The 225,743-nt window shown below is 65.8% G+C and carries 214 protein-coding genes, 1 tRNA gene, 1 other RNA gene, 1 pseudogene and 1 riboswitch (1 of these 218 running past the window's edge); of the genes and pseudogenes, 98 read left to right on the top strand and 119 right to left on the bottom strand.

The features are described 5' to 3' along the window. Nucleotides 1-107 (bottom strand): ArsA-related P-loop ATPase (locus ACQR0U_RS08960; protein ID WP_434872155.1); only part of this gene is annotated, 107 nt, incomplete at its 3' end. 449 nt (nt 108-556) lie between these two features. Here ACQR0U_RS08960 and ACQR0U_RS08965 point away from each other — a divergent pair. Next, entirely contained in the window at nt 557-949 is a 393-nt protein-coding gene (locus tag ACQR0U_RS08965) for a response regulator (protein WP_315752834.1), read from the top strand. A gap of 45 nt (nt 950-994) precedes the next feature. Then, entirely contained in the window at nt 995-1,456 is a 462-nt protein-coding gene (locus ACQR0U_RS08970) for a SufE family protein (RefSeq protein WP_315752833.1), read from the top strand. 270 nt (nt 1,457-1,726) lie between these two features. Here the strand turns inward: ACQR0U_RS08970 and ACQR0U_RS08975 are convergent, their stop codons facing one another. From ACQR0U_RS08975 to ACQR0U_RS09005, 7 genes are all read right to left on the bottom strand, one after another. Beyond that, on the bottom strand, nt 1,727-2,968 hold the full coding sequence (locus ACQR0U_RS08975; RefSeq protein WP_434843091.1) for a cysteine desulfurase: 1,242 nt from the start codon (nt 2,966-2,968) through the stop codon (nt 1,727-1,729). 3 nt (nt 2,969-2,971) lie between these two features. Then, nucleotides 2,972-4,297 carry a Fe-S cluster assembly protein SufD gene (gene sufD / locus ACQR0U_RS08980; protein ID WP_434843092.1) on the bottom strand — a complete coding sequence of 442 codons (1,326 nt, stop codon included), beginning with the start codon at nt 4,295-4,297 and terminating at the stop codon, nt 2,972-2,974. A 14-nt stretch (nt 4,298-4,311) separates the two neighbouring features. Then, entirely contained in the window at nt 4,312-5,073 is a 762-nt protein-coding gene (gene sufC / locus ACQR0U_RS08985) for a Fe-S cluster assembly ATPase SufC (RefSeq protein ID WP_315752830.1), read from the bottom strand. Nucleotides 5,074-5,110: 37 nt separating this feature from the next. Further along, complete coding sequence (gene sufB, locus ACQR0U_RS08990) at nt 5,111-6,631, bottom strand: Fe-S cluster assembly protein SufB (protein ID WP_315768880.1); 1,521 nt, start codon at nt 6,629-6,631, stop codon at nt 5,111-5,113. A gap of 38 nt (nt 6,632-6,669) precedes the next feature. After that, nucleotides 6,670-6,864 carry a 4Fe-4S dicluster domain-containing protein gene (locus ACQR0U_RS08995; protein ID WP_008961670.1) on the bottom strand — a complete coding sequence of 65 codons (195 nt, stop codon included), beginning with the start codon at nt 6,862-6,864 and terminating at the stop codon, nt 6,670-6,672. A 460-nt stretch (nt 6,865-7,324) separates the two neighbouring features. After that, entirely contained in the window at nt 7,325-9,064 is a 1,740-nt protein-coding gene (gene nifA, locus ACQR0U_RS09000; RefSeq protein ID WP_434843093.1) for a nif-specific transcriptional activator NifA, read from the bottom strand. A gap of 422 nt (nt 9,065-9,486) precedes the next feature. Next, on the bottom strand, nt 9,487-10,335 hold the full coding sequence (locus tag ACQR0U_RS09005; RefSeq protein WP_315752827.1) for an SDR family NAD(P)-dependent oxidoreductase: 849 nt from the start codon (nt 10,333-10,335) through the stop codon (nt 9,487-9,489). 397 nt (nt 10,336-10,732) lie between these two features. Between ACQR0U_RS09005 and ACQR0U_RS09010 the strand changes: the two genes are divergently transcribed. From ACQR0U_RS09010 to ACQR0U_RS09020, 3 genes are all read left to right on the top strand, one after another. Then, complete coding sequence (locus tag ACQR0U_RS09010) at nt 10,733-11,587, top strand: xanthine dehydrogenase (protein WP_434843094.1); 855 nt, start codon at nt 10,733-10,735, stop codon at nt 11,585-11,587. 65 nt (nt 11,588-11,652) lie between these two features. After that, entirely contained in the window at nt 11,653-11,895 is a 243-nt protein-coding gene (locus ACQR0U_RS09015; RefSeq protein WP_315752825.1) for a (2Fe-2S)-binding protein, read from the top strand. A 219-nt stretch (nt 11,896-12,114) separates the two neighbouring features. After that, nucleotides 12,115-12,285 carry a hypothetical protein gene (locus ACQR0U_RS09020; protein ID WP_315713176.1) on the top strand — a complete coding sequence of 57 codons (171 nt, stop codon included), beginning with the start codon at nt 12,115-12,117 and terminating at the stop codon, nt 12,283-12,285. A 229-nt stretch (nt 12,286-12,514) separates the two neighbouring features. Here the strand turns inward: ACQR0U_RS09020 and ACQR0U_RS09025 are convergent, their stop codons facing one another. The 4 genes from ACQR0U_RS09025 to ACQR0U_RS09040 all read right to left on the bottom strand — a co-directional run bounded on the left by ACQR0U_RS09025 (nt 12,515) and on the right by ACQR0U_RS09040 (nt 14,829). Further along, nucleotides 12,515-12,670, bottom strand: a complete 156-nt coding sequence (locus ACQR0U_RS09025; protein ID WP_008961662.1) for a hypothetical protein — start codon at nt 12,668-12,670, stop codon at nt 12,515-12,517. A 26-nt stretch (nt 12,671-12,696) separates the two neighbouring features. Next, nucleotides 12,697-12,885 (bottom strand): DUF2934 domain-containing protein, encoded by a 189-nt coding sequence (locus ACQR0U_RS09030; RefSeq protein WP_315713177.1) that lies wholly within the window; start codon nt 12,883-12,885, stop codon nt 12,697-12,699. Nucleotides 12,886-13,022: 137 nt separating this feature from the next. Continuing rightward, the gene (locus ACQR0U_RS09035; RefSeq protein ID WP_315713178.1) at nt 13,023-13,379 is read right to left on the bottom strand and encodes a hypothetical protein; all 357 of its coding nucleotides are present in this window, start codon (nt 13,377-13,379) and stop codon (nt 13,023-13,025) included. A 103-nt stretch (nt 13,380-13,482) separates the two neighbouring features. Beyond that, nucleotides 13,483-14,829, bottom strand: a complete 1,347-nt coding sequence (locus ACQR0U_RS09040; protein WP_315768888.1) for an ATP-binding protein — start codon at nt 14,827-14,829, stop codon at nt 13,483-13,485. A gap of 154 nt (nt 14,830-14,983) precedes the next feature. Between ACQR0U_RS09040 and ACQR0U_RS09045 the strand changes: the two genes are divergently transcribed. Then, nucleotides 14,984-15,604 carry a response regulator transcription factor gene (locus tag ACQR0U_RS09045; protein ID WP_315713180.1) on the top strand — a complete coding sequence of 207 codons (621 nt, stop codon included), beginning with the start codon at nt 14,984-14,986 and terminating at the stop codon, nt 15,602-15,604. An 85-nt stretch (nt 15,605-15,689) separates the two neighbouring features. Beyond that, the gene (gene fghA / locus ACQR0U_RS09050) at nt 15,690-16,535 is read left to right on the top strand and encodes an S-formylglutathione hydrolase (RefSeq protein WP_316166062.1); all 846 of its coding nucleotides are present in this window, start codon (nt 15,690-15,692) and stop codon (nt 16,533-16,535) included. A gap of 649 nt (nt 16,536-17,184) precedes the next feature. Here the strand turns inward: fghA and ACQR0U_RS09055 are convergent. Beyond that, on the bottom strand, nt 17,185-17,664 hold the full coding sequence (locus ACQR0U_RS09055) for a DUF3280 domain-containing protein (RefSeq protein ID WP_315752900.1): 480 nt from the start codon (nt 17,662-17,664) through the stop codon (nt 17,185-17,187). 142 nt (nt 17,665-17,806) lie between these two features. On the opposite strand from ACQR0U_RS09055, the gene ACQR0U_RS09060 reads away from it, so the two are divergent. From ACQR0U_RS09060 to ACQR0U_RS09080, 5 genes are all read left to right on the top strand, one after another. Beyond that, nucleotides 17,807-19,015: an ABC transporter substrate-binding protein gene (locus ACQR0U_RS09060; protein WP_316166061.1), complete on the top strand. Its 1,209-nt coding sequence runs from the start codon at nt 17,807-17,809 to the stop codon at nt 19,013-19,015. A 275-nt stretch (nt 19,016-19,290) separates the two neighbouring features. Continuing rightward, entirely contained in the window at nt 19,291-20,256 is a 966-nt protein-coding gene (locus tag ACQR0U_RS09065) for a YVTN family beta-propeller repeat protein (protein ID WP_316169866.1), read from the top strand. Beyond that, nucleotides 20,253-21,068, top strand: a complete 816-nt coding sequence (locus tag ACQR0U_RS09070; protein ID WP_315752817.1) for an ABC transporter ATP-binding protein — start codon at nt 20,253-20,255, stop codon at nt 21,066-21,068. The genes ACQR0U_RS09065 and ACQR0U_RS09070 overlap by 4 nt, the downstream gene beginning before the upstream one ends. Then, the gene (locus ACQR0U_RS09075) at nt 21,065-21,919 is read left to right on the top strand and encodes an ABC transporter permease (RefSeq protein ID WP_315825186.1); all 855 of its coding nucleotides are present in this window, start codon (nt 21,065-21,067) and stop codon (nt 21,917-21,919) included. Before ACQR0U_RS09070 ends, ACQR0U_RS09075 begins: the two co-directional genes overlap by 4 nt. Then, entirely contained in the window at nt 21,916-22,527 is a 612-nt protein-coding gene (locus ACQR0U_RS09080; protein WP_316169754.1) for a hypothetical protein, read from the top strand. The genes ACQR0U_RS09075 and ACQR0U_RS09080 overlap by 4 nt, the downstream gene beginning before the upstream one ends. Before the next feature lie 32 nt (nt 22,528-22,559). Here ACQR0U_RS09080 and ACQR0U_RS09085 read toward each other — a convergent pair whose 3' ends face one another. Both ACQR0U_RS09085 and ACQR0U_RS09090 read right to left on the bottom strand, forming a co-directional pair. Continuing rightward, a complete protein-coding gene (locus ACQR0U_RS09085) occupies nt 22,560-23,120 on the bottom strand; it encodes a PQQ-dependent catabolism-associated CXXCW motif protein (protein WP_315713190.1) in 561 nt (186 codons plus the stop codon). Next, complete coding sequence (locus ACQR0U_RS09090) at nt 23,117-23,992, bottom strand: substrate-binding domain-containing protein (RefSeq protein WP_316169755.1); 876 nt, start codon at nt 23,990-23,992, stop codon at nt 23,117-23,119. Before ACQR0U_RS09090 ends, ACQR0U_RS09085 begins: the two co-directional genes overlap by 4 nt. 161 nt (nt 23,993-24,153) lie before the next feature. On the opposite strand from ACQR0U_RS09090, the gene ACQR0U_RS09095 reads away from it, so the two are divergent. Beyond that, a complete protein-coding gene (locus ACQR0U_RS09095; RefSeq protein ID WP_316169756.1) occupies nt 24,154-25,080 on the top strand; it encodes a quinoprotein relay system zinc metallohydrolase 2 in 927 nt (308 codons plus the stop codon). Between the two features lie 56 nt (nt 25,081-25,136). Continuing rightward, the gene (locus tag ACQR0U_RS09100; RefSeq protein ID WP_316169757.1) at nt 25,137-25,958 is read left to right on the top strand and encodes a quinoprotein dehydrogenase-associated SoxYZ-like carrier; all 822 of its coding nucleotides are present in this window, start codon (nt 25,137-25,139) and stop codon (nt 25,956-25,958) included. A gap of 20 nt (nt 25,959-25,978) precedes the next feature. Here the strand turns inward: ACQR0U_RS09100 and ACQR0U_RS09105 are convergent, their stop codons facing one another. Beyond that, a complete protein-coding gene (locus ACQR0U_RS09105) occupies nt 25,979-26,338 on the bottom strand; it encodes a hypothetical protein (RefSeq protein WP_315713197.1) in 360 nt (119 codons plus the stop codon). A gap of 86 nt (nt 26,339-26,424) precedes the next feature. On the opposite strand from ACQR0U_RS09105, the gene ACQR0U_RS09110 reads away from it, so the two are divergent. Genes ACQR0U_RS09110 through ACQR0U_RS09125 form a run of 4 tightly spaced genes read left to right on the top strand, consistent with a single transcriptional unit; the run spans nt 26,425 to nt 29,229 of the window. Further along, on the top strand, nt 26,425-27,405 hold the full coding sequence (locus ACQR0U_RS09110) for an ABC transporter substrate-binding protein (RefSeq protein WP_434872120.1): 981 nt from the start codon (nt 26,425-26,427) through the stop codon (nt 27,403-27,405). Further along, complete coding sequence (locus tag ACQR0U_RS09115) at nt 27,405-28,142, top strand: ABC transporter permease (protein WP_434843099.1); 738 nt, start codon at nt 27,405-27,407, stop codon at nt 28,140-28,142. The genes ACQR0U_RS09110 and ACQR0U_RS09115 overlap by 1 nt, the downstream gene beginning before the upstream one ends. Then, nucleotides 28,132-28,845: an ABC transporter ATP-binding protein gene (locus ACQR0U_RS09120; protein WP_315713203.1), complete on the top strand. Its 714-nt coding sequence runs from the start codon at nt 28,132-28,134 to the stop codon at nt 28,843-28,845. Before ACQR0U_RS09115 ends, ACQR0U_RS09120 begins: the two co-directional genes overlap by 11 nt. 36 nt (nt 28,846-28,881) lie before the next feature. After that, nucleotides 28,882-29,229 (top strand): hypothetical protein, encoded by a 348-nt coding sequence (locus ACQR0U_RS09125; RefSeq protein ID WP_434872121.1) that lies wholly within the window; start codon nt 28,882-28,884, stop codon nt 29,227-29,229. Nucleotides 29,230-29,259: 30 nt separating this feature from the next. On the opposite strand, the gene ACQR0U_RS09130 is transcribed toward ACQR0U_RS09125, so the two are convergent. Further along, nucleotides 29,260-29,472, bottom strand: coding sequence for a hypothetical protein (locus tag ACQR0U_RS09130; protein ID WP_315713207.1), 213 nt, complete (start codon nt 29,470-29,472; stop codon nt 29,260-29,262). 214 nt (nt 29,473-29,686) lie between these two features. Here ACQR0U_RS09130 and ACQR0U_RS09135 point away from each other — a divergent pair, with 214 nt between their 5' ends. Further along, nucleotides 29,687-29,995: an EthD family reductase gene (locus ACQR0U_RS09135; RefSeq protein ID WP_315713209.1), complete on the top strand. Its 309-nt coding sequence runs from the start codon at nt 29,687-29,689 to the stop codon at nt 29,993-29,995. 149 nt (nt 29,996-30,144) lie between these two features. On the opposite strand, the gene pqqA is transcribed toward ACQR0U_RS09135, so the two are convergent. Both pqqA and ACQR0U_RS09145 read right to left on the bottom strand, forming a co-directional pair. Continuing rightward, on the bottom strand, nt 30,145-30,225 hold the full coding sequence (gene pqqA / locus ACQR0U_RS09140; protein ID WP_009031067.1) for a pyrroloquinoline quinone precursor peptide PqqA: 81 nt from the start codon (nt 30,223-30,225) through the stop codon (nt 30,145-30,147). A 218-nt stretch (nt 30,226-30,443) separates the two neighbouring features. Beyond that, nucleotides 30,444-30,836 carry a hypothetical protein gene (locus ACQR0U_RS09145; protein WP_315713211.1) on the bottom strand — a complete coding sequence of 131 codons (393 nt, stop codon included), beginning with the start codon at nt 30,834-30,836 and terminating at the stop codon, nt 30,444-30,446. Nucleotides 30,837-31,098: 262 nt separating this feature from the next. On the opposite strand from ACQR0U_RS09145, the gene ACQR0U_RS09150 reads away from it, so the two are divergent. Genes ACQR0U_RS09150 through ACQR0U_RS09160 form a run of 3 tightly spaced genes read left to right on the top strand, consistent with a single transcriptional unit; the run spans nt 31,099 to nt 34,065 of the window. Beyond that, nucleotides 31,099-32,763, top strand: a complete 1,665-nt coding sequence (locus tag ACQR0U_RS09150) for a methanol/ethanol family PQQ-dependent dehydrogenase (protein WP_315825194.1) — start codon at nt 31,099-31,101, stop codon at nt 32,761-32,763. 25 nt (nt 32,764-32,788) lie between these two features. Further along, a complete protein-coding gene (locus ACQR0U_RS09155; RefSeq protein WP_315713215.1) occupies nt 32,789-33,130 on the top strand; it encodes a c-type cytochrome in 342 nt (113 codons plus the stop codon). Then, entirely contained in the window at nt 33,130-34,065 is a 936-nt protein-coding gene (locus ACQR0U_RS09160) for a substrate-binding periplasmic protein (protein ID WP_315752899.1), read from the top strand. Before ACQR0U_RS09155 ends, ACQR0U_RS09160 begins: the two co-directional genes overlap by 1 nt. A gap of 20 nt (nt 34,066-34,085) precedes the next feature. On the opposite strand, the gene ACQR0U_RS09165 is transcribed toward ACQR0U_RS09160, so the two are convergent. Beyond that, a complete protein-coding gene (locus ACQR0U_RS09165) occupies nt 34,086-35,033 on the bottom strand; it encodes a helix-turn-helix domain-containing protein (RefSeq protein WP_315713217.1) in 948 nt (315 codons plus the stop codon). 406 nt (nt 35,034-35,439) lie between these two features. On the opposite strand from ACQR0U_RS09165, the gene xoxF5 reads away from it, so the two are divergent. The 7 genes and pseudogenes from xoxF5 to ACQR0U_RS09200 all read left to right on the top strand — a co-directional run. Continuing rightward, nucleotides 35,440-37,245 (top strand): lanthanide-dependent methanol dehydrogenase XoxF5, encoded by a 1,806-nt coding sequence (xoxF5, locus tag ACQR0U_RS09170; protein WP_315713218.1) that lies wholly within the window; start codon nt 35,440-35,442, stop codon nt 37,243-37,245. Nucleotides 37,246-37,377: 132 nt separating this feature from the next. Continuing rightward, complete coding sequence (locus ACQR0U_RS09175) at nt 37,378-37,857, top strand: c-type cytochrome, methanol metabolism-related (protein WP_315713645.1); 480 nt, start codon at nt 37,378-37,380, stop codon at nt 37,855-37,857. Nucleotides 37,858-37,935: 78 nt separating this feature from the next. After that, nucleotides 37,936-39,045, top strand: coding sequence for an S-(hydroxymethyl)glutathione dehydrogenase/class III alcohol dehydrogenase (locus tag ACQR0U_RS09180; protein ID WP_315752806.1), 1,110 nt, complete (start codon nt 37,936-37,938; stop codon nt 39,043-39,045). Between the two features lie 33 nt (nt 39,046-39,078). Continuing rightward, nucleotides 39,079-39,642, top strand: coding sequence for an S-(hydroxymethyl)glutathione synthase (gfa, locus tag ACQR0U_RS09185; protein ID WP_315713222.1), 564 nt, complete (start codon nt 39,079-39,081; stop codon nt 39,640-39,642). Nucleotides 39,643-40,002: 360 nt separating this feature from the next. Then, nucleotides 40,003-40,455, top strand: a complete 453-nt coding sequence (locus ACQR0U_RS09190; protein ID WP_315825196.1) for a (2Fe-2S)-binding protein — start codon at nt 40,003-40,005, stop codon at nt 40,453-40,455. Nucleotides 40,456-40,457: 2 nt separating this feature from the next. Then, a complete protein-coding gene (locus ACQR0U_RS09195) occupies nt 40,458-42,791 on the top strand; it encodes a molybdopterin cofactor-binding domain-containing protein (RefSeq protein WP_434843101.1) in 2,334 nt (777 codons plus the stop codon). Between the two features lie 105 nt (nt 42,792-42,896). Beyond that, nucleotides 42,897-43,220: pseudogene (locus ACQR0U_RS09200) on the top strand (acetamidase/formamidase family protein); the annotation flags it as partial. A gap of 8 nt (nt 43,221-43,228) precedes the next feature. Here ACQR0U_RS09200 and ccoG read toward each other — a convergent pair. Both ccoG and ACQR0U_RS09210 read right to left on the bottom strand, forming a co-directional pair. Beyond that, nucleotides 43,229-44,710 (bottom strand): cytochrome c oxidase accessory protein CcoG, encoded by a 1,482-nt coding sequence (gene ccoG / locus ACQR0U_RS09205; protein ID WP_316174183.1) that lies wholly within the window; start codon nt 44,708-44,710, stop codon nt 43,229-43,231. A 354-nt stretch (nt 44,711-45,064) separates the two neighbouring features. Continuing rightward, nucleotides 45,065-45,859, bottom strand: coding sequence for a fumarylacetoacetate hydrolase family protein (locus ACQR0U_RS09210; protein ID WP_315752802.1), 795 nt, complete (start codon nt 45,857-45,859; stop codon nt 45,065-45,067). A 959-nt stretch (nt 45,860-46,818) separates the two neighbouring features. Here ACQR0U_RS09210 and ACQR0U_RS09215 point away from each other — a divergent pair. After that, nucleotides 46,819-47,433 carry an SOUL family heme-binding protein gene (locus ACQR0U_RS09215; RefSeq protein ID WP_315752801.1) on the top strand — a complete coding sequence of 205 codons (615 nt, stop codon included), beginning with the start codon at nt 46,819-46,821 and terminating at the stop codon, nt 47,431-47,433. Nucleotides 47,434-47,693: 260 nt separating this feature from the next. Here ACQR0U_RS09215 and ACQR0U_RS09220 read toward each other — a convergent pair whose 3' ends face one another. Further along, nucleotides 47,694-48,470 (bottom strand): cyclase family protein, encoded by a 777-nt coding sequence (locus ACQR0U_RS09220; RefSeq protein WP_315713232.1) that lies wholly within the window; start codon nt 48,468-48,470, stop codon nt 47,694-47,696. Between the two features lie 50 nt (nt 48,471-48,520). Beyond that, nucleotides 48,521-49,510: a fumarylacetoacetate hydrolase family protein gene (locus ACQR0U_RS09225; RefSeq protein WP_315752800.1), complete on the bottom strand. Its 990-nt coding sequence runs from the start codon at nt 49,508-49,510 to the stop codon at nt 48,521-48,523. 99 nt (nt 49,511-49,609) lie between these two features. Here ACQR0U_RS09225 and ACQR0U_RS09230 point away from each other — a divergent pair, with 99 nt between their 5' ends. Genes ACQR0U_RS09230 through ACQR0U_RS09250 form a run of 5 tightly spaced genes read left to right on the top strand, consistent with a single transcriptional unit; the run spans nt 49,610 to nt 53,576 of the window. After that, complete coding sequence (locus ACQR0U_RS09230; protein WP_315752799.1) at nt 49,610-50,545, top strand: ABC transporter substrate-binding protein; 936 nt, start codon at nt 49,610-49,612, stop codon at nt 50,543-50,545. Then, nucleotides 50,545-51,243, top strand: coding sequence for a GntR family transcriptional regulator (locus tag ACQR0U_RS09235; RefSeq protein ID WP_315752798.1), 699 nt, complete (start codon nt 50,545-50,547; stop codon nt 51,241-51,243). Before ACQR0U_RS09230 ends, ACQR0U_RS09235 begins: the two co-directional genes overlap by 1 nt. A 1-nt stretch (nt 51,244) precedes the next feature. Continuing rightward, a complete protein-coding gene (locus tag ACQR0U_RS09240) occupies nt 51,245-52,048 on the top strand; it encodes an ABC transporter ATP-binding protein (RefSeq protein WP_315752797.1) in 804 nt (267 codons plus the stop codon). Then, nucleotides 52,045-52,812: an ABC transporter permease gene (locus ACQR0U_RS09245; RefSeq protein WP_315752796.1), complete on the top strand. Its 768-nt coding sequence runs from the start codon at nt 52,045-52,047 to the stop codon at nt 52,810-52,812. The genes ACQR0U_RS09240 and ACQR0U_RS09245 overlap by 4 nt, the downstream gene beginning before the upstream one ends. Beyond that, the gene (locus ACQR0U_RS09250; RefSeq protein WP_315752795.1) at nt 52,809-53,576 is read left to right on the top strand and encodes an ABC transporter permease; all 768 of its coding nucleotides are present in this window, start codon (nt 52,809-52,811) and stop codon (nt 53,574-53,576) included. Before ACQR0U_RS09245 ends, ACQR0U_RS09250 begins: the two co-directional genes overlap by 4 nt. 495 nt (nt 53,577-54,071) lie before the next feature. Here ACQR0U_RS09250 and ACQR0U_RS09255 read toward each other — a convergent pair whose 3' ends face one another. From ACQR0U_RS09255 to ACQR0U_RS09305, 11 genes are all read right to left on the bottom strand, one after another. After that, nucleotides 54,072-54,251: a hypothetical protein gene (locus ACQR0U_RS09255; RefSeq protein WP_316174186.1), complete on the bottom strand. Its 180-nt coding sequence runs from the start codon at nt 54,249-54,251 to the stop codon at nt 54,072-54,074. A 347-nt stretch (nt 54,252-54,598) separates the two neighbouring features. Then, on the bottom strand, nt 54,599-55,990 hold the full coding sequence (locus tag ACQR0U_RS09260) for a M20/M25/M40 family metallo-hydrolase (RefSeq protein WP_434863284.1): 1,392 nt from the start codon (nt 55,988-55,990) through the stop codon (nt 54,599-54,601). 126 nt (nt 55,991-56,116) lie between these two features. Further along, nucleotides 56,117-56,464 (bottom strand): RidA family protein, encoded by a 348-nt coding sequence (locus ACQR0U_RS09265; protein ID WP_434863285.1) that lies wholly within the window; start codon nt 56,462-56,464, stop codon nt 56,117-56,119. A gap of 7 nt (nt 56,465-56,471) precedes the next feature. Then, nucleotides 56,472-57,605 (bottom strand): NAD(P)/FAD-dependent oxidoreductase, encoded by a 1,134-nt coding sequence (locus ACQR0U_RS09270; RefSeq protein WP_434863286.1) that lies wholly within the window; start codon nt 57,603-57,605, stop codon nt 56,472-56,474. After that, a complete protein-coding gene (locus ACQR0U_RS09275; protein WP_434863287.1) occupies nt 57,602-59,008 on the bottom strand; it encodes an FAD-dependent oxidoreductase in 1,407 nt (468 codons plus the stop codon). Before ACQR0U_RS09275 ends, ACQR0U_RS09270 begins: the two co-directional genes overlap by 4 nt. Further along, complete coding sequence (locus ACQR0U_RS09280) at nt 59,005-59,301, bottom strand: (2Fe-2S)-binding protein (RefSeq protein WP_315752789.1); 297 nt, start codon at nt 59,299-59,301, stop codon at nt 59,005-59,007. Before ACQR0U_RS09280 ends, ACQR0U_RS09275 begins: the two co-directional genes overlap by 4 nt. A gap of 33 nt (nt 59,302-59,334) precedes the next feature. Next, entirely contained in the window at nt 59,335-60,471 is a 1,137-nt protein-coding gene (locus tag ACQR0U_RS09285) for an NAD(P)/FAD-dependent oxidoreductase (RefSeq protein ID WP_434863288.1), read from the bottom strand. An 11-nt stretch (nt 60,472-60,482) separates the two neighbouring features. Further along, nucleotides 60,483-61,292 (bottom strand): ABC transporter permease, encoded by an 810-nt coding sequence (locus tag ACQR0U_RS09290; protein WP_434863289.1) that lies wholly within the window; start codon nt 61,290-61,292, stop codon nt 60,483-60,485. Next, nucleotides 61,289-62,170, bottom strand: a complete 882-nt coding sequence (locus ACQR0U_RS09295; protein WP_315752784.1) for an ABC transporter permease — start codon at nt 62,168-62,170, stop codon at nt 61,289-61,291. Before ACQR0U_RS09295 ends, ACQR0U_RS09290 begins: the two co-directional genes overlap by 4 nt. Further along, a complete protein-coding gene (locus ACQR0U_RS09300; protein ID WP_434863290.1) occupies nt 62,167-63,210 on the bottom strand; it encodes an ABC transporter ATP-binding protein in 1,044 nt (347 codons plus the stop codon). Before ACQR0U_RS09300 ends, ACQR0U_RS09295 begins: the two co-directional genes overlap by 4 nt. A 116-nt stretch (nt 63,211-63,326) precedes the next feature. Then, nucleotides 63,327-64,358 carry an ABC transporter substrate-binding protein gene (locus ACQR0U_RS09305; protein WP_434863291.1) on the bottom strand — a complete coding sequence of 344 codons (1,032 nt, stop codon included), beginning with the start codon at nt 64,356-64,358 and terminating at the stop codon, nt 63,327-63,329. 219 nt (nt 64,359-64,577) lie between these two features. Between ACQR0U_RS09305 and ACQR0U_RS09310 the strand changes: the two genes are divergently transcribed. Continuing rightward, complete coding sequence (locus ACQR0U_RS09310) at nt 64,578-65,507, top strand: LysR substrate-binding domain-containing protein (RefSeq protein ID WP_315752780.1); 930 nt, start codon at nt 64,578-64,580, stop codon at nt 65,505-65,507. A gap of 124 nt (nt 65,508-65,631) precedes the next feature. Here ACQR0U_RS09310 and ACQR0U_RS09315 read toward each other — a convergent pair whose 3' ends face one another. The 4 genes from ACQR0U_RS09315 to ACQR0U_RS09330 all read right to left on the bottom strand — a co-directional run bounded on the left by ACQR0U_RS09315 (nt 65,632) and on the right by ACQR0U_RS09330 (nt 69,966). Beyond that, nucleotides 65,632-66,618, bottom strand: coding sequence for an FAD:protein FMN transferase (locus ACQR0U_RS09315; protein ID WP_434872122.1), 987 nt, complete (start codon nt 66,616-66,618; stop codon nt 65,632-65,634). Beyond that, nucleotides 66,599-68,803 (bottom strand): PepSY domain-containing protein, encoded by a 2,205-nt coding sequence (locus ACQR0U_RS09320; protein ID WP_434872123.1) that lies wholly within the window; start codon nt 68,801-68,803, stop codon nt 66,599-66,601. Before ACQR0U_RS09320 ends, ACQR0U_RS09315 begins: the two co-directional genes overlap by 20 nt. Before the next feature lie 16 nt (nt 68,804-68,819). After that, a complete protein-coding gene (locus ACQR0U_RS09325) occupies nt 68,820-69,290 on the bottom strand; it encodes a DUF2271 domain-containing protein (protein WP_315752777.1) in 471 nt (156 codons plus the stop codon). A 238-nt stretch (nt 69,291-69,528) separates the two neighbouring features. Further along, entirely contained in the window at nt 69,529-69,966 is a 438-nt protein-coding gene (locus tag ACQR0U_RS09330; RefSeq protein WP_315752776.1) for a PepSY domain-containing protein, read from the bottom strand. Between the two features lie 140 nt (nt 69,967-70,106). Between ACQR0U_RS09330 and ACQR0U_RS09335 the strand changes: the two genes are divergently transcribed. Next, a complete protein-coding gene (locus tag ACQR0U_RS09335; protein ID WP_434843108.1) occupies nt 70,107-70,769 on the top strand; it encodes a response regulator in 663 nt (220 codons plus the stop codon). Next, on the top strand, nt 70,766-72,091 hold the full coding sequence (locus ACQR0U_RS09340) for an ATP-binding protein (RefSeq protein ID WP_434872124.1): 1,326 nt from the start codon (nt 70,766-70,768) through the stop codon (nt 72,089-72,091). Before ACQR0U_RS09335 ends, ACQR0U_RS09340 begins: the two co-directional genes overlap by 4 nt. A gap of 567 nt (nt 72,092-72,658) precedes the next feature. Here ACQR0U_RS09340 and ACQR0U_RS09345 read toward each other — a convergent pair. The 8 genes from ACQR0U_RS09345 to ACQR0U_RS09380 all read right to left on the bottom strand — a co-directional run bounded on the left by ACQR0U_RS09345 (nt 72,659) and on the right by ACQR0U_RS09380 (nt 79,348). Continuing rightward, nucleotides 72,659-72,734: transfer RNA gene (locus ACQR0U_RS09345), tRNA-Lys, on the bottom strand. Between the two features lie 166 nt (nt 72,735-72,900). Continuing rightward, nucleotides 72,901-73,506: a Spy/CpxP family protein refolding chaperone gene (locus tag ACQR0U_RS09350; RefSeq protein WP_316169774.1), complete on the bottom strand. Its 606-nt coding sequence runs from the start codon at nt 73,504-73,506 to the stop codon at nt 72,901-72,903. A gap of 149 nt (nt 73,507-73,655) precedes the next feature. Next, nucleotides 73,656-74,981, bottom strand: coding sequence for a TRAP transporter large permease (locus tag ACQR0U_RS09355; protein ID WP_315769041.1), 1,326 nt, complete (start codon nt 74,979-74,981; stop codon nt 73,656-73,658). After that, nucleotides 74,978-75,544: a TRAP transporter small permease gene (locus ACQR0U_RS09360; protein ID WP_315752772.1), complete on the bottom strand. Its 567-nt coding sequence runs from the start codon at nt 75,542-75,544 to the stop codon at nt 74,978-74,980. The genes ACQR0U_RS09355 and ACQR0U_RS09360 overlap by 4 nt, the downstream gene beginning before the upstream one ends. Nucleotides 75,545-75,666: 122 nt before the next feature. Then, the gene (locus ACQR0U_RS09365; RefSeq protein WP_315713282.1) at nt 75,667-76,683 is read right to left on the bottom strand and encodes a TRAP transporter substrate-binding protein; all 1,017 of its coding nucleotides are present in this window, start codon (nt 76,681-76,683) and stop codon (nt 75,667-75,669) included. Nucleotides 76,684-76,982: 299 nt separating this feature from the next. Continuing rightward, the gene (locus tag ACQR0U_RS09370; protein WP_316201772.1) at nt 76,983-78,554 is read right to left on the bottom strand and encodes a 2-isopropylmalate synthase; all 1,572 of its coding nucleotides are present in this window, start codon (nt 78,552-78,554) and stop codon (nt 76,983-76,985) included. Between the two features lie 112 nt (nt 78,555-78,666). Next, nucleotides 78,667-78,792 (bottom strand): hypothetical protein, encoded by a 126-nt coding sequence (locus tag ACQR0U_RS09375; protein ID WP_284423887.1) that lies wholly within the window; start codon nt 78,790-78,792, stop codon nt 78,667-78,669. 310 nt (nt 78,793-79,102) lie between these two features. Beyond that, nucleotides 79,103-79,348, bottom strand: a complete 246-nt coding sequence (locus tag ACQR0U_RS09380) for a hypothetical protein (protein ID WP_315752770.1) — start codon at nt 79,346-79,348, stop codon at nt 79,103-79,105. Between the two features lie 332 nt (nt 79,349-79,680). Between ACQR0U_RS09380 and ACQR0U_RS09385 the strand changes: the two genes are divergently transcribed. After that, nucleotides 79,681-80,415 carry an alpha/beta fold hydrolase gene (locus tag ACQR0U_RS09385; RefSeq protein ID WP_316174205.1) on the top strand — a complete coding sequence of 245 codons (735 nt, stop codon included), beginning with the start codon at nt 79,681-79,683 and terminating at the stop codon, nt 80,413-80,415. A 9-nt stretch (nt 80,416-80,424) separates the two neighbouring features. On the opposite strand, the gene ACQR0U_RS09390 is transcribed toward ACQR0U_RS09385, so the two are convergent. Next, nucleotides 80,425-80,925, bottom strand: a complete 501-nt coding sequence (locus tag ACQR0U_RS09390) for a hypothetical protein (protein ID WP_409999194.1) — start codon at nt 80,923-80,925, stop codon at nt 80,425-80,427. A 134-nt stretch (nt 80,926-81,059) separates the two neighbouring features. Here ACQR0U_RS09390 and ACQR0U_RS09395 point away from each other — a divergent pair, with 134 nt between their 5' ends. From ACQR0U_RS09395 to ACQR0U_RS09410, 4 genes are all read left to right on the top strand, one after another. Further along, on the top strand, nt 81,060-82,619 hold the full coding sequence (locus ACQR0U_RS09395; RefSeq protein ID WP_316174207.1) for a serine hydrolase domain-containing protein: 1,560 nt from the start codon (nt 81,060-81,062) through the stop codon (nt 82,617-82,619). Between the two features lie 256 nt (nt 82,620-82,875). Further along, nucleotides 82,876-84,327 carry a sensor histidine kinase gene (locus ACQR0U_RS09400; protein ID WP_316174208.1) on the top strand — a complete coding sequence of 484 codons (1,452 nt, stop codon included), beginning with the start codon at nt 82,876-82,878 and terminating at the stop codon, nt 84,325-84,327. A gap of 348 nt (nt 84,328-84,675) precedes the next feature. Beyond that, nucleotides 84,676-86,976, top strand: coding sequence for a TonB-dependent siderophore receptor (locus ACQR0U_RS09405; protein WP_316174210.1), 2,301 nt, complete (start codon nt 84,676-84,678; stop codon nt 86,974-86,976). Nucleotides 86,977-86,993: 17 nt separating this feature from the next. Beyond that, nucleotides 86,994-88,169 (top strand): PepSY-associated TM helix domain-containing protein, encoded by a 1,176-nt coding sequence (locus ACQR0U_RS09410; RefSeq protein WP_434872125.1) that lies wholly within the window; start codon nt 86,994-86,996, stop codon nt 88,167-88,169. 10 nt (nt 88,170-88,179) lie between these two features. Here the strand turns inward: ACQR0U_RS09410 and ACQR0U_RS09415 are convergent, their stop codons facing one another. Beyond that, entirely contained in the window at nt 88,180-88,743 is a 564-nt protein-coding gene (locus ACQR0U_RS09415; protein WP_316226125.1) for an HXXEE domain-containing protein, read from the bottom strand. A 121-nt stretch (nt 88,744-88,864) separates the two neighbouring features. After that, the gene (locus ACQR0U_RS09420; protein WP_315713297.1) at nt 88,865-89,155 is read right to left on the bottom strand and encodes a hypothetical protein; all 291 of its coding nucleotides are present in this window, start codon (nt 89,153-89,155) and stop codon (nt 88,865-88,867) included. A gap of 181 nt (nt 89,156-89,336) precedes the next feature. Here ACQR0U_RS09420 and ACQR0U_RS09425 point away from each other — a divergent pair, with 181 nt between their 5' ends. After that, nucleotides 89,337-89,942, top strand: coding sequence for a TetR/AcrR family transcriptional regulator (locus tag ACQR0U_RS09425; RefSeq protein WP_316201766.1), 606 nt, complete (start codon nt 89,337-89,339; stop codon nt 89,940-89,942). A 6-nt stretch (nt 89,943-89,948) separates the two neighbouring features. Here the strand turns inward: ACQR0U_RS09425 and ACQR0U_RS09430 are convergent, their stop codons facing one another. Beyond that, a complete protein-coding gene (locus ACQR0U_RS09430) occupies nt 89,949-90,185 on the bottom strand; it encodes a hypothetical protein (RefSeq protein ID WP_315825220.1) in 237 nt (78 codons plus the stop codon). A 123-nt stretch (nt 90,186-90,308) separates the two neighbouring features. On the opposite strand from ACQR0U_RS09430, the gene ACQR0U_RS09435 reads away from it, so the two are divergent. After that, the gene (locus ACQR0U_RS09435; RefSeq protein WP_316226126.1) at nt 90,309-91,034 is read left to right on the top strand and encodes a Crp/Fnr family transcriptional regulator; all 726 of its coding nucleotides are present in this window, start codon (nt 90,309-90,311) and stop codon (nt 91,032-91,034) included. A 69-nt stretch (nt 91,035-91,103) separates the two neighbouring features. On the opposite strand, the gene ACQR0U_RS09440 is transcribed toward ACQR0U_RS09435, so the two are convergent. The 5 genes from ACQR0U_RS09440 to ACQR0U_RS09460 all read right to left on the bottom strand — a co-directional run bounded on the left by ACQR0U_RS09440 (nt 91,104) and on the right by ACQR0U_RS09460 (nt 96,631). Further along, on the bottom strand, nt 91,104-91,457 hold the full coding sequence (locus ACQR0U_RS09440; RefSeq protein WP_315713304.1) for a hypothetical protein: 354 nt from the start codon (nt 91,455-91,457) through the stop codon (nt 91,104-91,106). Nucleotides 91,458-91,619: 162 nt separating this feature from the next. Beyond that, the gene (locus tag ACQR0U_RS09445) at nt 91,620-92,240 is read right to left on the bottom strand and encodes a CAP domain-containing protein (protein ID WP_315752762.1); all 621 of its coding nucleotides are present in this window, start codon (nt 92,238-92,240) and stop codon (nt 91,620-91,622) included. Nucleotides 92,241-92,390: 150 nt separating this feature from the next. Then, a complete protein-coding gene (locus ACQR0U_RS09450) occupies nt 92,391-93,392 on the bottom strand; it encodes a SphA family protein (protein ID WP_434843110.1) in 1,002 nt (333 codons plus the stop codon). Nucleotides 93,393-93,806: 414 nt separating this feature from the next. Beyond that, nucleotides 93,807-96,338, bottom strand: coding sequence for an arylsulfatase (locus tag ACQR0U_RS09455; RefSeq protein WP_434843111.1), 2,532 nt, complete (start codon nt 96,336-96,338; stop codon nt 93,807-93,809). 50 nt (nt 96,339-96,388) lie between these two features. Continuing rightward, nucleotides 96,389-96,631 carry a hypothetical protein gene (locus ACQR0U_RS09460; protein WP_315713314.1) on the bottom strand — a complete coding sequence of 81 codons (243 nt, stop codon included), beginning with the start codon at nt 96,629-96,631 and terminating at the stop codon, nt 96,389-96,391. Nucleotides 96,632-96,945: 314 nt separating this feature from the next. On the opposite strand from ACQR0U_RS09460, the gene ACQR0U_RS09465 reads away from it, so the two are divergent. Then, on the top strand, nt 96,946-99,255 hold the full coding sequence (locus tag ACQR0U_RS09465; RefSeq protein WP_434872126.1) for a tetratricopeptide repeat protein: 2,310 nt from the start codon (nt 96,946-96,948) through the stop codon (nt 99,253-99,255). A gap of 120 nt (nt 99,256-99,375) precedes the next feature. Here ACQR0U_RS09465 and ACQR0U_RS09470 read toward each other — a convergent pair whose 3' ends face one another. After that, a complete protein-coding gene (locus ACQR0U_RS09470) occupies nt 99,376-99,717 on the bottom strand; it encodes a hypothetical protein (RefSeq protein WP_434843113.1) in 342 nt (113 codons plus the stop codon). A 205-nt stretch (nt 99,718-99,922) separates the two neighbouring features. Here ACQR0U_RS09470 and ACQR0U_RS09475 point away from each other — a divergent pair, with 205 nt between their 5' ends. Continuing rightward, nucleotides 99,923-101,170: a multidrug effflux MFS transporter gene (locus tag ACQR0U_RS09475; protein ID WP_316174216.1), complete on the top strand. Its 1,248-nt coding sequence runs from the start codon at nt 99,923-99,925 to the stop codon at nt 101,168-101,170. 15 nt (nt 101,171-101,185) lie between these two features. Here the strand turns inward: ACQR0U_RS09475 and ACQR0U_RS09480 are convergent, their stop codons facing one another. Then, nucleotides 101,186-102,982 carry a ShlB/FhaC/HecB family hemolysin secretion/activation protein gene (locus ACQR0U_RS09480; RefSeq protein WP_434872127.1) on the bottom strand — a complete coding sequence of 599 codons (1,797 nt, stop codon included), beginning with the start codon at nt 102,980-102,982 and terminating at the stop codon, nt 101,186-101,188. A 127-nt stretch (nt 102,983-103,109) separates the two neighbouring features. Here ACQR0U_RS09480 and ACQR0U_RS09485 point away from each other — a divergent pair, with 127 nt between their 5' ends. Beyond that, nucleotides 103,110-104,369 (top strand): FecR family protein, encoded by a 1,260-nt coding sequence (locus ACQR0U_RS09485; protein ID WP_316165999.1) that lies wholly within the window; start codon nt 103,110-103,112, stop codon nt 104,367-104,369. A 149-nt stretch (nt 104,370-104,518) separates the two neighbouring features. Beyond that, complete coding sequence (locus ACQR0U_RS09490; protein ID WP_315713321.1) at nt 104,519-107,284, top strand: EAL domain-containing protein; 2,766 nt, start codon at nt 104,519-104,521, stop codon at nt 107,282-107,284. A 252-nt stretch (nt 107,285-107,536) separates the two neighbouring features. Here the strand turns inward: ACQR0U_RS09490 and ACQR0U_RS09495 are convergent, their stop codons facing one another. The 5 genes from ACQR0U_RS09495 to ACQR0U_RS09515 all read right to left on the bottom strand — a co-directional run bounded on the left by ACQR0U_RS09495 (nt 107,537) and on the right by ACQR0U_RS09515 (nt 112,145). Beyond that, nucleotides 107,537-108,457, bottom strand: a complete 921-nt coding sequence (locus ACQR0U_RS09495; RefSeq protein WP_316201761.1) for a polyphosphate kinase 2 family protein — start codon at nt 108,455-108,457, stop codon at nt 107,537-107,539. Beyond that, nucleotides 108,454-109,170 carry an NUDIX hydrolase gene (locus ACQR0U_RS09500; protein WP_315713325.1) on the bottom strand — a complete coding sequence of 239 codons (717 nt, stop codon included), beginning with the start codon at nt 109,168-109,170 and terminating at the stop codon, nt 108,454-108,456. Before ACQR0U_RS09500 ends, ACQR0U_RS09495 begins: the two co-directional genes overlap by 4 nt. A gap of 3 nt (nt 109,171-109,173) precedes the next feature. Further along, nucleotides 109,174-110,187: an ABC transporter substrate-binding protein gene (locus ACQR0U_RS09505; RefSeq protein ID WP_315769076.1), complete on the bottom strand. Its 1,014-nt coding sequence runs from the start codon at nt 110,185-110,187 to the stop codon at nt 109,174-109,176. A 223-nt stretch (nt 110,188-110,410) separates the two neighbouring features. Further along, entirely contained in the window at nt 110,411-111,196 is a 786-nt protein-coding gene (locus ACQR0U_RS09510) for an ABC transporter permease (protein WP_434843118.1), read from the bottom strand. A 142-nt stretch (nt 111,197-111,338) separates the two neighbouring features. Further along, complete coding sequence (locus ACQR0U_RS09515) at nt 111,339-112,145, bottom strand: ABC transporter ATP-binding protein (protein ID WP_409997663.1); 807 nt, start codon at nt 112,143-112,145, stop codon at nt 111,339-111,341. Between the two features lie 153 nt (nt 112,146-112,298). Here ACQR0U_RS09515 and ACQR0U_RS09520 point away from each other — a divergent pair, with 153 nt between their 5' ends. Both ACQR0U_RS09520 and ACQR0U_RS09525 read left to right on the top strand, forming a co-directional pair. Beyond that, nucleotides 112,299-113,093: an ATP-binding cassette domain-containing protein gene (locus tag ACQR0U_RS09520; RefSeq protein WP_434843236.1), complete on the top strand. Its 795-nt coding sequence runs from the start codon at nt 112,299-112,301 to the stop codon at nt 113,091-113,093. Next, entirely contained in the window at nt 113,090-114,646 is a 1,557-nt protein-coding gene (locus ACQR0U_RS09525; protein WP_434843119.1) for a glycine betaine ABC transporter substrate-binding protein, read from the top strand. Before ACQR0U_RS09520 ends, ACQR0U_RS09525 begins: the two co-directional genes overlap by 4 nt. Before the next feature lie 133 nt (nt 114,647-114,779). On the opposite strand, the gene ACQR0U_RS09530 is transcribed toward ACQR0U_RS09525, so the two are convergent. Then, entirely contained in the window at nt 114,780-114,977 is a 198-nt protein-coding gene (locus tag ACQR0U_RS09530) for a transposase (protein WP_409999195.1), read from the bottom strand. A 158-nt stretch (nt 114,978-115,135) separates the two neighbouring features. Then, nucleotides 115,136-115,846, bottom strand: a complete 711-nt coding sequence (locus ACQR0U_RS09535) for a CTP synthase C-terminal region-related (seleno)protein (protein ID WP_315825233.1) — start codon at nt 115,844-115,846, stop codon at nt 115,136-115,138. An 80-nt stretch (nt 115,847-115,926) separates the two neighbouring features. Here ACQR0U_RS09535 and ACQR0U_RS09540 point away from each other — a divergent pair, with 80 nt between their 5' ends. After that, entirely contained in the window at nt 115,927-116,805 is an 879-nt protein-coding gene (locus tag ACQR0U_RS09540; protein ID WP_315769082.1) for a LysR family transcriptional regulator, read from the top strand. 86 nt (nt 116,806-116,891) lie between these two features. On the opposite strand, the gene ACQR0U_RS09545 is transcribed toward ACQR0U_RS09540, so the two are convergent. From ACQR0U_RS09545 to ACQR0U_RS09555, 3 genes are all read right to left on the bottom strand, one after another. Continuing rightward, nucleotides 116,892-117,287 carry a rhodanese-like domain-containing protein gene (locus ACQR0U_RS09545; RefSeq protein WP_315713332.1) on the bottom strand — a complete coding sequence of 132 codons (396 nt, stop codon included), beginning with the start codon at nt 117,285-117,287 and terminating at the stop codon, nt 116,892-116,894. Between the two features lie 126 nt (nt 117,288-117,413). After that, nucleotides 117,414-119,123 carry a sulfatase-like hydrolase/transferase gene (locus tag ACQR0U_RS09550; protein ID WP_434872128.1) on the bottom strand — a complete coding sequence of 570 codons (1,710 nt, stop codon included), beginning with the start codon at nt 119,121-119,123 and terminating at the stop codon, nt 117,414-117,416. 191 nt (nt 119,124-119,314) lie between these two features. Further along, nucleotides 119,315-120,247, bottom strand: a complete 933-nt coding sequence (locus ACQR0U_RS09555) for a DUF2380 domain-containing protein (protein ID WP_434843120.1) — start codon at nt 120,245-120,247, stop codon at nt 119,315-119,317. A 189-nt stretch (nt 120,248-120,436) separates the two neighbouring features. On the opposite strand from ACQR0U_RS09555, the gene ACQR0U_RS09560 reads away from it, so the two are divergent. Together ACQR0U_RS09560 and ACQR0U_RS09565 are read left to right on the top strand one after the other, a co-directional pair. Next, nucleotides 120,437-121,843 (top strand): HAMP domain-containing sensor histidine kinase, encoded by a 1,407-nt coding sequence (locus tag ACQR0U_RS09560; protein WP_434872156.1) that lies wholly within the window; start codon nt 120,437-120,439, stop codon nt 121,841-121,843. Then, a complete protein-coding gene (locus tag ACQR0U_RS09565) occupies nt 121,840-122,481 on the top strand; it encodes a response regulator transcription factor (RefSeq protein WP_315769257.1) in 642 nt (213 codons plus the stop codon). Before ACQR0U_RS09560 ends, ACQR0U_RS09565 begins: the two co-directional genes overlap by 4 nt. A gap of 17 nt (nt 122,482-122,498) precedes the next feature. Here ACQR0U_RS09565 and ACQR0U_RS09570 read toward each other — a convergent pair whose 3' ends face one another. Continuing rightward, nucleotides 122,499-122,804 (bottom strand): hypothetical protein, encoded by a 306-nt coding sequence (locus tag ACQR0U_RS09570; protein ID WP_315769089.1) that lies wholly within the window; start codon nt 122,802-122,804, stop codon nt 122,499-122,501. Continuing rightward, on the bottom strand, nt 122,804-123,661 hold the full coding sequence (locus ACQR0U_RS09575) for an SDR family oxidoreductase (RefSeq protein ID WP_316187645.1): 858 nt from the start codon (nt 123,659-123,661) through the stop codon (nt 122,804-122,806). The genes ACQR0U_RS09570 and ACQR0U_RS09575 overlap by 1 nt, the downstream gene beginning before the upstream one ends. Before the next feature lie 543 nt (nt 123,662-124,204). On the opposite strand from ACQR0U_RS09575, the gene ACQR0U_RS09580 reads away from it, so the two are divergent. From ACQR0U_RS09580 to ACQR0U_RS09590, 3 genes are all read left to right on the top strand, one after another. After that, nucleotides 124,205-125,317, top strand: coding sequence for a DUF2336 domain-containing protein (locus ACQR0U_RS09580; RefSeq protein WP_315752746.1), 1,113 nt, complete (start codon nt 124,205-124,207; stop codon nt 125,315-125,317). A gap of 271 nt (nt 125,318-125,588) precedes the next feature. Beyond that, a riboswitch (cobalamin riboswitch) is annotated at nt 125,589-125,806 on the top strand. A gap of 96 nt (nt 125,807-125,902) precedes the next feature. Then, a complete protein-coding gene (locus ACQR0U_RS09585; RefSeq protein WP_434872129.1) occupies nt 125,903-127,978 on the top strand; it encodes a TonB-dependent receptor plug domain-containing protein in 2,076 nt (691 codons plus the stop codon). Between the two features lie 75 nt (nt 127,979-128,053). Beyond that, nucleotides 128,054-128,632: a hypothetical protein gene (locus tag ACQR0U_RS09590; RefSeq protein ID WP_434872130.1), complete on the top strand. Its 579-nt coding sequence runs from the start codon at nt 128,054-128,056 to the stop codon at nt 128,630-128,632. A gap of 85 nt (nt 128,633-128,717) precedes the next feature. Here the strand turns inward: ACQR0U_RS09590 and ilvC are convergent, their stop codons facing one another. From ilvC to miaA, 7 genes are all read right to left on the bottom strand, one after another. Then, nucleotides 128,718-129,737, bottom strand: coding sequence for a ketol-acid reductoisomerase (gene ilvC, locus ACQR0U_RS09595; RefSeq protein WP_315713342.1), 1,020 nt, complete (start codon nt 129,735-129,737; stop codon nt 128,718-128,720). A gap of 150 nt (nt 129,738-129,887) precedes the next feature. Beyond that, nucleotides 129,888-130,490 (bottom strand): LysE family translocator, encoded by a 603-nt coding sequence (locus tag ACQR0U_RS09600; protein WP_434872131.1) that lies wholly within the window; start codon nt 130,488-130,490, stop codon nt 129,888-129,890. 228 nt (nt 130,491-130,718) lie between these two features. Then, nucleotides 130,719-131,408 (bottom strand): class I SAM-dependent methyltransferase, encoded by a 690-nt coding sequence (locus ACQR0U_RS09605; RefSeq protein ID WP_434872132.1) that lies wholly within the window; start codon nt 131,406-131,408, stop codon nt 130,719-130,721. 3 nt (nt 131,409-131,411) lie between these two features. Next, on the bottom strand, nt 131,412-131,954 hold the full coding sequence (gene ilvN / locus ACQR0U_RS09610) for an acetolactate synthase small subunit (RefSeq protein WP_315713345.1): 543 nt from the start codon (nt 131,952-131,954) through the stop codon (nt 131,412-131,414). Nucleotides 131,955-132,168: 214 nt separating this feature from the next. Continuing rightward, nucleotides 132,169-133,152, bottom strand: coding sequence for a threonine dehydratase (locus tag ACQR0U_RS09615; RefSeq protein WP_434872133.1), 984 nt, complete (start codon nt 133,150-133,152; stop codon nt 132,169-132,171). Nucleotides 133,153-133,367: 215 nt separating this feature from the next. After that, nucleotides 133,368-135,137, bottom strand: coding sequence for an acetolactate synthase 3 large subunit (locus ACQR0U_RS09620; protein ID WP_315713347.1), 1,770 nt, complete (start codon nt 135,135-135,137; stop codon nt 133,368-133,370). A gap of 535 nt (nt 135,138-135,672) precedes the next feature. Further along, nucleotides 135,673-136,590 (bottom strand): tRNA (adenosine(37)-N6)-dimethylallyltransferase MiaA, encoded by a 918-nt coding sequence (gene miaA, locus ACQR0U_RS09625; protein ID WP_434843123.1) that lies wholly within the window; start codon nt 136,588-136,590, stop codon nt 135,673-135,675. A 3-nt stretch (nt 136,591-136,593) separates the two neighbouring features. Here miaA and serB point away from each other — a divergent pair, with 3 nt between their 5' ends. From serB to arsH, 8 genes are all read left to right on the top strand, one after another. Then, a complete protein-coding gene (serB, locus tag ACQR0U_RS09630; RefSeq protein WP_315752739.1) occupies nt 136,594-137,484 on the top strand; it encodes a phosphoserine phosphatase SerB in 891 nt (296 codons plus the stop codon). Nucleotides 137,485-137,573: 89 nt separating this feature from the next. Beyond that, a complete protein-coding gene (locus tag ACQR0U_RS09635) occupies nt 137,574-137,852 on the top strand; it encodes a hypothetical protein (RefSeq protein ID WP_316174236.1) in 279 nt (92 codons plus the stop codon). A gap of 112 nt (nt 137,853-137,964) precedes the next feature. Continuing rightward, nucleotides 137,965-138,234, top strand: a complete 270-nt coding sequence (locus ACQR0U_RS09640) for a hypothetical protein (protein WP_315769108.1) — start codon at nt 137,965-137,967, stop codon at nt 138,232-138,234. Nucleotides 138,235-138,688: 454 nt separating this feature from the next. After that, nucleotides 138,689-138,985: an ArsR/SmtB family transcription factor gene (locus ACQR0U_RS09645; protein ID WP_315713353.1), complete on the top strand. Its 297-nt coding sequence runs from the start codon at nt 138,689-138,691 to the stop codon at nt 138,983-138,985. Then, a complete protein-coding gene (locus ACQR0U_RS09650) occupies nt 138,982-140,034 on the top strand; it encodes a permease (protein ID WP_316174237.1) in 1,053 nt (350 codons plus the stop codon). The genes ACQR0U_RS09645 and ACQR0U_RS09650 overlap by 4 nt, the downstream gene beginning before the upstream one ends. A 16-nt stretch (nt 140,035-140,050) precedes the next feature. Then, nucleotides 140,051-140,287 (top strand): thioredoxin family protein, encoded by a 237-nt coding sequence (locus ACQR0U_RS09655; RefSeq protein ID WP_315713355.1) that lies wholly within the window; start codon nt 140,051-140,053, stop codon nt 140,285-140,287. Then, nucleotides 140,272-140,787: a GlcG/HbpS family heme-binding protein gene (locus ACQR0U_RS09660; protein ID WP_315752734.1), complete on the top strand. Its 516-nt coding sequence runs from the start codon at nt 140,272-140,274 to the stop codon at nt 140,785-140,787. Before ACQR0U_RS09655 ends, ACQR0U_RS09660 begins: the two co-directional genes overlap by 16 nt. A gap of 78 nt (nt 140,788-140,865) precedes the next feature. Beyond that, complete coding sequence (gene arsH / locus ACQR0U_RS09665) at nt 140,866-141,567, top strand: arsenical resistance protein ArsH (RefSeq protein ID WP_315769259.1); 702 nt, start codon at nt 140,866-140,868, stop codon at nt 141,565-141,567. An 884-nt stretch (nt 141,568-142,451) separates the two neighbouring features. On the opposite strand, the gene ACQR0U_RS09670 is transcribed toward arsH, so the two are convergent. The 11 genes from ACQR0U_RS09670 to ACQR0U_RS09720 all read right to left on the bottom strand — a co-directional run bounded on the left by ACQR0U_RS09670 (nt 142,452) and on the right by ACQR0U_RS09720 (nt 152,417). Further along, nucleotides 142,452-143,954 carry a Do family serine endopeptidase gene (locus ACQR0U_RS09670; RefSeq protein WP_315752480.1) on the bottom strand — a complete coding sequence of 501 codons (1,503 nt, stop codon included), beginning with the start codon at nt 143,952-143,954 and terminating at the stop codon, nt 142,452-142,454. Nucleotides 143,955-144,186: 232 nt separating this feature from the next. Then, nucleotides 144,187-144,393, bottom strand: coding sequence for a DUF2065 domain-containing protein (locus ACQR0U_RS09675; protein ID WP_315713359.1), 207 nt, complete (start codon nt 144,391-144,393; stop codon nt 144,187-144,189). A gap of 120 nt (nt 144,394-144,513) precedes the next feature. Then, nucleotides 144,514-145,452 (bottom strand): protease modulator HflC, encoded by a 939-nt coding sequence (gene hflC / locus ACQR0U_RS09680; protein ID WP_315825243.1) that lies wholly within the window; start codon nt 145,450-145,452, stop codon nt 144,514-144,516. Next, on the bottom strand, nt 145,449-146,576 hold the full coding sequence (gene hflK / locus ACQR0U_RS09685; protein WP_315713361.1) for an FtsH protease activity modulator HflK: 1,128 nt from the start codon (nt 146,574-146,576) through the stop codon (nt 145,449-145,451). The genes hflC and hflK overlap by 4 nt, the downstream gene beginning before the upstream one ends. Before the next feature lie 250 nt (nt 146,577-146,826). After that, nucleotides 146,827-147,339 carry a dihydrofolate reductase gene (locus ACQR0U_RS09690; RefSeq protein WP_434843124.1) on the bottom strand — a complete coding sequence of 171 codons (513 nt, stop codon included), beginning with the start codon at nt 147,337-147,339 and terminating at the stop codon, nt 146,827-146,829. Beyond that, nucleotides 147,336-147,821 (bottom strand): GNAT family N-acetyltransferase, encoded by a 486-nt coding sequence (locus ACQR0U_RS09695; RefSeq protein WP_434843125.1) that lies wholly within the window; start codon nt 147,819-147,821, stop codon nt 147,336-147,338. The genes ACQR0U_RS09690 and ACQR0U_RS09695 overlap by 4 nt, the downstream gene beginning before the upstream one ends. A gap of 3 nt (nt 147,822-147,824) precedes the next feature. Beyond that, nucleotides 147,825-148,619, bottom strand: a complete 795-nt coding sequence (locus tag ACQR0U_RS09700; RefSeq protein ID WP_315713364.1) for a thymidylate synthase — start codon at nt 148,617-148,619, stop codon at nt 147,825-147,827. A gap of 272 nt (nt 148,620-148,891) precedes the next feature. Further along, nucleotides 148,892-150,406 (bottom strand): tripartite tricarboxylate transporter permease, encoded by a 1,515-nt coding sequence (locus tag ACQR0U_RS09705; protein ID WP_315752476.1) that lies wholly within the window; start codon nt 150,404-150,406, stop codon nt 148,892-148,894. A 7-nt stretch (nt 150,407-150,413) separates the two neighbouring features. Beyond that, nucleotides 150,414-151,193, bottom strand: a complete 780-nt coding sequence (locus tag ACQR0U_RS09710; protein WP_315810564.1) for a tripartite tricarboxylate transporter TctB family protein — start codon at nt 151,191-151,193, stop codon at nt 150,414-150,416. Nucleotides 151,194-151,290: 97 nt separating this feature from the next. Beyond that, complete coding sequence (locus ACQR0U_RS09715) at nt 151,291-151,824, bottom strand: chromate transporter (protein ID WP_434843126.1); 534 nt, start codon at nt 151,822-151,824, stop codon at nt 151,291-151,293. Further along, nucleotides 151,821-152,417, bottom strand: coding sequence for a chromate transporter (locus tag ACQR0U_RS09720; protein WP_315713652.1), 597 nt, complete (start codon nt 152,415-152,417; stop codon nt 151,821-151,823). The genes ACQR0U_RS09715 and ACQR0U_RS09720 overlap by 4 nt, the downstream gene beginning before the upstream one ends. A 94-nt stretch (nt 152,418-152,511) precedes the next feature. Here ACQR0U_RS09720 and ssrA point away from each other — a divergent pair. The 7 genes from ssrA (at nt 152,512) to feoB (ending at nt 158,171) form a co-directional block, all read left to right on the top strand. Beyond that, nucleotides 152,512-152,866: a transfer-messenger RNA gene (gene ssrA / locus ACQR0U_RS09725) on the top strand. A gap of 261 nt (nt 152,867-153,127) precedes the next feature. Then, entirely contained in the window at nt 153,128-153,658 is a 531-nt protein-coding gene (locus ACQR0U_RS09730; RefSeq protein WP_315752475.1) for an SspB family protein, read from the top strand. Nucleotides 153,659-153,754: 96 nt separating this feature from the next. After that, nucleotides 153,755-155,179: a class II fumarate hydratase gene (fumC, locus tag ACQR0U_RS09735; protein ID WP_315769111.1), complete on the top strand. Its 1,425-nt coding sequence runs from the start codon at nt 153,755-153,757 to the stop codon at nt 155,177-155,179. Nucleotides 155,180-155,417: 238 nt separating this feature from the next. Continuing rightward, a complete protein-coding gene (locus ACQR0U_RS09740) occupies nt 155,418-155,603 on the top strand; it encodes a DUF4169 family protein (RefSeq protein ID WP_315713370.1) in 186 nt (61 codons plus the stop codon). Next, a complete protein-coding gene (locus ACQR0U_RS09745) occupies nt 155,603-155,890 on the top strand; it encodes a ribbon-helix-helix domain-containing protein (RefSeq protein ID WP_315713371.1) in 288 nt (95 codons plus the stop codon). The genes ACQR0U_RS09740 and ACQR0U_RS09745 overlap by 1 nt, the downstream gene beginning before the upstream one ends. Nucleotides 155,891-155,997: 107 nt before the next feature. Beyond that, nucleotides 155,998-156,273 (top strand): FeoA family protein, encoded by a 276-nt coding sequence (locus ACQR0U_RS09750; RefSeq protein WP_315713372.1) that lies wholly within the window; start codon nt 155,998-156,000, stop codon nt 156,271-156,273. Between the two features lie 20 nt (nt 156,274-156,293). Further along, nucleotides 156,294-158,171, top strand: a complete 1,878-nt coding sequence (gene feoB / locus ACQR0U_RS09755; protein ID WP_315713373.1) for a ferrous iron transporter B — start codon at nt 156,294-156,296, stop codon at nt 158,169-158,171. Nucleotides 158,172-158,187: 16 nt separating this feature from the next. Here the strand turns inward: feoB and ACQR0U_RS09760 are convergent, their stop codons facing one another. Beyond that, nucleotides 158,188-158,976: an NAD(P)H-dependent oxidoreductase gene (locus ACQR0U_RS09760; protein ID WP_316187339.1), complete on the bottom strand. Its 789-nt coding sequence runs from the start codon at nt 158,974-158,976 to the stop codon at nt 158,188-158,190. Between the two features lie 90 nt (nt 158,977-159,066). Between ACQR0U_RS09760 and ACQR0U_RS09765 the strand changes: the two genes are divergently transcribed. Further along, the gene (locus ACQR0U_RS09765) at nt 159,067-159,990 is read left to right on the top strand and encodes a LysR family transcriptional regulator (RefSeq protein WP_434843127.1); all 924 of its coding nucleotides are present in this window, start codon (nt 159,067-159,069) and stop codon (nt 159,988-159,990) included. Nucleotide 159,991: 1 nt separating this feature from the next. Here the strand turns inward: ACQR0U_RS09765 and ACQR0U_RS09770 are convergent, their stop codons facing one another. From ACQR0U_RS09770 to ACQR0U_RS09830, 13 genes are all read right to left on the bottom strand, one after another. Beyond that, on the bottom strand, nt 159,992-161,863 hold the full coding sequence (locus ACQR0U_RS09770; protein ID WP_434843128.1) for a bifunctional sugar phosphate isomerase/epimerase/4-hydroxyphenylpyruvate dioxygenase family protein: 1,872 nt from the start codon (nt 161,861-161,863) through the stop codon (nt 159,992-159,994). Continuing rightward, nucleotides 161,860-162,597 carry an ABC transporter ATP-binding protein gene (locus tag ACQR0U_RS09775; protein ID WP_315713377.1) on the bottom strand — a complete coding sequence of 246 codons (738 nt, stop codon included), beginning with the start codon at nt 162,595-162,597 and terminating at the stop codon, nt 161,860-161,862. Before ACQR0U_RS09775 ends, ACQR0U_RS09770 begins: the two co-directional genes overlap by 4 nt. Before the next feature lie 10 nt (nt 162,598-162,607). After that, nucleotides 162,608-163,351, bottom strand: coding sequence for an ABC transporter ATP-binding protein (locus tag ACQR0U_RS09780; RefSeq protein WP_315825248.1), 744 nt, complete (start codon nt 163,349-163,351; stop codon nt 162,608-162,610). Continuing rightward, complete coding sequence (locus tag ACQR0U_RS09785; protein ID WP_316169794.1) at nt 163,348-164,346, bottom strand: branched-chain amino acid ABC transporter permease; 999 nt, start codon at nt 164,344-164,346, stop codon at nt 163,348-163,350. Before ACQR0U_RS09785 ends, ACQR0U_RS09780 begins: the two co-directional genes overlap by 4 nt. Next, nucleotides 164,343-165,218 (bottom strand): branched-chain amino acid ABC transporter permease, encoded by an 876-nt coding sequence (locus ACQR0U_RS09790; RefSeq protein WP_315755128.1) that lies wholly within the window; start codon nt 165,216-165,218, stop codon nt 164,343-164,345. The genes ACQR0U_RS09785 and ACQR0U_RS09790 overlap by 4 nt, the downstream gene beginning before the upstream one ends. A gap of 71 nt (nt 165,219-165,289) precedes the next feature. Beyond that, nucleotides 165,290-166,429: an ABC transporter substrate-binding protein gene (locus ACQR0U_RS09795; RefSeq protein ID WP_315713381.1), complete on the bottom strand. Its 1,140-nt coding sequence runs from the start codon at nt 166,427-166,429 to the stop codon at nt 165,290-165,292. 79 nt (nt 166,430-166,508) lie between these two features. Next, complete coding sequence (locus ACQR0U_RS09800) at nt 166,509-167,390, bottom strand: shikimate dehydrogenase (protein WP_315713382.1); 882 nt, start codon at nt 167,388-167,390, stop codon at nt 166,509-166,511. Nucleotides 167,391-167,511: 121 nt separating this feature from the next. Further along, a complete protein-coding gene (locus tag ACQR0U_RS09805; RefSeq protein WP_315713383.1) occupies nt 167,512-168,453 on the bottom strand; it encodes a LysR family transcriptional regulator in 942 nt (313 codons plus the stop codon). 31 nt (nt 168,454-168,484) lie between these two features. Then, nucleotides 168,485-172,258: an AsmA family protein gene (locus ACQR0U_RS09810; protein WP_434872134.1), complete on the bottom strand. Its 3,774-nt coding sequence runs from the start codon at nt 172,256-172,258 to the stop codon at nt 168,485-168,487. A gap of 168 nt (nt 172,259-172,426) precedes the next feature. Further along, nucleotides 172,427-173,659, bottom strand: coding sequence for a cytochrome P450 (locus ACQR0U_RS09815; RefSeq protein WP_315713385.1), 1,233 nt, complete (start codon nt 173,657-173,659; stop codon nt 172,427-172,429). A 72-nt stretch (nt 173,660-173,731) separates the two neighbouring features. Then, entirely contained in the window at nt 173,732-175,033 is a 1,302-nt protein-coding gene (locus ACQR0U_RS09820; protein ID WP_315752462.1) for an MFS transporter, read from the bottom strand. Nucleotides 175,034-175,830: 797 nt separating this feature from the next. Then, nucleotides 175,831-176,643 carry a DODA-type extradiol aromatic ring-opening family dioxygenase gene (locus ACQR0U_RS09825; protein ID WP_315769123.1) on the bottom strand — a complete coding sequence of 271 codons (813 nt, stop codon included), beginning with the start codon at nt 176,641-176,643 and terminating at the stop codon, nt 175,831-175,833. 214 nt (nt 176,644-176,857) lie between these two features. Continuing rightward, complete coding sequence (locus tag ACQR0U_RS09830) at nt 176,858-177,292, bottom strand: DoxX family protein (RefSeq protein WP_315825251.1); 435 nt, start codon at nt 177,290-177,292, stop codon at nt 176,858-176,860. Nucleotides 177,293-177,394: 102 nt separating this feature from the next. Here ACQR0U_RS09830 and ACQR0U_RS09835 point away from each other — a divergent pair, with 102 nt between their 5' ends. The 4 genes from ACQR0U_RS09835 to ACQR0U_RS09850 all read left to right on the top strand — a co-directional run bounded on the left by ACQR0U_RS09835 (nt 177,395) and on the right by ACQR0U_RS09850 (nt 181,028). Beyond that, nucleotides 177,395-178,312, top strand: a complete 918-nt coding sequence (locus ACQR0U_RS09835) for a LysR family transcriptional regulator (RefSeq protein WP_434843129.1) — start codon at nt 177,395-177,397, stop codon at nt 178,310-178,312. Nucleotides 178,313-178,354: 42 nt separating this feature from the next. Continuing rightward, nucleotides 178,355-180,058 (top strand): SulP family inorganic anion transporter, encoded by a 1,704-nt coding sequence (locus ACQR0U_RS09840; protein ID WP_434843130.1) that lies wholly within the window; start codon nt 178,355-178,357, stop codon nt 180,056-180,058. 199 nt (nt 180,059-180,257) lie between these two features. Next, the gene (locus ACQR0U_RS09845; protein WP_434843131.1) at nt 180,258-180,488 is read left to right on the top strand and encodes a hypothetical protein; all 231 of its coding nucleotides are present in this window, start codon (nt 180,258-180,260) and stop codon (nt 180,486-180,488) included. A 267-nt stretch (nt 180,489-180,755) separates the two neighbouring features. Then, on the top strand, nt 180,756-181,028 hold the full coding sequence (locus tag ACQR0U_RS09850; protein ID WP_315713392.1) for a GCG_CRPN prefix-to-repeats domain-containing protein: 273 nt from the start codon (nt 180,756-180,758) through the stop codon (nt 181,026-181,028). A gap of 176 nt (nt 181,029-181,204) precedes the next feature. Here ACQR0U_RS09850 and ACQR0U_RS09855 read toward each other — a convergent pair whose 3' ends face one another. Further along, the gene (locus ACQR0U_RS09855; RefSeq protein WP_434843132.1) at nt 181,205-182,626 is read right to left on the bottom strand and encodes an FAD-binding oxidoreductase; all 1,422 of its coding nucleotides are present in this window, start codon (nt 182,624-182,626) and stop codon (nt 181,205-181,207) included. A gap of 72 nt (nt 182,627-182,698) precedes the next feature. Here ACQR0U_RS09855 and ACQR0U_RS09860 point away from each other — a divergent pair, with 72 nt between their 5' ends. Further along, entirely contained in the window at nt 182,699-183,205 is a 507-nt protein-coding gene (locus ACQR0U_RS09860; RefSeq protein ID WP_315752458.1) for a thioesterase family protein, read from the top strand. 16 nt (nt 183,206-183,221) lie between these two features. Here the strand turns inward: ACQR0U_RS09860 and ACQR0U_RS09865 are convergent, their stop codons facing one another. Further along, nucleotides 183,222-184,760 carry a helix-turn-helix domain-containing protein gene (locus tag ACQR0U_RS09865; RefSeq protein ID WP_315752457.1) on the bottom strand — a complete coding sequence of 513 codons (1,539 nt, stop codon included), beginning with the start codon at nt 184,758-184,760 and terminating at the stop codon, nt 183,222-183,224. 159 nt (nt 184,761-184,919) lie between these two features. Here ACQR0U_RS09865 and ACQR0U_RS09870 point away from each other — a divergent pair, with 159 nt between their 5' ends. Beyond that, nucleotides 184,920-185,759 (top strand): class I SAM-dependent methyltransferase, encoded by an 840-nt coding sequence (locus tag ACQR0U_RS09870; protein WP_434843133.1) that lies wholly within the window; start codon nt 184,920-184,922, stop codon nt 185,757-185,759. A 133-nt stretch (nt 185,760-185,892) separates the two neighbouring features. Here the strand turns inward: ACQR0U_RS09870 and ACQR0U_RS09875 are convergent, their stop codons facing one another. Both ACQR0U_RS09875 and ACQR0U_RS09880 read right to left on the bottom strand, forming a co-directional pair. Next, a complete protein-coding gene (locus tag ACQR0U_RS09875; protein WP_316165973.1) occupies nt 185,893-187,110 on the bottom strand; it encodes an alpha/beta hydrolase in 1,218 nt (405 codons plus the stop codon). 282 nt (nt 187,111-187,392) lie between these two features. Continuing rightward, nucleotides 187,393-188,892: an amidase gene (locus tag ACQR0U_RS09880; RefSeq protein ID WP_434843238.1), complete on the bottom strand. Its 1,500-nt coding sequence runs from the start codon at nt 188,890-188,892 to the stop codon at nt 187,393-187,395. Between the two features lie 260 nt (nt 188,893-189,152). Between ACQR0U_RS09880 and ACQR0U_RS09885 the strand changes: the two genes are divergently transcribed. Genes ACQR0U_RS09885 through ACQR0U_RS09900 form a run of 4 tightly spaced genes read left to right on the top strand, consistent with a single transcriptional unit; the run spans nt 189,153 to nt 192,221 of the window. After that, the gene (locus ACQR0U_RS09885) at nt 189,153-189,992 is read left to right on the top strand and encodes a roadblock/LC7 domain-containing protein (protein WP_315825259.1); all 840 of its coding nucleotides are present in this window, start codon (nt 189,153-189,155) and stop codon (nt 189,990-189,992) included. Nucleotides 189,993-190,052: 60 nt separating this feature from the next. Beyond that, complete coding sequence (locus tag ACQR0U_RS09890) at nt 190,053-190,814, top strand: MBL fold metallo-hydrolase (protein ID WP_315713400.1); 762 nt, start codon at nt 190,053-190,055, stop codon at nt 190,812-190,814. 1 nt (nt 190,815) lies between these two features. Further along, entirely contained in the window at nt 190,816-191,580 is a 765-nt protein-coding gene (locus ACQR0U_RS09895; protein WP_316169801.1) for an OmpA family protein, read from the top strand. Then, the gene (locus tag ACQR0U_RS09900; protein ID WP_315713402.1) at nt 191,577-192,221 is read left to right on the top strand and encodes a hypothetical protein; all 645 of its coding nucleotides are present in this window, start codon (nt 191,577-191,579) and stop codon (nt 192,219-192,221) included. The genes ACQR0U_RS09895 and ACQR0U_RS09900 overlap by 4 nt, the downstream gene beginning before the upstream one ends. Before the next feature lie 83 nt (nt 192,222-192,304). Here the strand turns inward: ACQR0U_RS09900 and ACQR0U_RS09905 are convergent, their stop codons facing one another. Continuing rightward, nucleotides 192,305-192,478 (bottom strand): DUF1328 domain-containing protein, encoded by a 174-nt coding sequence (locus ACQR0U_RS09905; protein WP_009030497.1) that lies wholly within the window; start codon nt 192,476-192,478, stop codon nt 192,305-192,307. A 291-nt stretch (nt 192,479-192,769) separates the two neighbouring features. On the opposite strand from ACQR0U_RS09905, the gene ACQR0U_RS09910 reads away from it, so the two are divergent. From ACQR0U_RS09910 to ACQR0U_RS09945, 8 genes are all read left to right on the top strand, one after another. Further along, entirely contained in the window at nt 192,770-195,370 is a 2,601-nt protein-coding gene (locus ACQR0U_RS09910; protein WP_316226145.1) for an ATP-dependent helicase, read from the top strand. A 73-nt stretch (nt 195,371-195,443) separates the two neighbouring features. Beyond that, nucleotides 195,444-196,574, top strand: a complete 1,131-nt coding sequence (locus ACQR0U_RS09915) for a hypothetical protein (protein WP_315825262.1) — start codon at nt 195,444-195,446, stop codon at nt 196,572-196,574. A gap of 281 nt (nt 196,575-196,855) precedes the next feature. Beyond that, nucleotides 196,856-197,782, top strand: coding sequence for a hypothetical protein (locus ACQR0U_RS09920; RefSeq protein WP_315825263.1), 927 nt, complete (start codon nt 196,856-196,858; stop codon nt 197,780-197,782). Nucleotides 197,783-197,933: 151 nt separating this feature from the next. Then, the gene (locus tag ACQR0U_RS09925) at nt 197,934-198,350 is read left to right on the top strand and encodes a hypothetical protein (protein WP_315713404.1); all 417 of its coding nucleotides are present in this window, start codon (nt 197,934-197,936) and stop codon (nt 198,348-198,350) included. Further along, nucleotides 198,350-199,021, top strand: a complete 672-nt coding sequence (locus tag ACQR0U_RS09930) for an OmpA family protein (RefSeq protein ID WP_315713405.1) — start codon at nt 198,350-198,352, stop codon at nt 199,019-199,021. The genes ACQR0U_RS09925 and ACQR0U_RS09930 overlap by 1 nt, the downstream gene beginning before the upstream one ends. Nucleotides 199,022-199,264: 243 nt before the next feature. Beyond that, entirely contained in the window at nt 199,265-199,816 is a 552-nt protein-coding gene (locus ACQR0U_RS09935; protein WP_315825264.1) for an Mpo1-like protein, read from the top strand. Further along, nucleotides 199,816-200,841, top strand: coding sequence for an NAD-dependent epimerase/dehydratase family protein (locus tag ACQR0U_RS09940; RefSeq protein ID WP_315752450.1), 1,026 nt, complete (start codon nt 199,816-199,818; stop codon nt 200,839-200,841). Before ACQR0U_RS09935 ends, ACQR0U_RS09940 begins: the two co-directional genes overlap by 1 nt. 41 nt (nt 200,842-200,882) lie before the next feature. Then, the gene (locus tag ACQR0U_RS09945) at nt 200,883-201,506 is read left to right on the top strand and encodes a methyltransferase family protein (protein WP_315752449.1); all 624 of its coding nucleotides are present in this window, start codon (nt 200,883-200,885) and stop codon (nt 201,504-201,506) included. 5 nt (nt 201,507-201,511) lie between these two features. Here ACQR0U_RS09945 and ACQR0U_RS09950 read toward each other — a convergent pair whose 3' ends face one another. Then, nucleotides 201,512-202,558, bottom strand: a complete 1,047-nt coding sequence (locus ACQR0U_RS09950) for an alpha/beta fold hydrolase (RefSeq protein ID WP_434843134.1) — start codon at nt 202,556-202,558, stop codon at nt 201,512-201,514. A gap of 119 nt (nt 202,559-202,677) precedes the next feature. After that, complete coding sequence (locus tag ACQR0U_RS09955) at nt 202,678-203,412, bottom strand: hypothetical protein (protein ID WP_409977968.1); 735 nt, start codon at nt 203,410-203,412, stop codon at nt 202,678-202,680. 289 nt (nt 203,413-203,701) lie between these two features. Between ACQR0U_RS09955 and ACQR0U_RS09960 the strand changes: the two genes are divergently transcribed. Then, nucleotides 203,702-204,622: an ABC transporter ATP-binding protein gene (locus ACQR0U_RS09960; RefSeq protein ID WP_315752447.1), complete on the top strand. Its 921-nt coding sequence runs from the start codon at nt 203,702-203,704 to the stop codon at nt 204,620-204,622. Next, entirely contained in the window at nt 204,619-205,380 is a 762-nt protein-coding gene (locus tag ACQR0U_RS09965; RefSeq protein WP_434843135.1) for an ABC transporter permease, read from the top strand. The genes ACQR0U_RS09960 and ACQR0U_RS09965 overlap by 4 nt, the downstream gene beginning before the upstream one ends. A 14-nt stretch (nt 205,381-205,394) precedes the next feature. On the opposite strand, the gene ACQR0U_RS09970 is transcribed toward ACQR0U_RS09965, so the two are convergent. Beyond that, nucleotides 205,395-205,745, bottom strand: a complete 351-nt coding sequence (locus ACQR0U_RS09970) for a hypothetical protein (RefSeq protein WP_316165961.1) — start codon at nt 205,743-205,745, stop codon at nt 205,395-205,397. Nucleotides 205,746-206,062: 317 nt separating this feature from the next. Between ACQR0U_RS09970 and ACQR0U_RS09975 the strand changes: the two genes are divergently transcribed. Beyond that, the gene (locus ACQR0U_RS09975; protein ID WP_315713413.1) at nt 206,063-206,851 is read left to right on the top strand and encodes a L,D-transpeptidase; all 789 of its coding nucleotides are present in this window, start codon (nt 206,063-206,065) and stop codon (nt 206,849-206,851) included. 53 nt (nt 206,852-206,904) lie between these two features. On the opposite strand, the gene ACQR0U_RS09980 is transcribed toward ACQR0U_RS09975, so the two are convergent. The 4 genes from ACQR0U_RS09980 to ACQR0U_RS09995 all read right to left on the bottom strand — a co-directional run bounded on the left by ACQR0U_RS09980 (nt 206,905) and on the right by ACQR0U_RS09995 (nt 213,198). Beyond that, on the bottom strand, nt 206,905-207,930 hold the full coding sequence (locus ACQR0U_RS09980) for an ABC transporter permease (RefSeq protein WP_434843136.1): 1,026 nt from the start codon (nt 207,928-207,930) through the stop codon (nt 206,905-206,907). Between the two features lie 12 nt (nt 207,931-207,942). Further along, nucleotides 207,943-209,445 carry a sugar ABC transporter ATP-binding protein gene (locus tag ACQR0U_RS09985; protein ID WP_316165959.1) on the bottom strand — a complete coding sequence of 501 codons (1,503 nt, stop codon included), beginning with the start codon at nt 209,443-209,445 and terminating at the stop codon, nt 207,943-207,945. Nucleotides 209,446-209,458: 13 nt separating this feature from the next. Then, nucleotides 209,459-210,412: a sugar-binding protein gene (locus ACQR0U_RS09990; RefSeq protein WP_315713416.1), complete on the bottom strand. Its 954-nt coding sequence runs from the start codon at nt 210,410-210,412 to the stop codon at nt 209,459-209,461. Nucleotides 210,413-210,918: 506 nt separating this feature from the next. Next, entirely contained in the window at nt 210,919-213,198 is a 2,280-nt protein-coding gene (locus ACQR0U_RS09995) for a fused MFS/spermidine synthase (RefSeq protein ID WP_316169805.1), read from the bottom strand. 200 nt (nt 213,199-213,398) lie between these two features. Here ACQR0U_RS09995 and ACQR0U_RS10000 point away from each other — a divergent pair, with 200 nt between their 5' ends. Beyond that, nucleotides 213,399-215,000: a phytoene desaturase family protein gene (locus tag ACQR0U_RS10000; protein ID WP_315713418.1), complete on the top strand. Its 1,602-nt coding sequence runs from the start codon at nt 213,399-213,401 to the stop codon at nt 214,998-215,000. 175 nt (nt 215,001-215,175) lie between these two features. On the opposite strand, the gene ACQR0U_RS10005 is transcribed toward ACQR0U_RS10000, so the two are convergent. Continuing rightward, nucleotides 215,176-215,340, bottom strand: a complete 165-nt coding sequence (locus ACQR0U_RS10005; RefSeq protein WP_315713419.1) for a Flp family type IVb pilin — start codon at nt 215,338-215,340, stop codon at nt 215,176-215,178. A 267-nt stretch (nt 215,341-215,607) separates the two neighbouring features. Here ACQR0U_RS10005 and ACQR0U_RS10010 point away from each other — a divergent pair, with 267 nt between their 5' ends. The 3 genes from ACQR0U_RS10010 to ACQR0U_RS10020 all read left to right on the top strand — a co-directional run bounded on the left by ACQR0U_RS10010 (nt 215,608) and on the right by ACQR0U_RS10020 (nt 220,208). Next, entirely contained in the window at nt 215,608-216,504 is an 897-nt protein-coding gene (locus ACQR0U_RS10010; protein WP_434843137.1) for a 50S ribosomal protein L11 methyltransferase, read from the top strand. Between the two features lie 482 nt (nt 216,505-216,986). Further along, entirely contained in the window at nt 216,987-218,810 is a 1,824-nt protein-coding gene (locus ACQR0U_RS10015; RefSeq protein WP_434843138.1) for an aminopeptidase P family protein, read from the top strand. Nucleotides 218,811-218,930: 120 nt separating this feature from the next. Beyond that, the gene (locus tag ACQR0U_RS10020; protein ID WP_315769148.1) at nt 218,931-220,208 is read left to right on the top strand and encodes a multidrug effflux MFS transporter; all 1,278 of its coding nucleotides are present in this window, start codon (nt 218,931-218,933) and stop codon (nt 220,206-220,208) included. A 191-nt stretch (nt 220,209-220,399) separates the two neighbouring features. On the opposite strand, the gene ligA is transcribed toward ACQR0U_RS10020, so the two are convergent. The 4 genes from ligA to lpxC all read right to left on the bottom strand — a co-directional run. Continuing rightward, nucleotides 220,400-222,547, bottom strand: a complete 2,148-nt coding sequence (gene ligA, locus ACQR0U_RS10025) for an NAD-dependent DNA ligase LigA (protein WP_316226150.1) — start codon at nt 222,545-222,547, stop codon at nt 220,400-220,402. A gap of 107 nt (nt 222,548-222,654) precedes the next feature. Further along, nucleotides 222,655-224,328, bottom strand: a complete 1,674-nt coding sequence (gene recN / locus ACQR0U_RS10030; protein ID WP_315713425.1) for a DNA repair protein RecN — start codon at nt 224,326-224,328, stop codon at nt 222,655-222,657. A gap of 125 nt (nt 224,329-224,453) precedes the next feature. After that, the gene (locus ACQR0U_RS10035) at nt 224,454-225,344 is read right to left on the bottom strand and encodes an outer membrane protein assembly factor BamD (RefSeq protein ID WP_315713426.1); all 891 of its coding nucleotides are present in this window, start codon (nt 225,342-225,344) and stop codon (nt 224,454-224,456) included. A 391-nt stretch (nt 225,345-225,735) separates the two neighbouring features. Then, nucleotides 225,736-225,743 carry the 3' end of a UDP-3-O-acyl-N-acetylglucosamine deacetylase gene (gene lpxC, locus ACQR0U_RS10040; RefSeq protein ID WP_315713427.1) on the bottom strand. It continues 952 nt past the right edge of the window, so 8 of the gene's 960 nt are visible here — the last part of the coding sequence; its start codon lies beyond the right edge, outside the window; the stop codon is at nt 225,736-225,738.

A 225,743-nucleotide genomic window follows, 5' to 3' on the forward strand; every position in this document is an offset into this window, starting at 1 on the left:
AGGATCCGATGACCCATCTCGGCGAGCGCCGCGAGCGTGTTCTGCGACGTCGTCGATTTGCCGATGCCGCCCTTGCCGTAGAATGCGATTTGTCGAAGTGATGACATTCTGCTCTCCATCAACCGATTGCCAATGTCCCGCATGCGCCTTGCATCGCGAGACCGCGTCCTCTCTCCAGAACCGGCAGACGGGTTATTGGGAAGGAGAGCATCGCTCGTCCGAAGCGTCGGCGTGCACTCAGCCCTCAACCATTGCCTGAGCCCAGTTTTGCAACGGCTGTGCCAGAGCTTTGGAATCGTTAAAAAGGCCATGTTTTGAAAGAGATGCGGCCAAGCTCGGCGCTAGGATGGACTTGTTGCAAATCCGACATCGGGGGTTTCCACCCGACGCTCCCGCGCCGTGCTGTCCGAAACGACACATGCCGCCGCGGCTCCGAGCGGCGCTTCCGTAGAGAACACCGCGGAGCGCTCGCGGGGGGCCGGTCAGGAGCGGCGGTACGGAGTTTGCTTGATGCAGATCAAACCCGCTTTCGAACGGGCCAGCAGGAGTACTTTTGATGGCGAGCAAGGCGCGCGTCTTTGTCATTGAAGCCGATCAGGTGATCCGCTCGGCGCTCGGCTACATTCTCAGTGAGCGTCACGAGACCTTCACCTTCGCGGAGACCGCCGACGCTTTGACCAAGGCGGCACGGACCTCGCCCGACGCCGTCCTCATCGGGATGAGCATCCTGGAGGACGACGGCGCCGAGACGGTCGGCATGCTCGCCCGGAAGATGCATCAGGCCGGCATCATCGTGGTCGCGGGATCGCCCCGGTCGCCGCTCGCGCTGGCCGGCCTGCGGCAGGGCGCGGAAGCCATCATCGCCAAGCCAATCACCTTCGACGGGGTCACGCACGCGGTCGATTCCGTGCTGGCGCGGCGCGGCAGCGAGCCTGACATGACGGCATAGCTGGCCCCGCATCTACGGAGATCGGCCGATGACGAGGAGAGGATGATGTTGAGGATGACCCAGACTGCGACGCCGGGGATACCGGACATCGAGGACATCGTCGAGAATTTCGCGCTGCTCGACGACTGGGACGACCGCTACCGCTACGTGATCGAGCTCGGCCGCGGCCTGCCGCCGCTGCCTGACGCCGACCGCAATGATGGCAACAAGGTGCAGGGCTGCACCAGCCAGGTCTGGCTCGCCACCGCCGTGCGGCACGACGCCGCCGCGCCCGTGCTGCACTTCGTCGGCGACAGCGACGCGCACATCGTGCGTGGCCTGGTCGCGATCCTCCTGGCGATGGTCTCCGGCCGCACCGCGCCGGACGTTCTCGCCGCCGATCCGATCGCCCTGTTCGAGAAGCTGGGCCTGCGCGAGCATCTCACGCCCCAGCGCTCCAACGGCTTCCGCTCGATGGTCAGCCGCATCAAGGCCGATGCGCAGGCGGCGATGGCTGCGGCGGCGTAGGTTTTGATTTGTTGCTTTGATGAAGCCGCTATAGCGCGGCACATTCAGTCTTCGCCTCTCCCCGCGTGCGGGGAGAGGCCGGATTGCATCGAAGATGCAATCCGGGTGAGGGGGACTCTCCGCGAGTCTGGTGCGTGTGGAGAGTCCCCCTCACCCCAACCCTCTCCCCGCAAGCGGGGCGAGGGAGCGCACCGCCAGCTTGGCGAATGCTCGATTCCAACTCGCCAGATGCGAGTCAGTAGGAACTCTGCCAGGACAGAGCGAGTGCTCTTAAGAGAAAAACTCCTGTGCCTTCTTCAGCGCACGGACCAGCACATCCACCTCGTCGCGCGTGTTGTACATCGCGAACGACGCGCGGCAGGTTGCGGTGACGCCAAAACGCTCCAGCAGCGGCATGGCGCAATGGGTGCCAGCGCGGACCGCGACGCCGGAGCGGTCGATGACGGTGGCGAAGTCGTGGGCGTGGGCGCCCTGCATCTCGAACGAGACGATCGCGCCCTTGTCGGCGGCGTTGCCGATGATGCGCAGCGAGTTGATTTCGCGCAGCTGCTCGGTGGCGTAGGTGACGAGATCATGCTCATGCGCCGCGATGCGCTGCTTGCCGATCGAGGCAACGTAGTCGATCGCGGCGCCCAGCCCGGCGGCCTCCACGATCGGCGGCGTGCCCGCCTCGAAGCGGTGCGGCGGATCGCCATAGGTGACCCAGTCCCGCGAGACCTCGCGGATCATCTCGCCGCCGCCGTTGAACGGCGGCATCGCCGCCAGCAGCTCGCGCTTGCCATAGAGCGCGCCGATGCCGGTGGGGCCATAGATCTTGTGGCCGGTGATGCAGTAGAAATCCGCGTCGAGATCGCGGACATCGACCTCCATGTGCACGGCCGCCTGCGAACCGTCGACCAGCACGGGAATGCCGCGCGCATGCGCGATGCGGATGACCTCCTTGACCGGGACGACGGTGCCGAGCACGTTCGACATCTGCGTCATCGCCACCATCCTGGTGCGCGGCGTCAGCAGCTTCTCGAACTCGTCGAGCAGGAAGTTGCCGTCGCCGTCGACGGGAGCCCATTTGATCACGGCGCCCTGCCGCTCCCGGAGGAAATGCCAGGGGATGATGTTGGCGTGGTGCTCCATGATCGACAGCACGATCTCGTCGCCCGGCCCGATCCGCTCGCGCCCGAAGGTCTGCGCCACCAGATTGACCGCCTCGGTGGCGCCGCGCGTGAAGATGATCTGCTCCGGACTTTCGGCATTGAGGAACGTCGCGACCTTGGCGCGGGCGCCCTCGTAGGCCTCGGTGGCGGCGTTCGCGAGATAATGCAGGCCGCGATGCACGTTGGCGTATTCGGACGTGTAGACTTGGTTCATCCGGTCGAGCACCGCCTGCGGCTTCTGCGCTGACGCGGCGTTGTCGAGATAGACCAGCGGCTTGCCGTGGACCTGCATGCCGAGGATCGGGAAATCCGCGCGGATGCGGCCAACGTCGTAGCCGCTTCCCTGCACCGCTGCATGCATCACCTACTCCCGTTGTCCGAGCCAGCCCAGCATCGCCTCCGTCAGCGCCGCCCGCACGCTCTCATTGGCAGCGCCCTCGATGATCTCGCCGACGAAGGCCTGGATCAGCAGCGCCTTGGCTTCCTTCGGCGGAATGCCGCGCGCCATCAGATAGAACAGCAGCTCGTCATCGATCGCGCCGGTCGTGGTGCCGTGGCCGCATTGCACATCGTCGGCGAAGATTTCGAGCTCCGGCTTGCTGTCGGCTTCGGCCTCGTCGGACAACAGCAGCGCCCGTGACATCATCTTGGCGTCGGTCTTCTGCGCGCCGGGGCTGACCGTGATCTTGCCCTGGAACACCGCGCGCGCGGTGTCGCCGACGACAGCCTTGAAGGTCTCGCGGCTCTGGCAGTTCTCGGCGGCATGCTCGATCGCCAAGGTCGTGTCGGCATGCTGGGCGCCGGACAGCAGCGATCCGCCGCGGATGTCGGCTACGGTGCCCTCGCCCGCGATGTGCACGAACAGCTGGCTGCGCACCAGGCTGCCACCGGTGACGAAGCCGAGCTGATTGAAGGTCGCGCGCGCGCCGATATTGGCGAGCAGCGAGGAGATGTGCAGCGCGCTGTTGCCCTCCCGGGTCACCTTGATATGGTCGATCCGCGCCTCGTCGCCGACGACGAGCTGCATCGCGGTGTTGACCTGATATTCGCTGCCGTCGGGCCCCTGATGCGACTCGACGATGGTGGCGCTGGCCCCAGTTCCGATATTGACCAGCGACCGCGTGTACATCGAGGTTGCGACCCAGTTCGTCGTGACGAACGCGACGTGGATTGGCCGGCTCAGCGCTGTGCCCGGCGCCACCAGGATCACGACGCCATTGGCAGCCAGCGCGGTGTTGAGCGCCAGCGCCGGATCGTCGTCCGGCACGACCGGACCGAGCCGCTGCGACAGCAGCGGCTTGTCGGCCGCGAGCGCGTCGGCCATCGGCTGGATGGTGAGGCCGGGCTCGAGATCGGCGAGGTCGGACAACTCGGGCACGAAGGCACCGTCAACGATCATCAGCTTGCGGAAGCCGGTGCCCGCGAACAGGTCGCTCGCCTCGCGCGCCTTGGTCTTGGCGGCGTCATCGGGCAGTGAGGCCAGCCGCTTGGCCTCCTTCATCTGCGTGCGCAGATCGGTGTAGCGCCAGGCCTCGACGCGCCGATGCGGCAGGCCGACCGCGTTGAAGCGGTCAAAAGCGGCGGCGCGCACCGCCGTGATCTCCTCGCCGCCCGGCAGATAACGGCGGGCGCCCTGGTACAGATCGGCCAGCCCGAGCTCGGCCTTGGTCTTGCGGATCGCGACGCCCATGCTCGTGCTCCGCCCTACGCCGCTTCGCTCTGATACTGGGCGTAACCGGTCGCCTCGAGCTCGCGCGCGAGGTCCGCGGTCCCGGTGCGGACGATGCGGCCCGCCGCGAAGACGTGAACGATGTCGGGCACGATGTAGTCGAGCAGCCGCTGATAGTGGGTGATGACGATCATGCCCCGCTCGGCCGAGCGCAGCGCATTGACGCCGCTGGCGACGACCTTCAGCGCGTCGATGTCGAGACCGGAGTCAGTCTCGTCGAGCACGCAGAGCGAGGGCTGCAGCAGCGCCATCTGCAGGGTCTCGTTGCGCTTCTTCTCGCCGCCGGAGAAGCCGACATTGAGCGGCCGCTTCAGCATGTCGGCGTCGATGTTGAGCGTCTTGGCGATCTCGCGCACGCGCTTGATAAGATCCGGCGACGACAGCTCCTCTTCGCCGCGCGCCTTGCGCTGGGCGTTGAAGGCGGCCCGCAGGAACGTCAAGGTCGCGACACCCGGGATCTCCAGCGGATATTGGAACGCCAGGAACACGCCCTTGGCGGCGCGCTCATCGGCCTCCATTGCCAAGAGGTCCTCGCCGTTGAGATAGACCTCACCGGCGGTGACCTCGTAGCCGGGCTTGCCGGCGAGCACGTAGGACAGCGTCGACTTGCCGGCACCGTTCGGCCCCATGATGGCGTGGATCTCGCCCTTGTTCACGGTCAGGTCCAGGCCCTGGATGATCTTCCGTCCGCCGGCGATCTCGGCATGGAGCCCCTTGATTTCGAGCAAGGCCGTCATCGAACACTCCTTGTGATGTTGTCGCCGCGCGACGCCGTCATCCAACCGAACCTTCCAGCGAGATCGAGATCAGCTTCTGCGCCTCGACCGCGAACTCCATCGGCAGCTGCTGCAGCACGTCCTTGACGAAGCCGTTGACGACGAGCCCAACCGCCTCTTCCTGCGACAGACCGCGCTGGATGCAGTAGAACAGCACGTCCTCAGAGATCTTGGACGTCGTCGCCTCGTGCTCGAACACCGCCGACGAGTTCTTGGCCTCGATGTAGGGTACGGTGTGCGCGCCGCATTTGTCGCCGATCAGCAGCGAATCGCAGGCGGTGAAGTTGCGGGCGCCAGAGGCCTTGCGATGGGCGCTGACGAGGCCGCGATAGGTGTTCTGCGACTTTCCGGCGGCGATGCCCTTGGAGATGATCCGGCTCGACGTGTTCTTGCCGAGATGGATCATCTTGGTCCCCGAGTCGACCTGCTGGAAGCCGTTGGAGATCGCGATCGAGTAGAACTCGCCGCTGGAATTGTCGCCGCGCAGGATGCAGCTCGGATATTTCCACGTGATCGCCGATCCGGTCTCGACCTGGGTCCAGGAGATCTTGGAATTGGTGCCGCGGCAGTCGCCGCGCTTGGTGACGAAATTATAGATGCCGCCGACGCCCTCCGAATTGCCAGGGTACCAGTTCTGCACCGTCGAGTACTTGATCTCGGCATCATCCAGCGCGACCAGCTCGACCACGGCGGCGTGCAGCTGGTTCTCGTCGCGCTGGGGTGCCGTGCAGCCCTCGAGATAGGAGACGTAGGCACCCTTGTCGGCGATGATCAGCGTGCGCTCGAACTGGCCGGTGTTGCGCTCGTTGATGCGGAAATACGTGGACAGCTCCATCGGGCAGCGCACGCCCGGCGGGATGTAGACGAACGAACCGTCGGAGAACACCGCCGAGTTGAGCGTCGCGAAATAATTGTCGGTCGTCGGCACGACCGTTCCGAGATATTTCTGCACCAGGTCCGGATGCTCGCGCAGCGCCTCGGAGATTGGCATGAAGATCACGCCGGCCTTCTTCAGCTCCTCCTTGAAGGTCGTCGCCACCGAGACCGAATCGAACACGGCATCGACCGCGATCTTGCTGCGCGGCGTGGCCGCCTCGCCATCGGCGTCGGCTTCCGCGCCTCCAGCCGGGCGCTCGACGCCTTCGAGGATCTCGACCTCGCGCAGGGGAATGCCGAGCTTCTCGTAGGTCTTGAGGATCTCCGGGTCGATCTCGTCGAGCGAGGCCACCTTCTTCTTCGGCTTCGGCGCCGCGTAGTAATAGAGATCCTGATAGTCGATCTTCGGGTATCCGACGCGCGCCCAGCTCGGCTCCGTCATGGTCAGCCAGCGGCGATACGCCTCCAGCCGCCATTCCAGCATCCAGGCCGGCTCGTTCTTCTTGGCCGAGATGAAGCGGATGGTGTCTTCCGACAGCCCCTTCGGAGCCTTCTCGGATTCGATGACGGTCTCGAACCCGTAGCGATATTGATCGACGTCGATGCCCTTGACCCGATCAATGGTCTCCTGAACCGCTGCCATCTCTCACTCCGCTTGCAATGTTTCCGCCGCGGCCCGCGTCAGGCGGGGACGCAGGTGTCCGGCACCGGACAGACGGCGGCGCATTGCGGCGCATCGAAGTGGCCCTCGCACTCCGTGCACTTCTTCGGATCGATGATATACATGTCGTTCTTGAGCCGAATGGCCGCATTCGGGCACTCGAACTCGCAGGCCCCGCAGACCGTGCATTGTGAGGCGATGATCTTGTAGGCCATGTGCAGCTCCCCGCGATCCTTGCGACATCGAGCGATGTCATTCGCGCGATATCTTTCAAGCGCCGTGCCAGAGCGCATTTGGTTGATTTCTAAGGAGGATTCTAAACGTCGCAGGTCGCGGCGAGCTGTCGCTCTCCCGACAGCATGTCGCAAGTGCGACAGGGCGGGAGCAGCGTGTCGTCGGAGTCGAGGTCTCACTGCGCAATTGTCCGATGTCACCTCGCGCGCGAACGCCGGTCGTGACCCAGGTCGCTCCTCCGTCATTCCGGGGCGTGCGCAGCACGAGCCCGGAATCCACCGTGCGGCAGATCGCGCGGCGAAATGGATTCCGGCTCGTCGCGCTTCGCGCGTGCGTCGCCCCGGAATGACGGAGGAGATTGGGGCAACGCCGGAGCGTCAAAGTCCAAACGAAGAAGGGCGCGCTACCGCGCGCCCTTCGATCCCATCAAGCCGCCACCGCTCAGAACCGCTTGACCTCGATGTTGTGCTTCTTCAGCGCGTAACCGATCTGACGCGGCGTGAGGCCGAGCAGGCGGGCGGCCTTGGCCTGGACCCAGCCGGACCGCTCCATCGCCTGCACGATTCGGTCGCGCTCCGGCACGGCGCCGCCCTCCGAACTATCGGAATACTCGCCGTCATCGGCATCGATCGCCGGCAACTCGACGGGAGCCTCGACCGGCGCCGAGGTCCGCGGCAGGATCGGCAGCGGCACGATCGGCTGGCCGCGCGGCGGCGGCGGGGTCACCGTGTTGCCCTTCCACAGGATCGCCGACATGCACTCGTTGCGGCTGCAGGCGAAGTCGTCCATACCGATCGCCGAGCCCGTCGCCATGGTCGCGGTCCGTTGCACGCAGTTCTCCAGCTCGCGCACGTTGCCGGGGAAGCCGCAATGCATCAGCACCTCGATCGCGCTGACGTCGAACGTCAGATCGCGCTCGTTCTCGCAATTGAAGCGGCGCAGGAACTCGCGCGCCAGCTGCGGAATGTCGCTGCGACGCTCGCGCAGCGGCGGCAGTTTGATGGGCACCACGCTGATCCGGTAGTAGAGGTCGGCGCGGAACTCGTTGCGCGACACCGCCTCCTCGAGGTTGCGGTTGGTGGCGGTGACGATGCGGACATCGACCTTGATGGTCTGGTTGCCGCCGACGCGCTCGAACTCCTGCTCCTGCAACACCCGCAAGAGCTTGGCCTGGAACGCCGGCGAGATCTCGCCGATCTCGTCGAGGAACAAGGTGCCCTTGTCGGCCAGCTCGAAGCGGCCTTTGCGCGCGTTGATCGCACCGGTGAAGGCGCCCTTCTCGTGGCCGAACAGCTCCGACTCCAGCACCGTCTCCGGCAATGCGGCGCAGTTGATCTTGATGAACGGCCGCTTCGCGCGATTGGACAGTTCATGGATCGCCTTCGCCACCAGCTCCTTGCCGGTGCCGGATTCGCCCCGCAACAGCACCGGCGCATTCGACTTGGCGACGACGTTGATCTTTTCCAACAGTGCGCGCAGCGCCGGGCTGTCGCCGACGATGCCGTCGACCAGCACCTTCTTGCGATCCTTCGGCGCCGGCTTCAGCTCCGACAGCTCCTTCTGCAGCCGGTGGCTTTCCGCCATCAGCCGCTCGCGGTCCCGCGCGACGACCCGATGAAGCTTGATGGTCTGGCCGATCAGGTTGGCGACCATGGTCAGAAAGCGGACGTCGGAATCGAGCCGGAACACGGCGCGGCCGTCCCAGACACGGTCGATCGTCAGCGTGCCGACGACGCGCTGGTCGATGCGGATGGGAACGCCGAGGAAGGAGACGCGGGTGTCGGCGCAGGCGCCGAGCGTGATCGCGTCGGCGGCGCTGAAGGCGGGATGATCGGCGACGTTCTCCGCGATCAGCGGCACGGCGGTGGCGACGATCTGGTCGATCGCCTTCTGCGGCAGACGTTCGCGATAACGCTGATCGCTGCCTTCGCTCCACCCGGCCCCGACTGCGAGATCGGGAATGCCGTCATCGGCGAGCAGCGACACCACGCCGTGGCGCATCTGCATGAAGGACTGCAGCAGGTTGACGACGTTGGCGAGGGTGATCTCCAGCCGCGTCGGCGCGGCGAGGATTTTCGAGATCTCGAAAATTCCGGTCAGCGCGATCTCGCTGAGCGGGATCGGCGCGGCGTTGGACCTGACGTCCTGAGCTTCGACCTGACGTGTTTCCGTTTGGACCATGGTCGCTTCTCTGATCGTCACGAACGCCTTGGTAAAGCCGCCCGTGATTGTAGGTGTTCTAACATCCTCCCTTAACTGCAGATGATTGTCGTGCCTAACTTTGCTGCATTGCCGCAGAAGTAGTGTGCAACGGACAGGCCAGAAAAGCTGCAGGCTTTCATGATGTTAACAAATTAGTTTACACCCGTCGCGATGCGTGCATTGCACGTCCGCACGGGCGGCAAAACGGTGCGCCTGACGATTTCGCGTTGTCTACTCGACACCTGATAGCTGCGCATCCGCCGGCCTGTTTGCGACCGGATCGCAACGGACGACACCTGAACACCAACTTTCCACTTGCGGCCCGCCGCTCGTCTCCTTGCGGCCAGCCACGGCATGACGCGTTCACATCCGCGTGTCGGCCGCGCGCGGCGGTGATCAACCTAGAGGTGCTGCCCCCCATTGATCTGAATCTCCTCGCCGGTCACGTAGCTCGCCGCATCCGAGCACAGGAAGAACAGCACCTTGGCGACCTCTTCCGGCGCGCCGATCCGGCGCATCGGAATCAGCGGCGAGAACCGCGCCTCGGTCTCCGGCGACACCATTTCGGTCTTGATCTCGCCTGGGGCGATGGCGTTGACGCGGATGCCATGCGGCGCGAAATCGTGCGCCATCTCGCGGGTCAGGCAGGCGAGCGCCGCCTTCGAGGTCGCATAGGCGGTGCCCGCAAACGGATGGACGCGGGTGCCGACGATCGACGTCACGTTGACGACCGCGCCCTGCCCGCGCTTCAGCTCCTCGAACAGCCCGCGCGCGAGCAGGATCGGTCCGAGAAAGTTGACGTGAAAGACGGTCATCCAGGTCTCGACCGAGGTCGCGAGCGAATCCAGCCGGCCACCGTCCTCGGCCTTCGGCGAGATCGCCGCATTGTTGATCAGGGCATGCAGCGGCGCGCCGTCGAGCCGCTGCTTGATGTCGGCAATCGCACGCGGGATCGCCTTGCGATCGCTGAGATCGACCTGGACGTGATTGTCGGGACCGGCGTCCCACGGACAGCGGCCGCCGTCGAACGGCTGGCGCGAGCAGGTGATGATGCGCCAGCCGGCGTCGGAGAACAGCTTTGCGGTCGCATGACCGATGCCGCGCGAGCCGCCGGTCAGCACGAGCGTTTTCTGCTCGGCGCGCGCGGGCCGCTCGGCGGCCGCCACGTCTCGATGGAACGGGCACGCCGTGATGGTCTGAGCCGCCTCCATGGCGGGATCGCGGACGTCCTGGTCGAGATCGAGGCTCACCTCATCCGTCCTGATCCTGCGCCGCAACGCCACCAGGACGCCGGCTGCCAAGCTTCGGCTGCTGCCTTTGCCGCAGACGTGATCTGGGCGCAGGCTCCGTAACGATCGGAAATACCAGGGGTATCGCCATGCGCCGGTTGTGCAGATTCCGGGCCAGCGAAAACGGCGGGCAAAGCAGCTTTTCCTGTCGGGTTCGCGACAGATTGGCGGGTTCTGGACACATCCAGCGTCGGCTTTTGTGCCGCGTCCTTTGCAGGACCTTCACAGAGCGATCGTTTTCAGAACGATGCCTGATGGTCCAACTCTTGCTCGACGGATCTGATCATTCGAACTGGAAGACCGCTTGTCAGTCGCACGACCGACAGCCACGAGACGCCAACACCGTATGGACCAGGACATGGGGACGAATGCAGTGCGCTTCGCCGTGGTCCTCGGGACCAACGATGTCGCGTCGGCGATCGGCGTGCATCTGCATCGTGCGGGCTTCTGCGTGGTGCTGTCGCATGATCCCAATCCGCCGGTCATGCGCCGTAAGATGGCGTTTCACGACGCCCTGTTCGGCGACACGGTCCGCATCGAGAACGTGACGGGCGAGCGCATCGAGAGCACGATGGAGGTGTTCAAGGCGCTCGGCAATCCCCGGCACGTCCTTGTCACTCCACTCGGGTTGCTCGATCTCCTGCCGGTCCGTACCATCGACGTCCTGATCGACGCGCGGATGCAGCGGCGCGCGGTGACCCCGAATTTGCGCGGCATGACGCGGCTCTCGATCGGCATCGGTCCGGGCTTCTCGCCATCAGCCAATTGCGATATCGTAATCGAGACTCGGCCGGGCCGGCTCGGCCAGATCGTGCGCGAGGGCTGGACGCTGGCAACGGATGACGTCGGCGCGCTCGTCGGTGTCGAGCGCCTGGTGCATTCGCCGCATGAGGGCCGATGGCATACCCCGATCGAGATCGGCACGCGCATCTACAAGGGCTTCGTGATCGGCCATCTCTCCGGCGCACCGGTCACGGCGCCCTATGACGGCATCCTGCGCGGCATCGTCCGCGACGGCAGCGACGTGCCGGCCGGCATCGCGCTCGCCGAGGTCGATCCACGCGGCCGTCATGCGCAGTGGACCGGGATCGATGCGCAGGGACAGGCGCTCGCCCAGGCGACGTTGGCCGCAATACGGCTGCACGCCGCGAACCGCATCGGGACGAGCACGAGCGTGCCCGCGCATCAGGTCGCTTCGAACGATTCTGACTAGCCCGCGCCGTGCGCGCCGACCTTGGCATCCCGGTTGCTTATCGTTTGCAGGAGCGAGCAACAGCCATGATCATCTGTTCCTGCAACGTCATCAGCGACACGGCCATTCGCGACATCGTCACGGCGGCCGACATCGTCTTCGGCTCGCCGGCGCAAGTGTATGATTGTCTCGGCTGCACGGTCCAATGCGGCCTCTGCTCGCGCTCGGTGAAGCGGATCCTCGACGAGCGGCAGGGTGATACGGCCGCTGCGGCGGTGTGGCCGGTGCAGGCCGAGCCCGCGCCGTGCGCGATGATGTCCGCCGCGTAGCACCGGCATGCGTATGACGTGCCGACGCACGGACTTGTCGGATATCGGACAAATGCGACAGCAGACGACGTGCACTGGTCCTCAGATGAACGGCTTGCCGCCGGTGACGGCGACCGTCGTCCGCCGGGGCGGCGTTCCTGCCGCCGCGGCGCGCGGATCGCGCGGAACGTGAGCACACCGCGCGCATTGCCCTGATGCGAACAGCGAGAGGATCAGGCGATGGCAAAAGACCTCCCCATCAACGGACGCGAGCCCGACCGCTCGGAGGACGACATCCAGCGCGATCAGCTCGGCCCGCGCGGCGTGCCGGGCGCGAAGGATCCGGCGAAGATGACGCCGCAGCGCGACAAGAAGACGCCGGATGATGTCGATCCGGGTCACACCGCGTGACGGCACGGGTCCCCGTCAACGGAGAGACGCCTTCATCTCGGCGTTGTTCATCTCATCCTTGCTGAGGCGATACGGACCATGGTCCCGGCTGCGGCCGGCCCCTCCCTCCTTCCCTTGAAGGGCAGAGAGAGGCAGCGCTGCGGCTCGCAACGACGGCCGGGTTGAACGAGGCCTTCCTCGACACTGCCGGAGTTCATCGATCGCGCGAGAGCGGCCACCTCCGCCCACCTCAATGCGTTTTGCTCTCGCCCCACTTCTCGAGGTCCTTCGCCGCTTCCGAGCGCTGCTCCTTCTCGGGCTTCTCGGCCCAGGGCTTGTCGGTCTGCTTCATCGAGCCCCAGTCGCTTTCCTGGCGCGGATCGTCCTTCGGCGTTTCCTTGCTCATCAGTTCGTCCTTTTTTCTGCTCGCACTCACCCCGGCAGGATCGTCGGCGGCGGCGCCGTCGCCTCGTCGTGAAGCTCGCTCATCTCGCCGATCTCACGCTCGGCCTGATACCAGAACTCATCCTCGCGGCCGTCAGGCCGGCCGGCCTGCTCCCAGAGCTGGTGAGCGCGCCTGCGAATCCTCTCCTGAAGTTCAGTGTCGCTGGTCCGGTCCATGGTTCTCCCTCGCATGAGGCTGCGTCGGCGGCGTGACCTTGCGTGGCAATCATCCGAACGAGACGAAGTTCCAAGGCACGGCGCGCACGGGCGATCCGCCGCAGCGGCGCGGCGAGAGAACGCGGCGCACCGCCTCTTCAGCTCAGATTGCCCGGCATGAAGCAGCGGATGGAAGTGCCGAGCGATCCCTTGATCGGCCACACCATGGTGCGCCCGGCACGGTTGGGCTCCGTGATGACGGCATCGTCCGGCACGACGATCCATTGACCGTCGAGCCGCACCCGGTAATGCGTGCCTTCGAGGTCCCAATCCGGATCGGACACCGCGAAGCCGTCGGCGTCCGAACAGCACGGGCCGCGACCGCTTCTGAGGCTGTCGAACCAGCCCTTGAGCGGCGAGTTGGCGTAGCGGCCGTCGTCACGCGCGACGGCATTGTGGAACGACAGCGCGGCCAGCAAGGCTGCGCCGCTCAGCACAGGCAAGGTTCTGGACATCCGATCACCGCGAGCTGCCGGCGCGTGCTCCGGATTGCGGCTCACGCCCATCGCAAGTAGCTCGTTGAATGCGCCGTCCGTTCGTTGGTTCCTAGCCCACGGCTCACGCTGCGTCCGCCGGCACCATGGCCTCGATCGTGACGCCCGTGCCGGTAGAAGCCACCGTCAGCGTGCCGCCGAGCGCCAGCAGCCGCTCGCGCATGCCGGTGAGGCCGAATCCGAGCTTGTGCTCCGGGCTGAACCCGCGGCCGTCGTCGCGGACGCGCACCCGCGTGTAGCTGCGGCGATGACCGGCCGTGGTCTGCTGCAGCGGCTCGATGGTGACGTCGACCGTGGTGGCCTCGGCGTGGCGGAACACGTTGGTCAGCGCTTCCTGCACCACCCGGTAGATCGTCAGCTCCGCCGTCTCATTGCTGCGCGCGACCGTTTCGGTGAACTTGGTCTCGATCGCGACCTCGGGCCGCGACTCCCGCCACAGCCGCACCAATGCGCCGAGCGCTTCGCGCAGGCCCAGCTCGGCGAGACCGACGGGCCGCAGCCGCTCGAGGATGCGGCGGTTGAACTGCTGCACGGCGTTGACCTGGTCGAGGATCGCCTGGCCGTGCCGGCGCATCGCCGCGACGTCGAGCGTCGCAGCGTCCGGCAAGCGCATCAGCGCGCTGGCATGGGCGCGCAGCGCGAACAGATGCGGCCCGAACTCGTCGTGCAGCTCGCGCGCGATCTCCTTGCGCTCGTGGTCCTGCAGCGACACCGTGCGCTCGGCCAGGCGACGCTTCTCCTCCACCGCCTCACCGAGCGCGCCGGCGAGATGGTTGAGCTTGGCGCAGAGCGCCGCGAGCTCGGGCGCGCCGCCCGGCTTGACGCGGGTATCGTAGGCGCCGGCCTCGATCTGGCTCATCGCGTCCGACAGATCCGAAAGCGGCGCCAGCGCGCGACCCACCACGAGCATGGTGATCGCAAACAACGCCAGCCCGACCAGCGAGCCGACGACGAGCTGGGTGACGATGCCGTCCCAGATCTCCGCGATCTCGTCGTCGGGGTGCGACGTGATCACCAGCGTTTCGCTCCGCCCCGCGACGATGACCGGCATGCTCACCGAGGTCTTGTCGGGATGCACCAGTGCGATGAACCATGCCGGCGCCGCGCGGCCGACGCCCGGAGAGGGCGGCGTCTGCGCCGGCATGCCCTGCCGCCTCACGCTGACGTGACGAAGCTGTCGGAGATCGCCGACGATCCGATCGAGGCGCGCGCTCGGATCCGGCGCGTCGTTGACCTCGTCCATGATGGTCTCGACGAAGGCCCGCGTCAGGCGGATGACGCTCTGGTCCTCCGCCAGCACGCGCGGCGCCGCCTCCAGCACGAGACGGCCGATGTTGATGGCGAGGCCCAGCGTCAGCAGCAGCGCCAGCAGCACGTTGATGCGGGTCCGCAACGACCAATTCTGCCACATTCTCTCCGCCTCACGGCCACCGTGTTTCATACGCACTCACATTGACAGACAAATCCGCCGGCGATCTAATTGCAACATCATGCAATATCGCGCAGCATGCATCCATGATGCATCGCAACAATGACGCGAGTTGGAAGTCCGGGACCCCAAGGCCATGCGCGTACTGATCGTCGATGACCATCCCATTGTGGCATCAGGCTGCCGGGCCCTGCTCTCGACCGATCCGGACCTCGAGCTGCTCGAAGCCGCCGATGCCGAGAGCGGCGAAGCCAGCTTCATCGCGCGCCGGCCGGACGTCTGCGTCGTCGACATCAACCTGCCGACCGTCTCCGGCTTCGAGCTCGCGCGGCGCATCCTCGCCCACGATGCCAATGCCCGGTTGATCATGTTCAGCATGAACGACGATCCGGTGTTCGCCGCGCGCGCCATCGACATCGGCGCCAAGGGCTACGTCTCGAAGAGCGGCGATCCGAACGATCTCGCCGAGGCGATCCGCGAGGTCGCCCGCGGCGGCAGCTATCTGCCGCCTGCGATCGCGCGCAGCATCGCCTTCGCGGGCGCCGCGGTCGCGCAGAGCCCGCTGGCGAAACTGACCTCGCGGGAGCTCGAGATCCTTCGCCTGCTCAGCGCCGGCAAGAGCCTGTCGGAGATTGCCTGGCTGATCCACTCGTCCTACAAGACCGTCGCCAACACCTCCTCGATCATCCGCCAGAAGCTCGGCGTGCGAACATCCGGCGAGTTGGTGCGTTTGGCGATCGAGAACGGCGTCGCTTGACTCGTCCCGATTGAACGACGCAGCCTGACACGCGTTGGCGGCACGCGCGCCAGCGGCCCGACATCATTGCCGAACAGGTGATCCCATGACCCTCACGACCGTCTCCCAGAACAAGTCCCATGGCGGCGTCCAGGGCGTCTACCGCCACGCCAGCCAGGAGACCAAGACCGAGATGACGTTCTCGGTGTTCGTGCCGCCGCATGCCGACGGCGCGAAGCTGCCGGTCGTCTGGTATCTCTCCGGCCTGACCTGCACCCACGCCAACGTCACCGAGAAGGGCGAGTTTCGTGCCGCCTGCGCCGAGCTCGGCCTGGTCTTCGTGGCGCCCGACACCTCGCCGCGCGGCGACGGCGTGCCGGGCGATCCCAACAATGCCTATGATTTCGGTCTCGGCGCCGGCTTCTATGTCGACGCGACCGAGGCGCCGTTCGCGAAGAACTACCGGATGTGGAGCTACATCACCGAGGAGCTGCCGAGCGTGGTCGCGGCGAACTTCCCGGTCGATCCGCGCCGCCAGTCGGTGATGGGCCACTCGATGGGCGGCCATGGCGCGCTCACGGTGGCGCTGCGCAACCCGGACCGCTACCGCGCGGCCAGCGCGTTCTCGCCGATCGTCGCGCCCTCGCAGGTGCCGTGGGGCGAGAAGGCCTTGGGCGGCTATCTCGGCGCCGACAAGGCGGCGTGGCGCAAGCACGACGCGGTGGCGCTGATCGAGGACGGCGCGCGCGTCTCCGACCTGCTGGTCGATGTCGGCACCGCCGATCAGTTCCTGACGCAGCAGTTGCGCCCGGAGCTGCTCAAGGCGGCCTGCGACAAGGCCCACATCCCGCTGCTGCTGCGCAAGCAGGAGGGCTACGACCACAGCTACTACTTCATCTCGACCTATATGGCCGATCATCTGCGCTGGCACGCGGCGCGGCTCGCACGCTGATATCAGCCGCGGACGTGATTTGCCCGACGGGTGCGATGACGCGCCCGTCGAGGCGATCTTGTCGTGCCCGGTGCCCGGATTCCACGTGCGCGACGACGGGGATTTCGCTCGGCGCCACAAGGCGATCCCAGTGTCCAGCCCGGCGGCGACAAAAATTTCACTTTCGTTTTTCCGGAAATCGTGATTGTCTAGCGCCATCCCGCCTCGTCGAGAGGGCGTATCGCGGTCGTCACGAACGTGGAGGTGGGATGCGGTGGACGCCGGCGGCGCGCAGCATGCTCAGGGCATCACATGCCCCGTGAGAGCGTGCGGACGAACGCGTCACGGCGTACGGCCAAGTCGCGTGGTCCTGGCATCCCGATGCCGATGCCTCCGCGGCGGCGCGCTCACAGCGCGTCGTCGCGCACGGTGACCAGAAAGCCCGGCGCACCGGGGAGAACGCGAAGCAACCGTTAAGACCATCCGCGCAGGGAGGGCCGGGATGTCCCAGCCGAACCTGTGGTACCTGCCGCCTGCATTTCTTGTCGCAGGCGGGCCATGGGGGCGGCAGGCTCCCGGCCTTCCCTGCGCCTCTTGTTTTCCAAGGGGCGACCGGCACGCAAAGCTCGGGCGTCATTCGCCGCGAGAATGCACCGTCATATCTCGTCAGCTACTGCGCCTGCGGCGCGCCGTAGTTCGGCGCCAGCAGGCGGTTGCGGACGAGCCAAGCCATGGTGCGCGTCCAGGATTCGTCGGTGTTGCCGCGCATATCCGCAGTCATCGCCGCGACCGGCTTGCCGGTGTGAACGTCGCGCAGATAGATGTTCATGTTGAGGATGAGATTGGAGACCTTCTGCACCGTCCCGGTGATGGCGAGATCGGCGCCGATGTCGCCCGCGAGCTTGACGTCGCAGCCGCCGCAAGCCTGCAGATTGCTGTGGTGCGCCGCATCGTTGACAGGAGCGATGTCGAGCACGCGAAAACGTCCGGAGTCCTGCAGCGCCGCGCGCAGTTGCTCGGCCGCATGCGCCAGCCTGTTCTGCTCGTCCTGGCGCGGGCCCTGCACCTCGCCCTGCAGGCTGGTGTCGATCAGCTCGAAGTCGAACACCGCCACCTTGGTCGGCTCGGCATGCACTGATGTCGCAGACATCAGGATCAGGAACGCGGGGAGAACGGCAGGTTTCAAGGTCGTGATCCGAAATGACGCGACAGCGGCCAAAAGTGGGGTTGAAAGCTAGGCCAATTCGTTCATCTTGCAAGACGAAACCTCGCCGGACAAGGACGAGGGAACAATGGGAGGACGTGTGGTCCTGGGAGTTCTGGCCCGATCTCTGATGGGCGCGATCGGCCTCATCGCCGCCGCAACCGCCGCCAGCGCGGCGGATCCGGTCGACATCGCGATCGGCTATCTCGGCCGCGCGAGCGTGCCGCAGACCTTGTCGCCGCTCGACCAGCCTGCGGCCGATGATGGCGTGGCCGGCGCGAGGCTCGCGATCGAGGACAACAACACCACCGGCAAGTTCCTCAACCAGCGCTTCACTTTGATCGACCGCCGCGTCAAGGATGACGAGGACGCCGCGCAGGCCGCCAATGAGCTCGCCGGCAAGACGGGATTCGTCCTCGTGGACCTGCCGGCGGATGCGGTGCTGAAGGTCGCAGATGCGTTGCGGGGCCGCGGCGTCACCCTGCTCAATGTCGGCGCCACCGACGACCGCCTGCGTGAGCAGGACTGCCGCGCCAACGTCATCCATGTCGCACCGACGCGCTCGATGCTCGCCGACGGCCTGGCGCAATATCTGGTCTGGAAGCAGTGGAAGCGCTGGCTGCTCGTCACCGGCTCGCACGACAACGACAGACTGTTCGCCGACGCGCTGCGCCGCGCCGCCACCCGCTTCGGCGTCAAGATCGTCGAGGAGCGGACCTTCGAGGACACCGGCGGCGCGCGCCGCACCGACAGCGGCGTGACCTTGATCCAGCGCCAGATGCCGGTGTTCACGCAGAAGGCGCCGGCCTATGACGTGCTGGTCACCGCCGACGAGAGCGAGGTGTTCGCCAACTATCTGCCCTACCGCACCTGGGATCCGCGCCCCGTCGCGGGCTCCGCCGGCCTGCGGCCGACGAGTTGGGATCCGGCGCAGGACCAGTGGGGGGCGACGCAGTTGCAGAACCGCTTCATGAAGCTCGCCTCGCGCCGCATGGACGCCTTGGACATGCAGGCCTGGATGGCCGTGCGCTTGGTCGGCGAGGCCGCCTCGCGCACCAACTCCGGCGACGCCAAGACGATGACCGACTACCTCAAGGGCCCGAACTTCACCATCGCCGCCTTCAAGGGCACCCGCCTCTCCCTGCGCGACTGGAACCTGCAATTGCGCCAGCCGATCCTTCTGGCCGACGGCCGCATGATCGTCTCGGTCTCGCCGCAGGAGGGCTTTCTGCACCAGGTCTCCGAACTCGACACGCTCGGCGTCGACCGCCCTGAAACCAAGTGCAAGCTGCAATGATGTCGGATTGGATGATGTTGATGAAAGTGTTTAGTCCGACACAGACGGCGCCAGTCTCTCCCCGCGTGCGGGGAGAGGCCGGATTGCATCGCAGATGCAATCTGGGTGAGGGGGACTCTCCAAGCACCGTGCTCGTGGAGAGAGCCCCTCACCCCAACCCTCTCCCCGCGAAGAACGGGGAGAGGGAGCGCACCGTCTGCGCCGCGACAAATCGAGTCCATTGGGCAAAGGGGCGAAGGAGGAAATGGCGCGATCAGCTTCCAAAGCGCCCGGCCCTGGCAGCCGGCCTGCTCGCCGCCGCGCTGTCGCTGGCCTCCGTCGCCCCCGCCTCCGCCTACGTCGCCTTCGTCTCCAACGAGAAGGGCAACACGGTCTCCGTGATCGACACCGACACCTGGACCGTGACCAAGACCATCAAGGTCGGCCAGCGGCCGCGCGGGATCGCGTTCACCCGCGACGGCAAGTTCGTGATGGTGGCGGTCGGCGATGACGACACCATCCAGGTGATCGACGCCAAGAAGATGGAGGTGGTGGATACCCTGCCCTCCGGCCCCGATCCCGAGCTGTTCGCGCAGGACGCCGCCGGCAAGACGCTCTATGTCGCCAACGAGAACGACAACACGGTCACGGTGCTCGACCTCGAGAAGCGCGTCCGCATCGGCGACGTCCAGGTCGGCGTCGAGCCCGAGGGCATGATGCTCAGCCCGGACGGCAAGATCCTGATCTGCACTTCCGAAACCACCAACATGGCGCATTTCATCGACACGGCGACCCGCAAGATCGTCGCCAACGTGCTGGTCGATGCGCGGCCGCGCTTTGCCGAGTTCAAGAGCGACGGCTCGGAGCTGTGGGTCTCGGCCGAGATTGGCGGCACCGTCTCGATCATCGACCCCGCCAAGCGCGAGGTCACCGGCAAGATCAAGTTCGCCGTGCCCGGCCTGCGCAGCGAGGCGATCCAGCCGGTCGGAATCGCCCTGACCAAGGACGGCAAGACCGGCTTCGTCGCGCTCGGCCCCGCCAATCGCGTCGCCATCGTCGACGGCACCACCCACGAGGTGAAGAAATATCTCCTGGTCGGCCAGCGCGTCTGGCACATGGAGTTCACGCCGGATGAGAAATATCTTCTGGTCACCAACGGCGTCTCCAACGATGTCTCGGTGATCGACGTCGCCGCGCAGAAGGTGATCAAGACCATCCAGGTCGGCGAGCTGCCCTGGGGCATCACGATTGCACAGCCATGACGACGCAGAACGCACCCGCTCTCGACGCCACAGGCGCCACCCCGCAGCCGGCCTCCGACCAGGTGCCGGCGCTGTCGGTCGCCGGCGTCAGCCATTCCTACGGCGCACGCAAGGCGCTCAACGACGTCAGCTTCGCCGTCCAGCCTGCGAGCTTCACCGCCCTGCTCGGTCTCAACGGCGCCGGCAAGAGCACGCTGTTCTCGCTCATCACCCGACTGTTCGCGGTGCAGACGGGCCAGATCGGCATTTTCGGCCATGACATCGGCCGCACGCCGGGCGAGGCGCTGCGGCTGCTCGGCGTTGTGTTCCAGCCGCGCACGCTCGACCTCGATCTGTCGCTGACGCAGAACCTGCTCTACCACGCCGCGCTGCACGGCATCTCGCGCCGCGAGGCCCGCGCGCGCAGCGAGGAGCTGCTGGCGCGCATCGGCCTCGCCGACCGCGCCGGCAGCAAGGTGCGCGACCTCTCCGGCGGCCAGATGCGCCGGCTGGAGATTGCTCGCGCCCTGCTGCACCGGCCGCGCCTCTTGCTGCTCGACGAGGCCACCGTCGGCCTCGACGTCAAGGCCCGCGCCGACATCGTCGGTCACGTCCGTCAGCTCGTCGCCGAGCAGGGCATCGGCGTGCTCTGGGCGACGCATCTGTTCGACGAGATCGCGGCGACCGACGATCTCGTCGTGCTGCATCAGGGCCGCGTGCTGGCGCGCGGGCCCGTCCCGCAGGTCATCGCCGAGGCCGGTGCGACCGACGTCAACGCCGCGTTCGCGCGGCTGACGACCCAGGCCAGTCCGGCGCGGAGCTCCGAGCCATGACCGTCACCACCGTGCACGCGCCCACACCCACACGCAGCGGCTTTTCGGCCGGCGAATACATCACCTGCCTCACCGGCATCGTCTGGCGCGAGGGCCTGCGCTTCCTGCATCAGCGCGAGCGCTTCGTCTCGGCGCTGGTACGGCCGCTGGTCTGGCTGTTCATCTTCGCCGCCGGCTTCCGCCAGGTGCTGGGCATCTCGATCATCCCGCCCTACGAGACCTATATCCCCTACGAGGTCTATATCGCGCCCGGCCTGATGGCGATGATCCAGTTGTTCAACGGTATGCAGTCGTCGCTGTCGATGGTCTACGACCGCGAGATGGGCAACATGCGCACCTTGCTGGTGAGCCCGCTGCCGCGCGGCTATCTGCTGTTCTGCAAGCTGCTCGCCGGCACCGCCGTCTCGGTGCTGCAGGTCTATGCGTTTCTCGCCATCGCCTGGTTCTGGGACATCACCCCGCCGCCGATGGGCTATCTGACGGTGCTGCCGGCGCTGATCCTGTCCGGCCTGATGCTCGGCGCGCTGGGCATGCTGATTTCCTCCGGCATCAAGCAGCTCGAGAATTTCGCCGGCGTCATGAACTTCGTGATCTTCCCGATGTTCTTCGCCTCATCGGCGCTCTACCCGCTCTGGCGGGTCGAGGAAGGCAGTCCCTGGCTGGCTTATCTCTGCGAAGCCAATCCCTTCACCCACGCGGTCGAGCTCATCCGCTTCGCGCTATATGGCAAGCTGAACTGGGTTTCGCTCGCGGTGGTCGGCGGCTGCACCGCCGTCTTCATGATCGGCGCGATCCTGGCCTACGATCCGTCGCGGGGGTTTGTCAGGCGCGGTCCCGGAGGCGAGGCATGAGGTTCAGAACGACACTGGCGGCCGTCGCCATCGCTGCGTCGGCAGGTGCTGCGCAGGCCGCCGATCCGCGCTATCCGGATTGGCCCTGCCCGCAGGCCAAGGTGCCGGAGATCTCGATCGCCGCCGTGTGGTCCGGCCCGCCGATCGACGATGTCGGCGCGAGCTGGAAGGACGATGCGAAGGTGGCCGAGCTCGTCGCCAAGCTTGCCGCGCGCCGTATCCCGCTGGAGCAGGCCCAGAAGGACGTCGCCGATTTCCTCACCGGTACGGCCGAGGAGAAGATACGCAAGGGCAAGCTGCTGTTCGCCGGGCTGTTCGACACGCTGAACACGCAGCGGACATCGGTGATGAACGGCCTGGAGCGCGTCATGCGCAAGCAGCGCGAGGCCGTCGACAAGGTGCGCGGCGACACCATCGCGCTGCAGGAGATGCACAGCGGCCCCAACCCGGATCAGGCCAAGGTCGAGGAGATGACCAACCGGTTGAACTGGGAGACGCGCATCTTCGAGGACCGGCGTCGCGTGATGAAGTTCGTCTGCGAGGTCCCGACCGCGATCGACCAGCGCCTGTTCGCCCTGGCGCGCGAGATTCAGCAGGACATGGAGTAGCTGATTTGATGCGCTACCGCCGCCCTCTCCGCTCACTCCTCAGGCCGCGGCTCGGGCTGCGTCTGCTGCAGCGGCAGGTCGGCGCGGCTCCAGGCGTCGGTCCCGTCCGGATACCACGCGACGTTGCGGTAGCCATAGGTCAGCGCGCGCTTGGCGGCATTCCACGACATCCAGCAGTCCTCAAGGCAGTAGAACACGAGCAGACGACTCAAATCGCCCTCGGAAGCGCGGGCAAGGCCGCGCTTCAGATAGTCCTCGGTCTGGGGCGCCAGCACCCCGTAGCCGGTGTCGGGCAGCCAGATGCTGCCGGGAATGTCCAGGCGCGGCTGCTCGCGCCACACCGTGCCGGCCGGCAGGTTCTTCGGCTTGGGCGGCCGCGGCAACACATCGACGAAGACGGCGGACTTCGCGCGCCAGATCGCCTCAGTCTCCCGCGTCGACAGCACGCGCGCTCCGCTCAGGGTCGTCGGCACCGGCGCGCGATAGTTCTCGGTGCGATAGCTGTCCGGCTCCGGCACGAGATCATCGGCCCGCACCGCCACGGCGATCAGCAGCACGCCTGCCAATGCCGCAGCGCTGAGCCGACCGATCATGGCTTCGCCGCAGCCTCGGCGGTGATCAGATGATTGCTCTCGTCCAGCAGCGGCACCCCGAAGTCCAGCAGGATCTTGTTGATCTCCCCTTGGTTCTCCTGGATCAGCTTGTTGAGCTGACGGCGCCAGTTCTGGTCCGCGCCACGGACACCCATGGCGATGCGATAGATCAGCTTCGGCCCGCTGGTCTCCTTCACCAGCGGCGTGACATGCAGTTGCGGGCTCGCCTGCTTGGCATAGTAGCCGGCCATCGGCCCCCACAGCACGCCGGCATCGATCTCGCCGGACTTCAGATCGTTGATCATCGCCTCTGCCGAGGAATCGACGCGGGTGTCGATCATCAGCGGATAGGGCTTTGCGGTCGGCATCAGCCCGGCCAGCGCCATATTGGTTGCCGGCGGCGTGCCCGCCACGATGCCGATGTGCTTGCCCTTGAGCTTGGCATCCTCCAGCGTCGTCACATCGGCAAGATCGGAGCCCGGCTTGGTCACGATCGCATAGGCCGTGCGGTAATAGGGACTGGTGCTCTGCACCAGGTCGTCCCCTTGGGGAAAGCCCATGATCACGTCGCAACGGTGCGAGCCGAGCGTCATGCGCACGAATCCGGTGGCCTGCGGGAAGAACGTGTAGTCCACCTTCTTCTGCAGCTTGGCGGCAAAGAGCTCGGCCAGCTTGTTCTCGAAGCCGTCGCCCTTCTCGTTCGAGAACGGCAGGTTGCGCGGATCGGCGCAGACCCTGAGCACCTTGGGATCGACCAGCTCGATCGACAGGTCCAGGCCATCATTGCTCTGCGCGAAAGCGGTGGCCGGTCCGAGCAGAGTGAGCCCCGCGGCAACGGCCAGCGAGCAGGCAAGGTTGTGACGCTTCGTCATCCGTATTTCCATCCCTATCGAACGCATCGCGGTATTTTTGAAAATGCTAGGCCGCCGGCCGCTCCGGTGCAACAGCCGCCGTCATCGCGAAGAGTTGACCCATTGCTGCACCGCAACGTCCATCGCCTGACGCACACCTCTCACGCGAGCAAGGCAAGCCGATGGTGAGACAACTGATCATCGCGATCACTGCCTGGGGGGCGCTGGCGCTCGGCAGCGGCGCTCTTGCCATGCCGCCGGAACTCGAGGTCAGCGAGATCGCGCCCGGCGTGTTCGTTCACATCGGCCAGACCGCGCTGATGAACGCGGCGAACGAGGGCGCCATCGCCAATGTCGGTTTCATCGTCGGCAACGACGCGGTCGCCGTGATCGACACCGGCGGCAGCGTCCGCGAAGGCCGCGCGCTGCTGGCAGCGGTCCGCGCCCGTACCGCCAAGCCCGTGCGCTACGTCATCAACACCCACGCCCATCCGGATCACGCATTCGGCAACGCGGCATTCGAGGGCGACGGCGCGCGCTTCGTCGGCGCCAAGAACCTGCCGCGCGCGCTTGCATTGCGCGGACCGCACTACATCGAGGCGTTCCGGCGCCTGATGGGCGCCGAGCTGATCGACGAGGTCCGTCTCGTCCCCCCGTCGATCCTCGTGGACGACGAGACGATGCTCGACCTCGGCGGCCGTACCCTCACGCTCAAGGCCTGGAGTACCGCGCATAGCGACTGCGACCTGTCCGTCTATGATGACCGCAGCCGGACCTTGTTCGCCGGCGATCTCGTATTCCTGCGTCACATCCCGGTGATGGATGGCAGCCTGCGCGGCTGGATCGCCGACATGGCCGCGCTCGCGACCATCCCGGCCGAGCGCGTCGTTCCCGGCCATGGCCCTGTCAGCCCGTGGCCACTGGCGCTCAGTGACGAGCGTCGCTACCTCGATACATTGGCCCACGACGTTCGCGGGCTGATCAAGGCAGGCAGGCCGATCGCGGACGCCGCTGGGGCCGCGGGATCGGAGCGCGGCAAATGGGAGCTGTTCGACGACTACAATGCCCGCAACGCAACGGCGGCATTCTCGGAAATGGAATGGGAATGAGGGCGGCAACGCGCTATGATCGTTAATTCACCCGACTGCCCGAGGAGGATTGCGCCATGATCCGGCTCCACCTGCCGTCCACCCTGCTTCTCGGGGCCTGCCTCGCGTTTGCGTTCGCACCTGCGAAGGCCGCTGATGGTTACGATCCCTGGCCGGGACTGGTCCAGGACATCTTCAACAACAAGGCGATGCAGGACGGCACCAATGTGCTGTCGATCGAGATGCCGACGCGCGCCGAGGATGCCTCGGTCGTTCCGGTCACCCTGCGCAGCAAGCTGTCGCCCGCCGACGAGCGCCGTATCAAGACCATCACGCTGGTGATCGACCAGAATCCCGCGCCGATGGCGGCCAAGTTCACGCTTGGCGCGGACGCCAATGTGACCGCGATCTCGACGCGGGTCCGCGTCAACAACTACACGGATGTGCATGCCGTGGCCGAGCTGACGGATGGTCAGCTCTATGTGGTCAAGACCTTCGTCAAGGCGTCCGGAGGCTGCTCGGCGCCGGCGGCGAAGAATCCGGACGAGGCCAAGGCGCGCATCGGCCAGATGCGCTACCGGCAGTTCACGCAAAGCAGCGACGGCGCCACGAGCGGCATCCGCGAAGCGCAGGTCATGGTCGGGCATCCCAACAATTCCGGGCTCCAGATGGATCAGGTGACGCAGCTCTACATTCCGGCCTTCTTCATCGACCGGCTGACACTGTCGCAGGACGGCAGTCTGGTGCTGTCGGTCGAAGGCGGCATCTCGATCTCGGAGGATCCCAACATCCGCTTCACCTACGTGTCGAACGGCGCCAAGAAATTCCACGCGGAGGCGAAGGATACGCAGGGCCACGTGTTCGAGCACGATTGGCCGGCCGACGGTTCAGGAACTTGATGCGGCAGAGCGGCAGCGCTTCAGAAGCATCTCACTTCGGCTTCGGCCTGCGCCCGGCGGAGATCGTTCAGCGCGTTGGCGGCCTGCTCGGACGTGCGGAACTGGGTGCCGAGATTGCTGTGCACCTGGGACATGCTGAGGACGGTCTCGGCCGTGACGTAGCGCTCATAGGGAATGATCGAAGCGATCACGTCGATCGAGCAGGAGCACTGCGCGATCGCCTCCCTGGTCTCGCCATTCGCCTTCATGCAGCCGAACACATATTCGGCCCGCGCCGAGGTCGGATAGTCGTTGAGCTCCTCGGCACGAGCCGGCCCGCACAGCGCAATCGTGGCAATGAGAGTGGCGACAATCGGTCCTACCGGAACAGCACTACGCATCACAGTCCTCCGCGGCATCGCAGCCGAAGCTATGCTAAGGGAATGAGGCTGAAAAGAACACCTCTCGAGGAAATGCAGACGGGCTCATGACGCAGATCGGTCGTTTGTTGATGGCGATTGTCGCCTGCGCCCTGCTGCCGGTCACGGCATGCTGCGCCGCCGAGACCGTCAAGGTTGCGGTGCAAAAGACCGGCACCTTCGCCTGGGAGCTGGCCGTGATCCGCGCCCGCCAGCTCGACAAGCAGGCGGATATCGCGATCGATGCGGTCGAGCTCGCGAGCCCGGAGGCCGGCAAGATCGCGCTGCGGGCCGGCAACGCCGACATCATGGTGTCGGACTGGCTATGGGTGTCGCGCGAGCGTGCGCTCGGCGCCAAGCTCACCTTCTATCCCTATTCGAGCGCGCTCGGCGCCGTGATGGTGCCGGCGACCTCGCCGATCAAGACCCTTGCCGATCTGAAGGGACGCAAGCTCGCGGTGGCCGGCGGCCCGCTCGACAAGAGCTGGCTGCTGCTGCAGGCCACGCTCAAGCGCGACGGCGTCGATCTGAAATCGCAGGCGACGATCACCTACGGCGCGCCGCCGCTGCTGGCCGCCAAGCTGGCCGACGGCGAGATGGATGCGGGCTTGAACTACTGGAATTTCTGCGCGGCGCTGGAAGCCAAGGGCTTCCGCCGGCTTGCCGGCGTCGAGGACCTGCTGCCGCCGTTCGGCGCCAAGGGCCGCACCGCGATGATCGGCTATGTCTTCGACGAGGACTGGGCCGCCAAGCATCGCGATCTCGTCGCACGCTTCCTAACCGTCACGGCCAAGGCCAAGGAGATCCTGGCGACTTCCGACGCCGACTGGCAAACGATCGCCCCGCTGACCGGCGCGCCTGATGAGGCGACGTTGCGCGCCTATCGCGACCGCTATCGCGAGGGCATTCCGCACCGGCCGATCGCCGAGGAAGAGGCCGACGCCCGCATCCTCTACGGCGTGCTGGCTTCGATCGGCGGCCGCGATCTGGTCGGCCCGTCTCCGGAGCTCAGTCCCGGCACCTACTACAGGGCGGATGCGAGGGACTAGTGCTGCGCTTGTTGTCCTTTGCGCTTCTGCTGGCCACCTGGTGGATTGCCGCGGCTGTCGCCGGCAGCGCCAAGCTGCCATTGCCATCGGCCGTGCTCGCGGTTGCGGCGACGGAAGCGCGGTCCGGCGCGCTGTTTCTGCATCTCGGCGCAACGCTCGCCCGCGTCGCCCTCGCTTTCACTCTGTCAATGGCACTCGGCTCGGCGATCGGCTTTCTGATGGGGCGCAGCCAGCTCGCCAACCGCCTCGGCGATCCCTGGCTGATCCTGCTGCTCAATCTGCCCGCGCTGGTGGTGATCGTGCTCGCCTATATCTGGGCTGGTCTCACCGAGGTCGCTGCGATCGCGGCGATCGCGATCAACAAGCTGCCGACCGCCGTCGTCACCTTGCGCGAAGGCGCCCGCGCGCTCGATCCATCGCTCGACGAGATGGCCAAGGTGTTTGCCTTTTCGCGCGGACGCATCCTCCGCCACGTCCTGCTGCCGCAGCTTGCGCCCTATATTGCGGCGGCCGCGCGCTCCGGCCTGTCATTGGTGTGGAAGATCGTGCTGGTCGCCGAGTTGCTCGGGAGGCCCAACGGCATCGGCTTCGAGATCGGCGTCGCCTTCCAGCTGTTCGACATTCCGCTGCTGCTCGCCTACTCGCTCAGCTTTGCTGCCGTGGTGCTGGTGATCGAGGCCGTTATCGTCCAGCCGTTCGAGCAGCGTGCATCGAGGTGGCGGCTCCGTGCGGCTTGAGGTCGATATCAGGTCCAAGAGCTACACCAGCGCCGCCAATGGCAAGCGCCAGGAGGTGATTGCTGGCATTGCCTTTTCGCTGGAGCGGGGCGAGGTCGGCGTCGTCGTCGGCCCCTCCGGCTGCGGCAAGAGCACGATGCTGCGGATCCTCGCCGGTCTGGACAACGACTATCAGGGCCATGTATCGCGGCCCGAGGGAGCCCGGCTGGCAATGGTGTTCCAGGAGCCGCGGCTGCTGCCGTGGCGATCCGTCGAGGCCAACGTCCGGCTGGCAGCGCCCGGTGTCGCGGAGGACAGGCTGGCCGCCATCTTCGGCGTGCTCGAGCTCGAGGGACATCGCAGCCATTTTCCAGGCGAGTTGTCGCTCGGCCTCGCCCGCCGTGTCGCGCTGGCGCGCGCCTTTGCGGTCGAGCCGGATTTCCTGATTCTCGACGAGCCGCTGGCTTCGCTCGACGACGCGCTCGCCGCGCGGCTGCGCGAGGAGATCGCGACGCTCGTGGCCTCGCGCCCCATGATCACGCTGCTGGTCACGCACAGCATGGACGACGCGGCACGGCTCGGCGACCGGATCTTCCTGCTGTCCTCACGCCCTGCCCGTCTGCTTCATTCAGTCCCGATCGACCTGCCGCGCGCGCAGCGCAACAACGACGTGGTCGCGGTAATCAAGGCCGATGTGGCGCGACTGGATTTTTCCGTGTCATAGTCATGGCAAAGGACATCGGACCCCAGGGAAAACGCCATGAGACGCGCATCCGCCGTGACGGCGATCATTCTGTTCGGCATCCCGCTCGCGGCCACCGCACAAAGCAAGGGCATCCGGCTCTGGAATCTGACGACCGCAACGATGACCGGCTTTCAGCTCTCGCCGGCCGGCCAGAACAATTGGGGACCGAATCAGACGCTGAACGACAAGGACAAGGAGCTCGATCACGACGAACGGCTGAAGCTCACCGGAGTCGAGCCTGGGCGCTACGACGCCAAGGTGAGCTATGCCGGCGAGCGGCAGTGCATTGTTCGCGGCCTCGAGATCAAGGCCGACGCCGTGGTTTCGGTCGCCGACAAGGACCTCAAGGAGTGCACGAAGTAAGCAGCCAGCGTGCCGACGGCCAAGCCGGCCTCAGGCCTTGTCGTTGCTGTGGGGATATTCGCAGCGCCATCGCACTGCAGTCCATTTCGGGTGCTCGCCGATCCACTGGGCGATGTAGGGCGGCGCCTTCATCGCGCATTGCTGCAGCGAGGCACCGCCATCCGCGAAAACGAGATGCTGCTCCTCGCAGGTGGCCGGAGACAGGACTGCGCAGACGGTGATGACGAGATCGATGGAGCTCATGGCTCGTTGTCCTTCGATAAGCCTGAAACAGCTTAACTGAAACTACGACATCCGGCTGCATCAGTTTCTCCTCGCGCAACAAATTATGCAGCGGAACCAAGGCTGGAACGACTATCCCTGGGCGAATCCGCCCCTGACGCTTGATCCGAACCGGCAGATCGGCTGCAATGGAAGCGGTCGATCGACCTCAAAAGAGCGAATGCGGAGGAAGCAGATGCCCAAGGTTCTCGTACTCTACAAGACCCCCAAGAGCGCCGAGGCGTTCGACAAACACTATATGAACGTCCATGTGCCGCTGGCGAAGAAGATTCCCGGTCTGAAGAGCTACGATATCAGCCGGGGCCCGGTGAATGGGCCGGCGGGAGCCACCAACATCCACCTCGTTGCCACCCTGATATTCGATTCGATGCAGGCGCTGCAGGCGGGAATGGGCTCTGCCGAAGGCAAGGCGGCGGCGGGCGATCTGCCCAACTTCGCCGATGGCGGCGTCGACCTGTATATCTTCGACACGCAGGACGTTTGATCGTCACCAACGTTCGGCGGTGTGCCCGTCATACCCGATCGGCCGAGAGGCCGGTCGCCGGGACGATCTCGCGGACCGTCCATCGAATGGATCCGCCAAGCCAGTCAGAAGCGAATTGCGCTCCTCGTGGCTTGGCAGATCGCTACGCGTTACTTGCGCGCAGCACAGGCGTACATGTTGATTTCCATGCCAACCGGCACTTCGACGATCTTCGGTGTCTTCCAGGCCATTTCAAGCTCCCAAGTTCGACTATCATTGACTGACGCATTGCTCGCGCCAACATCGAAGCTAGGACCGCATCAGGGGGAACGCAAGGCTCCACAACCGTGGAGCATTTCCCCAGCGGTTGTCGATCGATTGAACGAAACAAAAATCCAGCCGCCTGGCTGGACGCCGTTCCGCCTCAATCCTCGTAGGACGTTGCCCCTGAGCGGGACGGTATCTTCGCTCACGCACCGCCCGGCTGCACGTAGCAGAACACATACCGATTGCGGCTCAGGAAGATGATGCCGTGCCCCGTCGGATTTCCCCTGTCCCACTTCAGCTTGTGATCGGGGACCTCGATCTCGGTACCGACATCGATATGCGGGCGGCCACGCGGCTCATCGGGACGGTCATCGGTAATGATGACATAGGTCTTGCCGTCGCGGACATGGATCTCATCGGCAAAATAGGCGTCAGCCTCACCGCAGCACGATGCTGTCGGCACGTCGGGCTGCATCAGCGCCTCGTACCATTGACGCAATGCAGGATCGACCGCTCCCCACTGACCGAGATCACGCGCACTCGCACTCACCCAAAGGCAACAAAGCATGCCGAGCCAAAGGATGGTTCGTCTCATCCGCCTACTCCTCTGTTATCCCGGCATGATGCGGCGAAGCAATGTTTGTGCCGCAACGCAACATCGGAGCGGTGCGATCATGCCGACCCAGATCCTCGAGCAGAGACAACGGATCGGCTGCGCTGTCCCGATCGAACGAGGACGGCTTCCCGATGCGCAGAGGGCGGTTGCCACCTTTTCGTATTGACGGTTCCCGATTTCGAGCGGAGTGTTGTTCCCGCAGCGTCAGGATAGGCGCGCGTAAAAATCTCGGAGGAAATGAATGAAGCGGATCGCGCTGGCCGCAGGCCTCGCTATTTTTGCATCACATGGTGCAAGCGCGCAGAGCGCCGATCAGTTGGTCAAGGGTGCAACTGATACGGCGAACGTTCTCAACTACGGCATGGGCTACAATCTGCAGCGGTTCAGCCCGCTCACCCAGATCAACAAGGACACCGCCAAGAACCTGGTGCCGGTCTGGAACTACAGTTTCGCCGATGACCGCAGTGAGGAGTCGCAGCCGCTGGTGTACCAGGGCGTGCTCTACGTCACGACCCACAATGCGACGATGGCCGTCGACGCCAAGACCGGCAAGCAGATCTGGAAAAGCAAGATCGACTATCCCGCCGAGACGCCGCGCGTGGTCTGTTGCGGCATCATCAATCGCGGCGCCGCGCTGTACGACGGCAAGGTGTTCCGGACCACGCTCGATGCCAACGTGATTGCGCTTGATGCCAAGACCGGCAAGGAGCTGTGGCGTCAGAAGGCCGCTGACATCAAGGAAGGCTACTCGATGACCGTCGCGCCGCTGGTCGCCGACGGCGTCGTGCTGACTGGCATCTCCGGCGCCGAGTTCGGCACCCGGGGCTTCATCGATGGTTGGGATCCGGCGACGGGCAAGCATTTGTGGCGCACACACACGGTCCCAAGCCCGGATGAACCCGGCGGCGACACCTGGAAGGGCGACACCTGGAAGCTGGGCGGCGGCTCGACCTGGATCACCGGCTCCTACGATCCCGAGCAGAACACCGTGTTCTGGGGCGTCGGTAATCCCGGACCGTTCAACGCGGCGGTGCGCCCGGGCGACAACCTCTACACCTGCTCGGTGCTCGCGCTCGATCCGAAGACCGGCAAAATGAAGTGGCACTTCCAGTTCTCGCCGAACAATCCGTTCGACTACGACGCGGTCGCGGAGATGGTGCTCGCCGACATGAACGTCGAGGGTAAGCAGACCAAGGTGCTGATGAACGCCAACCGCAATGGCTTCTTCTATGTGCTCGATCGCACCAATGGGAAGCTGCTCGCGGCCAACCCCTATGTGAAGGTGAACTGGGCCTCCAGCATCGACCTGAAGACGGGCAAGCCGGTCGAGACCGATGTGACGCGCGATGCCCGCGAGGGCAAGAAGGTCACGGTCTATCCGTCGATTCTCGGCGGCAAGAACTGGGAGCCGATGTCGTTCAATCCGCAAACCGGGTTGGCCTACGCCAACACGCTCGTGTTCGGCGGCCACTACAAGACCGAGCCTGCGACCTACAAGGCCGGCGAGTGGTACCTGGGCATGGACCTGACGGATCTGTGGGATTGGCCGGAAGGGCCACGCGGTCAGCTCAAGGCCATCGATCCGATGACCGGCAAGACCAAGTGGGAGCAGCCGAGCGACATCCCGCGCTTCTCCGGCGTGCTGTCCACGGCAGGCGGCGTGGTATTCTCGGGCAAGCTGACCGGCGAGTTCGAGGCTTTCGACGCCGACAGCGGCAAGAAGCTGTGGCAGTTCCAGACCGGCTCCGGCATCGAAGGCCAGCCCGTCACCTGGCAGCAGGATGGCGTGCAGTATGTCGCCGTCACCTCAGGCTACGGCGGCGTCTACTCACTGTTCTCCGGTGACGAGCGCCTCGCCAACGTTCCGGCAGGCGGCTCGCTGTGGGTCTTCGCGGTCAAGAACTGAGTGCGGATTGCCCGTGAGACAGAACATGTTCATGAAAGCGGCGGCGGCCTTCGCCGCCGTCGTGGCGATGTCGGCCGTCCTGTCGACGGCTGCCCTCGCCCAACAACAAGATGGCAGCGCCGCACATAGCCAGGTGGACATCGGCAAGACGACGTTCGCTCAGAAGTGCTCGCACTGCCACGGCCCCAACATGGTGAACTCCGGCACGGTGACGCCCGACCTGCGTCGGTTTCCCGATGACCAGCCTCGTTTCGTCACCACGGTGAAGCAGGGCAAGAACGGTCGCATGCCGCCCTGGGGCGACATTCTCAGCGATGACGAGATCACCGCGCTGTGGGCCTATGTCTCGAGCCGGAGAGCGCAGTGATGCGCCATCTCTGCCGTTGGCTGACTGCCTTGATGATCTCGACAGTGTCGTCAGCCGCCTTAGCCGCTGACGACGTGCTGCGCATCTGCCTTGACGAAAATCTTCCGCCGCTCTCGGTCCATCATCGTGGCAAGCCCGGGAACGGTTTCGACGTCCTGCTCGGTCAGGCAATCGCCGACCGCCTTGGCAGAAAGCTCGAGATCCAGTGGTACGAAAGCAAATTGGACGAAGATTCCAGTCCAGCGCTGGAGGCGAACGCACTGCTCTCGGACGGACGCTGCTCGCTGCTCGGCAGCTATGCGTTCACCCAGGACGGATTGGTCGCGCCCGGCGTCAAGACAGCCAAGCTGCCGGACTTCGATGGCGCCACCCGCGACGACCGCCGCCGCCGCGTTCCGCTCGGCACGCTGATGCCGAGCAAGCCATACATGTTCTCAACACTGACCGTCGTTCTCGGACCTTCCGCGAAACAGCGCCCGATTACCGACATCGGCGACCTGGCAGGGCTGCGGCTGGCAATCGAGAGCGGCACGTTGGCGGATGCAATCCTGATGACGTTCGACAAGGGACGGCTGATCGACGACATCACGCATTTGATTCCCGCGCGGGATGATCTGCTCGGGGCGCTCGAACAGGGCAAGTTCGATGCGACCCTGCTCGATGGCAGACGTTTCGATGCGTATCGGGCGGCTCATCCCGACACCAGGCTCGGCGGGTCGGGCTACAGCTATCCGATCGGCGTGAACCGCGGTTATGTCGGGCTGACCAGTTCGGCCGAACTCATCGCATCGGTCGACAAGGCCTTGACGGAACTCGACGCTTCCGGGGCCCTGCCTAATCTTGGTCGGTCCGCCGGACTGACCTATCTTCCACCGCGCGAGCCGGTGATTCTCGGTGATGCATTCCAGAGGATCATCCGGAGCGGCGCACGCTAGCGCGGCTACCTCACGACCGCTCAGCGGGCCGCAGTCTTATGAACCGACGACGGCACGACGCCGAAATATTTGCGGAAGACACGGCTGAAGTGCGACGAACTCGAGAAACCCCACGAGAACGCGACATCAGTGATGGTCTTGCCGCTCTGCGTCTCCAGCTCCTGCCGGCAATGCTGAAGCCGGGCCCGCCAGATGTAGTCGCTGACCGTCATGCCACGATCGCTGAACACCATGTGAAGGTAGCGCTTGGTGCACCCCAGAGCCGCCGAAATCTGATCGATGCACAGATCGGGATCGCGCAGATGCTCGCGGATGAAGGCTTGAGCGCGGATATAGACCGCCTCGGGTCCCGCCCGATCCAGCATTCGATCGGCTTCACGCAGCGGCAACAGCAACAGATCGATGAGCGATTCGGCGACGCTGACAGCCGAGTTGGGCGAAAGCCGGGTCGCCTCATCGAACGCGGCATGGGTGACGTCATGCGCAATCCGACCGGTCCCGCTCCGCGCAGACAGCTTGTATGCAGGCATCTTTTCCGACCGGAAGCCGCGTTCCTGCAATAGCTCCTTCGGCACGATCACGACGTCATGGCGGGTCAGGGCGGGGCTGATGATGGTGTGCGGTAACGAGACGTCATAGGCGAGGCAATCGCCCGGGCCGATCTCGATCTGGCGGCCATCCTGCTCGAAATAGGACGTTCCATAGGTCTGGAACAAGATCTTGATGTAGGGATGTGCAGCCTTTTGCGCACGCGCATAGGTATGCGCAATACGGTGCTGGCTGGCCTCGATCTGGCAGAGCTTCAGGCGCGACACCGTCGTGAAATTGATGCGCCCTTCGAATGAGGCGCCCTCCAGCGGATCGACATCGAAACGTCCGCACAGGTCGGTCAGTGCATCTGACCAACGCTGGATCTGGCTCTTCGGTGAGAATCCCGAAGTATTAAGCGAGCGGATCGTGTCGGACATGTTTCATCCACCGATTCATGATCGAAACGCAACGGGTCCGCCGCCGGACGGCGAACGAGACTGTAGCAAGATTGCTCCCATTTTAAGGCCGCGACTTTCGCGGCGCACTTCGTTCCATAACTTCCCTCGCATGATCCTCCGCCTTCGTCTCTGTAAGGTCAAGGGAAACGTCAACCTTCGGTGGAACCGCGGTGCTGTAAATTGATGCTCCGCAGCAAGAATGGCGCTCATGTTGCGGACCAGCAAAGCAAAATCTCCTTCAAAAACTTCTATTCGCTTCACTCTTGAGCAAGCTCTTTTCTCTTTTGGGCAAGTTTCCCGGTCGGGAAGTGGATATTCAATGATGCCGAAAACGAATACTGGGCCGCGTGCTGCGGAACCTCAGTTGAACCCGGGAGGAAAGACGATGCGAAGAGTGCTACTCGCAACATGTCTGACGTCAGTCGCGGCGCTTGCCGCGGGTGGCGCGTGGGCCAGTGAAGAGCTGGTCAAGATGTCGGCCAACCCGAAGGACTGGGTGATGCCGGCGGGAGACTACGCCAATACGCGTTACTCCAAGCTCAATCAGATCAACGCTCAGAACGTCGGCAAGCTGCAGGTCGCGTGGACCTTCTCCACCGGCGTGCTGCGCGGCCACGAAGGCGGACCGCTCATCATCGGCAACTTGATGTATGTGCATACGCCGTTCCCGAACAAGGTGTATGCGCTCGATCTCGCGCAGGACAACAAGATCGTCTGGAAGTACGAGCCCAAGCAGGATCCGAACGTCATTCCGGTGATGTGCTGCGACACCGTCAACCGCGGCGTCGCCTATGGGGACGGCAAGATCTTCCTGCATCAGGCCGACGACAAGCTGGTGGCGATCGACGCCAAGACCGGCCAGCACGTCTGGACCGCCGTCAATGGCGATCCGAGCAAGGGACAGACCGGAACCTCGGCTCCGCTCGTGGTGAAGGACAAGGTGTTGGTCGGCACGTCCGGCGGCGAGTTCGGCGTCCAGTGCAGCATGACCGCTTACGATATCAAGAGCGGCAAGCAGGTCTGGAAGGCGTACTCCGAAGGTCCGGATGACCAGATCCTGTTCGACGCCAACACCACGGCGCTCGGCAAGCCGGTCGGCAAGGACTCGAGCTTGAAGACCTGGCAAGGCGATCAGTGGAAGACCGGCGGCGGCTGCACCTGGGGCTGGATCTCCTACGATCCGCAGCTCGACATGGTCTATTACGGGTCGGGCAATCCCTCGACCTGGAATCCGAAGCAGCGTCCCGGCGACAACAAGTGGTCGATGACGATCTTCGCCCGCCATGCCGACACCGGCGTCGCGAAGTGGGTCTATCAGATGACGCCCCACGACGAGTGGGACTATGACGGCGTCAACGAGATGATCCTGTCCGACCAGTCCATCAACGGCCAGCCGCGCAAGCTGCTCACGCACTTCGATCGTAACGGCCTCGGCTATACGCTCGACCGTGCCACGGGCGAGTTGCTCGTTGCCGAGAAGTTCGACCCGAAGGTGAACTGGACCACCGGCGTCGACATGGACAAGAACTCTGCAACCTACGGCCGTCCCAAGGTCGTCGATCAGTATTCGACCGACAAGCAGGGTGAGGACGTCAACACCAAGGGCATCTGCCCGGCGGCGCTGGGCACCAAGGACGAGCAGCCGGCGGCCTACTCGCCGGATACGCAACTGTTCTACGTGCCCACCAACCATGTCTGCATGGACTACGAGCCCTTCAAGGTGAGCTACACCGCAGGTCAGCCCTATGTCGGCGCAACCCTGTCGATGTATCCGCCGGCGGGTGAGACCCATATGGGCAACTTCATCGCCTGGGACGGCAAGACCGGCAAGATCGCCTGGTCGAACAAGGAGCCGTTCTCGGTGTGGTCGGGTGCGCTCGCGACGGCCGGCGGCGTGGTGTTCTACGGAACGCTCGAAGGCTACCTCAAGGCGGTCGATGCCAAGACGGGCAAGGAGCTCTACAAGTTCAAGACCCCGTCCGGCATCATCGGCAACGTCACGACCTACGAGGCAGGCGGCAAGCAGTATGTCGCCGTGCTCTCGGGTGTCGGTGGCTGGGCCGGCATCGGTCTCGCGGCGGGCCTGACGGATCCGACCGCCGGTCTCGGTGCGGTCGGCGGCTACGCAGCGCTGAGCAACTACACCGCCCTGGGCGGCGCGCTCACCGTGTTCTCGCTCCCGCAGCAGTGAGCTAGGCACCTGCTTCCGGCGCATGGATCTCGTCCATGCGCCGGTTCGCCTGCCCCAGAAAATTAAGGGAAGACGCCCTTGCGTAGAATCTGTTTTGCGGTCGCCACGGCTCTGTTCCTGGCAACCGGCGGGATGACTGTCGCCGAAAATGCCTGGGCGGAAAGTCCGGGAGATCCTGCGGCCGTCAAGTCCGAGGACGGGAAGTACTTCGATAAGGATGGCAATCCGACCTACAAGGTGGGCGCCGACGGATCGGTCGACTGGTACACCTACTCCGGATACCGCCGCTATCATTCCGAATGCCACGTCTGCCACGGGCCCGACGGCATGGGATCGACTTATGCGCCTGCGCTGAAGGACTCGGTCAAGACCATGAGCTACGGCGATTTCATCGGTGTCATCGCCAGCGGCCGCAAGAATGTCAGCACGTCCCAGGAGAACGTCATGCCGGCTTTCGGCGACAATCCGAACGTGGCCTGCTACATGGACGACCTCTACATCTACCTGCGTGCCCGCGGCAATGACGCGGTAGGACGCGTTCGCCCGGCCAAGCACGAGGACAAACCGCCAGCCTATACGGAAGCGGAGAACTCCTGCATGGGCAAGAAATGACTGACGACGGGGACCGCGGCTGAACAGTTTCCCTGGGCAGCGTCGCGGGCTCAAGAGAATGAAAGAGGAGTTTGAGACATGAAGACGCGCGCCGCGGTCGCTTTCGAAGCCAAGAAGCCGCTGGAGATCGTCGAGGTCGACCTCGAAGGGCCGAAGGCCGGCGAGGTACTGGTCGAGATCAAGGCCACCGGCATCTGCCACACCGATGCCTACACGCTCGACGGTTTCGACAGCGAGGGCATCTTCCCCTCGATCCTCGGCCATGAGGGCGCCGGCATCGTGCGCGAGGTCGGCCCGGGCGTGACCTCGGTCAAGCCCGGCGACCACGTCATTCCGCTCTACACACCGGAATGCCGCCAGTGCAAGAGCTGCCTCAGCCGCAAGACCAATCTCTGCACCGCGATCCGCGCCACGCAGGGCAAGGGCCTGATGCCCGACGGCACGTCGCGCTTCAGCTACAAGGGCCAGGCCATCTACCACTACATGGGCTGCTCGACCTTCTCCAACTTCACCGTGTTGCCGGAGATCGCGGTCGCCAAGATCCGCGAGGACGCGCCCTTCGACAAGAGCTGCTATATCGGCTGCGGTGTCACCACCGGCGTCGGCGCGGTCGTCAACACGGCCAAGGTCACGCCCGGCTCGAACGTCGTGGTGTTCGGCCTCGGCGGCATCGGGCTCAATGTCATTCAGGGCGCCAGGATGGCGGGGGCCGACAAGATCATCGGCGTTGACCTCAATGACAGCAAGGAGGAATGGGGCCGCCGCTTCGGCATGACCCATTTCGTCAACCCGAAGAAGGTGACCGGCGACATCGTCCAGCACCTGGTCGCGCTGACCGACGGCGGTGCCGACTACACCTTCGACTGCACCGGCAATACCACGGTGATGCGCCAGGCGCTGGAAGCCTGCCATCGCGGCTGGGGCGAATCGATCATCATCGGTGTCGCCGAGGCCGGCAAGGAGATCGCGACCCGCCCATTCCAGCTCGTCACCGGACGCGTCTGGAAGGGCACGGCGTTCGGCGGCGCGCGCGGGCGCACCGACGTTCCCAAGATCGTCGACTGGTACATGAACGGGAAGATCGAAATCGACCCGATGATCACCCACACGCTCAAGCTCGAAGACATCAACAAGGGCTTCGACCTGATGCATGAGGGCAAATCGATCCGTTCCGTCGTCGTGTTCTGACCCCAAGCACGCAAAACTGAGGAGGATTGCGCCATGACTGTCCACATCCATCCGTCCGTCGATAACGGCGTCAAACAGGGAAGCGGCCATTTCGCCGGCGGCACGCTGGTCTGCAAATGCCACGACCGGCCGGTCAAGGTCGGCATCAAGGGCGATGTCGCGCATAACCACGCGTGCGGCTGCACCAAATGCTGGAAGCCCTCCGGCGCGACCTTCTCGGTCGTTGCCGTGGTGCCGCGGCAGAACGTCACGGTGCTGGAGAACGGCGACAAGCTCAAGATCGTCGATCCCTCCGCCGTCATCCAGCGCTATGCCTGCACCGGCTGCGGCACGCATATGTATGGCCGCATCGAGAACACGGGCCACCCGTTCTACGGCCTCGACTTCATTCACCCCGAGCTGTTCCAGGAGCAGGGTTCGGCCGCGCCGGGCTTTGCGGCCTTCGTCTCCTCGGTGATCGAGTCGGGCGTGAAGCCGGAACAGATGGGCGAGATTCGGGCGCGATTGAAGGAGCTGGGGCTCGAGCCCTATGACTGCCTGTCGCCGGCCCTGATGGATGCGATTGCCACCCACGTGGCGAAAGCAAAGGCGGCCTGACGGCCGCCACGGACCAAGCGTACAACTGAAGCGTTCCTTCCTGAAGACTTGGTGCCTCGCCTGCCCCACGCCGGCGAGGCATTCTTTTTTTGTCGCCGCTTTGGTCAGGCGGCCGCCATTGTCGTCGGCGCATCGCCCATTGTTCCGTATTTGCATTACAGCGGGCTGCACGCGCAGCGCTCGTCTGCTCTGACACCACACGCGCCTGTGTAGACCGATGCCTGTCCCGGTCTGCTATCATCAGTAGTCTTCCGACAACTCTCAATTGATCCGGCGCGTGCACGTAAGGACATGTGGTCCCGCGCGCGTCCACCAACGATCAGAACCAGCGACCATTGGTCCGACAGAGCGAGGGCGAACATGATCAAGGTGAAAATCAACGGACAGGAGCAGAGCTGGGATGGCGATCCGAGCCTGCCGCTGCTGTGGTATCTGCGCGACGAGCTGGGTTTGACCGGAACGAAATACGGGTGCGGCGCAGCGCTGTGCGGCGCCTGCACCGTGATGGTCGACAAGGAAGCGGCGCGCGCCTGCATCACCGCAGTGTCGGATGTCGCGGGACGAGAGGTCACCACCATCGAAGGTCTGCATCCGACCGGAGATCATCCGGTGCAGAAGGCATGGCGGCAGGTCAACGTGCCGCAATGCGGCTTCTGCCAGGCCGGGCAGATCATGCAAGCGGCCGCACTCTTGAACGAGAATCCCAAACCGTCGCATGACCAGATCAGGGATGCGATGGCCGGCAACATCTGCCGCTGCGGCTGCTATCAGCGCATCGAGAATGCGGTCCATCTGGCCTCGACGGGGGTGTGATCATGAACATCATCGCAAATCCCGACATCGCAAAGTCCGCGTCTCGCCGCGGCTTCGAGCGCCATCTCAAGGTCGAGAACGTCTCGCGCCGTACCATCCTGCAGACGCTGGGCCTCGTGGGCGGGTTCGTGCTCGCGGCTCCCTTGCTGTCGCGCCCGGCGTTTGCCGCCTATGAAACCGGCGCCGGCAAGATGCCGCACGGCACCGTGGTCGATCCCAAGGTTTTCGTTTCGATCGCCCCCGACGGCATCGTGTCGATCCTCGCCCACCGCTCCGAGATGGGCACAGGCGTGCGTACCAGCCTGCCGCTGATCGTGGCGGAGGAGATGGAAGCCGACTGGTCGCGCGTGCGCGTCGTGCAGGCCCCCGGCGACGAGGTGAAGTTCGGCAACCAGGATACCGACGGTTCGCGCAGCACGCGGCATTATCTGCTGCCGATGCGACAGATCGGCGCCATGGCGCGGGCGATGCTCGAAGCCGCGGCGGCCCAGCGCCTCGGCGTGCCGCCGAGCGAAGTGAAAGCCGTCAATCATGAGGTCGTGCACAGCGCCAGCGGCCGCCGCCTCGGCTTCGGCGAGCTCGCGGCCGATGCCGCCAGTCTGCCGGTGCCTGCGGTTGACACTGTGCAGCTGAAATCGCCGAAGGACTTCCGCTATCTCGGCAAGGGTCAGGTCAGCATCGTCGATCTGCACGACATCACCGTCGGCAAGGCGCGCTACGGCGCCGATGTCCGCCTGCCCGGCATGAAATACGCGGTCATCGCCCGGCCGCCGGTGACCGGCGGCAAGGTCAAGTCGTTCGATCCGGCCGAGGCACTGAAGGTGCCCGGCGTCGAGCAGGTGATCGAGGTCAAGGGCTGGCCCTGGCCGTCGAAGTTCCAGCCGCTTGGCGGCGTCGCGGTGATCGCGCGCAACACCGGCGCCGCGATCAAGGGCCGCGACGTGCTCAAGGTCGAGTGGGACGACGGCGCCAATGCGAGCTACGACTCTGTCGCCTATCGGGCCGAGCTCGAGGCCGCCGCGCGCCAGCCGGGCCTCGTCGTACGCGAGGAAGGCGACGTCGAGGCCGCGCTGAAGTCGGCCGACAAGGTGATCACCGGCGAGTACTACCTGCCGCATTTCGCCCATGCCAGCATGGAGCCGCCGGTCGCGGTCGCCGACGTCAAGGGCGACAAGGCCGAGATCTGGGCGCCTGTGCAGAGCCCCGGCGGCACGCACGAGGATGTCGCCAAGACGCTGCAGATCCCGCCGGAGAACGTCACCGTCAACGTCACCCTGCTCGGCGGCGGGTTCGGGCGGAAGTCAAAATGCGACTTCGCGCTCGAGGCTGCCCTGCTGTCGAAGACGCTGGGCGCACCGGTCAAGGTGCAGTGGACACGCGATGACGACCTCCATCACGATTTCCTGCACACCGTGTCGGTGGAGCGCATCGAAGCCGGGCTCGACAAGAGCGGCAAGGTGGTGGCCTGGCGCCACCGCAGCGTCGCGCCGACCATCCTGTCGACCTTCGCGGCGGGCGCCGATCATGCCGCGCCGTTCGAGCTCGGCATGGGCCTCGTCGACATGCCGTTCGAGATCGCCAACATCCAATGTGAGAATCCCGCCGCCAAGGCGATGACCCGCATCGGCTGGTTCCGCTCGGTCTCCAACATCCCGCGCGCCTTCGCCGTGCAATCGATGGTCGGCGAGATTGCCCATTCCACCGGCCGCGACCAGAAGGACACGCTGCTCGATCTGATCGGCACTCCGCGCGTCCTGAAGCTCGCCTCGGTGAAGGATCTCTGGAACTACGGCGAGCCCTACGAGAGCTATCCGATCGACACCGGCCGGCTGCGCCGCGTCGTCGAGTTCGTGGCCGAGAAGGGCAATTGGGGCCGCTCGGTGCCCAAGGGCCACGGCCTCGGCATCGCCGCGCATCGCAGCTTCGTCAGCTACATCTCCACCATCGTGGAGGTGTCGGTCGACGACAAGGGCAAGCTCGTGGTGCATCAGGTCGACACCGCGATCGACTGCGGCACCTTCGTCAACCCCGAGCGCATCGCCTCGCAGCTCGAAGGCGCCGCGATCATGGGGCTGAGCCTCGCCAAATATGGCGAGATCAGCTTCAAGAATGGCCGGGTGCAGCAGCGCAACTTCGACGACCATCCGGTGGTCCGAATCGACGAGGCGCCGCTGGTCACCAACGTGCACATCGTGCCCGTTGATGCCGACACGCCGCCGAGCGGCGTCGGAGAGCCGGGCGTGCCGCCATTCGCGCCGGCGCTCGCCAACGCGATCTTTGCCGCCACCGGCAAGCGCCTGCGCGCATTGCCGATCGGCAATCAGCTCGCGACGTGAGCTTGCAGCAATCAGCAGATCATCGGCCGGAGCGATCCGGCCGATGACCACGCCAGAAGAAGCAGGATCAGTCAGCGCCCGTAACGCACCGAGGCATAGCGGCCGATCACGGCGGACGGCGAGGTTTGCATCACCGCGCTCGAGACCGGCGTCACCGGCACCTTCCGCCTCACCGTGCGCAAGGACATGGACATCACCTGGCCGTTCGCCGAGAACGCCACCCACCTGATGTCGATCGGCCTCGGCGAGGATCTCGATGACGCCGCCAAGCAGGCGGTGCGCGAGATGGTCAAGCACGTCTGCGCCCGCACCAACCTGTCGCGCAACCAGGCCTACATGCTGTGCTCGCTGGCCGGCAATCTGCGCGTCACCCAGCTGGTCGACGGCAACAAGGGCATCCACATGCTGCTGCCGAAATCCTATCTGTAGGCCCTCCTCTACCGGTTCACGAAGCGGTCGCGCGCGGTCAGCACGACCTGGCCGTTGGCATCGACCGCCTGGAAGGTGACATCGGCATCCACAGACTCGGGCATGGTCAGCGTCACCCGCAGCGCCTCCGAGCCGTCCGGCTCGACCTCGATCGCATCCGCCGCCGCATGGCCGACGATGGCGAGCGCCGCATCGATGCCGCTGATGCCGAGCCTGAAGCTCTGCACGGCGGACGACTTGTTGAGCAGCTTCACCGTGTAGCCGTTGCGCACCGAGCCATCCGACAGCCGCACCGACATCGGATCGCGATCATGCTGCACCGACAGCACGGCGGTCGTCTTCGTGACGAACGACACAGCGATCACGCCGGCCACAGCGACGCAGGCGAGCGCGAGCCCGATCGTCTTCGGCCGCACCAGCCGTGAGACACGTGGCTCGCCGACACGCCCACGCTCGATGTTGCGCCAGCTCTCGTAGTCGATCAGGCCGCGCGGACGGTCGAGCTTGGCCATCACGCCGTCGCAGGCATCGACGCAGAGGCCGCAATTGATGCAGGCGAAGCTCGGCCCCTGGCGGATGTCGATGCCGATCGGGCAGACGGCGACGCAGGCGCCGCAATCGACGCAATCGCCGGCCGGCAGCCCCTGCGACCGCGCCTCGGCGGCCTTCTTCGCCGACATCCGGGTCTCGCCGCGATAATCGCGATAGTTCACCGTGAAGGCTTCCGGATCCCAGATCGCGCCTTGAAGACGCGGCCACGGGCACATGAAGGTGCAGACCTGCTCGCGCGCGAAACCGGCGAGGCCATAGGTCGTGCCGGCGAACACCAAGGTCCAGGTCAGCGCTGTCGCCGACATCTCGCCATGCAGGACATCGCGCACCAGCTCCGGCGCATCGGTGAAGTAGAAGATCAAGGTGCCGCCGGTGCCGAGCGCGATCGCCATCCACAGCGCGTGCTTGGTGGCGATCTGTGCGATCCGCCGCGCCGTCAGCGGCGCGCCGACGTTCTTCAGCCGCTGCCGGCGGTCGCCCTCGACGAGGCGCTCGACCAGCAGGAAAAGGTCGGTCCACACCGTCTGCGGACAGGCGAAGCCGCACCACAGGCGGCCGGCCAGCGCGTTGACCAGGACGAGGATGAACGTCGCCAGCAGCATCGCCGCGGTGATGAGATAGAGATCCTGCGGCCAGATCTCGGCGGGGCCAAGATAGAGCTTTCCGTGGGCGAAATCGAGCAGCACGGCCTGGCCTGGCGCATTCGGCCCGCGGTTCCAGCGCACGAACGGCGTGATGTAGTAGACGGCGAGCGTCAGAACGAGAATCAGCCATTTCAGCCGCCGGATTGGCCCCTTGACGCCCTGCGGAACCACCGGGCCGCCAGCGCTGCGCAACGACCGTGCCGGGCCGCGGGCCTGACCCTGGCCCCTGCTTGGGCCCTGGCCCTGCGCCATGCGCCGCGTCTTGGCGTGATCGATCTCGATGGTGATGGCCACGGCTGCCCTCGTTCGCTCGGCTGATGCAGGGCAACGATAGGCGGCGGTGCCCGGCGGCTCTTTGTCGGGCCACAAACTTGCGAACGGCTGGCAGCGCCTGTTTGCGCGGGAACAACGATAGTTCCCGTCCGACAGGCGATGAGAGGCGCGGCGCCGCGAGCGCCACGGCGTCAGTCGCAGCATCCGGAGGGATGGCTGCGGCTGCCGCGCTTGTTGGATAGCGCGCGTAGCGACGCTCGCTGCTCGTCTCTCCCCGCGCGCGGGGAGAAGGCGCGTACCGGCATTGCGGCGGCGACGTCCGTTCCGATCGGCAGCGTCAACGTGCTGCACACGACGTGTGGTCCAGCCCCTCTCTCAAACGATCTTGATCGACATGTCCGGCAGGCCCTCGAGCTTGCACAAGAGCACGTCGCCCTTGACGACCGGGCCGACATTCTCCGGCGTGCCGGAATAGATGATGTCGCCGGCCTTCAGCTCGAACGCCTCGGACAGTTTCGCGATCTGCTCGGCGACGCTCCAGATCATCTTGGTGAGGTCGGAGTTCTGCCGGACCGTGCCGTTGACCGCGAGCGAGATCGCGCCCTTGGTGAAGTGGCCGACCTTCGCCACCGGATGGATCGGGCCGAGCACGGCGGCATGATCGAAACTCTTGCCGATCTCCCATGGCTTCTTCTCGGCGGCCATGCCGTTCTGCAGGTCACGGCGGGTCATGTCGAGGCCGAGCGCGTAGCCATAGACATGATCGAGCGCGGACTCGGCGGGAATGTTGGTGCCGCCGGATTTCAGCGCCGCGACCAGTTCGACCTCGTGATGATAGTTCTTGGTCAGCGACGGATAAGGATGATCGGCGACCTCGCCGATCGCGACGTTCTGGATCGCGTCGGTCGGCTTCTGGAAGAAGAACGGCGGCTCGCGGTTCGGATCGGAGCCGCGCTCGATGGCATGCGCCGCGTAGTTGCGCCCGATGCAGTAGATGCGGCGGACGGGGAACACGCCCTGCTCGCCGGCGATCGGAATGGTGGTCGCCGGCACGGCGAAGATCGGCTTCGGCCCGGCCTGTGCAGCGGCAGGGTAGGTGTCCGTCATGATCGCAGCCGCTGCCGCGGCGCTGCCGGCGACGAGGAGATCGCGGCGTGAGGTGTCTGCCATGGGGTTCCTCCTGGATCAGCCGTTGCGGCCGGCTGATTTGTTGGTGGTGGCGCGCCAGCATCGGCGCCCCGCTCAACTGATAAGCATATCCAGTATGCCAGCGCCACCATGCGCGCACGCGCCGTCGCCCTCGCAGCGCAACACGCGCCCGAAGCGATGCTCGAGACCCTCGCCGGAAACGCGAGGGCGCAGGGAAGGCCGGACCTCGACTGAGGCCCGTGGCCCGCCTGCGGAAAAATGCAGGCGGCAGGAACCACAGGTTCAGCCGGACAGACCCGGCCTTCCCTGCGCGATGGGTGAACGTCTGCTCCGAGCTCTCCCCGGGGACCGGCTTGTTTGCCCCCGTCACCTGCGCAACCCGTCAGGTCGGCATCAGGCTTGGCGCCAGCATCGGGGCGCCAGGACCACACGGCTTGAACGTCCGCGAGCTGACAGTCGTCTTGCGCAAAAGCGCCTGACAGACCCGCGGCCACCGCTCCCCGCCTCAACGTATCGTGACGACGCGTACGCCCCTCTGCATGAGGCGGGATGGAGGGAGGAGAGCACATCTTCCGATAAAACGAAAGTTGGAAATTTTTACGCCGAGATCTGGACAGAGGCGATCGCGCTGAGCGCGCTGCGGAATTTTCGTTTTCGGCGCAGGCACGATCTGGATCATGAGAGGGGTTGCGGGGCGGCGCATCTTGTCGCGCCCGAGCCCGAGTCGCCCGACGGGCATGCACCGCCATCGGCACGCGCGTAGCCCGGATGAGCGCAGCGACATCCGCGGGTCCCCTACGCCTCGTGCGATCCCGGATATCGCTGCGCTCATCCGGGCGACGCTACAGTCGGGCGTCGAAGGACGACCGCAGGCGGGCAGCCGGCACGTGATCTGCCGGACCTTCGCTCGCGTTTCCTCGTTATTCAAACCTGACGGCGCAACCGCGATGACCGAGCCGACACCACCGAGGAGACGCCGCATGCTGATCTGGCTCGCAGGCGCCACCGTGCTTGTCCTCGCCGGCGCCGCCATTGCCGCAGGGCCGCTCATGAGCCGGGTCGAACATCCCAGATACGACGTCGTTTCGCGCGATGGCGACTTCGAAATCCGCGCCTATGCACCGATGATCATCGCGCAGGCCGAGGTGCAGGGCGCGCGCAAGCCGGCGATCGAGGAAGGCTTTCGCATCATCGCCGGCTACATTTTCGGCGCCAACCGTGCGAAAGCCAAGATCGCGATGACGGCACCGGTGCAGCAGCAGGCCAGCGCCACCATCGCGCCCGCCGATGGCGTCGCCAGCGACCGCTGGAGCATCAGCTTCGTGATGCCCTCGAACTGGTCGCTCGACACTCTGCCGCCGCCGGCCGATGCCCGGATCAAGCTGACGGCCCAGTCTGCGCAGCGCATGGTCGCGATCACCTTTTCGGGCTCCACCTCCGACGGCATCATCGCTGACAAGACTCGCCAACTGCGCGACTACGCGCAGCGCAAGGGGCTGACCGTCACCGGATCGCCGCTGCTCGCGTTCTACAATCCGCCCTGGACCCTGCCGATGCTGCGGCGGAACGAGGTCATGCTGGCGTGTAGTTGCTAAAGCGAGATGAGAGAGAGCGGCCTGATTTTGTAGTTAAGGTCGGCTCGCAACTGTCACCACGACGCGCAACGAGCTCCCTCTCTGGCTTTGCCGAGCCCTCTCCTCGGTCATTCCGGGGCGCGCGCAGCGCGAACCCGGAATCCATCCTTCAGCACGTCGCGCGGCTCGATGGATTCCGGGCTCGTCGCGCTGGCGCGGAATGACGCGAAGATCAAACGCGCCAGAACCCATGTCGTGACTTCAATCGGAGATTAGCCGCCTCACCCCTCGATGATCGCCACCGCCCGCGTCCATCCGGCCGAGGCGCGCTCGATCTTGACCGGGAAACACGACACCATGAACCCCGTCGACGGCAGTTGCTCCAGATTGTGCAGCTTCTCAAGATGGCAATAGCCGATGTGGCGTCCGGCCTTGTGGCCTTCCCAGATCAGCGCGGCATCGTGGGTCTCGGCGTATCTCTGCGCGGTGAACACGAACGGCGCGTCCCAGCTCCAGCCGTCGGTGCCGGTCAGGCGCACGCCGCGCTCGAGCAGATACATCGTCGCCTCATAGCCCATGCCGCAGCCCGAATTGACGTAGTTGGCCTGGCCGAAGCGCGCGCCGGCCGAGGTATTGACCACGACGATCTCGAGCGGCGACAGCGTGTGGCCGATGCGCTTGAGCTCATCCTCGACATCCCTCGCGGTCACCACATAGCCGTCCGGGAAACGACGGAAGTCGAGCTTCACGCCCGGCTGCAAACACCACTCCAGCGGCACCTCGTCGATGGTCCAGGCGCGCTCGCCGCGATTCATCGTCGGATGAAAATGCCAGGGCGCATCGAGATGCGTGCCGTTGTGGGTCGAAAGATTCACCTGCTCGACCGCCCAGCCCTGCCCGTCCGGCAGATCCTCGGCTTTCAGCCCGTCGAAGAACTGCAGCATGCGCGGCAGGCCCTGCTGATGGTCGATATAGGTGATGGTCGGATGATTGCCGGGCGGATCGGCGGGCACGTCGTTCTGCAAGGGCACGGAGATGTCGATCAGTCTGCGGGCCATGGGCGGTCCTCTCGCTTTGTCGTTATTGGTTGTTGTCGTCGGCAGCAGGATCAGACGTCCTGCCGCTCGACCTTGTTCTTCAGGATGCCGATCTTCTCGACCTCGAGCTCGATCACGTCGCCATGTTCGAGATACCAGCCGAGCTCGAGACCGCAGCCGTTGCCGACGGTGCCCGAGCCGATGAACTCGCCGGGCATCAGGGTCTCGTCCTTGCTGATATAGGCGATCAGCTCCTCGAACGAAAATAGCATGCCCTCGCTGACGCCACGCGAGCGGACCTCGCCGTTGACCCGCGCCTCCATCTTCAGGCGATAGGGATCGCCGATCTCGTCGGGGGTCACGATCCACGGCCCCATCACGTTGCCGCCGTCAAAGCTCTTGCCTTTGGAGGGGCCGAGCCGGCCGTCCATCTCGATGCGCTGCGTGTCGCGCGCGGAGAAGTCGTTGAAGATCGTGAAGCCGAAGATGTGATCGCGCGCCTTCGCGGCCGGAATATCCTTGCCTTTGCCCCTGGTGATGATGCCGAACTCCAGCTCATAGTCCATCACCTTGCTGTAGCGCGGCCATTTCACCGTCGTGTTCGGGCCACGCACGCTGAAGCGGTTGGTGATGTAGAAGATCGGGACCTTGCGATAGACCTCGGGCAATTCGCCGAGCGGCTCGGCATCGATGCGCGCGAGCTCCTGCGCGTCGCCGCGCTGCCGCGCCGCGAGCTTTCGCTGGCCGCGCGGCGCCTGCAGGATGTGCAGCGGAAACGACATGCCGTCGCGCATCTGCCGCGGCTCCGGCACCGGGGCCAGCAGCTCGGTGCCGCCGACGTCGCGCGAGAGGCTTTCGTCGCTGCCATGGCGCTCGACCAGCGCGCGTGCTGCGTCGAGCGCGGCTTCGCCGGCATCGATCAACGACAGCATCGAGCCGAACGCCGGATTGCTCTTGCCAGCACGATCGGCGGCCGCGGTGAGGTCGAAAAGCTTGGAATCGCCGCCATGGACGACGCCGATCCGCTCCCCGCCTTCCGCCCGAAATGTCGCAAGTTTCACGCTGGCCTCCCCTTGTGTTCTGTCTAAAAATATACAAACATATAAAATATCGATAAACAAGAGGCGTCCGAGAGACGGGCGCCCGGGGAGGAGTCAAGGATGCGTCATCGGATCATCAGTGCTGCGCTCGGATCGGTGCTGGCCACGCTTGTGCTCACATCTGCGACACGCGCGGAGAAGATCCAGATCGGCTGCACCGCCACCTCGGACTGCGCCTCGGCGATGGTCGCGGTCGATGAGGGTCTCTTCAAGAAGCACGGGCTCGACGCAGAGATGGTGCTGATCGGGATCAACTCGAACATCCCCGCCGCCATCCTCTCCAACTCGATCCAGATCGGCGGGCCGACATCGACCGTGTTCCTCCAGGCCGCCGACGGTGGGCTCGACCTCGTCGCGGTCTCCGGCGCCTCGATCATGAACAAGACCTCGAACGATGCGGTCGCCGCCTTCGTGCGCAACGGCATCACCATCACTGGGCCGCAGGACTTCAAGGGCAAGAAGGTCGGCGCCCCCGGCATCGGCGCCTTCCTGCACGTGCTGTTCGTGAAATGGCTGGTCGAGAAGGGCGTCGATCCACGAAGCGTCAACTTCGTCGAGGTGACGTTTCCGACTATGGCCGACACCATCAAGTCGGGCGGCGTCGATGCGGTGCTGACGGCCGAACCGTTCGTGACGCGCATGACCAATGCCAGCCTCGGCACGGTCGGCGCGCGCTACGCCGCCGAACTCGCCCGCACCGAGCCGATCATCTTCTATGCGGCCTCGCGCGAATGGGCCGAGAAGAACCCGGAGACGGTGAAGAAATTCCGCGCCGCCATCGCGGAGGCCGCCCCAATCGTGAACAATGATCGTGAGAAGGCCTCGGCCGCCATCGCCAAATTCACCAAGCAGCCGCTGGAGTTGGTCAAGCTGACGGCGCCGAACTACGCCGAGCCGGTGCTGAAGCCCGAGCAGCTGGCGTGGTGGATCGACGTGATGTCGGCGCAGAAGATGTTGCAGAGCAAGCTCGATCTCAAGACATTGATCCTCAACTGATGACGGCAACGAACCCGATCCTGCAGACTGAGCCGACGAGCGGCGACACGCTCAGCGAGCGCGCCGCCGCCCTGATCGAGCGCGACATCGTCGCCGGCATTCTGGCCCCCGGCTCGCGTCTGGGGATCGTCGAGCTTGCCAAGCGCTACGAGATCGGGCCGACGCCGCTGCGCGAGGGGCTGTCGCGGCTGGTGTCGCGCGGCCTGATCGTCGGCATCGGCCAGCGCGGTTTTCGCGTCGCCGAGGTCAGCCGCGACGATCTCGTCGACATCACGCGCATGCGCACTGTCGTAGAGAAAGAGGCGCTGCGGCTGGCGATGCAGAGCGGCGACGACCAATGGGAGGCCGGCATCATCGCCGCGCTCCATCAGATGCGCCGCTACATCCAGCGCATGCAGAGCGAGTTCCGCGAAGGCGCGCCGGAGTTCGATCGCTTGCACAAGGCGTTTCACACCGCGCTGCTGGCGGCCTGCGGATCACGGCGCCTGCTTGCCGCTCATTCGGATCTCTACGACCAGGCCTATCGCTACCGCCGCGTGATGATGCGCAGCTTCGAGGATGGCAGCGGATTCATCAAGGAGCACGAGACGCTCGCCGACCTCGTGCTCGCGCGCAATGCCGCCGCGGCCCAAGCGCGGCTTGAGGCACATCTGTGCTCGACCGTCGATATCGTCTATCCGCATCCGAAGGGAGCCTGAGATGGCAGAGCCTGCCCTCGCATTGGTGCAATCATCTCCCTCGCCTGCGCGCGCGCAGATCGCCTTCGACGATGTCGCGCTGGTGCTCGGCGGCAAGACGATCATCGACACGATCAGCCTGGAGGTCGCATCTGGCGAGATCCTGTGCGTGGTCGGCGCCTCCGGCTGCGGCAAGACCACGGCGCTGCGGCTGGCGGCCGGGCTGTACCAGCCGACCGGCGGCAGCGTGCGCTTCGAGGGCGAGGCGATGCGCGCGCCGCGGCGCGAGATCGCCGTCGTGTTCCAGGACTATGGCAAGGCGCTGCTGCCGTGGCGCACCGCCGCCGGCAACATCTCGCTGGCCTTGGAGACGATCGGAATGCCCTCCGCACAGCGCGAGGCGCGCATCGCCGAGTTGCTCGCCAAGGTCGGGCTCGCCGGCCATGCGGCCAAATATCCGACCGAGATGTCGGGCGGCATGCAGCAGCGGCTGCAGATCGCGCGCTGCCTCGCGCAGGATCCGAAGGTGCTGCTGATGGATGAGCCGTTCGGCGCGCTGGACGCGATGACGCGCCAGGGACTGCAGGACGAGATGCTGGCGCTGGTGGCGGCGACCGGCGCCACCGTCGTGTTCGTCACGCATGATCTCGAGGAGGCGATCTATCTCGGCGACCGCGTGGTCGGCCTGCTGCCGCATCCCGGCCGCGTCGGCCTGGAATTGAAGATCGGCCTGCCGCGGCCGCGCGACCAGTTGGCGACGCGCGAGCATCCGGAGTTCCTGCGGCTGCGGCGCGAGTTGTTCGACTTCATCAAGGCGAGCGAATGACGATGCCGGATCGCATCAAGCCCGCGCTGCTGCCGTTCGCGGCACTGCTCGTGTTCGAAGCCTGGATGCGGCTCGCCGGCGTGCAGAGCGACTCGCTGGCGCCGCCGAGCGCGATCGCGCTCGCCTTGCTGGGCGCGCTGACCGACGGCTCGCTGCTGGCGGCGACGCGCGACACGCTCGCCTCGGTGTTCGCCGGCCTCGCGCTCGGCGGCACCATCGGCCTCGTGCTGGGCATCGCGCTCGGCCTGTCGCCTATCTTCAACCGGCTGATGGAGGTCACGATCGAGGCGATCAGGCCCATTCCTTCAGTGGCGCTGCTGCCGATCGCGCTGATCGCGCTCGGCTTCGGCTATCGCATGGAGATCGCGATCGTCGCCTTTGCCTGCGTCTGGCCGGTGCTGATCGTGACGCGTGCCGCGGTGGGCGGCATCGAGCCGCGGCTGATCGAGGTGGCGCGCGTGCTGCGGCTGACGCAGCGCGATCGCATCAGGAAGATCGTCATCCCCGCCGCCCTGCCCCGCATCTTTCTGGCGTTCCGGCTCGCCGCCGGCATCGCGCTGATCGTCGCGGTCACGGTGGAGATCGCGATCAACCCGCTCGGCCTCGGCGCCGCCATCATGACCGCGCAGCAGGCGTTGCGGCCCGATCTGATGCTGGCCTATCTGGTATGGATCGGCGTGACCGGGTTTGCGCTCAATACCGCGCTGATGGCTGCACAACAAAGCTTGTTCGAGCGCGCGGCCGCGATGGGAGACCCCGCATGAAGTGGTCGGTCGCCGCCTGGCGCCTCGCCAGCTTCGCCGTCGCCGCCGGCATCATCGTGCTGTGGCAGTGCGCCGCCGATCAGCGGCTGATATCACCGGTGTTTCTTCCCAGCCCCGACCGCGCCTGGGCGGCGCTGCTGCGCGGCTTCACGAGCGGCGATCTCCTGACCAAGCTCACGGGCACCCTCACGCATATGGCCTATGGCTGGCTGCTCGCCTCCGCCGCCGGCATCGCGCTCGGCGCCATGATCGGCTCCTCGAAGGCGATGCGCATCTACGTCGCACCGACCCTGGAGCTGCTGCGGCCGCTGCCGGTCTCAGCGATCATTCCTGTCGCCATCGCCGTTCTTGGACTGAGCCAGGGCATGGCGCTGTTCGTGATCGCGTTCGGCTCGCTGTGGCCGCTGCTGCTCGGGACGATCCACGGCTTCGCCGCGGTCGAACCACGACTCTACGAAGTCGCGCGGGTGCTGCACATGTCGCGGCTCGCCGTGATCTTCAAGATCGCGCTGCCATCGGCGGCACCCGACATCCTCGCCGGCATGCGGCTGAGCCTCACGGTCGCGCTGATCCTCGCCGTCGTCTGCGAGATGCTCGCCGGTCTCGACGGCCTCGGCCAATGGGTGCTGCTGTCGGCGCGCTCGTTCCGCTCGGCGGATCTGTTTGCCGGCGTGATGCTGCTCGGAATCATCGGCTACACGACCGCGCTCGCGATGGGCGCGGCCGAGAGCCGGCTGCTGCGCTGGCAGCACGCGCGGCGCTGAGGCTCCGGTCGCACGCGCCCGGTCGGCGACGCGGCGTGGGGCGATCTCGATCTCACACTGTCGCGGAGATATCACCGGCTTGGAGGAGCGCGACTGGACCGAACGCCCATGGGGCCGATTGCGGGGGCCAGAGCACCACCCCACCCCCCTGAAAGAAAGAGGCCGCCGACACACGAAGTGCAGGCGGCCCAAGTCCAGGGAGGAAACGCCCCAAGAAGGGCTAGTTTTTACTTACTAGATCAGGAGAGTCGTGGGTATCCGGATGATACCGGAGGTTGTCATCGCGCTGACGGGTTCCATATCCCGACCGAGATACCGCCAGGTTACGCCGCCTGACGCTCCTCATACCCAACAAATTCCGTGACCTTCTCGGCATTGGAGTCGACCCACCCTGCCATCGGTCCTCCTCCTGCAACGACTGCTCGCGGGGCGCGCGAACCCTCCTCGACACCGGCGGCACGGCACAATGCGAGCCGCGACTTGTAGGTGGCGATCTCAAAAGTCTCGAATGTTGTTGGCGAAGGTGTTCTTCAGGAACTCGTCGCCGAACATCGCATGTTCGATCGCCGCCAAGAGCGGGACCTTCTCAGCGCCACATGGTTGGTGTGACAAGATGCGCGTCATCGGTTCGTTTCCGACCGAGAGCGCCAGGGCTTTGTGCAGCCTCATCGACATTGGGCGCAGGCTCGATTGCTGGCGCGTGGTCGAGCTGGATCACAGGAACCGCGGCGGGGTGTTCCGGAGCGCTGCGCTGATCGCGCGCGCAAGGGAAAGCGGAACTTGCCGAATCACTCGGCTGGTCAACGGGGTCGTGCATGTGGCAGCTCCGAGCCCTGAAGCGGCGATTACTAATCCCTTCCGAGACTAGGCGATATCAACTGCGTTAATCCATGCGCGATCTCGCCGCGTGCGGCCGATTCACCCGCAAGGCGGCGGACGACCGTGTGCTTGCCATCCGTTCGTGGCTGCTCGATGACGCCTCCCGCACTGCACGCGGAATCGTGATGGCCGTTCCGCCGGCATCAGCGCACGCGCGCGCCGACGCGGTCGAGCAGTGCCGCACCGGTGCGGATGCCATTGTAGAAGCAGTCGATCGTCATGTTCTCGTTGGGCGCGTGATTGGCCTCGTCGGCATTCGCATAGGGAACGACGAAGGCGGGAATGCCGAGGATCTTGGTGAAGACGTAGTCCGGCAGACTGCCGCCGGTGCACGGGAATTCGAGCGGCGTCACGCCCTGCGCAAGCGCAATCGCGTCGCGGATGATCGCGGCGAACGGCGAATCAAGTGGCACGCGCGACGGCAGCATGCCGCCGCGCCGGATGAACTCCACCTCCGGCGCATGGCGCTTCACATGCGCCTCCACCTTCGCCAACACGTCGTCCGGCGTCATCGCCTCGACCAGGCGGATGTCGCATTTGGCGAAGGCCTCGCAGGGCAGCACGGTCTTGCTGCCCGGTCCGCCATAACCGCCGTGCAAGCCGTTGATGGTCAGCGTCGGATGGAACATCAGACGTTCGTAGTAGCCGCGGTCGGGCGGCGCATCGAGATGGCTGAGACCGAGGCTCGCCTTGGCGGCATCGAGGTCCAGCGGCAGGCGCTTCACGGCAGCAATGTCCAGCTCGCTCGGCGGCACGATCGCATCATGCAGCCCCTCGATGGTGATCTCGCCCGCGGCATTCTTCATCGTCCCGAGCAGGTGGACCAACGTCCAGATCGGATTCGGCACGATGCCGCCGAGGTTGCCAGAATGCACGTCGCGGCTGGCGTGCTTCGCGCGCAGCTCGAACGAGCACATGCCGCGCACGCCATAGGTCATGGTCGGCCGCCCCGAGGGGTGCATCGGCCCGTCCGCGGTGACGACGAAATCGGCTTTCAGCTCGTCGCGATGCTCAGCGACGAAATCGGCGATGCGCGGGCTGCCGATCTCCTCCTCGCCTTCGAGCAGAAAGATCACGTTGCAGGGCAGCTCGCCATGCACTCGGAGATGGGATTCGATCGCCATGAGCTGCGCGAAATGTTGCCCCTTGTTGTCGCCGATGCCGCGGGCATAGATGCGGCCATCGCGGATGGTCGGCTCGAACGGCGGACTCAGCCACAGCTCCAACGGATCCGGCGGCTGCACGTCGTAGTGCCCGTAGAGCAGCACGGTAGGTGCGCCCGGCTTCTTCTGCCAGCGTCCGAGCACCATCGGATGCCCGGCGGTCGCGATCGTCTCGGCGTCGAGGCCCATCTCCTGCAGCATGGCGACCAGCAGCGCGGCGACCTCGGTGATGCCGATGTTATGAGCGCTGATCGAGGGATGCCGGACATAGTCCATCACGCGGGCCAGGAAATCCTGCTTTTGATTCTCGATGTGAGCGAACACTGCCTTCAGGCCAGCAGATGGACGCGGCAGGCTACGCTCTTCATTCATGATGTCGGCTTTCGGCGCGTGCGGTGGACGGACAGGCTCATGTTCGATCGAATTGGACCGAAAAGCAAATCACGCGCGGAGCGAGCCCCGCGCGTGATCGATTGACCGCTCGATGCGGCGCGATGCTCAACCCTTGACGGCCGCGACCACGATCTCGATCAGCGCGCCGCCGCCGAGATCGGAGACGCCGACCGTGGCGCGAACCGGCAGGTCGTCGCCGAAGAACGCAGTCCAGGCCGCATCCATCTCCTTCTTCTTCGACAGGTCGGTGACGAAGATCTGGCCGGAGACGACGCGCGACCTGTCGGTGCCAGCTTCCTTCAGGAAGCCGTCGATCTTGCCGAGGATGTTGCGGGTCTGCTCGCCCATCGAGGCCGAGGTATCGTCGGCGATGGTGCCGCCGATGAAGACGAAGCCGTTGGCCTCGACGATGCGGTGGTGGATGGCGGAGCGGATCTTGCGGGTGATGGTCATCATGTCCTCATGTGGATGGTGAAGGGATGGAGTTCTGAAAGCGCGCGATGCTGAGATCGCCGATGCGCGTCTGGGTGCCGCCGTGCGCGATGAGCTCGGCCATCACCGCGCCGGCGCCGGGGCCGAGCTGGAAGCCGTGCGCCGAGAAGCCGAACTGGTGATACAGCCCGTCGTGAACGGCGCTCGGCCCGAACACCGGAATGTCGTCGCGCATGCGCGCCTCGATGCCGGCCCAGGCGCGCACGATGGTCGCGCGGCGCATCACCGCGAACAGCTCCGCGACGGTGCGCGCGCTCTCCGACAGCTTGCGCCAGTCGAGCACGGTCTCGTTGCGGTCCTGGTCGGGCGTTGCAAGATGGCCCCCGCCGATCAGCACCGTGCCGTTGGGGAACTGCTTGAACGACAGCTTGCGGCCGCGCAGGATGACGACGGGATCGATGAAGTGCGCGACGGGCGACGTGATCATCAGCATCGGCGCGATGGTCTCGACCGGCACCGGCTCGCCGCACTGTTCCGCAATGCGGCCGGCCCAGGCGCCGGCGGCATTGACCAGCACCGGAGCGGCAAAGCTCTCGGAGCCGACGTCGACATGCCAAAGCTTGCCGTCCTTGCGGATGTTCGTCGCGGCCACGCCCTCGCGAATGAGCGCGCCGAGCTGCTCCGCCTTGCGGCGGAACGCCGTCGTGGTGCGCGCGGGCTGCGCCGCGCCGTCGCGCCGCGACACCACGCCGCCCGGACAGCTCTCCGCCACCGCCGGCACGAGGCGACGCAGTTCCGTGCCGTCGATCAGCTCCTCGTGGCCGAAGCCGCGCGCGTTGAGATCGGCGACGCGGGCGCGACAGGCGTCGAGCTCCGCGTCGTTCTCGGCGACCAGCACCTGGCCGAAGCTTTCGAAGCCGCAATCATCATCGACCAGGTCGCTGATGTTCTCCCAGATGCCCATCGAGCGGATCGACAGCGGAATCTCCGCGACGTCGCGCGCGAGCTGGCGCACGCCGCCGGCGTTGACACCGGAGGCGTGGCGGCCGGCATAGTCCTTCTCGATCAGCACGGGCTTGAGCCCTGCCAAGCACAGATGCAGCGCGGTGGAGCAGCCGTGAATGCCACCACCCACGATGATGGCATCCGTCTTCACCGTCATCCGCGCACCACGGCCTTGGTGGCCTCTTCGGTCTTCGGCAGGCCTGCGAGCTCCGACAGCATGATCGGCTTCACCGGCGCGCGCAGCCGGTAGTAGCCAATCTCCTGCGGGGTCTTGCCGCGCGCCTCGGCCATCAGCTCGGTGACGGTGAGGCCACACAGCCGCCCCTGGCACGGCCCCATGCCGGTGCGGCGATAGGCCTTGAGCTGGTTCGGCCCGGTGGCGCCGATCGCGACGGAGTCGAGCACGTCCTTGGCGGTGATCTCCTCGCAGCGGCATACGATGGTGTCGCCCTGCGGGATACGGAACTGCTTTGCCGGCTGGAACAGAACGTCGAGGAAGGTCCTGCCGCGCTCGGCGCGGGCCAGCTCCGCAGACCTATCGGTGACCTTTGCGCGCGGGCGAAGCGCCTTGATCGCATCCCCGGCCGCCCGCCGGCCGCGCACCACGGCCGCCTGCGCACCGCCAATGCCGGCGCCATCGCCGGCAATGGCGATGCCGGGAATGGAGCTGTTACCAAGGGCATCCAGCACCGGAGTCCAGCACAGCTGCAGCTCGTTCCAGCGATGCTCGACACCGGCGGCCATCGCGAGATTCACATTGGGGACCACGCCCTGATGCAGCAGCAGCAACTCGGCCGCCAGTGTCTCGCGCTTGCCGCCCGCTGTGGCGTAGCTGACCGCCGAGAGCTTGCCCTCGCCCTCTGCCACGAGTTCGGTCACGCCGCTGGTGACGCGCACCTTCGCGCGCACCTCGCGCATCATCGCGAGCCCCTTGCCGAAATAGGGCGAGGTCAGGAACGCGAGGGCATGAGGCAGCGCCGCGATGTAGTTGGCGCGCTGGGTGGTGTCGAGAATGCGATCGATGCGGCCGCCGAGGCGCAGGATCTGCGCCGCGAGCAGCCACAGCAGCGGCCCCTGCCCGGCCAAAATCGTCGGGCCGTCAGGCACGAGGCCGGAGGATTTCAACATCGTCTGCGCCGCGCCCGCGGTCATCACGCCGGGCAGGGTCCAGCCGGGAATCGGGAACGGACGCTCCTGCGCTCCGGTCGCGATGATGACCCGCTTGGCCTTGATGAAGGCCGAGCCGCCGGCCACCGAGACGCCGATCTCGAGATTGCGGTCGAGGCTCCACACCGTGGCGCGATGAATGATCTCCGCACCGCTGTCGCGCGCGGCTTTCACGAGCTGCTTGCCGGACCAATAGTCCGCGCCGAGCAGCGCTTCGCTCTTCAGAGGCGTCGCATCGATCGCACGCCAGACCTGGCCGCCGGGGCCGGCGTTCTCGTCGAGCAGCAGCGTCGACAGAGCGGCGCCAGCCGTCATCTCTGCAGCAGCGAGGCCCGCAGGACCGGCGCCGATCACCACGGCGTCATATTCATCATGCTTCGGCGCGGCGCTCATTTGCCGATCTCCCGCTTGCCCTTCTGGACTTCGATCTGCATGCCCTCGGCGACAGGCACGAGACAGCCTTGCCGGTTACCGACTCCATCGATGGTGACGAGGCAGTCGAAGCACACGCCCATCATGCAATAAGGCAGGCGCCTTGCGCCGCTGACCGCGGTGGCGCGCCGGACGTCGAGGCCGGAGGCGAGCAGCGCCGCCGACACGGAGTCACCCTCGCGCGCGGCAATCGGCTGGCCCCCGACATGGATCGTCACCGATCCCCTCGCATCACCCTCAGTTCGTTTGAACATCATCGTCTCCATGGCGCCTTGCGCCGTCATCCCTCAGTAGTAGCCACTGCCGCCCGCTCCCGCTTTGCTGTCGAAGCGGCTGGCTGTGAATGCACCGACCAGCTCCGGCTCGAGCGCGCCGTCCTTGACCATGCGCGCGATGTCGAAAGCGTGGTTCGCCGCGAGCGTCACGCCGGAATGGCAGCAGGCGACGAAGGCGCCCGGGTGGCTCTCCGACTGCTCGTAGATCGGAAAGCCGTCCTTCGGCATCACGCGGATGCCGGTCCAGCTCCTGACGACGTTGAGCCGCGCCAGATGCGGGAAGGTGCGCTGGGCGCGATCGGCCATGACCGCGTTGACGGAAAAGTTCTGCACGCGGTCGTCGAGCTCGTCCTCCTTGCTGTCGCCGATCATCACCGTGCCCTCGTCTGTCTGGCGGATCGTGGTCAACGGATGCGGCAAGAACGGCATCGTGCGCTCGGTCACGACGATCTGGCCGCGCGTCGGCCCCATCGGCGCCGACAGCCCGACCATCGGCGCCAGGGTCTGGTTGGCATTTCCTGCCGCGAGCACGACCTTCGCCGCGCGGATCTCGCCTTGCGCCGTCGTCAGCCTGAACTCACTGCCGTCCAGCGCGATCGCACCGACCGCACGCTCCGGCAGATAGTCGACGCCGAACTGCTTCATGCCGGCGTGCAGGGCGCGGAAGGTGCGCAGCGAATTCACGTGACCGTCATAAGGGCAGAAGCTGCCGCCCGAGACCTCCGGGCCGATCAGCGGCAGCATCTTCTTCACCTCGGACGCCGGCAGCATCTCCATCTGATAGTCGGCGGCGCCGACCTGGTTGTGCATGCGCGCGACGAGCTGGGTGCGCTGCTCGTACTCGGCCTCGCCGAGGGTGAGATGAAAGCCGCCGTTCTGCTGCAGCACCACGTCGAGACCGGTCTGCGCCTTCAGCTCCTCGGCGAGCTTCGGCCACGCCTTGGAGCCGCGCACCGTCCAGCCGGTGTAGGCCGGCATGCCCAGGCCCTTGCTCTGCACCCACACCAGCGCGAAGTTGGCGCGCGAGGCACGCTTGGCGATGTCGCCCTCGTCGAGCACGGCGACGCGCTGACCGAGCCGGCCGAGCCCCCAGGCAATCGCAGAGCCGAGCAGGCCGCCGCCGACGACGGCGACGTCATAGTCTCTCATCGTAGTATCTCCTATCGTCCTGCGTCGCCGCCTTTGGCAGTGAGCACGCGGTCGAGGCCATAGACGCGATCGAGCACGATCAGGACGGTCATGGTGATGGCGATGACGCTGGCCGACACCGACGTCACCAGCGGATCGATGTTGTCCTGGATGTAGAGGAACATGCGCACCGGCAAGGTCTCGGTGCCGGGCGTCGCCAGGAACACGGTCATGGTCAGATCGTCGAACGACTGGATGAAGGCGAGCATCCAGCCGCTCACGATGCCAGGCAGGATCGCGGGCAAGGTGACGCGGCGAAACATGGTCCAGCCGTCGGCACCGAGCGAGACCGCGGCCATCTCGATCGACCGGTCCATGCCGGTCGCGGCCGCAAGCGTCAGCCGCAGCGCGAACGGAAACACCACGACGACATGGGCGATCACCAGCGCCACGAAGGTGCCGCCGATGCCGACCGACGTGAAGAAGCGCAGGAAGGCGATGCCGAGCACGACGTGCGGGATCATCAAGGGCGACAGGAACAGCGCCGACAGCGCGCCACGGCCGCGGAAGCGATAGCGGCTGATCGCCAGCGCCGCCGGCACCGCGAACAAGAGCGCCACGCACGAGGACAGCGCGCCGAGCCACAGGCTCACGCCGAAGGCGTGGACGAATTCCGGATAGTCGGCGAGCGCCCTGAACCAGCGCAGCGAGAAGCTGGTGATCGGGATCGACAGAAAACCTTCGGGCGTGAACGCAACCCAGCACACGACGACGATCGGCGCCACCATGAAGACGACGAACACGGCATGGAAGATCAGCGCCAGAGGGCCGTTCCGGCTCATCGGAACACCTCCTGATAGCGGCGCTCGATCAGCGCGTTGGAGCCGACGACGATCAGGACGAGCGCGATCAGCAGCAGCACGGCGACCGCGGCGCCGAGCGGCCAGTTCAACGTATTGAGGAATTCGTCATAGGCGAGCGTCGCCGCGACCTTGAGCCTGCGGCCGCCGATGATCGCCGGCGTCGCGAACGCGCTGGCGGACAGCGAGAATACGATGATGGCGCCCGACAGCACGCCCGGCATGATCTGCGGCAGCACGATGCGGCGGACCACCGTCAGCGAGCTTGCCCCCAGCGACAGCGCCGCATTCTCGACCTGCGGATCGAGCCGCTGCAGCGCGGTCCACACCGCGAGCACCATGAACGGCATCATCGCATGCGCCAGCGCGATCACCATGCCGGTCTCGGTGAACATGAACCTGATTGGTGACTCGATCAGGCCTGATGTCATCAGGAGCTTGTTGGCGAGCCCGTTGTTACCGCCGAACAGGAGCGCCCAGCCGAGGGTGCGCGCAACGACCGAGATCAGCAGCGGGCCGATGATCACCAGCAGGAAGAGACCCTTCCACGGCCCCTGCATGCGGTTGAGGATATAGGCCTCCGGTACGCCGAACACCGCCGTGATCAAGGTCGCCAGCACCGCGACGCGGAAGGTGCGCCAGAACATCTCCGCGTAGTAGGGATCGTCCACGATCTCGCGCCAGTTCTTCAGGATGAAGACCGGCTCGATGCCCTTGTACTGGCCCCAATCGTGGAACGACAGCATCACGGTCATCGCCAACGGGATCACGACGACGCCCAGGAACAGCATCAAGGCCGGCAGCGCCAGCGAAAGGCCGGCGCGCGTCTCCGACGAGTTGGACGCGACGGTCGCGCTCATGCTGCAGCCTTCGCAGCGCGCAGGCTCATGTCCGAGACCTGCCAGACGAGATGCACCGCTGCGCCCTGCTCCGGCTGCGGCTGGCCGTCATTCTGCCGGATCACGATGGCGGGCCCGCATTCGGTGTCGCATTGGAACAGCCAGTGATTGCCCTGGAAGATGCGGCTCGTGATGCGCCCTGCAAGCCCGGCGTCGCCGAAGTTGATGCGCTCGGGCCGGACGCTGACGGCTACGGCGCCGGCCACGCCGGCCGGCGCCGGCGCACTCCACGATCCCGCGACCAGTCTGGCCTGCCCCCCGGTGTGGTCCACGGTCGCAGCAAACTCGTTGGTCTTGCCGAGAAACTGCGCGACGAAGGCGGAAGCCGGCTGCTCGTAGACCTGCTGCGGCGTGCCGATCTGCTCGATCCTGCCCTTGCTCATCACGACGATGCGGTCGGACAGCGACATCGCCTCGATCTGGTCATGGGTGACGAGGATGGTCGTGGTGCCGAGATCGCGCTGGATCTGGCGCAGCTCGATCTGCATGTCCTCGCGCAGGCGCGCATCGAGGTTGGACAGGGGCTCATCGAGCAGCAGCAGGCTCGGCCGGATCACCAGCGCGCGCGCGAGCGCAACGCGCTGCTGCTGGCCGCCGGACATGCGGCGGGGATGACGGTCCTCATAGCCGGCGAGGCCGACCAGCGCGAGCGCCGATCGCACGCGCTCCTCGCGTTCCTTGCGCGCGACTTTGCGCATCTCCAGGCCGAACGCGACGTTCTCGGCCGCGGTCATGTGAGGAAACAGCGCGTAGCTCTGGAACACGATGCCGAGGCCGCGCTTCGCCGGTGGCACTGCGACGAGGTCCCTGCCCTCGAGGCGGATCGCGCCGTGTGAGGGATCGAGGAAGCCCGCGATCATCTGCAACGTGGTGGTCTTGCCGCAGCCCGAGGGGCCGAGGAACGAGATGAACTCGCCCTTGGCGACGCCGAGGCTGAACTCTTCGACGGCCGCGTTGGGGCCGAAAGATTTGCCGACGCGATCGATCTCGAGGAAGGACATGCTTTGGATCCAGATGGGCGAGGAATACTGGCGCCCCGCGCACGGTGCACTTCCCTTCCCCCCTGCGGGGAAGGGAGAACACCGTCGTCAACGAGAGGCTCGCAACAAACGACCAGTCAGCGTTCGACCTCGCGATTCCAGCGCTTGGTCCATTCCTCGCGCTTTTCGTTGACCACGGTCCAATCGGGCGCATAGACCTTGGCGGCGCGTTCGCCGATCGGCGCCATCGCGCCCACGCCCTCGGGGACCACGACGGACTTCACGACCGGGCCATAGCCATATTCCTTCAGCATCGTGAGCTGGATCTTCGGATCGAGCAGCAGCTTGATGAAGCTCGAGGCCAGCGGCGAGACCGACAGCTTGGCGATCGGACACGCCGTCGTCAGCAGGCTCACGGCCCCTTCTTTCGGATAGACGAAATCGACCGGGAAGCCGGTGTTGGCAAAGCTCTGCACGCGACCGCTGCCCCACACCGCGATGACCGCCTGCCCCGATTGGAACAGCTCGGTCATCTTGCCGGGCGACGGCTCGTAGGCCAGCACGTTGGGATTGATGTCATTCTTGAAGATCTTGAAACCGGCATCGACATTGCTCTCGCTGCCGCCGTTCATCTTCGCCAGCATCAGGAGCACGTTGAGGCCGTAGGTGTTGTTGATCGGCGGAATGACGAGCAGCTGCTTGTATTTCGGATCCTTGAGATCGTTCCACGAGGTCGGCGCGGCCCAGCCTTTCTCGGCAAACACCTTCTTGTTGTACATCAGGCCGGTGGCGACGAGGCCAATGGCGACCGCCTTGTCGTCCTTGAAGCGCGCGACCTCCAGCAGATCGCCGGGCAGTCCGGTGACCTTGTCGCAGAAGCCGAGCTGGATCGCCTGGTACATCGGGCCGTCATCGACGATCGCGACGTCGATCTGCTGGTTGCCCTTCTGCGCCTGCAGCTTGGCGAGGGTGTCGGTGGAGTTGCCAGCGACGTATTCGACCTTGACGCCGTTGGCCTGCTCGAACGGCGGGATCACCTCCTCGCGGATCGTCTTCTCGAACGAGCCGCCATAGCCGGCGACATAGAGCGTCTTCTGCTGAGCCCAGACCTGCGAGGCAGAGGCCAGGACGGCGACGCCGACCGCCATCAGGAGTTTAGGGTGCTTCATCGGACCGATCTCCATCATCTTGGATACGAGACGGTATTAAAAAACCGCCCCAGGGAGATCGGCTTGCCCGATGGCATCCGCACCCCAGAAACCCGGAGCTGAAGAGCCTAAAAAACGAGCCTTCCCTCACCCTGCCAAAAAAGATCGCAGCAGAGTCTTTGATCGTCCAATGAATAATGGCACCCTATTCATACGAGAATGTTATGGATGTGAGGACGTATGGCGCGGATCAACTCGCGGCAGGTCGAAGCCTTCCGGGCGATGATGCTGAGCGGCAGTGTGACGGAAGCCGCCAAGCTGATGGCGGTGACCCAGCCGGCGGTCAGCCGGCTGCTGCGCGACCTGCAGGCGCTGCTCAAGATGGAGTTGTTCGAGCGCCGCGGCACCGGCCTGGTGCCGACCGCGGCAGCGACGGCGCTCTACATGGAGGTCGAGCGCTCCTTCGTCGGGCTCGATCGCATCACCGCGGCCGCTGAGGAGATCCGTGGCCGGCGCACCGGGACGCTGCGCATTGCCGCGCTCCCCGCGCTCGCCAATGGCTATCTGCCGCGGCTCGCAGGCCACTTCCTGCAGGAACGGCCGAACCTCAACCTCGCGTTCTTCGGCGTGATCTCGCCGATCGTGATCGACTGGGTGCTGAACGCGCAATGCGACGTCGGCTTTGCCGAGGTGCCGATCGCCCATGCCGGGCTGCCGAGCATCAAGCTGCCGGCGCTGCCGCGCGTCGCCGTTCTCCCCGCAGGCCATCCGCATTGCGCGAAGACGATCTTGGTGCCGCGCGACTTCGAGGGGGAGACCTTCATCTCGCTCTCGTCAGGCTCCACCAGCCGGCATCTGATCGATCAGATCTTCCATCGCGAGGATGTCAGGCGCGTGCTGCGGGTCGAGACGACGCTGTCGGAAATCATGTGCGGGATGGTGTCGTCGGGATTGGGCGTCTCGATTTGCGATCCGTTCACCGCGCGCGAATTCGACGGCCGTGGCGTGGTGATGCGGCCATTCATGCCGCGCATCGATTTCGAATTCGCCGCGGTGTTCCCACCGCAGCGCAGCCCCTCGCCGGTGGCGCTGGACCTCGTCGAGTCGGTGCGACAGGCCCTGGAAGAGCTCGGCCGAGCATCGATCCCTGGAGAAACCGATGAAGGTTAGCTGGGCGAACCCAGAACCCGCTGATTGAGCGGCGTGTGATCTGCTCCTTGCTGAGAGCCACCAAGGCCGACGCCCTCGCCACGGACCAGAACGCGGGAATGCTTGTGATTGAGAGTCTGCCGGTTTACGGGCTCATTTCCTGCCGCGCGCCCCGAGGCTCATAGAACAAGGGACCGACAGGAATCTCCAAGAACGTCTCGTTTTGCCGCTGGATGAGCAGTGCATCCAGTCCTTGCTTCTGCGCCAGCGCCTTGCCTTGCTCCGGACCGAGAACCATGAGCGCAGTGGCCCAGGCATCGGCGTCCATGCAGCTAGCGGCAACGACTGAAACTGACGCAATTCCATTTTCTACCGGACCGCCGCGCGATCGGTCCATCGTATGAGAGAGGCGCTTTCGCCCGATATCGACCCAGCGCCGATAGTCGCCCGACGTCGCGACCGCCGCATCACGCAATTCGATCACGCCGAGCGGACCGCGCCGTTCATAGTCAGGCGCTTCCACCGCTACGCGCCACGAGGCTCCGTCTGCCTTGGCGCCCCGCGCTTTCAACTCTCCATCAAGCCCGACCAGCGCATTGGAGACGCCGAAGATCTCAACCACACGCATCATCTCGTCCACGGCAAAACCCTTGGCGATGCCCGAAAGATCGAGGGCGAAGCGGCTATGTTTGCGCGCCCTTCGTCCCGGCACATCCAGTTCAAGAACAGTGTGGGTTGGTGGCAACCGCTCGCGAAGAGCCGCGCAAAGGGCTTGCGCGTCTGGCGCCGAACAGGGAGGTCCGAAACCCCAGGCATTGACGAGACTTCCGAGCCCGACGTCAAAGGCGCCGCCCGAGGCGCGTCCGATTGCAACTCCCCGCTCCAAAACCCGCATGAGTTCAATCGGCAAGGATTCCCAGGTCCCCGGCGACGCTGCATTGAGACGCATCAGGTCGCTGTCCGGCTTCCATGTGGACATCTGATGGTCGACGCAATCGACAGCGTGAGCCAATGCGGCTTCCAGCGCGGCAAGATCGGTCGACGGCGGTGCATAGAGCAGCGCCGACCAGCGCGTTCCCATGGTGGCGCCGCTCAATACATGACGGAGCAGGTCAGTAGACATCTTCAACATACCTCCCTTGGGCTTTGAGTGCGACAGGAGTCAGACCGAGGGGCGCCAATACATCCGCCACCGCCTGCATGACGTCCGCTGCCATGTCGCGCCCGCCACAGACCATGACCTGCGCCCCGTTGGCGACGAGTCCGCGCAGGCGATCGGCGTCATCGCGCAGGCGATCCTGCACATAGCCGCCGCCCTTCACGCGCGAGAAGGCAGTGGTGAAGCTCGTCAGTCGTTTCTCACCCAGCCAGCCATCGATTTCGCGCTCATAAAGAAAGTCCGAGGCTGGATCGCGCCCGCCGAAATAGAGATGCATCGGCCGGCGCCCGCCGTTGGCACGAACAAATCCTGCCAGCGGACCTATGCCGGTGCCGGCGCCGATCAGGATCACCGGTTTTCGTCCATGTGAAGGACGGAAAGCGGGGTTTGCCTTCAAGAAGGCCTCGACCCTGTCGCCCGGCTGAAGGCCGTGAAGCAGACCGGAGCAAAGTCCGCCCGGACGCTTGCGGACGCAGATTTCGACGAAGCCATCACGGGTCGAACTTGCCAACGAATAGTAGCGCGGCAAGTTGCAGTCCGGCGGCAGAACCGCGATCAAGTCGCCTGCGGCGAAGCGCGGCCAGGCATGCCCTGTGAGGCGCGCGAACATGCCGCTTCTTGGCAGCGCGAAGCGCAGCACGCAGGTTGGCGCCTGCACCTCCGCGCCGTAATCGACGCGTTCGATGAGCGTCAGCGTATGAGTACGCGGCCGCTCCGGCACATGTATCAGCACAAGGTCTTCACCCATGACGTCCGACAGGGCCGCGCCCCACCGCGCAAACTCTTGCCCGGACTGGCGGTCGATCGTGTCCAGCGGCATCAACGATCTCGAGCCTTTACGCGCCAGGGCCGCTTCGACGTCGCGGGCGAATTGACAGAATTGCGGGAATTGCCGATCACCGAAGCCGAGGACTGCGACCGGAAAAGGCAGCGGCGCGGTGATCGCGTCGAGGCGTTTGAGGAACGCGCCGGCCGTCGCCGGCGCTGCGCCGTCGCCATAGGTTGCCGTCAGCAGGAACATGCGCTGCGTCGACGGATAGGATCGTAACAAGCTGTCCATCGGAGCGACGTGAACCCTGTGCCCGTTGGCCGTCAGCGCGGCATACAGCGTGCGGGCGAAGCCCCATGTGCTGCCGCCCTCGCTGCCGACCAGGATCACGGTGTCGGCATCTTTGGCGGGAACGTTGTCGGTGATGGGAGCGTGAGCGTGCTTCCTGCTCGACCACACCACGGCTCCGCTTACCCCGAGCACCGGCACGCCGAGGGCGCTGACGCCGAGCAGCAATCCAAGCCACCAGAGCCCTTGCCCGGTGTGCAGCATGTAGATGAATTCGTAGATCTGCCGGGCGACCGAATTGTCCTGCCAACCCAGCAGCTCTCCACCGACCGGGTCGACGTAGCCCTCGCCTGCAGCGGTGGCTAGCTGGAAGAGATCGTTCGGATTCGCGGGGTTGGGAAACGTCAATTCACGCAGTTGGGAAAGATCGATGCCGCGCAAAGCCTGAATTTGCTCGACCGGAAGAGCTTGGCCGCGGCTTGTCACGCTCGGAAATGCGGACACCTGTGCCGTGCCGTCCGGGATCAGTCCGAACGTCGTGAGCGACAGATACAGCGCCGTCATCGCCGACAGCACGAGCCCGAAGGCCACCAGCCGACCGAGATCGGTATGCAGGCGTTGCATGCCGCCGCCGCGGGAGCAGCCGAGAATGTGCCGCCACCCTCCCATGCGCCGGGCCGTCATCTGCAGACCTGACAGCGTCAGGACAAGCATCGCGAATGCGCTCGCGCCTGCGGCCATGCGTCCGCCATCGCTCAGAAAGAACGAGCGGTGCAGGTTTGTCATCCAGCGCTCGAACGGGGAGCGCACGTAGTCCGAAACGGGCTTGCCGCTGGAAGGGTCCACCACGCTCGCGGCCGGGCCCGCTGCTCCGGAGTAGAAGGCGATGACCTTGCCGGAGGTCAGTCGCTTGATCTGCTCGACGCCAGGATATCTGTGGGCGATCCGGCCGGCGAGGTCGGCGACGCTAATGCTGTCTGGCGATATCGCACCAGCTTTTTCCCAAGCCGGGATCACCGACAGCACCGCTCCGCTCAGGACAAGCACCATCAGCGGCAGGATGACGGCAAAGGCCAGGCCCCTATGAATCCAGCGCAGCATCACACCCATCCTAAGGCTACATGTCGTAAGCGAACGAGCGGATGTAGGTGCGCCCTGCCAGCGGCCGGCCCGCGCCCGCGGATGTCAGCGGAACGACCACCTCGGACGGGCTGTCGCGCATGTCCTCGGCGGCGGCGTCGATATGCAGCTTGTAGCCCGCATCGAAGAGCGCATCCGCAAGATCGAGCGTGATTTTCAGCGTACGGCCGGCTCCGACGCTTGCGCCGGTGATGCCGTTGATATCGGCAAGGTTTCCACGAGAACTGCGCTCCCAGCCGCTGAGATGGCTGTAATATTTGGACTTGGAGCCCGCCATCCACAGCGTGCCTTTGTAAGCTCCGGTCGCGTCGGTCACGTAAAGCGCCAAATACGCGCCGTTCCCGCCGTAGTTGTTGAGCGTCGTGGTCAACGTGACAGGTCGCGCCATGGCCAGCCCGGGGGCGGTCAGCGCGGTGGTCAGGGCAAGGGCGGCAATCATCGATCTCATTTCTGTCTCCGACAGTGGCGTTTCTATCGCGCCATAACTGAATGGCGCGGCTGACGTGCTCCTGAAGGCCGATCCGATTCTGCTTCAGGTCACCGTCAGGTTGGCGCTCTCTGCAAAAGCAAACGCCCCGCACGACGCGGGGCGCGCTAGAACGCGATGTCGCGTTCGCTCGATTCAGGCGATGTCCGTCGGTCGGGCCAGCCTTTTGCGTCCCACGATGCTCGTCGCTTCCGGACCGCTATTGAACTTGGACCTTGGGGGCCGTGCCGCCCTGAATAAGTCCGTTGGGGGGCGGCGCCGAAGGCGCGGCTGCTCGTCCTGGTCCCGACTGATCGCCTCGCCGGTCTCGGTCACCTTCATCATGATCCTTGTCGTGCTCTCCGCGTTTTTGCTTCACGCGGATCACAGCCAGAGATGCAGGATCAACCTTTGCCTCGATGGCGCGACCGCCTTCGTCCTGTCCCCTGATCTCATAGCATCCATCGTCGATCTTGATTCTGCGCACGGTCCAGCCGCGCGCTTTCGCCATTTGTTCGACCGCTTCGCGCGGCTGCCATTGCGCCATGGGCGCGCTGCAATCGTCATCATCGGCCAGCGCCATGCCGGGGGTCAGCGCCCCCAGCAGAATGGCGGCAATCAACACTGTCCTCTTCACGTTCTCTTGCTCCCGCTTCAAGGCTCCTGCCTGCCTTCTTCTTGAGCCGGTTTCCTGACGTTGACCTGAAGACGCCGCGACTTTTGCTTCAGGTCAACGTCAGAATCTCCTCTATGATTATCTCTAACCTCACAGGTCGACGGGGTGCGCGGAATGACCCGATGCGGATATTGCTGATCGAAGACGACACGATTCTGGGGGCGGCAGTACGCGACCAGATTGTGTCGGATGGCCATTCCGTGGACTGGGTGACCCGCTTGGATGCGGCACGGGAATATCTTGGCACCGCGGCCTATGACCTCTTGCTCCTGGATCTCATGCTGCCGGACGGCCGCGGTATCGGACTGCTGCGCGATCTACGCGCCAAGGGAGACGTGACGCCGGTCATCATCCTAACGGCGCTTGATCAATTGTCCGACCGGATCGAAGGGCTCAACGCCGGCGCAGACGATTACATGATCAAGCCCTTCGATCTCTCGGAGCTTACGGCGCGGCTGAACGCCGTCGCTCGCCGCTATGCCGGCAATCCGAACCCGCTCATCCGAATTGGCGATCTTCAGATCGACCTGGCCGCTCGGTCGATGACGCGTGCAGGAAAGAGCATCGCCCTGACAGCGCGGGAATGGGTGCTGCTCGAGGCTTTCTTGCAGCGTCCACGGCAGGTCTTGTCCAAATCGCTGCTCGAGGAACGGCTCTATTCCTTCGGCGAAGAGATCGAGAGCAACACCATCGAGGTCCATGTCAGCCGGCTTCGCAAGAAGCTCGGACACGCCGTCATTGAGACCGTGCGAGGTCTCGGCTATCGGCTGGGAAACGCCTCATGAAAGGCCCGCGTAGTCTGCAGTGGCAGATCTCGCTGTGGCTCGGGCTCGGTGTCGCACTCCTTTGGATCGTTGCAGCCGTCGTGACCGGCCAAAGGCTGCGTCACGAAATGAACGAAGTATTCGATAGCGCGCTCGAGGAAACGGCTCAGCGGATTCTTCCACTTGCGGTGCTCGAGATCCTCGGCCGTGAGGCAGACGGCACGTCTCAGCGTATCGCTACGCTGAGGCAGCACGACGAGTACTTCACTTATGTGGTCCGTGACGAGCGCGGTACCGTACTGCTGCGCTCGCACGGCGCCGACGACGCGATCTTTCCTCCGTTCTCCAGAATGGGGTTTGTCGACACCCCGACCCATCGAATCTACTTCGACACTGCAGTGCGAGGCACGATGACGATCGCGGTGGCGGAGCTGCTGACACATCGCCGCGAGGTCGCGAACCAGGCGCTCCTCGGGCTTGCTTGGCCGTTGGGATTGCTCATTCCCCTCAGCCTTCTCGCCGTATGGGGCGTCGTGCGCGTTTCGATGACCCCGGTCAGGCGCCTACGAAGCGACATTGAAGCGCGCGGCACCGGCGATCTGTCCTCGGTTCCAGCCGCGGGACTGCCCTCCGAGATCGGACCGATCGCCGACGCCGTGAACGGCCTCCTGGAGAAGCTTCGACGCGCCCTGGAAGCTGAGCGAAGTTTCACGGCCAAATCCGCGCACGAACTCCGTACACCGGTGGCTGCCGCGCTCGCGCAGACGCAACGGCTCATCGCCGAGACCAGGGACACCGCGGCCCGAACCCGGGCCCAGCAGATCGAGGTGGCGCTGCGGCGGCTTTCGCAATTGTCTGAAAAGTTGATGCAACTCGCGAAGGCGGAGGGTGGACGGCTTCAGGGCAAGGAGACGACCGACATCGCATCGGTTCTGAAACTGGTCGTCGGGGAGATGATGCGCGATCCGGCTGCGGCCAGTCGGCTCGCCGTCAACATTCCTGTTACGCCGGTCCTTTTCGATATCGATACAGATGCCTTTGCCATTCTAGCGCGCAACCTCATCGAGAACGGCCTCAAGCACGGAGCGCCCGACGCGCCGGTCGCTGTAGCTCTTTCCAACACTGGCGTGCTGACCGTTACAAATGAGGGAACAGCCGTTCCGCCGGAGTTGCTGGAACGCTTGTCTCGTCCGTTCGAGCGTGGCAGCACCGATGCCGACGGCTCGGGGTTGGGCCTCGCCATTGCAAAAGCCATCGCCTCCGGCGTCGGGGCCGAGCTTGTCCTGACATCCCCTTTGCCTGGAGCGCAGGGCGGCTTCCAGGCGAGGTTTTCCGCGCCGTGAGTTCATGGGCGGCTCGTCCATGATTTTTCGAGGAATTGGGAGCAGATTGGGATGTGGCAATTGGGGCCAATCAGCAGGCCGGCGGCGAATCACGCGCGCGTGGCGGCCAGCTCTTCGAGAAGCGCTACGATAGCTGTCAGGCTTCGGCTCGGCGGCGTCATCTGATTGGCCACCTCTCGCGCGCGAGTGGCGCATTCTGGCTCCAAGACGGTCCACAGGTCATGGCGAAGGGTCGCTTGTGTCGTTGCGGAAAAACGACGCGAGGTGCCGACACCCAGGCGTCTGATCCGTGTCGCCCATACCGGCTGGTCGGCGCCGATCCAGAGGACAAGAGTTGGGACGTCGGAGCGAACGCTCGCGGCCATGGTGCCTGAGGTGCACCCCGACGGCACCAATCAACGTTCAAAGACATTGAGGCTGGACGCCACCGAAGATCGCGGCTGGCTAGCCGTACGTCCCCTGGTTCGCCTTTCAAACTATTGAGAGCAGACTGTCGAAAAACACCGTCTGAAAAACCGTTAGTTTTTCAACCTCAGACGGTGTTTCTGCATAAGTCTTTGAAAGGCTTGGTGGGCGCACTAGGGCTCGAACCTAGGACCCGCTGATTAAGAGTCAGCTGCTCTACCAACTGAGCTATGCGCCCGGATCTTGCATCCGGAGAAAGCCTTCCGCGAGAGCCGGTCGTTTAGCAAAGCGATTCCAGGATGTCCAGCGATCCCTGAGCATTTTTCGGCACTTTCGATGCAGAAAAACCGCCGGCGGGCGGCGGTTTTCCCCCAAATGAAATCAGAAGGATCGTCAAACGGCTGTCAAAGCCGCCCGGACTCGCGTTCCTCCTCGGACCAGCCCATGTGGCCCATCGGTCCCGGGCCGAAGCGATGCTCGCCGAAGCGCGGACCATCCTCCATGCCGCCCTCGCCGCGCTCCATCCAGCGGTGATGGCGCGGACCGTCCGGTCCCATCATGCGCCCCATCGGCCGGGTCAGCATCGACAGCCGGCGCTTCTGGCCGTCGTCGAGCGTCTTGTAGAGCGGGTCAGCGGCGTCGGCGACCTTCTTCATCGCATCCGCCGTGACCGCCATGGTGTCGGCACGCTCGCGCAGCCGCGCCACCGGATCGACATCCTTGTCCTGCGCCTCGTCGGCTGCCTTCATCCGCGCGTTGGCACGATCGAATCGCAGTTTGACGAGATCGCGCACCGCGCTCTCGACCGGCGGCCACAATTTCTCCTGGTCCGCCGTCAGCTTCAGGCCGGCATGGACGGAAGCGATGCGCGCATCGAGCATGGCGGCGCGATCTTCCGGATTCATGCGCGCATGATGCATGTGATCATGAAACCAGCCGCGCTGGGCGTAGACCGCGGTCGAGCCGGCGATGGCGAGCACGGCGACTGCGGCGATGGTGAACCTTCTCATGCCAACCTCCTTGGAAACTCGGATCAGCATGAGCCTGCCGTTCCGCGCCTTCAACTTACAGTTTGGACAGAGTGTACGACCTTACGAAGATGTAATTGCTTCAAATACCTTTCTGTTTTTGCAAATCAGTTTCAGTTTGTTGCCACGCCTCAAAGCATCCCCAGCATGCGCGGCAACCACAGCGAGATTTCCGGCACGTAGGTGACGAGCGCGAGGAAGCCGAGCATCGTCAGCAGCCAGGGCATGACGGCGATGGTCAGTTCGGTGATGCCCATCTTGGCGATGCCGGAGGCCACGTAGAGGTTGAGCCCGACGGGCGGGTGGCACATGCCGACCTCCATGTTGACCACCATCAGGATGCCCAGATGCACCGGATGGATGCCGAGCTTGACCGCGACCGGGAACAGGATCGGCGCCATGATCAAGACGATCGAGGTCGCCTCCATCACGTTGCCGGCGAGCAGCAGGAGGATGTTGACGACCAAGAGGAACACGATCCAGTTGACGCCAGCCGCCGCCATCCAGTTGGCGATCTGCTGCGGGATGTTCTCATTGGCCATCAGGAACGAGAACAGCACGGCATTGGTGATGATGTAGAGGATCATCGCGCTCATGTTGGCCGAGCCGAGCAGCACCTTCGGCACGTCCTTCAGCGACATGTCGCGATAGACGAACACCGCGATGACGAAGGCATAGACGGCGCTGACGGCCGCGGCCTCGGTCGGCGTGAACTTGCCGGTGTAGATGCCGCCGAGCACGATCACGATCAGCAGCAGGCCCCAGACGCATTTGCGGAAGGCCGTGAAGCGCTCGGCCCAGCTCGCCCGCGGCATCCGTGGATAGTCGTTCTTCCAGGCCCGGTAGAAGGTCGTGAGGCCGAGCAGGCTCGCCAGCATCAGCCCGGGGATAACCCCGGCGATGAACAGCTGACCGACAGAGGCCGAGGAGACGCGATGACCGGCCGGATCGAGCGCGATGCTGCCGCCGGTCGCGACCGCATAGACCACCATCACGATCGAGGGCGGGATCAGGATGCCGAGCGCGCCTGACGTCGTGATGACGCCGGCGCCAAAGCGCTTGGGAAAGCCCTGCTTGACCATCGCCGGCAGCATGATCGAGCCGATCGCGATCACGGTCGCCGGCGAGGAGCCGGAGACGGCGGCGAACAGCGCACAGGCCACGACGCCGGCAAGGCCGAGGCCGCCATACCAGTGCCCGACCATCGAGGTCGCGAAGTTGATCATCCTTCGGGCGACGCCGCCATGGGTCAGGAAGTTGCCGGCGAGGATGAAGAACGGGATCGCCATGATCTCGAAATTGTCGATGCCCGTGAACAGCTTCAGCGCGACCGATTCGGTCGGCACGTTCGTCATGAAGAACACGAACGACAGCACGGTGAGGCCGAGCGCGATCGAGATCGGCATGCCCGTCAGCATCAGGAAGATGAGCAGGCTGAAGATGAGGAGGCTGCTCATCGCAGCGCCTCCGTCGCCGTCGGGTCGACGCCTTCGACATAGGCGTGGTCGTGATGCGGCAGCTCGTCGTGGCGCAGATAGTGCCAGGCGACCTGCAGGAAGCGGAAGCACATCAGATAGGAGCCGAGCGGGATGCAGAGATAGACCAGCCAGCTCGGCAGCTCCATGTCGGGCGTCACCTGGTCGGTCTGCGACAGGCCGTAGACGAACTTGGCGCCCATCGTGCCGATGATGGAGGTGAACAGCGCTCCGCACAGCAGGCCGAACAGGATGGTCACCTTGCGCAGCGATGGCCGCATCATGTTGACGACGACGTCGACGCCGACATGGATGCCCGTGCGCACGCCGTAGGCGGCGCCGAACTTGGCCATCCACACGAACATGTAGATGCAGAGCTCCTGCGCCCAGGACAGGTCGATCGGAAACAGGATGGGATAGAGGAAGGGCACGCCGACCAGATAGCGGTGCAGCACGGCCACGAAGATGATCGAGGTCGCCGCCGCGATCAGGAATGCGATCAGGATCTCCTCGAGCCGATCGAGGATGCGCAACAGAAAGCCCAAGTCCCCTCCCCCACAATCAAAACGTCCGCGGCGCTTGGCTGCGCCGTCTGCCTTCTTGCGCGCCGAGTGCTTCGCCCCCTCGGTGCGCGGGCCATTGTCCGCGCACCGCTCGTCTCACGCCATCAGTTGGTCGAGCCGCGCGTCTCCTTCAGGAACTCGTCGATCAGCGGCTGGCCGACGCGCCCCGCGACGTCCTTGTACACCGGCATCATCGCCTTGCGCATCGCCTCGTCCTGGGCCGGCGTCAGCTTGACCAGCTCGGTCTTGCCGGACTTGCGGATCTCCTCGAGCGCGTCGTCGTTCTCCTTCGCCGACTGGTTGTTGCCGTAGGCGGTCGCTTCCTTCATCGCCTTCTCGCAGGCGGCGCGGATATCCGGCGGCAGGCCGTCCCAGAACTTCTTGTTCACGACCACGACGTAGCCGATGTAGCCGTGATTGGTCAGCGTGATGTACTTCTGCACCTCGTGCATCTTCTGGGTATAGATGTTCGAGGGCGTGTTCTCCTGGCCGTCGACGACGCCGGTCTGCAGCGCCTGGTAGACTTCGGAGAAGGCCATCACCTGCGGGATGGCGCCGAGGGTGCGGAATTGCGCGTCCAGCACCTTCGAGGACTGGATGCGGAACTTCAGACCCTTGTAGTCGGCGGGATCGACGAGCTTCTTGTTGGCGCTCATCTGCTTGAAGCCGTTGTCCCAGTAGGCGAGCCCGATCATTCCCTTGGGCTCGAGCAGCTTCAGCAGCCTGGTGCCGAGCGGGCCGTCGGTCACCTTCCGCAGGGTGGCGAGGTCGGGCAGGATGTAGGGCAGATCGAACACCTCGAATTCCTTGATGCCGATCGGGCCGAACTTGGAGTTCGAAGGCGCCAGCATCTGCACCGCGCCGAGCTGCAGCGCCTCGAGCTCTTCCTTGTCCTTGTAGAGCTGCGAGTTCGGATAGACTTCGACCTTGACCTTGCCGTCGGTGTATTTCTCGGCCAGCTCCTTGAACTTGTCGGCGGCGAGGCCCTTCGGGGTGTTCGAGGCCACCACGTGGCTGAACTTGATCACGATCGGATTGTCGGCGGCGAGGGCCGGACCGGCCAGAGCGAGCACCGCGAGCGAGGCGGCGGTGGCGATCACGTGGCGAAACTTGAAGTGCAAGGTGTCCTCCCGACGTTTCGGGGGACATTGCAATGACGCCCCCGCTTTGTATGCCAAGGACATTGTTAGCGGGTCGCCGGCCGGAATGCCATTGACCGTTAGCCGCAGAGGCGGGGATTCCCATGCCGCAGCGCAAAAATGGTGATGACTGTCATTCCGGGGCAGCCGCGCAAGCGGCTGAGCCCGGAATCCGGAAGTTATTGGCGCTGGCCCAAGCCAAGCTCGGGATTCCGGGTTCGACGCTGCGCGTTGCCCCGGAATGACGAAGCAAGGTTCGGCCCCAACCGACGATCGTGAACTCAGCTCGCCGCTGCGGCCGCCGCGCCCTGCGCCACGTCGCGCTGGCGCTTCATGACCAGCTTGTTGAGCGCCCCCAGATAGGCCTTGGCCGAGGCCACCAGCGTATCCGGATCCGCCGCGCGCGCGGTCATCGAGCGGCCGTCCTGCGACAGCCGCACCGAGACCTCGGCCTGCGCATCGGTGCCCTCGGTCACGGCATGGACCTGGTACAATTCCAGCTTGGCCTCGTGCGGCACCAGCGACTTGATGCAGTTGAAGACGGCATCGACCGGCCCGTTGCCCTCGCTCTCCTCGATCTTGGTCACGCCGTCGACGTCGAGCTTCATGGTGGCGCGCTGCGGGCCGCGGGTGCCGGCAATCACCGACAGCGACAGCAGCTTGATGCGGTCATGGGCGCTCACCATGCCCTCGTCGATCAGCGCCTCGATGTCCTCGTCATAGATGTGCTTCTTGCGGTCGGCCAAAGCCTTGAAGCGGACGAAGGCGTCCTCGACCTGGTTGCCCGCCAGCTTGTGGCCCATCTCCTCCAGCTTGTGGATGAAGGCATGGCGGCCGGAATGCTTGCCCATCACCAGCGAGGTCTGCTTCACGCCGACCGTCTCCGGCAGCATGATCTCGTAGGTCTGCGCGTTCTTCAGCATGCCGTCCTGATGGATGCCGCTCTCATGCGCGAACGCATTGCGGCCGACGATGGCCTTGTTGTACTGCACCGGGAACGAGGTCGCGGCCGAGACCACCTTGGAGGCGTGGGTGAGCTGCGTGGTGTCGATCTTGTTCCAGTACGGCAGCTTGTCGTTGCGCACGCGCATCGCCATCACGACCTCTTCCAGGGCCGCATTGCCGGCGCGCTCGCCGATGCCGTTGATGGTGCATTCGATCTGGCGGGCGCCGGCGCGCACGCCGGCCATCGAGTTGGCGACCGCCATGCCCAAATCGTTGTGGCAATGGACCGAGAATACTGCCTTGTCGGAGTTCGGCACGCTCTCGCGCACGCGCTTGAACAGGTCGTAATACTCCTCCGGCACGGCATAGCCGACGGTATCCGGAATGTTGATGGTGGTCGCGCCGGCCCTGATCGCGGCCTCGACGCAGCGGCACAGGAAGTCGAACTCGGTACGGGTGCCGTCCTCGGACGACCATTCGACGTCGTCGGTGTGGTTGCGCGCGCGGGTCACCGAGGAGATCACCAGTTCGTAGACCTGCTGCGGGTCCATCTGCAGCTTGTACTTCATGTGCACCGGCGAGGTGGACAGGAAGGTGTGGATGCGGCCGCGCCTCGCCGGGCGGATCGCCTCGGCGCAACGGTCGATGTCCTTGGCGCCGGCGCGCGACAGGCCGCAGACCACGGCGTTCTGGGTGCGCTTGGCGATCTCGTTGACGGCCTCGAAATCACCGTCGGAGGCGATCGGGAAGCCGGCCTCGATGATGTCGACGCCCATGCCGTCCAGCATGGCGGCGATGTTGAGCTTCTCCTCGAACGTCATGGTGGCGCCGGGGCACTGCTCGCCATCGCGCAAAGTGGTGTCGAAAATGACGACGCGGTCCTTGTCGGACTGAACGGGATTGGACATCTGCTTTCCTCGAACTTTTCGGGTGGTGCGCGTGGCTTCCAGAGGCGCTGAAGGGTGTTTCGGTGTCGAAGCAGCCCCCTGAGTGCCCAGGCGCATCCCGCCCAGCCGGCCCTCAGGGGCAGCTAAGAAGCAGAAGCTCGATCGCGCCGATCAGGTCGGCGGGCTGCAGCGCGGCGAGCGCGATCGTCCGGGCGTCTGCCCCGGCGATGGCCTCGATCTCTGCGCTGCGAATCAGCATTGCCAAACCCTTTGCGAGAACACGAAAACTGTGCGGCAAAACCGTTGACGGTTTGTTGCCGAGGTGCCCTCGACAGCGCTTTTACTGGGAATGGGAGGGTCTCGCAACGCCGAATAATGGTCAGGAGAGGTGACGTATTCGGGCAGTCCCGCGCCGCTCTCCCTATAAATCTCTCCCTATGAACAGTGTCATCCCGGGCAAGGCCGCCAACGCGCCAGCGTTGGTGAACGCCGACCCGGGATCCGTACGCCGCGGCGGATTTGGCTGGGCGAGCTGGAGCGGCCATCCTGCCTCGCAGATCTCCCTGGGGTTATGGATCCCGGATCGGCGCACGCGTGACCGCGCGCTTGTCCGGGATGACGGTGAGGGTGTGGTTGTCGGCATCTGCACCAGCACGCATTTCACGCTCCCGCGACACATCCGTGCCCGAGTTGTTCACCCGCATCGTACCCTCTTCCATCAGAGGGTGCAGGGAAGACCGGGCGTCTGCCGACACCCGCGGCCCCCGTGCGATAGAAAATGCACGGGGCAGGAACCACAGGATCGGCCAGGACATCCCGGCCTTCCCTGCGCAACGGCTTTACGGCTTACTTCGCGCTCTCCCTGGGGACCGGGCTTTCTTGCCCCCATCATCCGCACCGCTGCTTCGCGCAACGGCACGAACTTGACCTCAGCATCGGGAGGCCAGGACCACACGACTTCGCCGTCCGCAAAACGCCGGTCGTCCACCGGCGCCTCACGGCCATCGCTCCCCGCACTCCACGTATCGTGACGACGCGTACGCCCCTCTTCGATGAGGCGGGATGACGTAGAGAAGCACGTTTTCTGAAAAAAGGAAAGAGGAAATTTCGTCGAATACGAAGATCGAGCGTGTGGTACCATGACCTCATGACAAACCGCATCTTCGTCCACGGCGTGCCGGACACGCCCGCAATCTGGGGCCCGCTGATCGCGGCGCTCGGCGAGACCGTGGCAGTGCCTGCCCTGCCCGGCTTCGACGGCGATGCACCTCCGGGCTTCCCCTGCACCAAGGACGCCTACGCCGACTGGCTGGTCGCGCTGCTGGAAGCGCAGCATGCGGCGGTCGGGCCGCTCGACCTGGTCGGGCATGATTGGGGCGCGCTGCTGGTGCTGCGCGCGGCATCGCTGCGGCCGGGGCTGGTGCGCTCCTGGGCGGTCGCTGGCGGCGCACTCGATCCGGACTATCGGGGACATCGCATCGCGCGGATCTGGAATACGCCCGTGCTCGGCGAGATATTCATGGCGGTGTCGTCGCAAGCTGCCATGGCACGGATGTTCCGGCAGAGCGGATTGCCATCGGAGCTGGCGGCGCGCGAAGCCACGGCATGGCAGGCTCCGATGCGCCGGGCGATCCTCGCGCTGTATCGCTCCGCCGACGGTCTGTGCTTCAAGGGCGACTGGATCGCGCGGCTCGAACAGCTGCCGCGGCGTGGACTGGTGATCTCGGGCACACAGGATCCGTTCGTGCCGCTCGACACGCTCAGCCGGTTCGCGCAAGCGCACGGCGCGCGGCTTCATGTCGAGCCGGACGCCGGCCACTGGAGCATCGTCGAGCGGCCGCAGAGCATCGCGGCCGCGCTGCGGGCGTATTGGGCGGAATGAGCACCAGTCCTATTGCGACAGGGCTGAGACCAGCGCATCGCCGATTACATTGGCAATCTCCTGCTCGTGGCCGGGGTATGCGCGAAACACGTATTGTTGCCCGAGGAGTTGAGTTTGCTTCTCGACGTCCCAAATCCGAAGCGAGACTTTGTGACGGCCATCGCTGAGGAGCGCGGCATTGCCGACCAGCACGAGATCAAAGTGCAGATCTCGCGATTTCTCGAATTGCGGCAGCAGAATATCCGGATGACCTGGGCTTGCCATCGGGACAGGCTCTTCGACGACCCGGAGCGACGGCATTGCGTGGAATCGCGCGCGTAGCGCGCTCGTCAGAAGGGCGGCATCATCTCCCGCCTCAGGCGTCATCGCATGCAGCTCGGGCACCGCGATCACGCGTTCGCCTTCGGCCGAAGCAGGTCGCGCCAGGACCGTGAGCAGAGCCGCGACGGCAAATGCAACACCAAGAAAAACGTCATGAAAACGTCGAAGTATGCCGGCCTGCATGGTCACTTCAATCCTCATCTCAATCTACGCCCGAGCAATGGGCCGGCTCTTCGACGTGCGCGCCGGCTATCACACAATCTTTGATGGATTGCGGTCCTCTGATACCATAACCTGAAAGTCGCTCATCGGAGACATTCGACATGGCGCGTCTCAAGACCGGACTTTGGTTGTTCTCAGCGCTGCTGGTGGCCCGGCTCTTCTCCAGCGCAGCCTTCGCCGAGGACTTGAGCCTCGCCCGCTTTCCTCAATCCGACTGGGCGACCGCCACGCCTGAGGACGAAGGGATGGATTCGGCGGCCCTCGCAAAACTCGTCGCTTCCGGTAAGGCGATGAGGTTCGACAGCCTGCTGATCGCGCGCCACGGCCGGGTCGTGCTCGATGCGTCCTATGCACCGTACAACGCCGACGAGCCGCACATCATCAATTCCGCGACCAAAGCCGTGGTCTCGACGCTGATTGCGATGCTGCTCAAGGACGGCGTGCTCGACAGTCTCGATCATCCGGTGCTCGACTTCTTCAAGGACCGCAAGATCGACAATGTCGACGCGCGCAAGCAGGCGCTCACGGTGCAGCACCTGCTCAACATGACCTCCGGGTTCGACTGGGACGAGGGTTATAGCGGCGGCGCCGAGACATCCCTCTACGAGATGGGCCGGAGTCCGGATTGGGTGCAGTACATCCTCGACAGGCCGATGGCGCAAGCGCCCGGCGAGACGTTCTACTACAACAGCGGCAACTCGCATCTGCTCTCCGCGATCGTCACGAAGCTCACCGGCAAGAGCGCGGAGGACTTCGCCAAGGAGAGGCTGTTTGGGCCGCTCGGGATCACCGAGCACACCTGGTTCAAGGATGCCCAGGGAATTTCCGCCGGCGGTTTCGGGCTGGCGCTGAAGCCGCGCGACATGGCGAAGATCGGCTACCTCTATCTGCGGCGCGGCCGCTGGGGCGAGCAGCAATTGCTGCCGCCGGACTGGATCGAAGCCGTCAACCACGCCACCGTCAGCATGAATGCGAAGTTCGATCCGGGGCTCTCCTACGCCGATCAGTTCTGGGCCCTGCCGGACAAACACGTATTCATGGCGGTCGGCTACCACTGCCAGGTCATCATGGTGCTGCCCGACCGCGACATCGTGGCGGTGATGACCGCGCGCGAGTTCTGTCCATTCCGCAAGCTCGCCAACACCATTTCGGCGACTGTGACATCTGACAGCGCCCTGCCTGCGGCGCCGGAAGCGGCAGCCGCGCTCGCCGCTGATGTCCGCGAGGTCGCGACGGAAACGCGAGGCCCGGTCGGAGCCGTGCCGGAGATGGCGGCTTCCATCTCGGGCAAGACCTACAGCTTCCCGCCCGGCCCGCTCGGCATCAACACGATCAAGCTGGACCTCACGGGACCGGAACCGCAGGTCACCTGGGACATCCCCTCGCGGGACCGCGCCGGAGGCACGGTGCATCTGCAGAGCCCGATCGGCCTCGATGGCCTCTATCGCAAGACCGCGCCGCCCCATCCCTGGCAGCCCTTCACCTACCGGGCCATGAAGGGCAGCTGGATCGACGCCACGACCTTCGTGATCGACGCCCAGTTCATTGGCCAGGGCGAGGAGCGCAATTGGCGGCTCAGCTTCGACGGCGACAAGGTGACGTTCCGAACGAAGGGCCGCTACGGCAAGGACGTAGTGGTCGAGGGTCATGCGGCGCCATGAGTCCTCGGCGGCTCTGCGCAGCCTGACGAAAGTCGAGCGCGAATGCTGCAGCACTGATCGGCTCCGTTCGGCTGGGCGGAGACATGCCGCACGGCGAGAATTGGAACAGTTCTCATAGCGCTCTGCGTGCCGCGGGCGGAGGATGCGATCTCCCGTCGTTTTCTCAAACAGATCATCTCGTGTATGTCTGCCTTCCCGCCAAGCCTCCGGCCCTGCCCGGCGCGGCGGGGGATCGTTTTTCGATTGCGGTGGCATAATGTTGAGATTGCTGGAGCGGCTGGGTCTCCGTTTCGAGGATGCCGTCGAGGAGCGGCGTTTCGTCGACCATTACGTCCGCGGCAGCACAGCCTGGACGCAGATCGCGATGCTGCTCGGCGCCCTCACCTTTGCCGGCTACACGCTGTGGGACTGGGTGCTCTATCCCGAGATCGTGCCGACCACGCTCGCGATCCGCGGCGGCACCGCCGTGCTGGTGCTGCTGCCGCTGACGGCGCTGCTGTCGACATCAGCGCGCCGATGGGCCGAGCCGATCCATCTCATTTATTGCGTCATCCCCGGCTGCGTGCTGCCGACCATCTACTGGGTGCTGCCGTCGGGCTTCACCTACTCCGCGGCCGGCATGATCATCGTCATCCTGTTCGTCTCCACCATGCTGCCGCTGCGCACCGGCTCCTACGCGATCTTCTGCGCGACGAGCTGGAGCGCGCTGGCGGTGGCCGAGAGTCTCGCGACCGAGCCGCTGCCGCCGGGCCTGCGCTTCATCGATCATTCGCTGGTCGGCAATGCCTGCCTGCTCTCGCTCTATGCCGTCGGCGCGCGCGAGTACCAGGCGCGCAAGCAGTTCCGCACCGCGGAGGCGCTGCAGCGGGAGAAGGAGCGCTCCGAGACCTCGCTGCGCGATCTGCATGCGACCCAGGCCCATCTGGTGCAGGCGGAGAAGCTGGCCTCGCTCGGCCAGCTCGTCGCCGGTGTCGGCCACGAGGTCAGCACGCCGCTCGGGCTGGCGCTGACCACGTCGACGGCGATGGAAGACGACGTCGAGGCGATCGCGCGCATGCTTGGCGGCGGCCCGGTGCGGCGCTCGGATCTGGCGAGGGGCGTGGCGCGGCTGCAGCAGGGCCTGCATCTGACGACGCAGAGCCTGCACCGGGCCTCCGAGATGGTACACAGCTTCAAACAGGTTGCCGTCGACCAGGCCAACGAGGAGCTGCAAACCTTCGAGCTGCAAAGCTGGATGACCGATCACGTCGCCAAGCTCCGCCCGCTGCTGGCGCGCCAGGGCCTGACGGTCGTGCTCTCCTGCCCGGAGGGCATCGTGCTCACCAGCTATCCCGGTGCACTCGGACAGGTCATCAGCATCCTCGCCTTCAATGCGGCGACGCATGCCTATCCCGGCGACATCAGCGGCGTCCTCACCGTGGAGGTCGCACAGCCCGGCGATGATTCGGTGCGCATCGTCTGCGCCGATCAGGGCGTCGGCATGCGCGACCAGGTTCGCGGGCGGGTGTTCGACCCGTTCTTCACCACGCGCCGCGAGAAGGGCAATGCCGGCCTCGGCCTGCACATCGCCTTCAACCTCGTGGCATCCACACTCGGCGGCCGCATCGAGCTCGACAGCCAGCCGCAGCAGGGCACGCGCATCACGCTGGACATTCCGCTGATCGGACCAGGCAAGCCGGCCGAGCTGGAACTCGCCGCCGCACAATAGACTCGGCCGCGCGCGCATCAACGACCGGTCCCAAGCGTTGAGAGTCCTCGACACGCAGTCCCGGAAAACGAGACCAGCAGCGCTCCGTCCGCGGCTTGGGTGGAGCGCTTATCGCGCATCATATCGTGCACGATCATGAATCACTCCGCGTCGATCGTGATCATCAAATGCGCAATGCCGCAGAGACGCCGCGACCTGCGCATCTCCGAACCAATTAGAACAATTCAACACCGCATGGCTTAGAGCAATTCAATCCGGCGCGTTGTGTCTTTCGCTGCACTGCGTTGCTAGACGTCGCATCAAGCTGACCGTTCCCTCGAACGGTGCGACGTGGAATTGCCGTGAACGATGACGAAGTGTGAAGGCCGGCGCGATGCGCGCGCTCGTACCGGGATGCGTGGCGCGATTGCGCTCGTGAGTGCTCTGACCGCAGACCTCCTCTGGTCCCCCTCTCCCGTGTTTGCGCAGGCGACGCTGCCGCCGGTGACGGTCGACGTGCCGGCGCCGAAGCGCAAGCCTGCGAGCGCCGCCAGCGCGCCGCAGCGCCAGGCGCGCGCGCTGCCGTCACGACGCGCGATGCCGCCGCCGCCGATGCCGACCCGCGCGGAACGCGCCGCGGCAGAGGCCGTAGTGCTCAACGCCGCCAAGCTCAACTACCGCGCCATGCCGAGCGCGACCACGCTGCGCAGCGGCGCCTCGCCGCTCGACACCGCGCAATCCGTCAATGTCGTGCCCGAACAGGTGATCAGGGACCAGTTGCCGCGCAACATCGACGACGCGCTCGCCAATATCAGCGGCGTCACCCAGGCCAACACGCTCGCCGGCACGCAGGACGCGGTGATGCGGCGCGGCTTCGGCGACAACCGCGACGGCTCGATCATGCGCAACGGCATGCCGCTGGTGCAGAGCCGCAGCCTCAATGCGGCGGTGGAGAGCGTCGAGGTGCTGAAGGGCCCGGCCTCGCTGCTCTACGGCATCATGGATCCCGGCGGCATCGTCAACACCATCAGCAAGCGCCCCGAGCTTTATCAGCACGGCTCGGTGACGCTGCTCGGCTCGGCCTATGCCAACAACAGAACCGGCGCCGACGGCACGATCGACGTCACCGGCCCGATCGGCGACGGCGGCCTCGCCTATCGCTTCATCGGCTACGGCGTCAGCGAGGATTACTGGCGCAATTTCGGCCGCCATCGCGAGATGCTGGTGGCGCCGTCGCTCGCCTGGTACGGCGACACGACCACGGTCCAGCTCAACTACGAGCATCGCGAGTTCATCGCCCCGTTCGATCGCGGCACCGCCTTCATAAATGGCGCACCGCTCGCGATCCCCGCGACGCGGCGGCTCGACGAGCCCTTCAACAACACATGGGGGCAGTCCGACCTGGTCCAGGCCTCGGTCGAGCAGAAGCTCAACGACGATTGGAAGCTCACCGCGGCCTACAGCTACAACACCGAGAGCTCCAGCGCCAACCAGCTGCGCATCACCACAATCGATGCGAAGGGCAAGGAGACCCGCAGCAACGACGGCACCTGGGGCTCGCTGAGCCGGGTCAGCTACGGCACGTCCTACATCCAGGGCGCCTTCTGGCTCGGCGGCCTGCGCAACGAGGTGCTGTTCGGCGGCGACGCGCAATATCGCACGATCTATCGCCAGGACCTGATCCGCGACAAGGTCACGAGCGTGTTCAATGTCTACAACCCGGTCTACGGGCTGATCCAACCCGGCACGCTGGTCTCGGCCAGCGACAGCGACCAGACCGACAAGCTCGGCCAGTATTCGCTGTTCGTGCAGGACACGCTGCATCTCACCGACAAGCTCTCCTTCGTCGGCGGCGTCCGCTACATGGACTACGAGCAGATCGCCGGCCGCGGCCGGCCGTTCAAGGCCAATACCAACGTCGCCGCCGACACCGTGCTGCCGCTCGGCGGCGCCATCCTCAAGCTGAACGAGCAGGTGTCGCTCTACGCCAGCTACACCAAGAGCCTGAAGCCGAACTCGACCATCGCCCCGCTCACCGGCGGCGTGGTGCTCGGCTCCAACATCGCACCGGAGCAAGGCACGGCGTGGGAGACCGGCTTCAAGTTCGATCTCGACAAGAGGCTGTCCGGCACCGTCGCGGTCTACGACATCGACAAGCAGAACGTGCTGGTGTCGCAGACCAATGCCAGCAACGTCGTCGAATACACCACCGCCGGCAAGGTGCGCTCGCGCGGCGCCGAGGTCGACGTCACCGGCAAGATCGCCGAGCACTGGACGATGATCGGCAGCTACGGCTACACCGATGCCAGGGTCACGGACGACCCGGTCTATCGCGGCAACCGGCTGCAGAACGTCGCGCTCAACACCGCCTCGCTCTACCTCGTCTACGATTTCGGCACGGCGTTGCCCGGCCAGCTCAGGCTCGGCGGCGGCGCGCGCTATGTCGGCGACCGGGCCGGCGACGCCGCCAACAGCTTCGTGCTGCCGTCCTACGTCGTCGCCGACGTGTTCGCGAGCTACGAGACCAGGCACCATAACCTGCCGGTGATCTACCAGCTCAACGTCAAGAACCTGTTCGATAACGTCTACTACCCCTCGGCCAACAGCGCGCTGACCGTCGCGGTCGGCGATGCGAGGCGGGTGTCGCTGTCAGCGACGATGAAGTTCTGAGCCAAGGAGAAGCGTGCGTGACGTCCTTCCGCATCAAACCGGCGCTGCTGCAGATCCACTCTGTCCTGGGTCTTGCGGCCGCGCTGATCCTCTCCCTCATGGGCATCACCGGCGCGATCATGGGTTTCGAGGACGAGATCCAGGCCGGTCTCAACGCCAAACTGTCCCACGTCGCGCCGCGTACGGAAGCGCCGCTTTCGCCCGCCGAGCTGGTGGCGCGGCTGCAGGCTGATCCGGCGCTCGGCAAGGTCTCGGCGATCACGCTGTCGCGCGATCCCCTGGCGGCCGTGCGCGTCCGCTTCGCGCGCAATGAGGATGGCGGCCGGCCCTCCTCGCTGCTGGTCGATCCCTATGACGGCCGCGTGCTCGGTGAGCCCCGCGGCGAGGCGTTCTTCACGACCGTGCGCCACCTGCATCGCTGGCTGCTGCTGCCCGGCGACGGCAACGGCGCCGGCCGCCAGATCACCGGCGCCGCGGTGCTCGGACTCGTCGTGCTGCTGATCACGGGCCTCCTGCTGCGCTGGCCCCGCCGGGCGAGCAGCGCAGCACTGTGGCTGAAGCCGCAGCTCGGACTGAGCGGACGCGGCCTGCACCGCTCGCTGCACAGCGTGATCGGCACATGGGTGCTGCCGGTGTATCTGGTGATCGCGCTGACCGGGCTGTCCTATTCCTACGCCTGGTACAAGGACGGCCTGACCTGGCTGCTCGCGCCGGCGACATCAGGAGCGCCGATGCCGGGCAAGGCTCCGCGCGAGGGTCGCTCCGGGTCTGCAGAAGCAAAGCCTGTCGCGCTCGATCTGGTCTGGGCCACGTTGCGTGAGCAGATCGGGGATCGCTTCGCGGTGATGCAGCTCACCTTGCCGGCGGGCGCCGGCGCGGCGGTGCGCGTGCGCGCCTGGCCGAGCGAGGCGCATGACGGCCGGCGCGACGAATTCCGTATCGACGGCGCGACGGGCCGGCTGCTCGCGGCCGAGCGTTACGCCGACAAGACCGCCGGCGAGCGCGTGCTCGCCCGCATCCTGGATATCCACCGCGGCAGCATTCTCGGCTGGCCCGGCCAGCTCGCCTTCATGCTCGCCGCCGCGCTGATGCCGCTGTTCGCTGTCACGGGCACGCTGCTCTATCTGTCGCGGCGGCGCTTGCGGCGGCCGACGCAGTCGGCACGCGCTGTCCAGCTCGTTCCCGGCGAATGAGGCCGCGCGCTCAGGCTGCGGCGCGGGCATGCGACGCGCGCCGGATGGCGTTGGCCGCGATGATGACGTGCAGTAGCAGCGACAGGCCGAAGCCGAGGGCATGCTGGGCAGCCGTCGCCGGGATGGTGAGGACCGTCACGAGGCCGAGCGGAATGAACAGCACGATGCCGGTGACGAGGCCGGGATTGTAGCCACGGAAGCGCAGCGCCGGACCGATATGGCCGAGCGAGTTGACGAGCATCAGATAGGGCGCGACCAGCGCCCAGGCCGGGCCGGCGATCCAGGCGACATAGAGCGCAATCAGGTCGATGCCCCAGACCGCGCCGCAATTGACCCAGAGCACGTCGATCGTGGTCAGCGCCTCGCGGCCGCCGAACATCACGTTGTTGACGAAGCTGCGGAAGCGGTCGCCGGTGTGCTCCTCGACCTGATGGATCATGTAGCCCGGCGAATGCAGGAAGATCAGCAGCAGCGCGAGCGGCCAGTCGGCCGCCAGCAGCGGTACCAGCGCCAGCAGCGCTGCGGCCATGAACGCGGCACCGGCAACCCAGTGACGGGAGAGAAGGTCCAGCATCAGCGAGTGATGCGCGAGTCGGCTGAACTTGCCAAGCCGGGTTGCCCGGACACCGCCGCGCCGGGAGGCTGCGGCGTGATGACCTGTCGCAGCCTCCAAACCTTTCGGGGCGCGGCGCGACCTACTTGAGCAGCACCAGGCATTCGCCGGCCGGCGTGGCGTTGGCGCGGGCGGTGTCGCGATCGAACTTGCCGGCCATCACCAGCGGCCTGACACGCTCGACGATCACGTCCTTGACGACGCTGTCCGGGCCGATGGCAGGAGCTGCGACGTCGTAGATCTGCTTCGCCACGGGCGACAGCTTGGCGGCACAGCTGTCGGCGGCGGCGCGGTTGCCGGCCAGCGCGGCCTGCGACAGAAGACATTGGGAGACGGCGACGAATGTGACAAACGGGAATGCGACGCGCAGCATGGCAATCAGTCCTTCGTTCAAATGAGGTTCAGCCCGGCGCAAGCGGGCTCGGTCCGGAGCACATCCACTCAGTGTCCGGCCGCCCGCATGCGGGCTCTGATCTAACCCGAGCCGGCAGCAACGCCTACTCGATTTCGCCCGTCCGCCAGCCGAGGTCCAGACCGTGCAGCAAGCTCCTGAAATGCTTCGAAAAACCCCGGTGCAGAAGCGCACGCGGCAGACCCTCGACGTGATTTTCGAGGCAACCGCTCAACTTCTGCAGAGCGGCGGCGGCAAGGGCCTGAGCACGAACGCCATCGCCGAGCGCGCGGGCTTCTCGATCGGCACGCTCTATAGCTATTTCAGGGACAAGACCTCACTGTTGCGTGCGCTGGTGCTGCGCGAGTTCGCTCGACAGGAGGCGGAGTTCGGGGAGGCGCTGGAGGCGCATCGCGGGCTTGGACGCGAGGCGATCGTGCGCGCGGCGGTGCGCCAGGGCTTCGCCCCGTTCGCCGGCCGTCACCGTGTGCGGCGCTATCTTCTCGGTCTGCTGGGCAACGACGCGGAGCTGCAGAAGGCGCTGCACGAGATGGTGGACCGCATGACCGAACGGCTGATCGCGACGGTGGGATTGCGGAGCGAAGCGATGCCGGCCGCGCGCCGCTTCATCCTGGTCCGCGCTGCGCTGGGCCCGATCCGGGCTGCCGTCATGCGCGAACATCGCCTCGTCGGCACACGCGAGCTCGAGGACGAACTGGTGCGGCTGATGCTGTTCCTGCTGGAGCCGGATCCCGCCAAATCGTCATGAGGGCCGTCACGAGGGGCCGTCGGGCTTGGCGGCCTCCAGCCGCTCAGCGAGCTTCTTCAAGGCCTCCTCCGACGCCGGCCGGCTCTGGAACTCGCGGATGGCGCGCGACAGCTCCTGATCCGACATCGGATGAGCCGGCTGCTTGATGCGGCCGTCGGCAAGGGCGGCTGCGATGGTCTCGATATGCGGCCCCGCGCCACCGAACAATCGGCGGAGCCGGTTGAGGAACGCGATGTGGGGCACGGCTGTTCTCCCGATGCGGCGACCGGCAACCTTCGACCGCATCTGCTGACGGCGACCTTAGTCGGTAACGCCGGCTCCGTCGTCTCATTTGATACGCAACCCCGCCCGGACGGTAGGATTTTCATGGATGCGGACCGGATCGTCACCAACAAGCTCAGGGAGCATTCGAAACTGACCGGCGAGGACATCGCCGAGATCCGGAATTTCAGCTCCGCTTTGCGCGAGCTCGCCGATCAGGAGGACCTCATCCGCCAGGGCGACGAGCCGGACCGTTCCGTCGTCGTGATCTCCGGATGGGTGGCGCGCTATCACCTGCTGTCCGGCGGGCAGCGGCAGTATCTCTCCTTTCACATGCCCGGTGACTGGCCCGACGCCCAGTCGATCTTCCTCGACTGCATGGATCACGCCGTCTGCGCGATCGGGCCGGCGGTGGTGGCGAGCGTTGCGCACAAGGAGCTGACCCGCGCGATCAGCCGGCGGCCGACGCTCGGCTTTGCGATCTGGCGCGAGACGCTGATCGATGCGTCGATCTTCCGCGAGGCCATCACCAACAACAGCGCGCGGAGCAAGCCGGCGCGCATGGCGCACATGTTCTGCGAGCTGTTCTATCGCGCCCGCGCGCTCGGCCATGTCCGGCACGATCAGTTGCGGCTGCCGGTCAGCCTGGTGCAGCTCGGCGAGGCACTGGGCATCGCGATCGCGACGGTCAACCGCACGCTGGTCGAGCTGCGCGCCAGCCGCGCTGTCGATTTCCGCAGCGGCCTGCTGACGGTGCACGACTGGACGCGGCTATGCGCGATCGGCGAGTTCGATCCCAGCTATCTGCACCTGAAGAAGCAGCCGCGCTGAGGCACAGGTCTCAGCGCGGCCACTCACGTGGGCTCGCGACTCCCACCTTTAACGGTTGCGCGCGTCAGCTCAGGCGACCTTGGTGATGAGCTTGACCACGTAGGCGTAGGGCCCGTTCGGGCTCTTCTCGGCGATCCAGGCGCAGTGCCAGTCGGAGCCGTAGCGCAAGCCCGTGTCCCATCCCGAGCCGCCGCCGTGCTCGTTGTCCCACGACCAGGCCTTGCGGTCCTTCTGAGGATCGGAGGGGAAGCTGCTGCCGCTGTAGACGGAGATCTGCCCCTGCTGCGCGCGGAACGGCGAGTTCGTGCTCCACTTGAGCCACAGATTGCCCTGCTCCTCGTAGGACGTGAGCGACCATTGGTAGGACGCCGAGACGGTCTGCGGATTGGTGCTGGTGGCCGAGGTCTGCTCAATGACTGCCATGATTGTCTCCTTACAAAATGAGATGAAAAATCTTCACAATAGTGGCTGCCCAAAAGACAACCATTGATTGTATATCTGATAAAGCTCACCCCGACAACGTGCGCTGTTCGCACAACGCCGTGATCGCGCGGCAGGCGTGGCGTCCAGCCGAGGCCCACGCACTCAGATGCAGAGACCGATCACCTTGATGCTGAGGTGGCAGTCCTTGGAGGCGGACGCCGGCGGCTTGGCGCCCCAGCGCGTCGCCGGCTTGGCGTCGCCTTTCGCGGATCGGGTCGCGGCCTGCGCGACGACGGCCTTGGCCTTGCTCTTCGGCCTGTCGGTCTCGTAGTCGCCCGCGATCACCATCGCCCAATAGGTCCGCTTGCCGCTGGCGTTCTTTGCGCTGGCGATGCCGACCTTGGTCGCCTTGGGAAGCAGCAGGTTCTTGCGGTGCCCCGCCGAGTTGATCCACTGCCCCAGCGTCTTGTCGAAATTGTCGTAGCCATAGGCGATGTTCTCGGCCGCACGGCCGGCCTTCGACGGAGCCACACGGCGGGTGAAGGGACCGAGCACCTCGTGGCTGAGATCGTCCTTGTCGGCCATCGCGCGCGCTTGCTCCATCGCGATGCGGTCGAGCGTCGCGTCGCGCGTCACGCGGCCTTCGCCATGCGCGAGCCGAAACGCCGAGATCTGATCGGCCGGCGCGGAGTCGCCGGCAAATGCCGCATGGGCCGACAGCGCCAGCAGCGCTGCAACCAAAACCGCGCGAAAGCCGCGCAACGTGAAACGAAGCTCCCGCATGCTAGGACACGTGCTCATCAATCCGGAGTAGGTAACGGTCGCTCGATCCCGCTTTGATCCGAAGCGACGGACGTGCTGGACCGCCGCGGAACCACCCGATATGACAATGCCGGAATTCAGTCCAATGCGGGTGGTCGATACTTCTCTATTCTATTTCGACACTTTGTGCCAAGTCGGCGCAATCGTGCTGGCGGGCGCGGCCTCCGAGATCGAGAACGTCAGCCACGTGTTCCAGCCCGACGGCCGGTTGGCGGCGTCGAACTCGCCATATCCCTTCAGCCCCAGGAACGCCTGATTGCTGCCGATCTGGAAAATATATCCGATCTGCGGGCCAACGCCGAGGACGCGCGAGCGGAAGCCGCCGAGAGCGGCGGGCTGACCGAAGTCGTCGGTAATCTGCTGATAGGCGTAGCCAACGAAACCGACGAAGACCTGCTTCGACAGGAACTGCGACACGCCCCAGTCGAGATGGAAATCGATGCCGCTCTGGTACCGGGTATCGGGATTCTTGAAATTGTAGGTCAAGCCCCCGACGGCTGAAAATTCCGTGCCGGTCGCCGGGTTCAAATAAGTGTAGCCGCCGCCAAAGTCGATGGCGCCGTGACCGATGCCGATGTTGGCCAGCCGGTTCCGACTGTAGTCGCCGACGGGAATATCGCCGGCGCCGTAGACCATGATGTTGTGGACGCCGTTATTCCACTTCAGCTTCACGGTCGGATAGAGATCTCCGTAAGAGACGAGTGCGTCTTCGAGGAATCCGGTGCGCGTGCTGACGATCGGACCGGCAACCGTCGTCAACGTACCAGCGATGCTCGCGGAATTTCTGCCGTAGACGCTGGCCAGCGTCGCCGACAACTGGCCGCCGAGTACGGGCGTCGCAAACGTGTAGGTCGGCGCGATGAACATCAGATCGGCCTGGCCGCGCAAAGCCAGATTGAGATCGATGTTGACGGTTGGAGAAAATCGTCCGACCTGGAACTCGCGCGACGCCGCGGCCGCGCCTGAGGCACCCACGCTCGTATGGTAGTAGATGGCAGCCACCGACCAGCCCGGCGTGGCAGGCGTTGCGGCGAGGCTGCCGTACAATCCCGGCAGCCAGAACGAGATGCCGCTCTCATCGGCATGGGCGTCCAGAGGCGAAAAAGAAGCCACCGCGGCGGACGCGAAAACGCCGCTCAGCCACAATCGCAGGAAGCCGGACCTGCGTCCCGATCTATCGCGCTGCAATCGTAATCCCCCCACGCTCCCATTTCAGGCGGCATGCCTGAGTTGTCGTCGACGACTACGGCTTGTAGTCGCTCATCCCCCGTCCGGTCTTGTCGTAGACATTGAAACACTCGTCCGACATGATCGTAGCGATGCCACTTATGGGTACCTCGGTCAGATCTTTCTCAAGCGTCTTGATCCGGAACTTCCACCCGAGAACCTCGGCTCCACGGTGCTTGCATTCTGCCCGACGGCCCCCCCTCAGCTTGAGGCCAGAAGGATCGTCGCCAGATTGGCTATTTGCATTGCACGCTCCTTCTCAAGGGACCGATCACTGACCTGGCGAGCACGAAGAGCGCATCAATCGGACAGTCCTTTCTTCAAAGCCGCTGCCTTGCGGGCTTGGACGGCTTCTTCATTGTCGGCCTTCTTCATACCCACTAGATCGATCGTCACCTTGCCGATCTTGCCTGTGAACTTGAACGGCACCTTGTAGGCCTCGGTAACAGGTGTGCCTTCATCGGCACCGACGTCTGCGCCTTCGTCCGCGGAGTAGAAGCAGCATTGGGTTCGTTCGATCCGGCCGGTCGCGACGGTCTTTCCGTTCACGAGGATCGTACCCACGCCACCCTTGCCCAGGCCGCCACCGTCATAAGCGAACTCAAAGCGCAGTGCGGCTTTGCCTGCCGGAAGAGCCTGCTTGGCGGTTACGGTGTATCGCTGCAGACCGAGAAAATTATACGTGTAGGTCGGCTTTCCGTCCTTCAGGTAGAAGGTCCAGCCACCGAACCGTCCGGCCTGAGCGATGATGACGCCATTGGCTCCGCCCTTCGGGATGTCCAGATCGGCAGTAATGGCGTGCGATTGGTTCTTCAGGTTGATGAAGACATTCTCCGTCATCCCGATCATGCCTTCGTAGACCGTCAGGCTGGTGCGGCCGGCCATCAGGTCGGGACGTCCGACCAGCGCCGCGTTGGTGCGCTCCAGGGTGCGGTCGTCGAGCGGCAGCACGTTGTATTTCACTGCTTCCTTCAGGAACAGCTCCTGCATCTCCTTCAGCTTGTCCGGATTTTTGGCAGCCAGATCGTTGCTCAGGCTGAAGTCCGATCGCGCATCGTAAAGCTCCCAGATATCCTGCTGGAGCGGCCGCCGCGGTTTGGTTTCCCAGGCCGCCCGGTGCACCGTGCCGGCAAGCCAGCCGTCGCTGTAGATCGCGCGGTTGCCGAAGATTTCGAAATACTGCGTCACATGCCTGCTCGGCGCCTTGGCGTCGGCAAAGCTGTAGGCCATGCTTACGCCTTCAATGGGAGTCTGGACCGTTCCATTTACGCTCTTGGGCTCAGGCAGCTTCGCTGCTTCGAGAATGGTCGGCACGATGTCGATGACGTGATGCCACTGCGGACGAAGCTCACCTTTCGCCGCGATCCCCTTCGGCCAATGGACGACCATGCCGTTGCGGGTGCCGCCATAGCTCGAGGCCACTTGCTTGGTCCAGGTAAACGGAGTGTCGCCAGCGACCGCCCAGCCGGCCGCGTAATGGCCGTAGGTGTTGGGACCGCCGAGTTCGTCATAGTGCTTCAAGACGTCCTGGACGGTTTCCTGCACTCCATTGAAATAGGTCATCTCGTTGTACAGGCCGTTCGCGCCGCCTTCGGCGCTCGCGCCGTTGTCGCCGACGATGTAGAAGATCAACGTATTGTCGAGTTGGCCCGTTGTCTTGATGGCGTCGATCAGGCGGCCGATCTCGGTGTCGGTGTATTCGCCAAATCCGGCGAATACTTCCATCTGGCGCACGAACAGCTTCTTCTCGTCAGCGCTCAGCTTGTCCCAGTCCTGGATGGCGTCCGGCTTCGGGGCGAGCTTGGTATCGGGTGGCACCACGCCGAGCTTGATCTGCCGCGCCAACGTCTCCTCGCGCAGCTTGTCCCAGCCCTGATCGAACTTGCCCTTGTACTTGGCGATCCATTCTTTGGGCACCTGATGCGGGGCATGGGTGGCGCCGGGTGCAAAATACATGAAGAACGGCTTGTCCGGCGTCAGCGATTTCTCCGACCGCATCCAGTCGATCGCCTTGTCGGTCATGTCGGTCATGAAATGATAGTTCGGGTCCGTCGACGGCTCGACCTGGGTCATGCCATCGTAGATCAGCGGCGCCCATTGATTGGTTTCGCCGCCCATGAAGCCATAGAACTTGTCGAAGCCCTGGCGCGTCGGCCAGCGGTCGGTCGGGCCAGAGGGACTGACCTCCCATGCCGCGGTCTCGTGATTTTTGCCGAAATGCGCCGTGCTGTAGCCGTTCAACCGCAGCATCTCCGCGACGGACGCGACATTGTTGGGACGCTGACCGGTCTGTCCCGGGAAGGACGTCGCGGTTTCCGCGATCGAACCGAAATTGTTCATGTGATGGTTGCGGCCGCTGAGCAGCGCCGCGCGGGTCGGCGAACAAAGCGCCGTGGTGTGAAACTCGTTGTAGCGGAGACCCTCGTTGGCGAGGCGGTCGACCGTCGGCATCCTGATCGGGCCGCCAAATGCGCTCGACTGGCCGAAGCCCATGTCGTCGATGAGCACGATCAGTACATTGGGTGCACCGGCCGGCGCCTTGACTTCAAACCGCGGCGGCGGCGGCGCATCGCGCGCATCGAATACGGTGCTGTGTGGAGGGTTCGGTTCAGGAATCGGCAGAACCGATCGCTCGGTCGGCAACACAGCAGTCGGCGGCGCCGACTGTTGGGCCAATGCTGGAAGCACGAGTAGCGTCGTTAACGACAGCACCGACGCAGCCAACTTCATTCGCTTCATGATCACTGCCTTTGGATGAGACAATTGACAAATGAGACAATTGACACGGCTTCTCGCTGCCGGAACGATCCTGCCCGCAAACCGCGCGGGCAATGACGTTCGGCCGGCCCAACCGGCTCGCGGAGAGCGATAATTCTATAATTCTAGCGTCTGCCGACGCGATTGACCGGCCCGCCTCGATTCATCGGCGTTCCCCGCACGCGCACGCCTGGGGCCACCACGGCGCGCGCCACCGGGCGGGGCCGCAGCACGACGCCGGGCCTGACGACGCAGCCGACGGGATACTCGACATACTGACAATACACCACGGCACTTGCCCTTTCGGTGCTCGCGGCTACGAACCCCGTCACCAGCAACAGCCCTGTCAGGGCAACTGATAATTTCATCTTGGCATCCTCCCATCAGATAATTCATCATCGGCCCCTCCGGGAGGCACACCTTGATGCAGGTCAAGCAACCTTGGCAGACATTCCTGCATGTGCGGAGATGACCGACGGAGCAGCTTGATCGCAAGCTCACCAATTTGGGGCGTGAGGTACAAGCGTTGACACGCAGGCCGCCAAAAGCCGGCACGAAGGGACCGCGGAAGGGATCCGCCGCGGCCCCATCACCGGCTGCGCCGGCGGATCGGCTTGCTTCCGGCGAAACGGCCTTCTCCAGGCGCGCGATCTGGATAGCAGTAGCGGTCACGATCGCGCTCGTGCTGGTGGTCGGCATGGTTTTTCATCTCCTCAAGGCCGACGGACCGGCCTCCACGGCGCAGGCCTCATTCGTCGCCACCTATGTGGGCAGCGAAAGCTGCGCCGGCTGCCATCAGGCGGAAGCCAAATTATGGGATATTTCGCAGCACAAGGCCGCGATGGCGCACGCGACCGACAAGACGGTGCTCGGCGATTTCAACAAGAGCTTCGACTACTTCGGTGTGCATTCCCGCCTCTTCCGCGATGGCGGAAAATTCATGGTCGAAACCGACGGGCCCGACGGCAAGCTTGCCGTGTTTGAGGTGAAGTACACGTTCGGTGTCGATCCGCTGCAACAATATCTCGTCGAGTTTCCAGATGGGCGCATCCAGGCGCTGCCGATCGCATGGGACGGCCGGCCCAAGGACAAAGGCGGCCAGCGCTGGTTCCATCTCCATCCCGAGGAAGAGATCAAGCATGACGACGTCCTGCACTGGACCAAGCTGAACCAGAACTGGAACTTCATGTGCGCGGAATGCCACTCGACCGGCGTGCGCAAGCATTACGACGCCGCGACGGATCGCTTCGCGACGACATGGGCCGAAATCAGCGTCGGTTGCGAGACCTGTCACGGTCAGGGCTCCGCCCACGCCGCCTGGGCTCGTGACAAGCAACGCTGGTGGCCGTTCGGCAAGCACGAGGATCCGAGCAAGGGATTGCTGGTCCGTTTCGACGAACGGCGCGGCGTCACCTGGCCGATCGATCCGCGGAGCGGAAATGCGACGCGTTCAGCCGCGCCGGCCGCGTTGCGAAAGGAGATCGAGACGTGCGGGCTATGCCACGCGCGCCGTGCCGGCTTCAGCGAGGACTGGGCACCCGGTCAATCGCTGTCCCAGACCCACATTGTCGAGGCGCTCGCGCGGACCACTTATCATGCCGATGGCCAGATCCGCGATGTGGAGGAGCCCTACAACTATACGCCGTTCAAGCAGAGCAAGATGTTTGCCGCCGGCGTGACCTGCAGCGATTGTCACGAGCCGCATGGCGCAAAGCTCCGAGCCTCCGGCGAAGGCGTTTGCCTGCAATGCCATGCGTCCGAAAAATACGCCGATGCGAAGCATCGCCATCACGCGGGCGCCGATCCGGCGCCGACCTGCATGTCGTGCCACATGCCGGCGCGCACCTATATGCAGATCGACCTGCGTCACGATCACGCCTTCCGCGTTCCGCGCCCTGATCTTTCGGTCGAGCTGGGGACCCCGAACGCCTGCAACGACTGCCACAGCGACAAGCCGGCGCAATGGGCCGCCGCCGCGATCGAGCAATGGTTCGGGCCCGACCGAAAGGGCTTCCAGACCTATGGGCCCGCGTTCCGCGCAGCACGCAGCGACCAGGCCGACGCCGCCGCGCTGCTTGGCCTTCTGGCCGCGGACAGGAACGCGCCGGCCGTGGCGCGTGCGAGCGCGCTCGGCGAACTCGCCTCGCGCATCGCTCCGGCGAGCATTGCGGCCGCACGGGCAGCCCTGGCCGATCCCGATCCCATGGTGCGGATCGGCGCGCTGGACATGCTGGAAAACGTGCCCGCCGGCCAGATCTGGCCGCTGGTTTCGCCGCTGCTCACCGATCCGGTGCGTGGCGTGCGGATCAGGGTCGCCTCCCTGCTCGCTTCCGTTCCGACCGCAAGCCAGCCGCTGCCCGATCGCGCACGCTTCGATCAGGCGGCACACGAATTCATCACGGCGCAGCGCGCCAATGCCGAACGGCCCGAGGCCCGCACCGCACTGGCAAACTTCCTGGCCTTGCGCGGACAGATCGGGGACGCAGAGACCGAGTACAAGGCAGCCCTCAGACTCAGCCCGCACTATGCGGCGGCCGCCATCAATCTGGCCGACCTCTATCGCCAAATTGGCCGCGACGGCGACGGAGAAACCGTTCTGCGCGGAGCAATTGCGGCATCACCTACCGACGCGGCCGCGCATCACGCACTCGGCCTGACCTTGACCCGGCTGAAGCGGCACGACGAGGCGCTCGCCGAGTTGCGCAGAGCAACCGAACTCGAACCGGGTCGCGCACGCTATATCTATGTCTACGCGGTGGCGCTGCATTCCGGCGGGCGAGCCGACGAAGCAATGACGGTCCTAAAGGAAGCTCTGGAAAGCCATCCCAGCGATAGGGACGTGCTGTCCGCACTGGTTTCGCTCAGCCGCGCGACAGGCGATGCAAAGGCGGCGCTGGGCTACGCCGAAAGGCTCGCAATCATGACGCCGGAGGACCGGAATCTGGCGGCGTTCATCGGCGAGATCAGGCGGCAGATTGACAAGCCAAACTAAGATAGCAGGCTCTCCTGCTTAAGCTCACAAAGGGCGCCCGAGAACCTCAAATGGAGCGAGCGCGAAATCGACGCTGAAATGACCAGGGACACAACAAAGTCGAACGGTTCCTCAATGCGATCAAGCACTGTCGGCGGATCGCAACGCAACCACCTCGATCGGGTAGACATCGATCGCCGGCTCCTCATAGGGATGCGCAGCGCGGATCGCCTGTAGCACGGCCTTCAGCCGGTCCTCGACGCAGACGGTCTCGATGCGCTCCTCCTCGATCGTCTCGAGCTGGCCGACCGCGCCGACGGCCGGGTTGGCGCCTGCCAGCGGACGAAACCGGCCCACGCCCTTCGCGGTAAACGAACAGTGGTCGTAATTGCCGATGCGGCCGGCGCCGGCCTCGCCCATCGCGCGGCGCACGGCGTCGCCCGCCGCTTCAGGGACATAGACGACGATCTTGTAGGTCTTCATGCTGGCCTGGATCCGGACGTCGATCACACGGCCGTTACCATCGCGTCGCCGCTGGCGCAATTTTCAGCGGGTCACAACCGGTCACAATCGCGAAAGCGCCGGCGCCGGTGACCAGCCATTCCGAAACACGCCTTGTGCGGCGCAGCAAACCCGATACTTATCGGTGATCTCTCCCGCATTCTCAACACCATGGAAGGCCCGCGCCTTGGCTGATACCAGTGCCGACACCATCGAGATCGTCCGTCACCGGCCGATGGGCTTCACCGAATTCGTCATCGTGGTCGCGGCGATCATGGCGCTCAATCCGCTGGCGATGGACATGATGCTGCCGGCGCTGCCGAACATCGGCGCCTCGTTCCATATCGACGTCGCCAACCGGCTGCAGACGGTGCTGACGGCGTTCGTCATCGGCTTCGGTCTCGGCCAGTTCGTGATCGGCCCGCTGTCCGACAGCTTCGGCCGGCGCCCGGTGCTGATCGGCGGCATGGTGCTGTATGCGGTCGCCAGCCTGTTCGCGATCGCCGCGCCGTCCTTCGAGATGCTGCTGCTGGCGCGCGCGCTGGAAGGTCTCGGCACCGCGGCGACGCGGGTGATCGCGACCTCGATCGTGCGCGACTGCTATGCCGGCCGCCGCATGGCGAGCGTCGTCTCGCTGGCGATGATGGTGTTCATCGCCATTCCCGTGATCGCGCCGTCGTTCGGCCAGGCGGTGATGCTGCTGACGCAGTGGCGCGGCATCTTCGTCGTGCTGACCTTGTACGGCATCGTCACGCTGCTGTGGACCGCCGCACGGCTGCCCGAGACGCTGCCGGAGAGCGAGCGCAAGCCGTTCTCGGTCAAAGAGATCGTCGGGGCCTTCCGCAACACCCTCACCAATCGCCAGACGCTGGGCTATGCGCTCGCGGCGAGCGGCATCTTCGGCGCCGTGCTCGGCTATGTCCTGTCCTCGCAGCAACTGTTCACCGGCGTCTATCATCTCGGCCACTACTTCCCGCTCGCCTTCGCGGCGATCGCGGTGACCATCGCGGTGGCCGGCTTCCTCAACGCCCGCCTCGTCGGGCGGCTCGGCATGCGCATGATCTCGCACGGCGCGCTGGTCGGCAGCGTCGTCATCGCGCTGGCCTGCTTCAGCGCGGCGATCCTCGGCACGCTGCCGCTGTGGCTGTTCATGCTGCTGTCGGCCGGCATGATGTTCTCGTTCGGCCTGATGTTCGCGAACTTCACCGCGCTGGCGATGGAGCCGCAGCGCGCCAATGCCGGCACCGCATCTTCGCTCTACGGCTCGATCACGACCCTGCTCGGCATGGCCGCCGGCGCCGTCGTCGGCCAGGCGTTCGACGGCACGGCATTGCCGTTCGCCGCGGGCTTCCTGGCCTGCACGTCGAGCGCGCTCGTCATCGTACTGATCACCGAGAAGGGCCGGCTGTTCCACGGCCAAGGCAAGCCGGTCTGACCGCCGCCGAGGGCCTCAAATGCACGGCCCCTGCCCGCGCTGCGGGCACAGCTTCAGCACGCTCGACAGCGTCAGCAGCAGACGCGCGCTGCGGGTCGTGTTGCCCGGCGCGCGGTAGCTGAGCGGCGCGGCGACGCCGAGATCGGCGCGCCAGTCGTTCGGGAAGGTAAAGCGCACCCCGGCGCCCGCCGAGGTCAGCGCGACGCCGTCGGCCGGCCGGAAGCCGTCGTTCCAGGCGAGCCCGGCATCGAAGAAGCCGTAGAGCTGATAGCTTGTGAGATACTGCCAGTTCGGTTTCTGCTCGAAGCGGACCTCGAACGTGCCGGCGACGCCATTGTCGCCGCTGATCTCGGCGCTGCCATAGCCGCGGCCATAGGCGAGGCCGCCGAGATAGAACTGCTGCGAATTGTACAGCGGACCCGAGGCGAGCTGGCCGGCGGCGGCGAGCTTCAGCGACCACGCCTCGGACAAGGTCTGATAGCGCGCGAACCAGCCGTTGAAGACCGAGAAGCTCGGCGAGGCGCCGGCGCGCGACGCGAGGGGATCGTCGAGCGGCGTCGCCCCGAACGCGTTCAGGCCCTGCCGGTAGGCCAGCGTCAGGTAGCTGTCGCCGCCGACATCATCCTTCCAGCGGTAGTCGGCGGTGAAGGTCAGCGTCCGGATGCGATCGCGATACCAGATGCCGAACAGGTCGCGCTCGGTCACGTCGCTGAAGGCGGCCGCGAGATTCAGCTTCAGCGAGGCGCGCTGCGACTGGATCGGCACGAGGCCGCCGCGCAGCTCGAGCGTCTCGGTCACCGTGTTGTCGTTGAACAGCCGTCTCCGGTCGCCCGGCCGGACCTCGCTGTACAGCGCGGAGGCGCCGACATAGGCGCCGTCGGTGCCGACCGGCACCTCATAGGACAGCCGGCCGAACGCGAGCTGGCGCGGATCTCCCGGCGTCGTCGACAGGTTGGCGGTGAGCGTGTCGCCCGGCAGCAGATAGGAATTGAAGGCGGCCGTGGCGTAGTTCTGCCAGGGACCGACGGTCGACGAGCCGAGATTGTCGACGCCGGCGAAGCCGTAGAGGTGCCAGGTCTGCAGCTCGATCACCAGGCGGAACCGGCCGGTGGTGCCGCCGATCTCCTCCAGTGCGGAATCGACCAGACGGACGCCGCCGCGGCCGTTGATCAGCAGCAACTGCCGCTCCAATGTCGCGAGCCGGGACGGCTGCTCGGCCAGCACGGGGCCGAGCATCGGCCTGATGCCGAACTCTTCCGCGCCGGCGCCCTTCAAGGTCACCTCGGTGATGCTGCCTTCGATGATCTGGATGCGCACCCGGCCATCATGGATGTCCTGCGGCGGTATGATCGCACGGCTGAGATGGTAGCCGGCGGCGCGGTACTGATCGCTGATCGCGGTCGTGATCGCCGCGAGGTCGGCCTGCGACACCGGCTTGCCGAGATAGGGCTGATAGCTCGCGGCGAGCTGCTCGGCGGGCAGCGCGGACGCTCCCGTCAGCGTGACGCCGCGCATGGTGAACAAGGGCTTGCGATCGCCGCCGCCCTGGGGCGCGAATTGCGGCGCACGCGGCCGCGGCGGCGGCTGCGTCGACCGCGACTGCTGCTCGTCGAAATATCGCTCGGTCTGCCGCGGATCGAAGCTCGGCTGGCCGACCTGCTGCGCATGGGCCGTCGCTGCAAACAGCAACGCCGACAGGGAAATGCCGGCGGCGATCGCGGTTCCGTGCAGCCGTCGCGAGCCGTGCGGTACGGCCGCGAAGTCGCGCCAACCCGCAGTCCTCCCAGTTCCGTCGACACAACCAGCGCGCATGCCTCGTTTTTAGTTTGTTAAGGTCAACGAAGCGTAAATGCGTGAGGAAAACACGGCTGCAACTCCTAAGGGTCTCTTGAAACATTTCGATTAGTTTCAAAAGCCGCCAACGATGCGAGTTCGTGCCATGTCATCCAAGCGCTTCCTGATACCGGGACTGATCGCCGCGTGCCTTTTCGGTGCGATGCCGGCCGCATTCGCGGCCGACGGTGAGCCGTGGCTGGTGAGCAAATCGTCCGGTGAGGTCTGGGTCACCACCCAGGGCGCAGCGCAGGTCTCGCTCGGTCGCGAGGACCCGCTGAAGCCAGGCGATACGATCCGCACCGGGCCGACCGGCCGCGTCCGCCTGACCCGCGGCGCCGAGACGATCGTGATCGCGCCGAACTCCGAGGTCGGCCTGCCCGCCGCGCCCAAGGACGGCATGGCGACGACCATCCTGCAGCGCGCCGGCTCGATCCTGCTCGACGTCGAGAAACGCAACGTCCAGCATTTCGAGGTCGAGACGCCCTATCTCGCCGCCGTGGTCAAGGGCACGCAGTTCAGCGTCACGATCTCAGGCCGCAGCACCAAGGTCGAGGTCAGCCGCGGCCAGGTGCAGGTGTCGGATTTCAAGACCGGCCAGATCGCCCAGGTGATGCCCGGTCAGGCCGCCACCGCCTTTGCGACCGGCCGCGCCGGCCTGAGCCTGTCCGGCGCCGGCACCTTCAGCCCGATCGAGCAGGGCCGCCCGCGCGCCTCCACGATCGATCGTGTTCCGGTGCCGCGCGACGGCCTGCAGGCGCCGCGCGAGGCCAAGGGCAGCGTGATCCACGCGCTGAACGCCGACGGCTCGGCCGCGCGCCCCGGTACAACGGTCGCCGCTCAGCAGCATTCTGCGGCCGCCTTCGGCAGCGCGAAGCCCGGCGTGGTGCGGATCTCGTCATCGATCGGCGAGGTCAACCTGAACATCCAGAAGGCGACACGCGGCCTCGCCCACGGCGCCCACACGCCGGCCGCCGGTGGAGGGCGAAGCACCGCCTGGAATGAAGCGCGCGGCAACAGCGGCAATGCGACGGGCAACTCGGCCACCGCAAGCGGCACGTCGGGAGATTCCTCGATCGCAGCCGCCGTCACCGCGGCGGTCGGTTCGCCAAGCGGATCCGCCAGCGCCAATGCCGCCGGAAATGGCGACGCCGGCAACGGCAACGCCAACGGTGGCAGCCGCGGCGGCAACAATGGCGGCAATGGCAACGGCAACAACGGCCAGGGCAACAGCGGCAACGGTAACAGCGGTAACGGTAACCGCGGTAACGGAAATAGCGGCAACGGTAACGGCAACAGCGGCGACCATGACAATGGCAATCATGGCAACGGCAACGCCCACGCTTACGGCCACAGCAAGAATTAGGGAGTCCCGATCGAGCGTAACGCCTGCGTCATGCGTCGTCATGGGGGAGCGCGGGCTTGCAGGGTTCCATGGCTCTGCGGTCGGAGCGGGATGAAGTTGGGATCACGAACGCGGGCGTCGACGTGGCACGCAGACATTCGGGAGAGGGCATGCTCAGGCGGTTCATGCCGCATATTCTGGTGGTCGTTGCGCTGCTGACGGTCGGCCTGTCGGGCGGCCACGAGTTGTTGAGCAACGCCCTCGTCGACCTGCGCTTACGCCTCGACAATCGCCCCGCCAGCGGCGAGATCGCGGTGGTCGCGATCGACCCGCGCTCGATCGAAGCCATCGGCGTCTGGCCGTGGCCGCGGACCCAGCATGCGCGCCTGCTGGAGCAGTTGCAGCGGGCCGGCGTCCGCGACGTCGCCTTCGACGTGGATTTCAGCACGCCGTCCGACGCGGCCGGCGATCAGGCCTTCCTGACCGCGCTCCAGAATGCCAAGAGCTCGGTCGTGCTGCCGACCTTCAGGCAGCTCGATGCGGCGGGGAAGGACACCGCCATTCACCTCAACCGGCCGCTGCCGCAGTTCGAGCAGCTCGCATGGTCGGCCTTCGTGAACATCGAAGTGGCGCGCGATGGCCGCGTCAGAAGCTACGCTTTCGGCGAATATAGCGAGACCGCCGGCGCGAAAACCTTCCTGCAATCCATGGGTGCGTTCCTCGCCGGCAGCGATGCTGTCAAGGACAGCTCTTTCCTGGTCGACTACGGCATCGATCTGTCGTCGCTGCCGCGGGTGTCGTATGTCGATGTCGTCCGCGGCGACGCGGCGGCGCTGTCCAGGCTCAAGGACAAGCGGGTGATCGTCGGCGCGACCGCCATCGAGCTCGGTGACTACTACAGCGTGCCGAACGGCCGCGTTCTGCCCGGCGTCATGCTGCAGGCGCTGGCGGCCGAGTCCATCATTCAGCACCGCACCCTGCTGTCGACGTCGACGACGGCCGCCGTAGGCGGCCTGCTGCTGATCGTCATCATCATGCTGGCGAGCTGGCGGCACCTCTCGGCGGCGCGGCGCGCACTGCTGATCGCCATGATCAGCGTCCTGATCGAGGCCGTGGCGCTGCTGCTGCACGACCGCTACGCCCTGGTGCTCGACACCTCGCTGCTGCAGATCGCGCTGGTCGCCTATCTCGCTGCCACGGCCCTCGACGAGATCGACTTCCGCGGCCTGCTGCGGCACGTCGCCGAGAGCCGTTTCGAGCGAATCGCGATGTCGATCGGCGACGGGCTGGTCTGTACCGACCGCGACCGGCGCATCACGGTGTGGAATCCGGGAGCTGTCGCGATCTTCGGCTACGGTGCCGACGAGATCATCGGCCAGCCCTTCGCGCGCCTGCGCGCCGACGGCAGCGATACGCATGACCTGTTTCCGCAGCAGGAGGCGGCGCTGCCGGCGACGTTGCTGCCCGGCGGAGCCACGATCGAGTTCGACGGCCGCCGCAAGGACGGCGAGGTGTTTCCGGTCGAGGCGAGCTTCTCCGCCTGGCAGGGCGCCGACGGCCTGCAATATGGCGTGATCCTGCGCGACGTCTCGGTGCGCAAGCGCAAGGCGGAGCGCATTCGTTACCTCGCCGAGCACGACACGCTGACCGGCCTGGTCAACCGCAACACGCTGCAGAGCGAGCTCGCCGCCATGATCGAGACCGCGGATGCCGCGGCCGACCAGGTCGCGCTGCTGGTGATCGGGCTCGATGCCTTCCAGCGCATCAACGACACGCTTGGCCATGCCTACGGCGACAGTGTCTTGCGCGCGGCGGCCGACCGGCTCCGCACCGAGATCGGCGGCATGGGCCGCGTCGCCCGGCTCAGCGGCGACGAGTTCGCCGTCGCCATTCCCTGCTCGGCCGTCGGCGGCACCGTGGCCGAGCTCGCCGATCATCTGTCGCATTTGTTCGAGGCGCCGCTGGACGCGGGCACGCGCCAACAGCGCGTCAAGGTCACCCTCGGCATCGCGGTGCATCCCGAGGGCGGGCACTCGGCAGACGAGCTGCTCAGCAATGCCCACCTTGCCCTCTGTCGCGCCAAGATGGACCGGCGGGGCAGCCACGTGCTGTTCGAGAGCGCCATCCGCCACGAGCTCGAGCAGAGATTGACGCTGGAGGCCGAGCTTGCGCTCGCCGTCGAGCGGAACGAATTCGAGCTGTTCTACCAGCCGCAAGTGGAGCTGTTGAGCGGCCGTGTGATCGGCGCCGAGGCGCTGATCCGCTGGCGCCACCCGACGCGCGGCCTCGTGCCTCCCGGTGATTTCATTCCGGTCGTCAACACCTCGCATCTGTCCGAGGCGGTCGCGACCTGGGTCATGGCGACCGCCTGCCGGCAGGCGCGGGAGTGGCAGCTCGCCGGCCACGACATCCGCGTCGGCGTCAACCTCTCGCCGTCCCAGTTCCAGTCCGGCGACCTCGCGGCCTTCGTCAGCAAGCTGCTCACGTCGACCGGCCTGTCGCCGCGCCTGCTCGAGCTCGAAGTCACCGAGGACATCCTGCTGCACGACGAACCCGGCGTGCTGCAGACGTTCAACCGGCTGCAGGCGCTCGGCGTCAGCCTGGTGTTCGACGATTTCGGCACCGGCTATGCGAGCCTGAGCTACCTGAAGAAATTCCCGCTCGACGGCCTGAAGATCGACCGCTCCTTCGTGCGCGACGTGCTGACCCAGGCCGACGACGCGGCCATCGTCGGCTCGACGGTCAGCCTGAGCAAGCAGCTCGGGCTGTCCGTGATAGCCGAGGGCATCGAGAACGCGGCGACGGCCGAGTTCCTGCTGCGGCTCGGCTGCGAGCAGGGCCAAGGCTATCACTTCGGCAAGCCGATGCCGGCGGCGGATTTCACGCAGCGATTCCTCGCGGTGGACGACGAGATGCGCCAAGCCGGCGCGGCGTGAGGCTCAGGTCTCACGCTCGAAGCTAACGCAGGTCAACCGCTCTCTCCGCCGTCATTCCGGGGCGCGCGCAGCGCGAGCCCGGAATCCATCGCCACAGGCGGTCGTTGGTGACAACGGCGCGCTGTTGCACGGACCTTGCTCCCTCGCAGGCGATCGGGGTTATGGATTCCGGGCTCGCGCTGCGCGCGCCCCGGAATGACGAGAGAGTGCAGGTGCACCTCGGCTTCTCGCCTCAGCCCGCGCCTTACGCCCTCACCCTTTCTTCCCGCCCTTGGCTTCGCTCTCGAGCGCCTTGCGCACCGCCTTGAACTCCTCGCGCGAGCCGGCATCGACGCGCGGGAAGTGCAGATCCAGGCTTTCCAGCGCGGCGACGATGGTCGAGCCGATGACGACACGGGCGAACCATTTGTGGTCGGCCGGAACGACGTGCCACGGCGCGTAGGGCGTCGAGGTGTGGCGCACGATGTCCTGATAGACCGCCTGGTAGCGATGCCACTTCGCGCGCTCGGTGATGTCGCCCATCGAGAACTTCCAGTTCTTCGCCGGCTCCTCCAGCCGGTCGAGGAAGCGCGCGCGCTGCTCCTCCTTGGAGATGTTGAGGAAGAACTTCAGGATCACGGTGCCGTTGCGCGACAAGTAACGCTCGAAGGCGCAGATGTCCTCGAAGCGCTCGCGCCAGATGTTCTTGGTGACCAGCCTCGGCGGCAGCTTCTCGGCCTTGAGGATCTCCGGATGCACCCGCGTGACCAGGCATTCCTCGTAGTAGGAACGGTTGAAGATGCCGATGCGGCCACGCTCGGGGAGCGCGATGGCGCTGCGCCACATGAAGTCGTGGTCCAGCTCCTTGGAGGTCGGCTGCTTGAACGAGGTGACCTCGCAGCCCTGCGGATTGACGCCCTCGAAGATGCTCTTGATCGCGCTGTCCTTGCCGGAGGCGTCCATGCCCTGCAGCAGCACCAGCACTGACCAGCGGTCCTGTGCATAGAGCCTTTCCTGAAAATCGGCGAGCCGCGTCCGATTCTGCTCGATGATCGCCTCGCCCTCCTCCTTGGCGAGGCCGCCCTTGACCTTTGTCTTGTGCGATTTGAGGTGAAACTTGTGCCCGCCATCGATCTGGAACGGCGAGATGAAACCATCGAGCTCATCGGCCAGCGTGCGCGGTTTCTTGCTCATGAGGACGGCTCTCCTGGGCTGAATTGCGTTTCGAGGAAGGCGGTCACGAAGCGCGGCATCGCCGCAGTCAGATCATTCCGGCTTCGAACCAGCCGTATCGAGCAGAGTTCCGGCTCGTCCTGAGCCGCGAGGTTGGCCTCGATGCGGCGCTGCAGAGCCTCGCCCATGTCAGAGGCGTCGAGCACGCGCATCAGCGCGATCGACGCGCCGGTCACGACACAGTCCCAATGCGCCGCGGCCTGATAGTCCGATGGCGCGAGTCCCGTCTCCTCCTCGACCTCGCGCGCGACGTTGGCGGCGAGATCGAGCACGCCGTCGCTGACGTCGGCGAGGTCCGGCGTGCCGGCGGGAAAATACAGCCGGCCGGCATTGGCGGTATGCGCGCCCATCTCGCCGAGCACGAAGGCGCCGTCGGCGGCACGCAGCGCGCCCATGCCGAAGCCGTTGAAGGCGGTGCGATCCGGAAAGCCCCAGTCGCGCCACGCCAGCAGGCTGGCGAAATCGGTCTCGAAATAGCTCGCGGTGAACCGGCTATCCGCGAAGCGCGGGTTGCGCCCGAGCAGCACGCGGCCGTTCCACAGCCCCGGCCTGGCGCGCTGGCATTCGGCGAAATGCGCCGCGATGTCGTCGCGGCGCTGTTTCGCGAACGGCCAGTCCCACGGCTCGACCTTGAGGTCGAGCGTGGTGACGCGGTGGATGACGACGTCCGTCATCCGCTATTTCGCCCCCTTCGCCTGCTCAACGAACTTGTTGGTGAAGGTCTTGCTGACGTCGACATTGGCCTTGGCGACATCGGGCGAGCCGGTGCTGAACACGGCGAGCACAGCGTCGGCGCCCTTCGGATCCATCTTGCCGGTCTGCGAGTACATCGGGATGGTGTTCTTGAGCGCCGCGAGATACAGCGCCTTGTCCTTGCCGACGAGTTCCTCCGGCATCTTCGCCATGATTTCCTCCGGCGTGTGCGAATGGATCCAGCCCAGCGTCGCCACGATGGCGTTGGTCAGCGCCTGCGTCTCCTTGTCATGGCCGGCGATCCAGGCCGCGGTCGAATACAGCGCGCCGCCGGGATACTCGCCGCCGAACACCTCCAGCGTGTCGTGCTGGGTGCGGGTATCGCTGAGGATCTTGAGGTCCGGATGCTTGCCCTGCAGCACGGTGACCGAGGGATCGAGCATGACGGCCGCATCGATCTGGCCCTGCTCCATCGCGGCCACCGCGGTGGCGCCGAGACCGACGCCGATCACCGCGGTGCCCGACGGATCGAGACCGTTCTTCTTCAGCATGTACTTCAGGAAGAAGTCGGTCGAGGAGCCCGGCGCGCTGACGCCGACCTTCTTGCCGGCGAGATCCTTGACCGAGCTGATCTCCTTGTTGTGCGACGGCGCCACCACCAGCACGAGACCGGGATAGCGGTCGTAGACGACGAAGGACTGCATCTCCTGCTTCTTGGCCGCGAGATTGACGCAGTGATCGAAATAGCCGGAGACGACGTCGGCGCTGCCGCCGAGCACGGCCTTCAGCGCATCCGAGCCGCCCTTGAGGTCGACCAGCTCGACCTCGAGCCCGGCCTTCTCGTATTCGCCGAGCTGCTTGGCCAGCACGGTCGGCAGATAGCACAGGCAGGCGCCGCCCCCGATTGCGATCGTGACCTTGGTGGCAGCGCTGGCGAGACCAGTGCTCAACGTCAGCGCCAGCAGCGCGCCGGTGACCCGGCCGATGATCTTGTTCATGCGTTTCCTCCGTTCATGTTGTCGATCAGATTAGGCGTGTGTGCTGTGAATGAGAAGGCCGCCCCGAATTGCCGCTGTCGTCCCGGCGAACGCCGGGACCCATACCGCGTGATGTCGCGGTTGGAGAAGACTGGTCATCGCGCGTGCCACAAACGACGTCCTGTGGTTATGGGTCCCCGCATTCGCGGGGACGACAGCGGTGGGTGTGGCGACACCGCGCCCATCACCGTCCATCCGCCGCATCCGGGCGCCACACCAGCAGCCGCCGCTCCACAAGCGTGACGCAGATGTCGATCAGGATGACGAATGCCGACAGCACGAACATGCCGGCGAAGACGCCGGCGACGTCGAAGATGCCTTCGGCCTGCTGGATCAGATAGCCGAGGCCGGCCGCGGAGCCGAGATATTCGCCGACGACAGCGCCGACGACGGCGAAGCCGACCGACGTGTGCAGCGACGAGAACATCCACGACAGCGCCGACGGCCAATAGACGTGGCGCATCAGTTGCCGCTCGCTCATGCCGAGCATGCGGGCGTTGTCGCGCACCACGGTCGAGACCTCCTTCACGCCCTGATAGACGTTGAAGAACACGATGAAGAACACCAAGGTCACGCCGAGCGCGACCTTGGACCAGATGCCGAGCCCCAGCCACAGCGTGAAGATCGGCGCCAGCACCACGCGCGGCAGCGCATTGGCCATCTTGACGTAGGGATCGAACACGGCGGCGACCAGCGGCTTGCGCGCGAACCAGAAGCCGACCAGCACGCCGCCGAGCGAGCCGATCGCGAACGCCAGGATCGACTCCCACAAGGTGATCGCGAGATGCTTCCAGATGGCCCCGGTGGCGAACCATTTGATCACCTGCGCGAACACGTCGACCGGGTTCGAGAAGAAGAACGGCGGAAGCCAGATGCGCCCGAACACGGGCACGCTGGCGAGCAGTTGCCACAGCGCAATCGCGACGACCGCGACCAGCAATTGCAGCGCGAGCAGACCGAGACGCGACATTACGCTACTCCGCGCCCGTGGTGACAGAGACAAAGCGCGAGCCGCGCACGCCGCTCCGCTCCCTCCCCCCTTGTGGAGGAGGGAGTGCACTGTCCAAGTGGAAACAGCGAGGCTCTCATGATCGAACGAGTCACTGCTCCCATCACACCGCCTCCGCCTGCTTGTAGGTCTTCTCGACCTCCGCCTTCAGCGTCTGCCAGATCTCGCGGTGCAGCTCGTGGAACTCGTGCTTCATGCGCACCTCGAAGATGTCGCGCGGACGCGGCAGGGTCACGCGCCAGTCGCCGATGATGCGCGAGGCCGGGCCGGCCGACATGATGACGACGCGGTCGGCGAGCGCGATCGCCTCCTCGAGATCGTGGGTCACGAACAGCACCGCCTTGCGGTCGGCATTCCAGAGATCGAGCAGCAGATTGCCCATGATCTGCCGCGTCTGCGCGTCCAGTGGCCCGAACGGCTCGTCCATCAGGATGATGCGCGGATTGCGGATCAGCACCTGGGCGAGGCCCACGCGCTTGCGCTGGCCGCCCGACAGCATGTGCGGATAGCGGTTGCCGAATGCGCCGAGGCCGACCGAGGTCAGCCATTGCTGCGCCTTGGCGGCTGCATCCTTCGACGGCGTGCCCGCGACCTCGAGCCCGATCGCGACGTTCTCCAGCGCGGTCTTCCATGGGAACAGCGCGTCGGCCTGGAACAGGTAGCCGGCGTCGCGATTGAGGCCGGCCAGAGGCTGGCCGAAGATGCGCACATGGCCGGCGGCCGGCTTCAGCAGTCCCGCCGCCACGTTGAGAAGGGTGGATTTGCCGCAACCGGTCGGCCCGACGATGGCGACGAACTCGCCATCGGCGACGCTGAGATCCGCCGTCTCGACGGCGGTGTAGGTGCGTCCGCCGGCGAGACGGAATGCCACCGTCGTTCGCTCCAGCGCGACCGCGGCGGCGGTGGGCATCGTCACGTCCAAGTTCCTCCCCCGAGAATGGCCGGGACGGCTTAGCCGCTTGCGCGGCGAAGTTCAACGCGGCGGCCGGACGTGCTAGGTCGTCTGACTGAGCCCAAGGCCAACCTTAAGGCCAACATTAAGGCCAACATTCCGCAAGGCCGCATGCCGCGCACGCCGTTCATCGTCTACACCAACGTCCGCAAGAGTTTCCCCGGCCCGGCAGGCGCCGTGACCGCGGTCGACGGCGTCTCGCTGGAGATCGCCGAGGGTGAGTTCCTGGCGATCGTGGGCGGCTCCGGCTCGGGCAAGACCACACTGTTGCGGCTGACCAACCGCCTGATCGAGCTGGACGGCGGCGCGATCCGGATTGCTGGTGAGGATATCGCCGGCCTCGATCCTGTCAGCCTGCGTCGCCGGGTTGGCACCGTGTTCCAGAACGGGGCGCTGTTTCCGCACATGATGGTTGCCGCCAATATCGGCATCACCCCCAGGCTGCTGGGTACGCCCGCGAACGAGATCGCCGCCCGTGTCGACGAGCTGCTCGACCTCGTGCGGCTCGACCGCAAGGCGCATCGCGACCGGCTGCCGCACGAGCTGTCGGGCGGCCAGCGCCAGCGCGTCGGCGTCGCCCGCGCGCTCGCGGCGCGGCCGAAGATCGTGCTGATGGACGAACCGTTCGGCGCGCTCGATCCGCTGACGCGTGATGCGCTCGGCAGCGACTACCGCGCCCTGCATGAGCAGTTCGCGCTGACCACGATCATGATCACGCACGACATCACCGAGGCGCTGCTGCTCGCCGACCGCATCGCGGTGATGCACGGCGGACGCCTGATCGAGATCGGCACGCCGGCCGAGCTCGCGGCCAGCCGTGAACCCTACGTGACGGAGCTGATGACGACGCCGCGCCGACAGGCGGCGCGGCTGGCCGCGCTGCTGCCCGAAAGCGGCACAGTATGAGCGCACTGTCCGATCCACGCTTCACCGAGGCGCTGTCGCATCTCACGGATTATCTCGGCAGCCACCTGCGCGTGAGCCTCGCCGCGCTGGCGCTCGGCCTTGCCGTGAGCTTTCCGCTGGCGCTGCTCGCGCGCAATCGCCCTGCCCTGCGCAATCTGCTGCTCGGCGTCGCCAGCGTGGTGCAGACGGTGCCGGGACTGGCGCTGCTGGCGCTGTTCTATCCGCTGCTCCTGGCGCTGACGGCACTCACCTTGCGCTGGTTCGGGCTCTCGTTCTCGGCCTTCGGCTTCCTGCCGGCCATGCTGGCGCTGGCGCTGTATTCGATGCTGCCGGTGCTGCGCAACACCATCACCGGGCTGAACGGCGTCGACGCAAGCCTGATCGAGGCCGCCAAAGGCGTCGGGATGACCGAGCGCCAGGCGCTGACGATGGTGGAGCTGCCGCTGGCGCTGCCGGTGATCATGGCTGGCATCCGCACCGCTGCGGTGTGGGTGATCGGCACCGCGACCTTGTCGACACCGATCGGCCAGACCTCGCTCGGCAACTACATCTTTGCAGGTTTGCAGACCCAGAACTGGGTGCTGGTCGTGTTCGGCTGCATTGCCGCCGCCGTGCTGGCGCTTGCCATCGATCAGTTGCTGGCGCTGATCGAGGATGGCCTGCGCAGGCGCAGCCGTGCCCGTGTCGGGCTTGGCACCGCAACCATCGCGCTCATGGTCGGCGCGAGTCTCCTGCCCTCGCTGGCCGGCGGCTCGGCACGCTACGTGATCGGCGCCAAGACGTTTACCGAGCAATATGTGCTGTCGGCCTTGATCAGCGAGCGGCTGCAGGCAGCCGGTCTCTCGGCGACGACACGCGCCGGGCTTGGCTCCAGCGTGATCTATGAGGCACTGAAGAACGGCGACATCGACGCCTACGTCGAATACTCCGGCACGCTGTGGACCAACCAGTTCCACCACAAGGAGCAGTTGCCGCGCGCCGCGCTGCTCGATGCGCTGAAGCAGGATCTCGCCAAGGACAAGGTCACCCTGCTCGGCGAGCTCGGCTTCGAGAACGCCTACGCGCTGGTGATGCCGCGCAAGACGGCCGAGGCGCTCGGCATCCGCTCGATCGCCGACCTCGCGCGCCACGCCAGCGACATGTCGATCGCCGGCGACTACGAGTTCTTCTCGCGCCCGGAATGGGCGGCCCTGCGCGACGCCTATGGCCTCGCCTTCCGCGCCCAGCGCCAGATGCAGCCCGACTTCATGTATGCCGCGGCCGCCTCCGGCGAGGTCGACGTCATCGCCGGCTACACCAGCGACGGCCTGATCGCGAAATACGATCTCGTCGTGCTCGACGATCCCAAGCAGGCGATCCCGCCTTACGACGCGATCCTGCTGCTGTCGCCGAAGCGTGCCGAGGACCGCGCGTTGCAGGATGCGTTACGACCGCTGCTCGGCCGCATCGACATCGCGACCATGCAGCAGGCCAATCTGCGCGCCTCCGGCAGTGACGCGGAGTCCTCGCCGCCGGCGGTGGCGCGCTGGCTGTGGAGCAAGATGTCGAAGTAGGCCCCACAGTCTCGCCGCGTCATTGTGAGCGCAGCGAAGCAATCCAGGGCGTCACGAGGACTCTGGATTGCTTCGGCTCGCTCGCAACGACGGTGGTGGTTGGCGCAACCTCCACACGCACTAGGGTCAGGACTCATTGATCGAGCCAGAAGATAACAGTTGCCGCGATACAGATGGCGCTGAAGAATGTGTGAGCGCAGCGGTCGTAACGCATGGAGAGACGTCGCCAGTCCTTAAGTCCGGCGAACATATTCTCGACCTTGTGACGCTGCCGATACAGGGATTTGCAATATGTTAGGGCGACCTGCGCCCAGCCCGCGGCGGAATGCAAGGCTCTATTCCTCGCTTAGCGAGAGCCGCTCGGAAGGCATCGCTGTCATAGCCCCTTGTCGGCGATCAGAGTCTCAGCCTCTGGCAAGCGAGGAGAGACCAGAGCCGCACCTTACGATATTGCGTCGAACGGATTGCCGACATCGCGAGAACCGCACCTCATCGGTTAGATTCCATCGCAGCCCTCATAAACTCCAGGATCACCGGGTGAGGCTGGGTGACGCTCGAAGTCAGCTGAGGTACATAGAGAGTAGCAATGAAGAAGCGATGCGCAGGGATAGTCAGAATCCTCGCTTCGCCGGATGCGTCCGTGCCAATGATTCTCAATCCTGCGTCATGTAGCTTCTGCTGATGCTCCGGGTTCAGTCCGAAATTGCAGTAGTACTGCTCGCGTGGATTCTTCCCCCCGTAGATCGCATCTGCGAGGCTGCCCGGCTCGATTTTGACTTCCATCGTCTGCCCCACGAGCGAGCACGATAATGGTGTGATGAAGAGGTTGGAGGCGTAGGGATCATATTCGGCGTGCGCGGCGTCTTCGAAGCCCATGACATTGCGACTGTATTCGATCACAACGTGCTGGCAGCCCCCGCAAGTCCCCAAGAGCGGAACGCCGCTCTCGCGCGCGTAACGAATTGCATTGATGGCTCCGAGAAGGCTCTTGTATGGGCTCCCGGGAACAATCCAGATCGCATCAAAACGCCGAAGCTGTTCGGCTGCCCCGGCCTCCAGCTGGACGGTTGAGATCCATTCCGCCGTAATTCGTCCCTCCAGCGTCAGCCGAGCATGCTCAATCGCATCGTTGGTTGCGGTGTGAGGCAGGAAGGAAGGGGTGAATTCGCCAACAAGCGCAATCGCTATGGCGTCGGACATGATCGCTCTCCGGCTGTAGTTCCGCCTTGTAAGAGCATGCCGGTCATGTATATGTAAAATTACTTCGACAGCAGCTGCATATGACAATTACTAATATATCTCTCGCTCACCTTCGGGTGCTCAGCAGCGTCGTGGATTGCGGCACCTTCTCGGCTGCAGCCACAGAGATCGGCCTCACCCAATCAGGGGTCAGCCAAAGCATCAAACATTTAGAGGCGGTATTGGGCGGGCAGCTGCTTATAAGGCATCGTGACGGAATCAGAATCACCGAACTTGGTCGGGCAGTGCTCGCCGACGCCCGGGCTGCACTTCAAGCCGTCGAACGCATTCGACAAACCTGCAGCGCGGTCAATGGATTGCTCGCGGGGCATATACGCATCGGCAGTGTATCGAGCGTTGCAGCGCGGCTTCTGCCGGCTCGACTCGCGGAGTTCAAAAGGATGTACCCACGCATCACGGTCAGTCTGATCGAGGGGACCGATGCGGAAGTTTGCGAATGGGTTGAGAAAGACATCATTGATCTCGGCCTGACGGGAGAGACGACGCCGGCGGTGCAGCCCATCGTCATCATGGAGGATGAATTTGTTGTCGTCGTCGCATCAGACCATCGTCTTGCCAGCCGGGGGCAAATTAGCCTGACAGATGCGGCCGACGAGCCATTTTTGATGTCCGCGTCCGGCTGCGAGCCCGCCATTCGTCAAATATTCGATCAAGCTAAGATCAATCCGCCGATTGTGCTGCGGGTGCGAGATGCCGAAGCGCTCGTAAACATGGTCAGCCAAGATATCGGCATAACCATCATGCCACAGCTCGCCATTCCCGCCGATAGCAGGGCCATTGCACAGATTTCCATTAAACCGCGTCGTAGGCGTCAAGTCTTTGCGATCACGAGAAGTGGCGCTCCCAAAGTGCCGGCGGCAGAGAGATTGAAGGCCATGCTTTCGAATACGAAAGGTTGAAGCCGGCCATCTCCCTGTGGGATTGAGCCGCTCGCCCGAGCGTTCTGTCGGTTAAATGGGTCCTGACCCTAGTGAGCAGTTTACGCTTACATCCCCGGTTCGATCGGCTTCTCCACCGCGCCGCCATTGTCGGCCCAGTCCTTGAAGCCGCCCACGTTGAACACCTTGTCGTAGCCGAGGTCTTTCAGCGCCTTGCCCGCCAGCGCGGCACGGCCGCCGGAGGCGCAGTACAGAATGACGCTCTTGTCTTTGCTGAAATTCTTGTCGTGATAGGGCGAGTCCGGATCGGCGCGAAATTCGAGCATGCCGCGCGAGACGTGGTGCGCGCCTTCGATCTTGCCGCTCTTCTCGACCTCCGGCGCATCGCGCACGTCGAGGACGAGCGTGTTGCCCTTGCCGATCATCGCCTGCGCCTCGGCCGGCGTGATCTTGGGGACCACCGCGTTGGCGGCGGCCATCAGTTCTTTGACGGATGTGGACATGTCGAACCTCTCGCTTACACGGAGCGCACGGGGTAGCCCAACGCGGCCGTTCCGACAATCCTCCCATGGAATGACGGATCGATCGCAATCCCGTGAAGCCACCGACCCGTCGCGGGCGGTGAGAGTCTAGAGCCCCCGGATCAGCTCGGCATCGATCAGCATGCGGTTGAAGCGGCGCGCCTCGGCGCCGTCGCCGCAGGCGTAGAACACGCCCTTGCAGCGGAGCATGATGTCCTTCTGCTCGGCGAAGGACGGATCGAGCGGAATGCCGGCCGCCTCCAAGGTGACCAGCGGCAGATAGGCGGCGTCGATCCGGTCCATCACGACCGCGCTCTGGCGCGGCTCGAAATTGACGGCATCGACGGCGTAATAGGTCTGATAATAGCGCGGATCATAGCTTTCGAGCTTCTCGCCGATGCCGGCCTCGTCGAGCTTGGGATCGAGAATGTGCGGCGAGAACTCCGGCTGGTGATCGCCGTAGCGCACGATCAGGAACGGCTGGTCGCCGAAGCGCTTCTTCAGGCTGGCGAGGAAGCGCTGATAGTCCGTCGCGCTCATCGCCTGGCGGCGCAGATACTCATCGATCGAAGGCACGTTGCCGGGCGCGCGCCAGGACGGCGTCAGGTCGGGCGGGAACGTCGTCTCCCACGGGAAATGGTTGGCGGCGAGATAGACGAACATGAACAGCGGCTTTCCGCGCGGCCGGTGCTGCATCAGATCGAGCGCGGCATCGTAGAAGAAGCCGTCGGGCTCGACGCCCTTGGCGCCGAGATCGCGCGCGTCGAGGAAGCGGTCGACGCCGACCGTGGTCTGGAAGCTGCGCGCGCTCATGAAGGCGCCCTGCGCGGGATAGAGCGACACCGTGTCGTAGCCGCAATTGCGCAGCGCCAGCGGCAGGCCGCGCTCGACCCGGCCGGACGCGATCCGCGTCACGAAATAGGCGAAGCGGCCGAACGAGCGCGACGACAGGCCGGCGAGCACGTTGTACTCGGTGAACCAGCTCGGCCCACCATTGCTCTCGGCCATGAACTGCCGCGCCTTGCCGTCGAACGACTTGAAATGGCTGCCATAGCCCGCTGGTACCTTGATGCCTGGCGCCGAGCGGATGTCGAAGCTGGATTCGTCGTGGATCAGCACGATGTTCGGCCGGCGCGCGGCCGGATGACAGGAATCCGGGACAAAGGCAGCCAGACTTCGATCAGCGGTGGCGTCGGATTCCATGAAGCCGTTGGCGAGGAAGTCCGACACCGCCGTGACGCCGGAGCGGGCGAATTTCGACAGATAGCCGTCGTCATAATAGCCACGCCAGGTCTCGTCGCGCCAGTTGAGCGAATACAACGTGAGCGCAGCAAGGCAGGCGAGCTTGCCGGCCAGCGCCGGCAGCCGCGCGACCCGGAACGGGTCGGCCCACCACAGCAGCCCCATCAGCGGCAGCACGACGGCGGCCGCCACCAGCACCGACAGCTTCAGGTTCGGGAAGATCGTGAACAGGAACGCCGCGCTGTCGTGGTCGATCAGCATCACGTCGACGAAGTTCGCCGTCATCTGGACCACGGCGTGCTTGAGCTGCGACAGCAGCACCAGCACCACGACCATGGTCAGCGCCAACGCGCCGGACACCGCAGGCCGCCGCAGCAGCACCAGCCAGAAGCCGTTCAGGATGCCCCAGGCCAGCACGAAGCCGAGCCGCGAGCCGAAATCGGTCTCGGTGTGCAGCATCAGGGCCAGCGCCGCGACATGCGGCGCGGCGACGGCGGACAGCCGGACCGCCGCGGAGCGCGTTGCGCTCGCCGCGGCGAGCGTGGTGATCGGTTGGTCGTTCGGGGTCAGTGACATCAGGCGATCGAAAGCAGGCGCCCTTCGCCGGCGTATGCCGACAGATCAAGGAAGGCTATCCTGTCATCCGACCGTAATGAAATCGTCACAAATCACAACAGCCCGGATTTGCACGGAGGGCGGCGTGTCGTCTCGCGCCGCGACGAGAGGTGGCATCACTGCCGTCCTCGCGTACCGATCCTCGCCCTTTTTCAATTCTGGGTGCCGGTCTCGAGCAGCCGCTCGCGCACCAGGCGCACCGCGCCGCGGCTCCAGGAATAATTGGCGCCGAGGCGCAATCCGCTATCGCCGGCGACGACGAGCGCGCCACTGTCGGCCTGGCGGACACGAAAGCCGATGATGTATTCGGTGCGGCCGATCCGCCTCACGATGCCGAGCAGCGATTGCTGGGCGCCGAGCGCGCGGGCCACCCGCGCCTCGCAATCGTCGCACTCGCGCACCGGCTGCCCCGGCTTGATCTCGCCGGCCGCGTCCACCAGGCGATAGCGCCCGGACTGTGCCAGCAGCTGCCGCACCGCGTCGGTCGTCTCCTGCAGCCCCTTCTGGTCGGATTCGGTCTCGCCGAGCGCGGCGCCCGCGCTGGTGTCGTCGAGCTCGAACGGCAGCAGCGCCAGCCGGATCGGCTCCGGCGGCGCCAGTGCGTCACGGACCTGGCGCGAGACGAACATCTCGGCGCGCTGCCAAGCCTCGTCACTGTCGCCGCGGAAGGTGAAGATCTTGTCGAACAGGACCCGATGGGAGGCGACGTCGATGGCCGATGCGCGCGCCCACTGCACCAGGGTGGAGAGCTTCTGGACTCCGCCGGTGATCACGACGGTGGCGCCGGCCGCGGCCGCCATCTGCAGCCGGGCCTCCGGGGACGCATCGGTCGGACAGGACGGTGCGCAGGACGGGCTGACCGGCCGCAGCCGCGCGTCGGCGGCGACATCGCGGCGGAGCGCGGCGATGAACGCATCCAGCCGCCGCTGATGCGCGGCGGTCTGATCGACCGGCTCGCCGGACGTGTCGAGATAGCTGAAATCGTCGACCAGCACGGCCGGGACATCGCCGGAGGCAGCGCGGACCGGGCCGGCCGCGAAAGCAAGCGCGAGAACGAGACAACGGACGACGCGACGGTTCGACATGGGATCCCCCTGCAACGATGTCTGGCGGTCGGAAGCTAGACGCCGCCGTGCCATCGCCGCAGCGGCCACGGTCCCGGCGCGGCACGGGAAAAATTCACGACCGCACCGTCCACCGGGCCGCGGCGCTTTTGGCCCAGACGGTTCTGCCGTTAAATGCCGGCCGGCTGGGCTGTCATGGACACACCGAAGATGTGGACCCGGTACGACCTCAAATACCGCCTGACCCTGCGGATCTCGGTGGTCTCGGCGCTGTGCTTCGCGGCGATCTGCGCCTATGTGCTGTTCGACATCGACCGCTCGGTGCATGCGCGCAATGAGCGGATCGCCGAGATCACGGCCCGGACGCTGCAATTGCAGCAAAGCAAGATGCATTGGGTCAACAGTCCGCCGGCCGGCTTTCCCGACCTCGATGCGGTCGCGGCGGCGGCGATGCGACCGGGCCTGTGCATCGCCTATCGCGGCGGCGACGGCGCGATCGTGCAGCGGATCTGTGGCGGCGCGGAGGCGCAGACGGACGAACCGCCCCGCGCCTTCGCGATGCTTTATCGGCGGCTGTTCGATCCGGGCCGCGAAGCGGCACGGCCGGTCAGGTTTCGCGACGAAACGACCGGCGATGCCGTCGTCTGGATCGACGCCGGCGTCATGACCGCGGACGCCTGGCGCGAGCTCAGCCGGCTGCTGCCGGTGCTCGGGACGGCGCTGGTGCTGCTGTGCGCGCTGGCCTACGCCGCGCTGGCCCGCGCACTGCGCCCCACCCGGCTGATCCGCACCGGGCTGGAGCGGATCGCCGCCAACGATCTGTCGGCGCGGCTGCCGCCGTTCGACCTCGCCGAGCTCTCGGCGATCCGCGCTGCCTTCAACCAGCTCGCCGAGGGGCTGCAGACGGCGCTGGCCCAGCGCGGCGAATTGACCCGGCGCCTGATCGCCTTAGAGGACGACGAGCGCCGCCACCTCGCGCGCGAGCTGCATGACGAATTCGGCCAGTCGCTGGCGGCGATCCGGGCGCTCGCGGCATCGATCCGTCACAGCGCGGCGCAGGATTGCCCCGCTCTGGTCGGCGAATGCGACGGCATCGCGCGCACCGCGAGCGACATGATGGAGCAATTGCGCGGCGCGCTGATGCGGCTGCGCCCGCCGGACGTCGACGAGCTCGGCCTCGCCGGCAGCCTGGAGGGCCTCGTCGCCGGCTGGAACAGGCGCCAGCACGGCCGCACCGTTTTCGAGATCAGCCTGTCGGGCGACGTCGACCGACTGCCGGGCATCATCGCCACCAATATCTACCGCATCGCACAGGAGGCGCTCACCAATGCCGTCAAGCACGCCGACGCGACGCGGGTGCGGTTGCAATTGACGCTTCAGGACGGGCCGGTCAGCGCGACCCTGCTCACCGTCGAAGACGACGGTCTTCTCGGCGAAGCTCCCGACAAGCCTGGCATGGGCCTGCTCGGCATGGGCGAGCGCGTCGCCTCCATGGGAGGCCAGATGAGCTTCGCCGCCACCTCCGGAGGCGCGCGCCTCCACGTCGAGATTCCGGTCCCGGCCCTGCCCGGCCTCTCGCCTGCGCCGACCCAGCCGGAAACGGCATGCGCGGCATGACGACGCCCGCCGGCACCATCCTGCTGGTCGACGACCATGCCGTGGTCCGCGAGGGCTACAGGTCGATGCTGCAGAAGCAGCCGGGGCTGCGCGTGGTCGCCGAAGCCGCCGATGGCGCCGAAGCCTACCGGCTGTTCAAGGAGGTCAGGCCCGATCTCGTCATCATGGACCTGACCATGCCGGGCGTCGGCGGCATCGAGGGCATCCGCCGCATCCGGCAATGGGATCGCAGCGCGCGCATCCTCGTCTTCACCATGCATGAGAATGCCGGCTTCGCGGTGCAGGCGATCCGCGCCGGCGCCCGCGGCTACGTCACCAAGAGCAGCCCGCCGGAGACGCTCGTGCGCGCCGTCATGGACGTGCTCGCCGGCCGCATCGCGATCAGCCCCGACATCGATCACGAGCTCGCGCTCAGCCGCCTCGCCGGCGAGCGCGCGGCCGCCGACGTCCTGTCCGCGCGCGAGTTCGAGGTGATGCAGATGCTGCTCGCCGAACGCACCACCGACGAGATCGCGTCAGCGTTGCATCTCAGCCCGAAGACGGTTGCCAACCTGCACTCGCTGATCAAGGACAAGCTCGGCGTGGCCAGCGACATCGAGCTGGTGCGGCTGGCGCTGCGGCAGGGCCTGCTGACCTGAGCCCGCAGGCTCACATCTCAGCAAGGATTTTCAGGGTCGCCCTGCGGCGTCGCTGCCGCTTCCGGCGCCGTGACCGGATCGTCGATCAGGTGAAATGCACGCCCGAGCCGGCGCTGCACGCTCATCACGGCGCGGTCGACGTCGCTGATCAGGCTGTCGCCGAGAACGACGTGCGGGATCTCCCAGTTGCGGCCGCTGCGCACGTCGAGCGCATGAACGGCCGGCACGCGCGCCGTCTCGCAGCCCGGCTGCGCGCGAAGTTCCTCCTCGACCAGGCGGGTCAGCTCCGCCTGGGTCTTGCCGATGGTCGTCATCGCCGGCATCAGGGTCTGGTCGCGGGCATCAGGCCGAGCCGCTTGGCGATGATGCGATCGACGGTCCGTTTCGGAAGCACCCGCACGATCCATTGCCTCATGGCATCGGGCGCGATCTCGTAGCGCACCTTGGGCGCCGGCAAGGTCAAGGCGTCGGCCACCCGCGCGGCGATGGTCTCGGCCGGCAGCCCGGACTGGCCGAGATGCAGCATGAAGGCGCGGATCTTCTGCAGCGCCGGGAAGAACGGCGAGGCCTGATACGGCGACAGGTCGACTTCGTCGGCCTTGGCCCAGATCGGCGTCTTCACCGCGCCCGGCGCGATGACGATGACGTCGATCCCGAACAGCATCAGCTCACGGCGCAGGCTCTCGGACAGCCCTTCGATCGCATGCTTGGAGGTCGAATAGGGCGCCATCAGCGGGTTGCCGTTGCGGCCCGCGACTGAGCTGATCATCACGATCCGGCCGCGCTCTCCTGTCATGGCTGGATCGGCCCCGAGCAGCGGCGCGAACGCCTGGGTCGCGATGACCGGGCCGATGACGTTGACCTCCATCTGATGGCGGAACTGCGCGATCGGCAGCTCCGTCACGGGACCGGCGACGGCGATGCCGGCATTGTTGACGAGACCGGCGAGCGTCTCGCCCTTGAGCGCCGCTCGTACCTCGCCGGCGGCAGCCTTCACCGCCGCCTCGTCGGTCACATCGAACAGCAGCGGCATGAAGTTGGCGCCGAGCTCGCCGCGCAGACGGTCCGCGTCGGCCTGCTTGCGAACGCTGCCGAACACGCGAAAGCCGCGCGCGAGCAGGAGCTTCGAACAGGCGAACCCGATGCCGGTGGATGCGCCGGTGATGACGACGGATTTCATGGTGACCTCAACGATTTGCGCAGCGATTATCGCACGAGATGCGGCAGGATGCTGGCGCTGATTTTTCGCGCGAGGTCATCGCCCGCCGAGCCTGCCCCGGAACATCGGGTGACACTACGCACCGCACGACGCGTCGGCAAAATGGCCGCGGCAAGAATGGGATTTAAGTTTCAAGGCTTGGGAGGATGACAGCTGACGTGAGATCGAGGGCAGCGAGCAAATTGGATGAAGGAAGGTTTGTGACCTTATGGGATCATTAACCTTTCCGCTTCGCTGGCCTGTCGTCGCCGCGTCTGCGGGGAGGTGTTCGCACCTCATTGCATCGATCGTCCGGCGAATCTCCGAAAGACCGGGCTCCGGCCCGTCTTCCCCTCTATGCGTATCGCCTTAATTTTCCGTATCCGTGTTTCTCCGGAGTACTACGCCTTCGGCCCCTAACGCATTGTTATCGCCCGTGCCGAAAACTGCTCGGGCCGAAAGCCTTGCAGCGGATCACAATCGCGTTGCTGTCGCTCCGGCAATCCGGGACAAACGAGCGCGATCGTGTCACAGCCAGAACAGCTTCCGCCTTCAGAAGACTCCATCATCACCGAACTCGAAGAGGCCGTCCGCAGCGGCACCTCGGCGAAGCGCGTCAACACGCTGCGCCAAGTCACCAACCTGTTCCTGCATGACGGCGAACGCCTCAGCGAGGACCAGATCAAGGTATTCGACAACGTGCTGTGCATGCTGGTCTCGCGGGTCGAGACCCGCGCGCGGGCCGAACTCAGCAAGCATCTCGCGCCGGTCGACTACGCGCCCGTCGAATTGATCCAGCAGCTCGCCCGCGACGACGAAATCTCGGTGGCCGAGAACGTGCTGATGCACTCGAGCCGGCTCACCGAGCATACGCTGGTGGAGGTCGCGGCGACCAAGGGCCAGGATCACCTGATGGCGATCTCCAGCCGTCCGCATCTGACCGAGGCGGTGACCGACATCATCGTCGACCGCGGCGAGCGCCGGGTGATCCGCAAGCTCGCCAACAACCAGACCGCGCGCTTCTCCGAGTCCGGCTATTCCGGGATGATGGCGCATGCCGAGGACGACGACGAATTGTCCGAGATCATCGGGCTGCGCGTCGACCTGCCCACCAAGCACCTGCGCGACCTCCTGCGCCGCGCGACCGAAGCCGTGCGCGCCAGGCTGATGGCCTCGGCGCCGCCGGCGTTGCAACAGGAGATCAAGAAGATCCTCAAGGCGATCGCCGACGTTGCGCGCAGCGACGGCGGCCTGGTCGGGCGCGACTTCACGCTGGCCGAAGAGGCCGTCAAGCGCATGAAGGGGCTGAACGAGCTCAACGATGCCGCCATCGCCTTCTTCGCCGAGACCCGCCGCTTCGGCGAGGTTTCCGCCGCACTCGGCCTGCTCAACAACGTCCCGACCGAGATGATGGCCAAGGTGCTCGAAGGTCCGCGCACCGACATCGTGCTGATCCCCTGCCGTGCCGCCGGGCTGGCCTGGTCGGTGGTGGCGAAAATCCTGACCCACCGGCCGATCAAGCACGCCATCGACAGCGACACGCTCAAGCTCGCGGAACGCGACTACGGCCGCCTGTCGCTCGACACCGCCCAGCGCACGCTGCGATTCTGGATGGTGCACAACAAGGTCGAGAAGTGAGCGGGTGTTCACAAGACGCAATCCTCATCAGCAACGACTCGCACTCCGCTGTCGTCCCTGCGAACGCAGGGACCCATACCGCGTGATGTGAATTGGCGGAAAATGTCTTGATCGTCGTCCTTCGCCACACGACCGCCGGTGGCTATGGGTCACTGCGAACGCAGGGACGACGGCTATGGCTGTCGCAGGCGGCCGGGCATCACCAAGCCGACCGGCCAGCGTTATCGCCAGGAGATCGCCGGGCGCCGGATTGACTTTGGTGCGCCCGCACTCCTACGGTGATCGCGACGGTGCCCCTCGACCGGGGCTCAAAAGGGAATGCGGTGCCGGATGCGTCTCGCAAGGGACGTGACTGAAGGCCGCAGCTGCCCCCGCAACTGTAAGCGGCGAATCTCGCGTCAAAGGCCACTGGGAAATCTCGGTCCCGGGAAGGCGACGTGAAGGTGATGACCCGCGAGCCAGGAGACCTGCCGTCAGCCGTGGTCACACGCGAGGATGCCGGTCGGGGCGTTATTGGCATCGTTTTCAGGCAGGCCTGCGAAGGCCTGCATGAGACCTCGTTCGCGGTGACGTGCCACTGACGTCATGCCGAGGTTCCTCGTGTCTCCCGTTCCCCATGCCAGGCGCAGCCGCGCCCTTCTGTCGTCGTTCTGCGTCCTCTCGTCATTCGCCCTGCTCGGCCCCTCGCCCACAGCAGCGCAGCAATCCACCTCCCCCGACCTTCTGCCCCCGGTTGAGGTCGACCCGCCGCGCGAGCCGATCGCTCAGAAACCAGCCATCCCCCGCAGAACCGGCAGCGCCGCGCATCAGCAGGTGCCGGCGGCAAAGCCGGCCGCGCCGGCCAGCCCCCCCGTCGCCGTCAGCCCGACCGGCGTCGTCACGCCAGTCGCCCATGTCGCGAATGCGATCACCGTGGTGACCGACAAGGACATCGCCGCGCAGCAGGCCCGCACGGTGCCGGACATCCTGAGCACGATCCCCGGATTGAACGTGGTGCAGGCCGGCGGCCCGGGCGGCCAGACCAACGTCTTCATGCGCGGCACCAACGCCAATCACACCAAGCTCTTCATCGACGGCATCGACGTCGGCGATGTCACCAACGGCAATGGCGCGTTCGACTTCGCGCATCTGCTCGCCGCCGACATCCAGCAGTTCGAGGTGCTGCGCGGGCCGCAGAGCGGGCTCTACGGCTCGGATGCGATCGGCGGGGTGATCTCGGTGATCACGCGCAAGGGCGAGGGCCCGGCGCGCGCGACCGCCTCGGTCGAGAGCGGCTCGTTCAAGACCTTCAACCAGTCAGCCGGCGTCAGCGGCTCACAAAACAATGTCAACTACGCGGTCAATGTCGCGCATCTGCACGCCGGCGACGTTCCGGTGACCCCGTGGCAGCTGCTGCCTGCGGGGCAGAAGGCGATCGGCAATGCCTACGACAACGTCACCGCCTCGGCCAAGCTGGGCGTCGACCTCAACGAGGCCTGGACGCTGAACTCGGTGATTCGATACACCGACGCGACGCTGCTGTTCACCGGCGACAGCGGCTTTCCGAGCTTTCCCGACGCGGCCCAGAGCAACCACACCGTCCACCAGCTTGCAACACGCCAGGAAGCCGTGTGGTCGCTGCTCGGCGGCCGCATCCGGAACTACTTCGGCGTCAACTATGTGAACGACCGGTCGTCCGACCTGACGGCTGGCAATCCGGTGGCGGCGGTCGCGACCGGCGAGCGCATCAAGTATGACTGGCACGCGGTGACCGAGCTGGCGCCGCATAACAATCTCGTCGTCGGCCTGGAGCAGCAGACCGAGCGGCTGAAGACCGCCGACCTCTCGGCCGAGAATGGCAACAAGGCCGGCTTCGTCGAGCTGCAGACCGAGTTCGTGAAGCGCTGGTTCGTGGTGGCGAGCCTGCGCAACGACGTCAACGACCAGTTCGGCGGCCATGGCACCTACCGGATCGCGCCGGCGGTGATCCTGCCGGTGACCGAGACCAAGCTGAAGGCGAGCTACGGCACCGGCTTCAAGGCGCCGACCCTGAGCCAGTTGCACCAGGATTTTCCGGCGTTCAACTTCTTCGCCAATCCCAACCTCCGGCCGGAGCAGAGCACCGGCTACGACGCCGGCTTCGAGCAGCCGCTGTTCGACGATCGTCTCCGCTTCGGCGCGACCTACTTCCACAACAGCATCACCGACTTGATCAATTTCAACGCGACCTTCACCTCCTACGCCAATGTCGGCCTCGCGACCACCGAAGGCACCGAGAGCTTCGTGAGCGCTGATCTCACCGACCGGATCTCGCTGCGTGCGGACTACACGTTCACCCGCGCGGTCGATGCGGCCACCGGCCTGCAGCTGTTGCGGCGGCCGAAGGAGAAATGGAGCGCCACCGCGACATGGGGGCCGATCGATGCGCTGACGCTGTCAGCGACGCTGCTGCACATCGGCGACTGGCTCGACGTCAGCCGCGACGGCATGACCACGGGCCTCGTCGCGCCCGGCTATACGGTCGTCAACCTGCGCAGCGACTACGCGCTGTCCGACCAGGTCAAGCTGTTCGGCCGGATCGACAACCTCTTCAACCATCACTACCAGAACCCGACCGGATTCCTCGCGCCGGGCTTCGGCGTGTTCGGCGGCATTCGGGTGGCGAGCTTCGGCGTGCAGTGACGCTGCCGACCAACCTCCCGGCGGCTGACAGAAGTTGCCGAAATGGACTACAATCGCAACAGAAGGAGATGTTCCATGACTCTCGACATCCTCGCCCGGTCTGGTTCGGAGGCTCGCCTCGCGCCCGTTCCGCAACGGCATGCCGCTGCGTTCTGCTTCGCGCTGCTGACAGGGGCCTGCGCGCTGGCGAGCTTCGTGTTCGCCTGCGCGACGCCGTTTGCGGCCTTCGCCGTGATCGCCGCCGCCATGCTGCCGCTGCGCGCAGCGCTGCCGGTGATGCTCGGCGCCTGGCTGGTCAACCAGGGCATCGGCTTCGGCGCGCTGCACTATCCGGTCGATGCCAACACCCTGTCCTGGGGCGCCATGATCGGCGTCGCGGCGCTCAGCGCCACCGTTGTGGCCCGCATGGCCCTGGCGACCTTGCGCACAGCACCAGCGACGGTCGCGCTTGCCGTCGCGCTCCTCAGTGCCTACGCCGCCTATGAGCTGGTGCTGCTGGCCGCCACGCCGGCACTCGGTGGCGCCGCGAGCTTCGCGCTCCCGATCGTCGCCCGCCTCGGCCTGACCAGCGCCGCCTGGCTGGTCGGCCTCGTCGCCGTCAGCGAGATCGTCCGCCTGCTGACGCCGGTGGCGTCGCGCCGCGCGGCGTCCTGAACGCGCCGGCGGGCCTTCAACGACCCCAAACAAAAACGGCGGGCCTCTGCCCGCCGTTTTCATTTCTCGGTTTCGCCGCAAGACCTCAGTTCTTCGACTTGTCGACCAGCGCGCCCTTCTTGATCCAGGGCATCATGTCGCGCAGGCGGGCGCCGACTTCCTCGATCGGGTGCTGGGCAAGCTTGGCGCGGGTCGCCTTGAACGAGGTCTGGTTGACCTTGTTCTCCAGCATCCAGTCGCGCGCGAAGCGGCCTGACTGGATGTCGTCGAGCACGCGCTTCATCTCGGCCTTGGTTTCCGGCGTGATGATGCGCGGGCCGGTGACGTACTCGCCGTATTCGGCGGTGTTGGAGATCGAGTAGTTCATGTTGGCGATGCCGCCTTCATAGATCAGGTCGACGATCAGCTTGACCTCGTGCAGGCACTCGAAATAGGCCATCTCCGGCGCGTAGCCGGCCTCGGTCAGCGTCTCGTAGCCGGCCTTGATCAGCTCGACCAGGCCGCCGCACAGCACCGCCTGTTCGCCGAACAGGTCGGTCTCGCACTCTTCCTTGAACGTGGTCTCGATGATGCCGGCGCGGCCGCCGCCGATCGCCGAGGCGTAGGACAGGCCGAGGTCATGGGCATTGCCCGAGGAGTCCTTGGCGATCGCGATCAGGCAGGGCACGCCGCCGCCGCGCTGGTACTCCGAGCGGACGGTATGGCCGGGGCCCTTCGGCGCGATCATCAGCACGTCGAGATCGGCGCGCGGATCGAGCAGGTTGAAGTGGACGTTGAGGCCGTGCGCGAACACCAGCGCGGCGCCCTGCTTCATGTTGTCGTGCAGGTGCTCGCGGTAGATGTCGCCCTGCAGCTCGTCCGGGGTCAGCATCATCACGAGGTCGGCCCACTTCGCGGCCTCGGCGACTTCCATCACCTTGAAGCCGGCGCCTTCGGCCTTCTTGGCGGAGGCCGAGCCCTTGCGCAGCGCGATCGCGACGTCCTTGACGCCGGAATCCTTCAGGTTGAGCGCGTGGGCGTGGCCCTGGCTGCCATAGCCGACGATGACGACCTTCTTGCCCTTGATCAGGTTCAGATCGGCGTCGCGATCGTAGTAGACACGCATTGTCGTTTCCTCTTTGAGATGGCCGGAATTGGCTGGAAAGTCAGACGCTTGGGTGAGGCACGGGCGGCTGCGCCCGGACGAAATCCGGCCCGTGTCTAGAGCATTTTGGCCCTGCTTGGAAACCCCGATCTCGCATGGCGGCCGCCTCCCTCATGCGTCCATGAACACGGGATAGAGCGAGGCCAGGAGCAGCACCGCCATCAGGATGTTGAAGGCGCGGACCGCACGCTCGGAGCTGAGCAGCGGCCGCAAGGCCGTGCCGAACAGCGTCCAGGTGATGGTCGAGGCGACAGCCATCACGAAGCTGATCGCGACCTGCAGCGCCACGTTGGCCGGAAAGCTGGCGATCGCGGCATAGGCGGTGATGGTGCTGATCACCATCACCCAGCCCTTGGCGTTGACCCATTGGAACAGCGCCGCGCCCCAGAACGACATCGGGCCGCGCGGCTTGGCGTCTTCAGGCTCGGCCGATCCTGACAAGGCGATGGCGACCGCGAGGTAGATCAGATAGGCCGCGCCGAGATATTTCAGCACGTCCTGCAGCAGGGGATAGCGGATGAACACCGTCGCGAGGCCGAAGCCGACCGCGCCGACCATGAAGGCGAAGCCGAAGCTGACGCCCATCATGTGCGGCACCGTGCGGCGGAAGCCATGGGTCACGCCCGACGACAGCAGCATGATGTTGTTCGGCCCGGGCGTGAACGCCATCACGAAGGCGAAGGTGACGAAGGCGATGAGGAGCTGCTGGGACATCTAATGAGCTCCTGCCACACGACGACTTTTCACCCTCCCCTGGAGGGGGAGGGTCGCCTCACATCGTGCGAAGCAACGATGTGAGGCGGGGTGGGGTGATCTCTCCACGCGCGAGCTTTTGCGGCGGCCCACCCCACCCCGATCGCGCATTGCATGCGCGATCCACCCTCCCCCTCCAGGGGAGGGTGGCAGCGTGGCCACCTCACCGTCGTACAAGAACATCAGCGCCTAGCCCTGCCCCGCCGGCTTCTGCAGCACGTAGGTGGCGTGCATCGGCGCATGGTAGTCGGCGGAGACCGTGACGAAGCCGACCTCGGCCAGCATGCGCTCCATCACCCAGGCGAAGGTCGAGTTCTCGTCGCGCATGTGGGTCATGACGCTGTCGCGGGCGAGGTCGTGGTTCTTGATGTTGAAATCCGCCCACTGCTCGACCGAGCGCTCGACGCCGTCGGGCATGCTGACATAGACGATGTCGCGCAGGAAGAACTGTGCGCCCGGCTTCAGCGCCGCGAAGATGCGCGCCAGCGCCACCGCCTTCCAGAAGTCCGGCAGATGATGCAGCGTGAACTCGCTGGCGATCAGGTCATACGAGTTCGGCTCATAGGCGAACGACAGCAGCCCCGCCGAATGCATCCGCACCGCGGTACGGCGGTCGCGGGTGTAGATCCGGGTCAGCGCCAGCATCGCCGGCGAGATGTCGATGGCGTCGACGACGGCCCCCAGCAGCGCCGCCTCGGTCGCCAGCACTCCGTTGCCGCAGCCGATGTCCGCCACCCGCCAGCCCGGCTTGACGCCGAGCATCTTCAGAGCGGCGCGCGCGCGCTCGTCGGCATCATCGCCCGAGCCGTAGATCGAGGCGACGGCATGATCGAGCCCGATCCGGTTGCGTTCGTTGTAGTACCAGTCGCGCGCCAGCATGGCTCACATCCCTTCCGATCCCCGCCCGATCGCCGCAATGCCGGTCCTGGCGACTTCCACCAGGCCGAGCGGACGCATCAGATCGATGAATTGCGTGATCTTGTCGGTATTGCCTGTGATCTCGAACACGAAGCTTTCCGTCGTGGCGTCGATCACCCGGGCGCGGAACGCATCCGCCAGCCGCAGCGCCTCGACCCGCGGCTCGCCGGTGCCGCGCACCTTGACCATCGCGAGTTCGCGCTCGATCGCGCGCTTGGTCAGCGTCATGTCGACGACGCGGTAGACCGGGATCATGCGGTCGAGCTGGTGCTTGATCTGCTGGATCACCATCGGCGTGCCGGTCGTCACGATGGTGATGCGCGAGAGGTGCTTCTGGCTCTCGGTCTCGGAGACGGTGAGGCTCTCGATGTTGTAGCCGCGGCCCGAGAACAGGCCGATGACGCGCGCGAGCACGCCCGGCTCGTTCTGCACCAGCACCGCCAGCGTGTGCGTCTCGTTCGGATCGTGACGGTCTTCGAGGAAATAGGCTGACGCTGGCTGGTTCATTGGGGTCCCCGTGATAGTTCAACCGTCATGGCCGGGCATAGCAGTCTGCCTTGCGCAGACTGCGTAAACTTGTCTGCGCTCCCGGCCCTCCACGTCGAGCGTCGAGCGCGCGGTTCGTGGATGCCCGGGCCTTCGCCGCGCCGAAGCGGCGTCGGCCGCGCAGGCGGGTCAAGCCCGGGCGTGACGGCGGTGTTTGTGGCGAGTTGCGAGCTCCTCATGCGACCCCCGCTTCGGCACGCGTGGCCGCCGGCAGCACCCAGCGCCTGAACAGGTCGAGATCGATGTTGCCGCCGGTCAACACCAGGCCGACGCGCTTGCCGGCGAGCCTGCCCTTTTCCTGCAAGGCCGCCGCAAGCGGTGCCGCGCCGGCGCCTTCGGCGAGATTGTGGGTGTCGGTCCAGAGAATGCGCACGGCCTCGGCGATCTCGGCGTCGCCGACCTGCACGATGCGCGAGGCGCCTTTCAGGATGATGGCCAGCGCATCCGCATCCGGGCTGCGCGTCGCGAGACCATCGGCGTGGGTGTCGGCGCTGTTGGTCGTCACCACCGTCCGCGCGGCGAACGACAGCGCGTAGGACGGCGCCGCGGTCGACTGCACGCCGACGATCTCGGTCTTCAAGCCCAAGAGATCGCGCGCCAGGATGCAGCCGCAGATGCCGGAGCCCTGCCCGATCGAGACGTAGAGCACATCGAGGTCGGGCGCCGTGCGGAACAGCTCCAGCGCGTAGGTCGCGACGCCGCGCACGAGATCGCGATGGAACGACGGCACCATGTGCAGGCCGTCGCGCGCCGCATGGCGGCCGGCCTCCTCGCGCGCCTCCTGGAAGTCGCTGCCGTGCTCGATCAGCTCGGCGCCGAACGCCGCCATCGCGCGGTTCTTCTCGACCGAGTTGCCACGCGGCACGTAGATCGTCACCGGCAGGCCGTTGCGGCGGCCGGCAAACGCGACGCTCTGGCCATGATTGCCGCGCGTTGCGGTGATCAGGCCGCGGACGTCCGGCCGCGTGCGCTTGAGGTTGTCGACATAGACCAGTCCGCCGCGCACCTTGAAGGCGCCGGCCGGCGTGTGGTTCTCGTGCTTCACGACGACCCCGGTCCCCAGCCGCTGCGCCAGCAACGGCCACGCATGCGCCGGCGTCGCCGGCACCGCGGCGCCGACGATGGCGTGGGCGGCTTCGAGCTCAGCGAGGGTGAACATGAGAACTCCCTGACGCACGGGCACAATGCGGCCGCGCAAGCAGATGAACTCCCTCGCCCCGCTTGCGGGGAGCGGGAGATTCTCCGCGAGGCCGACTGCGTGGGGAGTCCCCCTCACCCGACGCTGCGCGTCGACCTCTCCCCGCAAGCGGGGAGAGGTTAAGAGAGAGACTGCCGGACGCGCGTGCCATCACCGCACCATCAAACCTATCAGACTCACACCAGCGCCTTGCCGCCCGCGAACGCCGCGGCCGGATCGCTCGCTTCCGCCGGCAGGATCATCTCGTTATGCGCCTTGCCCGACGGAATCATCGGGAAGCAGTTTTCGAGCGCCGCGACGCGGCAGTCGAACAGCACCGGCTTCTTGACCGAGATCATCTCCTTGATCGCGCCGTCGAGGTCGCCGGGCTTCGAGACCTGGAGCCCGACGCCGCCATAGGCCTCGGCCAGTTTGACGAAGTCCGGCAGCGCCTCCGAGTAGGAATGCGACAGGCGGTTGCCGTGCAGCAGCTGCTGCCACTGCCGCACCATGCCCATGTACTGGTTGTTGAGGATGAAGATCTTGACCGGCAGCTCGTACTGCACGGCCGTCGACATCTCCTGCATCGTCATCTGCACCGAGGCGTCGCCGCCGATGTCGATGACGAGGCTGTCGGGATGGGCGACCTGGACGCCGATCGCCGCCGGCAGGCCGTAGCCCATGGTGCCGAGACCGCCCGAGGTCATCCAGCGGTGCGGTTCCTCGAAGCCGTAGAACTGCGCCGCCCACATCTGGTGCTGGCCGACCTCGGTCGTGATGTAGGTGTCGCGGCCGCGCGTCAGCTCGAACAGCCGCTGGATCGCATATTGCGGCATGATGACGTCGCGGTTCGGCCGGTAGGCCAGCGAGTTGCGCGCGCGCCAGACGGCGATCTCCTGCCACCACGACTTGATGTCGGGCTTCTTCGCCTCGGCCCTGAACACCTGCAGGATGTCGGCGAGCACGTCGCCGCAATCGCCGATGATCGGCACGTCGACGCGGATGTTCTTGTTGATCGAGGACGGATCGATGTCGATGTGGATCTTCTTCGAGCCGGGCGAGAACGCATCGGTGCGCCCGGTGATGCGGTCGTCGAAGCGCGCGCCGACGCACAGCATGACGTCGCAATCATGCATCGCCATGTTGGCCTCGTAGGTGCCGTGCATGCCGAGCATGCCGAGCCAATTGGTGCCCGACGCCGGATAGGCGCCCAATCCCATCAGCGTCGAGGTGATCGGGAAGCCCGTGACCTCGACCAGCTCGCGCAGCAGCCGCGAGGCCTCCGGCCCCGAATTGATGACGCCGCCGCCGGAATAGATCACCGGCCGCTTGGCGCCCGCCAGCAGCGCCACGGCTTTGCGGATCTGCATCGCGTCGCCCTTCACGCGCGGCGAATAGGAGATGTGGACGTCGGACTTGCGTGGCGGATGATAGGTGCCGGTCGCGAACTGCACGTCCTTCGGCACGTCGACGACGACCGGCCCCGGACGGCCCGTGGTCGCGACATAGAACGCCTCGTGCAGCACCTTGGCGAGATCGTTGACGTTGCGGACCAGCCAGTTGTGCTTGGTGCAGGGCCGGGTGATGCCGACCGTGTCGCATTCCTGGAACGCGTCGTTGCCGATCAGATGCGTCGGCACCTGGCCGGTGATGCAGACCAGCGGGATCGAATCCATCAGCGCGTCCGCCAGCGGCGTCACCATGTTGGTGGCGCCGGGGCCCGAGGTCACCAGCACGACGCCCGGCCTGCCGGTCGAGCGCGCATAGCCTTCGGCGGCGTGGCCAGCGCCCTGCTCGTGGCGGACCAGGATGTGCTCGACCTCGCTCTGCTGGAAGATCTCGTCATAGATCGGAAGCACCGCGCCGCCAGGATAGCCGAAGAGGTGCTGCACGCCGTGGTCGATGAGCGCGCGCACGATCATCGCGGCGCCGGTCATCTGGTTCGGATCGTGGCTCTTGTCGGTCATGGTGGGCTCCGGATCGCTTCTGTCAGCGGCTGGTCGGTCTTGGTCAGTCGGTTTTGGTCAGTCGGTTTTGGTCACTTGGGTCAGGGTCATTTCGGTCGGATCGCTGGCTTCCAGGCAATAAAAAAGGGCCCTGGAAGGCCCTGCGCACCGCTCGGAATTTGGATGGCCGCTAGCCATCCCCGGCGGTGCGCCTGGGTACGACGGCGATAAGGAGGATGGAAATAAAGTTGCGCATGATGCCGAGCGAGCTTCCCAAAGGTTGCGCGAAACATAGCCGGCGATGCCCCAATGTCAAGGCAAAGCCGGCCCGTCAGCGCGATTTTGCGATGTTAACGCGGAATTTTCCGTTCGGCGAGCGGTAATTTGGCGGTTGGCCTCCGAAACGAGGCAATAGGCTGGATGAGAGTACGGGCTCCATCTCCAAACGAGGTCGTCATTCCGGGGCGCCCGGAGGGCGAGCCCGGAATCCATACTCACGATCGTGGTTATGGATTCCGGGCCCATCGCTTCGCGATGTCCCGGAATGACGATGCGGCTAGAGTTTGACGACCCATCCCTTTGCCGCCTCCGGGCTCATCCACTCGAACTCCGGCAGTTGGTGTCGAAACCAGGTGAACTGCCGCTTGGCATAATGGCGGGTGTCGGCCTTGCCGATGGCGGCCGCCTCCTCCCGCGTGATCTCCCCTCTGATATAGCGGATCAGCGCCGGCACGCCGTGGGCCTTCATCGCCGGCAGCAGCGGATCGAGGCCGCGCGCGGCCAGCCGCTCGACCTCCTGCACCGCGCCGCGCTCCAGCATCAGATCGAACCGTGCATCGATCCGCGCATACAGCGCCTCGCGCTCCGGAGCGATGAACAGCGCCCGATAGCTGCCCTCCGGCAGCAGCGGCGGAGTGGCCTCGGCATGCCAGTCGGCCAATGGCCGACCGGTGGCCTCGATCACCTCCAGCGCGCGGGCCACGCGGGCGCGGTCGCGGACGTTCAGCCGCGCGGCCGCCGCCGGATCGCGTCGCGCCAGCTCGGCATGCAAGGCCTCGACGCCGTCGCGATCGAGCCTGAGACGCACCGCGTCGCGCACCTCATCCGGCACGGGCGGCACCGCGGACAGCCCTGATGTCAGCGCCTTGAAATACAGGCCGGTGCCGCCGATGAAGATCGGCAGCCGCCCGGCCCGTTGCACCTCGCCCAGGATCTCCGCGGCATCCCGGACATAATGGCCGGCCGAGTAGTTCACGCTGGCATCGACATGGCCGTAGAGCCGGTGCGGCGCGGTGGCCTCTTCGTCGCAGGTCGGCCTTGCCGTCAGCACCCTCAGATCGCGGTAGACCTGCATGGAATCGGTGTTGATGACGACCCCGCCCGCTTTTTGCGCAAGTTCCACCGCCAGCGCCGACTTGCCGCTGGCGGTCGGCCCTGCGATAAGCAGCGCTTTGTTGATCCCTGGCAAAGTCACCTGATGTCTCTCGTCGCCACCTTCATCTGCAATCCCGCCGATCCCGCGCTTGATACCACGATCGTGGAGGCCTTCCTGGCCGTTCTGCCCTCGCCGGGCACGCCGCGCTGGCTGTTCGACGAGGTCGCGATCGACATCCCCTTCGCCCACGACGGCGAGGTCCACAAGCTCGAGGCGCGCCTGCGCGACCTGCGCGGCGACATGCCGATCGACATCGTCGTGCAGGCGGAAGCCGTCAGGCGCAAGAAACTTTTCCTCGCCGACATGGACAGCACCATGATCGGGCAGGAATGCATCGACGAACTCGCCGATTTCGCCGGGCTGAAGCCGCGCGTCGCCGCCATCACCGAGCGCGCCATGCGCGGCGAGATCGCGTTCGAGCCGGCGTTGCGCGAACGCGTCGCATTGCTGAAGGACCTGCCGGTGAGCGTCGTCGACGAAGTCCTGACCAAGCGCATCAAGCTGACGCCGGGCGGCCGTCATCTGGTGATGACCATGCGCGCCAACGGCGCCTATACCTGCCTGATCTCCGGCGGCTTCACGCTGTTCACCAGCGCCATCGCGGCCAAGATCGGCTTCCAGGAGAACCGCGCCAACGAGCTCATCATCGATGGCGGCAAGCTCACGGGCGAGGTGCGCGAGCCGATCATCGGCCGCGACGCCAAGCTCGCTACCCTGATCGAGCTGCGCGAGGCGTTCGATCTCGACGAGATCGACACCCTGGCGGTCGGCGACGGCGCCAACGACCTCGGCATGATCGAGGCGGCCGGTCTCGGCGTCGCCTATCACGCCAAGCCTGCGGTCTCGGCCGCAGCCTCGGCCCGCATCGACCACGGCGACCTCACCGCCCTGCTCTATGCCCAGGGCTACACGCGCGATCAGTTCGTCGACTGACGAGACTGCGGCCGCGCGGCAGGCCAAGTAGCCGCGCGAGCCTTTGCGCAATACAGCGCCCTCTCCTGGCTGTGAGAGAGGACGCGTTCATGGGCAGCCGCGATCCCGTCATTGCGAGGGCAGCGGTTTTGCGAACGCTCGACGATCGCAATCGCATTGCCCTGTGCGAATCGCCGCCCAAGCAAAGCCGTTACCAAAGCCCTGCCTTCATCGGCTCTCGATCAGCGCATCATCAGGATTTTGTTTCAATCCAGCGCACTCGCACGCAACTCCATTCCAATCTCATTTCAGATCGCAAATCAGATCATTCGCCTTCCGCATCAAGGCGGGACGCGAACTGCCATTTTAACCGCATCACCAATCCATGAATTGTCAAATCATGCTGCAGCGCATATAAAGCTGACAACGCTAGGGAGTGTCCAAGGAAGCGAAAGCGATTGCAGGTGATGCAATCGATCATCGTCACAGAAGGACCTCCCGATGACCATCAAGCACATCATTCCCGGCTCTCTTCTTGCCCTCGCGCTGCTGAGCGGCGCCGCCGTTGCCGGCGAGCTGCCGAGCTACGAAGTCGGCGCGCTGCCGGCCACCCCGCACCAGCTCTCCGTCGTCGGTGCATCCGCCGCGCAGCAGACCATTGCGGTGAATGCCGACAGCGCCGCCTCGCCGCACCAGCTCGCCGTGCTCACCCAGCACCACCGCAGCGCTGCGCTCGTCGCTCCGATCACCGTGGGCAGCGTCCGCAACTAGGCAACGCGGGCAACCCATCGTCGGATAGGTAGCGCGCGTCTCGCCGAGCGAGGCCGCGCTCCCTGTTCGAGATAACGCGTGGCGTCGCGCGTGGTAAAGATCCCGGACATCCGCGCCGGGCAGCCCAGACGCCCAGCCCGCTGCACCTATTGGGTCTTCGACGCCAACGCTCTCCGCCTCCGTACCCGGCGCGGCGGCCGCGTCGTCGAGCCCAGCCGCACAGTCACATTCCGGCCGCCGGCGGCAAGACCATCCTGCGCGTGAATTGACCCGACGCCAGCCGGCTCGCCCGATTTCCCAACCGGGATCTCGCAGGGCGTCGCCGCGCGGGCCACGCATCACCAGCCATTGTCAGCCTGACGCCACGCGCCGCGCCGATTGCCGGTCAAATCGCACATCCGCAATCATTATATGCGCTATTGCGCAAATACGAAAATACGAATATATTGCCGCCATGTCCGATCCCGTCCCGCTGCTCGCCGCTCTGGCCGAGCCGACTCGTCTCGCCGCCCTGCGCATCCTTTGGGACGGCGGCGAGCATTGCGTCTGCGAGCTCATGCGGCAGCTCCGAGCCAGCGCATCGCGCATGAGCCGGCACATGTCCGCCCTCAAGGCCGCCGGTCTCGTCATCGACCGGCGTGACGCCCAGTGGGTCCGGTATCGGCTGAGCCCTGACCTGACGCCCGATCGCCGCGCCATCCTCGACGCCGTCATGGCGGCCATGCCTGAGCCGAACAGGAGTGCAGCATGAAAACCGAAGCTTCGACCTATCCTGACGGGTCGGCATCGGCTGTGATCTGGATCATCGCGACGGCAGCTGCGGTCGCATTGTGGTTCGCGGTCTACTGGCAGCTGGAAGCGTTCTCGGCATGGCTGGTATCGTCGCTGCCGGTGTCCCGCGACAGCCATCTGGAAGAAGCCGCGCGGTTCTTCGTGTTCGACGCGCCCAAGGTCCTGATGCTGATGACGCTGGTCGTGTTCGGCATGGGCGTCGTGCGCAGCTTTTTTTCAGCCGAGCGAACTCGCGCATTGCTCGCCGGCAAGCGCGAGGGCCTCGGCAATGTCGCGGCTGCGATCCTCGGCGTATTCACTCCCTTCTGCTCGTGCTCGGCGGTGCCGCTCTTCGTCGGCTTCGTCTCGGCTGGCGTCCCACTCGGCGTGACCTTCTCGTTCCTGATCGCGGCGCCAATGGTGAACGAGGTCGCGCTCGGCCTGCTGTTCGCGCTGGTCGGCTGGAGGATCGCCGCGATCTATCTGGCCTTCGGCCTGGCGGTCGCGATCGTGGCGGGATGGATCATCGGACGCCTGCATCTCGAAGGCTGGCTCGAGGCATGGGTTCGCAACGTGCGCGCGGGACAGGCGGATCTGCAGCCGGATTCGCCGACCGCCGCCGATCGGATCCGGGCCGGGATCGATGCGGTGCGCGACATCGTCGGCCGCGTCTGGGCATGGATCATCATTGGCATCGCGGCGGGCGCATTTATTCACGGCTATGTCCCGAACGACCTGCTCGCCTCGATCATGGGCAAGGACCAATGGTGGTCCGTGCCGGCCGTGGTGCTGATCGGCGTGCCGATGTACGCCAACGCTGCGGGCATCATTCCGGTCGTCGAGGCGCTGCTCGGCAAGGGTGCGGCGCTGGGAACGGTGCTCGCCTTCATGATGAGCGTCATCGCGCTTTCGTTTCCCGAGATGCTCATTCTGCGCAAGGTGCTGACGCTCCGGCTGATCGCTGTCTTCGCGGGCGTCGTCGCCGCCGGCATCGTCGCCGTCGGCTATCTCTTCAACGCCCTGTTCTGATGAAAGGACAAGCCCCATGAAGAACGTCAAGATTCTCGGCTCCGGCTGCAAGCGCTGTGTTCAGACCGCAGCAATGGCCTCCTCTGAAGCAAGCAAGCTCGGCATCGAGATCGAGCTGGAAAAGATCACGGACTTCGCCGACATCGCCCGGTTCGGCATCGCCTCGACGCCGGGCGTGGTGATCGACGGCAAAGTCGTCCATGCGGGCGGGCTGCCGAAGGCCGAGGACATGGCGAAATGGCTGTCGGCGTGATGGCGTTGCGTCCGCTGCTCGCAGCGGTCCTCCTGCTCGGCCCGGCTGTCGTGGCGCGCGCCGACGAACCGACGTGGACGCGGCGCATCATCGCGCCGGACACGGCGCTCAAAGCGGCACAGGCGGCGCTCGCGGAGTGCCGCAAACGCGGCTGGCAGGCTGCCGTGACCGTGAGCGATCCGTCGGGGCTCGCGCTGGTCACCCTGCGCGACCGTTTCGCCGGCTGGCATACCCTTGAGGCCGCGACGGGCAAGGCGAGGACGGCCGCGAGCTGGCGCGAGGCGACGAGCACGCTCGCAGCCCGGCTGGCACGACCGGACGCCGCGGAGCGGGCCATCGTCAACGTTCCCGGCGTTGTCATGGTCGGCGGCGGCATGCCAATAGAGGCCGCTGGCCAGCAGGTCGGAGCGATCGGCGTATCCGGCGCGCCCGGAGGCGACAACGACGACATCTGCGCGAAGGCCGGCATCGAAGCCGTCGCTGCGGACATCGCGTTCTGAGCGCTTGTACCGGCGTATCGCGAACGAGGACGGCCAACGCCGATCATTTTGCCGGAGGATACCGCGTTGTCTGACACGATGCCTCAATTGGACGAAACCTCATTCCGTGCCATCGACCGCGCGAAGCTGCTGGAGCCTGCGCTCTCCTCCCACCCTCCGCGAATCCTGCTGCTCTACGGATCGCTCCGGCAACGCTCGTTCAGCCGGCTGCTGACCGAGGAAGCGGCGCGCATTCTCGTGCGCTTCGGCGCGGAGACTCGGACTTTCGATCCGCGCGGCTTGCCGCTGGTCGACGACGCCGAGCCGGACCATCCGAAGGTCCGCGAGCTGCGCGATCTCGTGACCTGGTGCGAAGGCATGGTGTGGTGCTCGCCGGAGCGGCACGGCGCGATGACCGGTGTGATCAAGACCCAGATCGACTGGATCCCGCTGTCGCTCGGCGCCGTCCGGCCGACGCAGGGCAAGACGCTGGCGGTGATGCAGGTTTCTGGCGGCTCGCAGTCGTTCAACGCGGTCAATCAGCTTCGGGTGCTCGGCCGCTGGATGCGCCTGATCACCATTCCGAACCAGTCCTCGGTGCCCAAGGCCTTCGCGGAGTTCGACGACGCGGACCGCATGAAGCCGTCCCCCTATTACGATCGCCTCGTCGACGTGATGGAAGAGCTGGTCAAGTTCACGCTGCTGACGCGCGACCGCGCCGACTATCTGGTCGACCGCTATTCCGAGCGCAAGGAGAATGCCGAGGCGCTGTCGCAGCGGGTCAACCAGCGATCGCTCTGAGCCGGCGCTCCCGGGAGTTCGCGGATGGCGGCCACCAACTTCTGATAAAAATAATTACCTTGCGTATTTACGGAATTCATGATTGTATCCGCGCATCCCGCCTCACTGCGGAGGGGCGTTGCGCGCGATCGTCACGACACGCGAGGCGGGGAGCGATGGCCGCGAGAGATCGCAGCGTCTTCTCACGAGGGCGCGGACGAACGATCGCTTGCGGACGTGAAGTCGCAGCGTCCTGACACCCCGATGCTGGTGTCACGTTCGCGACGGCGCTGAAGCGCCGCGCGGACAATGGTGGCCAACAAGCCCGGCGCACCAGGGAGACTGCGTATAAGCGTGAAGACCGTCGCGCAGGGAATGCCGGTTGAATCGGCTTTGCCTGTGGTACCTGCCGCCTGCATTTTTTTTCGCAGGCGGGCCATGGGTGAGGCCTTCACCCGGCATTCCCTGCGCCCTCTGCATTCTCGCGAGGGACGAACTGATCGCAGGCCTCGGGCGCGATGCGCCGCGAGACTGCAAAGCTATGTCGATCGCTGTTTGAGCCGTGAATTCGCCTTGCGAACCGTCGTCGTCCCGGACAAGCCACGGCGCGCGCCAGCGCGTCGGGGCGCCGATCCGGGATCCATACGCCGCGGCCGTCGTGACGAGCAAACAGCCAATGATCAGCCCGCCCCAAACTGCTCCCTGGGGGCTATGGTCCCGGCTCGAGGCCGGGACGACAGCGGAGTGTGGAGCTGCCGCAGGGTGGGCAAAGCAGCGCCCGCAGGCGCAGCGTGCCCACCACCGTGCCGCGAGCTCGGAGCCGGATGGGTGGGCGCGGCGCGGGAGAGAGCGCCTTAGCAGGCGCACCTCACGGCGCGCCTTTGCCCACCCTACTGCATCGTGCCCTACTGCAGGCTCAACGCCACGAAGCGCAGCTCGCCGTCGGCGTTGGAGACGAGCAGCAGCACCGACTTCTTGCCGTCCTTCTTGAGCTGGTCGACGCGCTTCTTGATATCGGCGCCCGAGGTCACCGCCTCCTGGGCGACCTCGACGATGACGTCGCCGGCCGACAGCCGCTTCTCGGCGGCGTCGGAGGCCTGGTCAACACCGGTGACGACGACGCCCTTGACGCTGTCCTTGATCTTGTAGCGGGCGCGCAGGTCCTTCGACAACGCGGCGAGATCGAGCCCGAGCGCCTTCTGGGTCACCGGCTTCTCGGCCGGCTCGTCCTTCTTGATCGCCGCCTGCTGCACCTTCTCGGTGTCCTCGAGCCGGCCGAGCTTGACCTTGAGCGTCTGCTCCTGGCCCTTGCGGATGACGATGACGTCGACCTCCTTGCCGACGGCGGTGTCGGCGACGATGCGCGACAGGTCCTTCGGCTCCTTGATGTCATGGCCGTCGAACTTGACGACGACGTCGCCCGGCTCGATGCCGGCCGGCTTGGCCGGTCCCTTGTCGTCGACGCCGGCGACCAGCGCGCCGCGCGCCGGCTTGATGTTGAGGCTCTCCGCGATCTCGTCGGTGACGCCCTGGATGCGCACGCCGAGCCAGCCGCGGCGCAGCTCGCCGAACTGGCGCAACTGGTCGACGACGCCGGCCACGGTCTTCGAGGGCACCGCGAAGCCGATGCCGATCGAGCCGCCCGACGGCGAGATGATCAGCGTGTTGACGCCGATGACCTCGCCCTCGAGGTTGAACAGCGGGCCGCCGGAATTACCGCGGTTGATGGCGGCGTCGGTCTGGATGTAGCTGTCATAGGGCCCCGACGAGATGTCGCGGTTCTTGGCCGAGACGATGCCGGCGGTGACGGTGCCGCCGAGACTGAACGGGTTGCCGATCGCGACCACCCAGTCGCCCAGCCGCAGCTTGTCGGAGTCGCCGAACTTGACCACCGTCAGCGGCCGCGGCGGCTTGAACTTGAGCACCGCAAGGTCGGTCTTCTTGTCGACGCCGACCAGCTCGGCCTTGATCTTGGTGCCGTCGTTGAGGATCACGTTGATCTCATCGGCATCGGCAATGACGTGGTTGTTGGTGACGACAACGCCCGAGTCGTCGACGATGAAGCCCGAGCCCAGCGAGTTGGTGCGGCGCGGCGAGTTGTCGGCACCGCCCCGGCCGCCCGGACCGCCGCGGCGGTTCTTGAAGAAATCGTCGAAGAACTCCTCGAACGGCGAGCCGGGCGGCACCTGCGGATTGGCGTTCCGCCCCTCGGACGAGCCGCCCTTGGGCTCGACAGTTTGCGAGGTCGAGATGTTGACGACGGCGTCGATCACCTTTTCGGCGACATCGGCGATCCCCTCCGGCCCCCGCGCCGAGGCCGGGGCCGGCGCGAGCGCCCAGCCCGCGGCAAGGACCGCCGCGGTCAGGATCGGGCGCAGTCGACGGCTGAAAGCAAGGGTTGCGGTCATCGGGCGGATCTCCAGAAAAGTCGGCAAATTCAACTGTTACAGTGCGCCGGAACCGGCGGGGGACGCAAGCACGCCGGATCGGACCGCAGATTCATCATTGAGGGCGACCTAATACGGCAAAATGGCGCAGCCATCGCCTCACAATGGCGTTGGCCGGGCAGCAGACCGTCATTGCAGCGGTCGCGCCTCGTTCCTGTGCGACGGGGCACGCAAACGCACGACAATCCACCGCTCAGATCGGCCGCCGGATCACCCAGATCAGGACCAGGCCGGCCACCGCCGAGCCGATGCCGACTGCGCGCAGCACGTTGTCGGGCGTGGTCATCGCGGTCTTCATGGCCCGCCGCATCCACTCCGGACTGGCCGCGAACAACAGGCCTTCGAGCACGAACAGGATACCTAATCCGATGAGGAAATCGGAAAACGCAATGGACCTCATCGGACCCGGACCTCCCGTTCGATCTTCTTGATATGTAACGGGGCGAAGCAACGGCTTCGCCCCCTCCATGTCAACTCTTATTCGCCCCGATCAACGGCCCCGGCATCGAGGCAGGCGCCATCAGGGCTTGGGCGCCGGCACCGCGACGGCCGCCGTCGAGCTGGCGGTGGACGGCGTCTCCCCCGCCGGCTTCCCCGAGGGGTTGGCGAAGTAGCGGAAGAACTCCGAATCGGGCCGCAGCAGGAAGCGGGTGTCGCCGGATTTCAGACCGTTCTCATACGCCGCCATCGAGCGGTAGAAAGCGAAGAAGTCGCGGTCCTTGCTGTAGGCCTCGGCGAACAGCCGGTTGCGTTCGGCATCGCCGGCGCCGCGGGTCTGCTCCGCCTGCGAGTTGGCCTCGGCGACGATCACGGTGGCCTCGCGATCGGCCTTGGACCTGATCTCCTGGGCCTTCTGGCCGCCGAGCGCCCGGAACTCCTCGGCCTCGCGCTGCCGCTCGGTCTTCATCCGGTTGTACACCGCCTGGCTGTTGGCCTCCGGCAGGTCGGCGCGGCGGATGCGGACGTCCACCACCTGGATGCCATAGGCGTCGGCCTCCTTGTCGAGCTGATCGCGGATCTTGCGCATCAGCGCCTCGCGCTCGTCGCGCACGACTTGCGTGAAGGTGACCTCGCCGAGCACGCGGCGCAGCGCGGCGTTCAGCAGCGTGCCGAGCTGGACGTTGGCGGTCTGGATCGAACCGACGCTCTGGTAGAACTGCAGCGCGTTCTTGATCTTGTAGCGCGCGAAGGCGTCGACCACGAGCCGCTTCTGGTCGAACGCGATCACCTCCTGCGAGGGGTTCTCGAGGTCGAGGATGCGCTTGTCGATCGAGATCACGTTGTCGATGAACGGTGCCTTGAAGTTCAGACCGGGCTCCGTGACGACGTCGACCGGCTTGCCGAACCGCACCACCAGCGCCTGCTCGGTCTGGTTCACGGTGAACAGCGAGCTGTAGCCGATGACGACGAGCACGAGCACGGCGACGAGCGCGACGATGCCTGCAACGGGGGACCTCATCGGACGCCTCCCTGCTGAGCGGCCGGCGCCGGACGGCGCGGCAAGAGATCGCCGAGCGGCAGCAGCGGCACGGGGCCGCCGGTGGCGCCGCTGTCGAGCACGAGCTTCTCCGAGCCACCGAGCACGCGCTCCATGGTCTCGAGATAGATCCGTTCGCGGGTCACGTCGGGCGCCTTCTTGTACTCGTCATAGACCTTGAGGAAGCGCGCGCTCTGGCCCTTGGCCTCGGCGATCGCCTGCTCCTTGTAGCCCTCGGCGACCTGCAGGATCTGCGCGGCGCGACCGCGCGCATCCGGCACCACCTTGTTGGCGTAGGTCTGGGCTTCGTTCTGGAGACGCTCGAGGTCGGCACGCGCCGCCTGGACGTCGCGGAATGCCTCGATCACCTGGGCCGGCGGATCGACCTTCTGCATCTGCACCTGGGTGATCTGGATTCCGGAGCCGTAATTGTCGAGCGTCTTCTGCATCAGTTCCTGCACGTTCTGCTCGATCACGGTGCGGGCACCGGTGAGGATCGGCTGGATGTTGGAGCGGCCGATCACCTCGCGCATCGCGCTCTCGGCCACCGCCTTCACGGTGCCCTCGGGGTTCTGGATGTTGAACAGGAAGTCGGCCGCGCCCTTCGGCTTGATGCGCCAGAGCACGGTGACGTCGACGTCGACGATGTTCTCGTCGCCGGTCAGCATCAGGCTTTCCTCGGGGACATCGCGACCGCCGCGGCCGCGCCGGCCGGGATCGTCATTGGCGGTGATGCCAATCGAGATCGAGTTGACGCGCAGCGCCTTGGGCAGCAGCACGGTCTCGATCGGGTAAGGCAGGTGATAGCGCAGGCCCGGCTGCTCATCACGGACATATTTGCCGAAGCGCAGCACGACGCCGAGCTCCTCGGACTGCACGCGGTAGATGCCGGAGGCGAGCCAGATGATGATGGCGCCGAGCACGATCAGGAGCACGCCCGCAGTGCCGAAACCGCCGCCCGGCACGAACTGCTGCAGCCGGTCCTGGCCGCGCCGCAGAAGATCTTCCAGGTCGGGCGGCCTTGGACCGACCGGTTGCGGTCCCGAGCCCCAGGGCCCCTTCGGACCCTGACCCCACGGGCCTCCGCCCTGATTCTTCCACGCCATCGATCGATCTCCTCCGAGAGGCTGAGTGTACACCAACGCCGGCCCCGACGGTCGCCGGGTTATAAGGGACGGCCCCGCCCCTTACAACGTAGCGCTCCAGCTAAGCCCGAACCGGGTTTTGTCAATGTAAACAGGGTCGGAAGCGCCGGTTTGCCGCGGCCTCAGCTCCGCCACGCCGTCAAACTGCGCGACTTCATCATTAACGGATGGTCTTGAGGGGGCCGTCGCGTCGATCCGACCGGCGAAACGCTCACCGCCGCCGGCGATAGGTGACGTAGGAGAATTCGGCCTGATCGTCGGGCCCCGAGGCATGGCGCTCCCGCGCCACCTCTTCCCATTGGGACGGATCGATCGCCGGAAACACGGTATCGCCAGGCGGGCTCGCATGCACCTCGGTTATCTCCAGCCGGTCGGCGATCGGCATCGTCGCAGCAAAGAGCTCGGTGCCTCCGATGACCGCGATCTCCGCGGCTGAACGCCGCAGCGCATCACCACGCGCGATGCCGAGCGCTTCATCGACGGTATGGGTCACGATCGCGCCCGGCGCGCGAAACTCGGCATCGCGGGTGACGACGATGTTGGTGCGGCCCGGCAGCGGCCGGCGCGGAAACGAGACGAAGGTCTTGCGGCCCATCACGATCGGGCGGCCCATGGTCATCGCCTTGAAGCGCTGCATGTCGCTCCTCTGCCGCCACGGGATCGCACCGGCGGCGCCGATGATGCCGTTGTCGGCGACCGCGACGATCAGCACGATCTCGATCACGGCGCCCTCTCCGCCAGTTGAGCCAGAGCCTCGCCGGTCACCTTGCATAGCGTCCACTCGTCCATGAGCTCGGCGCCGAGCGATTTGTAGAAAGTGATGGAAGGAGCATTCCAGTCGAGCACCGACCATTGCAGCCGCGCCCAGCCCTTTTCGACGCAGGTCCGCGCGAGGTGACCGAGCAAGGCCTGGCCGATGCCATTGCGGCGAAACGCCGGCCGCACGAACAGGTCTTCGATATAGATCCCTGGCTTGCCGGCAAACGTGGAGAAGTTGACGAACCAGACCGCGAAGCCCGCCACCGCGCCGTTCCATTCGGCGAGATCGCAGAACAGCGTCGGGTGCTCACAGAACAGCGCGCCGGCGATGTCGGCCTCGCTCGCGCCGACCTCGTGCGATAGCTTCTCGTAGTCGGCGAGCTCCCGGATCAGCGCGAATACGCTTCCGATGTCGTCTGGCCGGGCGCTACGGATCAAAACCGGCATGCGTCAGACCGCTACCTCGGCCTTGATATGCGGATGCGGATCGTAGCCGGCGAGCGCGAAGTCCTCGTAGCGGAAGCCGAAGATGTCCTTGACGTCCGGATTGAGCGTCATGGTCGGCAGCGGACGGGGAGCGCGCGTGAGCTGCAGGCGCGCCTGCTCGATATGGTTGGAATAGAGATGCACGTCGCCGAAGGAGTGCACGAATTCGCCGGGCTTCAATCCCGTCACCTGCGCCGCCATCATCGTCAGCAGCGCATAGGATGCGATGTTGAAGGGCACGCCGAGGAAGACGTCGGCCGAGCGCTGGTAGAGCTGGCACGACAATCTGCCGTTCACGACATAGAACTGGAACAGGCAGTGGCACGGCGGCAGCGCCATCTTCTCGACGTCGGCCGGGTTCCAGGCCGTCACGATCAGCCGGCGCGAATCCGGATTGCGCCTGATCATGTCGATCACGTTCGTGATCTGGTCGATATGACCGCCGTCCGGCGTCGGCCACGAGCGCCACTGATAGCCGTAGACGGGGCCGAGATCGCCATTGGCGTCGGCCCACTCGTCCCAGATGGTGACGCCGTTGTCGTGCAGATATTTGATGTTGGTGTCGCCCTTCAGGAACCACAGCAGTTCGTGCACGATCGCCTTGAGCGGCAGCCGCTTGGTGGTCACCAGCGGAAAGCCGGCCGCAAGGTTGAAGCGCATCTGGTGGCCGAACACCGACAGCGTGCCGGTGCCGGTGCGGTCGTGCTTCTCGGCGCCGTCGGACAGGATGCGTTCGAGCAGGTCGTGATACTGGTGCATGGTGCGCGCTGGCGGCCTTTCGCAGAAGGCGGCGAATTTAACGACAGGGATCGCCCGGCCCTAGCCTCGACTCGGCCCGGCCGCCAATTATACCCCGAAAAATGTCGGCCACCGCTGCAAACGACAAGGGCGGAACCGCACGTTCCGCCCCCCCCTCCCGATCCATGGCCGTTCCGTACCCAGCTCGCGTGCTTGAGGACCGCGGACCATTTGACGATCTCGCCCTTCACCAGCGTCCCGAGCGCCTCCGGCGTCCGGTCCGCCGACGCAGGTCAGCCTTCGCTCTCCACGAAGACCTCGTCGCGCTTGCGGCGCAACGTCGGCAGCACCGCCAGCACCAACAGCCCCGCCGCGATCGCGAGCAGCACGGCCGACAGCGGCCGCGTCAGGAACACCGACCAGTCGCCGCGCGAGATCAGCAGCGCCCGGCGCAGGTTCTCCTCCATCAACGGGCCCAGCACCATGCCGAGCAACAGCGGCGCCGGCTCGAAATCATGCTTGATCAGCCAGTAGCCGACGAGGCCGAACGCGCCCGCCAGGACGACGTCGACCGGCGCGTTGTTGACCGAATAGATGCCGATCGCGCAGAAGATCACGATCGACGGGAACATCAGCCGGTATGGCACGCGCAAGAGCCGCACCCAGATGCCGACCAGCGGCAGGTTGATGATGATCAGCATGAGATTACCGATCCACATCGAGGCGATCATGCCCCAGACCAGATCGGGCTGCTTCTGCATCACCTGCGGGCCCGGCACGATGCCGTGGATGGTCATCGCGCCGACCATCAGCGCCATGACCGCATTCGGCGGAATGCCGAGCGTCAGCAGCGGAATGAAGGAAGTCTGCGCCGCCGCATTATTGGCGCTCTCCGGCGCCGCGACGCCCTCGATCGCACCGCGACCGAACCGCGACGGATCTCGCGCGATCTTCTTCTCCAGCGTATAGGCTGCGAACGAGGCGATCACCGCACCTCCGCCCGGCAGGATGCCTAGGATTGAACCGAGCACCGTGCCGCGCAGGATCGCCGGCGCGGAGTCCTTAAGATCCTTCCTGGTTGGCATCAGGCCGGTGATCTTCTTCTGCACGAGGTCGCGGTCCATCTCCGCGCCGGCATCGAGATTGCGAATGATCTCGGCAAAGCCGAACACGCCCATCGCGACGGTGGCAAAGCCCAGGCCGTCGGCGAGCTCGGGAATATTGAAGGCCATGCGCGAGACGCCGGTCTCGATGTCCGAGCCGACCATCGACAGCAGCAGGCCGAGCACGATCATTGCGATCGCCTTCAGCACCGAGCCCTTCGCCAGCACGACTGCGAAGATCAGGCCCAGCACCATCAGCGAGAAATACTCGGCCGGGCCGAACGCCAGCGCGAGCTTGGTCAACGGCGCGCCGAGGATCGCAATCAGCACGGTGGCAACGCAGCCGGCGAAGAATGAGCCGATCGCGGCAATCGCCAGCGCTGGACCGGCACGGCCCTGCTTCGCCATCTGGAAGCCGTCGAGCGCGGTCACCACCGACGTCGCCTCGCCGGGAATGTTGACCAGGATGGACGTCGTCGAGCCGCCATACTGGGCGCCGTAGTAGATGCCGGCCAGCATGATCAGCGCGCCGACCGGCGGCAGGCCGAAGGTGATCGGCAGCAACATCGCGACGGTGGCGATGGTCCCGATGCCCGGGAGAACGCCGACCAGCGTGCCGACCAGCGCGCCGATCAGGCACATCAGCAGATTGATTGGCGACAACGCGACGGCGAAACCGTGGGCGAGATTTGCAAACAGATCCATCACGCCCTCACTGCAAAAGGAAACGCGGCAACAGCGGCATCGGCAACCCCAGCACGTAGGGGAACAGCAGCGCGCAGCCGCCGGTCAGGCAGATGCCGACGATCAGGGCCTCGCGCCAGCGCGTCTCGGGGCTGCCGATCGCCGCGATCAGGAAGCTTGCAAGCCCCGTGACCAATAGTCCGAGCGGGCGAATGGAGACGGCGAAGGTCAGGATCGCGAGCGAGACGAACAGCGGTCCGCGCCAGTGATAGGTCGCAAGCTGCGCGCCTTCACTCACGACGCCGATCACGGCCACGGCAGCTCCGAGCCCTAGCAGCAGCAGACCGAACATCCGCGGCGCAGTTCCGGCACCGAACGAGAAGCCGCGCATGCCCTGCAGGTCGCTGGAGGCCCACAACGCGAACAGCGCGATCGCCATCAGCACGACGCCGCCGAAATAGTCCTGCGGCGCGCGTGGACGTACCATGAATGTGAACACCGCGACCGCGATCAGCGGATAGGTGTAGATGAGAGCCAGCAGAACATCGGAAGACAGCGAGGTCTTGCCGCTTGCGGCATATTGCTGCGCCAGGCTCGGGATCGCCATTGACAAGGCCGACGCATGGGCTCCAATGACCTGCAGCGGACCGCGTCCGGAGAGTGGACCTACAAGACCGGCCAAGGCGATCAGCAGTTCGATGATCTGTGGCGCGAAGGCAAGGACCAGAATGATCGATGCGCCGGTCACGCTGCGGGCGGCCGGCATGCCCGCCGTTTCGCCCGACAATTGGCCCGTGGTCTCGGCCATGCCTCGCCCTCCCCGATCGGCCTTGATGGCCGGCACTGTTTTCGTTCGGCGGCCCGGAGCAAACCGGTCGCGCTTCTATTTTGCCTAGCGACTTTCCCTAGAGAAGGCCAGCAAAACCAAGACAGCCGCCCGCGGCGAGCAGCCAGAGCGGATTGAGTCGCGTCATAGATGCAACGACTGCGGCAAGGACCGTCAGCGCGAACGCCCGCCACGTCTGGTCGGAAGCCTGACCGAGAATCCATGCGCTCGCCGCCATCAAGCCAATCGACAACGGCACCAGCGTCGCCTGCAGCACGGCGGGCCAGCGCGCATCCCGCGCATTCGAGAGCCAGCGGCTGACAAAATAGGAGAGCACGGCGGTGGGACCGCACATCGCGATCGTCGCGACCGCCGCACCTGCCACGCCTGCAACCGAATAGCCGATCAGGGTGACGATCAGAACGTTGGGCCCGGGCGACAATTGCGAGAGTGCGAACAGATCAGCGAACTGTTTGTCCGTCATCCAGTGCCGGGCCTCGACTGCAACACGTTGCAGTTCGGGAATCGCCGCCACTGCGCCGCCAACCGCAAACAGCGAGATCAACGCAAAGGTCCAGAACAGCTGGAACAACGGATTGTCGTCCCCGCTCATCGTGCCGACCGCGTCTTGGCATAGGTGACGGCAAGGCTGAGCGGCACGGCCACCAGCAGAACCTCCTGAAGCGGCAGGCGCGCCAGCCCGATCGCCACGAACACGCCAGCCACGACGGCAACGCCCGCCACGTCGCTCTTCTTCAGGAGCGGCGAGATCATGCGAAACACCACCGACGCCAGCAGGCCCACGGCCACGCAGGACACGCCTGCAAGCGCCCGTCGCCACGTGTCGGCTTGTCCAAAATGACCGTAGATGGCGCCGAGAGAGGTGATCAGCAGCATCGGTGGTCCGAGCAGGCCGGCAAAGGCAGCGATTCCACCCGCGACACCGCGCAATCGCGCGCCGAACACCACGGAGAAATTCACGATGTTCGGTCCGGGCAGGAAATGACAGAGCGCGAAGGTCGCGTTGAACTCCTCCGCCGTCATCCAGTGATGCTCATCGACGATCGCACGCCGCGCGAACACCAGCACGCCGCCGAAGCCCGACAGCGACATTTTCGCGAATGCGAAGAAGAGCGTGCGGAGGCTGGGCGGGTGTCTGGCGATGTCGGCAGCGGGAGAGGCAACCTGCGCAGCTTCGGGAGGCATGCCGCACTGTAGGAGGACGAAAACGGGGCTGCCAAGGTCGAACCAGAGGTTCCCAGCAGCCGCCCACATTTTTGTCGCGCGCCGCGGCGTTTCGGCCCTGTGCATCCGCCGGCCGGCGGCCTATATAGGGGGTGCCGGCTTGCCGGCTATGGAAATAAATCGCCGTCGAAATAAACCATTCGGACCCGGGGGCGGTACCCGGCGCCTCCACCAAAGCCCACCGACGGATGGGTTTTGGCGGGGGCGAAATAGGATCGACGAGGGCGTAAAGGGCGAGCTTTTTCCCGGTATTGTTCCGCCGTTATCGGGCTACTGCAATAGTTGCCAACGACAACTTTGCTCCGGTTGCTCAGGCTGCGTAACGCAGTTTGAAAGACCACCTTAAAGTCCTAACGGGTTAAGCTCCGTTAGGCGGGGTTCGGAGGCACCTGGCAACAGAAGCCTCCACTTTCATTTGCCCCGCTTTAGCCGGTCTCCCCGTCGCGGGCCGTGCTGTCCCCAGTTTTTTGGCGCGTTATCCGTTCATTCCTCCGTTGACCGGACTTCCGCCAGCTTCTACCCGTTCCCATATCTGGCGATCGACCGGCATGGCTGCTGACCTCGGCACCGATGCCGGGTACGATGTGACTGACGCGAGTCGGGAATGCTGCTGCCTGCCGGGCGCGGCCGCTCGACACGTCGGGCGCAGCCCTCACGATACAGGACCGATCATGGCGACGGATCATATTCGATACGATGTGCTGGCGCGCGACGCGTTGCGCGGGGTGCTGCGCCGGGTGCTGACCGACGCTGCTGCCCATGGTCTCCCGGGCGAGCATCATTTCTTCATCACCTTCGTGTCCAAGGCCGAGGGCGTGAAGCTGTCGCCGCGGCTGCTCGCGCAATATCCGGAGGAGATGACGATCATCCTGCAACACCAGTTCTGGGATCTGGTGGTTTCGGAGGATCGGTTCGAGGTCGGCCTGTCGTTCGGCGGCATCCCTGAGCGCCTCGTGGTGCCGTTCCACGCGATCAAGAGCTTCTTCGATCCGTCGGTGCAATTCGGACTGCAGTTCGAGCCGTCGGAGGCGATTGCCGAGACGCCGCCAGCTCCGAAGCTGCCGGCCGCACCGGCGCCATCGGCCATCGCCGGTCCGCAGCCTGCGACACCGGCCGAGACCAGCGACGACAAGCCGCTCCCGCCAGCCTCGCCGGGAGAAGGCGCCGAGGTCGTGCGCCTGGACCGTTTCCGCAAGAAGTAGGCGCATTCGCCGCGCGCGGAACGCCGGTTGGACCACTAGATTGAAGCATGCTTGAACCGGTCGACGCCGGTTCACCACCAATCATGGGCATGCTTCATGGCACATTCAGCAAATCCATCATCGCACGGAGCGACGCGCACGGAGACCGACAGCTTCGGCCCGATCGAGGTCGCCGCCGATCGCTATTGGGGCGCGCAGACCGAGCGCAGCCGTCAGAATTTCCGCATCGGCCACGACCGCATGCCGATCGGCATCGTGCACGCGCTTGCGCTGGTGAAGATGGCCGCGGCCCAGACCAACCGCGAGCTCGGCCTGCTCGAGCCGCGCATGGCGGACGCCATCGTCCAAGCGGCGCAGGAGGTCATCGACGGCAAGCTCGACGACCACTTTCCGCTGGTCGTCTGGCAGACCGGCTCGGGCACCCAGAGCAACATGAACCTCAACGAGGTGATCGCCAATCGCGCCAGCGAGCTGCTGGGGGGCGAGCGCGGCACCAAGAAGCCCGTTCATCCGAACGACCACGTCAACATGAGCCAGTCGTCCAACGACTCGTTCCCGACCGCGATGCACATCGCCGCAGCGCGCGCGATCTCGGGCCATCTGGTGCCGGCGCTGTCGGAGCTGCTGGCGGCATTGCGCGCCAAGCAGGAGGCGTTCGCGGACATCGTCAAGATCGGCCGCACCCACACCCAGGACGCCACGCCGCTCACGCTGGGGCAGGAGTTCTCCGGCTACGCCGCGCAGGTCGAGAGCGCGATCGCAAGAATCGAGATTGCGGCGCGGGATCTCCTGCCGCTGGCGCAGGGCGGCACCGCCGTGGGCACCGGCCTGAACGCGGATCCGAAGTTCGCAAAGCTGTTCGCCAAGCATGTTGCCGACATCACCGGCCTGCCCTTCACCAGCGCGGCCAACAAATTCGAGGCGCTCGCGTCCAACGACGCCTATGTGTACACCCATGGTGCGCTGAATGCGGCGGCCGCCGGCCTGTTCAAGATCGCTAACGACATCCGCTTCCTCGGCTCAGGCCCGCGCTCCGGATTGGGAGAATTGATCCTGCCGGAGAACGAGCCGGGCTCCTCGATCATGCCGGGCAAGGTGAACCCGACGCAGTGCGAAGCGCTCACGATGGTGTGTTGCCAGGTGTTCGGCAATCACACGGCGATCACCATGGGCGGCAGTCAGGGTCATTTCGAACTGAACGTCTACAAACCATTGCTTTCACATTGCATGATGCAGTCCATACAATTACTAGGTGATTCAGCACGTTCATTCAGCGAACATTGCGTAACCGGTATTCAGGCCGACGCTGCTCGCATTCGCGAGCTGATGGAGCGCTCGCTGATGCTGGTGACAGCGCTTGCGCCGAAGATCGGCTACGACAACGCTGCCAAGGTCGCGAAATCAGCGCATCAGCGCGGCACCACGCTGAAACAAGAGGCCTTGCGGCTCGGTCTCGTCTCCGAGGACGAATTCGACCGCCTCGTTCAACCCGAGAGGATGACAAGGCCGGGGCGAGCGTAGCGGTAGCCCCGTAGTACTACGGGGGGTGATGCAATTCTCGCTGTTAACCCCTAAAGGATACTCTCGACTACAAGTTCTGCTGCGTTTGTTGAGTAAACAAATCCCGCTCGCAACGACGCGAATGGCCATCGAACTATCAGGGAGCGATGACATGATTGTCTGGAGAACGCCTGGGCTCATCCGCGCAATGCGCATGCTCTCGTCGCGACGTTCGATGGCTTAGATGATTGGAGCAAGCATGGGTGATGTCATCAACTTGAAGCGTTTCAGAAAGCGCGTGGAGCGCGATCAGGAAGCGAAGGTCGCCGAAAGCAACCGCGCTCGCTTCGGCAGGACGAAGTCCGAACGCGCAACTGACGCCCAACGCGACAAGCGCGCGAACGAATTACTCGATCAACATCGTATCAATGGCGAGGACGCGTGATGAAGTCGCCCGTCGTAAAACGTTCAATCGTGGTCGCAGGCCACAAGACCAGCGTCAGCCTCGAAGAGGCCTTCTGGAACGGCATGAAGGAGATTTCGGGTCTCCGTAACATGACCCTGTCCGAGCTGGTCGGAGAGATCGACAACAATCGCCAGCAGGGCAACCTGTCCTCGGCGATCCGGCTGTTCGTGCTCGACCACTTCAAGAGCCGCGCCGCAGCGTCTTCAGGCCTCGAGCCGAAGGCGGCGGTGGACACCCGGCACACGGCAGCCGCCGCGGCTCCTTGAGGCAGATCAGACGGCGATCCGCCCGGCCTGTTTAAAATCGCTCTAAGATGCCGCGGCATTTAACATGCCGCGCTTGACCTCTTGGCACGCGATTGAAAATACAGGCTATGAGCGAAATTTGCGATACAAGGCCGCCTCAGCCGCTCGGTCTCGCCCGGCGAGGCTATACCGGAACAATCCAGCATCTGGCTGCGGGCGGCGCGAGCTCGTCCCTGCCGGACGTCGAATTGGAGAGCCGGCTGATCGAACTGGGCTTCGTCGAGGGCGCCCGGGTCGAAATCCTGCATGAGGGGATCGTCGGGCGCGATCCGATCGCCGTGCGTGTCGACAACATCACCGTCGCGGTCCGCCGGCGCGAGGCCATGGCCGTCATCGTGGCATAGGCCGCGCGGAAAGCGTCGTCATGGAAAGCCCTCTGCTGCATCTGGCCCTGGTGGGTACGCCCAACAGCGGCAAGACCTCGCTGTTCAACGCGCTGACGGGAAGCCGCCAGAAGGTCGCGAACTATCCCGGGGTCACGGTCGAGCGCAAAGAGGGCGCCTTCGTCACCCCGCAGGGCCGCCAGGTCTCGCTGGTCGACCTGCCCGGCACCTATTCCTTGCGCGGTCGCAGCCCTGACGAGGAAATCACCAGGGATTTCGTGCTGGGACGTGCCACCGGCGAGGTCCTGCCCGACCTGGTGTTGTGCGTTGCCGACTCCACCAACCTCAGGTTGACGATCCGGCTGCTGCTCGAGCTCAAGAGCACCGGCCGGCCGCTGGCGCTCGTGCTCAACATGTTCGACATCGCCAAGCGGCGCGGCGTAACGGTCGACGTCTCCGCGCTGTCGCAGGCGCTGGGCGTGCCGGTCGTGACGTCGATCGCCGTGCGCAAGGGCGGCACCGACGACCTGCTGCGGCTGACCGACGAGCTCCTGGCCCAGGCGGCCGCGGCCACCGGAGAGCGCGCCAACACCTGGCGTCCCCTCACGGTCCCGGAGCTGCGCGCCACCCAGCGCGAGGCCGACCGTATCATCGCGGAGACGGTCAGCCTGCCCGAGCGGCCCGATACCTGGACCGCCCGGATCGATGCCATCGCGCTGCATCCGGTCGGCGGCCTGCTGATCCTGCTGGCGATCCTGTTCGTGATGTTTCAGGGGGTGTTCGCCTGGGCCCAGCCACTGATGCAGGTGCTATCGGCGGCTTTTGATGCGCTTGGCCAGCTCGTTCACGACGAGCTTCCCGAAGGCCTGCTGCAGAGCTTCCTGCAGAACGGGGTGATCTCCGGCGTCGGCAGCGTCATCGTCTTCCTGCCGCAGATCATCATCATCTTCCTGTTCATCCTGCTCCTGGAAGATTTCGGCTATATGGCGCGCGCGGCGTTCCTGATGGACCGCATCATGGGCGGCGCCGGGCTGCACGGCCGCGCCTTCATCCCGCTGCTCTCGAGCTTTGCCTGCGCCATTCCCGGCATCATGGCGACGCGCGTGATCGACAACCGGCGCGACCGGCTCACCACGATCCTGATCGCGCCGCTGATGACCTGCTCGGCGCGGATCCCGGTCTATACGCTGATCATTTCGGCCTTCATCCCGCCGACCAAGATCTGGGGCCTGGTCAACCTGCAGGGCCTGGTGATGTTCGGGCTCTACGCCGCCGGGATCATCAGCGCGCTGCTGGTGTCGTTCCTGGTGAAGTTCTTCCTGATGCGCGACTACCAGCCGGCGCCGTTCATGCTGGAGCTGCCGGACTACAAGATGCCGCGGTTGCGCAGCATTGCGATCGGCGTCTACACCCGCGCCAAGATGTTCTTGCAGCGCGCCGGCACCACGATCTTCGCGATGATGGTGCTGATCTGGTTCCTGGCGTCGTTCCCGCAGCCGCCGGAGGGCGCGACCGAGCCCGCGATCAATTACAGCCTCGCGGCGATGATCGGCCAGGCGATCGCCCCCCTGCTCTCGCCGGTCGGCTTCAACTGGCAGATCGCGGTGGCGCTGGTGCCCGGCATGGCCGCCCGCGAAGTCGCAGTCGCCGCGCTCGGCACCGTCTATGCGATCGAAGGCGGCAAGGAGGCCGCCGAGCAGATCGGACAGGTGCTGGCCAGCAAATGGAGCCTCGCCACGGCGCTGGCGCTGCTCGCCTGGTACATTTTCGCCCCGCAATGCGCCTCGACGCTCGCCGTCATCCGCCGAGAAACCGGCAGCTGGCGCTGGATGGCTGTCACCTTCTTCTACATGTTCGCGCTGGCCTATGCGGCGGCGTTCGCGACCTACCACATCGCGGTCGCGATGGGCGCGGGCTGAGCCCGCGCCCTTCGCGTCAGCGCGCGGCGTCGACATGCAGCGCGAAGCCGCGCGCGTCCGGCGCGCCGAGCTCAGGACGAAGCTGCATCGACGGGATCAGATAGTCGCCGTGGTTCTGCCGCCGGTACGGAATCGGCTGATCCGTGAACAGCGTCCGCATCCGCGCGCGCAGTCGGTCAGCGATCTCAACAAATCCGGCCTCGTCGATCCGGCTTGCCTTGTGCGCCACGAAGGCCGGCAGCACGTCGAAGCCGGGATAGAACAGGATGCCATGGTTGATCGGAAACAGCAGATCGTCGATCGGCCCGTTGATGCCGCGCGCCGAATAGTGCTCCTCCCAGCCGCCGGTGGTCACGACCAGCATCGCGCGCTTGCCGGCAAACACACCCTCGCCGTAGCGGTTGCCCCAGCGCTTGTCGCTGTGCTCGCCGACGCCATAGGTGAAGCCGTAGGAATACACCCGGTCGACCCAGCCCTTGAGAATCGCGGGCATCGTGAACCACCACAGCGGGAACTGCAGGATGACCGCGTCGGCCCACAAGAGCTTCTCTTGCTCGGCCCTGACGTCGTCAGTGAGCGTGTGCGTCTTGAAGGCCTCGCCCGACGCGGTGGCAACGTTGAGGCGCGCATCCGGCGGCAGTTGCGGAAAGTCGGCGCGATCCGCAGCCGCCTTCCAGCCGATCGCATAGAGATCCGAGACCCTGACCTGATGGCCTTGAGATTCGAGCTCGGCGACCGCGACGTCGCGTAGGGCGCCGTTGAGCGAGCGGGGTTCGGGGTGGGCGGAGACGAGCAGCACATTCATGGCCTTGATCCCTTTGCTGGAACAGCCGGAACATAGACGCGCGCCCACCTATCCACTATATGGCATATATCGATAACATTATGCTGATTTATGGATAAGTCAGGCATCAGCCTCATCAACATGCGCAGCTTCGTCCGGGTTGCCGAGCGCGGCAGCCTGTCGGCCGTGGCGCGCGAGCTCGGGCTGGGCCAATCCACCATCTCGCGTCACCTTCAGGAATTGGAGGATGCGATCGGCGTGCCGCTGCTCAGCCGCACCACCCGGCGCGTCACCTTGACCGACGAAGGCAGCCGCTATTACGCGAACTGCGTCCAGATCCTCCGCCTGATCGACCAGGCCGGCGACGAGGCACGCGGTGCGCGTGGCGCCGCCGCCGGCACGATCCGGATCTCCTGTACGGCGGCCTTCGGGATCCTGCACATCACGCGGCTCGTCTTCGCGTTCCAGGATCGCTACCCGGACATCGCGATCGATCTCAATTTGACCGACGAGCGCATCGACCTCGTGCGGGAGGGTGTCGACATCGCACTGCGTCTCGCTCCGCTCACCGACAGTTCTCTGAAGCTGCGGCCGCTCGGCTACTCGCACCGGCTTCTTGTCGCCTCGCCGGACTATCTGGCGAAACGCGGCACGCCGCGCACGCCGCAGGAGCTGATCGGGCATGACGGCATCCGCATGACCAACGTCGCGGGCAGCGAGTCGCTCGTCGTCATGGGACCCGACGGAGAACGCCATGAGGTGCCGTTCAGAGGCTGCTTCCGCACCAATCACGGACTCGCGGTTCGAGAGGCCGTGCTGTCCGGGCGCGGAATCGGCGGGAGCCATGCGTGGCTGGTCGACGACCTCATCGCGGCTGGCAGGCTGACGGTCATCCTGCCCGACCACCGTCTGCCATCGACTCCCCTCAACATGCTGATCGTCCCGGAGCGCGCCGGCATCGCGCGCGTGCGGCTGCTGATCGACTATCTCGCCGAGGAGATCGTCCGGCTGCCCGGCATCCGGCCCGAGCCCTGAGCTAAAGCCGCGGCATCGCGTCCGGCCGCACCTCGCGGGCCTGCGCTGCCAGCCGGATCGCGGCATTGGCCGCACCGAAGCCCTGATAGTTGCGGCGCTGCACGATCTCGAAGAAGAAGCGCTCCTCGAAGATATGGGTGTAGACTTGGAAGAACTCGGCGTCGCCGTCGCGGTCGTACAGGATCTCGTTGGCACGGAGCGCGGCGACCGTGTCGGGCGCAAGATCATACTTGGCTTCGAGATCGTCGTAGTAGTTGTCGGGAATGTCGAGGAAGCCGGCGCCGCGGGCGCGCATCTCGGCCACGGCCGCGAAGATGTCGTCGCACGAGAACGCGATGTGCTGGACGCCAGAGCCGAAGAATTCGGAGATGAAGCGCGATGACAAGGTGCGCGTCGCCGTGGAGCCGTTGAGGATGAAGCGCAGGCTGCGATCGCCGTTGACGATCGCCTGGCTCTGCACGAGGCCTCGGGGATCGGCGATCTCCATCTGCGGCAGGCGGGAGAAGTCGATCAGCCCGGCATAGAACAGCAGCCAGGACAGCATCTCCTCATGCGGCATCGACTGGGCGATGTGATCGACCGCGACGAGACGGTCGGTGCTTTTGTCGCTGGCGACGGCTTCGAAATCGACGTCCCAGTGCCGCCCGTGGGTATCCAGGAAGTACAGCAGGCTGCCGCCGACACCATGGATCGCCGGGATCTCCAGCTCGCCCGGCCCGACCGGCTGGGTGAAGGTGCGCGTCTTCAAGGACTGCGCCCGCGCCATGGCACGAGCGGCGCTGTCGACGTCCAGCGCCAACGCGCAGACACCAGCCCCATGCGTGACGTAGTGTGAATGCGCAAAACTGGCCGGCTCGCAGTTGATCACCAACTCGATTGCGCCCTGGGACCAGCGCTGCACCGCCTTGCTGCGATGACGCCCCGTCTTGCGGAAGCCAAGCTGTCCGAACAGTCCCGCCAGAGACTCCGCTTTGTCCTCGCTGACCGCGAACTCGACGAAGCCGATGCCGTGGCTCTTGACCCGAGGCTCGAAGCACGGCTCCGGCTGGGCGGGCACGTTCCCGGCGAGGTCATCCTGCAACAGCAGCAGCGAGCGCATGCCGTCGAGCGCGGTGCGCGGCGCCGAGCCGGCGCGGAACTGATCGTTGAAGATCTCCAGCGACAGCGGCCCGGAATAGCCGGTCGCGGCGACCGCCTCCATGAACGCGCCGACTGGTAGATCGCCCTGGCCCGGAAAACTGCGAAAATGCCGGCTCCAGGACAGCACATCCAGTTCGAGCTTCGGCGCATCGGCAAGCTGCACCAGGAAAATCTTGTCGGCCGGAATCGCGCGGATCGCGTTGGTCGGCAGCGCCGGCGCCAGCGCATGAAAGCTGTCGAGGATGACGCCGATCGCCTTGTGATCGGCGCGGCGGACGATCTCCCAGGCATCGCGATAGTCATGGACGTGGCGGCCCCAGGCCAGCGCCTCGTAGCCGACGCGCAAGCCGCGCTTCGCGGCGCGCTCGCCGAGCTCGTGGAAATCGGCGGCGGCCCGGTCGATGCCGCCGAGCGAGGCCGGCGACACGCTGCTGCAGATCAGCAGCAGATCGGTGCCGAGTTCCTGCATCAGGTCGAACTTGCGCTCGGCGCGGATGAAGTTGCGCGCGCGCTGCGGCTCCGGCATGCCCTCGAAATCGCGGAACGGCTGATAGGCGCAGATCGCAAGTCCGAGGTCGCGGCACATCTGCCCGATCTCGCGCGGCCGCATCCCGAACGCGACGAGATCGTTCTCGAAGATCTCGACCGTATCGAAGCCGGCGGCGGCGATCGCCTTGAGCTTCTCGTCGAGCGCGCCTGAGATGGAGACCGTTGCGATCGAGCGCTGGTTCATGCCGCCGTCTCCTCCATCGCGCCGCCCAGGAACAGCTGGCCGATGCGCGGATCGGCCAGCACGCGGTCGGCCTTGTCGATGATGCGGGTGCGGCCGAGCTCGAGCACGATGCCGTAGTCGGAGATCTCCAGCGCCGAGCGCGCATTCTGCTCGATCAGGAGCACCGAGACGCCGCGGTCGCGCAATTGTTTTAGCATGTCGAAGGTCTGCTGCACCATCAAGGGCGACAGGCCGATGGAGGGCTCGTCGATCAGCACGAGCTGCGGCTCGAGCAGAAGCCCGCGCGCGATTTCGAGCTGCTTCTGCTCGCCGCCTGACAGGGTCGAGGCCTGCCGGTCCGCCTTCCTGCGCAGCACGGGAAAGACGTCGAGCGCCGCCTCGACACGGGCGGCCAGATCGAACTCGCGCGGTGCGGCCACGCCGCCGAGCTCGATATTGTGACGGACCGACAGCTCGCCGAAAATGTTGCGGCCCTGCGGGATGTAGCAGATGCCGGCGCCGAGCAGCGCGCGCTGGCTCAAGCCGGTGACGTCGCGGCCCTTGAAGACCACCTTGCCTTCGCGCAGCTTGAGCAGGCCGAAGATCGCCTTGAACACGGTCGACTTGCCGGCGCCGTTCGGACCGATGACGGTGGTGATCGAGCCCGCCGGCACCGAGAAGGTCGTGCCGTTGAGGATCGTCATCTTGCCGTAGCCGCCGACGAGGTTCTGGACGTCGAGAATGGGATCGCTCATCGCCGTCTCCTCAATGTCCGAGATAGGCTTCGATCACGGCCGGGTTGGCCCTGATCTCGTCGGGCTTGCCGATCGCCAGCACCTTGCCCTCCGCCATCACCATGACGCGCGAGCACAGCGACATCACGAACTCCATGTTGTGCTCGATCACCACGAAGGTGGCGCGGCGTTCGCGGTTGATCGCGATCAGCCGCTCCTTGAGGTCGCCCAGCATGGTCGGGTTGACGCCGCCTGCAGGCTCGTCGAGCAGCACCAGCCGCGGGCCGCCCATGAAGGCCATGGCGGCATCGAGCAGCTTCTGCTGACCATAGGACAAGCCACCGGCCGGCTCGTTGGCGAGATGCTCAAGCTTGAAGAAGCCGATCATCTGATCGGCCGTCTCCGTGAGCCCCGCATCCGACGGGCCGAACAGGCGCGACAGCATGCTGCCGCGATGCTCCTGGCCCGCGAGGATCAGATTGTCGCGCACCGACAGTTTCGGGAACACCTGCAGCAGCTGAAATGTGCGGCTGACGCCGAGGCGGTTCAGCTCGGACGGGCGCTGGCCGGTGACGAGCTTGCCGTCGACCCTGACCTCGCCCGCGCTCGGCACCAGCTGGCCGAGGATGCAGTTGAACAAGGTCGACTTGCCGCAGCCGTTGGGGCCGATGAGACCGAGGATTTCGCCCTCGTGCACGTCGAAGCTGACGCCGTTGACGGCGGTGATTCCGCCGAAGCTCTTCTTGACGTCGCGTACGTCGAGAACTGCGGTCATCGCACGGCCTCCAGCTTGGACTGAGCCGCGGCCCGCAACGCGGACGCCGCCTGGGTTCGCCGTGAGCTGAGATAGCGGTCGAGGATGCCGAGAATGCCGCTCGGCGAATAGATCAGCAGCACGATCACGGCGGCCGCATAGAGCATCAGATAATAGCCTTCCGCGAAGCGCAGCCACTCCGGCAGCAGCACCGCGATCATGGCGCCGAGGAACGGTCCCAGCATGAAGCCGGCCCCGCCGACGATGACCATCATCAGGAGGTCGAGCGAGAGCTGCAGGTTAAACGGTACGGGATCGACATATTGCGTCAGCGGCGCATAGAGCACGCCGGAGATGCCGCCGAGCACCGAGCCGATCGCGAACGCCATCAGCGTATAGCGGCGCGTGTCGATGCCGAGCGATTGCGCCCGGATCGGATTTTCGCGCAGCGCCATGAAGGCGCGGCCCCAGGGCGAGCGGATCAGCCACCACATCGCGAGCGTCACGAGGCCGAGGGAGCCGAGACAGAGATAGTAGAACGGCAGCGGCTTGCGGGTCGGGAAGCCGAAGATGTCGGGACGTGGAATGTTGCTGATGCCGTAGATGCCGTTGGTGAGCCAGCTCTCGTTGCGGAACACCAGGAACGCCAGCGTCGAAAACGCGAGCGTGACGAAGGCGAGATAGTGATGCTGAACGCGCAGCGCCGGATAGCCGAGGAGCCAGCCGACGATGAAGCAGATCACGATGACGAGGCCGAGCGCGGCAATCAGCGGCCAGCCATGCGTGGTCAGGATCGCCGCCCCATAGGCGCCAATGCCGACGAAGGCGCCCTGCGCCAGCGACACCTGCCCGGCGTAGCCAAGCGTAAGGTTCAATCCCATCGCGGCGATGGTCATCACGGCCCACTGGCTCAGGATGTACAGGCCGTAGCGGTTGAAGTTCATCGGGATGATGATCAGACCCGCAATGACCACGACGGCCAGCGCGACGAGAAGCAGTCTGCTGTGCTTGCTCATACCGTACGCTCCTCGGCGCGTCCGAGCAGGCCCTGCGGCCGGAACAGGATGACAAGGATCAGCAGCACCATCGGAACGGCGGCGCGATACTGAGTGGAGACGTAGGCGGCAGCTAGGTTGTCGACGACGCCGATCAGGAGACCGCCGGCAATGGCGCCGCGCACCTGGTTGAAGCCGCCAACGATCGCGGCGATGAACGCCGCCTGCCCGAGCACCTCACCGCTGGAAAACTTCGCCAGATAGATCGGCGTGATCAGCAGCGAGGCCAGCGCGACCAGCACGGCATTGATCAGGAAGGTCAGGAGGATCATACGCTCGACGGGCACGCCGATGATGCGCGCCACCGTGGGATTCTGCGCGGCCGCCTGCATCTGATGGCCGAGCGAGGTGCGGTTCAACAGCGTGGTCAATCCGACGACCGCGAGGATCGCGACGGCGAGCACGCCGAGGCTCTGCAGCGAAATCGCCCGGCCCAGGACGGTGACGTCACCTACCGGCACGATCGAAGGGAAAGGCGAGGCCTCGGCGCTGAAGAACTGCTTCACCGCCTCCTTGATCCCGACCGCCAGCGCCATGGTGGCGATCGCCAGCGGCAGCACGCCATGCCGCAGCATCGGATCGACCAGCAGCATCTTGAAGGCGAGACCGAGCAGAAGTGCCGACAACAGGATGCCGACGAGAACCGCGAGCCAGAACGGCGCGCCGAGATGCATCACCGCGAGCATCAGGAAGGCCGGCAGCATCACGAACTCGCCCTGGGCGAAGTTGATGGTCTGCGAGGTCTGCCACAGCAAGGTGAAGCCGACGGCAACGAGCGCGTAGATGGCGCCGGTGGCGAGACCCGCCACGATCAGATCGAGCAGATTGGACATCGTTTCCCCCTAAGCCTTTGGGTGACGGCGGCACTGGCATCCCCTCCGGCGCCGCCGGTCGACCGTTGTTCTCAGTTGAGCTTCGGCAGCACCTGCTTGACGACCTGCTTGCCTTCGACCACCTCGACCAGGAAGCCCTGGCGATCGATGTCGCCATTCTGGTCGAAGGTGACGTCCATCAGGATGTTCGGCTCGGCCGATGTCTTGATGGTCAGGCCGTGCAGCGTATCGGCAAACGCCTTGGAGTCGACCTTGCCCATCTTCTCGGTCGTGGCCTTGACCATGTAGATGGCGAGATAGCCCTTCAGGCCGTTATGGTCGGGCACGTAGTTGTACTTCTTCACGAAGCGGTCGCGGAACGCCTTGATGGCCTCGACCGGCGCATCGGTGGTGAGGCCGACATGGCCGCGAGCCCCGTTGGCCGCATCACCGGCGAGCTCGATGACCTTCTGGCCGACCAGCGTGGTCTCGCCGATCAGCGGCGCCGTCACGCCCTGGCGCTTGATCTCCTTGAGGATGCGCGCGCTCTCTTCCTCGTTGACATAGATGAAGACGGCATCCGGCGCGGCCGCCTTGATCTTGCTGACGTCGGCGGCGAAGTCGGCCTGGCCGGCTTCGGTCGACAGGTCGGCCGCGACCTTGATGCCAAGGCGGTTGAACTCCTTGGTGATGACGTCGCGTCCGCCGCGGCCGAAGTCGTTGTTGACCCAGACCACCGCCACCGACTTCGCCTTGATCTCGTCGTTGATGTACTTGGCGACCTTCGGCATCGACGATTGCTGGCCGAACGAGGTGCGGAACAGGAACTTGTTGCCGGCCTGCGTCAGCTCGGCCGCCTCGCCGCCCATGATCTGCGTGATGCCGGCTTCGGCCGCCAGCGGCGCCGTCACCTTCACCGATCCGGAATAGCCGGGCCCGAGCAGCACATAGGGCTCGGCGTCGAGCGCCTTCTGCACCTGGGCACGGGCGACGCCGGGGTTCGACTGCGAGTCGGCGTGGCTCACCTCGATCTTGCGGCCGAGAATGCCGCCCTTGGCGTTGATCTCCTCGACCGCGAGGTCGATGCCGTTCTTCCAGTTGGTGCCGACGGTCGCGCCACCGCCGGACAGCTCGGCGACGTTGGCGATCTTGATGGGGGCACCGGACTGCGCGTAGGCGGCTCCGGACAGCAGCACGGCCGAGCACAGTCCGGCCAGGATGATCGATCTCACGTTGTTTCCTCCTCTGCTCTAAACGCTTGTTTGCGTTTCTTGCTTGAACGACTTGTTCCGCCGCGTATTGGCGGTCGGCTCAGGCGGCGTCAACCGCCGGATATCTCTCCGCCATGTGATTGTCGAAGGCCGCCCCCATCGCCTCGGTCGAAGGCACAAGGTCGGTGAACAATTCGAAGGCGTCCGCGGCCTGGTAAATCGCGAGCTCGCGGCCGAGCAGGACCTGAGCGCCCTTGGCCCTGGCGGCTTTCAGCAGCGGAGTCCAGAGCGGAGAATAGACCGCGTCGGCGACCCAGAGGTCGGCACGCAGCAAGTGATCCGGCACCGGCGTACCGCGGTTCGGCAGCATCCCGATCGGTGTGCCGTTGACGACAGCCACCGCTCCCTGAAGCGCGTCTTCGACGCTGTCGACGACAGTCACCGTGGTGCCGGCAGGCAGCAGGCTCGCGAGCTTCGCGGCGCGCGCCCGCTCGGTGTCATAGATCCGCAGCCCAGCGACTTTGAGGTTCGCAAGTGCGAAGGCAATCGCCTTGCCGACTCCGCCGGCCCCGATCAGCGCCACGACGCCGCGATGGCTCTGGCTGACCAGCGGCGCCACCGCGCGCTCGAAGCCGGTGGTATCGGTGTTGTGGCCGATCAGCCGGCCGTCGCGGACGACGACGGTATTCACGGCGCCCATCGCCGCCGCCTTCGGCGCCAACTCGTCGAGCAGCTCGACCACGGCTTCCTTGTAGGGATAGGTCACGTTGACGCCGGCAAAGCCGAGCCGGCGCACGCCCTCCAGCAGCATCGCCAGTCCGGCACGATCCGCGCCGGCGACCTCGATCAGCTGATAATGGCAGCGCACGCCGAGCGCCGCCGCGGCGTGCTCGTGCATGGCGGGAGAGGCCGAATGCGCGATCGGGGCACCGATCAAGCCGGTCAGGAATTTTCGGGCTTTGAGCGCGGAAAGATCAGGCACGTTCGCTTTTGTCTCTTGCTGCTGTGACGTGCGAGCGCCGCACGCGCGGATTTCGTTGCAGACGATAGCGCGTCCGCTCGCTAACACAATTACTCAAATATCGGCTGAACCTAACATCATGTTATTTTTTTCCGCCACCGGATTTCGCCGGTTTGGCCACCTGACGTCGGCCGGGCTCCAGCGCGCGCATCTCCGCGCGCAAGCAGTCGATGAAGTGTTCGGCGTAGAGCGACAGCGGCGTACCGCGCTTGACCGCGATGTAGGTGTCGAACCGCGTCGGCTCGGCGATCTTGATCAACTCAATGCCGGGATAGCCGCCATGCGCGACCGTGAACTGGTCGATCACAGCGATGCCGAGCCCGGCCTTCACCAGCGCGCAGACTGTGGTGCCAAAGCGCGCCTTGATCGAGATATTGTAGCTGAGTTTGTTGCGCGCGAAGATCTCGGCCATGATCCGGCCGTAGGGGTCGTTGGGATCGATGCCGATCAGCGGATAGCGCGTCATCTCGGCAGCCGAGACCTGCTTGCGGCCGGCGAGCTCGTGTCCCGGCGGCACGATGCAGAACAATTCGCCTGAGGCCAGCGGCAGGAATTCGAGCCCGGAATGATCGAGCCGGTAGCTCATCGCCACGCACTCGCCCTTTCCCAGCATCAGATAGTCGATCGCCTCCTCGATCTTGAGGATGTTGATGTCGATGCCCAAATCAGGATAGCGGCGGCGGACGCGCTCGATCGCGCGCGGCACCATCACCTGGGAGATGCTGGGCACCGAGCCGACGCGCAGTTCCGACAGCGCGCCACGGCCGATGTTGGAGATGATGTAGCTGAGATCGTCGACCTTCTCGTAGACGCTGTTGATCTGCTCGAAGATGTTCTGCGCCTCGGGCGTCGGGAAGTAGCGGCCGTTCTGGCGCTGGAAGAAGCGGATGCCGAGCGAGCGCTCGGTGTATTTCACCAGACGGCTGACGCCCGGTGCCGACACCTTTAGCAGGCGCGCGGCGCCGTTGATGGTGCCCGTCACCATGACCGCGCGAATGACCTCGACCTGTCGCAAGGTCATCATCGGCGCGGTCTCCGCACGCCGTCAGCCGGCATCATGGACTGCCCGGCGGCGTCAGCACGACCGGCGGACGCGGCACCGGCCGTGGGCGCGGCGGCAGCGCACCCGGCGCGGGCTTGATCTCGACCGGCGGCGGCAAGGGCGCGACCTGCGGCTGGCTCGATGCCATCGGTGCCGCCGGCTGAGGCGCAGGGGCGGGAGCCGAGAGCGGCGGGGTCAGCGGCGGCACGACGGCGCGCGGACCACCGAGCTTGGTGCGCGGCTCGCGCCGCGGATCACGACCGGGCAGCGGCACGTCGGCCGCGCTCGGTGCCGCCGGGCCAGCCTCGGGTGCACCGGGCAGCGACGCCGTCGACGACGGATAGGCCGGCGGCACCTCGCCGCGCGCGATCGCATCCAGCCGCCGCGTCTCGCGATCGATGGCACGCACCGCCAGCCACGACGACAGCGAGGTGACGTCGACCGCGCGCGTCAGCGCCTCGGACGTCCCGACCACGAACAGCTGGATCTCGGGACGGCTATTGGCATTGCCGACCGTGCTCGTGCTCAGGCTGACGCGAATGTCGGCCTGATCGGCCGGAATGTCGAAGCCACCGGAGACGATGGCACGGGCGCCCTGCGCTTCGAGCGTGGTGGCGCCGACACGCAGCCGGCCATCGCGGATGATGAAGGGGATCTGCGCAGCCGTGACCGGCAACGTCCCCGATGCCAGCACCGGCTCGATCACCTGCCGCAACTTGCCGTCGTCGCTCACCTGGCCTGCGTCGGCCGCGCGCAACGCCGCATCGAACGCCCGCGGGTCGAGATTGGGGAGCGCCGCATTGTCAAGCGTCACCGTGCCATTGCCCGAGAGCGCATTGATCATTGCCTGCACGCTGCGTCCTTCGGCGGCGAGCGTCATCTGCGCCGAAACCTTGCCGGCCGGCATCTTCAGGCTGTGATAGCGTAGCGCGTTGCCGTCAATACCGGCCAACTCGACGCGGCCGTTCAGGACGAGACCATTCGCGTTGGAGCGCGCATCCACGGTCGCGTTGACGTCGCCGCCGCCGAGCTTGCCCTTGAGATTCTCGATGGTCAGCGACTGGCCGTCGCTCTTGATGGCGCCGCCCAGCGGACGCAGATCAGTGCCGTTCAGAATGGCGCCGCTGAGGGCCTGAAACGAGACGCGTCCGCGCCATCCCTTCAAGAGACCGGCGCCCAAAGGCTCGGCCGACTCACGCCCGGCCCCGCCGATCAGCACCGAGAACACTTGCGGCACGTCGAGCGCGTCCAGCCCGAGTTCGCCGTCGATCTGCTTGTCGTCATCGAGCACCAGCGCGAGCCGGCCACGCAGCCGCGATCCGCCGACCGTGCTGTCGATGTCGTCGAGCGTCACGCGATTGTTGGAAAGACCAAGACGGCCGAACAGCCGGATGTTCTGCGCCGCCGGATCCTGCGGCTTCAATCCGAACAACGGCGACAGGTTGGCGCTGCGCAGGCGCAGATTGACGTTGGCCTTGGCGGTGTCGCCCCAGGGATCGACGGAGCCTTGCGCATCGCCATCGAGACCGGCGCCTGACAGCTTCGCATTCACCCGCAGCGGCGTCCGCCAGCTGCCGGTCACGCTGGCGTCGAACTGGGCCGGACCGTTGCCCGCCGCCGCGACGCGATCGAGTCCGAGCAGCGCCAGCACGGCACTGCCCTGCTCCGACGACACCCGGCTCTCGATTCCAAGCTCGGTTCGATCGATCGCATCGAGCTCGAAGCTGCGCAGCGCCGCCGCCGACGGTTTTGCCGTCAGCGTCGCCGAGCCCTTGAGTTGCGGCGCGTCGAGATCGAGCACCGCCTTGGCCTGGCTGCGATCGGCATTGGCCGGATCCTTGGCGAGATCGAGCGTGAGCTTCAGCCGGGCGGCACCGGCAGGCGTGCCGAGCGCATCGAAGCGGGCGGCGATCTGCGGCGCCAGCGGCTGCACCAGCGCAGTGATCTCCTTGAGCGAGCCGGCCATCGAGGTCACCACCAGCCGCCCGGTTGCATCGGCGCGATCGAACCGGCCGGAGCCCTCGCTCGTCACGCCGCTGCTTTGGCCGAACTTGATCTGGTCGATGGCGATGGTCTTGGGATCGTAGGAAAAGCGCGCGGTGAGCGGACGCAGCTCCTGGCCGCTGAGCTTGGCGCGGCCGACGTCCAGCGCCACGCTGGCCTCCGCCGGCCACTCGCCGGTAACGCCGACCAGCGAACGGGTCACGGCCATCGCCGCGTCGAGATCGAGCCGATCGCCCTTCAGCACCGCCTCGAAACGCGAGCCCGGCCCCGCTGGCCGGTTGACGAGGGCGACGCGTCCATCAACGGAGCCGCCGTCGATGTCGGCCTTGAGGCTGTCGATCGCGACCCGCTCCGGCGCCACGTTGAGGTCGCCACGCAGCCGCAGCGGACGCTGCGTGCGATAGCTGCTGTCGCTGCGGCCCTGCAGCCAGGCCACCAGCGTGTCGGGCTCCGACGATTCGAGATCAAGCGCGCCGGTGAAGCCCGATGTGACCGAGGTCGAGATGCCGATGGTCCGGAAGGTCAGCCGTGTCGAGCCGGGCGCGCGCAGATCGACCTTTTCGAGGCTCCATGCCGAAGGCTCGTTGTGGAGGTCGGCAGTAAAGTTCTGCACCGGGCGGCCGGAAAGCATGATCTGCTCGGTCGCGAACTGCACGTTGGCCGGCATCGGCAGGGTCGGCAGTTGTGCGATCCAATTGCGCAGCGCCGGCAGCACCAGCGCGGGCGCGATCGCCCGTCGATCCTTGATGTCGTCACCGCCGGCCAGGAGCTTGTCGGCATCGAGCTGGCGTGCGGACAGTGAGGCTTTCAGCACGGGGGCGGCGCCGAAACGGACGTCGCCGCTGCCCGCGAATTTGAGCGAGCGATCCTCCTGGCCGAAGCTGACCTCGATCTGGTCGAGCTTGGCCGACGCCTGGTCGCCGACGATCTTGGTGGCGATGCGCCAAGGCGTCGCGCCGGCCTGGTTCAGCGGACCCGCCTTGGCCTGTTGAGCCTGCTTTGCGGATGGCTCCTTCACAGGCTGGGCGGGCTTGTCGTTGTCGGCGCCCTGCTCCTTCGGGGGCGACGACAGCGTCAGCGCGCCCTCGAACTTCGGCGAGCGGTTGGGGAAGCTGATGAGGCCTTCGATGTCGGCCATCACGGGACGCTCGCCCGGGTCGATGTTGAGGTGGACGCGCAGGCCGTTGGAGTCCTTGTCCTGGCTCGACGACACCCGGAACGGGTAGCGGCCGCCGCGGATCGACACCGCGCCATCGCCGCGCAGCGAACCGGCCAGCGAACGCACGTCGCCGGAGAAGACGATGTCGGCCAGTTCCAGCGTCGAGCGGCTGGCCGCGTCGTGCAGCGCGACACGGCCGGTGAGGTTGAGCCGGTCGATGGCGAGCGCGGCCAGATCGAAGCGGCCGGAGGCTGCCGGCAGGTCGACCTGACCCTTGGCATCGAGGCCGAGATCGGCCGCCATGCCGCCGATGGTAAGCTCGTTCGCCCGCCACTGCCCCCGCATGAGGTCGCCGAGGCTGAATTCGACGTCGAGCTTGTCGGCGCGCAGCTTGCCGAGGTGGTTGGCGCCGCCGAAGGTGACCTGGCGCAGCCGCAGCGTCGGCGTCGGCAAAAGCCGTGCGTCCAGCGCACCGGCGACCCGCACGGGCACGCCAATGATCTTGCCCGCCTCGGCCTCGAACTGCGGCCGGAACTGGTTCCAGTCGACGAAGTACGGGCCGATCAGCGCAGCAAGGAGCGCAAGGATGAAGGCAATCGCCAAGCCGAGCAGGGTCGTCTGCACGGGGTCTCCCTCAAAGGACAACGCTCCGGCGTCCCAACCTTAAAACCAATGCGGCCGCGGCCCACTGGCATCGATACCGGAGCGCTGCATCATATAGGATTAAGTATGGCGAAGTCACAGCGCTGTCGGTCTTTCCGGGGCGTTGGACAACTCCGTTGACGAAGATGGTTACCAGTGGGCCGGCAGCCGTTTGAGGCCGCGCAGCACGAAGGTCGGCCGCCAGTCCGGGTTGTCCGGATCGTCCAGCTTCAGCTCCGGCAGCCGCCGCAGCAGGGTTCCGATGGCGATCTCGGCCTCGATCCGGGCAAGCTGCGCGCCCAGGCAATGATGGATGCCGCCGCCGAACGACAGCGGCTTCACGTTTGGCCTGGTGATATCGAGCTGCTCCGGATTGTCCGGATACACCGCGGGATCGCGGTTGGCCGAGCCGAGCAGACACAGCACGCTCTCGCCCGCAGGAATCCGCCGGCCGCCGAGATCCTCGATATCCTCGAGCGCGACCCGCCCGGTGAGCTGCACCGAGGAATCGTAGCGCAGGAATTCCTCGATCGCGTTCGTGATCAGCTCCGGCCGCGCCTTCAAGAGCGCCAGCTGCTCCGGGTTGCGGTGCAGCGCCAGCAGGCCGTTGCCGATCAGGTTGACCGTGGTCTCGTGTCCCGCGCCGAACAGCAGGATGATGTTGGCGGTCAGTTCCTCATGGCTGAGCTTGGCACCGTCCTCCTCGGCCTGCAGCAGCTGCGTCGTCAGGTCGTCGCCCGGATGTTTCCGGCGCAGCTCGAACAGGTGCTGGAAATACGCCTTGGACACGGCATTGCCGGCATTGCCCTCGGCAATCTCGGCCTTGGACAGCGGCACCGGCTCGAGCAGGCGGCCGCCCTCGCGCGAGCTCTTGTAGAACGCCTCGCGATGCTCCTCGGGAATCCCAAGCATGTCGCAGATGACGGTGACCGGCAGCTTGAACGCGAAGTCCTCGATCAGATCCATCCGGCCCTGCGGAATCACCGCGTCGAGCGTGCGGTCGACGATCTCCTGGATGCGCGGCCGCATGTCCTCGACCCGCCGCGCCGTGAACGCCTTCACGACGAGGCCGCGCAGCCGGGTGTGGTCCGGCGGGTCCTGCTGCAGCATCCAATGCCGCATGCTTTGGAACACCGGCTCCTGCATGATGTCGGGGCCGTAGCGCCGAATCGAACGCGCGACGAAGTCCTTGCCGAAGCGCTTATCGCGCAGCACTAGGCTCGATTCCGCGTGCCGGCTGGCGAGGAACGCGCCGAACGGCGTCACATGCATCGGATCGTTGTCGCGCAGTTGCGCATAGAAGGGATAGGGATCGCGGATGAACTCCGGCGACAGCGGATTGAACAGCGGCGCGGCCTTGGCGGCCTGGACATGCTCGTTCATGGGGTTCCTCTCCCTGGATTGGCCGATTAGCTCACGGCCGCGGCGCGATGGCAAGTCGGCCCCGATCACACATCATGCCGCCGCCCCCGCCGTCTTTAACCTGTGCAACTGGCCGGCGACGAGGCGGACCCGGCGGGGGGCCGCGATCCAGATCGCCGCCGCCGAGACGAAGGCGCCGAGGAAGGCGATCACGAAGCCCGGCGTGTAGCTCAGGGTGTAGTCATACAGCACGCCGGTCACCCACGGCCCCGCTGCGCCGCCGCACAGCCCGATCAACATCAGCGTTCCGAAGATGCTGCCGAAATGCGCCCCCTGGAATATTTCCAGCGCGACCGCGCCCATCACCGAGGTCAGGCCGTAGCCCAGCGCGCCCTGCGTCGCCACCATGACGTAGATCAGCACCAGCGACGGCGCGGCCTTGAGCGCGATCAGCGCGGCGAAGCAGATCGCGAAGCCGAGACAGCCTAATCCCCACACCGCCTCGCGCCCCAGGCGATCCGACAAATGGCCGAGTGCGATCTGGCCGGGTATCCCGAGCAGGCTGACGGCCCCGAGCGCCCACACCGCGACGCTCGAGCTGAAGCCGATCTCGAGCAGGTATTTCGTCTGGTGCACCTGCACCGCGTACCAGACATAGAGCCCGAAGAAATAGCCCAGCGCGAGCCACCAGAACCGGCCCGTGCGCAGCGCGCGCGACAACGTCCAGTCGGTGCCGGCCCAGGCGGCGTCGACGACGTTGGAGACCGGCTTGGCCGCGTGGGCGAGCGGCGCGGCGTCGCCGTCGGGGCGCAGGCCGATCTCCTCCGGCTTCTTGCGCAGCAAGAGATTGATCGGCGCCAGCACGACCAGCACGACGATGCCCATCGCGGTGCAGGCCGTGCGCCAGTTGGTCTGCGCGATCATGTGCTGCACCCACGGCAACAGCGTCATCGAGCCGACGCCGACGCCGGCGAAGGCGATGCCGATCGCCAGCCCGCGGCGGCGAATGAACCAGTTCGGCAGGAACAAGGACTGGCCGGAATAGCCAAGGCAGACGCTGCCGGCGCCGACCATCACGCCGATGGTGAGGTACAGATGCCAGGGCTGCGTGGTCAGCGGCGCGAGCAGGAGACCGCCGGCCATCAGCACGACGCCGAGCTCCATTACGGCCCGCGGGCCGGTGCGATCCATCAGCCGTCCGATCAGCGGACTGACGATTCCGGAGGCAACGAAGCCGAACGAGAACGCGCCGGCGGTGACGCCGCGGTCCCAGCCGAATTCGGCGAGAACAGGCGGATAGAACAGCGAGAACGCCGTGCGTGCATTGACGCCGACGGCCATCGTCACGAAAGTCACGGCGACGATGACCCACCCATAAAAGAACGGCAGGCGCATTGTTGTTTCACTCCCTGGTGCATCCTTCGCATCATCTGCATGCGGAGGGGTCAAGGATTTTCTACGCCGCGCCATCCCGTGTCAGTTACCTCCGAGGTCATGTGTGCGGCGCACAGATTGGAGGCAGCTCCTCTCCTCCGTCATGGCGAGCGCAGCGAAGCAATCCAGACTCGTGCCGCGGAGAGATTCTGGATTGCTTCGCTGCGCTCGCAATGACGATTGTGGCGATAGCTTGAATCCATCGATCGAACAGACGCGCGTCTGCAATTCCGCGGCATGACATGCCCGGGCTGTGCAACGTCCGTTCACCCTCATCGAACAGGAGGGCGCAGGGAAGGCCGGGCGCTGGCCGCGCCCGTGGCCCGCCTGCTCAAAAAAATGCAGGCGGCAGGTACCACAGGTTCAGCCGAGATCACCCGGCCCTCCCTGCGCGATGGTCTTCACGCTTATATGCAGGCTTCCTGGCGCTCGGCTTGTTGGCCGCCATGCGCGACAACGCGTTTCACGCGTTGCGCGGTGATACCAGCGTCGAGGTATCAGAACCCTGCAACTTCACGTCCGCAAGAGCTTCGTTCGTCCGCACATCGAAAGGACATGCTGCGAGTTCTCGCGGCCACCGCTCCCCGCCTCGCGTGTCGTGACGATCGCGCGCAACGCCCCTCCGCAAGTGAGGCGGGATGCGCGGAAGGATCGCGGTGATTTGCCCGACGACGCAAGCGAAATGACTGCGACAAAGTAACCCGTCGGGCAAAATGGACCCGACGGGCAGATGCAGATCGAACTAACAAGTCAGCGGCTCACGCCGCAGCCTTCGCCTCGTCTGCGCCGTGGAACGCATACACGTCCATGCGCAGCACGCCGTAATTGGCGCTGTTGTGCAGGCGCTCCACGCGGGCGCCCTCGCCAGCGGCGCCGAGCGCGGCGAACAGCGGCAGGAAGTGCTCGTCGGTCGGATGGTTGTCGCGCGCGTGCGGGGCGAGACGGCGGTAGTCGACGAGATCGTCGACGCGACCCTCGATCGCGGCCTGGTGCACCCAGTCGGCGAAGTCGACCACCCAGGACGGCGCGGGATCGTCGATGTCGAGCCGGCGCTTGCGGAACTCGCCGAGATTGTGGGTGAAGCTGCCGCTGCCGATGATCAGCACGCCCTCCTCGCGCAGCGGCGCCAGCGCACGGCCGAGCGCGAGATGATGCGCAGGGCCCTGCTCGGTCTGGATCGAGAGCTGCAGCACCGGAATGTCGGCCTGCGGGTACATCAGGAGCAGCGGCACCCAGGCGCCGTGATCGAGGCCGCGCTCGCGGTCGATGCCGACCGGCAGGCCGGCCGCCTGCAACCGCGCCGCGACGGCCCGCGCGAGATCGGGCGCCCCCGGCGCGGGATAGCGCAACTGATAGAGCTCGCGCGGAAAGCCGTAGAAGTCGTAGATGGTCTCGTTGGTGGCGACCGCATTGACGGCGGGGATGTCGGTCTCCCAATGCGCCGAGATCACCAGGATCGCCTTCGGCCGCGGCAGGCTGCCGCCGAGGCCGACGAGGAAGTCGCGGGCGGCCGAATCCGTGAGCGGCAGCATCGGCGAACCATGCGACAGGAAGATGCTGGGCAGGGTCATGTCATCTCTCCTCGGGCGATATAGGGATGTCCACCTGTCAACCCAACCCACAGCCGTCGTCCCTGCGAAAGCAGGGACCCATACCGCGTGATCAGCATTTGAGGCAGGCTGCGCGTCGACCAGCGTGCTCGACCCAAGTCCGCTTGTGGTTATGGGTCCCCGCGTTCGCGGGGACGACACTGAGATTGTCGCGGCAGTCAACCAACCATGACGATCAGTGTGCGCTGCGGAGCTGACCGCCGGCAAGGCTGCTGCGCAGGCCCCCCAGCGCATAGGCGCCGTCGCCGAGCAGGGCCTGGATCACCAGGGTGACGGCCCAGAACGCCGGATACTCCCAGCCGCCCTTCGGATTGTTGAAGAAGAACCCGGCAGAGCCATGCACGGTGAAGATGGCGCCGAGCAGGATCGGCACGGCGGCGAGCGCGACCCAGCGGGTGGCGATGCCGAGGATCAGGGCAATGCCGGCCAGGATCTCGGCGGCGATCACGAGATAGGCCAGCTCGGGCGGCAGGCCGATGCTGCCGAAGAACTTTGCGGTGCCGGCCGGGCTGAAGACGAACAGCTTGAGGCTGGCATGGGCCAGGAACAGCCCGCCAAGAGTCAGGCGGAGCAGGAGCGCGGCATAAGGCGCAGTACGGGAATCGATCATCGGGACCTCCGTGGGGACTTCCCGCCATATGGATCATTTCCCCTCAGACGATAATCCGCTACAATGGAAAATCAGTTCACACTCCGAGAGTGAGATGATCCAGTGTTGGACCGGCTGACCGGACTGGAGGTGCTCTCGAAGGTGGCCGGCTGCGGAAGCCTGTCGGGCGCGGCCCGCCTGCTCGGCATGTCGCCGACCATGGTGACAAAACACCTCGCGGCGCTGGAGACGCGACTCGGCACCAAGCTGTTTCACCGCACCACGCGCCGGCTGACCATCACCGAGGCCGGACGCCGCTATCTCGACCTTGCCGAGCGCGTGCTCGGCGACTTCGAGGCGGCCGAGAGCGCGATCGCGGCCGACCGCGTCGAGCCGCGCGGGCTGTTGCGGCTCAATGTCCCGCTCGCCTTCGGCACGCGCCAGATCGCGCCGCTGCTTGCCGGCTTCGCCGCGCTCCATCCCGGCGTCAGCGTCGAGCTCGGCCTCAACGACCGGCTCGTCGACCTGATCGAGGAAGGCTGGGATCTCGCGATCCGCATCGGCACGCTCAAGGACTCCAGCCTGGTGGCGCGGCGGCTCGCGCCGTGCCGGATGACGGTCTGCGCCGCGCCATCCTATCTCGCCGCGCATGGGACACCGCGCACCACGGCCGATCTCGCCGGCCACAACTGCCTCGGCTACACGCTGGCGGCGGCCGGCCCGTCACGCTGGCGCATGGGCGGCAAGGCCGCGGTCGATGTCACGGTGAGCGGCAATCTGCGCGCCAACAATGGCGATGCGCTGCTCGCCGCGGCGTTGGCCGGACAGGGCGTGATCTACCAGCCGACCTTCATCGTCGGCGACGACATCCGCGCGGGCCGGCTGGTGCCGCTGACGCTCGAGGTGCCGCCCTCGGACCTGCTGGCGGTGCACGCCGTCTATCTGCAGGACCGCACGCCGTCGGCCAAGGTGCGCGCCTTCATCGACCACCTCGCCGCGGCGTTCGCGCCGGAGCCGCCCTGGGATCGCGATCTTGCGTGAGCGGACGAACACATCGACCGTGATGCGCTTGGAGACATCGACATGATCGAGCAACCACGCCACGACGGCAACCATCATTGGCCGATGCTCCGCTCCCTGCGAGGCTGGCGGATCAGCGCCCTGCCCGCCGATCTCGCCGCCGGATTGACGCTGGCGGCGATCGCGATCCCCGAGCAGATGGCGACCGCCAAGCTCGGCGGCTTCACGCCCGAGACCGGCTTCTTCGCCTTCATGGCGGGATCGCTGGGGTTCGCGCTGTTCGGCGCCAACCGCTTCCTGTCCTGCGGCGCCGATTCCACGATCACGCCGATCTTCGCCGGCGGCCTGGCGCTACTTGCAGCCGGCGGCACGCCCGAATACGGCAGCCTGGCCGCGGCGCTGGCGCTGCTGGTCGGCGTCATGCTGGTGCTGGCGGGCGGCTTCAGGCTCGGCGGCATCGCCAACCTGCTGTCGGTGCCGGTCACCGTGGGCTTCCTGGCCGGCATCGCCGTCCACATCATCGTCTCGCAGTTGCCGGGCGTGCTCGGCCTGCCGTCACCAAGCGGGCCGACGCTGGCGCGGATCGCCACCCTCGCGGGCGAACTCGGCAAGGCCAACGCGTACACGATGCTCATCGGCTTCGGCGTGCTCGCGACCATCACGGTCTGCGAGCGGATCAGCGCCCGCATTCCCGGCGCGCTGATCGCACTCACGGCCTCGACCTTGTTTGTTCTGTCGGCCGGGCTGCAGGGACGCGGCGTGCCCGTCATCGGCGAGATCGCCGGCACGGTGCCGATGCCGTCCATGCCGCTGATCGGGCCGGAACAATGGGCGAAGCTGGTTCCGCTCGCCTTCCTGATCGCGGTCGTGGTGATGGTGCAGACGTCGGCGACGACGCGCTCGTTCCCTTCCGATCCCGACCGCGCGGCCGACGTCGACCGCGACTTCCTCGGCGCCGGTGCCGGCAGCCTGCTGGCCGGATTGTTCGGCGCGTTTCCGGTCAATGCGAGTCCACCGCGCACCGGCATCGTGGTCGAGACCGGCGGCCGGTCGCAGGTCGCGGGCCTGCTCGCCGCTGGGATCGTGCTGCTGCTCGTGCTGTTCGGAGCCCGGCTGCTTGCGAACGTCCCGGAGGCGGCGCTCGGCGGCGTGCTGCTGTTCGTCGCGCTGCGCATCATCCGCGTCGCGCAGATCACGAGCGTCTATCGTGCGTCGAAGGGCGAGTTCCTGCTCATCCTGGCCACCGCGGTGGCCATCGTCGCACTGCCGATCGAGCAGGGCGTCGCGCTCGGCATCGCGCTGTCGCTGCTGCACGGCATCTGGAGCACGACGCGCGCCCACCTCATCGCCTTCCAGCGCGTGCCGGACACGACGATCTGGTGGCCGGCGCATCCGCAGATCAAGGGCGAGGAACTGTCCGACATCGCCGTGGTCGGCTTCCAGGCCCCGCTCAGCTTCCTCAATGCAGCGACGTTCCGCGCCGACATGCAGCGCCTGCTGCGCAGCCGCAAGCCGCGGCTGGTGGTGTTCGAGGCCAGCGCCATCGTCGAGATCGATTTCACCGCCGCGCAGACCCTGCGCGACGTGATCCATATCTGCAACGAGGCCGGTATCGTGTTCGCGGTGGCGCGGCTGGAGTCGCTGCGGGCCCAGGCGGCCTTCGAACGGTTCGGCCTGTACGATGTGCTGCCGCGGGAGCGCGTGTTCCACAGCGTCGATCACGCGCTGCAGAAGCTGCGCAGCAGTGCCTCGGATGTGCACGCTTGAGGGAATGGCGGCACGAGCGCCGCCGTGGTCGACGACGACCCCGGCGGCAGGCGGACGCTTGCGCTCTGCGCAGTGACCTCGTGATACAAACCGTTACACGTTGCGGCGACGGTCGACATATGTCCGCTAAATTCATCGGCGAGACAACCGCCTCACGAGGCCCGGCGCGTCGGCCGCGGCGAGAGAGGAATCATCGATCATGCACAAGCTGCTTCCGCTGCTGTTGATAGTCATCTCCAGCACGGCCGCCCAGGCTCAGGACAGGAGCGCCGTGCGCCAGGCCTGCGGCGACGATGTGCGCACGCTCTGTACTGGAATCATGCCGGGCGGCGGCCGCATCAAGCAATGCATGATCGAGAAGTTCGACAAGCTCTCCGACGGTTGCAGGACGGCGTTGAAGGACGCAAAGGCGCAGCAAGGCGGAAAATGATGCCGCCTGCGACGAAAGCCAGCGGGACGCGTCGCTGATCGTTCATGTTCCTTGCAGCGAATGTCTGCTAGAAGACCGCACGATGGCGTCGACACTGCAGCGATGCGCCACATGATCGGCAGAGCTGCATCGGGCGACCGGCGTCGTCGAGAGCTCTATGGTACTGGGAAGAGGTTTCGAGACCTCGAAAATATTGCGAAACCAAAATTTGCCCGACGACGTCTAAGGACTGCACTGCTTCGAAACCAACGAGAGGACCGCACTGCAATGCGCAATCTGTTCACCTCCGCCCTGCTCGCCGCGACCGTCATGTTGGGCGCGTCGGCCGCGCAGGCCTTCACGCTGCCAGCCCAGCCGGCTGCTCCGGACAGCAATGTCGAGCGCGTCGCCGGCGGCTGTGGTCCCGGTTGGTTCCCCGACCGCTGGGGCCGCTGCCGGCCCGCCCCGCGCGTCTATCGCCCCTACGGCTACGGCGTCTACGGCCCGCGCACCTGCTGGGTGCGGCCGACGCCGTGGGGACCGCGCCGCGTCTGCCGTTGATCTGCACGGAAACAAAGCGCCGCCGCGTGTCGAACGCGGCGGCGTTTTCTATTTGGTGAATCGTGATGCATTCCGACATCTCCCGCGAGCTGGGAGATGTGAGTAGCGGCCCTATGTGAGCAGCGGGCCTGCACGCCGAACCCAAATCCGAAACCCAGCTCGGCTTGGATTGCCAATCAGCGCGCCGGGATGATCTTGCCTGGATTGAAGATGTTCTGCGGATCGAGCGCCTGCTTCACCGCGCGCATCGCATCGAGCGCTTCCGGGCCGAGCTCGGACTCGAGATATTTCTGCTTGCCCTGGCCGATGCCATGCTCGCCGGTGCAGGTGCCGCCCATGGCCTGCGCGCGCTCGACGAGGCGATGCATGAACTCGTCGCCGCGGGCCATCTCGTCGGCGTCGTCGACGTCGCACATCAAGGAGCAGTGGAAATTGCCGTCGCCGACATGGCCGACGATCGGCGAGGTCAGCCTGAGGCGCGCGAGGTCCTCCTCGGTCTCGGTGACGCAGTCCGCGAGCCTGGAGATCGGCACGCAGACATCGGTCGCGACCACGCCGACACCGGGCCGGATCGCCTTCACGGACCAATAGGCATCGTGACGCGCCTGCCACAGCTTGGTGCGGTCCTCCGGCTTGGTGGTCCAGGCGAAGTCGCCGCCGCCGCACTCCCTGGCGATCTCGGAAAAATTCTTCGACTGCTCGGCGACCTCGGCCTCGCTGCCGTGAAACTCCAAGAGCAGCAGCGGCGTCTCCGGCAGCGTCAGCTTGGAATAGGCGTTGCAGGCCTTGACCTGCGCCGCATTGAGCAGCTCGATGCGCGCCACCGGAATGCCGGTCTGGATCGCAAGGATCGTCGCCTGGCAGGCGCCGCGCACGGTCTCGAACGAGCACGACGCCGCGGCGATGGTCTCGGGAATGCCGCGCAGCCGGATCGTCATCTCGCAGATGATGCCGAGCGTGCCCTCGGCGCCGATGAACAGGTGCGTCAAATCGTAGCCGGCCGCGGACTTCTTGGCGCGGGTGCCGGTCTTGATGATCTCGCCGTCGCCGCGCACGACCTTCAGCGCCAGCACGTTCTCGCGGATGGTGCCGTAGCGCACCGCATTGGTGCCGGAGGCCCGCGTCGACGCCATGCCGCCGAGGGACGCGTCGGCGCCGGGATCGATCGGAAAGAACAGGCCCTGGTCGCGCAGATATTCGTTCAAGGTCTTGCGGGTGATGCCGGGCTGGATCACGCAGTCGAGGTCCTCGGCATGCACCTCCAGCACCTTGTTCATATCGCGCATGTCGATGCAGATGCCGCCGGCCGGCGCATTGACCTGGCCCTCCAGCGAGGTGCCGGTGCCGAACGGAATGATCGGCACGCCCTTTGGCGCACAGATGCGGACGACGTCCTGGATGTCGGCGGTCTCCTGCGCCAGCACCACGCCATCCGGCGGCTGCGTCGGCAGCCAGGTCGTGGTATGGCCATGTTGCTCGCGCACGGCCTGCGAGGTGATGAGCCGGTTGCCGAAGCGAGCCGCGAGTGCGTCGAGCGCGCTCTTGAGCGCCTCCGGCGCGGGCCGCTTCAAATCGTGATGGGGGATCGTCGTCGCCACTATGTCCTCCGAAAGTTGGGCGGACCGTGGCAAAGGACGCAACAGGGGTCAAGGGAGCAAACGGAAGAGCCGATGAGCGATAATGCAGTGCCCATACAAGCCGGCGCGGGGCCGTTCCTGTCGTCCATCATGCAGATCGAACCGCAATGGATCGACTACAACGGCCATCTCAACATGGCCTATTACAACGTGATGTTCGACCGCGCGATCGACCAGCTATGGGCCGAGCTCGGCATCGGACCGGCCTACATGAAGGAACGGCAGGGCTCGACCTTCATCACGGAGTGCCACGTGCGCTATTTGCGCGAGATCCATCTGGGTGATCCGGTGCAGGTCGCAGTCTGGCTGATCGGTGCCGACGAGAAGCGGCTGCACACGTTCGAGGAGCTCCGCCACGCCGACGAGGGCTGGATCTCGGCGAGTTCGGAGGGCATGTCGGTGCATATCGACATGACCAAGCGCAAGGTCGCGCCGTTTCCGCCGGACATCCAGGCCAACATCGCCCGCGTGCTGCAGGCGCATGCCGCGCTGCCGCAGCCCGACGGGCTCGGCCGCGCCATCGGCATGCCGAAGAGATGACGGTGACCGGCCGCCGCTACGCCGGCAGGCCGGCGTCGGACAATCCCTCGAATACCCGGGCCGAATAGGCGTCCGGTAGCGGCGGCATGCCGCGCTGGACCTCGGCCAGGGTCAGGTCCGGATAGCCGGCACGCAGCGCCTGCAGACTGCGCAGGGCCGCGGATCGCTCGCCCGCCAGCACGTGGGACGGGCACATGGTCCGGTGCACCCAGAGCGACGACGGGTGCTCGCGCAGGCCGCGCTGCTGCCAGCGCGCCGCCTCCGCGTAGGTCCCGGCGGCGAAATGCGCGCAGCCGATTCCAATGATGGCGTTGAAGGCGAGCGGGTCCTGCGGCGCGAGATCCAGCGCAATCCGAAAGCGCTCGATCGCCGACGCGGCATCGCCGCGATAGACATCGAGCCAGCCGCTGCGGCTCCAGGCCCAGGCGGCACCGCCATCCAGCGCGAGCGCCCGGCCCACCACCTGCTCGGCCTCGGCGAGCTCATCCAGCAAGGTGAGCGCGTTGCCGAGCACGCACAGCACGGTCGCATCCGCAAGCTCGGTCGGCACGCGCTGCGCCAGCGCGCGACCAAGCTGCCGGTCCTGCCCGGGCGCGGTGCCGAAATGATAGACCGCGCGCTGGCCGTAGGCCCAGGCCGCGAGCGCCGTGGCCAGGGCATGACGGGGATCGCGGGCGATGGCCTGATGCAGCAGCTCGAGCGCACTGCGGTTGCCGTCGGCGTCGAGCGACAGCACGCCGGGCATGGCGCGCAGCGCGAGATCCTGCGCGGTCAGATCCTCATCCGGTTTGCGCAGCGCCCGATCGATCTCGGCGCGGCGCAGGCTTTGCAGCAGCGACGCCGCCACGCGGGCGGCCAACCGTTCGTGACCGTCGGCCTCCCACCGCAGCATGACCTCGCCGCGATGCGCCCATATCAGCCCGCCGCTGTCCTGGTCGATCAGCTGCAGCAGCAGCCGTGACGCGCCATCCCGACCCTGGAGCGACGCGTTCATGCGGTAGCGCGCCGCGCGCGGCTGGGTCGTCACGGCAAATCCCGCGCGGGTCAGCGCCAGCGTGAGCTCGGCCGCGAGGTCGTCCGCCAGCTCGCGCACGCTCGGATCGGTGGCGATCATGGCGAAGGCAATGGTCGGCCGATCGCGCACCGGCGCAATGGTGGTGCGCGACGCGGCGAGCTGCGCCATCAAGACCGCCTGCCGCTTCACGGTTTCCGACGGCGTCTCGCCGTGGCAGCGACGATAGCCGGCGGCGAAGCGGCCGTAATGCGGGAAACCGCAGCGCAGCGCGACGTCCATCACCTTCCCGCCGGCGCGCCCCTGCAGAAACTCGACACGGGCGCGCGCGTAGCCGATCTCCTGCCGGACCGTTTGCGGCGACCGGCCGATCGACCTGACGAACTGGCGCTGCAAGGTCCGTCCGGAAACGCCGGCAATCTTCGCCAGATCGGCCAGCGTCCAGCGCCGCCCGAGGTCGTCATGCATCGCTTCGAGCGCGCGGCGTACGCTGCGTGGCAAAGGCTGCCGCGCCGCCAGGGGAACCTGATCTCCGTCCATCATGCGACGACGTCCAATTGCCTATGGGTCATCGGCGGCGCTCGAAAAGTTCACGATCCGGATGGCCGTGTCGCGATCTGGATAGCGCCGCCCGAAGCCTGCCGCGTACGTCTCCACACACCAGCGCGCGCAACAGCGCTGCATTCTCCGGAGGAGACCATCATGACCGCATCAGCTGCAATTCAGGCCGGCGTGACCGCAGAGCCGGATTTCACCGCGCTCAAGGCACGCCAGCACAGCGCGTGGTCGTCCGGCGACTACGCCATCGTCGGCAACACGCTGCAGATCGTCGGCGAGGAACTCTGCGAGGCGCTTGACATCCGCGCCGGCCAGAAGGTGCTCGACGTGGCCGCCGGCAACGGCAACGTCACATTGGCTGCAGCGCGGCGCTGGTGCAACGTCGTCTCGACTGACTACGTGCCTGCCCTGCTCGACCGCGGGCGCCAGCGTGCCGCCGCCGACGGCCTGTCCGTGCAGTTCCAGGAGGCCGATGCCGAGGCGCTTCCGTTCGGCGATGGCACGTTCGACGTGGTGGTTTCGACATTCGGCGTGATGTTCACGCCCCGGCAGGAGCGCGCCGCCGCCGAGCTCACCCGGGTGTGCCGCAGCGGCGGCAAGATCGGCCTGGCCAATTGGACCCCCGACGGCTTCATCGGCCAATTGTTCAAGACGCTCGGCAAATATCTGCCACCGCCCGCCGGCGCCAGATCGCCGGCGCTGTGGGGCACCGAGGCACGCATCCGAGAGATGTTCGCCGATGCCACCGACATTCGCTGCCATCGGCGTCATTTCGCGATGCGCTACCGCTCGCCTGAGCATTTCGTCGACGTGTTCAAGACCTACTATGGCCCGGTGCTCAAGGCCTTCGCTGCGCTTGATGGCGACCGCCAGGCCGATCTCAAGCGCGACATGCTGGCCCTGATCGGGACGCTCAATCGCGCCGAGGACGGCACGATGGTGGTGCCGTCGGAGTATCTCGAAGTGGTCGTCATCAAACGCTGAGATCGTCAGCTCTGCATCACCCAGTCCGGCAGGCGCGCGAACCAGGGCTGCGCCTGCTCGAGCTGGCGGGCGAGCCGCAGCAGCCTCGTCTCGTCGCCGAGCCGGCCCATGCGGGCGCGCCTGCGTCCCGCGCTCAGCTCCCGCCGGCCGCCCTCTTCTTCGCAGCACCGGACTTGGCGACGCGCGCCTTCGCGGCGCGCGGCTTGGGACTGGTGGCCCTGACCGCCAAGCGGGCCTGCGGCCGAATGCGGTAGCGTCCCGACCCCACCGGATCGCGGTTGCTGACCTGGTTCTGCGGCACGCCCTGCAGCACCTGGACGATGTCGTCGCGGACCACCGGGAAGATCCGGTAATACTGGTGCTGCTGCGGGTCCTGCTCGAACGTCGTCACATCCGAACAATCGATCGCGGTGACCTTGTCGCTGATGCTGCCCATGTTGTCGGGACCGTCGCTGCCGAGCCGCGGACCGTTGAATTTCGTGCCCGCGCTCAGCGTATTGAGCACCCAATCCTTGGTCGAGTGATAGACCGTGACGCTGCTCGCGGTGCGCGGCAGATATTTCAGCTTCGCCGGGTCGTCGAACGCGTCCGCGTCCTCGTCGGCCGCCGCGAGCACGACCTTGTCGAAGGTCCTGCGCAATCCGGTCAGGGACGGCTGCGTCCCGCCCATCCGCACCATCGCCGGAACGCCGCCGGCCATGGCCGCGCCGGCGACCGGGTCGGGCATCTGCATCAAGGCCTGCAACGCGTTGCGCAGGACATAGACGCCCATGCTGTGACAGATGAGATGAATGCTCTGGTTGCAGCGTTCGCTCTCGGGCAGCCCGTCGACGAAATCATAGAGCCGCCGCAGCGTGCGTGCCACGGCCGGGCCGGATGCCGCCGCCGTCTTGCGATCGTGCTGGTAGTCCACAAAGGGCAGCGGCACGCCGACCAGCGAGGCGACCGACGGCCAACTGAACACGAACATGTTGGCGTCGATCCCGTAGAACGCCGAGATCCACCCGGCGCGTTCGATCGAGTCGACGAAGCTGTTGCTGAAGCCGTGAATGAACGCCAGCGTCGGCCGCGCCTTCGCCAGCATGTCGGCACGCAGGGCGCCGAAGATCGTATTGCTGCCGAGGACCGCACGGGAGCCTTGCGGAAAGATCAGTTGCTCGTCCTCGACATGAAGCGATCCAGGCACCAGGGCATAGCTCGATGCCTGCAGATCGACCGCGATCTCGGCCCGGCCATACCTGATGTTCAAGCCGTTGACGGGACCGAGCTCGGAGCTGAACCCGGTAATCTGATTCGTGCCTTCAGCCGTGATCGGTTGCCTGTTGGTCGCGAAATAGACTGTGACGTTCATGATCCCGCCCTCTGAAAGTATCGCCAACGTGCATGGCACGGCACCGGACCAGCGGACCGTCGGAAGCGACGCGGAGTAGTTTCCGCACGACGGCAGCGACGTGCGATGTGCCGGGTCCGAAGAACGTGGCCGTCCGAAGAACGTCGCCGAGCCGGCGCGGCTTAGGCGACCGCGCTCCACCTAAGATAGAACACCACAAACAGCGCGCACGCAATCGCGATGGACGTGCACGGCGTCGTGCGACGCACGACCGCGCTGCTCGAACCGGCCCGCCGGGTGTGGTCAGCTCTGCATCACCCAGTCCGGCAGGCGCGCGAACCAGGGCTGCGCCTGCTCGAGCTGGCGGGCGAGCTGCAGCAGCCTCGTCTCGTCGCCGAGCCGGCCCACGAACTGCACGCCGAGCGGCAGGCCGTCGGCGGTCCAGTGCAGCGGCACACTCATCGCCGGCGTGCCCGTGAGATTGGCGAGCTGCGTGAACGGGACATATTGCAGGCTGTCGCGGGCGATCTTGTCGATCATGCCGTCGAGCAGGCCCCAGCGCGTCATCAGCCCGAGCAGGCCGATGCGGTCGAGCATGTCGAGCAGGGTCTGCTCGGTGGTGCTCGGATCGCCCTCGCCGTGCCGGATCGGCGGATGCGCGAGCGTCGGCGTCAGCAGCAGGTCGTAGCGGGCATGGAAGCGCGCGAGCGCCCGCGCGAACTCGTTCCATTTCAGCAGCTGCGTCGTCAGCGCGCCGGCCGAGATCGCGCCGCCGAGCGTCGACAGCACCCACGTCAGCAGCTCGAACTCCTCGCGCCTGGCGCCCTTGCCGCGCGCGTCGGCGACCAGCGCCGCGACCTGGCCGAAATAGATGTGCAGGAACGCTGTCGCAAGCGCGGCGCCATCGATGTCGGGCGAGGCCTCCTCGACCTCGTGACCAAGGCCCTGCAGCAGCTTCACGGCGTTGTCGACCGCAAGCTTCGCCTCGGCATGCACCTCGGTCCCGATCGGCGACGCCACCGTGTAGCCGATGCGCAGGCGGCCGGGATCGCGGGCCACCGCGTTGGCGTAGACCACGCCGGGCTCGGCGGTGAGAAAGGGATCACCGGGCTCGCCGCCCGCGATGACGTCGAGCGCGAGCGCGGTGTCGCGGACGCTGCGCGACACCACGCCCTCGCTGGATGCGCCGAACCAGTACTCGCCGAAGCCGGGCCCTGACGAGATCAGCCCGCGCGATGGCTTCAGGCCGAACAGGCCGCAGCAGGCGGCGGGAATGCGGATCGAGCCGCCGCCGTCATTGCCGGCGGCCATCGGCACGACGCCCGAAGCGACCGCCGCCGCAGCGCCGCCGCTGGAGCCGCCGGGCGTATGTGCGGGATTCCAGGGGTTGCTGACGCGGCCGAAGGCGCGGGAGTCGCTGACGCCCTTCAGCGCGAGCTCCGGCAGGTTGGTCTTGCCGAAGATCACGAGGCCGGCCTCGAGATACCGCCTGACGACCGAGGCATGCTCGCCGGCGACGAATCCGGATAGCGCCTTGCTGCCATAGGCCGTCGGCAGGCCCGCATAGTCCTGGGCGCAGTCCTTGATCAGGAACGGTACGCCGGTGAGCGGGCCGTTGGCGGGCTTGGCGAGCTGCGCGCGGGCCTCGCGCTCCATCAGCCTGCAGACCGCGTTGGTCCTCGGCTGGGCCCGCTCGTTCTGCGCCAGCGCGAGCTGCAGCAGCTCCGCCGCATGGGTCTCGCCGCCCTTCACCGCGGCGGCAAGCGCCGTCGCATCGCGCTGCACATAGTCCCGGACGTTCACATTGCCCTCCCCGCGCCGCCATTCGTCGCCGTGATCGTAGCTGATTCTGGCTGCGACCGAGGCGCAGTTGCGCCGAACGCGGCGGCAATACGGCGCATTGGCGGCAATCGTGGCCACACGATGATCTGCTGCGGTCGACTTGAGGGCGAGATTACGCAGTCTGGTCCTGATTTTAGTCAATTTGATTCAGATCATTCGTCCTGTCCCTTGCACCGACCTAACCTTATGCATCGTTAGTTGCGTAGAGTGACGAGAGAGCGATGGGACGCCTCGCAAGCCTGCTGAGCCGAGCGCACGGTCCGCATGAGGATGCGGCAGCCCTGCCCGTGACCACCGCCGACTACTTCATCCTGCTGTCGCGCGCGATGGAGAGCCTGCCGGATTCCACCCCCGAACGCCGCGCCGAAGTCTACCAGTCGGCCCGCCAGGCGCTGGTGACCCAGTTGCAGGCGATGGATCCGCCGGTCTCGCGATCACGCATCAAGGCCGAGCAGCGCGCGCTCGACGATGCGGTTGATACGATCGAGACACGCGCGCTGACGGCGCCGGACGGCAGTCCGGAACAGACGACGACGCTGGTCCCGGATGACCCGCTGTATCCCTCCTTCGTTACTGCACAAATCGACATTCCGACCGCTTCCGTTTCAACAGCTCAAGATGATGACCAGGACCCCGCCATGGCTCAAACCCAGTTTCATTCCAAGTTTGCCCCGCGCGCCGTCGAGGAGAAGCCGATGTCACGACTCGATGAAATCAACCGGGTGCTGCGCAAGCTGCAGAGCGACTCGTTCGGGGTCGAGGCCTGCGCGCTGATCTCGGAGGACGGGCTGATGATCGCGAGTGTGCTCGCGGCCGACATGGAGGAGACGCGGGTTGCCGGCATGACCGCGACCTTGCTGTCGCTCGGCGGCCGCGCCGCCATGGAGCTCGGCCGCAGCCATCTGCAGGAGGTCATCATCCGCGGCGAGTCCGGCTATGCCGTGCTGGTCAGCGCCGGCCGCGGCGCGCTGCTGCTCGCGCTCACCAACGAGAACAGCAAGCTCGGGCTGACCTTCTTCGACATGCGCGAAGCCGTCAGATCGCTGCAGAAGGTACTGTAGCGCACCGTCGTCCAATGAGCCGGCGCGCTGCGATGGCGCGGCGCCGGCGGGAGTAGTTTCATGGCCAATACCGTCCTCTACGACGACGGCGTTCACAAGAACATTCTGCTGGAGGATTTCGGCGCCGGCGACCACGCGGTGCAGGCGAACCAGCATCTGATCATCCACGACCGCGTCGGCATGCTGCTCGATCCGGGCGGCCACAAGGTCTATTCCAGGGTGCTCAGCGAGACCTTCAGCGAGCTCTCGGGCGGGCGGCTGAAATATCTGTTCCTGTCGCACCAGGATCCCGACATCGTCGCGGCGATCAACGGCTGGCTGATGACGACCGACGCCGACGCCTACATCTCCGAGCTGTGGACCCGCTTCGTGCCGCATTTCGGCTTCGACCACATCGTTGCCCACCGGCTGAAGCCGATCCCCGACGAGGGCATGGTGTTCGATCTCGCGGGCAGCAGGCTGTACGCGCTGCCGGCGCACTTCCTGCACAGTGAGGGCAATTTCCAGCTCTACGATCCGATCTCGAAGATCCTCTACAGCGGCGACCTCGGCGCCTCGATCGGCGTCGACTACACCGTCGTGCGCGACTTCAAGGCGCATACACGCTTCATGGAGGGCTTTCACCGGCGCTACATGGTCTCCAACCGCGTCATGAAGGCGTGGGCGCAGATGGTCAGCACGCTCGACATCGAGATCATCGCCCCGCAGCACGGCGCGCTGTTTCCGGATGCTACGATGTCGCGCCAGTTCATCGCGTGGTGCGCGGGGCTCGAATGCGGCATCGACCTGATCACGCCGAAATTCAAGGTGCCCGTGGGCTGACATGCTGGCGCCCTCCCCGAACTCCGCTCTGCCTTCTCCCGCCATGCGCATCGATGCGTGCACCGTGGCCGGCGAAGAGGCGCCGGTCTGGCTCGCCGCGGCCTTCGCCGTCGCCGGCACCCTGATCGCCGTCATGTCGGCAGCGCTCTGGCAGCAAGGCACCGCCACGCCGCCGGTCGCGACGGCCGCAATGCCGGTGACGGCCGTGCCGCAGCGCGACGCCCCCGTTGCCGACGCGGCACCCAAGCGACGGGAGGCGCGGATCGTCGACCCGGCACCGGTCGCGGCGCCGCCGATGCCGCCCGCGATCGCTCCCGTCGTGGTCGCGCCACCGACACCGCCGGTCGCCCCGGCAGCGCCCCCGGAGCCCCAGAGCCCCGCGAAGCCCTCCGCCGAGTGCTTCGCGCCGCTGGCGGTCGGCTTCGAGCGCGGCAGCGCACGACCGAACCCTGCCGACATGAAGCGGTCGCTGGCGATCCTGCAACGCGCGCTCGCGCGCCATGGTGAGGCGACCATCATCATCGAGGGGCATACCGATGCCAGCGGCACCGAGGATCTGAACGTGCTGCTCAGCTATTCGCGCGCCAAGGAGATCGCGGCCCAGTTGAAGCGCGAGGGCCTCCCCGCGCAGCGGATGTCGGTGCGCGCGGCCGGCGCCGGCGAGGCGCGCGGCGATGCCCAGGCGGTCGCGGGCGACCGCAAGGCCGTGCTGCGCATTGCGGGCGTCGATGATTGCAGTCAACTCACAGCGACGAAGCGACCATGACGATCTATGCCATCGTGAGCGGCCTCGGCGCCGCCATTCTGCTGTTGACCTCGGGCTATCTGTTCGGCGCCCGCCAGGGCGCGCTGTCCCGCGAGCTGTTGCGCCGGCAGGTGCAGATGCAGGCGGCCAGCCTCGACCAGTTGCAGGAGCAGAGCAGCCACGACGCCATCGAGCGGGAGACCAGCCTGCGCAGCGCGATCGAAGATGTGCTGGCGCCGCTGGTCGAGCGTGAGCGCATCTCGCTGGATCTGGCGCAGCTCGCGAGCCGGCCGGGCCGGCGCCGCGAGCTGGTGCCGCTGCTCGACCGCATCGCCGAAGTCGGCCGCTTCCAGACCGTGCTGCTCACCAACGAGGAAGGCTTGCCGCTCGCGGCCAATACGACCGCACACCGCACCGAGCAGCTTGCGGCGGCGGCGACGCGGCTTGCGCTCGTGGCGGAGAAGATCGCCGACGAGACCCACATCGCGCCGTTGTCGGTGATGCTGCGCGACGCCTCGGAGGCGACGACGCTGTGCCGGATCTTCCGCGTGCAGGACCAGACGCTCACTCTGACCGCGCTCTCCAACGATACGCGCCTCGCCTCCGTGGCGCTCGATCCCGCCCTCGCCAAGGTGCAGGTCGCGCTGACGGCCCCGGCCTGACACCTCCTCAAAACGCAAAGGGCGCCGCACCTCTTGCGAGGCACTGCGCCCTTCGCCGACCTCATTGTCAGGGATGAGGCCGACTACACGCGGCTGCGGCCACGGGCGAGGCCCACGACGGCCGAAACCAGAAACAGCACGATGGCGATGAAGAAGATGATCTTGGCGATCTCGATGGAGGCACCGGCGACGCCGCCGAAGCCGAGAATGCCGGCGATCAATGCGATAACCAGGAAGGTGACAACCCAGCCTAACATGACACGACCTCTGTCTCTCGATTGCGGTTCAAAGCGACGCGGAGCTTGCGCCGTTGCCGAAATAATCATGGCTCGGAACAAAGGTTCCGGCCACGCGGGCCGCTAAAATTTCGCGATTTGCCGGAACAAATGCCCAGCGAGGCTGGAGCGGCGTCCGTCTGGCCCGATTTAGGGCTGTAAAACGCCGGACCCGGCCCCATATAGCCGTCAATCCCTGCTATGAGGGCTCCTTCCTGCAGACCTCGTGATGCCGTCATATGATGCCATCCGAGGGACGAGACTGATTCGCTGATGACCGAGCCCAACCGCGTGAGCCCCTTTCCTGCGCCTGACCACCAGCCCGTTGCCGGCGGCATCGCCGCGCGCGCCCGCGCCGCCGCGACCGGTGGCGCGCGCTATCTGGCCGGCCTCAATCCGGAGCAGCGCGAGGCGGTCGAAACGCTCGATGGCCCGGTGCTCGTGCTCGCCGGCGCAGGCACCGGCAAGACCCGTGTGCTGACCACGCGCATCGCGCATATCCTGAGCCAAGGCCGCGCCCGGCCGAGCGAGATCCTGTCGGTGACCTTCACCAACAAGGCCGCACGCGAGATGAAGACGCGGCTTGCCGAGATGCTCGGACAGGCGGTCGAGGGCATGCCCTGGCTCGGCACCTTCCACTCGATCTCCGGCCGCATCCTGCGCAGCCATGCCGAGCTGGTGCAGCTCAAGTCCAATTTCACCGTGCTCGACGTCGATGACCAGATCCGCCTGCTCAAGCAGTTGCTGCAAGCCGAGAACATCGACGACAAGCGCTGGCCGGCGCGCATGCTGGCCGGCCTGATCGACGGCTGGAAGAACCGCGGCCTGGCGCCGTCCCAGGTGCCTTCGGGCGAGGCCGCCGTGTTCGCCAACGGCAAGGGCGGCAAGCTCTATGCGAGCTACCAGGAACGGCTGAAGATCCTCAACGCCGCCGATTTCGGCGACCTGCTGCTGGAGAGCATCCGGCTGTTCCGCGAGAACCCTGACGTGCTGCGGCAATATCAGAGCCGCTTCAAGTTCATCCTGGTCGACGAGTATCAGGACACCAACGTCGCGCAATATCTGTGGCTACGGCTGCTGTCGCAGGCGCCGAGTTCGTCGCGTGCCGTCGCCCCATCCTCCGTCATTCCGGGGCGGCTCGAAGAGCCGAACCCGGAATCCCGCGCTGAGGATAACCAACTGCGAGATTCCGGGTTCGCACCTGGCGGTGCGCCCCGGAATGACGACGCCGCGCAGGGCGCCACGCCGCCGCTCAAGAACATCTGCTGCGTCGGCGACGACGATCAGTCGATCTATGGCTGGCGCGGCGCCGAGGTCGACAACATCCTGCGCTTCGAGCACGACTTCCCCGGCGCCAAGGTCATTCGCCTCGAGCGCAACTACCGCTCCACGGGTCACATCCTCGCCGCCGCCTCGCACCTCATCACCCACAATGAAGGCCGGCTCGGCAAGACCTTGCATACCGAGGACGTCGAGGGCGAGAAGGTCACCGTCACCGGCGCCTGGGATTCCGAGGAGGAAGCGCGCGGCATCGGCGAGGAGATCGAGGAGCTGCAGCGCAAGGGCGAGCATCTCAACGACATCGCGATCCTGGTGCGCGCGTCCTACCAGATGCGCGAGTTCGAAGACCGCTTCGTCACGCTCGGCCTGCCCTATCGCGTGATCGGCGGCCCGCGCTTCTACGAGCGCGCCGAGATCCGCGACGCGCTGGCCTATTTGCGCGTCATCAACTCGCCGGCCGACGACCTCGCCTTCGAGCGCATCGTCAACGTGCCCAAGCGCGGGCTCGGTGATGCCACGGTGCAGATGCTGCACGACCACGCCCGCAAGCGCCGCATCCCGCTGTTCGAGGCGGCGCGCGCGGTGGTCGAGACCGACGAGCTGAAGCCGAAGGCGCGCGGCTCGCTGCGCGGGCTGATCCTGCAGTTCGAGCGCTGGCGCGCCCAGCGCGAGGTGACGCCACACACCGAGCTCGCCGAGATCGTGCTCGACGAGAGCGGCTACACCGAGATGTGGCAGAAGGACCGCTCGGCCGATGCGGCCGGGCGACTGGACAACCTCAAGGAGCTCGTCCGCTCGATGGAGGAGTTCGAGAACCTGCACGGCTTCCTCGAGCACATCTCGCTGGTGATGGACCGCGAGGGCGCGGCCGACGAGGAAGCGGTGTCGCTGATGACCTTGCATTCGGCCAAGGGGCTGGAGTTCGACAACGTGTTCCTGCCGGGCTGGGAGGAAGGGCTATTCCCGAGCCAGCGCACGCTCGACGAGCAGGGCCGCGCCGGGCTGGAAGAGGAGCGCCGCCTCGCCCATGTCGGCCTGACCCGCGCGCGGCGGCGGGCAAAAATCTATTTCGCCACCAACCGCCGCATCCACGGCACCTGGACCACCACGATCCCGTCGCGCTTTCTCGACGAGCTGCCCGCGCCGAGCGTCGAGATCACCGAGTCGAAGGGCGGCTCGGGCTGGGGCGGCGCCGGGGGCTACGGCCCGTCGCGCTTCGACAATGTCGAGTCGTTCGGATCGAGCTATTCCACGCCGGGTTGGCAGCGCGCTCAGGCACGTCGGCCGGGCGCGGCGCGCGGTTCGTCGGAGGGCGGCTTCAAGGAAGAGCCGTCGCCGTTCTCGGGCCGTGATCCGTTCGGCAGCGGCTTCGGCGGTCATTTCGGCCGTGGCAAGCGCGGACCGATGATCATCGAGGGCGAGCTGGTGGCGAAATCCACCGGCACGACGTCGGAATTCGCCCTCGACGACCGCGTCTTCCATCAGAAGTTCGGCTATGGCCGCGTCGTCAAGATCGACGGCAACAAGCTGACCATCGCCTTCGACAAGGCCGGCGAAAAGCACGTCGTCGACAGCTTCGTGCAGCGGGCGTGACCCCGCGCGAGCGGCGGTGCTTGCTGAAGTTCGGGCCTAAAGCTATGATTGTAAAATTTCATGGCATAGCTCCATGGCTGCACCTTTCACGCCGAATGACATTATTGCGTTGGCCGTCGATGCCGAGCGAGGGACGGCTCCGGAGCTGATCATCGGCAGCTTCAAGCGACTGGTTCAGGAGTATGCCTTCCAGAGCGCCCATTGTGATCCGGACGAACGGCTGAGTGTTGCTGCCGAGCATGCCGGATACCTCACGACCCGGAGCGGGTCCTGGACGGTCTACGTACCTTGGCCGCTTGCGTTTGCATTCCCCAGCGCGATCACCCTCGACGGGCTCGTCAGCGTGGCGGAACGAAGCATGTTGGAGGGACGCGGGAACGTCGTCTTGTCCGGCTCCACGACGTTCGCTGGACGGGTGGCCGCGCTGGGGGATGTCGACCTTGCCCAATACATCTTCGACGATGGCAGCGAGATCGCCAATCGTGTCGAACGTCTCATGCGTCGTGATGGTCCGACCATTCTGGTTCGGGTCAAATTCGATCGAGAGTATCAGGCTCCGTGGGAAGACCTCATCACCGCGTTGGGTCGGCTGCGTTCGCTGGCGACCGAAAGCGAGCGGATCAAGCTCGACTTCGTCGACGGCGTCACGCCATTTGGCGTGATGCCGGTATCGAACGTCGTGCTGCCTTCCGATCCGTCCGATCGGAGCAAGGGTGCGGCCAGCCGCAGCTTCGTCTTCCAGGAGGCCGTGCTCACAGCCGACGGCAACCCGCCCTGGCCGCTGGTCGTCCCCGAGGAGCTTCTGCGCTATCTCAAGTTTCTGCTCCGCGACATGTTGGCTCACCGACAGGCGGGCAAGCTCGTCAAAGCGCTCAAGCGCGCGCTCTCCTTGACCCGAATTCTGGGTTTGGCGGAGCTAGGAGACCGCGCCGAGGCCGTGCTAGCCTCACGTTCTGCGGCCGGACTGGCGCAGGAGAGCTGCATGGCGGAACTCGAAGCGCTCTGGCCCTACCTGAATGCCGATCAGCAGGCACGTCTCGATGCCAGCTTGAAGGAAAAGAAAGGACTAGCAGCTAGCATTGTGGAAAGTAAGGGACTACCTACTCAGTGCTCGTCTCTGATCGATGAGCTGATGGAGAAAGTGAAGCAGTTTCTCGCTCATGAGGGCGTCTCTTTCGCGTCCTGGGCAGATGGTGGGTCATGACCGCAGGTGCCAAGATCGAGCAGCTCCTCGAACTGACCGGCACGCCTCCCGAACGGCGCGCGGGGGCGCGGAAGAACTACAACAGCCTCGTTGAACGCGAGGGCGAACAGGCCATCGACCAGCGCATCGCGGAGTTCGAGGCGATGCATTCTCAGGTGACGGCGTGGCGGGAAAGCCGGCGTCCAGCGGCAGCCGCAGCGACCGCGTCCGCCGACGTTCGCCAGCCGACCAGGACGAGACATGACGTCGGCTCACATGTTGCAGCTCCGGCATTCCTGAACATGCTCGCCCGCGAGAAACTGCTGGCCAGGCGGCTGGAAGGCTATATCGACGCGCTGATGGTTCACGTCGATCATCTTTGGGCCTCGCAGCGGCTCGCCGATATCGACCAGATCGCCACGCTGGGACGAGAGGCGGGATTCCTCACGATCGAACCGGCCAATCCATTCGGAACCAACCGGCTGTTTTCGGCACGAACGTCGGCCAATCTCGTCCGGTTGATCGAAGCGCTGGCAGACAAGGGGCCGTCGAACGCCGAACACTCTCTGTTCGAGAAGATCGAAGATCTCGTTCGATCGATCGAGAGCGCAAGCCCCGTGCTGGCGATCCGGCGCATCGATACTGACCAGACACTTTCCGGTCTGGGCAGGATTGCCGCTTTCGCGAACGATCTGGTCCCCGATGCGATCTTCACGCTGAATCGCGGCGGCGCCTCCGTGGGGCGGTTCGTCAAGGAGTATCTGCGGCTGGACATTCCCGTCATCCCCCTCGAGGGTGACAGCACCGGCGTGAGATTGGCGTCCAGCTTCATCGGCCCTCCCGTCCTGTTCAAGCCGCTGGTGATCGATGATGTCGCACGCAGCGGTCGCACGGTGGCTCAGGCGTTCGATTGGATCGGTCAGAACTACCCGTCGGCAGCTCCCAGGGCCACGACCATCGCCGCATCCTTGGACGCTATCGAGCTCGTGGGCCAGGCCTGTCTGCTGACGTCGAACCCGATGGAGCACGGAGCGATCGAGCTGCCATATGATCCGCATGCCGGCTTCGCGATCGAAACGCTCGGGCGATACACGGTCTATGTCTTTGGCGCCAACGCCACGTCCCCCGAAAACCGCCTGGTGGTTTCGACGGACATCGTCGACAAGCTCGTTGCCGAGCAGGGACGGCTCTTCGCCGAGATGGATCGCGTCCTGAAATCCACTTTTTGACCGACGATCGCTCCAGAGGCCGGTCATTTGCAGCCGAACGCGCCTGCTGAACGTCTCCGAGACTGGCAGATTTGGCCGCTTCATCAACGTCCCACAGCTTCGCCGCTGTTAGGCCTTGACCGTGGCAGCTCGCGTCGTATGAGATGACTGCATGGTCCGGGGATACATTCTGTTGAGTGTTGCGGTCGCGCTGTGTGTGCCCTCGCTGGCGGCGGCGCAGACGATGAGCTTTGGCGATTCCGCGGGGCTGATCGCGTCGAGCTGCGGCGCCGACATCACCGCCAATTGCCGCGGCGTCAATCTCGATTCCAACCGCCTCAAGGAATGCCTCTCGCGCAACCAGGACGTCGTCTCCGCGCAGTGCAAGGCGACCTATTTCAAGGCGTTCGAGGCGATCCAGAAGCGCATCGCGGCGCGGGTCACGGTCGCCAACGCCTGCCAGCGCGAGATCGTCAAGCTGTGTGGCGGCTCCACGAAGGAAACGAGCAAATCGATCCCGTGCCTGATGACGGCCAACGGCGTGAGCGCGCGGTGTCAGCAGGCGATGGGCGAAGCGGGGTATCGCTGATGCGGCGGACCGCGAGATCATTGCTGTCAGGGCCGATCGTGGCTTCGCTGATGGCCGCGAGCGCGCCCGCTTGGTCGCAGGAGCCGGGTCGCGAGGACATCGTGCGCCAGCTCGGCCGCTTCGAAACCGCACCCACGCTGGATCTGCCGGCGCTGAAGCAGCAGACGCAGGAGCGTTCCAGGTCGCGCGGGCGCAACGAGCCACCGCCGCAGAAGCGTCCGCCGATCGCGCCGGAGCTGATGAATCTGCCGGCCTTCAACGTCGACATCCAGTTCGACGTGGACACGCCGATCGTGCGCCCGGAATCGTACCAGACCGTCGGGCGGATCGCCGATGCGATGGTGTATTCCGATCTGCTGCCCTACACCTTCCTGATCGTCGGCCATGTCGAGGCCAACGGCAAGCGCGAGGCCAACGTCATCCTGAGCCAGCGCCGCGCCGACGCGATCCGCGACATCCTGGCGAACACCTTCAAGATCTCGGTCAAGCGGCTGCAATCGATCGGACTTGGCGAGGAGCAGTTGCTCGACCCGTCCAAGCCGACCGCCGCCGTCAATCAGCAGATCCAGATCATCCCGATCGCAAAGACCGTCGAAGAGGCCGCGCCGCCGCCTTCGGCCCCTGCCCCGGCAGCGCCCCACAAGCAGGCCCCGCGCAAGCATCGCAGTTGATGCAATTGAGACCTGCGCTGAGGCCATGAACCCAGCGCGCTGCAGGTGCGACTGTTGTCTCAGCAGGTTGCCGATACGCTATTCCCGACAGGCGCCAATGGAACCTGTTTTCAAGTCGGGTCGCGCGGCAATGCTGCTGGGCCGTGATTGCCGGGTTTGTCGATGCAGCCGCTTGATGGTATAGCCCCCTCTTTGCGGCCGTCGATTGAGCGACGGTCGATCTCATTGACGAGCGAGCCAGCCATGAACGCCATGTTCCGACGCCAGATGGTCGACTACGTCGAATACCATCGCGATCCGCGCAACGGCCTGATGCATGTGTTCGGGATCATCCTGTTGTTCCTGGGCGCCGTGCTGCCCCTGAGCTTGTGGCATTTCGACGCGTTCGGCATCCGGATCGGCCTCGGCGCCGTGCTGGCGCTGCCCGTCCTGCTCTACTGGCTGCTGCTCGATGCCGCACTCGGGGCCGGCATCCTGGCCTTCGCCGTGCTGTTCCTTGCTGCGGCCATGATGATCGCCGATCACGTCCATGGCGTCGCCTTCTGGGCGCTGTTTGCCGCGCTCATCATCTTCGGCTTTGTCTCGCAGGCCGTGGGCCACAAGGTGTTCGAGCGCAACAATCCATCTCTGCTGGATCATCCGGCGCATCTCTTTCTCGGTCCGATGTTCGTGATGGCGAAATTGTACATGGCGTTGGGTCTGCGGCCTTCGGTGTCCGACCTCATCGCGCCGGACTGGTCGCCGGATCGGCTCGCATCGGACCGGCTTCAAGGCGATCAGCACTCGCGCCCCTAATGAAAGTCCTCGTCACCGGCGGCAGCGGTTTCATCGGCCATCACCTCGTCTCTGCGCTCGCGACGCGGGGCGCGGAGGTGCGTGTGCTCGATATTCGCTGCCCCAGCCACATGATCGCTGACGTCGAGTACATCGAAGGCTCGGTGCTCGATGCGGGCCTGGTGAAGCAGGCGGTCGCCGGCGCCGATCAGGTCTATCATCTGGCTGGACTGCCCGGCATGTGGATGCCGGACCGCGAGGACTTCTACCGCGTCAATTGCGTGGGCACGGAGACGGTGCTGGCGGCGGCGCGCGCCGGCCGGGTGCGCCGGTTCCTGCACTGCTCGACCGAATCCATCCTGTTCGACTATCCCGGCTCGACCGGCGCCGCATCGGCACCGACCGCACCGCCGGCCGAGGCGATGCCCGGCGCCTATACGCGCTCCAAGGCGCTGGCGGAGGCCCGCGCCATGGCCGCCGCGGCGGACGGCTTCCCCGTCGTGGTGGGCACGCCGACAATGCCGATCGGGCCGCACGACAGCAACCTGACACCGCCCTCGCAGATGCTGCGGCACTTCCTGGACAGCCGGCTCCAGCTCTATCTCGACTTCGTCGTCAACCTGGTCGACGTCCGCGACGTCGCGGACGGCCTGATCCTGGCGATGGAGCGCGGCAAGGTCGGCGGCCGCTACGTGTTCGGCGGCGAGAGCCTGCGCCTCAGCCGCATCCTCGATCTCATGGCGGCGATCAGCGGCCGCAAGCATGTCGCGGTCGCCGTGCCCGGCCGGCTGGCCGAGCTGTCGGCGGGCATGCTCGAGCTCGTCTCCGATCACCTCACCAAGCGCTGCCCGTCCGGCACCGCCGAGGGGGTGCGGATCGCCCGCGCGGCCTCGGATCTGTCGATCGACAGGGCCAAACGCGAGCTCGGCTACGTCCCGCGCCCGATCGAGCCGACCTTGCGCGAGACGATCGGCTTTCTGCTCGGTTCCGAGCCGGGAAAGCGGCTCGACGGTAAACAACACCCTTTTCGCACCGCGGCCGAATAGCTAAGAGCAGCCGGTCCCAGGTCTCATAACGGTTCCAACACATGTCCGGCGATGCCAGCCCCATCTCGTCGTTTGCGTTCAGCGGATGGACCACCACCTGGCCCACCTCGCTGCTGGCCATCATCTGGCTGATCTGGCTCGCAAGCTGGGTCGGCGCCTCGTTCTGGTCGGGGCAGACCCGCAAGCATGTGACGGTGATCAAGACCAGCCGCTATCACGCGCTGATCGTGCTCGGCGGCATCCTGTTCACGCCGTGGACCTCGCGCCTGCTCGGCGAGAAGCCGTTCTGGACTCCCGGTGAGACCGGCGTCTACCTGCTGACCGTCGTCACCCTGGCCGGCATCGCCTTCACCTGGTGGGCGCGCATCCATCTCGGTCGCTTCTGGTCCAACGCGATCACCCACAAGGAAGGCCACAAGGTCATCGACACCGGCCCCTACGGCATGGTCCGTCACCCCATCTATACCGGGCTGATCCTCGGCATGATCGCCACCGGCATCGCGGTGGGCACGGTGACCGCCGTGCTGGGCGCCGTCCTGATCTCGCTCGGGATGGCCTGGAAGGCAAAGATGGAAGAGGTCTTCCTCGCGCAGGAGCTCGGGCCGGATTACGTCACCTACCGGCAGCGCGTGCCGATGATCATTCCGTTCCTGCCGCCGGGCTAGAGCGCTCAGCGTCTGGCCTGGGCTTCCGAAGGCGGCTGCGGCGACTGGTTTGCCGCCTGCGGCAGCAGGTGGCGCGGCAGGATGATGCGCTGGCCGGGGACCAACGGCTGGGTGGCGAGGCCGCGGTTGGATTGCTGGAGCGCCCAGAGCGGAACGTGATAATTGGTGGCGATCTGGTCCAGGGTCTCGCCCGGCCGTACCGCCAGAGCAGTGCCGCTGTCCCACAGCTCCACGGAGGCTTTCGGCGGCACCAAGTAGCGCAGCGGCACCGGGTCCGCGTCGGCGGTCGCCGAGGTCTGCGACAATTGGCTGATCATGGTGACCAATTGGGCGTGCACGTCCTCCATCTTGTCGATGTTGATGTGCGTGACCTCATCATGATCCTTCATGTCGAAGCTGGCGTAGTGACCGCGAAAGCCGGGCTCCGGCTTGACGTCGCCGCCGCCGAGAATGTTGTCGGACAGGAACAGGTTGATGAAGCGCTGCACGTTGGGCGGCACGCTCTTGGTCGCATGCGCCGGATCGACGGTGACGACGAGGGCAACCGGGATGTTCTGCTCCTGCAGCGTGATCGCGATGCGGACGCTGCACAGCCCGCCCATCGAATGGCCGATCAGCACGATCGGCCCCGGCTCCTGGCGGTAGTTCTTGGCCACCTGGAGCGCGATCAGGTCGCACAGCGTGAACTCATAGACACTGGCCCGGTAGCCGGCCTGCTCGATCTTTTCGGCCAGACGATCCATCCCGGTCGAGAACAGCGGCCCGAGCGCGCCGCGGAACAGGTACACCCGCGGCGGCGGCAGCGGCTGGCTGATCTCGGGCGGCGCAGTGGGTACGGCGCGGATCGCCGCGGGGGTTGCTGCCGGGGACGCCTTGGCGGATCTGGTCGGCGCGGGGGCGGACGCAGCGCCGGGCTGGGCGGCCAGCGAGATGCTTGGGGCGGCAAGTCCCGCGAGCAAAGGTGCGGTGACGAGGATCGCGAGCAGTCTCCTGCCGGCAGCCACCTTGGCTGGACCGAGCCACCGCCTCGCGATTCGCGCCACGCTGGTCATTCGCGCTCCCGGGAAAGCTCTCGGCTGAGATCGAGCAGGGTCATGTCCCCCCTGCCATACCGTTTGTCGCCGCCGAATGGGAGCATTTTGGGGCGCGCGCCCAGTGGCGCGGCCGCCGATTACCGGTAGCCGGTCACGTTGGCCGCGCGCTGCGGCGCGGCCATGCGCGTCGGCGGCGCCGCCGCCGGGCGGCCGCGGCCGCCGAACACCACGCCATCGATGGCACCGATCACCTTCTGCTGCATGATCTGGTTCTTCTCGATCGTGACGTGGCCGACACCGGGAACCGACTGCACGTCGACATTCTCGAGCTTGCCGCGGAAGCCGTCGTCGCGGCGGACCGGCTCGCCGGCACCGCTGGCGATGTAGAAATTGATGTAGCGCTCGGCGTTGCCGCCGACGAGCTTGGTCTTGAACACCGAATCGAGCCCGATCGCGAGCTTCACCGGCACGCCGAGCTGGCCGAGCTTGTTGATCATGTCCGGCAGCGCGGTCGCGCCCGAGGAATGGCCCACCAGGATGATGGTCTTGATCCGGCCGGCGCGATAGGCGGCCGCCGCTTCGTCGGCGAGCGACGACCACGACACGAAATTGGCGACCGTGTTCGGAATGCCCTGCGAATCCAGCTTGGCGGCGATGTCGTCGAGCCCGAGCGAGAAGATGTTGAGCACGCCGCGCAGCAGATAGACATGCGTGGTGCTGGCGGCGCTTGCGGCCGCCGGGCTCGGTGCCGCCCGGACCGATCCGGTGCCGAGCGGCAGAGCCAGCGCAACGGCCAGCGCCACCATGCCAAAGCAGCGCGCCGAGAGGCTGCGCTTGAAGGTGGGTCGAACGGTGCTGGCGCGTGCCGTCATCGGTCCTTCTCCGCGGCGGAAATGTCGAGACGGCGCGACCGTACCCAAGATGCTCGCGGACGCAACATCGTCGGACATCGCAAGGCGGCGTTCCTCCTCAGACGTGGCTGAGCGGCAACACTCAGCCATATCGGCCACGGAAAAGCCCAACAACCGACATGATCGAGGGCGGCGCGCACGATTGCGCGAACGCATCGCCGTCCCTATCTGAGCGCTTCGCCTGCGCCTGCGCCCCCTCCTCCGCGCAGCTCCCCCGCTCTTTTCGAATCCCTCGCATCGAATCCCCGTGATGGCTCCCGTCATTTCCGTTACCGGCCTGTCGAAGACCTATTCCTCGGGCTTCACCTCGCTCAACAATGTCGATCTCGCGATCGAGCGGGGCGAGATCTTCGCGCTGCTCGGGCCCAACGGCGCGGGCAAGACGACGCTGATCAGCATCATCTGCGGCATCGTCAATGCGTCCGCGGGCAAGGTCGCGGTCGGCGGCCACGACATCAACCGCGACTACCGTGCCGCACGGGCGCTGATCGGGCTGGTGCCGCAGGAGCTGCACACCGATTCGTTCGAGACCGTATGGGCCACTGTCAGCTTCAGCCGGGGGCTGTTCGGCAAGCCGAAGAACCCCGCCCTGATCGAGAAGATCCTCAAGGACCTGTCGCTCTGGGACAAGAAGGACGCCAAGATCATCACGCTCTCCGGCGGCATGAAGCGCCGCGTGATGATCGCGAAGGCGCTGTCGCACGAGCCGCAGGTGCTGTTCCTGGACGAGCCGACCGCGGGCGTCGACGTCGAGCTGCGCAAGGGCATGTGGGACGTCGTGCGCGAGCTGAAGGCCGCCGGCGTCACCATCATTCTCACCACGCACTACATCGAGGAAGCCGAGGAGATGGCCGATCGCGTCGGCGTCATCAACAAGGGCGAGATCGTGCTGGTCGAGGACAAGGCCAAGCTGATGGCGAAGCTCGGCCGGAAGCGGCTGAGCCTGCATCTGCAGCACCGGATCGAGACCATCCCCGAGACGCTCGCGCCCTATCATCTGGCGCTGTCGGACGACGGCTGGCGGCTCGCCTATGACTACGATACCAAGGGCGAGCGCACCGGCATCACCAGCCTGCTCGGCGATCTCAGGACCGCCGGCATCCGCTTCGTCGATCTCGAGACCAAGCAATCATCCCTTGAAGACATCTTCGTGAGCCTGGTGCGGCAATGAATTTTCGCGCGGTCGCCGCAATCTACAAGTTCGAAATGGCGCGCACCTGGCGCACGCTGCTGCAGAGCATCGTGTCGCCCGTCGTGTCCACGTCGCTCTACTTCGTCGTGTTCGGCGCCGCGATCGGCTCGCGCATCAGCCACGTCGAGGGCGTCAGCTACGGCACCTTCATCGTGCCCGGCCTCGTGATGCTGTCGGTGCTGACCCAGAGCATCTCCAACGCCTCGTTCGGGATCTACTTCCCGAAATTCATCGGCACGATCTACGAGATCCTCTCGGCGCCGATCTCGCATTTCGAGATCGTGCTCGGCTATGTCGGTGCGGCCGCGACGAAATCCATCATTCTCGGGCTGATCATCCTCGCGACCGCCGGGCTGTTCGTGCCGCTGCACATCCAGCACCCGGTGTGGATGCTGTCGTTCCTGGTGCTGACGGCCGTGACCTTCAGCCTGTTCGGCTTCATCATCGGCATCTGGGCCGACGGCTTCGAGAAGCTGCAGATGGTCCCGATGCTGGTGGTGACGCCGCTCACGTTCCTCGGCGGCAGCTTCTACTCGGTCAACATGCTGCCGCCAACCTGGCATTCGATCGCGCTGCTCAACCCGGTGGTCTACCTGATCTCGGGCTTTCGCTGGAGCTTCTACGAGATCGCCGACGTCAGGGTGGAAATCAGCGTCGGCGTGACGCTGCTGTTCCTGGCGATCTGCATGACGATCATCTGTTGGATCTTCAAGACGGGCTACCGGCTCAAGCATTGAGCCGGCGCCTCAACTCAGCGGTAGCAGTGGAAGCGGCCGTAGCCGTCGCGGTATCCCCGGCAGTGATAGTGCCGGTGGTAATAGGAGCGGTGTGGAATGCCGAGCACGCCTTCGACGGCGCCGACGGCTCCGCCGACGCCGGCACCGACCGCGCCGCCGACGACGCCGCCCACCGGACCGGCGATACGGTTGCCTTCGTGCGCCCCTTCGTGGGCGCCACGGATAATGCCCTGGGCATGGGCGAATTGCGGCAGCGCCAGCCAGGCCAGCGCCAGGACGACCAGCGCGAGCGCAGCCAGCAGATAGGTCAGCTTCTGCGGCGCGCGATCATCGAGCACCGCCGTCTTGGCCTTCATCGTCAACATTTTGAGTCCTGGGAACCGCATGGGGGAATCCTTGAAACGCGGATGCGGCCAAAAAGTTGCGCGGTCGTGACGAATTGCACCGATTAGAGAGGTCCCAAAACGCCGGAATGAAAGACCATCCGAGGTCGCGAAAATGTCAGCGCCGATAAACGCGGGGAGCCTTTGTCCTGGTCCTGCCCGACATTAAGGTTGAGGCTGCCCTCGGCTGGAACAAAGCCGGCAATTCCGACATAGTGCAGGCCGAGGCGATGACCTGGGCGTTAAAGTCCCGTTTTGAGGTCTCTCCACAGTCGAGGGCCCTGGAGGCCAGAAGTTAGATGCGTACCATCCTTTTTGCAGTTGCCGGCTTCGCCTTTCTGTCGGCCACGCCGGCTCTGGCCAAGATCGACATCACGGTCGACAAGAACAGCCAGATCATGACGGTCGCCGTCGATGGCGTCGAGCGTTATCGATGGCCAGTCTCGACCGGCATTCCCTCACGGGAAACGCCGAATGGCTCGTTCCGCGCCTTCCGCATGGAGGCCGATCATTTTTCCAAGGAATTCGACGACGCACCGATGCCGCATTCGATCTTCTTCACGAAGGTCGGTCACGCGATTCACGGCACGGATTCGGAGGGCCGACTCGGCACCCCCGCGTCTCACGGCTGCGTCCGGCTGTCGAAGGCGAATGCCACGACGCTCTACGACCTGGTGCAAAAGGACGGCGTGCTCAACACCACGGTGACCCTGACCGGCTCGGCCGAGGTGGCGCTGGCGCGCAATCCACGCCGCGGCACCGCTGTTGCCCGCCGCGACGTGCCGCAGCAGTATGACGACAGTGGCGAGCCGGTCGTGCTGACGCCGCAGCCACAGATGCTGCCGGGACGCCAGGTCGTTCCGCAGCAGCGGCCCGATGACGGCTACATCTATCCCGCCGACGGCAGCGACAACGGCGTGCGCTATCCGGCGCCGCGCGGCACGGCCCGGCGCGTCTATGACGCCCAGGCCTATCCGCAGCAGCAGCAGTACGATTACCAAAACGGCAATCCGAGCTACGCGCAGCCGCGCTATTACCAGCCGCGCTCTTATTATCAGCCGCGCGGCTACTACACCTATCAGGACTGATCGCGCATTGATCCTCGCGGCCGGGCGCTGTTACGCAGCGCATCGGCGCCTCCTCACTCGGCGTTGACCCGCTCGAGCGAGGCGGACGCACGATCGGCGCTGGCCTGCCCGCGGGCCGTCGGCATGCGCGCGCGCCGCTGCACGAAATACTGATCGGCCAGCACGCCGATCAGGATCACCGTGCCCATCACGGCGAAATTGAGCGAGCTCGGGATGCCCAGCAGGTTGACCAGGTTCTGCAGCATCTGCAGCAGGATTGTGCCGAGCACGACGCCGATGACCGAGCCCTCGCCGCCGCGCAGCGAACAGCCCCCGAGCACCGCTGCGGCAATCGCATAGAGCTCGTAGAACGAGCCATGCACCGCCGGCGAGATCGACCGGGTGTACATCGCCAGCAGGACCGCGGCGAGCGCCGTCAGGGCGCCGCAGATCACATAGGCCGCGATCGTCACCCGATCGGACCGGATGCCGGAGTAGCGCGCCGCCTCCTCGTTCTTGCCGACTGCGTAGAAATAGCGGCCGTACACCGAGCGGTGCAGCACCAGCCAGGCGATGCCGGCCACGATGGCGAGCGCCACGACGCTATGCGGCAGTGGAAAGCCGAGGACATCGGTGCGGCCGGCGGCCAGCCATTCCAGCGCCGGGAAGCTCGCGCCGTAGCCGAAGCCGGCCGTGGCATCCTCGGTGTAATAACGGGCCGCGCCGCGATAGATCAAAAGTCCGCACAGGGTCACCACGAAGGGCTGGATGCGCATCTTGGTCACCAGCGTGCCGTGGACCATGCCGATGGCGACGCCGCCGGCGAGGATGAGGAACGAGGCGGCGACCCAGTCGACGTCCCGGTTGACGATGAGGTCGATGAACAGCACGCCGAGCAACGCGATCACCGAGCCCACGGCGAGCTCGATGCCGCCAACGATGATGACGAAGGCCTCGGCGATCGAGAAGATTCCGAACATGCCGACCTGGTTGGCGGTGTTGGAGAGGTTGCCGACCAGCAGGAAGCGCGGGTTGATGAAGGCGACGACGGCGCCGACCACCAGGATCAGGATCAGCAGGCTGAGATCTTTTTTCTGCACGGGCGCCCTCGCTCAGACGGTATGGCCGACGGCGAGCTGAAGCACGTTGTGCTCGCTGAACTCGTTGCGGGCCAGGAAGCCCGAAATCATGCCTTCATGCATCACGGCGATCCGGTCGCTCACCCCGATCACCTCCTCCATGTCGCTCGAGATCATCAGGATCGCGACGCCGGAATCCGCCAGCCGCCGCAGCATGTCGTAGATCTCCTGCTTGGCGCCGACATCGATGCCCCGGGTCGGCTCGTCGAAGATCAAGACCTTTGGCCGCATCGACAGCCATTTGGCGAGCACGACCTTCTGCTGGTTGCCGCCGGACAAGGTGCCGACCGAGACCTTGACGTCGGACGCCCGGATCTTGAGCCGTTCGCGCTGCCGGTCGGCATTCTCGGTCTCACGCCTGATGTCGACAAGTCCAAAGCTGAGATAGGAGGCGAGATCCGGCAGCGAGATGTTCTCGGCGATCGACAGGTCGAGCAGCAGGCCGCAGGCCTTGCGGTCTTCCGGGATGAGATAGATGCCGCGATCGATCGCCGCGCGCGGCGTCGAGATGCGGATCGGCTCGCCCTCCAGGCTGATGCCCCCGGCCAGCAGCGGCTCGACGCCGAAGATGCCGCGCGCGAGCTCGGTGCGGCCGGAGCCGACGAGACCTGCAAGCCCGAGGATCTCGCCGCGCCGGAGCTGCAGGCTGACGGCCTGGTTGGGATAGGTCGCGGTCACGGCCTCCACCACGTCGAGCACGGCCTCGCCGGGCGGCGCGGCCGGCGGCACGTAGAGTGACCGCAGGTCCCGGCCGATCATCAGCCGGATCATCGCGGCAGGACTGAGCTCGTCCCGCGTGAGCGCGCCAACCATGCGGCCGTCGCGCAGCACGATCGCGCGATCGGCGCATTGCATGACTTCGTTCAAGCGATGCGTGATGAAGATGACGCTGACCCCGCCCGCCTTCAGGCCGGCGATGACCTGCATCAGCCGCTCGGTTTCCGACAGCGTCAGGCTGGAGGTCGGCTCGTCCATGATCACGCAGCGCGCATCGAGCGACAAAGCCTTCATGATCTCGACCAGCTGGCGCTGCGCCAAAGACAGCTCGGCAAGCGGCGTCTCCGGCTCGAAATCGGCCCCGAGGCGCGCGATCAGCGGGCGCACCCTGGCCCGCAGCGTCGCCCGGTCGATCAGCCGCAGCGGACCGCCATAGACCGGCTCGCGGCCGATGAAGACGTTGCCTGCGACATCGAGATTGTCGAACAGGTTCAGCTCCTGGTGGACGAAGGCGATGCCGGACGCGATCGCGTCCGCCACCGTGTAGCTGGTCCGCGCCGTGCCATCGATCCGGATCGTGCCGCTGCTCGGCTCGACGACGCCGCCGAGCACGCGCATCAAGGTCGACTTGCCGGCGCCGTTCTCGCCGACCAGGGCGATCACCTCGCCGGGCGCGACCGACAGGCTGGCGTGGTCGAGCGCGACCACGCCAGGATAGGTCTTGCCGATGTCGATCAGCTCGAGGAAGGGCTCGCGCACGCCGGCCGTCGCGCTACTTCTTCAGCATCTGCTTCATCTGCGCCATGAAGTCGTCGACGTTCGACTTCTCGATCACCTTGCCGGGCACGATGATGATGCCGTTCGCCGGCACGCCCGACTTGTCGCCCTCAACGACCTTCGCCATCAGCTTCATGCCCTGATAGCCCCACTCGAACGGCTGCTGCACGACGGTGCCCTCGATCGCGCCGTCCTTGACGCCGCCGAGCGTGATCGGATCCTCGTCGAAGCCGATGATCTTGATCTTGCCGAGCTTGCCGGCCTCCTTCAGCACCTCATAGATGCGCGGGGTGTTGTAGGAATAGAAGCCGACCAGGCAGCTCACGTCCGGCATCGCTGCCAGGATGTCCTCGACATTGCGCTTGGCCCGGGTCTGGTCGATCTCGTCGCCGCGCACGTCGACCAGTTCGACCTTCGATCCCTTGATGGTCTCCTTCACGCCTTCGATGCGCTCGCGAGCGTTGTCAGCCCCGAGCAGGCCGACGAAGCCGACACATTTGCCGCCGTTCGGGAGCGCCTTCAGCATCAGCTTGCCGGCATCCTTGCCGAGCTCGGTATTGGAGGAGCCGATATAGGCGATGCGTTTGGATTGCGGGGCGTCGCTGTCGGTGGTGAAGAGCACCGTTTGTGCGGCAATCTTGTTCAGGTGCTCAGTCTGGTTCTTCGGATCGACGGCGCTCACCATGATTCCGGCGGCCCCGGCCGCGACGAGGTCATCCAGCATCCGCTGCTGCACGGCGGCTGCCGCCTGCTCGGGATATTTGAGCTGCAGGTTGTAATTGGGCAGCTCGCCCTGCGCCTTCTTCACGCCGGCCTCGGCGATCTTCCAGAAGTCGGAGGCACCGTTGACGACGAAGGCGAGGACCTTCTTGTCCGCGGCTCCCGCGGAGCCGAGACCGAGCGCCATCGACAACAAGGCAGACGCACCGGCAATCCAAAGACGCTTCATTGAACCCCTCCCATGTGAAGCCGGCCTGCTTTGATGCGGCCGGCATTTTGTAGTCGAACGATATCTAGTCGCGAACAGTCGTCTCTCGTCCGAACCGCTGGCTCCGCCCGGACGAACAGCACCTCGATCTGGACAGCGTCCGCGCGATCGTTCGCTCAGGGCAAGACGACCAGACCGGTCCCTCACCGCTCAGTTTGCGATCCAGCTCGACTGCGCGTGCGTGCCCCAACCCACCCATTCGAAGACGCGTAAAGTACCGACCTCAAATGAGGGGCGCACCTCAAGGTAGCATGGTCATGACGGGCACGCAACAGAGGCCCGCGCAGAAAGCGCGAAACCACTGCATTTTGCGATGCGGTACAGCAAAGTCGGCGATCAGACGCTCGAGAAATCGATGCGGCAATGCAACCGAGGCCCGCCGCTGACGAGGCGCGCACCTCTTTGGGCGCAGACGCCATCATCACGGCGATCCGGGCCCGGCAACGTCGAACGGCGGCAGCGCCCTGTTACTCGCCGTCGCGAAGCCGCCGATACACCGCGCCGAGAATGTTCGAATAATCGTCGGTCCAGACCCGTTCGCCGTCGGTCGGCTCAGTTTCGGTCCACTTGTCCGAGGAGGCCAGCTTGCCGACGTCGGCGTCCTCGCGCGCGCTGATGACGACGTCGGTGGAGAAGATGTACTCGTCGTCGCGGCCGGAGTCCTCGTTGTAGACCCAGCTCTTCAGGTCGTTGGCGTCGGCGATGCCGACAACGACGCTCTCCAGCTCCAGATGCCGATTGGAGACGTGCATCACGACGGCGCCCTGCGGCGCCAGCTTCGCCTTGTAGATCGCCATCGCCTCCTCCGTCGCCAGATGGATCGGAATCGCATCCGAGGAATAGGCGTCGACGATGATCAGATCGTAGGCGCCGTCCGGCTCCTTGGCAAAGGTCAGCCGGGCATCGCCGATGACGGGCTTGATGTCCGGCGCGCAGTTCCTGATGTAGCTGAAATATTTCGTGTCGCTGGCGGTGTCGACCATGGTCTGATCGATCTCGAAGAATTTCCAGCTCTCGCCAGGCTCGGCTGCGCATGTGAGCGTGCCGGCGCCGACGCCGATGACGGCGACCTTGAGCGGCGCGCCCTTGCGCTCCCGGATCGCGGTGATGGCGCGGCCGATGCCGCCGTCCTTGTGATAGTAGGTGATCGGCTCGGGCCGCCCCGTCACCTTGGAGCCATCGGCGTTGAGATATTTCTGCGCGCCGTGAATGGTCGTGCCGTGCATCAGCACGTGGTAGTGCCCGTCCGATGTCACCACGATCTTGTGCACGCCGAAGAAGCTGCGCACCGTCTCGACGCGGCCGTCATCGGCCGGATAGGCGCGGATCAGGACGAGCGCGAGCGCGGCCGTCGCGAACACCTTCCAGCGGCCACCGTTCAGCAGCAGAGCGAGCAGCGCTGCGAGCACGCCTACGGCGCCCGCGACATAGACGCGGTGGTCCTCGAGATAGGTCGTGACCTTGCCGGTCATGCCGGCGGGCACCAGCAGCGCGACGGCGATGACCGCGAGCGGGAGCCAGTACCAGCGCGTGATCCCGGGCAAGCGCTCGTTGGCCGCGGGCCGGCACAGCGCCGCCAGCGCCAGCAGGATCGGATATTCGGCAACCCATGAGAAGGTGAAGGGGGCGATCAAGCCGGCGAACAGGCCGCCGACCATGCCACCGAACGACAGCGCGACATAGAAGCCGGTGAGATATTTGGCCGGCGGGCGCGTGCGCGCGAGCTCACCATGGCAGGCCATGGCGATGATGAAGAAGCAGAGCTGGTGACCGCCGAGCGTGAGCGCGAGATTCTGCTCGCCGCCGAAGGCGAGCAGCACGACGACGCCGGCGATCGCCAGCGGCTGCAGCGCCAGCATCCATTTGTGCGGCAGCAGCGGCCGCGACTGGAACACCAGCACCCAGGTCAGCAAATAGAGCGACAGCGGCAGCACCCATAGCAAGGGGGCGGCCGCGACGTCGGTGGAGATGTGCGCGGTCACCGCGATCAGCAGGCCGGAGGGCACTGCGGCCAGGAAGATCCAGCGCAGGCGCAGCAGCCAGCGTGGCGCCGGCGCATGGCTGTCGCCGGTGTGCAGCAGGCTCGTCACGATCACGGGCGACCGCAACAGCAGGACGCCGCAGCCGGCGATCAGCGCGATCAGGAGGCCATAGCCACCGGTCCAGATCAGGTTCTGCATGCGCAGGCTGAAGATCGGCTCGATCAGCAGAGGATAGGACAGCAGCGCCAGAAAGCTGCCGATGTTCGACGACGCATAGAGGAAATACGGGTCGGGCGCGGCCGGATGACCCGTGCGCACGAACCACGCCTGCAGCAGCGGATTGTTGGCGGCGAGCGCGAAAAACGGCAGGCCGATCGACACGGTGAACAGGCCGAGCAGCCACAGCCCGTAGCCCGAGGTCGGCGGATCGCCCCAGCTACTCGCGATCGACAGCGGCAAGCCCAGGATTGCGAAACCGAGCAGCAGCAGATGAATCGCGATCGGCAGCACCCGGCTGCGCAGCTGGGTGAGAAAATGCGCATAGGCGTAGCCCGCCAGCAGCAGGGTCTGGAAGAACACCATCGCCACCGACCACACCGCCGGCGAGCCGCCGAGCCGCGGCAGCACCATCTTGGTGAACAGCGGCTGCACCGAGAACAACAGCAGCGCGCTGACGAAAATGGCGGCGGTATAGACGACGAGCACCAGCCGGTTGCGTGCGGCGGAGGGCTGAGCGACGGCGGCGGGCGAGGCGATTGAGGTCATGACAACTCCGGCAGCAGCGCGGCCGGCATCAGATGCCGAGGCCGGACCGCGATGAGCAGACGAGACATAGCGGATCGCAGGGCGGTATGGCGAGCAGCTGAGGCAAAATGGAGTTTTCCTTGACGTCGCAGCCTTCCGGCGCGACAGCACCAGCCGAGGTTCCCGGTGCGGGCCATTAAACAGGGCTTCTTGAAGCTGACATGAATGAAACCGACGTCATCATCATCGGCGCGGGCCACAACGGCCTGACCTGTGCGGCCTATCTCGCCATGGCGGGCCTGCGGGTGCATGTGGTCGAGCGTCGCAAGGTGGTCGGCGGCGCTGCGGTGACCGAGGAGTTTCATCCGGGCTTCCGCAACTCCGTCGCGTCCTACACGGTGAGCCTGCTCAATCCGCGCGTCATCTCCGACCTGAAGCTGCTCGAGCACGGGCTCGAGATCGTCGAGCGCCGGGCGCAGAACTTCCTGCCCTCGCCGGACGGTCGCTATCTGCTGACGGGCGAGGGTCGCACGCTGGCTTCGGTTGCGCGGCTGAGCCAGCGCGACGCCGACGCGATCGGCCCGTTCTCGGCCCGGCTCGAGGCGATCGCGGATGTGCTTCGCAGCCTCGTGCTGCGGGCGCCACCGAATCTGGTCGCCCAGTTCGGGCTGTCGGCGATCCGCGAGGCGTTCAACGCGCTCGGCACCGCCAACACCCTGCGCGCACTGTCGCTGGAGCAGCAGCGCGACCTGCTCGACCTTTTCACGCGCTCGGCCGGCGAGATGCTCGACGAGATCTTCGAGACCGACCTGGTGAAGGCGCTGTTCGGCTTCGATGCCATCGTCGGCAACTATGCCAGCCCCTACGCTGCCGGCTCGGCCTATGTGATGCTGCATCACGCCTTCGGCGAGGTGAACGGCAAGAAGGGCGTCTGGGGCCATGCGATCGGCGGGATGGGCGCGATCACGCAGGCGATGGCCGGGTGCCTGAAAGAGCTGGGAACGCTGGTCGAGGTCGAGGCCGGCGTGCGCGAGGTGATCGTCGAGCGCGACCGCGCGGTCGGCATCGTGCTCGAGGATGGCCGCACCATCCGCGCCCGCCACGTCGTCGCCAACGTGAACCCGAAGCTGCTGTATACGCGCTTGGTGCCGGCCGGTGCCGTGCCCGAGCCGTTCCTGAGCCGCATCCGGAACTGGCGCTGCGGTTCGGGCACGTTCCGCATGAACGTGGCGCTCGACCGGCTGCCCTCGTTCAGCGCGCTGCCGGGCGAAGGCGACCATCTGTCCGCGGGAATCATCCTTGGCCCGAGCCTCGGCTACATGGACCAGGCCTATCTCGACGCGCGGGCGCATGGCTGGAGCCGCGATCCCGTGGTCGAACTGCTGATCCCCTCCACGCTCGACCCGACGCTGGCGCCCGCGGGCCGGCACGTCGCCAGCCTGTTCTGCCAGCATGTCGCGCCCGAGCTGCCGGACGGCCGCTCCTGGGACAATCATCGCGACGAGGTCGCCGACCTGATGATCGCGACCGTCGACCGCTATGCGCCGGGCTTTGCGGCCAGCGTGCTCGGCCGGCAGGTGCTGTCACCGCTCGACCTCGAACGCCAGTTCGGGCTGATCGGTGGCGACATCTTCCACGGCGCGCTGACCTTGAACCAGTTGTTCTCGGCCCGCCCCATGCTCGGTCACGCCGACTATCGCTCGCCGCTGAAGGGGCTCTACCATTGCGGCTCCGGCAGCCATCCCGGTGGCGGCGTCACCGGCGCCCCCGGCCACAATGCGGCCCAGGCGATCCTGGCGGACCATCGCGCTTTGTTCGGCTGAGGATAAGGGGTGGAAAGGCGCGGCACACCCCTGTGGACAAGCGGTGGATCAACCGCCAAAGAAGCAGTGCACGGCCGTGTGGATATGCTGTGGACCCGGCGTTCGATACGCCCTCTCAAGAGCAGAAAAACCGGGCGCTGAGGCCCGGTTCTTCGAGGGTGCCGCGGCGGTCGGATTACTTCAGCGACGTGTTGATCGATTCGAACTTGCTGCTGAGCGAGCTGCCCAGGCCGTTGACGGCGGCAATGATCGCCAGCGAGATGCCCGCTGCAATCAGGCCGTATTCGATGGCGGTGGCGCCGGATTCATCACGCAAGAACTTCGACAGAATGGACTTCATCTGAACCTCGTTTCCCAACCCAGGAACCGAGGATCATCCGGTTCCCATGACGGGAAAATTAGGGGTCAGGACCCTAAAGTCGGGATAATGCCCCCAGTTCAAGTTGCAGAGATTCTTCGCTGCAATTGAACCTCAACTTTTATTCGGATCAGGAAAGGCATTATACAACCGCCGGATGTGCAGATCCGGCCGCATTGCGGCCCTATCGCTTGCGTTGGCAGGCAATTCCCTTAACCACGCCGTCAAATCTCGCCAGGATCCACCTTGATGACCTCAACGACCACGCCCGCCACCCACAAGGCCAGCTTCACGGTTGCCGATGAAGCGACCGCCCGCCCGGCGGTCGACGTCCTGACCGAGGTGTTCTTCGAGGGCGACGCGGCGGTGGCGGCGTTCGAGCGTCCGGACGGGCGCTGGGACGTCACGGTTCATTTTGCCGACCCGCCCGACCAGGCGCTGGTGCGCGAGTTGGTCGGCGGGGCGGCAGGCTCCGACGTGGCCCAGACCCTGGCGTTCGAGGTCGTCGAGGCCAAGGACTGGGTCAAGGCCAGCCTGGACGACCTCGTTCCGGTGCCGGCCGGCCGCTTCATGGTCCATGGCAGCCATGACCGGCAGCGGGTGCCCGGCAACAAGCTCGGGATCGAGATCGAGGCGGCGCTCGCCTTCGGCACCGGCCACCACGGCACCACCCGCGGCTGCCTGCTGCTGCTCGATCACGTGCTCAAGGCGCGCGCGCCGCGACGGGTGCTCGACCTCGGCACCGGAACCGGCGTGCTCGCCATCGCCGCCGCCAAGGCGATGCACCGGTCCGTGCTGGCGAGCGACATCGATGCGCCCTCGGTCATGGTGGCGCGGGAGAACGCCCGGCTCAACGGCGCAGGCCCCCTGGTCCGGGTCATCCGCGCCACCGGCTTCGCCGCCCCGGACTTTGCCCGGTGCGGCCCGTTCGACCTGGTGCTGGCGAATATCCTGGCCAACCCGCTGTGCCAGCTGGCCGCGCCGATGCTGCGCCACCTCGCGCCTGGAGCCTTCGTGATCCTGTCGGGCCTGTTGACCCCGCAGGCACGCGCCGTCCGCGCCGCCTATCGCGCTCGCGGCCTGGTTCCGATCCGGCATTTGAGAATCGAGGGGTGGAGCAGCCTGTTGCTGCAGAAGCAGCAGTGAGGCGGATCAGCTCGCGGCGTGGATCGAACCTGCACGCTGGTGCGGCAAGCTCGCGACTACGTCTTCGGCTGGCTCTGCTGGGAGGTTGAGTCGGACTGATTACGCGAGGCACGTCGACCGCGCGGCGCAACGAGACGATTGACGAGATCGGCCAGCGCGCTGCGCGGCTTCTCGGCCGGTGCGGACGCCGGTCCGCTTGGCGCGGGCGCCGATAGTTTTTCGAAGGTAAAAGCAGGCATCGTGCATCCCCTCGCCGTTGAGTTGAGGCACTCCCCGGATCATGCGACCGACCGTGGATGATCTTTACGATCGCGGTCGTCACGTCCATACGTTTCCTCGCCGCACCTCTTTCGGATGACTGGCATGCGACAGCAAATCTTTTTGCACAGGCGAATGCAAGGAGATTCTTCGTGCACTGCACTGTCGGCTGAAGGAGTATTCGTCGCCGACGCGGCAAGATCCACTTCTAAAGTATGAGACCGATGTTCGAAGCTCTGTTCCAGACGTTCGAAGAACCCGAAACCGGCGTGGCGCTGACCGCGCGGCTGGCCGCGCTCCGCGAAGAGCTGGCCAGGCGCAAGCTCACCGGATTCATCGTGCCTCGGGCCGACCAGCAGCAGAACGAATATGTGCCGCCATCGGAGGAAAGGCTGGCATGGCTGACCGGCTTCACCGGCTCGGCCGGCCTCGCGATCGTGCTGCCGCAGGCAGCCGCGATCTTCGTCGACGGCCGCTATACGCTGCAGGCCGGCAAGCAGGTCGACGGCAAGGCCTGGATGGTGGAATCGCTGATCGAGCCGCCGCCCGAGAGTTGGCTGACGCGACACCTGCAGAGCGGTGACCGAGTCGGCTTCGATCCGTGGCTGCATACGACGGCCGCGGCCGAACGTCTGGCCGCCGCTTGCGCCAAGGCGGGCGCGGAGCTGGTGCCGGTCGAGCGCAACCCGGTCGACAGCATCTGGACCGAACGGCCGCTGCCGCCGCTCGGCGCCGTCTCCATCCACGGCGCGGAATTGTCCGGCGAGAGCGAGGCGGACAAGCTCGGCCGGATCCGCCAGGAGATCGAGCGCCTCGGGGTCGAGGCGCTGGTGCTGTCCGATTCCCACAACGTCGCCTGGACCTTCAACATCCGCGGCGCCGACGTCTCGCACACGCCGCTGCCGCTGTCCTATGCGCTGGTGCCCAAGGCCGGACGTCCGACCATCTTCATCGATTCCCGCAAGCTCTCGAACCTGACGCGCGATCATCTCGAGCAGAGCGCTGATGTGGCGGAGCCGGACACGCTGACACTGCGCCTGAGCGAGCTCGCACAATCCGGCGCAGCCGTCGCGCTCGACAGCGCCACGGCCGCCGATGCCCTGACGCGGCTGATCCAGGGCGCCGGCGGCAAGGCGGTGCGCGGCGCCGATCCGGTCAGCCTGCTCAAGGCCGCCAAGAACGCGGTGGAGATCGACGGCACGCGGCGCGCCCATCAGCGCGATGCGGTGGCGCTGGCGCGCTTTCTCGCCTTCATCGATCGCGAGGCGCCGAAGGGCACGTTGACCGAGATCGATGCGGTCGAGGCGCTGGAGAGCTTTCGCCGCGACACCGGCGCACTCAGGGACGTCTCGTTCCCGACCATCTCGGGCACCGGTCCCAACGGCGCCATCGTGCATTATCGCGTCACCCGCAAGAGCAACCGCCGCATCATGCCGGGTGATCTGCTGCTGATCGATTCCGGCGCGCAATATCAGGACGGCACCACTGACGTCACCCGCACGATCGCCGTGGGCGCGCCGACCGAGGAGATGCGCGACCGCTTCACCCGCGTGCTGCGCGGCCACCTCGCGATCGCACGCGCGATCTTCCCCGACGGCACCACCGGTGCGCAGCTCGACACCCTGGCGCGGCAGTTCCTGTGGCAGGCGGGCATCGATTTCGAGCACGGCACCGGCCACGGCGTCGGCAGCTATCTGTCCGTGCACGAGGGACCCGCGCGCATCTCGAAACTCGGCACGACGCCACTGAAGCGCGGCATGATCCTGTCCAACGAGCCCGGCTACTACAAGACCGACGCCTTCGGCATCCGCATCGAGAACCTTGAGCTCGTTGTGGCGAAGGACGTCGCAGGCGCGGAGAAGCCGATGAACGGCTTCGAGGCGCTGACCCTGGCGCCGATCGACCGCCGCCTGATCGATGTCGTCATGCTGACCGCCGAGGAACGGGCATGGCTCGACGCCTATCATGCCCGGGTCAGGGAAACCGTCCGTGCAGCGCTCGACGACAGCGACCAGCGCTGGCTCGATCAGGCGACTGCGCCACTGTAGTCATCCGGACTGTCCAGCTACGAACTGTCCCGCTGCCCGCATGGGCGCATGCCGAAACAGGCATTTCCGCGAAGCGGAAGGCCGCTACAGTCAGGGCGTTCACCCGATTTGAGCGGCAGCATGCATGGAATGATCAGCAGACCGCCTGGGGCGGCGCCACCGCGCGCCGCTCCCTCGCGCACGCTGCTGGTCCTGCTGGTCGTAATGACCGGCCTGGCGCCGATCTCGCTATACCTGCTGGTGCCAGCCCTGCCGATGCTCGCGACCACGTTCGGGCGCGACGCCTCCGTGGTGCAGATGACGGTGTCGTTCTACATGGCCGGCATCGCGATCTCGCAGCTGCTGCTCGGGCCGCTGTCGGACCGCTTCGGCCGCCGCCCCGTGATGCTCGCAGGGCTCGCGCTGTCGATCGTCGCGAGCGTCAGCTGCATCTTCGCCGACACCCTGCCCCAGCTGATCGCGGCGCGCTTCTTCCAGGCGCTCGGCGGCGCCAGCGGCATGGTGATCAGCCGCGCCATCATCCGCGATCTCTATCCGCGCGAGCGCATCGGCGCGATGATCAGCCTCGTCGTCGCGGTCATGATGATCGCGCAGATGCTGTCGCCGCTGACCGGTGGCCTGATCGAGATCGCGTTCGGCTGGCACGCCATCTTCTACGTCGTCGCCGCGCTGTCGATCGTGATCGCGATCGCCGTGACCATGGCGCTGCCGGAGACCCGCCCTGCCCGCGTCGAAGACGCGAGCTTCCGCCGCGACGTCGCCATGCTGGTGAAGAGCCGCGCCTTCCTCGGCTACATGCTGTGCCAGGTGCTGGCCTCGCAGATCATCTTCGCCTTCGCCGGCGGCGGGCCGTATATCGTCGAGGTGCAGATGGGCCGCTCCTCGGCGGAGTATGGCGCGTGGTTTGCGACCACCGGCTTCGCCTATTTCGTCGGCAACCTGTTCTGCGTGCGCTACGCGCCGCGCCATTCGCTCGATCGGCTGATCTGGTTCGGACTGGGGCTGCAGCTCACCAGCGCCGCGCTGAACTTCACGTGGAGCCTGTTCGGCTTCAACCAGGTGCCTTCGGTGCTGTTCGGCACGCAGATGCTGCTGATGTTCGCCAATGCCGCCGTGATGGCGAACTCCGCCGCCGGCGCCATCAGCGTCCGGCCGGGCGCGGCCGGCACCGCCTCCGGCGCGATGGGCTTCCTGCAGATGGGCGTGGGCGCGCTGACGTCGCAGCTCGGCGCCTGGCTCGGCGGCCATTTCAGCAGCACGCTGCCGCTGACATCAGCGATGCTCACCCTGTCCCTCGCCTGCGCCTGCAGCATGATCTTCCTGGTCCCGCGCACGCAGATGAAGGTGACGAAGGAGCTGATCGAGACGGCGGAAGAGGACGAAGCCGGGGTAATGTGAGGGAGGTGCGTGAGCGACTGCACGACCGCGCGTCACTGTCGGCGTCATACCCCGCGCAGGCGGGTAACCAGCAGGCCGAAGCGTCCTGGCTCCATGACAAATGCCTCTGGAATACTGGATCATCCGCTTTCGCGGATGATGACAATTGTTAGGGCGCATCCAGCGTCTGTCGCACCGACACCGCGGAGCTGCTACTCCCCGATCAGCTGCAGCCACTCGTCCTCGGTGAGCACCTGCACGCCGTGCTTCTGCGCGTCCTTCAGCTTTGATCCCGCGCCGGGACCGGCGACGACGTAGTCCGTCTTCTTCGACACCGAGCCCGAGACTTTCGCGCCGAGCCGCTCGGCGGTCGCCTTGGCTTCATCGCGCGTCATCTTTTCCAGCGTGCCGGTGAACACCACGGTCTTGGTCGCGATCGGCGAATTGCGCTTCGGCTTCTCCGCGTCGAGGATCTTCACCTCTTTCGTCAGCCGCTCGACGATGCCGCGATTATGGTCCTCGCCGAAATAGGCGGCGACGCTCTTGATCACGGTGTCGCCGATCTGGTCGAGCGCATCCATCTCCGCGATCGCCTCCTCGTCGCCGTTGGCGACCTTGAGACAGGCTTCGTGGAACGCATCCCAGGAGCCGTAGCCGCGCGCCAACGCCAGCGCCGTGGTCTCGCCGACATGGCGCATGCCGAGCGCAAAGATGAAGCGCTCCAGCGCGATCTCGCGCCGGGCGTCGATGGCATTGAAGAGATTGCGCACCGAGGTCTCGCCATAGCCCTCAATCTCCTCGAGCTTCAGCTTGGCGTTGCGCGCGGCCAGCGTGAAGATGTCGGCGGGCTCCTTGACCCAGCCCTGGTCGAAGAAGAATTGGATCTGCTTCTCGCCCAGGCCGTCGATGTCGAAAGCGCGGCGCGAGGCGAACAGCTTGAGGTGCTCGATCTTCTGGAACGGACAGGCGAACTCGCCGGTGCAGCGGGCGCGCGAGCCCTCCTCGCCGGTCGCAATCTCCTCCCGCACGACGTCGGTATGCAGCGGGCACGGGCACGTCTTGGGGAAATGGAATTCCTTGGCGTTCTTCGGCCGCTTGTCGATGAGGACGTCGACCACCTGTGGGATGACGTCGCCAGCGCGCTGGATCACGACGGTGTCGCCGATCCGGATGTCGCGGCCCTCGCGCAGAACCTCGCCCTTGTTGCCGATCCCCTTGATGTAGTCCTCATTGTGCAGCGTCACGTTCTGCACGATGACGCCGCCGACACCGACCGGCTCAAGCTTGCCGACCGGCGTGAACGAGCCGGTGCGGCCGACCTGGATCTCGATGTCCTTGAGCACGGTCATGGCGCGCTCGGCCGGAAACTTGTGCGCGATGCCCCAACGCGGCGTGCGTGACACGAAGCCGAGCCGCTCCTGCCAGTCGATGCGGTCGACCTTGTAGACGACCCCGTCGATGTCGTAGTCGAGCTCGGCACGCTGCTCCTCGATGTGACGATGGAACGCGATCAGTTCCTCCACCGAGTGGCAGAGCCTGGTGAGCGGATTGGTCGTGAAGCCGCAGCGCTCGAACCATTTGATCATGCCGCTCTGCGTCTCCGCCGGCATCGCGCTCATTTCACCCCAGGCATAGGCGAAGAAGCCGAGGGGACGCGAGGCGGTGATGGCCGGATCCTTCTGCCGCAGCGAGCCTGCGGCGGAGTTGCGCGGGTTGGCGAAGATGGTGTCGCCCGCTTCCTTCTGGCGCTCGTTGAGCGCGAGGAAGGCCTGCTTGGTCATGTAGACCTCGCCGCGCACTTCGCAGATGTCGGGCAGGTTGCGGCCGTGCAGCTTGTGCGGCACGTCCTTCAGGGTGCGGATGTTGGCGGTGACGTCCTCCCCCTCGGCGCCGTCACCACGCGTCGCGGCGGTGACCAGCTCGCCGCCCTCGTAACGCAGCGACATCGACAGCCCGTCGATCTTCGGCTCGGCCGAGAAATCGATGCGATCGTCGGCAAGCTTGAGGAAGCGCGCAATGCGGCCGACGAAGTCGCGCACGTCCTCCTCGGCGAAGGCGTTGTCGAGCGACAGCATCGGCACCGCGTGCCGCACTTTCTTGAACCGGCCGGAGGGCGCGGCGCCGACCTTCTGCGACGGAGACTCGCTGCTGACGAGCTCAGGGAAACGCTTCTCGATCGCATTGAAGCGGCGACGCAGCTCGTCATAGGCGCCGTCCGAGATCTTCGGCGCGTCATCCTGATAATAGAGCCTGTCGTGGGTCTCGAGCTCCAGCGCCAGCCGTTTCCATTCCACCTTGGCCTGGGCCTTGGTGAGATCGGCAACGTCGATGAGCTGCTTCGGTTTTGCTGTCTTGGGCATGCGTATGATCTGCTCGTCGTTGCGGGACGGCCCGGAGGCCGTTCCGAAACGACGGTGTACACAATGCGCACGCCGGAGCCAAAGCGTTCGGCCCGCTCCGTTTCCAGCTACGCCGCCGCAGCCTCCAGCAGCCGGTCGGCGGCGGCGCGGGCTTCGGCGGTGACCTCGGCGCCGGCCAGCATGCGGGCGATCTCCTCGCGGCGGTGCAGGGTGGCGAGCGTGTTGACCCGGGTGACGACACGCTTGCCGCGATCCAGCGCATCCTTGGAAATCAGGAGATGCTGGTCCGCCCTGGCCGCGACCTGCGGCGCATGGGTCACGGCCATCACCTGAACCCCGTGCGCGAGCCGCGCCAGCCGGGCGCCGATGGCATCCGCGACCGCGCCGCCAACGCCCGTGTCGATCTCGTCGAACACCAAGGTCGGCGCCGAGCCGCGGTCGGACAGCACGACCTTGAGCGCCAGCAGGAACCGCGACAGCTCGCCGCCCGAGGCGACCTTCATCATCGGGCCCGGCCGCGTGCCCGGATTGGTCTGGACCCAGAACTCGACACGGTCGATGCCCTCCGGCCCCGGCGCCTCGGCGTCGCTGTCGACCTGGGTCATGAACTTGGCGCGCTCCAGCTTGAGCGGGGCGAGTTCGGCATGGACGGCCCGGTTCAGCTTCTCCGCCGACTTGGTCCGCGCCGCCGACAGCTTGGCCGCCGCCGCGGCATAGCGCGCATCGGCTGTTGCCGCCGCCGCCTCCAGCTTCTTCAACTGCTCGGCGCCGGCATCGATCAGGACGACATCCGCGGCATATTTGGCAGCCAAGGCCGCCAGCCCATCCACCGGCGTCGAATATTTGCGCGCAGCCGCGCGCAGCGCGAACAGCCGCTCCTCGATGCGCTCCAGCTCCAGCGGATCGAAATCGGTGGCCGCGAGCGCCACCGTCAGATGCTGATCGGCCTCCTCCAGGGCGTTGATCGCCGAATCGATCGCCTTCACCGCCGGATCGACCAGCGCGGGCGAGCTGACCGCGCGTCGCTCCAGCCGGCGAACGGCCGCGGCCAGCGCGGCGATCGGCGACTGGTTGCCGCTGACCGCATCCTGCGCGTCGCGCAGATCGCCCGCGATCTTCTCGCCCTGCATCATGGCCGTGCGGCGGGCGGCGAGCTGCGTCTCCTCGCCCTCCTTCGGCGCCAGCTTCTTCAGCTCGTCCGAGGCATGCCGCAGATAGTCGGCCTCGCGGGCCGCGCGCTCCATGCCCGCCCGGTGCTCGTCGAGCGCCGTGACCGCGGTCCGGCGGGCCGCCCAGAGGGCCTCGACCGCGGCGACGTCCTTCTCCAGGCCCGCAAAGGCATCCAGCAGCCGGCGGTGGGTGGCGGCATCGACCAGCGCACGCTCATCATGCTGGCCATGGATCTCGACCAGGGTGGCGCCGATCGCTTTCAGCGTCTGCACGCTGACCGACTGGTCGTTGATGAAGGCGCGGGTGCGGCCGTCGCCGAACTGGACGCGGCGCAGGATCATCTCGCCATTGGCATCCAGGCCGTTGGCGGCGAGGATCCTGGCGGCGGGATGATCCTTGCCGATCTCGAACACGGCCGTGACCTGCCCCTGGTCGGCCCCGTGGCGCACCAGGCTGGCGTCGCCGCGACCGCCGAGCGCGAGAGCGAAGGCGTCCAGCAGGATCGACTTGCCGGCACCGGTCTCGCCGGTCAGCACCGCAAGTCCATGGGAGAATTCGAGATCGAGTCGTTCGATCAGGACGATGTCACGGATCGACAGTCGCGCCAGCATGGAACCGAAGTCCTTCGTAACGGGGCGGAACGCCCCTGAGCGAACGACTCGATGCTAGCAGCAAATAGAGAACAAAACAAGAATATAGAACAAAGCCAGACCAAACGAGCGATCCGGCCGATTGCTCAGCCCAGGCCGAGCTTCTTGAAGGCGCGCGAGATGTAGGAGCCCTTGTTCTCCTCGGGCTCGACGCCGCCCGACTTCACGAGATTGTAGGCGTCCTTGTACCACTTGCTGTCGGGGAAATTGTGCCCGAGCACGGCCGCCGCGGTCTGGGCCTCGCCGACGATGCCGATCGTCATGTAGGCCTCGGTCAGGCGATACAGCGCTTCCTCGACGTGCCGCGTGGTCTGATACTGCGTCACCACCGCCTTGAAGCGGTTGATGGCGGCCGTGTAGTCGCGCTTCTGCATGTAATAGCGGCCGACATCCATTTCCTTGCCGGCGAGCTGGTCGCGGGCGCCCTCCATCTTGGCCTTGGCATTGGTGGCGTATTCGGAGGTCGGATATTTACGCACCACCTCTTCGAGGGAGGCGATGGCCTTCTCGGTCCGGCCCTGGTCGCGGCTGATGTCCGGGATCTGGTCGTAATGCGAGGCAGCGATCAGGTATTGCGCATAGGCCGCGTCCGGGCTGCCCGGGTGCAGGGTCACGTAGCGGGTGGCGGCGCCGATGCAGCCATCGTAGTCGCCGGCCTGATAGGAGGCGTAGGCCGACATCAGCAGCGATTTGCGGGCCCAGTCGGAATAAGGATGCTGGCGGTCGACCTCCTCGAACTTCTTGGTCGCGCCTTTGACGTCCTTCTTCTCGTTCATCAGGTACAAGCCCTCATTGTAGAGCTTGTCCGCGGGCTCATCGACGAAGGTGTCGTCCTTGGCGAGGAACTTGTCCCAGAGTCCGCCGGTGCCGCAGCCGCTCAACGGCAGCGCCAGCAGGATCAGCGACGCGGCGAGCCGGAGCCGGCCGATGCTTGCTGCGGGATGACGGAGGTCGCGCGTGAGACGCTGTATCGACATGCTTCTTTGGAACCCGATGCCTGTGATCTGATCTACGCCGTGCACCATGAAGGTCGCTTCATGACCGCGAAGGAAGAGCCCCGCCAGTGGCACGCATCACGCGGCCCCGGCCTCTCTAGCCGAAAACACTTCATCAACCAACCGCATAGGAAGCCAATCCGCCCGGATTAAGGCAACACCGAGGCTGCCGCCACGCATCATGGTTACCGCTGAGGAAGCCGTTGGAAAACATCGAAATGCCGATGATCCAGCCACGGAGAAGACGTGGCCAGAAACAAACATTGACAAAAAAGCAGCCGGAAAAAACCGAACGAAGTCGAAAGCAAAGCTCCCGGCAATGTCGCGCGTCGCGCAACCCCGTCGACGGATCAGCTGAGCGGCAGGACGACGCTCAGGACA

Source organism: Bradyrhizobium sp. HKCCYLRH3097, from assembly GCF_051167875.1.
GTDB lineage: Bacteria > Pseudomonadota > Alphaproteobacteria > Rhizobiales > Xanthobacteraceae > Bradyrhizobium.

Bases quoted from the DNA above. Each gene is read 5' to 3' on its own strand.
- ACQR0U_RS09045 (WP_315713180.1), top strand. From the start codon at position 14,984: ATGCGCGTACTGATCGTCGATGACCATCCCATTGTGGCATCAGGCTGC.
- ACQR0U_RS09180 (WP_315752806.1), top strand. From the start codon at position 37,936: ATGAAGACGCGCGCCGCGGTCGCTTTCGAAGCCAAGAAGCCGCTGGAG.
- ACQR0U_RS09845 (WP_434843131.1), top strand. From the start codon at position 180,258: ATGCACAAGCTGCTTCCGCTGCTGTTGATAGTCATCTCCAGCACGGCC.
- ACQR0U_RS09540 (WP_315769082.1), top strand. From the start codon at position 115,927: ATGACAATTACTAATATATCTCTCGCTCACCTTCGGGTGCTCAGCAGC.
- ACQR0U_RS09305 (WP_434863291.1), bottom strand. From the start codon at position 64,358: ATGAAGCACCCTAAACTCCTGATGGCGGTCGGCGTCGCCGTCCTGGCC.
- ACQR0U_RS09890 (WP_315713400.1), top strand. From the start codon at position 190,053: ATGGCCAATACCGTCCTCTACGACGACGGCGTTCACAAGAACATTCTG.
- ACQR0U_RS09505 (WP_315769076.1), bottom strand. From the start codon at position 110,187: ATGAACAAGATCATCGGCCGGGTCACCGGCGCGCTGCTGGCGCTGACG.
- ACQR0U_RS09485 (WP_316165999.1), top strand. From the start codon at position 103,110: ATGTCATCCAAGCGCTTCCTGATACCGGGACTGATCGCCGCGTGCCTT.
- ACQR0U_RS09210 (WP_315752802.1), bottom strand. From the start codon at position 45,859: ATGGCAGACACCTCACGCCGCGATCTCCTCGTCGCCGGCAGCGCCGCG.
- ACQR0U_RS09175 (WP_315713645.1), top strand. From the start codon at position 37,378: ATGACTGTCGCCGAAAATGCCTGGGCGGAAAGTCCGGGAGATCCTGCG.
- ACQR0U_RS10020 (WP_315769148.1), top strand. From the start codon at position 218,931: ATGCATGGAATGATCAGCAGACCGCCTGGGGCGGCGCCACCGCGCGCC.
- ACQR0U_RS09275 (WP_434863287.1), bottom strand. From the start codon at position 59,008: ATGAGCGCCGCGCCGAAGCATGATGAATATGACGCCGTGGTGATCGGC.
- ACQR0U_RS09850 (WP_315713392.1), top strand. From the start codon at position 180,756: ATGCGCAATCTGTTCACCTCCGCCCTGCTCGCCGCGACCGTCATGTTG.
- ACQR0U_RS09645 (WP_315713353.1), top strand. From the start codon at position 138,689: ATGTCCGATCCCGTCCCGCTGCTCGCCGCTCTGGCCGAGCCGACTCGT.
- ACQR0U_RS09565 (WP_315769257.1), top strand. From the start codon at position 121,840: ATGACGACGCCCGCCGGCACCATCCTGCTGGTCGACGACCATGCCGTG.
- ACQR0U_RS09730 (WP_315752475.1), top strand. From the start codon at position 153,128: ATGGCGACGGATCATATTCGATACGATGTGCTGGCGCGCGACGCGTTG.
- ACQR0U_RS09105 (WP_315713197.1), bottom strand. From the start codon at position 26,338: ATGCGTAGTGCTGTTCCGGTAGGACCGATTGTCGCCACTCTCATTGCC.
- ACQR0U_RS09840 (WP_434843130.1), top strand. From the start codon at position 178,355: ATGATCGAGCAACCACGCCACGACGGCAACCATCATTGGCCGATGCTC.
- ACQR0U_RS10035 (WP_315713426.1), bottom strand. From the start codon at position 225,344: ATGTCGATACAGCGTCTCACGCGCGACCTCCGTCATCCCGCAGCAAGC.
- ACQR0U_RS09570 (WP_315769089.1), bottom strand. From the start codon at position 122,804: ATGCCGGCGATGACGACCATCGGCAAGACCCAGGCGGAGCTGACCCGC.
- ACQR0U_RS09640 (WP_315769108.1), top strand. From the start codon at position 137,965: ATGACCATCAAGCACATCATTCCCGGCTCTCTTCTTGCCCTCGCGCTG.
- ACQR0U_RS09895 (WP_316169801.1), top strand. From the start codon at position 190,816: ATGCTGGCGCCCTCCCCGAACTCCGCTCTGCCTTCTCCCGCCATGCGC.
- ACQR0U_RS09095 (WP_316169756.1), top strand. From the start codon at position 24,154: ATGGTGAGACAACTGATCATCGCGATCACTGCCTGGGGGGCGCTGGCG.
- fumC (WP_315769111.1), top strand. From the start codon at position 153,755: ATGGCACATTCAGCAAATCCATCATCGCACGGAGCGACGCGCACGGAG.
- ACQR0U_RS09060 (WP_316166061.1), top strand. From the start codon at position 17,807: ATGGGAGGACGTGTGGTCCTGGGAGTTCTGGCCCGATCTCTGATGGGC.
- ACQR0U_RS10000 (WP_315713418.1), top strand. From the start codon at position 213,399: ATGAATGAAACCGACGTCATCATCATCGGCGCGGGCCACAACGGCCTG.
- ACQR0U_RS09695 (WP_434843125.1), bottom strand. From the start codon at position 147,821: ATGCCGGTTTTGATCCGTAGCGCCCGGCCAGACGACATCGGAAGCGTA.
- ACQR0U_RS09905 (WP_009030497.1), bottom strand. From the start codon at position 192,478: ATGTTAGGCTGGGTTGTCACCTTCCTGGTTATCGCATTGATCGCCGGC.
- ACQR0U_RS09160 (WP_315752899.1), top strand. From the start codon at position 33,130: ATGCGCCATCTCTGCCGTTGGCTGACTGCCTTGATGATCTCGACAGTG.
- ACQR0U_RS09910 (WP_316226145.1), top strand. From the start codon at position 192,770: ATGACCGAGCCCAACCGCGTGAGCCCCTTTCCTGCGCCTGACCACCAG.
- ACQR0U_RS09945 (WP_315752449.1), top strand. From the start codon at position 200,883: ATGTCCGGCGATGCCAGCCCCATCTCGTCGTTTGCGTTCAGCGGATGG.
- ACQR0U_RS09590 (WP_434872130.1), top strand. From the start codon at position 128,054: ATGACTCTCGACATCCTCGCCCGGTCTGGTTCGGAGGCTCGCCTCGCG.
- ACQR0U_RS09405 (WP_316174210.1), top strand. From the start codon at position 84,676: ATGACGAAGTGTGAAGGCCGGCGCGATGCGCGCGCTCGTACCGGGATG.
- ACQR0U_RS09660 (WP_315752734.1), top strand. From the start codon at position 140,272: ATGGCTGTCGGCGTGATGGCGTTGCGTCCGCTGCTCGCAGCGGTCCTC.
- ACQR0U_RS09420 (WP_315713297.1), bottom strand. From the start codon at position 89,155: ATGCTGCGCGTCGCATTCCCGTTTGTCACATTCGTCGCCGTCTCCCAA.
- ACQR0U_RS09870 (WP_434843133.1), top strand. From the start codon at position 184,920: ATGACCGCATCAGCTGCAATTCAGGCCGGCGTGACCGCAGAGCCGGAT.
- ACQR0U_RS09820 (WP_315752462.1), bottom strand. From the start codon at position 175,033: ATGCGCCTGCCGTTCTTTTATGGGTGGGTCATCGTCGCCGTGACTTTC.
- ACQR0U_RS09030 (WP_315713177.1), bottom strand. From the start codon at position 12,885: ATGGACCGGACCAGCGACACTGAACTTCAGGAGAGGATTCGCAGGCGC.
- ACQR0U_RS09075 (WP_315825186.1), top strand. From the start codon at position 21,065: ATGACCGTCACCACCGTGCACGCGCCCACACCCACACGCAGCGGCTTT.
- ACQR0U_RS09930 (WP_315713405.1), top strand. From the start codon at position 198,350: ATGCGGCGGACCGCGAGATCATTGCTGTCAGGGCCGATCGTGGCTTCG.
- ACQR0U_RS09750 (WP_315713372.1), top strand. From the start codon at position 155,998: ATGAGCGAAATTTGCGATACAAGGCCGCCTCAGCCGCTCGGTCTCGCC.
- ACQR0U_RS09975 (WP_315713413.1), top strand. From the start codon at position 206,063: ATGCGTACCATCCTTTTTGCAGTTGCCGGCTTCGCCTTTCTGTCGGCC.
- fghA (WP_316166062.1), top strand. From the start codon at position 15,690: ATGACCCTCACGACCGTCTCCCAGAACAAGTCCCATGGCGGCGTCCAG.
- ACQR0U_RS09520 (WP_434843236.1), top strand. From the start codon at position 112,299: ATGCCGCGCACGCCGTTCATCGTCTACACCAACGTCCGCAAGAGTTTC.
- ACQR0U_RS09555 (WP_434843120.1), bottom strand. From the start codon at position 120,247: ATGTCGAACCGTCGCGTCGTCCGTTGTCTCGTTCTCGCGCTTGCTTTC.
- ACQR0U_RS09310 (WP_315752780.1), top strand. From the start codon at position 64,578: ATGGCGCGGATCAACTCGCGGCAGGTCGAAGCCTTCCGGGCGATGATG.
- ACQR0U_RS09375 (WP_284423887.1), bottom strand. From the start codon at position 78,792: ATGCTGATTCGCAGCGCAGAGATCGAGGCCATCGCCGGGGCAGACGCC.
- ACQR0U_RS08965 (WP_315752834.1), top strand. From the start codon at position 557: ATGGCGAGCAAGGCGCGCGTCTTTGTCATTGAAGCCGATCAGGTGATC.
- ACQR0U_RS09970 (WP_316165961.1), bottom strand. From the start codon at position 205,745: ATGTTGACGATGAAGGCCAAGACGGCGGTGCTCGATGATCGCGCGCCG.
- ACQR0U_RS09875 (WP_316165973.1), bottom strand. From the start codon at position 187,110: ATGAACGTCACAGTCTATTTCGCGACCAACAGGCAACCGATCACGGCT.
- ACQR0U_RS09270 (WP_434863286.1), bottom strand. From the start codon at position 57,605: ATGACGGTGAAGACGGATGCCATCATCGTGGGTGGTGGCATTCACGGC.
- ACQR0U_RS08995 (WP_008961670.1), bottom strand. From the start codon at position 6,864: ATGGCCTACAAGATCATCGCCTCACAATGCACGGTCTGCGGGGCCTGC.
- ACQR0U_RS09440 (WP_315713304.1), bottom strand. From the start codon at position 91,457: ATGGCAGTCATTGAGCAGACCTCGGCCACCAGCACCAATCCGCAGACC.
- ACQR0U_RS09670 (WP_315752480.1), bottom strand. From the start codon at position 143,954: ATGACCGCAACCCTTGCTTTCAGCCGTCGACTGCGCCCGATCCTGACC.
- ACQR0U_RS09355 (WP_315769041.1), bottom strand. From the start codon at position 74,981: ATGAGCAGCCTCCTCATCTTCAGCCTGCTCATCTTCCTGATGCTGACG.
- ACQR0U_RS09070 (WP_315752817.1), top strand. From the start codon at position 20,253: ATGACGACGCAGAACGCACCCGCTCTCGACGCCACAGGCGCCACCCCG.
- ACQR0U_RS09480 (WP_434872127.1), bottom strand. From the start codon at position 102,982: ATGCGCGCTGGTTGTGTCGACGGAACTGGGAGGACTGCGGGTTGGCGC.
- ACQR0U_RS09350 (WP_316169774.1), bottom strand. From the start codon at position 73,506: ATGAGAAGGTTCACCATCGCCGCAGTCGCCGTGCTCGCCATCGCCGGC.
- sufB (WP_315768880.1), bottom strand. From the start codon at position 6,631: ATGGCAGCGGTTCAGGAGACCATTGATCGGGTCAAGGGCATCGACGTC.
- ACQR0U_RS09495 (WP_316201761.1), bottom strand. From the start codon at position 108,457: ATGAGCAAGAAACCGCGCACGCTGGCCGATGAGCTCGATGGTTTCATC.
- ACQR0U_RS09830 (WP_315825251.1), bottom strand. From the start codon at position 177,292: ATGATCGATTCCCGTACTGCGCCTTATGCCGCGCTCCTGCTCCGCCTG.
- ACQR0U_RS09080 (WP_316169754.1), top strand. From the start codon at position 21,916: ATGAGGTTCAGAACGACACTGGCGGCCGTCGCCATCGCTGCGTCGGCA.
- ACQR0U_RS09250 (WP_315752795.1), top strand. From the start codon at position 52,809: ATGAAGTGGTCGGTCGCCGCCTGGCGCCTCGCCAGCTTCGCCGTCGCC.
- ACQR0U_RS09340 (WP_434872124.1), top strand. From the start codon at position 70,766: ATGAAAGGCCCGCGTAGTCTGCAGTGGCAGATCTCGCTGTGGCTCGGG.
- ACQR0U_RS09425 (WP_316201766.1), top strand. From the start codon at position 89,337: ATGCTTCGAAAAACCCCGGTGCAGAAGCGCACGCGGCAGACCCTCGAC.
- ACQR0U_RS09760 (WP_316187339.1), bottom strand. From the start codon at position 158,976: ATGAATGTGCTGCTCGTCTCCGCCCACCCCGAACCCCGCTCGCTCAAC.
- ACQR0U_RS09885 (WP_315825259.1), top strand. From the start codon at position 189,153: ATGGGACGCCTCGCAAGCCTGCTGAGCCGAGCGCACGGTCCGCATGAG.
- ACQR0U_RS09655 (WP_315713355.1), top strand. From the start codon at position 140,051: ATGAAGAACGTCAAGATTCTCGGCTCCGGCTGCAAGCGCTGTGTTCAG.
- ACQR0U_RS09025 (WP_008961662.1), bottom strand. From the start codon at position 12,670: ATGAGCAAGGAAACGCCGAAGGACGATCCGCGCCAGGAAAGCGACTGG.
- ACQR0U_RS10015 (WP_434843138.1), top strand. From the start codon at position 216,987: ATGTTCGAAGCTCTGTTCCAGACGTTCGAAGAACCCGAAACCGGCGTG.
- ACQR0U_RS08975 (WP_434843091.1), bottom strand. From the start codon at position 2,968: ATGCATGCAGCGGTGCAGGGAAGCGGCTACGACGTTGGCCGCATCCGC.
- ACQR0U_RS09010 (WP_434843094.1), top strand. From the start codon at position 10,733: ATGGGGACGAATGCAGTGCGCTTCGCCGTGGTCCTCGGGACCAACGAT.
- ACQR0U_RS09775 (WP_315713377.1), bottom strand. From the start codon at position 162,597: ATGAGCGATCCCATTCTCGACGTCCAGAACCTCGTCGGCGGCTACGGC.
- ACQR0U_RS09130 (WP_315713207.1), bottom strand. From the start codon at position 29,472: ATGAGCTCCATCGATCTCGTCATCACCGTCTGCGCAGTCCTGTCTCCG.
- ACQR0U_RS09055 (WP_315752900.1), bottom strand. From the start codon at position 17,664: ATGTCTGCGACATCAGTGCATGCCGAGCCGACCAAGGTGGCGGTGTTC.
- ACQR0U_RS09920 (WP_315825263.1), top strand. From the start codon at position 196,856: ATGCTCGCCCGCGAGAAACTGCTGGCCAGGCGGCTGGAAGGCTATATC.
- ACQR0U_RS09220 (WP_315713232.1), bottom strand. From the start codon at position 48,470: ATGGCCCGCAGACTGATCGACATCTCCGTGCCCTTGCAGAACGACGTG.
- nifA (WP_434843093.1), bottom strand. From the start codon at position 9,064: ATGGTCCAAACGGAAACACGTCAGGTCGAAGCTCAGGACGTCAGGTCC.
- ACQR0U_RS09955 (WP_409977968.1), bottom strand. From the start codon at position 203,412: ATGACGGCACGCGCCAGCACCGTTCGACCCACCTTCAAGCGCAGCCTC.
- ACQR0U_RS09370 (WP_316201772.1), bottom strand. From the start codon at position 78,554: ATGTCCAATCCCGTTCAGTCCGACAAGGACCGCGTCGTCATTTTCGAC.
- ACQR0U_RS09510 (WP_434843118.1), bottom strand. From the start codon at position 111,196: ATGTCGCGTCTCGGTCTGCTCGCGCTGCAATTGCTGGTCGCGGTCGTC.
- ACQR0U_RS09550 (WP_434872128.1), bottom strand. From the start codon at position 119,123: ATGTCACTGACCCCGAACGACCAACCGATCACCACGCTCGCCGCGGCG.
- ACQR0U_RS09575 (WP_316187645.1), bottom strand. From the start codon at position 123,661: ATGAAATCCGTCGTCATCACCGGCGCATCCACCGGCATCGGGTTCGCC.
- xoxF5 (WP_315713218.1), top strand. From the start codon at position 35,440: ATGCGAAGAGTGCTACTCGCAACATGTCTGACGTCAGTCGCGGCGCTT.
- ACQR0U_RS09615 (WP_434872133.1), bottom strand. From the start codon at position 133,152: ATGTTCACCCTCGCTGAGCTCGAAGCCGCCCACGCCATCGTCGGCGCC.
- ACQR0U_RS09990 (WP_315713416.1), bottom strand. From the start codon at position 210,412: ATGAAGCGTCTTTGGATTGCCGGTGCGTCTGCCTTGTTGTCGATGGCG.
- ACQR0U_RS09035 (WP_315713178.1), bottom strand. From the start codon at position 13,379: ATGTCCAGAACCTTGCCTGTGCTGAGCGGCGCAGCCTTGCTGGCCGCG.
- ACQR0U_RS08970 (WP_315752833.1), top strand. From the start codon at position 995: ATGTTGAGGATGACCCAGACTGCGACGCCGGGGATACCGGACATCGAG.
- ACQR0U_RS09965 (WP_434843135.1), top strand. From the start codon at position 204,619: ATGAATTTTCGCGCGGTCGCCGCAATCTACAAGTTCGAAATGGCGCGC.
- ACQR0U_RS09825 (WP_315769123.1), bottom strand. From the start codon at position 176,643: ATGACCCTGCCCAGCATCTTCCTGTCGCATGGTTCGCCGATGCTGCCG.
- ACQR0U_RS09125 (WP_434872121.1), top strand. From the start codon at position 28,882: ATGAGACGCGCATCCGCCGTGACGGCGATCATTCTGTTCGGCATCCCG.
- ACQR0U_RS09280 (WP_315752789.1), bottom strand. From the start codon at position 59,301: ATGTTCAAACGAACTGAGGGTGATGCGAGGGGATCGGTGACGATCCAT.
- ACQR0U_RS09860 (WP_315752458.1), top strand. From the start codon at position 182,699: ATGAGCGATAATGCAGTGCCCATACAAGCCGGCGCGGGGCCGTTCCTG.
- ACQR0U_RS09900 (WP_315713402.1), top strand. From the start codon at position 191,577: ATGACGATCTATGCCATCGTGAGCGGCCTCGGCGCCGCCATTCTGCTG.
- recN (WP_315713425.1), bottom strand. From the start codon at position 224,328: ATGCTGGCGCGACTGTCGATCCGTGACATCGTCCTGATCGAACGACTC.
- sufD (WP_434843092.1), bottom strand. From the start codon at position 4,297: ATGGGCGTCGCGATCCGCAAGACCAAGGCCGAGCTCGGGCTGGCCGAT.
- ACQR0U_RS09995 (WP_316169805.1), bottom strand. From the start codon at position 213,198: ATGACCTCAATCGCCTCGCCCGCCGCCGTCGCTCAGCCCTCCGCCGCA.
- ACQR0U_RS09600 (WP_434872131.1), bottom strand. From the start codon at position 130,490: ATGTCCCAGCAGCTCCTCATCGCCTTCGTCACCTTCGCCTTCGTGATG.
- ACQR0U_RS09265 (WP_434863285.1), bottom strand. From the start codon at position 56,464: ATGACCATCACCCGCAAGATCCGCTCCGCCATCCACCACCGCATCGTC.
- ACQR0U_RS09620 (WP_315713347.1), bottom strand. From the start codon at position 135,137: ATGACCGACAAGAGCCACGATCCGAACCAGATGACCGGCGCCGCGATG.
- gfa (WP_315713222.1), top strand. From the start codon at position 39,079: ATGACTGTCCACATCCATCCGTCCGTCGATAACGGCGTCAAACAGGGA.
- ACQR0U_RS09720 (WP_315713652.1), bottom strand. From the start codon at position 152,417: ATGCCTCCCGAAGCTGCGCAGGTTGCCTCTCCCGCTGCCGACATCGCC.
- ACQR0U_RS09150 (WP_315825194.1), top strand. From the start codon at position 31,099: ATGAAGCGGATCGCGCTGGCCGCAGGCCTCGCTATTTTTGCATCACAT.
- serB (WP_315752739.1), top strand. From the start codon at position 136,594: ATGTCTCTCGTCGCCACCTTCATCTGCAATCCCGCCGATCCCGCGCTT.
- ACQR0U_RS09145 (WP_315713211.1), bottom strand. From the start codon at position 30,836: ATGAGACGAACCATCCTTTGGCTCGGCATGCTTTGTTGCCTTTGGGTG.
- ACQR0U_RS09515 (WP_409997663.1), bottom strand. From the start codon at position 112,145: ATGCCCACCGCCGCCGCGGTCGCGCTGGAGCGAACGACGGTGGCATTC.
- ACQR0U_RS09935 (WP_315825264.1), top strand. From the start codon at position 199,265: ATGAACGCCATGTTCCGACGCCAGATGGTCGACTACGTCGAATACCAT.
- ACQR0U_RS09245 (WP_315752796.1), top strand. From the start codon at position 52,045: ATGACGATGCCGGATCGCATCAAGCCCGCGCTGCTGCCGTTCGCGGCA.
- ACQR0U_RS09385 (WP_316174205.1), top strand. From the start codon at position 79,681: ATGACAAACCGCATCTTCGTCCACGGCGTGCCGGACACGCCCGCAATC.
- ACQR0U_RS09135 (WP_315713209.1), top strand. From the start codon at position 29,687: ATGCCCAAGGTTCTCGTACTCTACAAGACCCCCAAGAGCGCCGAGGCG.
- sufC (WP_315752830.1), bottom strand. From the start codon at position 5,073: ATGACGGCCTTGCTCGAAATCAAGGGGCTCCATGCCGAGATCGCCGGC.
- ACQR0U_RS09785 (WP_316169794.1), bottom strand. From the start codon at position 164,346: ATGAGCAAGCACAGCAGACTGCTTCTCGTCGCGCTGGCCGTCGTGGTC.
- ACQR0U_RS09020 (WP_315713176.1), top strand. From the start codon at position 12,115: ATGGCAAAAGACCTCCCCATCAACGGACGCGAGCCCGACCGCTCGGAG.
- ACQR0U_RS09015 (WP_315752825.1), top strand. From the start codon at position 11,653: ATGATCATCTGTTCCTGCAACGTCATCAGCGACACGGCCATTCGCGAC.
- ACQR0U_RS09195 (WP_434843101.1), top strand. From the start codon at position 40,458: ATGAACATCATCGCAAATCCCGACATCGCAAAGTCCGCGTCTCGCCGC.
- ACQR0U_RS09380 (WP_315752770.1), bottom strand. From the start codon at position 79,348: ATGTCCTGGCCGATCCTGTGGTTCCTGCCCCGTGCATTTTCTATCGCA.
- ACQR0U_RS09650 (WP_316174237.1), top strand. From the start codon at position 138,982: ATGAAAACCGAAGCTTCGACCTATCCTGACGGGTCGGCATCGGCTGTG.
- ACQR0U_RS09605 (WP_434872132.1), bottom strand. From the start codon at position 131,408: ATGCTGGCGCGCGACTGGTACTACAACGAACGCAACCGGATCGGGCTC.
- ACQR0U_RS09155 (WP_315713215.1), top strand. From the start codon at position 32,789: ATGTTCATGAAAGCGGCGGCGGCCTTCGCCGCCGTCGTGGCGATGTCG.
- ACQR0U_RS09705 (WP_315752476.1), bottom strand. From the start codon at position 150,406: ATGGATCTGTTTGCAAATCTCGCCCACGGTTTCGCCGTCGCGTTGTCG.
- ACQR0U_RS09745 (WP_315713371.1), top strand. From the start codon at position 155,603: ATGAAGTCGCCCGTCGTAAAACGTTCAATCGTGGTCGCAGGCCACAAG.
- ACQR0U_RS09285 (WP_434863288.1), bottom strand. From the start codon at position 60,471: ATGAGAGACTATGACGTCGCCGTCGTCGGCGGCGGCCTGCTCGGCTCT.
- ACQR0U_RS09815 (WP_315713385.1), bottom strand. From the start codon at position 173,659: ATGAACGAGCATGTCCAGGCCGCCAAGGCCGCGCCGCTGTTCAATCCG.
- ACQR0U_RS09215 (WP_315752801.1), top strand. From the start codon at position 46,819: ATGCTGATCTGGCTCGCAGGCGCCACCGTGCTTGTCCTCGCCGGCGCC.
- ACQR0U_RS09535 (WP_315825233.1), bottom strand. From the start codon at position 115,846: ATGTCCGACGCCATAGCGATTGCGCTTGTTGGCGAATTCACCCCTTCC.
- ACQR0U_RS09470 (WP_434843113.1), bottom strand. From the start codon at position 99,717: ATGAAGACCTACAAGATCGTCGTCTATGTCCCTGAAGCGGCGGGCGAC.
- ligA (WP_316226150.1), bottom strand. From the start codon at position 222,547: ATGCCCAAGACAGCAAAACCGAAGCAGCTCATCGACGTTGCCGATCTC.
- ACQR0U_RS09460 (WP_315713314.1), bottom strand. From the start codon at position 96,631: ATGAAATTATCAGTTGCCCTGACAGGGCTGTTGCTGGTGACGGGGTTC.
- ACQR0U_RS09295 (WP_315752784.1), bottom strand. From the start codon at position 62,170: ATGAGCGCGACCGTCGCGTCCAACTCGTCGGAGACGCGCGCCGGCCTT.
- ACQR0U_RS09240 (WP_315752797.1), top strand. From the start codon at position 51,245: ATGGCAGAGCCTGCCCTCGCATTGGTGCAATCATCTCCCTCGCCTGCG.
- ACQR0U_RS09780 (WP_315825248.1), bottom strand. From the start codon at position 163,351: ATGACCGCAGTTCTCGACGTACGCGACGTCAAGAAGAGCTTCGGCGGA.
- ACQR0U_RS09710 (WP_315810564.1), bottom strand. From the start codon at position 151,193: ATGGCCGAGACCACGGGCCAATTGTCGGGCGAAACGGCGGGCATGCCG.
- ACQR0U_RS09790 (WP_315755128.1), bottom strand. From the start codon at position 165,218: ATGTCCAATCTGCTCGATCTGATCGTGGCGGGTCTCGCCACCGGCGCC.
- ACQR0U_RS09335 (WP_434843108.1), top strand. From the start codon at position 70,107: ATGCGGATATTGCTGATCGAAGACGACACGATTCTGGGGGCGGCAGTA.
- ACQR0U_RS09765 (WP_434843127.1), top strand. From the start codon at position 159,067: ATGGATAAGTCAGGCATCAGCCTCATCAACATGCGCAGCTTCGTCCGG.
- hflC (WP_315825243.1), bottom strand. From the start codon at position 145,452: ATGAGGTCCCCCGTTGCAGGCATCGTCGCGCTCGTCGCCGTGCTCGTG.
- ACQR0U_RS09315 (WP_434872122.1), bottom strand. From the start codon at position 66,618: ATGTTGAAGATGTCTACTGACCTGCTCCGTCATGTATTGAGCGGCGCC.
- ACQR0U_RS09740 (WP_315713370.1), top strand. From the start codon at position 155,418: ATGGGTGATGTCATCAACTTGAAGCGTTTCAGAAAGCGCGTGGAGCGC.
- ACQR0U_RS09525 (WP_434843119.1), top strand. From the start codon at position 113,090: ATGAGCGCACTGTCCGATCCACGCTTCACCGAGGCGCTGTCGCATCTC.
- ACQR0U_RS09320 (WP_434872123.1), bottom strand. From the start codon at position 68,803: ATGCTGCGCTGGATTCATAGGGGCCTGGCCTTTGCCGTCATCCTGCCG.
- ACQR0U_RS09805 (WP_315713383.1), bottom strand. From the start codon at position 168,453: ATGATGACCTTGCGACAGGTCGAGGTCATTCGCGCGGTCATGGTGACG.
- ACQR0U_RS09165 (WP_315713217.1), bottom strand. From the start codon at position 35,033: ATGTCCGACACGATCCGCTCGCTTAATACTTCGGGATTCTCACCGAAG.
- ACQR0U_RS09400 (WP_316174208.1), top strand. From the start codon at position 82,876: ATGTTGAGATTGCTGGAGCGGCTGGGTCTCCGTTTCGAGGATGCCGTC.
- ACQR0U_RS10010 (WP_434843137.1), top strand. From the start codon at position 215,608: ATGACCTCAACGACCACGCCCGCCACCCACAAGGCCAGCTTCACGGTT.
- ACQR0U_RS09960 (WP_315752447.1), top strand. From the start codon at position 203,702: ATGGCTCCCGTCATTTCCGTTACCGGCCTGTCGAAGACCTATTCCTCG.
- ACQR0U_RS09415 (WP_316226125.1), bottom strand. From the start codon at position 88,743: ATGCTGGACCTTCTCTCCCGTCACTGGGTTGCCGGTGCCGCGTTCATG.
- ACQR0U_RS09300 (WP_434863290.1), bottom strand. From the start codon at position 63,210: ATGTCCTTCCTCGAGATCGATCGCGTCGGCAAATCTTTCGGCCCCAAC.
- ACQR0U_RS09040 (WP_315768888.1), bottom strand. From the start codon at position 14,829: ATGTGGCAGAATTGGTCGTTGCGGACCCGCATCAACGTGCTGCTGGCG.
- ACQR0U_RS09255 (WP_316174186.1), bottom strand. From the start codon at position 54,251: ATGTCGATGAGGCTGCACAAAGCCCTGGCGCTCTCGGTCGGAAACGAA.
- ACQR0U_RS09675 (WP_315713359.1), bottom strand. From the start codon at position 144,393: ATGAGGTCCATTGCGTTTTCCGATTTCCTCATCGGATTAGGTATCCTG.
- ACQR0U_RS10005 (WP_315713419.1), bottom strand. From the start codon at position 215,340: ATGAAGTCCATTCTGTCGAAGTTCTTGCGTGATGAATCCGGCGCCACC.
- ACQR0U_RS09100 (WP_316169757.1), top strand. From the start codon at position 25,137: ATGATCCGGCTCCACCTGCCGTCCACCCTGCTTCTCGGGGCCTGCCTC.
- ACQR0U_RS09235 (WP_315752798.1), top strand. From the start codon at position 50,545: ATGACGGCAACGAACCCGATCCTGCAGACTGAGCCGACGAGCGGCGAC.
- ACQR0U_RS09325 (WP_315752777.1), bottom strand. From the start codon at position 69,290: ATGAGATCGATGATTGCCGCCCTTGCCCTGACCACCGCGCTGACCGCC.
- arsH (WP_315769259.1), top strand. From the start codon at position 140,866: ATGCCTCAATTGGACGAAACCTCATTCCGTGCCATCGACCGCGCGAAG.
- ACQR0U_RS09915 (WP_315825262.1), top strand. From the start codon at position 195,444: ATGGCTGCACCTTTCACGCCGAATGACATTATTGCGTTGGCCGTCGAT.
- ACQR0U_RS09435 (WP_316226126.1), top strand. From the start codon at position 90,309: ATGGATGCGGACCGGATCGTCACCAACAAGCTCAGGGAGCATTCGAAA.
- ACQR0U_RS09950 (WP_434843134.1), bottom strand. From the start codon at position 202,558: ATGACCAGCGTGGCGCGAATCGCGAGGCGGTGGCTCGGTCCAGCCAAG.
- ACQR0U_RS09395 (WP_316174207.1), top strand. From the start codon at position 81,060: ATGGCGCGTCTCAAGACCGGACTTTGGTTGTTCTCAGCGCTGCTGGTG.
- ACQR0U_RS09085 (WP_315713190.1), bottom strand. From the start codon at position 23,120: ATGATCGGTCGGCTCAGCGCTGCGGCATTGGCAGGCGTGCTGCTGATC.
- hflK (WP_315713361.1), bottom strand. From the start codon at position 146,576: ATGGCGTGGAAGAATCAGGGCGGAGGCCCGTGGGGTCAGGGTCCGAAG.
- ACQR0U_RS09865 (WP_315752457.1), bottom strand. From the start codon at position 184,760: ATGATGGACGGAGATCAGGTTCCCCTGGCGGCGCGGCAGCCTTTGCCA.
- ACQR0U_RS09925 (WP_315713404.1), top strand. From the start codon at position 197,934: ATGGTCCGGGGATACATTCTGTTGAGTGTTGCGGTCGCGCTGTGTGTG.
- ACQR0U_RS09190 (WP_315825196.1), top strand. From the start codon at position 40,003: ATGATCAAGGTGAAAATCAACGGACAGGAGCAGAGCTGGGATGGCGAT.
- ACQR0U_RS09490 (WP_315713321.1), top strand. From the start codon at position 104,519: ATGCTCAGGCGGTTCATGCCGCATATTCTGGTGGTCGTTGCGCTGCTG.
- feoB (WP_315713373.1), top strand. From the start codon at position 156,294: ATGGAAAGCCCTCTGCTGCATCTGGCCCTGGTGGGTACGCCCAACAGC.
- ACQR0U_RS09545 (WP_315713332.1), bottom strand. From the start codon at position 117,287: ATGTCCACATCCGTCAAAGAACTGATGGCCGCCGCCAACGCGGTGGTC.
- pqqA (WP_009031067.1), bottom strand. From the start codon at position 30,225: ATGGCCTGGAAGACACCGAAGATCGTCGAAGTGCCGGTTGGCATGGAA.
- ilvC (WP_315713342.1), bottom strand. From the start codon at position 129,737: ATGCGTGTCTACTACGATCGCGACGCCGATCTGAACCTGATCAAGGGC.
- ACQR0U_RS09560 (WP_434872156.1), top strand. From the start codon at position 120,437: ATGTGGACCCGGTACGACCTCAAATACCGCCTGACCCTGCGGATCTCG.
- ACQR0U_RS09230 (WP_315752799.1), top strand. From the start codon at position 49,610: ATGCGTCATCGGATCATCAGTGCTGCGCTCGGATCGGTGCTGGCCACG.
- ACQR0U_RS09770 (WP_434843128.1), bottom strand. From the start codon at position 161,863: ATGAACCAGCGCTCGATCGCAACGGTCTCCATCTCAGGCGCGCTCGAC.
- ACQR0U_RS09260 (WP_434863284.1), bottom strand. From the start codon at position 55,990: ATGAATGAAGAGCGTAGCCTGCCGCGTCCATCTGCTGGCCTGAAGGCA.
- ACQR0U_RS09290 (WP_434863289.1), bottom strand. From the start codon at position 61,292: ATGAGCCGGAACGGCCCTCTGGCGCTGATCTTCCATGCCGTGTTCGTC.
- ACQR0U_RS09715 (WP_434843126.1), bottom strand. From the start codon at position 151,824: ATGAGCGGGGACGACAATCCGTTGTTCCAGCTGTTCTGGACCTTTGCG.
- ACQR0U_RS09445 (WP_315752762.1), bottom strand. From the start codon at position 92,240: ATGCGGGAGCTTCGTTTCACGTTGCGCGGCTTTCGCGCGGTTTTGGTT.
- ilvN (WP_315713345.1), bottom strand. From the start codon at position 131,954: ATGAACCAGCCAGCGTCAGCCTATTTCCTCGAAGACCGTCACGATCCG.
- ACQR0U_RS09110 (WP_434872120.1), top strand. From the start codon at position 26,425: ATGACGCAGATCGGTCGTTTGTTGATGGCGATTGTCGCCTGCGCCCTG.
- ACQR0U_RS09940 (WP_315752450.1), top strand. From the start codon at position 199,816: ATGAAAGTCCTCGTCACCGGCGGCAGCGGTTTCATCGGCCATCACCTC.
- ACQR0U_RS09700 (WP_315713364.1), bottom strand. From the start codon at position 148,619: ATGCACCAGTATCACGACCTGCTCGAACGCATCCTGTCCGACGGCGCC.
- ACQR0U_RS09585 (WP_434872129.1), top strand. From the start codon at position 125,903: ATGCCGAGGTTCCTCGTGTCTCCCGTTCCCCATGCCAGGCGCAGCCGC.
- ACQR0U_RS09500 (WP_315713325.1), bottom strand. From the start codon at position 109,170: ATGACGGACGTCGTCATCCACCGCGTCACCACGCTCGACCTCAAGGTC.
- ACQR0U_RS09635 (WP_316174236.1), top strand. From the start codon at position 137,574: ATGGGCAGCCGCGATCCCGTCATTGCGAGGGCAGCGGTTTTGCGAACG.
- ACQR0U_RS09090 (WP_316169755.1), bottom strand. From the start codon at position 23,992: ATGACGAAGCGTCACAACCTTGCCTGCTCGCTGGCCGTTGCCGCGGGG.